The 230,686-nt window shown below is 58.5% G+C and carries 192 protein-coding genes and 1 pseudogene (2 of these 193 running past the window's edge); 106 read left to right on the plus strand and 87 right to left on the minus strand.

Features of this window, described 5'->3' with window-relative positions:
* Positions 1-757: the 3' portion of a tRNA uridine-5-carboxymethylaminomethyl(34) synthesis GTPase MnmE gene (gene mnmE, locus ACPOL_RS09500; protein WP_114206850.1), read on the plus strand. It extends 932 nt beyond the left edge of the window; 757 of the gene's 1,689 nt are visible here — the last part of the coding sequence; the start codon falls outside the window, past its left edge; the stop codon is at positions 755-757.
* Positions 758-801: 44 nt separating this feature from the next.
* Here mnmE and ACPOL_RS09505 read toward each other — a convergent pair whose 3' ends face one another.
* The 5 genes from ACPOL_RS09505 to ACPOL_RS09525 form a co-directional block, all read right to left on the minus strand.
* A complete protein-coding gene (locus tag ACPOL_RS09505; protein ID WP_114206851.1) occupies positions 802-1,968 on the minus strand; it encodes a sensor histidine kinase in 1,167 nt (388 codons plus the stop codon).
* 14 nt (positions 1,969-1,982) lie between these two features.
* A complete protein-coding gene (locus tag ACPOL_RS09510; RefSeq protein ID WP_201759151.1) occupies positions 1,983-2,417 on the minus strand; it encodes a response regulator in 435 nt (144 codons plus the stop codon).
* Positions 2,404-5,490, minus strand: coding sequence for a PAS domain-containing protein (locus ACPOL_RS09515; protein WP_161557275.1), 3,087 nt, complete (start codon positions 5,488-5,490; stop codon positions 2,404-2,406). Before ACPOL_RS09515 ends, ACPOL_RS09510 begins: the two co-directional genes overlap by 14 nt.
* Before the next feature lie 771 nt (positions 5,491-6,261).
* Entirely contained in the window at positions 6,262-8,808 is a 2,547-nt protein-coding gene (locus tag ACPOL_RS09520) for a beta-propeller fold lactonase family protein (RefSeq protein WP_114206854.1), read from the minus strand.
* A gap of 98 nt (positions 8,809-8,906) precedes the next feature.
* Positions 8,907-12,215 (minus strand): TonB-dependent receptor, encoded by a 3,309-nt coding sequence (locus ACPOL_RS09525; protein WP_114206855.1) that lies wholly within the window; start codon positions 12,213-12,215, stop codon positions 8,907-8,909.
* Between the two features lie 290 nt (positions 12,216-12,505).
* On the opposite strand from ACPOL_RS09525, the gene ACPOL_RS09530 reads away from it, so the two are divergent.
* From ACPOL_RS09530 to ACPOL_RS09540, 3 genes are all read left to right on the plus strand, one after another.
* Entirely contained in the window at positions 12,506-13,948 is a 1,443-nt protein-coding gene (locus ACPOL_RS09530; RefSeq protein WP_114206856.1) for a hypothetical protein, read from the plus strand.
* Between the two features lie 400 nt (positions 13,949-14,348).
* Positions 14,349-14,735 (plus strand): hypothetical protein, encoded by a 387-nt coding sequence (locus ACPOL_RS09535; RefSeq protein WP_114206857.1) that lies wholly within the window; start codon positions 14,349-14,351, stop codon positions 14,733-14,735.
* A 291-nt stretch (positions 14,736-15,026) separates the two neighbouring features.
* Positions 15,027-15,410: a hypothetical protein gene (locus ACPOL_RS09540; protein ID WP_150132945.1), complete on the plus strand. Its 384-nt coding sequence runs from the start codon at positions 15,027-15,029 to the stop codon at positions 15,408-15,410.
* 14 nt (positions 15,411-15,424) lie between these two features.
* Here the strand turns inward: ACPOL_RS09540 and ACPOL_RS34640 are convergent, their stop codons facing one another.
* The 3 genes from ACPOL_RS34640 to ACPOL_RS09555 all read right to left on the minus strand — a co-directional run bounded on the left by ACPOL_RS34640 (position 15,425) and on the right by ACPOL_RS09555 (position 17,591).
* Positions 15,425-15,940 (minus strand): rhodanese-like domain-containing protein, encoded by a 516-nt coding sequence (locus ACPOL_RS34640; protein WP_114206859.1) that lies wholly within the window; start codon positions 15,938-15,940, stop codon positions 15,425-15,427.
* A 64-nt stretch (positions 15,941-16,004) separates the two neighbouring features.
* The gene (locus ACPOL_RS34645) at positions 16,005-16,382 is read right to left on the minus strand and encodes a cupin domain-containing protein (RefSeq protein WP_114206860.1); all 378 of its coding nucleotides are present in this window, start codon (positions 16,380-16,382) and stop codon (positions 16,005-16,007) included.
* Between the two features lie 630 nt (positions 16,383-17,012).
* The gene (locus ACPOL_RS09555) at positions 17,013-17,591 is read right to left on the minus strand and encodes a carboxymuconolactone decarboxylase family protein (protein ID WP_114206861.1); all 579 of its coding nucleotides are present in this window, start codon (positions 17,589-17,591) and stop codon (positions 17,013-17,015) included.
* A gap of 532 nt (positions 17,592-18,123) precedes the next feature.
* On the opposite strand from ACPOL_RS09555, the gene ACPOL_RS09560 reads away from it, so the two are divergent.
* From ACPOL_RS09560 to ACPOL_RS09570, 3 genes are all read left to right on the plus strand, one after another.
* On the plus strand, positions 18,124-21,711 hold the full coding sequence (locus ACPOL_RS09560) for a carboxypeptidase-like regulatory domain-containing protein (RefSeq protein WP_114206862.1): 3,588 nt from the start codon (positions 18,124-18,126) through the stop codon (positions 21,709-21,711).
* Positions 21,712-21,851: 140 nt separating this feature from the next.
* Complete coding sequence (locus ACPOL_RS09565; RefSeq protein WP_114210730.1) at positions 21,852-23,132, plus strand: MFS transporter; 1,281 nt, start codon at positions 21,852-21,854, stop codon at positions 23,130-23,132.
* A gap of 255 nt (positions 23,133-23,387) precedes the next feature.
* Positions 23,388-25,598: a glycoside hydrolase family 44 protein gene (locus tag ACPOL_RS09570; protein WP_114206863.1), complete on the plus strand. Its 2,211-nt coding sequence runs from the start codon at positions 23,388-23,390 to the stop codon at positions 25,596-25,598.
* 48 nt (positions 25,599-25,646) lie between these two features.
* On the opposite strand, the gene ACPOL_RS09575 is transcribed toward ACPOL_RS09570, so the two are convergent.
* A complete protein-coding gene (locus ACPOL_RS09575; protein ID WP_114206864.1) occupies positions 25,647-26,216 on the minus strand; it encodes an FAD-dependent monooxygenase in 570 nt (189 codons plus the stop codon).
* Positions 26,217-26,495: 279 nt separating this feature from the next.
* Here ACPOL_RS09575 and ACPOL_RS09580 point away from each other — a divergent pair, with 279 nt between their 5' ends.
* Genes ACPOL_RS09580 through ACPOL_RS09590 form a run of 3 tightly spaced genes read left to right on the plus strand, consistent with a single transcriptional unit; the run spans position 26,496 to position 28,869 of the window.
* Positions 26,496-26,945: a hypothetical protein gene (locus ACPOL_RS09580; protein ID WP_150132946.1), complete on the plus strand. Its 450-nt coding sequence runs from the start codon at positions 26,496-26,498 to the stop codon at positions 26,943-26,945.
* Between the two features lie 4 nt (positions 26,946-26,949).
* Entirely contained in the window at positions 26,950-27,321 is a 372-nt protein-coding gene (locus ACPOL_RS09585; RefSeq protein ID WP_201759152.1) for a VOC family protein, read from the plus strand.
* Positions 27,322-27,363: 42 nt separating this feature from the next.
* A complete protein-coding gene (locus tag ACPOL_RS09590) occupies positions 27,364-28,869 on the plus strand; it encodes an amidohydrolase family protein (RefSeq protein WP_114206866.1) in 1,506 nt (501 codons plus the stop codon).
* Positions 28,870-29,021: 152 nt separating this feature from the next.
* Here the strand turns inward: ACPOL_RS09590 and ACPOL_RS09595 are convergent, their stop codons facing one another.
* Positions 29,022-29,840: a HEAT repeat domain-containing protein gene (locus ACPOL_RS09595; RefSeq protein ID WP_114206867.1), complete on the minus strand. Its 819-nt coding sequence runs from the start codon at positions 29,838-29,840 to the stop codon at positions 29,022-29,024.
* Between the two features lie 263 nt (positions 29,841-30,103).
* On the opposite strand from ACPOL_RS09595, the gene ACPOL_RS09600 reads away from it, so the two are divergent.
* From ACPOL_RS09600 to ACPOL_RS09615, 4 genes are all read left to right on the plus strand, one after another.
* A complete protein-coding gene (locus ACPOL_RS09600; RefSeq protein ID WP_161557276.1) occupies positions 30,104-32,416 on the plus strand; it encodes an FUSC family protein in 2,313 nt (770 codons plus the stop codon).
* Positions 32,417-32,588: 172 nt separating this feature from the next.
* Positions 32,589-34,190, plus strand: a complete 1,602-nt coding sequence (locus ACPOL_RS09605; protein ID WP_114206869.1) for a phospholipase C — start codon at positions 32,589-32,591, stop codon at positions 34,188-34,190.
* Between the two features lie 119 nt (positions 34,191-34,309).
* The gene (locus ACPOL_RS09610; protein ID WP_114206870.1) at positions 34,310-35,887 is read left to right on the plus strand and encodes a multicopper oxidase family protein; all 1,578 of its coding nucleotides are present in this window, start codon (positions 34,310-34,312) and stop codon (positions 35,885-35,887) included.
* A gap of 98 nt (positions 35,888-35,985) precedes the next feature.
* Positions 35,986-36,618, plus strand: coding sequence for a hypothetical protein (locus ACPOL_RS09615; protein WP_114206871.1), 633 nt, complete (start codon positions 35,986-35,988; stop codon positions 36,616-36,618).
* Positions 36,619-36,675: 57 nt separating this feature from the next.
* On the opposite strand, the gene ACPOL_RS34650 is transcribed toward ACPOL_RS09615, so the two are convergent.
* Genes ACPOL_RS34650 through ACPOL_RS09625 form a run of 3 tightly spaced genes read right to left on the minus strand, consistent with a single transcriptional unit; the run spans position 36,676 to position 41,204 of the window.
* Complete coding sequence (locus ACPOL_RS34650) at positions 36,676-37,338, minus strand: M1 aminopeptidase family protein (protein WP_236657356.1); 663 nt, start codon at positions 37,336-37,338, stop codon at positions 36,676-36,678.
* On the minus strand, positions 37,316-40,306 hold the full coding sequence (locus ACPOL_RS09620) for an ABC transporter permease/M1 family aminopeptidase (RefSeq protein ID WP_236657357.1): 2,991 nt from the start codon (positions 40,304-40,306) through the stop codon (positions 37,316-37,318). The genes ACPOL_RS34650 and ACPOL_RS09620 overlap by 23 nt, the downstream gene beginning before the upstream one ends.
* Before the next feature lie 16 nt (positions 40,307-40,322).
* On the minus strand, positions 40,323-41,204 hold the full coding sequence (locus ACPOL_RS09625; protein WP_114206872.1) for an ABC transporter ATP-binding protein: 882 nt from the start codon (positions 41,202-41,204) through the stop codon (positions 40,323-40,325).
* A 265-nt stretch (positions 41,205-41,469) separates the two neighbouring features.
* Here ACPOL_RS09625 and pyrR point away from each other — a divergent pair, with 265 nt between their 5' ends.
* The 3 genes from pyrR (at position 41,470) to ACPOL_RS09640 (ending at position 44,625) form a co-directional block, all read left to right on the plus strand.
* Positions 41,470-42,045 (plus strand): bifunctional pyr operon transcriptional regulator/uracil phosphoribosyltransferase PyrR, encoded by a 576-nt coding sequence (gene pyrR / locus ACPOL_RS09630; RefSeq protein WP_114206873.1) that lies wholly within the window; start codon positions 41,470-41,472, stop codon positions 42,043-42,045.
* A gap of 112 nt (positions 42,046-42,157) precedes the next feature.
* Positions 42,158-43,312, plus strand: a complete 1,155-nt coding sequence (locus ACPOL_RS09635) for an aspartate carbamoyltransferase catalytic subunit (protein WP_114206874.1) — start codon at positions 42,158-42,160, stop codon at positions 43,310-43,312.
* On the plus strand, positions 43,309-44,625 hold the full coding sequence (locus ACPOL_RS09640) for a dihydroorotase (RefSeq protein ID WP_114206875.1): 1,317 nt from the start codon (positions 43,309-43,311) through the stop codon (positions 44,623-44,625). Before ACPOL_RS09635 ends, ACPOL_RS09640 begins: the two co-directional genes overlap by 4 nt.
* Positions 44,626-44,726: 101 nt before the next feature.
* Here the strand turns inward: ACPOL_RS09640 and ACPOL_RS09645 are convergent, their stop codons facing one another.
* Positions 44,727-45,158 carry a DUF2085 domain-containing protein gene (locus ACPOL_RS09645; protein WP_161557277.1) on the minus strand — a complete coding sequence of 144 codons (432 nt, stop codon included), beginning with the start codon at positions 45,156-45,158 and terminating at the stop codon, positions 44,727-44,729.
* A 16-nt stretch (positions 45,159-45,174) separates the two neighbouring features.
* Positions 45,175-46,470, minus strand: a complete 1,296-nt coding sequence (gene glyA / locus ACPOL_RS09650; protein WP_114206877.1) for a serine hydroxymethyltransferase — start codon at positions 46,468-46,470, stop codon at positions 45,175-45,177.
* A 314-nt stretch (positions 46,471-46,784) separates the two neighbouring features.
* Here glyA and ACPOL_RS09655 point away from each other — a divergent pair, with 314 nt between their 5' ends.
* Complete coding sequence (locus ACPOL_RS09655; RefSeq protein WP_114206878.1) at positions 46,785-49,085, plus strand: beta strand repeat-containing protein; 2,301 nt, start codon at positions 46,785-46,787, stop codon at positions 49,083-49,085.
* Positions 49,086-49,371: 286 nt separating this feature from the next.
* Here ACPOL_RS09655 and ACPOL_RS09660 read toward each other — a convergent pair whose 3' ends face one another.
* The 4 genes from ACPOL_RS09660 to ACPOL_RS09675 all read right to left on the minus strand — a co-directional run bounded on the left by ACPOL_RS09660 (position 49,372) and on the right by ACPOL_RS09675 (position 53,464).
* Complete coding sequence (locus tag ACPOL_RS09660) at positions 49,372-50,631, minus strand: alpha/beta fold hydrolase (RefSeq protein ID WP_114206879.1); 1,260 nt, start codon at positions 50,629-50,631, stop codon at positions 49,372-49,374.
* Positions 50,632-50,640: 9 nt separating this feature from the next.
* Entirely contained in the window at positions 50,641-51,861 is a 1,221-nt protein-coding gene (alr, locus tag ACPOL_RS09665) for an alanine racemase (protein ID WP_114206880.1), read from the minus strand.
* 244 nt (positions 51,862-52,105) lie between these two features.
* A complete protein-coding gene (locus ACPOL_RS09670; RefSeq protein WP_114206881.1) occupies positions 52,106-52,402 on the minus strand; it encodes an HU family DNA-binding protein in 297 nt (98 codons plus the stop codon).
* Positions 52,403-52,684: 282 nt separating this feature from the next.
* Positions 52,685-53,464 carry a DUF2461 domain-containing protein gene (locus ACPOL_RS09675; RefSeq protein ID WP_236657358.1) on the minus strand — a complete coding sequence of 260 codons (780 nt, stop codon included), beginning with the start codon at positions 53,462-53,464 and terminating at the stop codon, positions 52,685-52,687.
* A gap of 132 nt (positions 53,465-53,596) precedes the next feature.
* Here ACPOL_RS09675 and ACPOL_RS33490 point away from each other — a divergent pair, with 132 nt between their 5' ends.
* The 4 genes and pseudogenes from ACPOL_RS33490 to ACPOL_RS09700 all read left to right on the plus strand — a co-directional run bounded on the left by ACPOL_RS33490 (position 53,597) and on the right by ACPOL_RS09700 (position 58,830).
* Positions 53,597-53,965, plus strand: coding sequence for a L,D-transpeptidase scaffold domain-containing protein (locus tag ACPOL_RS33490; protein WP_161557278.1), 369 nt, complete (start codon positions 53,597-53,599; stop codon positions 53,963-53,965).
* Entirely contained in the window at positions 53,913-55,349 is a 1,437-nt protein-coding gene (locus ACPOL_RS09680; protein ID WP_236657359.1) for a L,D-transpeptidase family protein, read from the plus strand. Before ACPOL_RS33490 ends, ACPOL_RS09680 begins: the two co-directional genes overlap by 53 nt.
* A 506-nt stretch (positions 55,350-55,855) precedes the next feature.
* Positions 55,856-57,616 (plus strand): annotated as a pseudogene (locus tag ACPOL_RS09695) (ice-binding family protein).
* Between the two features lie 149 nt (positions 57,617-57,765).
* Entirely contained in the window at positions 57,766-58,830 is a 1,065-nt protein-coding gene (locus tag ACPOL_RS09700) for a cobalamin-independent methionine synthase II family protein (RefSeq protein WP_114206885.1), read from the plus strand.
* Between the two features lie 35 nt (positions 58,831-58,865).
* On the opposite strand, the gene ACPOL_RS09705 is transcribed toward ACPOL_RS09700, so the two are convergent.
* Positions 58,866-59,858 carry a hypothetical protein gene (locus ACPOL_RS09705; protein WP_114206886.1) on the minus strand — a complete coding sequence of 331 codons (993 nt, stop codon included), beginning with the start codon at positions 59,856-59,858 and terminating at the stop codon, positions 58,866-58,868.
* Positions 59,859-59,979: 121 nt separating this feature from the next.
* The gene (locus tag ACPOL_RS09710; protein ID WP_114206887.1) at positions 59,980-60,339 is read right to left on the minus strand and encodes a PadR family transcriptional regulator; all 360 of its coding nucleotides are present in this window, start codon (positions 60,337-60,339) and stop codon (positions 59,980-59,982) included.
* A gap of 336 nt (positions 60,340-60,675) precedes the next feature.
* Between ACPOL_RS09710 and ACPOL_RS09715 the strand changes: the two genes are divergently transcribed.
* From ACPOL_RS09715 to ACPOL_RS09750, 7 genes are all read left to right on the plus strand, one after another.
* The gene (locus ACPOL_RS09715; RefSeq protein WP_114206888.1) at positions 60,676-61,617 is read left to right on the plus strand and encodes an ABC transporter ATP-binding protein; all 942 of its coding nucleotides are present in this window, start codon (positions 60,676-60,678) and stop codon (positions 61,615-61,617) included.
* Positions 61,618-61,762: 145 nt separating this feature from the next.
* Positions 61,763-62,560, plus strand: a complete 798-nt coding sequence (locus ACPOL_RS09720; protein ID WP_114206889.1) for a serine--tRNA ligase — start codon at positions 61,763-61,765, stop codon at positions 62,558-62,560.
* A 206-nt stretch (positions 62,561-62,766) separates the two neighbouring features.
* Positions 62,767-63,825 carry a hypothetical protein gene (locus ACPOL_RS09725; RefSeq protein WP_114206890.1) on the plus strand — a complete coding sequence of 353 codons (1,059 nt, stop codon included), beginning with the start codon at positions 62,767-62,769 and terminating at the stop codon, positions 63,823-63,825.
* A 256-nt stretch (positions 63,826-64,081) separates the two neighbouring features.
* Positions 64,082-64,894 (plus strand): ABC transporter permease, encoded by an 813-nt coding sequence (locus tag ACPOL_RS09735; RefSeq protein ID WP_114206892.1) that lies wholly within the window; start codon positions 64,082-64,084, stop codon positions 64,892-64,894.
* A gap of 164 nt (positions 64,895-65,058) precedes the next feature.
* Entirely contained in the window at positions 65,059-66,141 is a 1,083-nt protein-coding gene (locus ACPOL_RS09740) for a sensor histidine kinase (protein WP_114206893.1), read from the plus strand.
* Entirely contained in the window at positions 66,141-66,773 is a 633-nt protein-coding gene (locus ACPOL_RS09745) for a response regulator transcription factor (protein WP_114206894.1), read from the plus strand. The genes ACPOL_RS09740 and ACPOL_RS09745 overlap by 1 nt, the downstream gene beginning before the upstream one ends.
* 896 nt (positions 66,774-67,669) lie before the next feature.
* Complete coding sequence (locus tag ACPOL_RS09750; protein ID WP_114206895.1) at positions 67,670-68,974, plus strand: glycosyltransferase; 1,305 nt, start codon at positions 67,670-67,672, stop codon at positions 68,972-68,974.
* A gap of 146 nt (positions 68,975-69,120) precedes the next feature.
* Here the strand turns inward: ACPOL_RS09750 and ACPOL_RS09755 are convergent, their stop codons facing one another.
* Both ACPOL_RS09755 and ACPOL_RS36135 read right to left on the minus strand, forming a co-directional pair.
* Positions 69,121-69,555 carry a PilZ domain-containing protein gene (locus ACPOL_RS09755; protein WP_114206896.1) on the minus strand — a complete coding sequence of 145 codons (435 nt, stop codon included), beginning with the start codon at positions 69,553-69,555 and terminating at the stop codon, positions 69,121-69,123.
* A 55-nt stretch (positions 69,556-69,610) separates the two neighbouring features.
* A complete protein-coding gene (locus ACPOL_RS36135) occupies positions 69,611-70,273 on the minus strand; it encodes a PilZ domain-containing protein (protein ID WP_114206897.1) in 663 nt (220 codons plus the stop codon).
* Between the two features lie 176 nt (positions 70,274-70,449).
* On the opposite strand from ACPOL_RS36135, the gene ychF reads away from it, so the two are divergent.
* From ychF to ACPOL_RS09785, 5 genes are all read left to right on the plus strand, one after another.
* On the plus strand, positions 70,450-71,535 hold the full coding sequence (gene ychF / locus ACPOL_RS09765) for a redox-regulated ATPase YchF (RefSeq protein WP_114206898.1): 1,086 nt from the start codon (positions 70,450-70,452) through the stop codon (positions 71,533-71,535).
* A gap of 84 nt (positions 71,536-71,619) precedes the next feature.
* The gene (gene ald / locus ACPOL_RS09770; protein ID WP_114206899.1) at positions 71,620-72,735 is read left to right on the plus strand and encodes an alanine dehydrogenase; all 1,116 of its coding nucleotides are present in this window, start codon (positions 71,620-71,622) and stop codon (positions 72,733-72,735) included.
* A 730-nt stretch (positions 72,736-73,465) separates the two neighbouring features.
* Positions 73,466-74,086: a Crp/Fnr family transcriptional regulator gene (locus ACPOL_RS09775; protein ID WP_236657361.1), complete on the plus strand. Its 621-nt coding sequence runs from the start codon at positions 73,466-73,468 to the stop codon at positions 74,084-74,086.
* Positions 74,087-74,329: 243 nt separating this feature from the next.
* Positions 74,330-76,747: a sensor histidine kinase gene (locus ACPOL_RS09780; RefSeq protein WP_114206901.1), complete on the plus strand. Its 2,418-nt coding sequence runs from the start codon at positions 74,330-74,332 to the stop codon at positions 76,745-76,747.
* A complete protein-coding gene (locus tag ACPOL_RS09785) occupies positions 76,744-78,093 on the plus strand; it encodes a sigma-54-dependent transcriptional regulator (RefSeq protein ID WP_114206902.1) in 1,350 nt (449 codons plus the stop codon). The genes ACPOL_RS09780 and ACPOL_RS09785 overlap by 4 nt, the downstream gene beginning before the upstream one ends.
* Before the next feature lie 59 nt (positions 78,094-78,152).
* On the opposite strand, the gene miaA is transcribed toward ACPOL_RS09785, so the two are convergent.
* The 4 genes from miaA to ACPOL_RS09800 all read right to left on the minus strand — a co-directional run bounded on the left by miaA (position 78,153) and on the right by ACPOL_RS09800 (position 81,519).
* Complete coding sequence (gene miaA, locus ACPOL_RS09790; RefSeq protein ID WP_114206903.1) at positions 78,153-79,130, minus strand: tRNA (adenosine(37)-N6)-dimethylallyltransferase MiaA; 978 nt, start codon at positions 79,128-79,130, stop codon at positions 78,153-78,155.
* Between the two features lie 157 nt (positions 79,131-79,287).
* Positions 79,288-79,728, minus strand: a complete 441-nt coding sequence (locus tag ACPOL_RS09795; protein WP_114206904.1) for a hypothetical protein — start codon at positions 79,726-79,728, stop codon at positions 79,288-79,290.
* A gap of 414 nt (positions 79,729-80,142) precedes the next feature.
* A complete protein-coding gene (locus ACPOL_RS33495) occupies positions 80,143-80,286 on the minus strand; it encodes a hypothetical protein (RefSeq protein ID WP_161557280.1) in 144 nt (47 codons plus the stop codon).
* Between the two features lie 183 nt (positions 80,287-80,469).
* The gene (locus ACPOL_RS09800) at positions 80,470-81,519 is read right to left on the minus strand and encodes an energy transducer TonB family protein (RefSeq protein WP_114206905.1); all 1,050 of its coding nucleotides are present in this window, start codon (positions 81,517-81,519) and stop codon (positions 80,470-80,472) included.
* Between the two features lie 469 nt (positions 81,520-81,988).
* Between ACPOL_RS09800 and ACPOL_RS09810 the strand changes: the two genes are divergently transcribed.
* On the plus strand, positions 81,989-82,612 hold the full coding sequence (locus ACPOL_RS09810; RefSeq protein WP_236657362.1) for a YqaA family protein: 624 nt from the start codon (positions 81,989-81,991) through the stop codon (positions 82,610-82,612).
* Positions 82,613-82,748: 136 nt separating this feature from the next.
* Here the strand turns inward: ACPOL_RS09810 and ACPOL_RS09815 are convergent, their stop codons facing one another.
* The 4 genes from ACPOL_RS09815 to ACPOL_RS09830 form a co-directional block, all read right to left on the minus strand.
* Positions 82,749-83,282 (minus strand): YcbK family protein, encoded by a 534-nt coding sequence (locus ACPOL_RS09815; RefSeq protein ID WP_236657363.1) that lies wholly within the window; start codon positions 83,280-83,282, stop codon positions 82,749-82,751.
* Between the two features lie 62 nt (positions 83,283-83,344).
* Positions 83,345-83,785, minus strand: coding sequence for an SRPBCC domain-containing protein (locus ACPOL_RS09820; RefSeq protein ID WP_114206908.1), 441 nt, complete (start codon positions 83,783-83,785; stop codon positions 83,345-83,347).
* 137 nt (positions 83,786-83,922) lie between these two features.
* Positions 83,923-84,246 (minus strand): MoaD/ThiS family protein, encoded by a 324-nt coding sequence (locus ACPOL_RS09825; protein ID WP_114206909.1) that lies wholly within the window; start codon positions 84,244-84,246, stop codon positions 83,923-83,925.
* The gene (locus ACPOL_RS09830; RefSeq protein ID WP_114210734.1) at positions 84,243-85,358 is read right to left on the minus strand and encodes a WD40/YVTN/BNR-like repeat-containing protein; all 1,116 of its coding nucleotides are present in this window, start codon (positions 85,356-85,358) and stop codon (positions 84,243-84,245) included. The genes ACPOL_RS09825 and ACPOL_RS09830 overlap by 4 nt, the downstream gene beginning before the upstream one ends.
* A 120-nt stretch (positions 85,359-85,478) precedes the next feature.
* Between ACPOL_RS09830 and ACPOL_RS09835 the strand changes: the two genes are divergently transcribed.
* A complete protein-coding gene (locus ACPOL_RS09835) occupies positions 85,479-86,093 on the plus strand; it encodes an HD domain-containing protein (RefSeq protein WP_114210735.1) in 615 nt (204 codons plus the stop codon).
* Between the two features lie 70 nt (positions 86,094-86,163).
* On the opposite strand, the gene ACPOL_RS09840 is transcribed toward ACPOL_RS09835, so the two are convergent.
* The 5 genes from ACPOL_RS09840 to ACPOL_RS09860 form a co-directional block, all read right to left on the minus strand.
* On the minus strand, positions 86,164-86,601 hold the full coding sequence (locus ACPOL_RS09840; RefSeq protein WP_114206910.1) for a copper resistance protein NlpE: 438 nt from the start codon (positions 86,599-86,601) through the stop codon (positions 86,164-86,166).
* Positions 86,598-86,945: a protease inhibitor I42 family protein gene (locus ACPOL_RS09845; RefSeq protein WP_150132947.1), complete on the minus strand. Its 348-nt coding sequence runs from the start codon at positions 86,943-86,945 to the stop codon at positions 86,598-86,600. The genes ACPOL_RS09840 and ACPOL_RS09845 overlap by 4 nt, the downstream gene beginning before the upstream one ends.
* A 165-nt stretch (positions 86,946-87,110) precedes the next feature.
* Positions 87,111-89,375: a beta-glucosidase gene (locus ACPOL_RS09850; protein ID WP_236657364.1), complete on the minus strand. Its 2,265-nt coding sequence runs from the start codon at positions 89,373-89,375 to the stop codon at positions 87,111-87,113.
* A gap of 134 nt (positions 89,376-89,509) precedes the next feature.
* Positions 89,510-90,490 (minus strand): hypothetical protein, encoded by a 981-nt coding sequence (locus tag ACPOL_RS09855; RefSeq protein WP_114206912.1) that lies wholly within the window; start codon positions 90,488-90,490, stop codon positions 89,510-89,512.
* 13 nt (positions 90,491-90,503) lie between these two features.
* Complete coding sequence (locus ACPOL_RS09860; RefSeq protein WP_114206913.1) at positions 90,504-90,719, minus strand: NUDIX hydrolase; 216 nt, start codon at positions 90,717-90,719, stop codon at positions 90,504-90,506.
* A gap of 143 nt (positions 90,720-90,862) precedes the next feature.
* On the opposite strand from ACPOL_RS09860, the gene ACPOL_RS09865 reads away from it, so the two are divergent.
* The 5 genes from ACPOL_RS09865 (at position 90,863) to ACPOL_RS09890 (ending at position 99,366) form a co-directional block, all read left to right on the plus strand.
* Entirely contained in the window at positions 90,863-91,789 is a 927-nt protein-coding gene (locus ACPOL_RS09865) for a phosphatase PAP2 family protein (protein WP_150132948.1), read from the plus strand.
* Positions 91,790-92,010: 221 nt separating this feature from the next.
* Positions 92,011-94,302, plus strand: a complete 2,292-nt coding sequence (locus tag ACPOL_RS09870; protein ID WP_114206915.1) for a serine/threonine-protein kinase — start codon at positions 92,011-92,013, stop codon at positions 94,300-94,302.
* Positions 94,303-94,490: 188 nt separating this feature from the next.
* Positions 94,491-94,826, plus strand: coding sequence for a hypothetical protein (locus ACPOL_RS09875; protein WP_114206916.1), 336 nt, complete (start codon positions 94,491-94,493; stop codon positions 94,824-94,826).
* A 559-nt stretch (positions 94,827-95,385) separates the two neighbouring features.
* Positions 95,386-98,910 carry a vitamin B12-dependent ribonucleotide reductase gene (locus tag ACPOL_RS09885; protein ID WP_114206918.1) on the plus strand — a complete coding sequence of 1,175 codons (3,525 nt, stop codon included), beginning with the start codon at positions 95,386-95,388 and terminating at the stop codon, positions 98,908-98,910.
* A 222-nt stretch (positions 98,911-99,132) separates the two neighbouring features.
* The gene (locus ACPOL_RS09890; protein WP_114206919.1) at positions 99,133-99,366 is read left to right on the plus strand and encodes a hypothetical protein; all 234 of its coding nucleotides are present in this window, start codon (positions 99,133-99,135) and stop codon (positions 99,364-99,366) included.
* A gap of 25 nt (positions 99,367-99,391) precedes the next feature.
* Here ACPOL_RS09890 and ACPOL_RS09895 read toward each other — a convergent pair whose 3' ends face one another.
* The 5 genes from ACPOL_RS09895 to ACPOL_RS09915 form a co-directional block, all read right to left on the minus strand.
* Positions 99,392-99,913, minus strand: coding sequence for a Uma2 family endonuclease (locus ACPOL_RS09895; protein ID WP_114206920.1), 522 nt, complete (start codon positions 99,911-99,913; stop codon positions 99,392-99,394).
* A 32-nt stretch (positions 99,914-99,945) separates the two neighbouring features.
* Entirely contained in the window at positions 99,946-100,299 is a 354-nt protein-coding gene (locus ACPOL_RS09900; protein WP_114206921.1) for a type II toxin-antitoxin system PemK/MazF family toxin, read from the minus strand.
* Positions 100,296-100,610: a ribbon-helix-helix protein, CopG family gene (locus tag ACPOL_RS09905; RefSeq protein ID WP_161557281.1), complete on the minus strand. Its 315-nt coding sequence runs from the start codon at positions 100,608-100,610 to the stop codon at positions 100,296-100,298. Before ACPOL_RS09905 ends, ACPOL_RS09900 begins: the two co-directional genes overlap by 4 nt.
* 75 nt (positions 100,611-100,685) lie before the next feature.
* Positions 100,686-101,615 (minus strand): Kdo hydroxylase family protein, encoded by a 930-nt coding sequence (locus tag ACPOL_RS09910; RefSeq protein ID WP_114206923.1) that lies wholly within the window; start codon positions 101,613-101,615, stop codon positions 100,686-100,688.
* 6 nt (positions 101,616-101,621) lie between these two features.
* Positions 101,622-101,918, minus strand: a complete 297-nt coding sequence (locus ACPOL_RS09915) for a hypothetical protein (protein WP_114206924.1) — start codon at positions 101,916-101,918, stop codon at positions 101,622-101,624.
* A gap of 45 nt (positions 101,919-101,963) precedes the next feature.
* On the opposite strand from ACPOL_RS09915, the gene ACPOL_RS09920 reads away from it, so the two are divergent.
* Positions 101,964-102,815, plus strand: a complete 852-nt coding sequence (locus tag ACPOL_RS09920) for a hypothetical protein (protein ID WP_114206925.1) — start codon at positions 101,964-101,966, stop codon at positions 102,813-102,815.
* Positions 102,816-102,824: 9 nt separating this feature from the next.
* Positions 102,825-103,415 (plus strand): Holliday junction branch migration protein RuvA, encoded by a 591-nt coding sequence (gene ruvA, locus ACPOL_RS09925; RefSeq protein WP_114206926.1) that lies wholly within the window; start codon positions 102,825-102,827, stop codon positions 103,413-103,415.
* Here the strand turns inward: ruvA and ACPOL_RS09930 are convergent.
* The 3 genes from ACPOL_RS09930 to ACPOL_RS09940 form a co-directional block, all read right to left on the minus strand.
* The gene (locus tag ACPOL_RS09930; protein ID WP_114206927.1) at positions 103,405-104,706 is read right to left on the minus strand and encodes an NAD(P)/FAD-dependent oxidoreductase; all 1,302 of its coding nucleotides are present in this window, start codon (positions 104,704-104,706) and stop codon (positions 103,405-103,407) included. The genes ruvA and ACPOL_RS09930 overlap by 11 nt on opposite strands.
* Positions 104,703-106,382, minus strand: a complete 1,680-nt coding sequence (locus ACPOL_RS09935; RefSeq protein WP_114206928.1) for a cryptochrome/photolyase family protein — start codon at positions 106,380-106,382, stop codon at positions 104,703-104,705. Before ACPOL_RS09935 ends, ACPOL_RS09930 begins: the two co-directional genes overlap by 4 nt.
* Positions 106,383-106,448: 66 nt before the next feature.
* Entirely contained in the window at positions 106,449-107,228 is a 780-nt protein-coding gene (locus ACPOL_RS09940) for a CAP domain-containing protein (RefSeq protein ID WP_114206929.1), read from the minus strand.
* 170 nt (positions 107,229-107,398) lie between these two features.
* On the opposite strand from ACPOL_RS09940, the gene ACPOL_RS09945 reads away from it, so the two are divergent.
* From ACPOL_RS09945 to serB, 8 genes are all read left to right on the plus strand, one after another.
* Positions 107,399-108,223, plus strand: a complete 825-nt coding sequence (locus ACPOL_RS09945) for an ABC transporter permease (protein ID WP_114210737.1) — start codon at positions 107,399-107,401, stop codon at positions 108,221-108,223.
* Positions 108,224-108,317: 94 nt separating this feature from the next.
* Positions 108,318-108,773: a metallophosphoesterase family protein gene (locus ACPOL_RS09950; RefSeq protein ID WP_114206930.1), complete on the plus strand. Its 456-nt coding sequence runs from the start codon at positions 108,318-108,320 to the stop codon at positions 108,771-108,773.
* A 71-nt stretch (positions 108,774-108,844) separates the two neighbouring features.
* Complete coding sequence (locus tag ACPOL_RS09955; RefSeq protein WP_201759153.1) at positions 108,845-109,105, plus strand: GlsB/YeaQ/YmgE family stress response membrane protein; 261 nt, start codon at positions 108,845-108,847, stop codon at positions 109,103-109,105.
* A 39-nt stretch (positions 109,106-109,144) separates the two neighbouring features.
* Positions 109,145-109,762 (plus strand): DUF4126 domain-containing protein, encoded by a 618-nt coding sequence (locus ACPOL_RS09960; RefSeq protein WP_236657365.1) that lies wholly within the window; start codon positions 109,145-109,147, stop codon positions 109,760-109,762.
* A 103-nt stretch (positions 109,763-109,865) separates the two neighbouring features.
* Positions 109,866-110,186: a ComEA family DNA-binding protein gene (locus ACPOL_RS09965; RefSeq protein ID WP_236657366.1), complete on the plus strand. Its 321-nt coding sequence runs from the start codon at positions 109,866-109,868 to the stop codon at positions 110,184-110,186.
* 148 nt (positions 110,187-110,334) lie between these two features.
* The gene (locus tag ACPOL_RS09970; protein ID WP_114206931.1) at positions 110,335-110,862 is read left to right on the plus strand and encodes a hypothetical protein; all 528 of its coding nucleotides are present in this window, start codon (positions 110,335-110,337) and stop codon (positions 110,860-110,862) included.
* A gap of 75 nt (positions 110,863-110,937) precedes the next feature.
* A complete protein-coding gene (locus tag ACPOL_RS09975) occupies positions 110,938-111,330 on the plus strand; it encodes a LysM peptidoglycan-binding domain-containing protein (RefSeq protein ID WP_114206932.1) in 393 nt (130 codons plus the stop codon).
* Positions 111,331-111,709: 379 nt separating this feature from the next.
* Positions 111,710-112,939 carry a phosphoserine phosphatase SerB gene (gene serB, locus ACPOL_RS09980; RefSeq protein ID WP_114206933.1) on the plus strand — a complete coding sequence of 410 codons (1,230 nt, stop codon included), beginning with the start codon at positions 111,710-111,712 and terminating at the stop codon, positions 112,937-112,939.
* Positions 112,940-112,986: 47 nt separating this feature from the next.
* Here the strand turns inward: serB and ACPOL_RS09985 are convergent, their stop codons facing one another.
* Both ACPOL_RS09985 and ACPOL_RS09990 read right to left on the minus strand, forming a co-directional pair.
* Positions 112,987-114,612, minus strand: coding sequence for a S41 family peptidase (locus ACPOL_RS09985; protein WP_114206934.1), 1,626 nt, complete (start codon positions 114,610-114,612; stop codon positions 112,987-112,989).
* A 196-nt stretch (positions 114,613-114,808) separates the two neighbouring features.
* The gene (locus ACPOL_RS09990; RefSeq protein ID WP_236657367.1) at positions 114,809-115,324 is read right to left on the minus strand and encodes a heme-degrading domain-containing protein; all 516 of its coding nucleotides are present in this window, start codon (positions 115,322-115,324) and stop codon (positions 114,809-114,811) included.
* Positions 115,325-115,503: 179 nt separating this feature from the next.
* Between ACPOL_RS09990 and ACPOL_RS09995 the strand changes: the two genes are divergently transcribed.
* From ACPOL_RS09995 to ACPOL_RS10035, 7 genes are all read left to right on the plus strand, one after another.
* Complete coding sequence (locus tag ACPOL_RS09995; RefSeq protein WP_114206936.1) at positions 115,504-117,528, plus strand: peptidylprolyl isomerase; 2,025 nt, start codon at positions 115,504-115,506, stop codon at positions 117,526-117,528.
* 127 nt (positions 117,529-117,655) lie between these two features.
* Positions 117,656-118,645 carry a 3'-5' exoribonuclease YhaM family protein gene (locus tag ACPOL_RS10000; protein WP_114206937.1) on the plus strand — a complete coding sequence of 330 codons (990 nt, stop codon included), beginning with the start codon at positions 117,656-117,658 and terminating at the stop codon, positions 118,643-118,645.
* Between the two features lies 1 nt (position 118,646).
* Positions 118,647-119,027 carry an EVE domain-containing protein gene (locus ACPOL_RS10005; RefSeq protein ID WP_114206938.1) on the plus strand — a complete coding sequence of 127 codons (381 nt, stop codon included), beginning with the start codon at positions 118,647-118,649 and terminating at the stop codon, positions 119,025-119,027.
* 1,045 nt (positions 119,028-120,072) lie between these two features.
* Entirely contained in the window at positions 120,073-121,251 is a 1,179-nt protein-coding gene (gene aroC, locus ACPOL_RS10020; RefSeq protein WP_114206941.1) for a chorismate synthase, read from the plus strand.
* Positions 121,252-121,323: 72 nt separating this feature from the next.
* On the plus strand, positions 121,324-121,833 hold the full coding sequence (gene def, locus ACPOL_RS10025; RefSeq protein ID WP_114206942.1) for a peptide deformylase: 510 nt from the start codon (positions 121,324-121,326) through the stop codon (positions 121,831-121,833).
* Between the two features lie 2 nt (positions 121,834-121,835).
* Positions 121,836-122,753: a methionyl-tRNA formyltransferase gene (fmt, locus tag ACPOL_RS10030; protein ID WP_338026780.1), complete on the plus strand. Its 918-nt coding sequence runs from the start codon at positions 121,836-121,838 to the stop codon at positions 122,751-122,753.
* Between the two features lie 22 nt (positions 122,754-122,775).
* Entirely contained in the window at positions 122,776-124,110 is a 1,335-nt protein-coding gene (locus tag ACPOL_RS10035) for a transcription antitermination factor NusB (RefSeq protein ID WP_114206943.1), read from the plus strand.
* A 16-nt stretch (positions 124,111-124,126) separates the two neighbouring features.
* Here ACPOL_RS10035 and ACPOL_RS10040 read toward each other — a convergent pair whose 3' ends face one another.
* From ACPOL_RS10040 to ACPOL_RS10065, 6 genes are all read right to left on the minus strand, one after another.
* Positions 124,127-124,861 (minus strand): PASTA domain-containing protein, encoded by a 735-nt coding sequence (locus ACPOL_RS10040; protein WP_114206944.1) that lies wholly within the window; start codon positions 124,859-124,861, stop codon positions 124,127-124,129.
* Positions 124,862-124,869: 8 nt separating this feature from the next.
* Positions 124,870-125,286: an OsmC family protein gene (locus ACPOL_RS10045; RefSeq protein ID WP_114206945.1), complete on the minus strand. Its 417-nt coding sequence runs from the start codon at positions 125,284-125,286 to the stop codon at positions 124,870-124,872.
* Between the two features lie 9 nt (positions 125,287-125,295).
* Positions 125,296-126,729, minus strand: coding sequence for a cation-efflux pump (locus tag ACPOL_RS10050; RefSeq protein ID WP_114206946.1), 1,434 nt, complete (start codon positions 126,727-126,729; stop codon positions 125,296-125,298).
* Positions 126,730-126,921: 192 nt separating this feature from the next.
* The gene (locus ACPOL_RS10055; RefSeq protein WP_236657368.1) at positions 126,922-127,377 is read right to left on the minus strand and encodes a rhodanese-like domain-containing protein; all 456 of its coding nucleotides are present in this window, start codon (positions 127,375-127,377) and stop codon (positions 126,922-126,924) included.
* 111 nt (positions 127,378-127,488) lie between these two features.
* A complete protein-coding gene (locus ACPOL_RS10060) occupies positions 127,489-128,568 on the minus strand; it encodes an A/G-specific adenine glycosylase (RefSeq protein WP_236657369.1) in 1,080 nt (359 codons plus the stop codon).
* Positions 128,569-128,720: 152 nt separating this feature from the next.
* Positions 128,721-129,200, minus strand: coding sequence for a hypothetical protein (locus tag ACPOL_RS10065; protein ID WP_114206949.1), 480 nt, complete (start codon positions 129,198-129,200; stop codon positions 128,721-128,723).
* A 283-nt stretch (positions 129,201-129,483) separates the two neighbouring features.
* Here ACPOL_RS10065 and ACPOL_RS10070 point away from each other — a divergent pair, with 283 nt between their 5' ends.
* The 3 genes from ACPOL_RS10070 to ACPOL_RS10080 all read left to right on the plus strand — a co-directional run bounded on the left by ACPOL_RS10070 (position 129,484) and on the right by ACPOL_RS10080 (position 132,987).
* The gene (locus ACPOL_RS10070) at positions 129,484-129,837 is read left to right on the plus strand and encodes a PadR family transcriptional regulator (protein WP_114206950.1); all 354 of its coding nucleotides are present in this window, start codon (positions 129,484-129,486) and stop codon (positions 129,835-129,837) included.
* The gene (locus ACPOL_RS10075) at positions 129,830-132,577 is read left to right on the plus strand and encodes an ABC transporter permease (RefSeq protein ID WP_201759154.1); all 2,748 of its coding nucleotides are present in this window, start codon (positions 129,830-129,832) and stop codon (positions 132,575-132,577) included. Before ACPOL_RS10070 ends, ACPOL_RS10075 begins: the two co-directional genes overlap by 8 nt.
* A gap of 248 nt (positions 132,578-132,825) precedes the next feature.
* On the plus strand, positions 132,826-132,987 hold the full coding sequence (locus ACPOL_RS10080) for a DUF3309 family protein (RefSeq protein WP_114206951.1): 162 nt from the start codon (positions 132,826-132,828) through the stop codon (positions 132,985-132,987).
* Positions 132,988-133,167: 180 nt separating this feature from the next.
* Here the strand turns inward: ACPOL_RS10080 and ACPOL_RS10085 are convergent, their stop codons facing one another.
* Entirely contained in the window at positions 133,168-134,268 is a 1,101-nt protein-coding gene (locus tag ACPOL_RS10085; protein WP_114206952.1) for an alpha/beta hydrolase, read from the minus strand.
* Between the two features lie 480 nt (positions 134,269-134,748).
* Here ACPOL_RS10085 and ACPOL_RS10090 point away from each other — a divergent pair, with 480 nt between their 5' ends.
* The gene (locus tag ACPOL_RS10090; RefSeq protein WP_114206953.1) at positions 134,749-135,183 is read left to right on the plus strand and encodes a gamma-butyrobetaine hydroxylase family protein; all 435 of its coding nucleotides are present in this window, start codon (positions 134,749-134,751) and stop codon (positions 135,181-135,183) included.
* 124 nt (positions 135,184-135,307) lie between these two features.
* On the opposite strand, the gene ACPOL_RS10095 is transcribed toward ACPOL_RS10090, so the two are convergent.
* Positions 135,308-136,303, minus strand: coding sequence for a glycosyltransferase family 2 protein (locus tag ACPOL_RS10095; RefSeq protein WP_114206954.1), 996 nt, complete (start codon positions 136,301-136,303; stop codon positions 135,308-135,310).
* A gap of 181 nt (positions 136,304-136,484) precedes the next feature.
* On the opposite strand from ACPOL_RS10095, the gene ACPOL_RS10100 reads away from it, so the two are divergent.
* Positions 136,485-137,459 (plus strand): FkbM family methyltransferase, encoded by a 975-nt coding sequence (locus ACPOL_RS10100; protein ID WP_114206955.1) that lies wholly within the window; start codon positions 136,485-136,487, stop codon positions 137,457-137,459.
* Between the two features lie 434 nt (positions 137,460-137,893).
* On the plus strand, positions 137,894-139,369 hold the full coding sequence (locus ACPOL_RS10105; RefSeq protein ID WP_114206956.1) for a glycoside hydrolase family protein: 1,476 nt from the start codon (positions 137,894-137,896) through the stop codon (positions 139,367-139,369).
* A 152-nt stretch (positions 139,370-139,521) separates the two neighbouring features.
* On the opposite strand, the gene ACPOL_RS10110 is transcribed toward ACPOL_RS10105, so the two are convergent.
* Positions 139,522-140,307 (minus strand): class I SAM-dependent methyltransferase, encoded by a 786-nt coding sequence (locus ACPOL_RS10110; protein WP_161557282.1) that lies wholly within the window; start codon positions 140,305-140,307, stop codon positions 139,522-139,524.
* A gap of 188 nt (positions 140,308-140,495) precedes the next feature.
* On the opposite strand from ACPOL_RS10110, the gene ACPOL_RS10115 reads away from it, so the two are divergent.
* Positions 140,496-141,374: a glycosyltransferase family 2 protein gene (locus tag ACPOL_RS10115; RefSeq protein ID WP_114206958.1), complete on the plus strand. Its 879-nt coding sequence runs from the start codon at positions 140,496-140,498 to the stop codon at positions 141,372-141,374.
* Between the two features lie 43 nt (positions 141,375-141,417).
* On the opposite strand, the gene ACPOL_RS34660 is transcribed toward ACPOL_RS10115, so the two are convergent.
* Complete coding sequence (locus ACPOL_RS34660; protein WP_114206959.1) at positions 141,418-142,059, minus strand: LbetaH domain-containing protein; 642 nt, start codon at positions 142,057-142,059, stop codon at positions 141,418-141,420.
* 120 nt (positions 142,060-142,179) lie between these two features.
* On the opposite strand from ACPOL_RS34660, the gene ACPOL_RS10125 reads away from it, so the two are divergent.
* Entirely contained in the window at positions 142,180-143,436 is a 1,257-nt protein-coding gene (locus tag ACPOL_RS10125) for a GumC family protein (protein ID WP_161557283.1), read from the plus strand.
* Positions 143,437-143,479: 43 nt separating this feature from the next.
* Positions 143,480-144,742 (plus strand): hypothetical protein, encoded by a 1,263-nt coding sequence (locus ACPOL_RS10130; protein ID WP_150132949.1) that lies wholly within the window; start codon positions 143,480-143,482, stop codon positions 144,740-144,742.
* A gap of 141 nt (positions 144,743-144,883) precedes the next feature.
* Here the strand turns inward: ACPOL_RS10130 and ACPOL_RS10135 are convergent, their stop codons facing one another.
* The gene (locus ACPOL_RS10135) at positions 144,884-146,239 is read right to left on the minus strand and encodes a polysaccharide biosynthesis protein (RefSeq protein WP_114206962.1); all 1,356 of its coding nucleotides are present in this window, start codon (positions 146,237-146,239) and stop codon (positions 144,884-144,886) included.
* Positions 146,240-146,400: 161 nt separating this feature from the next.
* On the opposite strand from ACPOL_RS10135, the gene ACPOL_RS10140 reads away from it, so the two are divergent.
* The 6 genes from ACPOL_RS10140 to ACPOL_RS10165 are packed head-to-tail and all read left to right on the plus strand — an operon-like array spanning position 146,401 to position 152,384.
* A complete protein-coding gene (locus tag ACPOL_RS10140; RefSeq protein ID WP_114206963.1) occupies positions 146,401-146,598 on the plus strand; it encodes a hypothetical protein in 198 nt (65 codons plus the stop codon).
* The gene (locus ACPOL_RS10145) at positions 146,595-148,409 is read left to right on the plus strand and encodes a thiamine pyrophosphate-binding protein (RefSeq protein WP_114206964.1); all 1,815 of its coding nucleotides are present in this window, start codon (positions 146,595-146,597) and stop codon (positions 148,407-148,409) included. The genes ACPOL_RS10140 and ACPOL_RS10145 overlap by 4 nt, the downstream gene beginning before the upstream one ends.
* Positions 148,410-148,413: 4 nt before the next feature.
* Positions 148,414-149,265 carry a sugar phosphate isomerase/epimerase family protein gene (locus tag ACPOL_RS10150; RefSeq protein ID WP_161557284.1) on the plus strand — a complete coding sequence of 284 codons (852 nt, stop codon included), beginning with the start codon at positions 148,414-148,416 and terminating at the stop codon, positions 149,263-149,265.
* Complete coding sequence (locus ACPOL_RS10155) at positions 149,262-150,299, plus strand: Gfo/Idh/MocA family protein (protein ID WP_114206966.1); 1,038 nt, start codon at positions 149,262-149,264, stop codon at positions 150,297-150,299. Before ACPOL_RS10150 ends, ACPOL_RS10155 begins: the two co-directional genes overlap by 4 nt.
* A gap of 13 nt (positions 150,300-150,312) precedes the next feature.
* The gene (locus ACPOL_RS10160; protein WP_114206967.1) at positions 150,313-151,143 is read left to right on the plus strand and encodes an SDR family oxidoreductase; all 831 of its coding nucleotides are present in this window, start codon (positions 150,313-150,315) and stop codon (positions 151,141-151,143) included.
* 38 nt (positions 151,144-151,181) lie between these two features.
* The gene (locus tag ACPOL_RS10165) at positions 151,182-152,384 is read left to right on the plus strand and encodes an FkbM family methyltransferase (RefSeq protein ID WP_114206968.1); all 1,203 of its coding nucleotides are present in this window, start codon (positions 151,182-151,184) and stop codon (positions 152,382-152,384) included.
* 65 nt (positions 152,385-152,449) lie between these two features.
* Here the strand turns inward: ACPOL_RS10165 and ACPOL_RS10170 are convergent, their stop codons facing one another.
* From ACPOL_RS10170 to rfbF, 5 genes are all read right to left on the minus strand, one after another.
* Entirely contained in the window at positions 152,450-153,043 is a 594-nt protein-coding gene (locus ACPOL_RS10170; RefSeq protein ID WP_114206969.1) for a D-sedoheptulose 7-phosphate isomerase, read from the minus strand.
* A gap of 12 nt (positions 153,044-153,055) precedes the next feature.
* Positions 153,056-153,613, minus strand: a complete 558-nt coding sequence (locus ACPOL_RS10175) for a KdsC family phosphatase (RefSeq protein WP_236657370.1) — start codon at positions 153,611-153,613, stop codon at positions 153,056-153,058.
* A gap of 3 nt (positions 153,614-153,616) precedes the next feature.
* Positions 153,617-154,507 (minus strand): N-acetylneuraminate synthase family protein, encoded by an 891-nt coding sequence (locus tag ACPOL_RS10180; protein WP_114206970.1) that lies wholly within the window; start codon positions 154,505-154,507, stop codon positions 153,617-153,619.
* A 127-nt stretch (positions 154,508-154,634) separates the two neighbouring features.
* Entirely contained in the window at positions 154,635-155,699 is a 1,065-nt protein-coding gene (rfbG, locus tag ACPOL_RS10185) for a CDP-glucose 4,6-dehydratase (RefSeq protein WP_114206971.1), read from the minus strand.
* Entirely contained in the window at positions 155,693-156,463 is a 771-nt protein-coding gene (rfbF, locus tag ACPOL_RS10190) for a glucose-1-phosphate cytidylyltransferase (protein ID WP_114206972.1), read from the minus strand. Before rfbF ends, rfbG begins: the two co-directional genes overlap by 7 nt.
* Before the next feature lie 116 nt (positions 156,464-156,579).
* Here rfbF and rfbH point away from each other — a divergent pair, with 116 nt between their 5' ends.
* The 3 genes from rfbH (at position 156,580) to ACPOL_RS10205 (ending at position 160,494) form a co-directional block, all read left to right on the plus strand.
* Positions 156,580-157,929, plus strand: coding sequence for a lipopolysaccharide biosynthesis protein RfbH (rfbH, locus tag ACPOL_RS10195; RefSeq protein WP_114206973.1), 1,350 nt, complete (start codon positions 156,580-156,582; stop codon positions 157,927-157,929).
* A gap of 111 nt (positions 157,930-158,040) precedes the next feature.
* The gene (locus ACPOL_RS10200) at positions 158,041-159,099 is read left to right on the plus strand and encodes an NAD-dependent epimerase/dehydratase family protein (protein WP_114206974.1); all 1,059 of its coding nucleotides are present in this window, start codon (positions 158,041-158,043) and stop codon (positions 159,097-159,099) included.
* A gap of 186 nt (positions 159,100-159,285) precedes the next feature.
* Complete coding sequence (locus tag ACPOL_RS10205; RefSeq protein ID WP_114206975.1) at positions 159,286-160,494, plus strand: acyltransferase family protein; 1,209 nt, start codon at positions 159,286-159,288, stop codon at positions 160,492-160,494.
* Between the two features lie 100 nt (positions 160,495-160,594).
* Here ACPOL_RS10205 and ACPOL_RS10210 read toward each other — a convergent pair whose 3' ends face one another.
* Positions 160,595-161,635, minus strand: a complete 1,041-nt coding sequence (locus ACPOL_RS10210; protein WP_236657371.1) for an acyltransferase family protein — start codon at positions 161,633-161,635, stop codon at positions 160,595-160,597.
* A 278-nt stretch (positions 161,636-161,913) separates the two neighbouring features.
* Complete coding sequence (locus ACPOL_RS10215) at positions 161,914-163,026, minus strand: glycosyltransferase family 4 protein (protein WP_114206977.1); 1,113 nt, start codon at positions 163,024-163,026, stop codon at positions 161,914-161,916.
* 779 nt (positions 163,027-163,805) lie between these two features.
* Here ACPOL_RS10215 and ACPOL_RS10220 point away from each other — a divergent pair.
* From ACPOL_RS10220 to ACPOL_RS10235, 4 genes are all read left to right on the plus strand, one after another.
* On the plus strand, positions 163,806-165,353 hold the full coding sequence (locus tag ACPOL_RS10220) for a B12-binding domain-containing radical SAM protein (RefSeq protein ID WP_114206978.1): 1,548 nt from the start codon (positions 163,806-163,808) through the stop codon (positions 165,351-165,353).
* A gap of 66 nt (positions 165,354-165,419) precedes the next feature.
* Positions 165,420-166,481, plus strand: coding sequence for a glycosyltransferase family 2 protein (locus ACPOL_RS10225; RefSeq protein ID WP_161557285.1), 1,062 nt, complete (start codon positions 165,420-165,422; stop codon positions 166,479-166,481).
* 137 nt (positions 166,482-166,618) lie between these two features.
* A complete protein-coding gene (locus ACPOL_RS10230) occupies positions 166,619-167,635 on the plus strand; it encodes a winged helix-turn-helix domain-containing protein (protein ID WP_114206980.1) in 1,017 nt (338 codons plus the stop codon).
* A 10-nt stretch (positions 167,636-167,645) separates the two neighbouring features.
* A complete protein-coding gene (locus tag ACPOL_RS10235) occupies positions 167,646-168,617 on the plus strand; it encodes a D-2-hydroxyacid dehydrogenase (protein ID WP_114206981.1) in 972 nt (323 codons plus the stop codon).
* Positions 168,618-168,641: 24 nt separating this feature from the next.
* Here ACPOL_RS10235 and ACPOL_RS10240 read toward each other — a convergent pair whose 3' ends face one another.
* The gene (locus ACPOL_RS10240; RefSeq protein ID WP_114206982.1) at positions 168,642-169,703 is read right to left on the minus strand and encodes an SDR family oxidoreductase; all 1,062 of its coding nucleotides are present in this window, start codon (positions 169,701-169,703) and stop codon (positions 168,642-168,644) included.
* A 125-nt stretch (positions 169,704-169,828) separates the two neighbouring features.
* A complete protein-coding gene (locus tag ACPOL_RS10245; protein WP_236657372.1) occupies positions 169,829-170,887 on the minus strand; it encodes an RluA family pseudouridine synthase in 1,059 nt (352 codons plus the stop codon).
* Between the two features lie 134 nt (positions 170,888-171,021).
* Between ACPOL_RS10245 and ACPOL_RS10250 the strand changes: the two genes are divergently transcribed.
* A complete protein-coding gene (locus ACPOL_RS10250; protein WP_114206984.1) occupies positions 171,022-171,387 on the plus strand; it encodes a hypothetical protein in 366 nt (121 codons plus the stop codon).
* 224 nt (positions 171,388-171,611) lie between these two features.
* Here ACPOL_RS10250 and ACPOL_RS10255 read toward each other — a convergent pair whose 3' ends face one another.
* Entirely contained in the window at positions 171,612-174,893 is a 3,282-nt protein-coding gene (locus tag ACPOL_RS10255; protein ID WP_114206985.1) for a TonB-dependent receptor, read from the minus strand.
* Between the two features lie 254 nt (positions 174,894-175,147).
* Here ACPOL_RS10255 and obgE point away from each other — a divergent pair, with 254 nt between their 5' ends.
* Positions 175,148-176,209 carry a GTPase ObgE gene (obgE, locus tag ACPOL_RS10260; RefSeq protein ID WP_114206986.1) on the plus strand — a complete coding sequence of 354 codons (1,062 nt, stop codon included), beginning with the start codon at positions 175,148-175,150 and terminating at the stop codon, positions 176,207-176,209.
* Positions 176,210-176,281: 72 nt separating this feature from the next.
* Here the strand turns inward: obgE and ACPOL_RS10265 are convergent, their stop codons facing one another.
* Positions 176,282-176,785 (minus strand): MerR family transcriptional regulator, encoded by a 504-nt coding sequence (locus ACPOL_RS10265; protein ID WP_236657373.1) that lies wholly within the window; start codon positions 176,783-176,785, stop codon positions 176,282-176,284.
* A gap of 113 nt (positions 176,786-176,898) precedes the next feature.
* Entirely contained in the window at positions 176,899-178,017 is a 1,119-nt protein-coding gene (namA, locus tag ACPOL_RS10270; protein ID WP_114206988.1) for an NADPH dehydrogenase NamA, read from the minus strand.
* Positions 178,018-178,198: 181 nt separating this feature from the next.
* On the opposite strand from namA, the gene ACPOL_RS10275 reads away from it, so the two are divergent.
* The 4 genes from ACPOL_RS10275 to msrA all read left to right on the plus strand — a co-directional run bounded on the left by ACPOL_RS10275 (position 178,199) and on the right by msrA (position 181,875).
* A complete protein-coding gene (locus ACPOL_RS10275; RefSeq protein ID WP_114206989.1) occupies positions 178,199-178,804 on the plus strand; it encodes a hypothetical protein in 606 nt (201 codons plus the stop codon).
* Between the two features lie 92 nt (positions 178,805-178,896).
* Positions 178,897-179,574 (plus strand): PhlB family protein, encoded by a 678-nt coding sequence (locus ACPOL_RS10280; RefSeq protein WP_150132950.1) that lies wholly within the window; start codon positions 178,897-178,899, stop codon positions 179,572-179,574.
* Positions 179,575-179,641: 67 nt separating this feature from the next.
* On the plus strand, positions 179,642-180,985 hold the full coding sequence (locus ACPOL_RS10285; protein ID WP_114206991.1) for an Hsp70 family protein: 1,344 nt from the start codon (positions 179,642-179,644) through the stop codon (positions 180,983-180,985).
* Between the two features lie 203 nt (positions 180,986-181,188).
* Positions 181,189-181,875, plus strand: coding sequence for a peptide-methionine (S)-S-oxide reductase MsrA (gene msrA, locus ACPOL_RS10290; protein ID WP_114206992.1), 687 nt, complete (start codon positions 181,189-181,191; stop codon positions 181,873-181,875).
* 117 nt (positions 181,876-181,992) lie between these two features.
* Here the strand turns inward: msrA and ACPOL_RS10295 are convergent, their stop codons facing one another.
* Positions 181,993-183,147: a tetratricopeptide repeat protein gene (locus ACPOL_RS10295; protein WP_150132951.1), complete on the minus strand. Its 1,155-nt coding sequence runs from the start codon at positions 183,145-183,147 to the stop codon at positions 181,993-181,995.
* A 489-nt stretch (positions 183,148-183,636) separates the two neighbouring features.
* Here ACPOL_RS10295 and ACPOL_RS10300 point away from each other — a divergent pair, with 489 nt between their 5' ends.
* A complete protein-coding gene (locus ACPOL_RS10300) occupies positions 183,637-187,047 on the plus strand; it encodes an outer membrane beta-barrel protein (protein WP_114206994.1) in 3,411 nt (1,136 codons plus the stop codon).
* A 112-nt stretch (positions 187,048-187,159) separates the two neighbouring features.
* On the opposite strand, the gene ACPOL_RS10305 is transcribed toward ACPOL_RS10300, so the two are convergent.
* Complete coding sequence (locus tag ACPOL_RS10305) at positions 187,160-188,104, minus strand: alpha/beta hydrolase (protein WP_114206995.1); 945 nt, start codon at positions 188,102-188,104, stop codon at positions 187,160-187,162.
* 262 nt (positions 188,105-188,366) lie between these two features.
* Between ACPOL_RS10305 and ACPOL_RS10310 the strand changes: the two genes are divergently transcribed.
* The 4 genes from ACPOL_RS10310 to ACPOL_RS10325 all read left to right on the plus strand — a co-directional run bounded on the left by ACPOL_RS10310 (position 188,367) and on the right by ACPOL_RS10325 (position 193,432).
* Positions 188,367-189,896, plus strand: coding sequence for a glycoside hydrolase family 27 protein (locus tag ACPOL_RS10310; RefSeq protein WP_236657374.1), 1,530 nt, complete (start codon positions 188,367-188,369; stop codon positions 189,894-189,896).
* 144 nt (positions 189,897-190,040) lie between these two features.
* Positions 190,041-191,309 carry a nickel-dependent putative hexonate epimerase gene (locus tag ACPOL_RS10315; RefSeq protein WP_114206996.1) on the plus strand — a complete coding sequence of 423 codons (1,269 nt, stop codon included), beginning with the start codon at positions 190,041-190,043 and terminating at the stop codon, positions 191,307-191,309.
* 32 nt (positions 191,310-191,341) lie between these two features.
* Complete coding sequence (locus ACPOL_RS10320) at positions 191,342-192,592, plus strand: tagaturonate epimerase family protein (protein ID WP_236657375.1); 1,251 nt, start codon at positions 191,342-191,344, stop codon at positions 192,590-192,592.
* A gap of 66 nt (positions 192,593-192,658) precedes the next feature.
* Entirely contained in the window at positions 192,659-193,432 is a 774-nt protein-coding gene (locus ACPOL_RS10325; protein WP_114206998.1) for an SDR family NAD(P)-dependent oxidoreductase, read from the plus strand.
* 19 nt (positions 193,433-193,451) lie between these two features.
* Here ACPOL_RS10325 and ACPOL_RS10330 read toward each other — a convergent pair whose 3' ends face one another.
* Complete coding sequence (locus tag ACPOL_RS10330; protein ID WP_114206999.1) at positions 193,452-193,997, minus strand: thioesterase family protein; 546 nt, start codon at positions 193,995-193,997, stop codon at positions 193,452-193,454.
* Between the two features lie 140 nt (positions 193,998-194,137).
* Between ACPOL_RS10330 and ACPOL_RS10335 the strand changes: the two genes are divergently transcribed.
* On the plus strand, positions 194,138-195,268 hold the full coding sequence (locus ACPOL_RS10335; protein ID WP_236657376.1) for a lactonase family protein: 1,131 nt from the start codon (positions 194,138-194,140) through the stop codon (positions 195,266-195,268).
* A 19-nt stretch (positions 195,269-195,287) separates the two neighbouring features.
* Here ACPOL_RS10335 and ACPOL_RS10340 read toward each other — a convergent pair whose 3' ends face one another.
* Complete coding sequence (locus tag ACPOL_RS10340; RefSeq protein ID WP_236657377.1) at positions 195,288-196,178, minus strand: septal ring lytic transglycosylase RlpA family protein; 891 nt, start codon at positions 196,176-196,178, stop codon at positions 195,288-195,290.
* 12 nt (positions 196,179-196,190) lie between these two features.
* The gene (locus ACPOL_RS10345) at positions 196,191-196,421 is read right to left on the minus strand and encodes a hypothetical protein (RefSeq protein WP_114207002.1); all 231 of its coding nucleotides are present in this window, start codon (positions 196,419-196,421) and stop codon (positions 196,191-196,193) included.
* A 176-nt stretch (positions 196,422-196,597) separates the two neighbouring features.
* On the opposite strand from ACPOL_RS10345, the gene ACPOL_RS10350 reads away from it, so the two are divergent.
* Together ACPOL_RS10350 and ACPOL_RS10355 are read left to right on the plus strand one after the other, a co-directional pair.
* Positions 196,598-197,539, plus strand: a complete 942-nt coding sequence (locus ACPOL_RS10350) for a hypothetical protein (RefSeq protein WP_150132952.1) — start codon at positions 196,598-196,600, stop codon at positions 197,537-197,539.
* Positions 197,540-197,824: 285 nt separating this feature from the next.
* Positions 197,825-199,927: a radical SAM protein gene (locus tag ACPOL_RS10355; protein ID WP_114207004.1), complete on the plus strand. Its 2,103-nt coding sequence runs from the start codon at positions 197,825-197,827 to the stop codon at positions 199,925-199,927.
* Between the two features lie 95 nt (positions 199,928-200,022).
* Here ACPOL_RS10355 and ACPOL_RS10360 read toward each other — a convergent pair whose 3' ends face one another.
* From ACPOL_RS10360 to ACPOL_RS10375, 3 genes are all read right to left on the minus strand, one after another.
* On the minus strand, positions 200,023-200,514 hold the full coding sequence (locus ACPOL_RS10360; protein WP_161557286.1) for a protein-disulfide reductase DsbD domain-containing protein: 492 nt from the start codon (positions 200,512-200,514) through the stop codon (positions 200,023-200,025).
* 1 nt (position 200,515) lies between these two features.
* Positions 200,516-202,249, minus strand: coding sequence for a tetratricopeptide repeat protein (locus ACPOL_RS10365; RefSeq protein WP_150132953.1), 1,734 nt, complete (start codon positions 202,247-202,249; stop codon positions 200,516-200,518).
* Between the two features lie 387 nt (positions 202,250-202,636).
* Entirely contained in the window at positions 202,637-203,239 is a 603-nt protein-coding gene (locus ACPOL_RS10375) for a hypothetical protein (RefSeq protein WP_201759155.1), read from the minus strand.
* Positions 203,240-203,732: 493 nt separating this feature from the next.
* Between ACPOL_RS10375 and murC the strand changes: the two genes are divergently transcribed.
* Positions 203,733-205,112, plus strand: a complete 1,380-nt coding sequence (gene murC, locus ACPOL_RS10380) for a UDP-N-acetylmuramate--L-alanine ligase (RefSeq protein WP_114207007.1) — start codon at positions 203,733-203,735, stop codon at positions 205,110-205,112.
* A gap of 338 nt (positions 205,113-205,450) precedes the next feature.
* Positions 205,451-207,097: a hypothetical protein gene (locus ACPOL_RS10385; protein ID WP_236657378.1), complete on the plus strand. Its 1,647-nt coding sequence runs from the start codon at positions 205,451-205,453 to the stop codon at positions 207,095-207,097.
* A gap of 275 nt (positions 207,098-207,372) precedes the next feature.
* Here ACPOL_RS10385 and ACPOL_RS10390 read toward each other — a convergent pair whose 3' ends face one another.
* Positions 207,373-208,368 (minus strand): Ig-like domain-containing protein, encoded by a 996-nt coding sequence (locus ACPOL_RS10390; protein WP_236657379.1) that lies wholly within the window; start codon positions 208,366-208,368, stop codon positions 207,373-207,375.
* A 484-nt stretch (positions 208,369-208,852) separates the two neighbouring features.
* Here ACPOL_RS10390 and ACPOL_RS10395 point away from each other — a divergent pair, with 484 nt between their 5' ends.
* Positions 208,853-211,123 carry a multicopper oxidase domain-containing protein gene (locus ACPOL_RS10395; protein WP_114207009.1) on the plus strand — a complete coding sequence of 757 codons (2,271 nt, stop codon included), beginning with the start codon at positions 208,853-208,855 and terminating at the stop codon, positions 211,121-211,123.
* Between the two features lie 83 nt (positions 211,124-211,206).
* On the opposite strand, the gene dnaN is transcribed toward ACPOL_RS10395, so the two are convergent.
* A complete protein-coding gene (gene dnaN, locus ACPOL_RS10400) occupies positions 211,207-212,379 on the minus strand; it encodes a DNA polymerase III subunit beta (protein WP_236657380.1) in 1,173 nt (390 codons plus the stop codon).
* 629 nt (positions 212,380-213,008) lie between these two features.
* Here dnaN and ACPOL_RS10410 point away from each other — a divergent pair.
* Positions 213,009-213,740 (plus strand): DNA alkylation repair protein, encoded by a 732-nt coding sequence (locus ACPOL_RS10410; protein WP_114207011.1) that lies wholly within the window; start codon positions 213,009-213,011, stop codon positions 213,738-213,740.
* Between the two features lie 105 nt (positions 213,741-213,845).
* Here ACPOL_RS10410 and ACPOL_RS35455 read toward each other — a convergent pair whose 3' ends face one another.
* Positions 213,846-213,980, minus strand: a complete 135-nt coding sequence (locus ACPOL_RS35455) for a hypothetical protein (RefSeq protein WP_275066511.1) — start codon at positions 213,978-213,980, stop codon at positions 213,846-213,848.
* Positions 213,981-214,030: 50 nt separating this feature from the next.
* On the minus strand, positions 214,031-214,306 hold the full coding sequence (rpsT, locus tag ACPOL_RS10415; RefSeq protein WP_114207012.1) for a 30S ribosomal protein S20: 276 nt from the start codon (positions 214,304-214,306) through the stop codon (positions 214,031-214,033).
* Between the two features lie 300 nt (positions 214,307-214,606).
* On the opposite strand from rpsT, the gene ACPOL_RS10420 reads away from it, so the two are divergent.
* Genes ACPOL_RS10420 through ACPOL_RS10430 form a run of 3 tightly spaced genes read left to right on the plus strand, consistent with a single transcriptional unit; the run spans position 214,607 to position 217,711 of the window.
* Positions 214,607-215,962 (plus strand): amidohydrolase, encoded by a 1,356-nt coding sequence (locus tag ACPOL_RS10420; RefSeq protein WP_114210746.1) that lies wholly within the window; start codon positions 214,607-214,609, stop codon positions 215,960-215,962.
* 24 nt (positions 215,963-215,986) lie between these two features.
* Positions 215,987-216,274: a DUF1330 domain-containing protein gene (locus ACPOL_RS10425; RefSeq protein ID WP_114207013.1), complete on the plus strand. Its 288-nt coding sequence runs from the start codon at positions 215,987-215,989 to the stop codon at positions 216,272-216,274.
* 57 nt (positions 216,275-216,331) lie between these two features.
* On the plus strand, positions 216,332-217,711 hold the full coding sequence (locus ACPOL_RS10430; protein ID WP_236657381.1) for an amidohydrolase family protein: 1,380 nt from the start codon (positions 216,332-216,334) through the stop codon (positions 217,709-217,711).
* 25 nt (positions 217,712-217,736) lie between these two features.
* Here ACPOL_RS10430 and ACPOL_RS10435 read toward each other — a convergent pair whose 3' ends face one another.
* Positions 217,737-218,285 carry a hypothetical protein gene (locus ACPOL_RS10435; RefSeq protein ID WP_114207014.1) on the minus strand — a complete coding sequence of 183 codons (549 nt, stop codon included), beginning with the start codon at positions 218,283-218,285 and terminating at the stop codon, positions 217,737-217,739.
* A gap of 248 nt (positions 218,286-218,533) precedes the next feature.
* On the opposite strand from ACPOL_RS10435, the gene lepB reads away from it, so the two are divergent.
* Positions 218,534-219,310 carry a signal peptidase I gene (lepB, locus tag ACPOL_RS10445; protein WP_114207016.1) on the plus strand — a complete coding sequence of 259 codons (777 nt, stop codon included), beginning with the start codon at positions 218,534-218,536 and terminating at the stop codon, positions 219,308-219,310.
* 590 nt (positions 219,311-219,900) lie between these two features.
* Here lepB and ACPOL_RS10450 read toward each other — a convergent pair.
* Entirely contained in the window at positions 219,901-220,914 is a 1,014-nt protein-coding gene (locus tag ACPOL_RS10450; RefSeq protein WP_114207017.1) for a COX15/CtaA family protein, read from the minus strand.
* Between the two features lie 113 nt (positions 220,915-221,027).
* Between ACPOL_RS10450 and ACPOL_RS10455 the strand changes: the two genes are divergently transcribed.
* A complete protein-coding gene (locus ACPOL_RS10455; RefSeq protein WP_114207018.1) occupies positions 221,028-222,227 on the plus strand; it encodes a CaiB/BaiF CoA transferase family protein in 1,200 nt (399 codons plus the stop codon).
* A 161-nt stretch (positions 222,228-222,388) separates the two neighbouring features.
* Here the strand turns inward: ACPOL_RS10455 and ACPOL_RS10460 are convergent, their stop codons facing one another.
* Entirely contained in the window at positions 222,389-223,636 is a 1,248-nt protein-coding gene (locus ACPOL_RS10460) for a PAS domain S-box protein (protein ID WP_114207019.1), read from the minus strand.
* A 748-nt stretch (positions 223,637-224,384) separates the two neighbouring features.
* Between ACPOL_RS10460 and ACPOL_RS10465 the strand changes: the two genes are divergently transcribed.
* Positions 224,385-224,777 (plus strand): DUF302 domain-containing protein, encoded by a 393-nt coding sequence (locus ACPOL_RS10465; RefSeq protein WP_114207020.1) that lies wholly within the window; start codon positions 224,385-224,387, stop codon positions 224,775-224,777.
* 203 nt (positions 224,778-224,980) lie between these two features.
* Here the strand turns inward: ACPOL_RS10465 and ACPOL_RS10470 are convergent, their stop codons facing one another.
* On the minus strand, positions 224,981-225,790 hold the full coding sequence (locus ACPOL_RS10470; RefSeq protein WP_114207021.1) for a sulfite exporter TauE/SafE family protein: 810 nt from the start codon (positions 225,788-225,790) through the stop codon (positions 224,981-224,983).
* A 742-nt stretch (positions 225,791-226,532) separates the two neighbouring features.
* Between ACPOL_RS10470 and ACPOL_RS10480 the strand changes: the two genes are divergently transcribed.
* Positions 226,533-227,630: an alpha/beta hydrolase gene (locus tag ACPOL_RS10480; protein WP_114207023.1), complete on the plus strand. Its 1,098-nt coding sequence runs from the start codon at positions 226,533-226,535 to the stop codon at positions 227,628-227,630.
* 358 nt (positions 227,631-227,988) lie between these two features.
* On the opposite strand, the gene ACPOL_RS10485 is transcribed toward ACPOL_RS10480, so the two are convergent.
* Positions 227,989-228,849, minus strand: coding sequence for a COG4705 family protein (locus tag ACPOL_RS10485; RefSeq protein ID WP_236657382.1), 861 nt, complete (start codon positions 228,847-228,849; stop codon positions 227,989-227,991).
* Between the two features lie 121 nt (positions 228,850-228,970).
* Positions 228,971-229,303 carry a hypothetical protein gene (locus tag ACPOL_RS10490; RefSeq protein WP_114207024.1) on the minus strand — a complete coding sequence of 111 codons (333 nt, stop codon included), beginning with the start codon at positions 229,301-229,303 and terminating at the stop codon, positions 228,971-228,973.
* A gap of 240 nt (positions 229,304-229,543) precedes the next feature.
* Between ACPOL_RS10490 and ACPOL_RS10495 the strand changes: the two genes are divergently transcribed.
* Positions 229,544-230,686: the 5' portion of a DUF3500 domain-containing protein gene (locus ACPOL_RS10495; protein WP_161557288.1), read on the plus strand. The gene runs 120 nt beyond the window's last position; the window shows 1,143 of its 1,263 coding nt (coding positions 1-1,143); the start codon lies at positions 229,544-229,546; the stop codon falls past the right edge of the window.

Consider the following 230,686-nt stretch of genomic DNA (forward strand, 5'->3'; position numbering starts at 1 on the left):
CAACCGGCTGGTCGAGCGCGAGCGCGCCATCGTCACATCGACCCCCGGCACTACTCGCGACCTGGTTACCGAACGTGTTTCCCTCAATGGCATTCCGGTGAATCTCATCGATACCGCCGGTCTTCGCGAATCCACCGACGAGGCCGAAGCGCTCGGCATTCAGAAGTCTCGCGAGGCTTACGCCGAGGCCGATATCGTCCTCATCGTCCTAGACGCGACAGCGAGGATTGCCGATCAGGAGCGAGAGCTGCTGGCCGCCTTGAACGGCCGGCAGATTGTCGTTGTGCTCAACAAGATGGACCTGATCAGCGAAGCCCTCGCTCTCCACTCGGACGACGAGATACTATACCGCCGAGTGATTGCCTGGGGTGAGGAGTTATCGAACGTTTCGAAAGAAGAGTTGCCGGTGCTGGCAGAAGAGTTGCTGGTAAAGGAGATCCTCGCGCTGGCCGTCCCAGTATCCGCGAAGACCGGCCAAGGAATCACCCGGCTTCGTCAGTCGATCCTGAGCCTCGCCCAGGGCTCGAGCGCCGACGGGCAGTCCGGTATGTTGACGAACCTGCGACAACACCAATCGGTGGCCGCGACCGTCGCCTCCCTCCAGGCCGCCGCGCAATCGGCAACTCAGCAGATTCCGCACGAGATGATCATGCTTGATCTCTACAGTGCTTTGCGGAACCTGGACGCTCTCACCGGCCAGACCACCTCCGACGACATCCTCAATCAAATCTTCTCTACCTTCTGCATCGGCAAGTAGAGGATTCGAGCCAACCCAGTTGGCCCTCCGAAGCACTCGAGGAGCTAGGAATCACCCATCTTTAGACTCTGCTCATGTTGGTCTGCCGACTCTACGTTCGGCTTCCATTCGGGCAGCGTAAAGCAGAAGGTTGTGCCCTGGCCTATCTTCGACTCGCACCAGATCGTCCCATGGTGACGCTCGACGATCTTCTTGCAGGTAGCCAAGCCGAGACCGGAGCCTTCATATTTGCCGATGCCATGGAGACGCCGGAATGGCTCAAAGATCTGCTGGTAGGATTGCTCCGGAATGCCGATGCCGTTGTCTTGAACCGCGAACTGCCAGAGGCCGCTCTGCAGCGCGGTGGCGGACACATGAACCAGAGGAGTCTCGGCATCGCAATACTTAATGCCATTCGCTATCAGATTCTGCAAAAGCTGAACGAGCTGCGGCGATCCGAAGACGGTTGGCAGCTCGCCGTAAGTCACCTGCGCCCCCCGAGTCTGAATCAACTGTTTCAAGTTAACCAGCGCGTCGATCATAACCTCACCCATCGGGAGTGGTTTGAACTCGACCTCGGTCTGAGCATTGGTGTATTTGTACAAGGTATCGAGCAGTGCGTTCATGCGTTCTACCGACCTCGACAGAGCCGGGCAATAGGAGGCAATCTCCTCCAGGCGTCCCGGCGGGAAGCCCTTCGAAATTCCTTCGCGGAGATTATCCTCGATCAGAAAAGCCAACAAGAGCAGGTTTTCAAGCGGCCCTTTGAGATCGTGCACCAGGACCCGGCTGAAGACTTCCAGCTCTCCCCGCTGCTCGTCGAGCTTCTTCAGCAGGGTTGCTTTATGCACGGCGTTTTCGACACTGCGCCAGAGCGATTCCGCGTGGACCCGGTTCTTGGAGAGGTAATCCATCGCGCCAACTTTCATGGCCTCCGCCGCGACCAGCTCATCTCCCTGGCCTGTGATCATGATCAGCGCCAGATGGGGAAATCGCTTGTGCAGCAGCCGGATGCCGGACAGGCCATCCTGGCCGGCCAGCCGGTAATCGACGATGGCGCAGTCGAATGTTTTCTTCTCACAGGCTTCCAGCGCCTCGCCGACGCTCGCTGATTCAAAGCATACGGCCTCAGTCTGCTTCAGTGCCCGTCTGATTTGTTTCCGATCCCCTTCGTCATCATCCACGATGAGGATGTTCAGTGAATCGCGCACGCTCAGCTCTTCCGTTCGCACGCTAACCTCTTCCGCTAAGGAAACTCAACATTCCGTTCGTAAATACCTACGAGGGTGACAAGGCTCAGGAAATCCTGCGCCACCTTGTCCTTGGTGATATATCCGGCGACATTGAAATGATAGGCGGCTACTCGATCCTCGTCGCTCTTCGAAGTTGTCAGGACAAAGACAATTGACGGATGCAGCTCCTCGTCTTCGCGTAGCGCCTTGATAAACTGAATTCCATTCATCCTGGGCATGTTCAGGTCGACAAGCAGCAGATAAGGCAGCATGATCTTCGCCTTTCCGTTGGTCCCTCGCAACATGTCAAGCGCTTCGATGCCGTCCACGGCCCGGATGATGGTATTCTCGATACCGGCTTTCTGAAAAGCACGCTGAAGCGCCCGCGCATCTCCGTCATCATCCTCAAGCAGTAGTATGTTCAGCGGTGCTTGGCTATGTGTTATCAAGATCCTCACCCGACCACGCCTCTCTTCCTGACCGCTGGTCTTTCGGCCAGTTAAAGCGGAAGGTGCATCCCTGGCCTTCAGCGGATTCAACCCTCAGCTCCCCGCCATAAGATTCGACGGTCTTGCGGGCCAGGGCAAGGCCCATCCCGCTTCCCTCTACCTGGTCCCTAGGTCGCAGTGTCTGGAACATTTTGAAGATCTGCTCATGGAACTGCGCGGGGATGCCGGGACCATCGTCGTGGACTGCGAATTCGTAGAAGTCGCCGCACTCGCTCACGGTCACCTCGATTCGACCCTGAGGCTTGTCGTGATGCTTGATCGCATTGCCGATCAGGTTGCTCAGAATTTGCTGCAGCGGCATTCGGGTCAATTGGATATTCGAGAAGCAGGGGCTGACCGTGATCGTGAAGTTGCTGGTGGGGAGCAATGCAAGGACATCGTTAATCAGGACATCCCCAGCTATGACCTCGCTGGGGCGGTTGTCTAGCTCCCGCCCGATCCGGGCATAATCCAGTAAGTCGTCTAGCAGCTTCCCCATCCGCTGAACACGGCCGCGCAGCAGCCTCATGGTTTCGCGCGTCTCGGTAGTCAGATGTTCGGCGAGGTCTTCCTCCAGCCATTGAGAGGCGTTGTCAATCACACGAAGCGGCGCTTTTAGATCGTGTGAGGCAGCGTAGGCAAATTGCTCGAGCTCTTTGTTGACCGCTCGCAACCGGATGCTGCCTCTCTCGATCTCCCGGCGGTTCCTGGCCAGTTCCTCCTCGGCTGTCTTGCGCGCCGTAATATCGTGGTTGATTTCGAGAACGGAAACTTCCCCGGTAATTTCGTCATGACGGTTCGTCCAGCTGCTGACCACAGTGACCAAGGAGCCATCCCGGCGAGTATGCACCAATTCGCCGTTCCAATAGCCCTGGGAGAGAAGCTGCGCCTTGATGTCGGCAAGGGGTTGCGGGAACTTTGTCTTCAGCAAAACATAGGTAACATGACCGAGTGCTTCCTCCTTGCTCCAGCCATATAATCTTTGCGCTCCCTGGTTCCAATAGGTAACGCGGTCTTTGCCATCGCGGATGAAGACAGTATCTTCGGCCATATCGATGATTAAAGCCTGCTCACGCAAACTTCGCTCCGCCTGTCGCCCTTCCGCCTCAAGTTGCTTTTGCGCGGTCACATCCCAGTTTGTGCCGACCATCCGTACGGGTCGCCCAGCCTCATCACGAGTCACATGGCCCGTCCCGTGAATATGGTGGACGCTCTCGTCATCCCATACAACACGGAATTCGGTATTGAACGCCCTGACGCCGTCCATTGCCTCCTGAAGCTGCCGCTCTGCTCCGCTTAGGTCATCCGGATGTACATGCTGTCTCCATACCTCGTAAACCACATCCTCGTCACGCGGGTCCATGCCGTAAAGCCGGTACATCCAGGGGTCCCAGGTCAGCTTGTCATTGCTAATGTCCCAGTCCCAGATGCCGATGCCGCCACTGTCCGTTGCCAGGGCCAGCCGGTCCTTGACTGTCTGCAGCGCCAATCGCTCCGCGACTCGCTGGGTGATGTCTTTGAAGGCGCCGGTCAAGCGGATCGGCTTGCCATTATCAAATTCAGCTTCGCCTACCACCCGCACCGGAACCTGTTCTCCGTTGGTTGTCACAACCGTACATTCCATATCCCATCCATCGCCGCCAGCGATCGCCGTCTCAATCGCCGCTCTGACTCTGATACGATCCTCTGGAACATAGAACTGAATCCCCTCTTCCAAAACCGGCCGATGATCGGGAGCCACCCCTAGGATTCGGTACACTTCTGCCGACCAGAACAGCTCGCCGGTGACCAGGTCGAGCTCCCAGCCTCCGGTGTCGGTCAGCTGCTCGGTGCGTTCGAGCAATGCCTTGCTTTTGCGGGTCGCCTCTTCGTGTCGCTTGCGTTCGGTGATATCGGACGCGGTAATGGCAACTCCATCCGCCAGCTTGACCGCCTGGATCCGCAGCCAAGCGGTCTTGATGGTTTCTTCCTCGATCATGAACTCCCCAACAAACGTCTCCCCGGTGAGGACGATCCGCCGGTATTTCTCGAACAGACCGAGTTTGAGGTTCATCGGGAAGAGTTCGCACATCCTGGCGCCTATCAATTCCTCCCGGGAAAATGCGACCAAGTTTACGGCATTGCTATTCACGTAAGTGAAGACAAAATCCTCTATTTCCCCCGACGCACCGCGCACCGCCTCACAGAAATACAAGCAGTCCATACTGCTCTCGGCCGCTCCCAGGAGCCGAAGCTCGCTGCTCCGTGCTTCCGCTTCCGCCCGCCTGCTCTCCGCGTACTGCAGCTCTAAATCGGCGTTCAAGGTCCGGAGCTGCGCCTCCATGCTGGCGCCTCTGTCGATCTCGCGTCGAAGAAGGATTCCGAAGAGCGTCAAAAACCCCATGCCTATCAGCGCACTCGACCAGACGGCAAACTGTATCCACCGTCTTGCCTCCTGTGCCCTGGCTATACGCTGCGCGAGCAGTCTGGCCTCTTCGTCCTGCATCTCGCCGATCGTAGCCCGCACTGCGTCCATATAGCGTTTGCTTTCGATAACCTCGCCATCGGAGGGGACGTTTCCCGTTCGTTGCCTGGCGGCTTCGATCCTGAGGGTGGATTCAACGGCAGCATTCACTTCAGCCTGCAGCCGCACGAGCCTCTTTTGCTGGTCGGCATTGTCGACGGTCAACTGGCGCAACGTGTCCAAGTCGCGGTCCAGACGCCGCTCGGACCGGGCTTCAGCGTCGAGAAACGTCTCCTGCCCGGTCAACGCGAAGCCACGGCCTCCGGACAGCGTATCGACCGCATCTCCGAGTGCGGACTGCAGCGTCTTCTGCACTGCCTGAGTATGAACGACCCAGTCCGAGTCTTCCTCGGCCAGTCGCGTACTCCGCAGCGTGATATAGCTCACGAGGCCAATGAGCAGCACGGAGAGTAGAATGCCGGCACTCGCCCAGCGACTCAGCGCGGTCCTTGTCGGACTCCGTGATCGTCGTCCTGCCTGCTCGTCTCGCTTCTCTAAGCGAAGGCCCAGCCTCCGTTCTAGGTTAGACACAACGGTTCCAAGTCGATCGACATAAATTCCTTCCCAGCGGTCGATCCCTCGCCGCATCTGAGCCGCTCATCCACAGAAAGCAACCTTCCAGGCAAAGCGAGAGTGACACCGTGGAATTGCGGCAAATTGAGAGGGATGCTACAAGGGGAATGCCGCAAACGTACAGGGGGTTCTGAATACGACAATAAGATCGCCGACTGTCACAGAGCATACACCCTTCCGGCAGCGCAACGCGGCTCCAAGTTTTCACGGCCGGCCGAGCAAGAACTTGAAGTGAAGGAAAGACATGCACTTGGAAAAGGCGGCCCTTGGCGGAGGTACCGAAGTAACGTAAAGGACGTCATGTTACTTCGAAATAAAATCCTCATCGATAGCTCAGCTTGTCCAGGTTGATCCTCATTCATTTAGCCGATGAGACTGGTCCTCAAAACGGCGAAAGGACGGACCACAGATATTCCCGTACTTCGAGCTCCCTTGCGAAAGCATGGGCGCGAACTAGGTATTAACAACTATCTGCTCAGGATCAATCAAGGGCCTCTGAGTGACTCGACAGCTGTCTAGAGTTAATTCGGTGCTGTGATCGACTTACCCGTCAGTTTGTCTCGTCCGGTCGTTGTTCACGATCAAGACTTCGGGTCGGCGTTGAAGTGGATAGACTGAGGCAGCCCACCATGCTGCTGCCTCAGGTCGTTAGGCCGCAGCTCCTGAGGCCTTTCAGCATTACGAGGGAACGAATGGCTTTTCGTGACGAGCGGGACGGAAGATGTTGCGCTAGTCCTTATCGCTCGCAATCATGTCGCCTGCATCGATGAGCGGACGGAAGCGGTGTACCGGCGGCGGCAGGGGCGAATCGACGCCCTTGATGCTCTTCCAGATGATCTCGTTGAGCGCATGCATCGGGGCGCGGTCCACATCAGAGAAGTCCATTTTGCGACTCTCCTCCGATCCGTAGTCTCCCTTCTTGTTCTTCGCGTTCACATCGATCTTCGGCGAGATCGCGTCGAATGGCGTCGCCCGTGCCTCGGTTCCGAACGAGGCATACATCGGCATCGCCGCTGCGTCGTACTGGCTCATCGGCGGCAGGCCGAGCAGCAACTCGATGGATCGCACCATCGAACTGGTCGAATAGAGTGTGCTGTCGACGATGCCGCGCTTGACGTAGGGACTCAACACCAGTCCGACCGTGCGCCGCGCATCGACATGGTCGGGGCCGTCCTGCCCGTCGTCCTCAATGATGAAGATTGCCGTGCTCGGCCAGTAGCGGCTGTGACTCACCGCATCGACCAGCTGGCCAATCGCGTAATCGTTGTTCGCCACCATCGCCTGCGGGGTAAATGCGCCCGGAGCGGTACCACGGGTGTGGTCTTCGGGCATGCTCATGATGACGAAGTTCGGGAGGCGTTGGTTCGGCTCCGGGCTGTCATAGTTCTTTTCATATGCCTTAAAGTCTTTCAGGAAGACGGCTACATTCTCGGTATCTCGTTGGCGCGATCCGAGATAGTCCGGTGCGACATGTCCCACCAGCCCAGCCACTCCGGGCGCGGCATCCATGGCCGTACCGGTGCTGGCCCGCGCGGCATACTCGCCATAAGAGCGGTAAGTGAGTCCTTTCCGCGCGGCCAGGTCCCACAGATGCCCTGCCGAGGGAATATAGGCTCGTGCCGGCAGGGCATCGCTGCGGCCCGCATAAGTAGGCGGCCAGTAGCGCTCGTTGAAGTCTGTGGCATACGCAGAGTCTGACCAGGAATGCCCATCGACGCTGACCTCGCCATCGCAATAGAGGTTGTCCAGGGTTACAAACTGCCGGGCAAGCGCGTGCTGGTTAGGCGTGACCTCTTCGCCGAAGATGGTCAGCCGGGAATCGCCCTTCGCGCCCTTGATGTCGCCGAAGACCTGATCGTAGGTGCGGTTCTCCTTAATGATGTAGATCACGTGCTGGATCGGCGTCTCCACCCCCACCTCACGCGGAAGGATTGTCGGCTGGCTCGCAGGCCTGGCCTCAGACAAGAGGGAGTCATTGTAAGGAGTGTTCTCGATGACCTCATGAGTCCATTTCGGCAGGCTCTCCCGCAGGTTGGCCACCGGCAGCACCTCGATGCTGCTCTTCTGCAGCGTCTTGACCGTCTCGTCGCCGTACCACTTGGAAGCCAATGGACTGCCCACGCCTTTGAGGTCAGGGTGACCCTCTTCACCTTTGCTGTTGCCGATGAAGAGCGTGTTGTTGTTCTCAGCGAGCGTCAGCGCCGAAGGGTACCAACCAGTCGGAATGAATCCGATGACGGCGCTATGACCGCGGACCGCAATCCGGATCACAGCAATAGAGTTGTTGTCAGCATTGGCGACGTAGAGCAATTTGCGCTGATTGTCGATTTCGATCGCGTCCGGAGTCGAGCCCTCGGGAGCAAGCGGAGTCAGCGTGGTCGAGAGCCTCTCGACCACCTCCAGTTTGTTCGTATCGATGACGTGGATGGTGTTGTCGTTCGAGCAGACGACAAACAGCCGCCCGTCTGCGGATAGCTTCATGTCATTCGGATTCATGCCCACATGCAGTGTGCGAATCACCCGGTTGGACTCCGTATCGATGACGCTCACGCTCTCGCTCGACCAGTTCGAGACGAACAACCTGCGGCCGTCCTTGCTCAGCACCGCGGCATATGGATTGATCTCGACCGGGATCCTCGTGACGATCTTCCGCGTCTTGGTATCGAAGACAACCACGTTGCTGGGGCCCAGTCCGGTTCCACGATTGGCTGCATAGAGCCGACCCTTCCCTGGCAGGTAGGCCACGCCGGCCCACCATACGTCTTTCGGATCGATGGTTTCCACCAGGCCACCGGTGGGCGTCTCGCTCAAACGTCCATCTTGATAGGTGAACTCATAGATCGGAGCCATGGTGCGGGCGATGTTCTTTGCGCCGGTCGCATTGCCGCCGGAGACATACAACGTGTGACCGTCGGCGGACCAGGCGAGTCCCAGCCAGGTGGTCTTGAGCGGGATCTGCTGCACTAACTTTCGCGTCTTGACGTCGATCACATCGATGCCGTGCGGCAGGTAGCCGGAGTGCGTCGCCACGATGATCTTCCCATCGGGAGAGACAACGGCGTTCAGCACCATGTCTTCGATGGTGGCGATAGGCTTTCCCGCCGGGGTGATGCGCCATCCGTTCGGCAGGTTAAAGCCGCCCGGAATGTACTGGGGAGTCTGTCGCGTCGCTTCACCGATAGTGCGGCCGCCGGGAGCAGAGAGCGTCTGGCCCAAACCCGTCAGGGAAAGGCTTGCAGACAGCAGGAGGATGGTAAGGCGTGTGCTTTTGAGCATAGAGAATGGACCGTTTTCTGATTGGAAAGGCGTGGCTGTCCGTCTGCCAGGGCCCGTGAACACGCCCTGACGGACTGCGTAATTAGAGGGCCGTTCGATTAGAAGCGAAACTTCGCGGCGAACTCGATGGTGCGGTTTTCGTTGACCGTCGACGAGATGACGCCGAAGGAGGAAGGAGTTGTCAGAGAGGCGCCGGGGACACTGAAGTTCGGATGGTTGGCGATGTTGAAGACCTCGCCGCGCAATTGCAGGTTGTAGTGTTCGCCAATTGTAGTGTTCTTCTCAAGGTTCATATCCCAGTTCTGGTAGTGCGGCCCCCACAGCATGTCATAAGCGGAGTTGCCGAAGGCATAAGCGGGGGGAGCGGCGAACGCCGCCGTGTTGAACCATTGTGCGTTGTTCTTATGGGCCGGATACAACGGAACTCCGGATACACGGTTGGCGCGTCCGCTGGCTCCGTAGACCTGGCTTCCCGGAGCAGTGTAGGTCACTGAGAACGGCTGGCCGGTCTGGAACGAGGTAACGCCGCCCAGCTGCCATCCGCCGATAATCCGGTCGGTGAATCGGCCCGCGTTACCGAACAGCATCCCGCCCTTGCCGAACGGAAGCCTGTACTGGTAGCTCACCTCGAGCGTTTGCGGCGTGATGTTCGAGATGTTGCCGTAGGAGTCGCCGATTGTCGTCGGGTTCTGATGGTTTTCCACCCCCAGCACTCGAATCCACTGATACTCGGCGTTGATCAGGAAGCCGTTGCTGAAGGCCTTGTGCAAGCCCACTTGCAGGGAGTTGCCGGTCGTGTGATAGATCGGATCGAAGTCCTCGGTGATGGCCGAGAACGCAGCGAACGGCCGGCGCGACTGCTCGGTGGTGGGTCCTGGCGGAGCATAGTTGATGTCCGGCTCGGTATTGCCGGGTCCGCCATGGTTGTTCTGGTGAATGGTGCGCTGGCCCACGTAGCCGATGCGCAGGGCGATCGAGCCGGGCAGTTGCTGCTCCAAAGCAAGGTTGTATTGCTCAGCGTAAGGCGCGATCGTTTTGTGCTGCGCAACAACCGACGGATCAGCGGGTATCGTGGCGCTTCCGGCGAACGGCGCGTTCATGGTAATCGCGGGTGTTGTGGGGGTGTTGGTGTAATTAACGCTAGTGATGAAGGGCAGGCTGCTGAACCCAGTACCCAGGTAGGACGAGGGCAGCAGGTTGTAGTACTGGCCCACCGCGCCACGCAACACCGTCTTCGGTCGAATCTCATAGGCGAAGCCTAAGCGTGGAGCAATGTTGGTGTTGGCCTGGCCAAGGTAGGAGTACATTTTGGAGGGCAGGCCCACCGCTGGCGCCAGGACCGAGTACGGGGTATACAGCGGATTGGTGATCGCAGGGTAGGAGTTTGCGAAGACCACGACCTTGCCGACGCTGGGCACAAACAGCGACTCGGTTCCATACGGGTTATCGTAGAAGTGCTGCAGGTCGTAGCGGATACCCAAGTTGAGAGTCAGGTTGTGCAGGATCTTCCAGTCGTCCTGGACATACACGCCGTACTGGGCGGAGTTCCAGCGAACGACAAAATCCTGCGGGTTCGAGGTACCGGTCGAGTTCGGGTATCCCAGCAGGAAGTCGGCATAGGCGTTTCGCGTGTAATTGCCGTTGAAAGAGAACGATCCGTGCCCGGACGAGTCCTGCCACGAAGTGTTGTAGAGAAACGAAAATCCCGTCTTGATGGTGTGCTTCGGGAAGACCTTGGTGAGCGACGTGTTGCCCTGATACGTCTGCTCGAGGTTCTTCGAGCTGCCTTCGGTGATGCCGGTGATGTTGGTGATGCTGATCGTCGGTGCTGCCGGGAGCAGAATCGGGCCCAGCCCGGGAATGATCGACGAGAAGTCGGTCTTGTAGTTCTGCCCGATACGGAAAAGGGGCATATGCATGTAGGAGACATAGCTGTCGAGCAGCAGCGTCGGTGAGAAAGTGTGGGTCCAGCCTGCTACAAAGATGTCGTTATGTTCGCCATCCTGCGCCACCCCGCCGGCCAGGCTGGAAGTCCCTACATCGGAGAAGGGTCCATAGAAGGCGCGCAGCCATGTGCCGCGCAGCTGGTCCTTGTCACTGATCTTATGATCAAAGCGAAAGTTCCAACGCGTGACCTCGGTCGTATGCGGAATCAGCTCTTGGGTGTTGACTCCAGTCGTCTGCGTGGTCGACGGAGGTATGAGCAGCTGCTGTAACTGGAGATCGACCGGGTTCAGGGGCACGTTAATGACATTGCCAGGGAAGGGCTGGTGGGTGAGCGGGTTCATGATGACCACATTTGGCGTACAGCTGCCGCCAGGCAGGAAGCAGCTGAAGTCCCCCATCCGCTCGGCCGCGGTCGGCTGGATGCTGCTGACAGAGGCGGACTGGGTAAGGTGGAAGCCCTCGAAGCTGACAAAGAAGAAGCTTCGGTTCCGGCCGTCATAAAGATGCGGAATATAAATCGGCCCGTTGAGGTTTCCGCCGTATTCGTTGCGCTGATAGGGGGCGCGCGACGGGGCTAAGGCGTGTGGCCCGTTAAACCATGCCTTCGCTGCTGTACCGCGGCTGCGATTGAATTCAAAGCCTTCCCCATGCAGCTTGTTGCCCCCGCTCGCACTGACGACGATGATCTGATTGGGCTGATTGAACTCCGCCGGAGCGCCCTGGTCGAGCACCTTGAACTCGTCGATGGCGTCGAGCGACGGCACCTCGCCCTGCGCGCGCTGCAACTCGATCTCCATGTTCGTGACGCCATCGAAGGTATTGCCCACATCGCCGTAGGAGTTCCGCTGGTTGGTCCCGAAGGCGAGTGTTACCCCGCGCACCGGCACCTGGTCCTGCGCTGCCACATCCTGTACGCCGGGAGTCAGATTGATGAGACCCAGGATGCTGACGTGTCCGTTCAGCGGCGTGTTCTGGATCGTGGCGCTGTCGATCACGAGACCGACCGAGGAGGTCTCGGTCTGGATCACGGGTGACGCACTGGTGACGTTCACTGTCTGTTGCTCCGAACCGAGTTCGAGATGGGCGTCGATTTGCGCCACCTGGTCAATGACGAGCGTGATGCCGCTCTGTTCAAAGACCTTGAAGCCGCCCTTGTCCACGCGGACACTGTAGCTGCCCGGCGCCAGCTGGGTTACGGCATATGACCCGAATTGCGATGTGGTGACCGATCGGACCTCGTTGGTAGTGAGCTGTCGCACCGTCACCGTCGCGTCTGCGACTGCGGCGCCGCTTGCATCTGTTACGACTCCATTAATCGAACCCGTTATGCCCTGCGCCAAGAGGCCTCGCGTCGATGCCAGGAAGAAGAGCAAGAACACGCTGCCCACCAGCATCGCGATCCAAGGGGCCTTCCGAGAGCCAGCGGTGCGCTCTGGTCTGTCGAAGATTCTTTTCTTCATCTCTCTCCTCATTGCGCCTACTCGGGATGCGTATCCGCAGGCAAGCTGCGCCAGATGTCCCGACAGCCCGAGTATTTGCGAGCTTCTCCATTCGCGATAGGGGTTTTCCATGTGTTCATCGCCTCGGACCACTCCCCTTCGCTGTATCTGCTTGTGAATTAAAGCGATTCCGCATGTGTATGGTTGCGTCGAACCCGGGTGTACGATCGCCGGAATACACGGGCATTTATCCACCGTTCATCCAGCCGGCCTAGAATTCGATTTAACGAAGAAAGAACTCAAAAGGCATCATGCAGACCCTCGAGCCAACGTCTAAGGCCGCTGCGGGTTTCCGCCCTCGCTCAGCTGATGCGGCCGATCCTCGATCACCGAATGCTGCCGATCAAGGCCCGCATCTCTCCGCGGACGACCAGCGCTGGCAGCTCGCCCTGCGCATCGCCGCCAGCCGATCATTGGGCCGTTCGCAGCTGCTATCGGACTTCCTTCTCTATATCGTCGAACGCAGCATCCAGGGCCGCCGCGGCGAGATCACCGAGCAGCAGATCGGCGTCGCCGTCTTCGGCCGGGCCGAGGACTACAACTCGAACGACGACAATATCGTTCGAAGTTACGCGCGCAAGCTGCGCCAACGTATCGACAATTACTATGCCAGCGAAGGCAGTGAGGAGACGCTCCGGCTGGAGATTCCCCGCGGTGGATACGCCCCTACCTTTACCGATCACGTTTCGCCACCAGCGATCGCCGAAGAGCCCTCTCGCGACGGCGACCCTGAGGGCCTTGAGCCCCGGAAGGGTGAGGAAGGCGATGAGCCCCGCTCCGCGAGAGCAGCGGGGATCATGCCCTCAGTTCCAATCATTCCTCGTCGCGCGTTCACGCCGGGCACGCTTGTTGTGCTTCTCCTCGGCATTCTGCTCGGAGTCGGGGCGATGCAGCTGAAACAGTCCCGGATCTTTGTCTCCCGTGCAGAAGCTACATCGCACACCCTATGGGCGGAGCTCTTCAGCGGCAATCGTGACACGTTCATCGTTCCCTCCGATGCCGGGCTGGTCATCATGCAGCGGCTCATCGATCGGCCGGTTCCTCTGAGCAACTACGTCAGTGGAACCTATCGCACCAAGCTCAAGGCCGACGATCTACCCAACGCCGCCGAGATCCTCAAGCTGGGGAACCGGCGCTATACCAGCGTGGTCGATCTCGATCTGGCCGCTCATCTGGCGCAACTACACGAGGTCGTGCCGGGACGTATGCTGCTCCGGTACGCTCGCGATCTCCGCATGGACGATTTGCGCACCGGCAATGCCATACTGATCGGCTCGGACGAATCCAATCCCTGGATTCAGCTCTTCGGTCCGCAACTCCAGTTTTCTTTTCACTATGACCCGAACTCCGACCAGCCGTCGGGCTTCGTCAATCCATCTCCGCGTCCCGGCGAGAGCGAGCTCTATACCACCAGCGGACAGGAAGACCGCACCTTCGGCATCATTGCCTACCGCCCGAACTTGGCCGGCACCGGCCACGTGTTGATCGTCGCCGGTCTGAATACGGCGGGCACACAAGCCGCGGCGGACTTCCTGCTCGATCCATCGTCGATGATGCCGACACTTCGGCGGTCGAAACTGGCCGACGGAACGCTCCAGCCTTTTGAGCTACTGGTCAGCGCCGGCAACGTCGCGACCAACGCCTCTACGCCGCACCTTGTACTCGAGCGGCTCGGCCTGCCTGCCTCGCATTGAGCTGGCTCGCTAAAGATCGTCCTATCTTGGCTTAACAAATCTTCGCCTTGACAAACCAAGCTGGCGGCTGGCGGAGACATAGAGCGCCACAACACACCATAGAGCGCCCACCGCTCTTCCATCACGCCGGTAAGACATAGCTTCGGACTATAAGCAACCAGCCCATAATGCATTCGAAGCGTTGCTGCACTAATGCAGGGATGTCCCAGTCTTGGTTCAAGAGCAGGACATGTCGAACTTAAGTCCTGTGTGAGGCAAACGCAGAAGGAAGCAGCGAGGCAAGTGAGGAGAGTTGTGGCTTCTGCAGATGGTGTCTTTCGGCCTCTTGTGCACCAGATCAATTAACCCTATGTTGAGTGGGTTGGCTTAATCCGAACGGGACTGGGGAGGATAATCTTCCATGAGTAGAATCGACGACCTTAAGCAAGAGTTGAGAGTCTTGAAGGCGGAATACAGGTCTAAGATGGTCCAACTCCACGCCGAAGAGTCTGCTCGCTTTTACATCAAGACTGGAGACCTGCTTCTGCTGGAAGAGGGGACTCACGCCCATTCCAAATCAGCTGTCTACATGGTGAGTAGGATCGTCTTCCGGTTGGGTGGAGAATCGGTTCTATTCGGCCATAAGCGCCTGAAGGATGAAAAGTCCTTTCATCATCGGGAGGTGACGGTCTGTTTAGACTTCGAGGCGCCCCGAGTAATTGGGCGCGTGGATGACTGGCGGAGGATTGTGCAACGAGCGACACCCGACAACCACGATTCGCCATACCTGTTTTCACGGAGCGCTTGAATTCATCCAGGGACGGGAGTCATGGCGCCATCCTGAACGATCTTCTTTCCTTCTTGCATCGCTCTTGGACCTGTTCGTCCATACGATAAGCGCGAAGGCCCTCACCTTGATAGAAATGTAAGTCGCGACGGTCACGTCTGAGATTGTAGAGTCAACCCGCCACGTCTTTGCTGCGGCCGGACCATTGCCTACGCCATTGGCCCCTACGTCAAGCGAGGTGAAGTCGTCTCGACGCGCTACACCACCATCAACATGCTGCGCACCATCGAAGACATCCTGCATTTGGAGCCCATGGGACTTAACGATGGATTGCAGTCGCCGATGACCGATGTTTTCACTCACGATTCCAAGCCCTGGGCCTATCGGCCGATAGTACCGGCCGTGCTGCGCAGTACGCTGCTTCCGCTGCCGCCCGCAACCCCGGCCAACACTCTAGCCGAGACCGCGCGGATACGGGCGTTTGAGCGTCCGCCGCACGACGCCGCTTCCTGGGTACAACGGTTGCAAGGCCTGGATTTTTCGCGAAGCGACCGCGCTGATACGACGCGCTTCAACCGGATCCTGTGGGCAGGGCTCAAGGGAGAAGACGTTCCATATCCGCGAAGCAGGTCCGGACGCAACCTGCGCGCCCACCGTAAGCAGCTGCTGAAAAGAGTGAGCACTCCGCTTCCCTGATTTCGTTCGCCATTCTAGGAAGGCTTCCTTGGGGGAACACCCGGCAGGCCCGCGGCGCGCCATGCTTGAAAGCCACCAACCATGTCCGTCGCGCGGAAGAGTCCAAGATCCTGCAGAGATGCTGCCGCAAGGCTTGAGGTATAGCCCTCGGAACAGAACACAATCACCTGGAGCTCGTAATCTGTCGCGACCGGCAGGCGGGCGCTCGAGGCCGGATCGAAGCGCCACTCGAGCACGTTACGTTCGACCACCAACGCACCGGCAATCGTGCCCTCAATCGCGCGCTGGCTTTCAGGACGAATATCGACGAGGATCGCATCTGTATTGGCCACCGCCTCATAGGCCTCGTCCGGAGATAGCCGTTGCAGCCGGGCACGTGCTGCCGAAAGCACCTGCTCGATGCTCAAGGCGCGAGTGGGGTCTAAGGACGTCCGGCTCTGCGGGCGCTGCTGCTGATCGGGCGTTTCAGCCTTCTCCGATGAGCGTTCGCGCGGAACCAGTCGACTTTCCTCCAGCTCGTACTCATTCATCTCGGCAAGCGGAGGAGAATATGCATGAATGCTGATCGCCGGTGCGATGGAGACATTACGGACATCATGCGTGTAGTCGGGACCGAAGGCACGCGGAATTGCCCGGATGTATCGTGCGGGTCGGCTCGCCGGGCCGATGCTCCTCGAGGATTCCGGTCGCTACGACGAAGGCTCCCGAGGATGCGCCATGGTCGTGGAAGCCGGTGGATTGCCCCGGCAGCCAGCTGATCACCCAGATGTCATGATCCGGGCCATGATATAGCCGTTCATACCAGCGCCGGTCGGCGCGCAGCCGCGCCCGATCTATCCATGCATCGGAAGAAGCGAAATGCGAGACGATGTTGGCGAGTTCCTCGGGAGTTCTCGAGTCCAGACTGGATAGGTCGCTCCCAGCAGGCATTGGGATGACGGCCTCGTGCGTAAGTTGTTCATCGGTTGCCATGAAATATCTCCTGGGGAAGCCGCATCTACGGCTTCTTTAGTCCCTGTGATTCAGCCGGCCCGGACCGGTGTGGTTCATTTTCCTTCTCTCCCGTAGCCGTCGGTTGCGGCTGATATCGCCGTCGCCTCTGGTGGGCTGCTTGGCGGCGACAGGCTGGCAAAAAGCTCGCAAAACGAGACGGTCAAGATGGCGCGCTTCGTTAGAGCAGCGAGATGCATGTGTCGCTCCACGGCTGGACCCTCGCGAACAAGGCACACAGGGGAGGGCGGTTTGTCGACGGATCCTGCGGGCAGATAACGGGGAAGTTCAGATGAGCTTTAGAGAAGGCGCTTCAGAGAGTCTGAAGAGAATATCGCGGCTCACCCAATGGAGGGATGGTCGCAGCGACAACAACGAAGCGTGGGAAATGCCATGGCCTGACATTAACATGGCGCCAAGAATCGGGTCAATGTTTCAGCGCCAATAGTCGCCTTGGGACGTGACACTTTCTGAAGACGTTCCCTTTCGGGAAGTCAGGCAGTTGAATCGAACGTCGTAACTTCGATGCAATGACTTTTCTAGTGAAAAAGCTTCTGCGCAAATCAAGATCTCGAGGACGATCTACCAGAGTTAGCCGTCAATCAACCGCTTTCATTGCGGATCAGAATTCTGTACTCGTGTCGTGACATAGCCCTCATGCGCCATGCTCGCTCCCATAGGAATGTAGGCTTCCTCTTCCTGCGGTGCCCAGGTGGCAAGACCGTCAACGTAGCGGTTGTACATGCAGAAGGCCGCGGCGATCAGGACCGTGTCGTGAATTTCAGTGTCAGTTGCACCTTGCTCGCGCGCACGTGCAATGTCTTCAGCAGTGACCCGCTTGCCCCCTTGCTGGACGTGGCCGGCGATGTTCAAAAGCGCTTTCAGTTTCGGCGAAATAGGAGCGGCCTCAAAGTCCCGTTTGATTGCGGAGATCAGCGCGAAATTCGTCGCAAGTTCCACCGGGCCGCCTAAATGATGGGCGGCAGCGGCGCCGTGACTTGTCTGGCAGAAATGACAATCGTTCTGGCTTGACGTGTAGGTGGCGATGATTTCGCGGTCTGCTCTCGAGAGCGTGTTGGGTCCGCGGAGGAGGACTTCGGCCAGCCTGCGCAGGGGCTCTGCTGTGTCGGGCCGGAAGGCGAGCGGTCCGGTAATTCCTGGAAGTCCTTCTGGAAATGTGATGTGGGGCATTGGGCTCTCCTCCGCTTTGCTCAATCTCGATTGGCTTTCGGTAGCCCATGCTACGCGGATTCAAGGGCCGTGCGCCTCCATCCAAAGGTGGAGAGCGGTTCCCACAGAGCCGCATCGTGTACTGCTGCCGCACTCTTCAGCCGGCACCCCCCATTCAAGACTCTTTTCAGCCTGAGTGGGATAGCCAGTCATGCGGGCGGAAAGCGCGGAGTTACTACTGTTCTCATTCCACCGATAAGTCGCAGGTGGGAGATAGATCCCCAACCTATGGGTGATGTGTATGTATCTGACATTCCGCGAGAATGACCTCCGTCTGCTTCAGGAATCTATAACCACTTACATAAGATGATCGGGCGTCTCTTTCAGAACGACCATGTCAACAGCAACCGATGGTCACATCAGCGGATGATCGTGTCTTACTCCGTGGGGTACCAGCAAGGCTCAAGGACTTTCCGCGGCATCTGTTGCACTTCTGCCAGCTCGAGCGCCAACGACGCGCGAGAGCGCACTGAACGACATTTTTGGAGGCAACATGAAGTTGCGCATTCCGTTCTTTACCATATGCCTGTTGCTAGTAGCGGGACCCATCCCTGTGACAGTACAATTGCACGCGCAAGCTACCACCGCTTCTATTCACGGCATCGTTACCGATTCCACTGGCGCGGTGCTTCCAGATGCGACCGTCACAGTTGTGAACACCAGCACAAGTATTTCGGCCATCCAGGAAACCGACAGCAAAGGCTATTTCATTTTTCCTGATCTTCACATTGGTGGTCCATACACGGTTACCGTTGGCAAAGACGGCTTTCGGAAGTTCGTTTCGACGGGAATCATGCTGGATTTAAGTTCCGCGCGGGAAGTAGAAGCCAAGCTTGAGATCGGGGCATCATCACAGACGGTCCAGGTGAATTCAGCCACAATCCAGGTAGAGACAGCCGATGTGCAGCTCAAGCACGTGATCGGCGCCGCCGAACTCGAAGAGTTGCCGACCCTCGGCCGCGATGCCGTCCAGTTGCAAAAAACCGCGCCGGGCGTTGTAGAAGCAAACGATCGTGAGGGCACTTTCTCTACGAACGGAAGCCAGACGCAGGAGAATTCGTATCTGCTGGATGGCACCGACATCAACGACATTCTGCTGAACCAGCCCGGCATCACGGTGAATCCGGATGCGCTGGCCGAGGTAAATATCATCTCGAGCACGCTCGATCCTCAGTTCAGCCGCAACTCCGGAGCCATTGTCGACGAAGCTCTGAAGAGCGGCACCAACCAGTTTCACGGGAACGGATTCGAGTTCTATCGCGACACATTCCTCAATAATGGCAACTACTTCTCGGCAACTCGGCCAGTGTTTCACCAGAACGTCTTTGGAGGCACGCTGGGGGGACCTATCCTTCGCAATCGCGCATTCTTCTTCGTCGCTTACCAGGGTCTCAGGAATCGCACCGCGCAAACCCAGCTCACTCAGGTATTCAGCAGCGATCAGAGAAGCGGAAACTTCTCTACCGACGGGGGATTCTCGAACAACCCGATTCCGTTTCCCGGCGGACTACAGGGGCCGACAGGCTTTTGTCCCGCCGGAACAACATGGAAGCAGTGCTTCCCAAATGGCCAGATTCCCGCGTCGGAGTTTAATCCGATTGCCACAAGTCTGCTCAACAAGTATGTTCCCCCGGCCAACTTCACCAGCGGCGGCATCAACTACTACAACTTCAATGCCCCGAACACCGCCGGCGACGATCAAGGCATCATTCGCATCGACGATCAACTCACAGCAAAAGACACACTCTGGGCCTCAACGATCTTCGATTCAAACCCGAGCACGAATACATTGCCACTGCCCTCGACTGAATCGACAGGTACGGGAGCCAATCTGCCTGGCTTTGCGGCTGACAACTCATCCCACATCAAACTTTTCAACGCTTCGTGGACGCATATCTTCAATAGCAACACATTGAATGAACTGCGCGCTGGATATTTCCGGTACAACTTCGCTGAGCTGGAACCGGCAGCATCTACGCTCGCCGCTCCGTCCTCGTTCGGATTCAATATTGTTCCGCAGGACGCAGCTGCCGCCACACTGCCCTTCATGAATGTCAATGGATATTTCGCCCTGGGTTTCAGTACCAATGGGCCGCAACCCCGCAAGGATGAAAACTACACATACTTCGACAACTTCAGCAAGGTGGCCGGAAGTCATAACTTGAAATTCGGAGCTAGCGTCGAACGCTTCGTGTTTAGCAACCCGTACTATTCCGACAATAGCGGATATTTCAATTTTGTTGGCTCCGGCACCTATAGCACTGGCGACCCGGCCGCCGACTTTCTGCTTGGCGTTCCAGCGACCTATAACCAGGGATCGGGTTTCTTTGTGGATGTCAGGGCCTCGCAATATTATGCATATGCGCAGGACCACTGGAGGGTCTCCGATACTCTCACATTGGCTTACGGAATTGGATATGACGCAGAGACTCCGTTCGAGAACCTCCAATATGGGGGAGTGGGCGTAACCTGCTGGCTGCCCAACAATGCGCAATCCAAGGTCTTCCCCAACGCGCCTCCAGGGCTGCTGTACCCAGGCGACCCGGGATGCAATCGAAACGGCGGACCGACAACTCACTGGAATCATTTTTCGCCGCGCGCCGGGTTTGCCTGGTCTCCCAATGGAGAGATCGGTGCGCTCACCGGCGCCTCGGGCCAACACTCGCTTGTCGTCCGGGGCGGCTTTGGCGTGTATTGGAACCGTCCGCAAAGTGAAGGTACGCAGGAGAACTCGAACGATGCCCCATTTTCCCTGAACAGCTTGGGCGCAGCAGGCATGGGAGGCAGCCCAAGTTTTGCAAATCCATTCCAGGATATCGCTGGCACCCCAGGAGCGTCTTACCCAACAAATCCGTTTCCCTATACAGTGCCGAAGCCGGGTCCGAATGTGAGCTTCTCCTCTCTCTATCCACTGGAGATGGACAATCTCACTTCCGAGTTCGACGTTCCGTACACTTATAACTTCAACCTGAATGTACAGCGCGCTCTGCCCAGCAACATGGTGCTCACCGTGGGCTATGTTGGTTCCCTCGGCAGGAAGCTGATGCGCGCAGGGGATGGGAACCGGACGACGCAGGCAGGCCACGATGCATGTCTGAGCGGAACAGGAACGGGCGCGCCAATTGTGCTGGGCAACAACACATTCTCCTGCGTGCAACTGGCCAACGCGCAGTCTCTCTATTTCCCCGGCAATAAGACACAGCCGGCAGTGGTTCCCGGTTCCCAGATCCCGGGACTGTTTCCCAATGGCCTGCCTTACTACCTATCCATTGGCGGCATGTACACCAACGGCGCTTCCAGTTACAACTCGCTGCAGGTCTCCCTGGCGAAGACTCCCACTCGTGGACTGTACTTCGCTCTTGCGTATACCTATAGTCACGCACTGGATAATGCCTCCGGTTTGGAGGATTCAGTAGCAAACGGCTACGGCAGTAACTATGTTCCCGGCTTCGAGCATTTGAGTTATGGCGATTCTGCTTACGATGCGCGTCATCGATTCGTGGGGCTATACAACTACGAGATACCAGTGCCGCATGCCATGACTAGCAATCCCGGCGCACGATGGGCATTGGCAGGTTGGCATCTCTCTGGAGTTACTGCGCTGCAGGCGGGATTCCCGGTCACCATCTATGACGCGGGAGTTTACAACTCGCTTTATTGCGACCAGTTCAGCTTTGTGAATTGTCCAGATGTCCCTAACACGTCGACATTCCACATCAAGACGCTGAACCCCAGGCACGCCGGTAATTATTGGTTCAATCCCGCGACGTTCTCCCAGGAGCCTATTGGCACCTTTGGAAATGTGAAGCGGAACTTCTTCCACGGGCCCGGATTCAACTACTCCAACATAGAGATTTACAAGAACCTGCCGGTGGGAGGGGCTGACAGCCGGCAGTATATCCAACTGCGACTAGAAGCCTACAACGCCTTCAATCATGCGAATTTCGCAAATCCAAATGGCAACTTCGGCGCAGGCTCTCCCGCGTTCGGATCAATCAACTCCGTCGATCAGCCTGTGAGTACCAGCGGTGATCCTCAGCCGGGGCGCGCCATTCAGCTTGCAGGCAAATTCTATTTCTAGCGATTGCGCCAGGTTGAGGAGAGACAAACTCCTCGACCTGGAATCGCAATCCACTAGATATCGAAGCATCAAGAGGCGTTACTCTGGTTGCGCCTGTGCTTAAAACGATGGTCAACACTATTGAAAGGCACACCATGGCGATGAGCGAAAGAACCACTCAGCGAGCAGAGAGCGAGAACTCCCTTCACTATGCCGGGTGGGGAGTGGTTGCTGCCGCTTTTGCAGGCGTGATGGTGAGCTTTGCTCCCATCGTTCCTTATACCTTCAGCCTCTTCCTGAATCCGCTGCATGCGGCGTTTGGCTGGAGGCGCGAAGCCATCGGGGGCAGCTTCGCGCTCGCAGCAATTACCGTCGCTTTGGTTTCTCCACTTATAGGGCTTCTGCTCGATCGCCTTCCGCCGCGCCGCATCATCCTGCCTTCGATTCTCATCTTCGCGTTGGCGCTCGCATCCCTAAGCAGGCTTGGACCAAACCTAAGGCAGTTCTATCTCTCATTTTTTGTGCTGGGGCTTGTCGCCAACGGCACCGCACAGTTTGCGTATGCGCGTACCGTTCTCTCGTGGTTTTACAAGCACCGAGGTCTCGCTCTTGCGCTGGTGCTCACCGGCAGCGGGGTTGGTTCGATTCTTATCCCTCCACTTACTCAATGGACGATTGAACATCATGGATGGCGCGCCGCCTACCTGATGCTGGGCTGTATCGCTTTGCTGGGTCTTCCGCTAACGGCGCTGCTGGTTCGCAACCGGCCTGATGCGGTGGTGGCGGACGATCGCCCGGCAGTCTCCGGCGCCACGGTTGCCGCCGCCTTACGGAGTGGACCCTTTTGGATTTTGGCCTCTATCATCATGCTCTCTGCGTTCAGCGAGAACGGGCTGGTTACGAACCTGGCAGCAATCGTCACCGAACACGGCGTGAGCGCGCGGACCGCTGCGCTTGCCCTCTCGGTCCGAGGCGGCGCCGGCATTGGAGGCAGGCTTTGCGTCGGATTTCTTATTGACCGCTTCTCGCCGCAGCGCATTCAAACATTCGTTCTACTGCTGTCGGCAGTTGGCGCGCTGGTGCTTGCTTTCGCACATACATCCCCGGTGGTGCTGATTGGAGCGGCGGTGTTGGGGGTAGGTCTGGGCAGCGAAGCCGATGTCGCGCCATATTTGCTCGCGCATTATTTCGGCCGGAAGCACTTCTCCGTTCTATACGGATTGACGTGGACAGCGTATGCCATTGGCGGAGCGACCGGCCCCATGGCGATCGGACACTGGTATGATCGCGCGGGCTTCTATCAACCTCGCTTCATCGTGTACCTTGCATGCGTCGCCTTTGCAGCCGTCGCCATCAGCCTGCTACTGCGGCGCAACTCTACGCATATCTCGAATGATGCCGACAAGATGGTTCCAGCAGGCGCAGTGTTTCTCGAAGATTAAGGTCGCCCGGCGGTTCCACCCAGACCGGTTGCAACCCAACTCGAGGAAGATCGATTCTCCGAACCGCTGTTCTGAACTATTGCTAGGGCCGCCTGCGCGCTTTTGAAGCTTATTCCACCTCCGTGCGCACGGTCGCGATTTCAGGCTTATCCAGTCGCCGCGGCTGAAGCCAGTGTCCAGACCAAAGTAACTTGTCAGGTTCAGAACGGAGTCCTAGTCTCTTGAGGTAACGCTTAAGTTATCTCCGGAGATAAAATGGTTACCAAGCTGCAAAGCCTTTTCGCCGTATTTTCACTTGCTGCAGCCCTCTGGAACAGTGCCAATGGACACGCACAGACAACTCCCGTTCTCTCCGTCAATGCGGCCGCCAATCAGCATGCCATCAATCCGAACATCTATGGCATCGCCAGCTATGGGCTGGATGCCAGCTTCGCTCAGGAGATCCAGGTGCCGAATGTTCGCTGGGGCGGGGACGGCGCCTCTCGCTACAACTGGGAGGTAGACTCAAGCAACTCCGGTTTTGACTGGTACTTCATGGGCGGCAGCGGAGTGAGTAATCCCGTCCCAAGCGCTTCGGCGGATCTTATGATCAATACCTATAAATCGGCAAATGCTGGCGCGCTGATCACGATTCCCATCATTCCGTATGTAAACAACAGCTCTGCCTGGAGCTGCAGCTTTCCGACTTCGATCTACGGCGCGCAGCAGTCGACCAATCCGTATGTGCACCCCAATGGAGAAGACTGCGGCAACAGTATTTCGTCAACCGGCGCTCAGCTGACCGACATCGATATAGTGGCCAACAATCTTCCCAACTCCACAGCGCTGCAGCAGGGCTGGCTGCGACACCTGGTGTCTACGTTCGGCGCCGCGGCTCAGGGCGGCGTGCCCTTCTACCAGCTTGATAATGAACCTAGCGGCTGGGGCAATACCCATCGCGATATCGAGCCGAATGGCGCAAACTACAAGACCATTATCTCGCTTGGACAGCAGTACGCTGCGGCGATCAAGCAGGTGGATCCTACTGCGACGGTGCTTGGACCCTCCGATTTCACGCTCGGCGGCTGGGTTGGAACGCCCAGCCTGCAGAACAACCTCTATGCGGGCCAGTATTACCTGCAGAAAATGGCTACTTATAACCGGGCGAACGGCAAGCGCATTCTTGATTATTTCGATGAACACTACTATCCGCAATTTACCGATGCTACCTCACAGCTCGCCTCAACACGCACCTTCTGGGACCCGACCTACAACGGAGGCACGTGGGTGGAGCAATATGATTTCGATGGTCCCATGCAACTGATTCCACGTTTCCAGCAGTGGATCGCCCAATACTACCCGGGAACCGGATTATCGTTTTCAGAATATTCGATCGACAGCGGCAACAAGCTCATCACCGATGGGCTGGCCGAGGCCGACGTGCTCGGAATCTTCGGCTGGCAACAAGTGGATCTGGCTAACATGTGGAGTCCGCCCGCGCCGACTGATCCCATCGCGTACGCTTTTCGCCTCTACCGCAACTACGATGGACTCGGCAGCCAGTTTGGCGCCACCAGCATTTCGGCCGGCAGCAGCGACCCGGCCGCACTTCCGATCTACGGAGCGTTTCGCTCCTCCGACGGCTCCCTCACTTTGGTGGTGCTGAACAAGACCACAGCGGCGACCCCGACGACGCTTTCTTTAGGCAACTTCAGCGCTGCAGGCTCGGCTGCGATCTACAGCTACAGCAACGCCGACCTAACCCAGATCACATCGCAAGGCAACGTGTCGCTGGTTGCAAACTCGCTGACTTACACTTATCCCGCTTACTCCGCGACCATGATCGTCGTTGCTCCCCCGTTGGGCGAGGCGGTGGGCGCGTCAAGCAGGGCGCTGCAGTTTGGGACCGCTCCCTTCGGCACCAGCACAAGCCTTTCACTCAACCTTACGAACCACTCCTCAGCAGGCGCGGTGACCGCAACCGCGTCGATTAATGGACCGAGTTATCTGCTTTCCGCCAACGGCTGTAAGGCCGGGATTAAGCCAGGCAACAGCTGTGCGTTGCAGGTCGCATTTTCTCCGGTAAAGATAGGACCTCATAACGACATCCTGACCATAACCCCGAGTGCCGGACCGGCCATCTCGGTCGAGCTGAGCGGCATTGCTTCGGCTGCGGCAGTTTCTATTTTGCCCGCGTCTGGTCTGGCATTTGGAACGATCGCCTTTGGCACGACGGCCACCCTGCCGCTTACCATCAAGAATGTCGCCTCGGCTGGCGCAGTAACTGCAACCGAAACCATCAACGGACCCAGCTATAAGGTGCTCGCCAACAACTGCCTCACCGGAGTGACCGAGGGCCAGACATGCACGATGCAAGTCGAATTTGATCCGCGCTCTGCCGCCCCGCACAATGACGTCATGACCATCACGACGAATTCCGGGGATGTATACCGGGTAAACCTTACGGGAGTCGCCTCTCAGCCATAAGCCACCGCGCATCTCAACAGATGGGAACAGCCGGACGATCGCGGCCGGCTATGTCAGTTTCACTCCCGCCCCGACGCTATAGTGCTTGGGATGGATCGAATTCCCGATCTTCAAAGGAACCTCGATCATCATGTTTTTCCACGGAGTGTAGGGCAAAATCTTCCACATTTGTGTGTTTAACCAGAGACGGAAACGAGTTCGCGGCACAATCCAGTCGGTTCCCCCATCCGCGATCCCCTGGCACTTCGCTACGAAGTCGCGCATTTCGCTCTCATATCTCTCGAATGTCAAATGATAGTCCCCATCCGCCTCCGCCAACTCGCCGGCTAGGACATAGGCTCCCACTACCGCCATCCCGGTCCCCATACCAGAGAGCGGAGAGGCGCACCAGGCCGCATCTCCGAGCAAAACGCAGCGACCAGCGGACCAGCGGTCCATCTTTACCTGGCTCACTGAATCAAAATAGAAGTCAGTCGCGCTGTCCAGGTGCTTAAGCAGTCGAGGTACTTCCCAGCCTTCCTTGCGGAAGTGTTCGCGCAGGATGTCCTTTTGCTGCCGCGCTGTCGCGGCGCGCGTAGTCGAGCGGTTCGGAAGCGAAGAAGAATGACGCCTTGGCATCTCCCGGATCACCTCCGCTGAAGATGCCGACCTTCTTGCCCAGTGTTCCGTAATAGAGTCCGGAGTGATCAAGATTCAAGTAGTTTGGAATGCTGAAGATGGATACGTAGTAGCCAAGATGGCGGACGAAACGGGCTTCCTCGCCAAACACCACGGAGCGAACTTTCGAGTGCAATCCGTCGGAGGAGTTTCGTGATCACGCCAAAACGTCGTCGTGCGGGCAGTTGTCTTAACGGATGGCGCGTTACACTTTTCGCAGAACTCTCATCCAAAATATTCATGCAGACTCAAACGGTCACGCGCTCTATTGAATCGGATCTAGAGCCTGGCGGACTGTACGACATTCTCGCGGAAGTCAGCAACATTCCTAAATGGGCGCCTGTCTTCGCTGACGCCATTGAGCGGGTCAACGACACGTATTATCGGATTACAAAGAATGGTGAGACCTTCAATTTGGAGGTCTTCCTCCATCCGTCTGCCGGCGCCGTCGACTACATTCGCGAGATGCCAAACGGCAGGCGTGGTGGTGCATACCTCCGCGTAATGCCCCGTCCCCTTGGTGGCAGCACTTTAACTATGACTGTGCCGATCGGACGGATACAACTGAATTCGAAGTTGCGAAGCTCCTTGAACAGGAACTCACCGACCTTGTCCAGCTCGCGCAATTTTGATCACCCGCGTCCAATCATGCGGAATGCTCATGACAGCTGGCATAACTCGAATCGATAATAGCTTGTCAACGACACTGGAGGGCCGCCTGCAGATTGGTTCAATTGTGATCCATTGCTATGAGTTCAATCGCATGGTCGAATTCTGGCAAGAGGCTCTTCATTATGTTCCGCGAGGTCCCGCGGAGCACGGCTGGATGGTTCTGTGCGATCCCAAGAGGCACGGGCCGAACTTGTCGTTCCAGGCTCGCGACTCCCACGCGCCCCACCGCAGTTCGATTCACCTGGACCTCTATTCGCCGGATCAAGACGCTGAGGTCGAGCGATTGCTGGCACTGGGAGTGCGCCGTTATCCGTGGAGGTACCACCCCGGCGCTGATTTTGTGTTCTTGGAGGATCCGGATGGCAATCTTTTTTGCGTGGTTCAACGTACCTGATCGAGGACGTGTTTTGACGAAGGATAAAGGCAAGGGGTGAATATGCGGGTTCTGGTCGCAGGCGCCGGTGGTGCGATAGGTCAACAGTTGATTCCGCTGCTCACGGGCGCCGGGCATGCTGTTGGAGCACTGCTCAGGTCAGAGCGCAAACGAGATGCTCTTCTGGCAATGGGCGCTATCCCATTCTTCGCAGACGCACTCAACTCATCAGCGGTGCGCGCCATTGTCGAAAGGTTTGTATCACAGAGTTTTACTAGTTCGATAGCCCCATTCGCGATTTATCTGCCGGCGTTAGTAACTGTTCGCCTTATAAACCGGAACGCTAATGAGCTAACGATCAGGAGCTTGCGTATCGGGACTATTGTCCTCGCTTTGTTCCTGTTCGGCTTGGGTCCAGCTAGTCGAGCACAGGATCTGGCGATTATGCACGCCACTGTCTATTCCGCGCCAGACGCGCCGGCGCGACGGGACGTGACAGTAGTGATTCGTCACGGAGTCATCGCGGAGGTGGGGAAGCATCCACGCATGCCCAGGGACATCGAGACGATTTCCTGCCAAGGCTGCGTTGCGCTTGCCGGTTTCTGGAATGCGCATGTGCATTTCATGGAGCCGAAGTGGAATGAAGCCGCGAATCAACCCGTAGATAAATTGGACCGCCAGATGAGCGAGATGCTCAACCGCTCGGGCTTCACGACGGTGGTGGATACCGGCTCAGACGGAGAGAATACGGTAGCACTGCGGCGGCGCGTCCAGAGCGGCGAAGTCTTGGGGCCGCGCATCATTACCGCGGGCATCCCGCTCTTTCCCGCGCATGCGCTGCCGTATTACCTGGATGTGCTACCCGCGGACGTCAAGGCAAAGATGGCTCAACCTGAGACGGCCGCGGACGCGATCATAGATGTTGATAATAACCGAGCAGCTGGATACGACATCGTAAAGCTCTTCACCGGTTCGATTGTGAGTCCCGATCACATCACTCCGATGAAAGTGTCGATCGCGCGTGCAGCAGTCGAAGAGGCACATAAACACGAACAGCTGGTCTTCGCGCATAGCTCAAATCTTGAGGGCACGAAAGTGGCAATCGACGCCGGTGTAGACGTTCTGGCGCACACGCCGGAGGTTACAAGTGGAATCGATGAGACGATGCTGCGGCGCATGATCGCGCAGCACATGACGATCATCCCGACGCTCAAGCTTTTTTCGCGCGACGACAATATCGCGAATATTCGCGGACTCGCTTTCCGGTATCACCAGCTTGGCGGAAGGCTGGTTTATGGCACCGACACCGGGTTTCTCCAGGATTATGACCAGAGCGAAGAATTTCGTCAGCTGGTGCAGGCCGGGCTTGGCTTTCGGGATGTGCTGGCCATGCTCACGACAGCTCCTGCGGAGCTCTTTCATCTCTCCCAGCGCGAAGGCAAGGTAATGCCAGGTATGCGCGGTGATCTGACGATCCTGTCAGAAGACCCGGCATCGGGGCGCCCGGAGGCGTTCACCACGGTGAGATATACGATCCGCGGCGGCAAGGTGATCTGGCGGTCAAATTAGCAGCTGAGCGATTCATGGCATGATTCGTCTCGGAAACGCCCACAGGGTTCACTGACTTTCCACCTGGAAGAAGAGAGGGTGCAAGCGCCATTGTGCAAGGCCTAGTTGCGAGGTAGGTAGCAAGATCTCGTAACCGGCTGAGCAATGCGCGATCAAGGTTTCTTGCGGAGATGCCGCGCGGGAGCCTCGTTCAATCGCAGCACCGCCGCAGCGGCGACGTACTGGACCACCGGCTTCTCATCGTCCATGCGGGCTTCGATCTTGCTGGCAAAGGACCGATCGCCGCGGCGTGCGATCGCATCGAGGGCCGCAGCGCGGACCAGCCAGCTCTTGTCTTCAGTGGCCGTAAGCAGCGCCTCCCCGCTCTTCGGGTCGGGATCGTCAGCCAGGATCTTCGCGGCCGCGGCACGTACCGGCGACGTATCGTCTTTGGTGAGCGCCTTGACCGCCGTCATCCCGATTCCGCCGAAAGGGAGAAAGCCGACTCCCGTCTCGAAGCCGAACGTCGCCAGCTTTCTCGGATCGCTGAGCATTTTTCTCTGATCCGCCAATAGTCCCTGGCCGCTCTTGCGCTGACCGGTGAGCACGGCATAATAGACCTCGTAAGCGGCCGGCACTTTCATCATCAGCAATGCATGGGCAGCGCTCAGGACCACGCTGATCTCTGGATCTTTAAGGGCCTTCTTTAGATCCGGTATCGACTCTCGAGCGTCCATGGCGCCGAGTGCGTTCGCGGCAGCGTTCCGCACATCTACCTTGCCATCGCTGAGCGCTTTTACTGCCAGTTCCTCGGCATGCGAATCCTTGCGAATCAATCCCAGAGCGGTAATCGCCTGTTCCCGCTTCTCCATGCTGGAATTGCTGCTGGCGTCGTTCAGGATACTCCAGGCTTTCTCTGTCGCTGTCTCCGCGAGCGCTGTGGTCGTTAACAGGATCAGAAAGCCGATGCTTGCGATCCGCCGAACAGTCACTCTCTTCGATGTTGTGGGTCGAGTATTTCTTGAGATCACAGCTTTTTCATCCTTTGTCGATGATAGTGCAATCGCCGGCGCCCCTGCCCTCTGGCATTGTTTCGTCGGCCTGGCAGCGCACGCCGCGAGCCGCTCTCCAACAGATACACAGCAAAGCCAGATACACAGCAGAGCGCGACTGCCCGCAGGCACGCCTATTCGGAGAACTGCTCTAGACTCACGACATGGAGCGTTCGCACGTCCTGTCGAAGAGGATCCGGAATTTGCGAAATCTGCATTGGATGCGCGGCCTCCGTGCCGGCCTCGCCGTGGCAGCGGCCATGATCGTCTGCCACCTGCTAGGCAAACCCATGGGGTGGGCGGCGCTCGGTGGCTTCGAAGCCATCCTGGTGGACAACGGCGGTCCTTACCGATCGCGTTTCACGACCATCGCTACCCTGATGCTGGGAGGTACCGTGGCCTGCATCGCTGGAGCCTTGACCACCAGGAATGGTTCTGTCTCGTCAGCCCTGGTTCCGATTCTGATCACTAGCGTCTTCTGCTTCGTGGTGACATTCGGGCGGGTTCTCGCGCAGCCCATCGCCTCGACCAGCGTCATTATCCTCGTCATTTATTTCGCCGCCCTCGGAGCTTCTGCCCATTCCCTTGGCCCGGCGTTGTGGAATGCATTGGAGTTCGTTCTTGGCGCGGCTTGGGCGGCGCTGCTCAGCCTGCTGCTCTGGCCGGTCGATCCGTTCCGGCCCGCGCGCCTGGCAGTTGCCCGATGCTACTTCCAATTGGCTGAATTCACCGCCAGGATTGAACCGACTCTGCGCGGCAGCGAAGCCAGAGAGGCGGCGCGCCTCCGCGGTTTTGAATGGCAACGCACCATGCGGTTGTCCATGGAATCGGCCCGAGTGGCGTTAGGGACCACCGCCGCCCGTGTTCCTTCGCGAACCATCCGAGCCCGGAACCTGACTGTCTTGCTGGAGACGGCCGATATGCTCTTCGAAGCGACCATCCGGATCACAGAACTCGCGCTCGGCCTCGAGAGCGCTTCCGCTCCCACCCAAACCGGCCGCCCCGAAGACCCGCTGCGGGAGTTCGTGGAAGGCCTCGGCAAGGAAGAGGAGGCGATCGCTCGTGCACTCCAGCGCCGTCCTTCCTTGAGCGGCACCAGCGAGCGACGAAGCGATACGAGGGAGGAACGCTCGGACATGCCTCCTTCCGTTTATGCCGCGCCGGATCGCGTCCGCAAGGCAGCGCAGGAGTTCCCTGCGAGCGCAAAAGACCGATCCATCCTCGGCCATTTGGCCGCTGCTCAACTCGATGCTTGCCAGAATCTCGAGATCGCCCGCGAAGCCGTCGCGGCGGTGTGGACCGGCGTTGAAGTCAGGTCGCAAACCGCTAGGCTTCTTACCGAAGGCGCCTCCCGCACAGACGTCAGAAACGCGAGCCTGTCCGACGCTCTGCAAGCCAACTGGACGCTCGGTTCCATCATGATGCGGCATGCCCTGCGCATGGCGGTGGTCGGCGCCGTCGACATCCTTCTGCTGCGACTCTTTCACATCAGCCATGGATTCTGGCTCGGCATGACGTCAATCATCGTGCTTCAGCCGTATCAATCGCACACCTTGAAGCGCGGCATAGAGCGTGTCGGCGGCACCGTGGCCGGCGGGATCCTCGCCGCCGTGTTGGCCGTTCTCATCAGCAGTCAGGCGGGCATCATTGCCGTCATCACGATCACTTCCGTGCTGACACTCGCAACCTACGCCGTTGACTACGCCTGGTACTGCTTCTTCCTGACCCCAACTTTTGTGCTGATGAGCTTGCCTCATCTTCGTGACTGGCAATACTCGGGCGTGCGAATGCTCACCACGCTGCTGGGGGCTGCCGTAGCCGTCGGGGCCATGCGCCTGCTCTGGCCGGAAGGCGAACACCTCAACCTTGGCAAGCTCCTGGCACGGGCCGCTGCCGCTGACGCGGCCTACATCCGCGCCATGCTCAGCTACTGGAATCGCCTTAGCGCCAGGCCTGTCGCCGGCAGCCGAGACCTTTCCGTTCTTCACACCCAGCAACGACGATTGGCGGAACGCGAGCTGTTGGCGCCCGCGCGCCGCGCCTGCGGCCTTGCCAGCAATGATGCCGAAGAATCCCTCGATCGCTTGATGCTCGAGCCGGGATTCGGACGTCCAGCTTCGCCCCGGATGTCCTCATCGGCCTCGCCCGCAAGTTCGGCCTCTATGCGAGATCACGCTCTTACGTTCGTCACTTACACCCGCAGGCTCACCCAAAGCATTACCACGCTGGCCGTCCTCGGCAAAGCCGATGCGGAAACCCTCGCCAGGACGGAGCGGTTGATCGCGAGACTAGAAAAGATGAGCGCTGCCCTCCTCCGTAGCGACAATCTGCTTGCCCCAGGTCCCGGCCGCGAGGACGACTCCTGGTTGCTTGCCGAAGATCCGGATGTCGCCGCCCACCAGATGCAACGGATGGAACGACAGATCGCCATTCTGGAAAAAGCGGCGACGGGTGTACTCGGAAGTCTTACCGCCTCTTTCCAAAGGACCCCGCCCCAGGATGCTTTGATATCCTGATAACCCTCTTTCGGGCAAGCAGTTGGGTCGGCTTGTAGCTTTCTCTTTTTTGCAGAGAAATCGACGGTAAATTGCCGGATTTCACTGACTCTCATTCGCACATTCATTCTCTGTTCACACGCACAAACTAAGACGGAGAAGCGCGTCTAAAAACCGGCGCGAAGGAGTTGTAATGCAAAAATTTGTTGCATGTTCGCTGGCCACCGTGCTGGTTACTGGGCAGTTCCTGGCCCCAATCGCCGCACACGCGACGTCCACCGACTATCCGACCACCACCCCGATCAAGCACGTCGTTGTCATCTTCCAGGAGAATGTGTCGTTCGATCATTACTTCGGAACCTATCCCTATGCGACCAACCCTCCCGGAGAGCCGGTTTTCAACCCGCTTCCAAGCACGCCTACGGTGAATGGACTCAGCACCATTCTGAAGCTTCACAATCCGAACTTGAACCCGGTTAACGCCACAGGCGCCTCCAATCCCTTCCGTCTCGACCGGTCCCAGGCTGCGACTTCCGATCAGGACCACGACTACACCGCCGAACAGCAGGCCTTTGACCATGGCATGATGGACGCCTTCCCGGCCTTCACCGGAACTCCCGGACCGCCGCCCGCCGGTCTGACCACCAATGGGATCGTCATGGGCTATTACGACGGCAACACCGTCACTGCCCTATGGAACTATGCCAACCACTTCGCCATGAACGACAACTCCTATGGCACCAACTTCGGCCCCTCAACCGATGGCGCGCTGAACCTGATCTCCGGCCAGACCAACGGCGTAACTGAAGTCAACGGCGCAGAGTCTGCAGTCGTTGCCGACGGGTATGGCGGTCTTACCCTGGTGAGCGATGCCGATCCGACTGGCGACGTCTGCTCCAGCACCTCATCCAACCTGGCGATGGGCGGCAAGAACATCGGCGATCTGCTCAACGCCAAGGGCATCTCATGGGGATTCTTCGAGGGTGGCTTCGACCTCACCAAGACCAACAGCAACGGCACCACGGGATGCAACCGCAGCACAACCTCAGCGATCACCGGCGTCAAGAAGGCTGACTATATCCCCCATCACCAGCCCTTCCAGTACTACGCTTCGACTCAAAATCTCAAGCACACCCGCCCCAGCTCGGTGGCCACCATCGGCCAATCAGGTGACGCCGCAAACCACCAGTACGACACTCACGACTTCTTCGACGCGGTCAGCGCCGGCAACTTCCCCGCGGTCAGCTTCCTGAAGGCCCCTGGATACCAGGACGGCCACGCCGGTTACTCCGATCCGCTCGACGAACAAACTTTCATCGTCAACACCCTCAACTTCCTCCAACAGCAGCCCGACTGGGCGACCACCGCGGTGATCATCGCTTATGACGATTCCGATGGCTGGTATGACCACCAGATGAGCCCCATCATCAACCCGTCCGTTAGCCCACAGGATGCCCTCACCGGCCTGGGCACCTGCGGTACTGGTGAAACCGCCCTTCCCGGCGTCAATCCTGCTGCCGTTCACGCACAAGGACGCTGCGGTTATGGTCCCCGTCTCCCTTTCCTCGTCATCTCGCCCTACGCCAAGCAGAACTTTGTCGATCACAGTCTGATCGATCAAAGCTCCATCATGCGTTTCATTGAACGCAACTGGCTCGATGCTGAATCCGTCGGACCGGGCTCCTTTGACGGCTATGCGGGTACGCTGAACAAGATGTTCTTCTTCTTTGACCAGCCGCCAGCTCCGAAGCTCTTCCTTAATCCGACAACCGGGGAGCCCGTCGCTCACCCCTAGTCGCTGTTCCAGTTCCTCTTTGAAAAGGGGGCGTGGGCTATTGCTCACGCCCTTCGTTTTCCCCCAACAAAAGCTCCTCGCATGGACTTTCTTCTACGATTAGCTCTGAGGTTTCTGGTTTGATCACTCGCCGCAAATTCCTCGGCCAAACGGGCCTTCTAGCCGCCGGAGCGGCGCTCTCCAAACAAGCCACTGCTGCTACCGCGTCCTCGCTCAACGCTAGCACCCTCACTCCTTGGGTTGATCCGCTGCCGTTGCTGCCCCAGGCCAAAAGCACTGGTCTTCGTCCGCACCCGGAGAACCCGGCCATCAAGATTCCCTATTACCGCCTCGCTATGCGCGAGATGCTGGTCAAGCTGCATCGTGATCTCCCACCCACGCGCGTCTGGGGCTACGCGAACTCGTTTCCCGGGCCGACCTTCGACACTCGAAGTGGGGAGGCGCTGCTGGTTGAATGGGCGAATGAACTGCCCGGCAAGCATTTTCTACCGATCGACCACACTCTTCATGGCGCCGAGGAGAGCAAGCCCGAAGTTCGGGCCGTCGTCCACTTGCACGGCGGCCGCACGCCGGCCGAGAGCGACGGTTATCCCGAAAGTTGGTTCGTTCCCGGCAAGTCCGCTACCTGCTTCTACCCCAATCATCAGGAGGCGGCGATGCTTTTCTATCACGATCACACGATGGGAATTAACCGGCTGAATATCTATGCCGGGTTGCAAGGATTGTTTATCGTCCGCGATGCCGTCGAAGACGCCCTTAATCTTCCCTCCGGCAAATACGAGATCCCATTGCTGATCTTCGACCGTATGTTGCGCACCGACGGCTCCCTCGAATATCCCACCTCCGGCAATCCCAAGTCCCCATGGGTGCCGGAGGTCTTCGGGGACGCCATCCTGGTCAACGGTAAGCTGGCTCCCTACCTCGAAGTCGAAGCGCGGAAATACCGCTTCCGCCTAATGAATGGCGCTAACGGCAGGTTCTTCCGATTCTCGTTCGGCGATCTCTACGAGTTTCAACAAATCGGCTCGGATCAGGGGCTGCTCTCCGCTCCCATTCCGCTCAAGCACCTGGTGCTCGCACCCGGGGAGCGCGGAGACGTCCTCTTCGACTTCAGCCCCTATGCGGGTAAGACGCTGCTCCTCAAAAGCGATTCCTTCGAACTGCTGCAGTTCCGCGTCGCCGCCGCGCCCGTTAACAACAATGCCGGGCTACCTCAGGTGCTACGCCCGGTGACGCGGATCCCCGAGAGCCAGGCGGTCAAGACCCGCCGTCTTACCCTCGACGAAAACATGGATCTCGTCCAGCAATCGATGGGTATGCTCTTGAACAACACGCCATGGCACATGCCGGTGACTGAAAAGCCCGTCATCCACACGACTGAGATCTGGGAGCTCGTCAACCTCACCGAAGACTCTCATCCTATTCACATTCATCTGGTGCGCTTTCAGATTCTTGATCGGCGGCGCTTTAATGTCTTCGAATACCAGAAGTCGCAAACCTTGAAGTTCTTCGCGGCTGCCGTTCCTCCCTCACCCTCCGATGCCGGCTGGAAGGACATCGTGCGCGTCGACCCGGGGATGGTCGTTCGCATCATCATCCCCTTTGAGGGATACACTGGCCGCTACGTATGGCACTGCCACCTGCTCGAGCACGAAGACAACGAGATGATGCGCCCCTTCGAAGTCGTTGCTTCGTAGGTTTCTCTGAAGGTCCCAATCTGGTTCGAAGGCGCGAATTGGCTGTCTGGTAATCGCAGGTTGATCCGGTATTCTCATTTCTTCCGCACAATGGCGGCATGCACAGCAACCGCCGCGGAGTGGGAAGCGAACCGGAAGACGACGCAGATCGTTCCATTGCCCAGCGTTCCATTGCCCAGCGTTCCATTGCAGATCGTTCCATTGCACAGTCCATCCTCTTCCCGTTCCGTTATTGGAATTGGAAGACCGCTTCCATCACTGCTGTCATTCGCGGCTCGGTCTTTCTCGGGGCCCTCGGCCGTCATGCCGGCCAGAAGGGCGCTCTCATCGAGATCGCTTATGTCATCGGAACCTCCGGCTTCTTCTCAGCGATCCAGCAAGGGCTGCTGGGCGTCCGCAATCGCTGGCTCGGCAATCTCGCCATCGTCGCCGGAGTTCCGGTGGCGGCGCTTTTGCTTGATTGCCTCGCCCACCTCGCGGCAGCCACTCCGAATCCATCGAAAGTGACCATTGGAGTCCTGATCTTTTCGCTGATCTCCGCCGCGTTTCATCTGCACATGATGAACAGCGGCGCTATGCTCGCCGGCAAAAACGAGCAGTCCTTTCTGGAAGACCTGAAGGCAGTACCAGCCTTGACGATCTCCTTCGTTTGCGCACCATTGCGCTGGGCAACTCAGCTTCTCTCTGCAGTTCCCAGGGCGGTCGACTGGGAGCCAGAATCAGCAGATTGAAGTACATCCCGTAAATACGAGGTGGCCTCGTGCATCGGCTCGCTTCCGTTGAAGCAGTTACGGCTTGCCCACGTCGATCATGTTGTCATCCGAGATCCGATCGATCAGCTTGTTGTATGGATCGATCCCCGCCCGCGTCGGCATCTGGTCCACAACCACTTCAAAGGTCTGTCTCGGCTGCGTGATCTTTTCCTTTTTCAAGGACAGCGGCTGTTCGTGGTCTTTTTTCCCCGTAAAAACGCCGATATCGACGTAGTCGTTCAGCACCATAGGCGTCTCATTGCCGCTACCGTCGGCTTTGAACTTCTTCGACTCGACCGTCAATACGACCTTGTATCTCTTGTCCGCCGTTGGGGTTACGGTCGCCGTGACCGCCTTGTTGTCGTAAAGCACGATCGACTCGAAGGCATCAGTGATGTAGTACTGCAGCTCCGGCGGAGTCTGATCGCGGAGCGCCTGCACCAGCTGCCGCGTGTCGGGATAGGGCCCGCTCCGCGAATCGGTCGCATTTGCATAACGGTACTCCATCAAGAAATTACGCAGCGCCAGATTTAGCTTGTCCTCGCCGATGTAGTCGGAGAGCGCGTAAAGCACCAGTGATCCCTTCTGATACCAGACATATGCCTCTCGCTGCACCAGGTCGAGCGGGGTCTCCTTGATGCTCTCGCCCGCTCTGCCGCGCAAGTAGCCATCCAGCTCATGCTTGAGAAATTTGCGCATCTGATAGTCGCCATACCTCTTTTTGCATCACTCGTAGTGCCGAGTATTCCGCAAGCGATTCCGACATCATGTTCGAACCCGCCACCCGTCCCCCGATCAACTGGTGACCCCACCATTGATGGGCCAGCTCATGGGCGGTGACGAAGTAAGTCATGTCGATATCCTCCGGCCCCGGCGGCCGCGTGAAGAAGCCAAACTCGGCAAAGGGAACTGTATTTGGAAACGATTGCGCAAAGGTCCGATAGCGAGGAAATTCCAGGATGCGGAACTGCCGGAACTGGTAGGGGCTGAAGTTCTTTTCGTAATACGTTAAACCTGCCTTGCTTGAGGCAATCATGTCGTCTACATCGTAGAGATGGGCCGGGGCCGAATAGACTTCAATATTGATCTTCCCCTCCGCGCCAGGAAAGCTGTCGCGCTTCACGGCATAGCGGCCAGAGACGTAGGCGAAGAAGTCGAGCATCCTGACGTTTCCCATGTCGTACTCGTAGTAGTGCCGCCCATTCTCATGCCACTCCCGCTGCGGGTAACCCGGCGCCAGCGCCACCTGGTGGTCCGACGTACTCACCGTCGTCCGGTAGGAGATCCAGTCGGAATACGGCGTGAAAAGATTGGTGACGCTGCCTACCGCGTCGCCTCGCGCGGGAAGGTCCGAAACTGGTCCAAGATGTTCATCCCGGCGGCGGCGGGGGTCGGTCAATTCGTTGTCTGGGTTGTAGCCGATCGTCGGGAAGTAGCCAGAGTCGAAAAAGGTGCCGCTATAAGCAAGCTCCGGACGCTCGTTTCCATCCGTGAACCCGTGGGTCGCGTAGCCCACATTGAAATTCATGTTGATCTTTTCCCCGGGCGCCAAGGGCTGCTCGAGCGCGTAGATGCTATAAAGATTTCTGGCGCTCGACGAAACCAGATGAAAGGGTCGATCGAAGACTACCTTTGATATAGATTGTTGCCCGTTCACGATATGGACAGTCGTGATCGGAACAGTGGTTTTATTCTGTAACAGAAAGTGTCCGGTTCCTGAGAAAGCGCGTCGCTCCGGAAAGATGTCGATGGCTGCATCGACCGCGATGATCTTCGGCTGCGGAATGCCCTCGTATTTCTTGAACTTCCGCTCATAATCCGCCTGTATGTCACGTCTCGCCTTCGCGTTGAGATATTCATTCAACACATGGGCGTTGTAGTAATACCAGCAGCCGCTCCCGATTGCGATCAGCAGGAACAGTCCTCCTACGGGGACAAGCCGCCGCGCCCGCTCGCGCGCCAGCCGAAGCCGCGCCTTCCAGGAATCGTCTGGCCCCCGCAACGCGAACACAATCGAGATCACACCCAACACTGCCGAGATCGATAGCCAATACGTAATCGACCAGAAAAGCGCAGGCACAAAATGACCGTAGCCGTTCATGTCTGAATACGTGTAGGGCGGTATATTGCCGAACAGATACAACGTGTTCTCCCAGCCAAAATTGAAGAGCACAATGCTGAGAACAAAAATGCCAAGCACCAGCCCATGGGCCACGAATTTATTGCTCAGCATCGTCTGCAGAAAGAGCGCCAGCAGCACATACGTCAACACCCCGGGATAGGTGATGAGGTAGAGTTCTTTGAAGTACTCCAGCAGCTCATAGTGGTAGTAGCCCGCAATCGTCTGCATGAGCACCCCGCACAGCAGGACCACGGTCAGCAGTAAAAATTCAATTGCTGCCAAGGCCAGGAACTTCGACAGCCAGTCGGTGGACTCCCGCATCGGCAATGCGTCATGAATGCCGTCAAAGTGAGTGTCCCGCTCCCGCCAGACAAGTTCGCCCGCATACATGGTGGCCACAATCAGGAAGAAGAGGATTGCATTTCCTTCGACCGCCTGGACCATCAAGAAGGTCACGGGATAGACATCGGTATCGTTGACCTTCCCGGCAAAGTGGCCATTGATGATTGCAAAGACCACCATCACTGCAAGAATGGCCCAGAAGGGCAGTTCGCGCAGGATATTCGAAATGCGCAGCCGGGTCAGCGAGAGCAGCTGTGCCCAGGTCGTACGGGCGTCGAAAACCTGGTGTACCACCGGCAGTTTTCCGGCTAAGAGAGAGCGCCTCGGGCGAAATTCCTCCGCCTCGTTCTCCTTTGCCTTGGCAGCCCGGCGTCCCTGCGAGACTGCAGTCAGCGCTTCTACCGATAACGGGAAGAGCGCATAAACGACGACCAGCGCCGCCACTCCGACTCCCGACCAGATCAGCCGGTTATAGAGCACGACGCCGCTCCATGGAAGCAGCAGGCTGTTCTTCTCCACTACCGTCCAATAGCGCGTAACGCTATCGAAAAGCCGAAGTCCCACGGGATCGAAAATAGCCGACCAGAAATGCTCAAGCGAACGCGTAGCCCGGAAAATCACATCGGCGATCAGATACGCCATGAACACCACAACGCCCTGCAGGTAAACGATGAATATCTTGCGCGTCAGCGCCGCAATACAGAAGAACAGCGAGCCCAAGAAGAAAATCTGAATTGCCGTGATCGTCAAGAACGGCTGGACATACCACCAGAGATGTCCTCTCGCAATCCGCGTGTGGTCGGCCCACGATGCCAGCGTCCCCGCCGCCTCGCCGAAGATCAACCCGCTGAAGACCAGAAGGGTCGTCACCAGGGAACCAGTCCAGCGTCCGCCAAGATAAGCAAACTTGCTGATCGGCTTGGTGAAGATCAGTTGATAAGTGTCGCGCTGAAAATCGCGCAGGATCGACGTCCCAAAGATCGCCGCAATCACAATGATGCCAAACAGGCTGAAGAGGATCTGCAAGAGCGTCGTCGAGAACGGCCCATTCAGGAGGATCTTGTCATTCCCGACGTTGATGAAGTCTTCCGCCGCAATCGATAGAAAGCTCAGGAAAAACCACATCGCGAAATAGACATAGGTTGAAGGACTCTTCAACCGGAATTTCATCTCGAAGGAGAAAAATTCCCAGAACTGTCCCATCGGTCACTCCTCGAAATCAGTTCTTCACTTGCCGGGCAAGGTTGAGAAAATAGACATCTTCAAGGTCCGACTCGACGGCTCTGAAACCTTCTGCCGGAGAGCTGTCGGCATAAACCCGCACCTCATGAAGCCCACCCACCAGATGCGTCGAGATGACTTGAAGCGCCTGCTCCATCTCTAGCACTTCCTGGTCGGTCGCCACGACCTTGCTCCACATGCGCCCCTTGAGCGCGTCGAGCGACTCGGCCGGCGACCCCTCCAGCAGCACTTCGCCATTGCTGATGATCGCCATGCGCGGGCAAAGCTCACGGACGTCATCCACGATATGCGTCGACAAAATGACCGTGACATTGTTAGCGATTGAACTCAGCAGGTTCAGAAAGCGGTTTCGTTCGGCGGGATCGAGCCCGGCCGTAGGCTCGTCCACGATAATCAGCTTGGGGTTGGCTAACAGCGCCTGGGCGATGCCGAACCGCTGTTTCATACCGCCCGAGTAGGTGCTCAGCGCCTTCTTCCGCGCCTCCCACAAGTTGGTCTGCCTCAGCAGCGTATCCACCATGTCTCTGCGTTCCGTACTGCTGCTGATCCCCTTTAGTACTGCCAGGTGGGTGAGCATGTCCAACGCCGACAGCTTCGGATAAACTCCAAACTCCTGCGGCAGGTACCCCAGTAGCTTGCGGACCGCGTTTTTTTCTTTCAGCACATCGATGCCGTCGAGAGAGATGGTTCCGCTATCGGGATCCTGCAGCGTTGCCACCGTCCGCATCAAGGTCGATTTGCCCGCCCCGTTCGGCCCCAACAAACCAAACATGTTGTTGCCGATGGTCAGGGAAAGGTTTTTAAGCGCCTTTACCCCATTTGGATACGTCTTCGATAACCCCGTAATGGTTAGCGCCAAGTGAATTCCCCTTTATGGATCTCGTGCTGATACGCTGCAACAATGTCCTGGGCCGAAGGTGCAACCAGCTTACAACGAAGTGGGTCGACGAGCTTCTAAAACTGTCGAGTTGCAGCGCTCCTGATTCCGGGCAGTACGTGAAACCGTGGGCACCAGTTCCAGGCGGAACGAGCACGAACCGAAACTGCCTATTCTCGGAGAACGATTGCTTTGCCTCTCGACTTGCTCTGCGGGTAGAAGCCTCGTATCATCCGGCGAGAGAGCTATGACAGAGAAAACCCCAGACACCAAACCCATTCTGCGCGAAAAGTGCAGGTTGATGTCGGCATCCGAGATCGAGCGGACCCTGGTTCGGCTCGCCCACGAGATTATCGAGAAGAACAATGGCGGCCACAATGTCGGTCTGGTAGGCATTAAGCGGCGCGGCGTCCCGATTGCTGAGCGCTTGGCGAAAATCATCAGCGCCATTGAAAGAACACCCGCACAAAGCGGCATCCTGGATATCCGCTTCTACCGCGACGATCTCTCCACTCACGATCTCCGCCCGGTCGTGAGCCCTGGGGCTATCGGCTTTGATGTCAACGGTCGCGACATCGTCCTGGTCGACGATGTGCTTTACACTGGCCGGACCATCCGCGCTGCACTCGATGCGCTCTTCGATCATGGCCGTCCCCGGCGCGTCCAGCTGCTGGTCCTGATCGACCGCGGCCACCGCGAATTGCCCATCGAAGCTACCTTCGTCGGGCGCACCGTCCAGACCACGCAACGCGAAATCGTCGAAGTCAAACTGCAGGAAATCGACCAGGACGAACAGGTCTTGCTGGTCGAACGAACAGATTGAGCTTATAAGTTGAAGGGGCCTCCCCTAACGAGGAAGGCCCCGGAGTTTGCCCCGACACAAACCGACCCTTGCGCAGTTGAACCACTACTGCTTTGCCGAAGTGTGACTTCGTATGCCAACGAGACAAGCCGCTCAATCGACCTCCTCGCCAGCCCCGCGCCGGAATCTCGCGCTGGACGAAATAGCGCCCCCAAGAATCCCTCGTCCGAAGGGCTCTGTGATCTCCGTCCTCGATCTCTCCCTCGATGAAATCAGCTCCGTCCTGCAAATGGCCACGCTGCTCGAGAACGAAGATCCGCTGCTGCGCATGAAGCGCCTGCTGAAACGGCGGGTCGCGCTGCTTTTCTACGAGTCGAGCACTCGCACCCGGACCTCTTTCGAACTAGCGGCCAAGAGCCTGGGCGCGGATACCGCCCTCATCAGCTCGCAATCCTCGAGCATCGAAAAAGGCGAATCGCTCAAAGACACCGGCATCACCCTGAAGGCGCTCGGCGCGGAGTGCATCATCCTGCGCCACCTCTCCTCGGGCGCACCCTATCTGCTCGAGGCTGCCACCGGATTACCCATCCTCAACGGCGGCGATGGCACCCATGAGCACCCTTCGCAAGCGCTGCTCGACCTCCGCACTCTGCTCGCCCACTTTAAAAAAGGACCAAGCAACAGCGGCCAAAGCGCCCTTACGGAAACGACCCTCGACGGAGTGACGGTCGCCATCGTCGGCGACATCCTGCATAGCCGCGTGGCGCGCTCGAACGCCCTCCTGCTTCCCAGGCTAGGAGCTCAGGTCGTCCTCTGCGGTCCACCCGCCCTGCTTCCCGAAGTAGCCGCGAACCTTGGCCCCGGCATCACTATAGAGCGCGACTTCGATAAAGCTCTCGCAGCTTCGCAAGCCGTCATGATGCTTCGGATCCAGGCCGAACGCCTCTCCGGCCTCCATCTCGATCTCGAAGATTACAAGGGCCGCTACCAGGCCAACCAGCCGAGAATGGCCGCTTTTGCCCCGAACGCGCTTCTTCTACACCCCGGTCCAATCATCCGCGGCCTTGAAATCACCAGCGAAGTTGCCGACGGGCCGCAATCCTTGATCGCCGAGCAAGTACGTCACGGAGTCGCCATCCGCATGGCCCTCCTCGCCAGAGCACTCGGCGCCTCGGCGCCCGAATCGATTACGAACGCCGCATCCGCCAAGATCTCTAGCGAACCGGTAAAAAACGGCGCCAAGAAGCCTGTCCCCAGCAAGCCGGCAAAGAAGGCGAGGCCCGCATGAGCTCCACTCTGATCCGCGGCGGGCGTCTCGTCGATCCCGCATCCGGCATCGATGCCGAACGCGACCTGCTCCTGCGTGATGGCCGCGTCGCCGCCGTCGAAGCCCCAGGGAAACTCAAGACCGCCGCCAAGCAAGAGGCTGCCGAAGTCATTGATGCCACAGGCCTGGTCGTCGCTCCGGGACTGGTCGATATTCACGTCCATCTCCGCGAACCCGGTCAAGGCTATAAGGAGACCATCGCCACCGGGACCGCCGCGGCAGCAGCAGGTGGGTTCACCAGCGTCTGCGCCATGCCCAACACCATCCCCGTCAATGACTCGCCCGAGACCACCCGCTGGATGCAGAGTCCCGAGCGCGGGGCAAAGATTCGCGTCTTTCCCATTGCCGCCGCCACCCGCGGTAGCATGGGCGAGAAGCTGACCGAATACGGCTCTCTCAAAGCGGCAGGCGCGGTGGCCGTCACCGACGACGGCAAGCCCATCCTTGGCGAGGCCATCATGCATCAGGCGCTCACCGTGGCTTCCCGCGCTGGGCTGCCCGTCATTCAACATGCCGAGGATACCCGGCTTACTGGCGGCTGTTCGATGAATGCCGGTGCGCTCGCCTTTCGCATGGGACTGCGTGGTATGCCGGTCGAGGCCGAATCTTCGCTCGTCGAGCGTGACCTCCGCCTGCTTGCTAACTTAAATGGCGCCCGCGGGCACCTCCATGTCGCCCATCTTTCCACCGCCGCTGCTCTCGAAGCTGTCCGCAAAGCCCGCCGGAATGGCCTCCACGTCACCTGCGAGGTCGCGCCGCATCACTTTCTGCTCACCGAGCAGGAAGTGGGAAACTACAACACCAATGCCAAGATGAATCCCCCACTGCGCGCTCCGGCCGATCGCGACGCCATGCTGCAAGGCATTCTCGATGGTGTGGTCGACTGCATTGCCACCGACCACGCTCCCCACGCCGCCCATGAGAAGGAGCAGGAATTCGAGCGCGCTCCGAACGGCATCACTGGTCTCGAGACCGCACTAGGTTTGTCACTGCAGCTGTTACATAAGGCAAACCGGCTTCCCATCGGCCGGGTCATCAACCTGCTCAGCACCCAACCGGCGGCTGTATTGGCACTCAAAGGGCGCGGGACGCTCGCTGTCGGCGCCTTCGCCGACGTGGTGATCTTCGATGCCAGGAAAGAATGGGTCTTCCACGCCGCCCTCTCCAAATCGAAGTCGAAGAACACTCCCTTCGACGGCTGGACAATGCTGGGAGAGGTCCGCTGGACGATCAGCGAAGGACGAATCGCCTACCAAAGCGGACCGGCAACGTAGCCAGAAGACAGGGTGTCCGATTAAGTGTGGGGGATTCAGGCGATGTCCCATTCAAGCCATCGGCTTGAATGGAATAGCAAGGGAGTTAGACCCCCATTCCTTCACGCCAGCACAGTAGATCTCTCGGCGTCTCGCTCCGCCGACAACATCGCTCCCACGGCAACGCCAAACCCTGCGCCTATTAGTAACCGAGGCAGTGGCAAATTACCGTGGAGACCCAAAGACTCCGCCGCTACGTCAGCGCAGTTCGCCGCCAAGCCCCATGCCAGCGCTCGGATCGCTACCCCGTACTTCAACCGAAGCAGGCTCCCGACTGCTGTTCCCGAGTAAATGCCCAGGCAGCGGACGCACACTGCCATTCGCGCCCCGAAGAATGAGAAGCTACGGTCCGCATGTTGGTGACAGAGCTTGCTGAAAAAGGCAAAAATCGCCAGCCGCAGGACGCCCGTACCGCCCGCCCAAGGCCACGCCGCGGCAATAGCCAGAGCGACGAGCGCGGAGGCGGCAAAGAAGATCACCCAGCGAGCTGACATTGGATTGAGTTCAGTTTTATCGCGCCCCGACGGTCTGCGGTTCCCGCAGCCAGCCGTAAAGCGGGAACTGTTCTGCCAGTTCCAGCACCTGGCCGCGAATCCTGCGCAGTGCCTGGGCATCTTCGTGATGCGCCAGCGCCTCGGCAATCCACCTGCCAACGATCCGCATCTCCGCTTCCTTCATGCCGCGCGTCGTCAACGCCGGCGTCCCAATGCGGATGCCGCTCGGCTTCATCGGCGGGTTCGTATCGAACGGAATCGCGTTCTTGTTCACCGTGATCCCGGCTTCATGCAGCGCCGTCTCCGCCTGGCTGCCGAACATCTGTCCCCCACCCGGCCGGCCAAAGACGTCGATCAGCATGAGGTGAGTGTCGGTTCCGCCGCTCACCACCCGGAAGCCCTCACTCGCCAGCGTCTCTGCCAGCACTTTGGCATTGGCCACAACCTGCCGCGCGTATTCCCGGAACTCCGGCCGCAGCGCCTCGCGGAAGGCAACTGCCTTTGCCGCAATCACATGCACCAGCGGGCCGCCCTGCTGCCCGGGAAAGACACACTTGTCGATGGCCGCGGCGAACTGCTGCTGCGAAAGAATCATACCCGAACGTGGTCCGCGGAGGGTTTTGTGGGTCGTTGTCGTCACGATATGCGCATGCGGCACCGGCGAAGGATGCGCGCCGCCGGCGACCAACCCGGCAAAGTGCGCCATATCGATCAATAGGAGCGCCCCAACCTTGTCGGCGATCTGCCGCATCCGCGCAAAGTCAAAGATCCGCGGATAAGCGCTGCCGCCGCCAATGATCAGCTTCGGACGCTCGCGCTCGGCGAGCGCTTCCAGTTCGTCGTAATCGATCACTTCACTCTCGCGCTGGACACCATAGGAGACCACGCGATAAAGCTTCCCTGAAAAATTCAGCTTATGGCCATGCGTCAAGTGGCCGCCGTGCGCTAAATCCAGCCCCAGGATCGTGTCGCCAGGACTCAGAACTGCCATGAACGCCGCGGCATTGGCCTGCGATCCGGAATGCGGCTGCACATTCGCGTGGTCGGCGCCAAACAGCTCCTTAGCCCGGTCACGCGCCAGGTTCTCGACCACATCGGCGTATTCACAACCGCCATAGTAGCGTTTGCCCGGGTAGCCCTCGGCATACTTGTTGGTGAATACCGAACCAGCCGCCTCCAGCACTGCCTGGCTGACAAAATTCTCCGAAGCAATCATCTCCAGCCCTTCATGCTGGCGGCGGATCTCGTGATCGATGGCGGTCGCAATGGCGGGGTCGGATTCGGCGAGAGTGAGGCTCAGGCGGTCGGTCATAGGATTAGTTTAGCTGTTTTAAATGCTTTTTCTGAACCCCTTTTTCACCCTGCACATCTTTCGATCGGCCCCTCCTCGCCAGAATTTCCGGCATAAAAGCAATCGAAATGAAATTCCGTTGCCGGAATAGCAGAAAAGTGCGCCCTGGTTACCTCCTATGGCCTTGCCTCCACGATTCTTCTCAATCCGATAGACATGCCGAGCTTGATTGTGCAAGACTCGTGAACCTGAGACAGCAGTAATCGAGAACGTGCTGCTTCAGACAATCCCGTGGTACATGAGGTGGGTTACCCCTCATCGGAGGTCAGGCCCTTATGTTGTTACCTACGTTCCGTTTTGTGTGCGGTGTTTTCCTCTCAGCGCTAGTCGTCGGTTGCGGCGGCGGCGGCAGCAAAAGCAATCCCACCCCCCCACCTGTCGCCACCCTCGCCATTACCACCGCCGCAACCCTGACCGCCGGAACGGTCGGCACCGCGTATACCGCTACCCTGGCCGCAAGCGGCGGCACCGCTCCATATACCTGGACAATCAGTGCCGGCACGCCGCCTGCAGGCCTCACCTTGAGCAGCGCCGGCGCCCTGACCGGGACCCCGACCACTGCCGGCTCCAGTTCCTTCACCATCAAAGTGACTGATTCGGAAGCTACACCCCAGACCGCGACCCTGGCCGCGACCCTGGTGATCAATGCGGCCCCGCCACCGCCGATCACCATCACCCCGACCACGCTTACAGCTGGAATTCTCGGCACTCCCTACGTCGCGAACTTGACGGCGACCGGCGGCACCGCGCCCTATACGTGGTCAGTCGCCAGCGGATCTCTACCGGCAGGCTTGACCCTGGCCCCCACGACCGGCATCATCTCCGGTACACCTACGGCCGCTGGACAGAGTTCCTTTACGGTGCAGGTGACCGACTCGTCCGCAACACCGCTAACCGGCACCCAGGCGCTGACCCTGCAAATTAACACCGCGACATTGGCGATCTTGTCTACTTCGCTGCCTGCGGGCAATGTGGGTAGCCCCTACACCGATCAGCTGGCCGCCACTGGCGGAGTAGCCCCCTACACCTGGACCGCGGCCGGCGCACTGCCGACCGGTCTTTCTCTCAGTGCGGCAGGGCTGCTCAGCGGCACTCCGGGAACCGCCGGAACCACGACCGTCGCCCTGACCGTGACCGACGCAGCGAATAACACCGCCACGGCCAACCTCACCTTGACCATCAACGCAGCCACTGGCACCGTCCCCGACGGTCATTATGTCTTCGTCTTTGCGGGAACCGCTCCGCAAGGTACGCCGCCTACTTCCAACGGGGTCGCCATCAACGGAACGTTCACCATCCAATCGGGCGCTATCCAGAATGGCTACTTCGACGAGAATACGAACACCAACCCGGCAGTGACCGAGCAAGCTATCACCGGCGGCACGCTAACCAGCGGCGCCAATGGGCTAGGTCAGCTCGTGCTCACGACCTCTACCTTGACCATGACCTTTGAGCTGGCTATCCCCGCTTCGGTCTCCGCCGGCGGTTCCAGCCCGATACGCATGATCGAGTTCGACGATGCTACCGGTACCGGGATGCGTGGTTCTGGCACGTTGCTCCCGGCCCTGGCCAGCCCGACCGCCGCCGCCATCACCGGCAACTATGCATTCCTCTTCAGCGGGGCCGATATCGATCAGAACCAGCAAGCCCTGATCTGCTCCTTCCAGACGGATGGAGCCGGGAACATCACCAACGGGAAGGCGGACGCCAATCAGTACGGCGGTACGCTCGCCAGTTGGAGCACGCTGACCGGAACTTACGCCGTGGATGGCAATGGCCGCGGCACCCTGCAAATCGTCCTGGGAGGCACCGCCTTCCACTTCAGCTTCTATCAGGTATCGCCCACCGAATGGGTGGTCATCTCGCTCGATCCAGCCACCCTGAACTCGCCACTCGTTAGCGGTACCGTCCTGCAGCAAACCGGCGGTCCGTTCAGCACGGCCTCCATTCCAACGACCTCCGTCCTTGAGATCGAAGGCCTGGCGCCGGTCTCCTCCGGCACCACTCCCGACATCACTCTCGGCATCGCCACCTCCAACGGCAGCGGCGCCGTGACCTTTAACTTCGACGAATACGCAGGCAGCCTGTCGCCCGGCGGAACTTTCTCGGTGAACTACGCCGTCGACCCAACCACTGGGCGTGCGGCCTCCACCGGGACTACCGCTCAGCCCATCCTCTACATCATCAACAGCACATCGGCGTTCCTTCTCGGACCGGACAGATCGGCCAGCTCCGGCATCATCGAGGCGCAGACCGGAGCGCCGTTCACCACCGCCTCCTTCAACGGGAACTACCTCGGCGGCAGCCTGCCCTTGGTCAATACTTCGGTATTGAACGAAGCGGGTCTGGTGGCGACAGATGGCGCCGGCAACATCACGTTCACCACCAACCGCAGCAGCAGTACCGGGTTAACCTCCTACCAGAGCGTCGCCGGCACCTATGCCGTCGGCACCAATGGCCGCGTGGTTGTAACCACCCCGGATAACCTAACCCGTATCTTCTACATCGTGTCGCCAACCAAGGTCGCCTATGTCACCAGCGATGGAGGAGGCTATTTGGGCACCTTCCAGCAGTAGCGAATGACTTGTTAGTTGGGTTGGCCCCTGTTCCATACTGGACCAGGGGCCAACCTGACGTAGCTGCCGTGTGCAATTCTCCAAAAGTGTTTCAGGAAAAGCCGAGCAGAAAGGCCAGTTTTAGTGGCTGTGCCGCGCTTAAAACTGTTGGGTCGTCGGGAACAAAAGTGCAGGATCCGCGTGGCCAGCGACTTGCACGCGGGCCACACTGCTCAATTCTTCTTCCATGGAATCAAGGGTTCGCAAGCTACCGGACCTTGCTCCGAAGCCGTCTCTCTGGCTTGCTCTAATCGACAGCCATCTCGTGCAGGTGCTCGTTGTGTCGCGCTCCCGCAGTTGGCTGCGCTTCCCGAATCGACCTGAACGCCGAGTAAACAAAGGATCCCAGATACCACCCGTCGATGAACTTATACGGCGTCTCGCCAGTCGTATAGTGGCCGCACGGAAGCACCTTCGAGACGAAGTCCAGACCAGCAGCGCGAAACCTCTCCAGCACCTGCAGCGAGAACTCTGCGCGAAATGTCAGATCGTAGGTGGCATGCACCACCAGCACCTTCTTCGTGGCCGCGGCGAACTTTTCCAGGTAGGAAATCGGGCTGATGCACCGCCATAACTCCGCCAAACCGGCTTGCGTCATCACCGGCTCGAGCGCCTCGCGAATATGGCGCGTGCTCTGCCCGGTCCACACCACGTCGCCGAAATTCATCGCCGCATGGTTGAATGCATTCACCCGCAGCCGGGCGTCATGCGCGCTGGCGATGAAGGCATAGCACGAACCCAGGCTCGTGCCCAGCACGCCGAACTGCTCGTATCCTTCCGACTCGAGCCAATCGAGGCAGCAGCGGATATCGATCACCGCCTGGCGGCACGCCGAGATCGTGCGTCCGATGTTGGCGCTCACCGCATAGTCGGACCGCTCCAACTCCGCCGGCCGTCGGATGTCATGGTAAGGCTTGCTCAACCGGAGCGCCGAGATGCCGAACCGGTTGAACAACGCACAGAGGGCGTTATGGCTGAAGGCGTCCGCGTTCCACTGCGGCATCACGATGATCGCCTGCTTGGGCTTTCCTGCCTGTTTCTCAGCAGTTGCCGGGTACCACCGCGCGTTGACCTGATCGTTCTCCGGGTGCATCGTTCGCACCGGCGAGGTAAATCGCAGGAACTGCGCCTTGGCCAGCTTTCCCGCCGCTGCTCGCTGCCGCAGCGTGGCGTCTTTCTGCAGCGTCTCCGGCCGCACATTGGTCGGAAATAGCTGCGGATGCCGCTCCTCTAACCGGAAATCGTCAGGCGTCCGGTAGCCGAAGAAGGTGTCGCTGTTCTCGACAATATCCGCGCCCAGGCGCAGCATGGCTTGTTGTGCGGCGCTATCAGTCGGCGATGGCAATTGGCTCGGCCCAAACAGCTTTGACCGAAGATTACGCCGGTCGATATAGTCGTCGAGCCAGTCGAACCCCCATTCCAAGGGGCGAACGATCCGGTTTTCGTCCCGGGTCGTCAGCGCCGTCTCCCAGCGGTACATCCAGTCTGCGTAAACCTTGCGAAGCATACTCTCAGTTTAGTCGACCGGCACCCGCGGCACGCGTTCGGCGATGTCGCAGAGCACCTCGTAAGGAATGGTGCCCATGAGGTCGGCAAGCTCGTATGCGTCAATGGCCACGCCTCCTTGCTTGCCCAGGACGACCACTTCATCGCCGATCTCTACTCCGGGAATGTCCGTCACATCGACGATCGTCTGATCCATCGAAATCCGCCCTGCGATCGGCGCCCGGCGGCCGTGAACCAGCACGCTGCCGCGATTCGAAAGCAAACGGCTCAATCCATCCGCATAGCCCAACGGCAAGAGCGCCAGCCTCGTCGCACGCTCTGCACGGAAGGTCGCGTTATAGCCTGCTCCCTCACCCGGCCCAATCGTGCGCAGCGAAGTCACTCGCGTCTTCCAAGCAAGCACGGGAAAGAGTCCGCTCCCGGCCATCCGACCATCCGCTTCCAGTTCTCCCGCTCCACTGAAGCGCGGGGCATAGCCATACAGCGAGAGCCCAGGACGCAGCATCAGCTGCGCTCCAATCCGCGCCGCCAATTGCCGCAGCGGCTCGATCTGTTCCCCCTCGAGTAGCGTCGCCGAGTTGCCCGCATGAATCCACCGCGGCCGAAGCCCCGATGCGGCAATCAACTCGATCGCCATTTCGAGACAAGACCTCTGCCGCTTCGTATCCTCGCCGTCTATAACTTCGGGCGCGCTGAAATGAGTCGCAACGCCCTCCAACCGCAGCGCCGGACTGGCACGCAGTCTCTCCAGAATCGCGCCCACTTCCTTCCCCTGCGGATCCGGGATGGGAACGCCCTGCCGCGACATCCCGGTATCGATCTCCAGATGCACGGCGATCGAACCATCCGGTATAGAACGCTGTTGTGTGGCGTTCTCCAGTAGGTCCAGATGAAAACGCTCCCAGATCAGCGGGGTAAGGCGATGCTCGAGGATCGCGTCTGCCTCGCCATGCCAGAGGCCTGACATCACCAGGATGCTCGACTCCGGACACACTGCCCGCGCACGTACACCCTCCTCGACCGAGGTCACACCAAGCCAGTCCGCACCGGCGCCGGCGAGCAGCGGAGAGCACACCCGCAGCCCGTGCCCATAGGCGTCTGCTTTCACGACGGCCAGGACCTCAACACTCGCTCCAGCAGAAACATGCTCCCTCGCAAGCCGGCGAAGCTCCAGATAGTTCGCAATCAAGTTGTGACGGGAGATTTCAGCCCAGACAGGACGAGTGTGCATGAGAAGTTTGCAATGAAGACTGTTTCATCCTATCGCGGGCGCGCAACCGAAAGCTGGGTGCCGTTCCCGAACCGGGCACGGAATGCCCCACGCGGCGCGAAAATACCTCGAAAAAGAAAGGGGGAGATGGCTGCAAGTCCCTCTCCCCTTAGACGCTTCTAACCTGCCGCTTTCCGATCTTCCGTCGGTACGCGGTGCCTCCGTTGTTGCAACTCGATCCCCAAACTAATTCTTCGAGGAGGAACTACTTTTTCGGCGGAGCGATGACGTCTTTGGCGGCCTTGGCCACGCGGAACTTCACCACCGTCTTCGCCTTGATCTTGATCTGCTCGCCGGTCTGCGGGTTGCGGCCGATGCGCGCCTTGCGCTCCGCCTTCACCAACCGTCCCAATCCGGGGATGACAAAAACGCCGTTCTTCTTCGTTTCCTTAACTGCGGTCTCCGCGAGCAGGTCCAGAAAAGCTGCCGATTGCTTGTTCGTCAGTTCGAGCTTCTCTGCCAGTTGCCGCACGAGCGCTGTCTTGGTGAGTGTAGTTGCCATGGTCTTAAATTCCTCCTGTGTCGTACATTCTGCGATTCTGAATAAACTCTGCGTCACGATCCTACCTTGGTGACGGTGACTTGGTCCTGCGGAAGCCCTGTATTTACGCTGCTCCGAGAGAACCCTCGGGGTTAACGATGCGATTTTGCAAAACATTTGTCAATGGGAAAACCCCGCTTTCCACAGGTTTTCGTTGGTTTTTTTAGGTTTTTCTGGAATTTACACGTATTTAGGGTCATTTTCCCGATTTGGGCTCGATCGTGCATGTCGTCGAAGGCCGCGTCAATACAGGCCAAACAACAGCGGCCGATTCTCTTTCGGGGCCGCGATGAGCGGGCGATTCAGCCACTCGACCAGCGGCGCGGCCGTACGGAAATATGTCACGATCCTCTTCACCAGACCCGGTTTGAGTGCCTCTTCCACTGGAAGCTTCGCCATCAGCGCCCACTGCCGGCACTTCAACAGGTCCATCGCCGGATGGTCCTTCGGAAATCCCTTGGGAGGCCGCGACAGCAACTCGCCATAATCCGGCGTAAATAGCTGCCGCAGTTTCTTCCCTGCAAGCAGGCCGCGTAACTCTTCATGATGGTCGAGCAGAAATCCTCGTATCGCCATCAGCTGCTCGCGTTCCGGCATATAAACGCCCGCGGCAACCATCAACTCTTCCGCCGACAAATGCAAGTAGAATCCGCCGCCTGAGGTCTTCTCCAAGCCATGCCGCGACCACCACGCCGCTACATTCTTCTTGTAAGGAGTCTTGTCGTTCGAGAATCGCGTGTCGCGATAGATCCGCATCATGCACATCTGCGCCGGCCTGACATGGTCGGGAGCGAACTCCACCATCGCTCCGGTTACCTCCTCGATCACCTTCAGCATCGGCGCCTTCAATACCGTCTCGAACAACGGCTTGCGCGGATCGAACCAGTCGCGGCGGTTATTGCGCTTCAGACCACGGAGGAACTTCAGAGACTCTTCATTGAAGTAGGCGTTCGCCGCACTCGGCATTGGCTTCGCCGCACTCGGCCTGTCGGCCTTCTTCACGGTTGCTTTCCTGGCGTTCACGATTGCTGTCTTTGCGGCCGGCACTCCTGAATTGTAAAGGCCCCGCCAGCTCAAGCCTCAACCCTGCGAAACATGACCGCGAAAGTTCACGTGCGGCCTAGAGAGTCACATCCTGAAATGCTCTAATGAGTCATGATTTTAAGAAAGTCCAGCGTCGCGACCGGCTTGTTGCTGCTTCTTCCATGGCTCTTCGCGCTGGGTTGCCATTCGGAGGCGACCTCCCCGCAGGTCACCCATGCTTCTCAAGGCCCAGATGGAAATTCTCGCAGTGGCAGCGCCGACACCAGCGCCGCCTCGCAGCGGATTCAAGCGATCGCCTCCAGCGGAAGCCTGGCCACTCTGCACGCGCCTAACTTCTCGGACTACCAGAAGCTGGTGCAGACCTTCTATCAGTCAGCGAATTTCGCACCAGCATGGCTGCACAACGGCCAGCCTGCAGCGCCAGCGCTTGCGGTCATCGCCGCTCTCGAGAACAGCCGGCAGAAAGGGCCTGAATCCTGACGACTACGATGCTTCGCTCTGGCCGCAGCGGCTGGAGGCGTTGAAAACTTCGTCCGGCGACCCTGGCGCGCTCGCAGAATTCGATGTGGCGCTCACCGTCGGCGCGATGCGCTACATCTCCGATTTGCATATCGGGCGGATCAATCCTAAACATTTCAAGTTCGGCATCGATGTTCAGCAGAAGCTCTACGACCTGCCCTCCTTTCTCGCGCAAAACATCATCAATTCCACGGATGTGCCCGGCGCGCTGAGCAAGGTTGAACCGCAGTACGACGGCTATCGGCGCACCGCAGCGGCCCTGCAGACCTATCTTCAGCTTGCCTCCATCTATCCCGCTGGCGCGTTGCCGGAAGCGGCCAAAACGGTTGCGCCGGGGGACAACTATACGGGAGTCGAGCAGCTAATTCAGCGCCTGCAATTGTTGGGCGACATGCCGCGCGACGCGGGCGCCTCCAACCAGCCGGATTCGGAAAACTCTGCCATCTATACCGGACCGGTGGTCGACGGTGTGAAACATTTCCAGATCCGCCACGGCATCACTCCTGACGGCAAGCTGGGCAGCGAGACCATGCGCCAGCTGAACACGCCGATTTCGACCCGAATCACTCAACTTAGCGATTCGCTGGAGCGCTGGCGCTGGCTGCCCGAGAGCTTCTCGCCGCTGCCGGTCGCCGTCAATATCCCGGAGTTCGTGCTGCGCGTCTTCAACCCCGATCACAAGATCGCCTTGCGCATGAATGTGGTCGTCGGTCGCGCGCTCCGCACCGAGACCCCGGTCTTTGCCGAGGAGATGAAATACATCGTCTTCCGTCCCTACTGGAACGTGCCGCCTAGCATCGCGCGCGGTGAGACCATTCCCTCCATCCAGAAGAATCCTCACTACCTCGCTCAGAAGGGCTTTGAGATCACCGATCAAAGTGGCCGCGTCATTACCAGCGATGCAGTCAGCGCCGAAGTCCTCGCTCAGCTGCGCGCCGGCAAACTCATGGTGCGGCAGAGACCAGGGCCGGCGAACGCCCTCGGTCTCATCAAGTTCATCTTCCCCAACACCAACAATGTCTACCTGCACAGCACCCCGGCGCCCCAGCTCTTTTCGCAGTCTCGCCGGGACTTCAGTCATGGATGCATCCGCGTCCAAGAGCCCGCCGAGCTCGCCGCCTTCCTGCTCAAGGGCCAACCCAACTGGACCCTCGACGCGGTCAACGCCGCCATGCAGTCCGGTCCCGACAATCGGCAAGTCAACCTGCCTACTCCGGTTCCCGTCGTGATCGGCTACTTCACTGCCTTCGTCGAAGAGGATGGACAAGTCCACTTCTTCAGCGACATCTACGGGCATGACAAGTCGCTGAATGCCGTGCTAGCCAAGGGACCGCCCTATCCCTAGCGCTGGTGTCGGCTGTTCATGAGACGGTCTCTGAGCTTGTCGGATTTGGTTCTCTCACGCCATCCATAAACTCTGAGAATGTAAGCGGGCTTACCTTCCAAGCTCTCAACTCAGCAGCAGCTTCCTGAATGGTCTGCTCGGCTAGATGCTTACATAGCCCATTCGAGATGTAGGCACGGAGAAGAGCCTTGTAGCCGCTGAAGCCGAGAGACGGGGCGATCTCCTTTAAACGCCCGAGAACATGCTTGGGCAGGCGGAGGGAGTCAGTGACATAGGCTCATCGATTTGCCTGTTTCGCTGCATGCGTTCACAAACATTCCTAGCGTCTCAGAAACGCGACCCATATAGCTGTCATTGTCGATTTGCCATGGTAACTCTGCTCCGGACCATGTGCCGGCACAATTACCATGGTACTAACCAGTCCTCTTAGTGGCTTTACTCAGCCAAAACCATAGGCGAGTATCGTCCCTGGCTCTCGCCATGAGAGACCAGGAGATCCACTTATGATGAACCCCAATTTTCAGGTGCTTAGTTGTAGACGTTTGTCTCTCACGATCGCGGCGGCCGGAGTCTTCGGAGCGTTTCTTGTTTCTTCCTCCTTTCTCACAGCGTCCGCGCAGGTCGCCCCATCGCTAGGGTATGCAGGCAAGTTTGCGGTCCTGGGCGGTTCGGCAGTGACTAATACGGGTGCGACCGTCCTCACCGGAGACCTTGGTATCAGCCCGGGTACGACGATTACGGGATTTCCTCCGGGTAAGATCGTGAGGGGACTTACGCATACAGGGGATGCCATGGCGCTTCGCGCTCAGACTGACGCCGCGACCGCCTATAGCTAGCTGGCGACGGAGACGTGCAATACGTCCTATAGCGTGCCGACCGAGCTTGGCAGCATGACGCTGCTGCCCGGGGTTTACTGCTTCGCATCTTCAGCGCAGATCACGGGAGCGCTCACTCTCGATGGAGGCGGAAATCCGAACGCGGTGTGGGTCTTCGAAATAGGAAGCACACTCACGACTGCGGCAAATTCGTCAGTGCTGTTCATCAATAGCGGCCAGCACCGCAATGTGTTTTGGCAGATCGGCAGCTCCGCAACGGTGGGGACGGGCTCGGCATTCCAAGGTAACATGCTGGCTTCGGCAAGCATTACGCTGACGACGAATGCGACGGTGGCCGGGAGTGTCCTGGCGCTGAACGGCGCAGTGACCCTGGATACAAACATTGTTTCTACCTGCGTGTGCACTCTGCCTTATGCGCCGGTTAGCGCGACCGTGGTTAAGACGATCACCGTTGCTCCGGCGAGTGATTCAATTGCCGGTACGGCGATCGGCGCGACATTGTCGCCTGATGGGAAGTCAGTTTGGGTGGCCGGGTATAACGGCACGGCAACTCCCGGCTTTGTGTCACTGGTCGATGTAGCGAGCGAGTCCGTTGGACAGTCGATCGCGGTTGGCGCCGGTCCTTCGGATATCGCGTTTACCAATCCGGGTGGACGGGCCTTTGTGACGAACCGGTATGGCGCGAGCGTTTCGGTCGTCGATGTTGCGAACCTGACGGTGAAACAAACGATTGACCTTAGTTCCATTCCGCTACAGGCTCCTTTTGGAGTTGTTTATAAGGGCGGACATGTACTGATTACAACTCAAGGGAGTGACAATCTGGCCCCGGAGTATGACATTGAACAAAACCCGATCACACTTCACCAGGCGATCGCGCTGCCAGGCACCAGTGGCCGGCCAACTTCGATTCCGACTGGAATGGGGCGGTTTGGCAACAAGCTTCTCGTACCGGTATTTGTGGTCACGAATACGGCGACGGGAGCCGGCTATCCTGAGTTAGACGTCGTGAATCCCACAACTGCCAAGGTGGTAGGCAAGGCTTCAATGAAACGCAGCGGTTCGGTGCCGGAAGCAGTCGTGGTCAGCCCGGATGGAAAGTACGCCTATGTTTCGCTGTTCAATTCCACGGGCGGAACTGGCGGCGTCTGGGTGATTTCGCTCGATACACTGTCGACCAAGACAGTGATCCTTACTTGCGATACCGCCAACTACGGAGAGGCCATCTCAGCGGATGGAAAATATCTGCTGGTCACCGGCTTTCTTGAGGACCAGGTGGCCCTTATCGACACGGCGACCGATACCGTGGACGTGATCATCAAGGGCGGACACCAGCCCAATGCGATCGCATTGACCAACGATAATTCTCAGGCCTTTTTCACCAACCAGACGGATGGTACAGTGACGGTGGTTTCCTTTAGCCCTAGCTTGTAGACGCGCTGTTGGAGCGGGGTTGAAACAACCGAAGTGGCCCGCGAAGCAGCTTCGCGGGCCATTTCTTTTGGTCCTGGTTCGGTGGTGACGGGGAAATTCAACCCTTCGGATATTGCTGGGTTGGACGGTGGGTCGCTAGACTCGTCTCTATGACGATTCGAACTGAAGCCATTGGCAGTATTCCTCGTCCGCAGGAGTTGATTGACACGATCATCGGGCATCAGGCTGGCCGGCTGGGGCGTGAGGCGCTGGATGCGGCCTATGCCGAGGCATTGCGCGATACGATTGAGCGGTTGGAAGAGACGGGCTCTCCGGTGCTGACGGATGGAGAACAGACCAAGCCCAGTTTCGCCACGTATCCGCTTAGCGGACTCAAGAACCTTGCTCCCGACGGGGTGGCAATCCCTTTTGCAGATGGGCATGTGCGCCGGCTTCCGAGATTGACCGCGGGACCGTTTCGCTATGGCGTGCATGCGGCGGAATACCTGGCGGCGGCGCAGAAGTATACGAAGCGGCCAGTGAAACAGGCGGTGATTTCGGCGTCGGCGTTGAGCTTGCTTTATCCCGAAGATGGAGTGCCGGGGTATTCGCGGGAGTTGTTTCTGGCTGATTTGATCCATGAGGCGGAGACTGACATTCGCGGAGCTTTGGAACAGGGCGCAGCGGCGGTGCAGATCGACTTCACCGAGGGGCGGCTGTCGCTGAAGCTCGATCCGACGGGTGGGCTGCTGCGGAGTTTTGTCGAGCTTAATAACCAGGTGCTGGACCGGTTTTCGGCAGAGGAGCGGCTGAAGATCGGGGTGCATGTGTGCCCGGGCGGCGATCAGGACTCGACCCATAGCGCCGATGTGGACTACTCGGAGCTGCTGCCGCTGTTGTTCGAGATGCGGGTAGGGCGATTCTATCTGCAGATGGCGAGCGAACCGGACAAGAAGCGAATCTTGCGGCTGATCAGTCAATTGGCGAGGCCGGAACACTTGATATTCATTGGGGTGATCGATCCGATTGATCCGGTGGTGGAGACGGCGCAGCAGGTGCGCGACCGGGTGGTCGAGGCTGCATTCTTTATCCCGGGGAAGCAGTTGGGCACGACCGACGACTGCGGCTTCGCTCCCTTTGGGGACGATGTTTCCACCTCGCGCGAAAAGGCCTTCGCGAAGATCAAGGCGCGGGTGGCGGGTACGGAGCTGGCGGCGCGGGAGCTCGGATTCTGAAGGGGGAGCGCGGCCTGCGGAGGAACTTTCTTCGACTAAGACCGGTCGAGTGATTGTGAGTTGGCACGCTTCAACCGGGTAATGCGGTAGGCATCGAAGGCGACGACGATCGCACCAAGAGTGACGACAAGCGGCAGGCTTCGAGCCGCCCAGGTATTGATAGCGGCAGCTACTTGCGTCGTCGTTTGATAGCGGAGATTCGGGAGACGGATGTCCGCGAGGATGTTGGCCTTGCACAACCACGCAGCCAGCGCCCATCCGAGAGCGTCACTCACCAGCCGCACGCCGGCGCGGAATCGAGTCCAGTAGGGATGAAAGAGATTGACGGCAGAAAGAACCAAACTGCCGGCGAGCAACAATCCAAAGCCCCAGAAGAAATATCCCCACGCTGGAGCTAACGTGATCTGGGCTTGAGCGTTGTTCACGATCGCCGGAGACGACATGGCTGCCATCCACCAAAGACCGACGACGATCAAGGCCACGACTTCGGCGATCGAAGAGGACCGCTTGATCCGGTTGAAGTCGTAGAGCGGAGGTAGTTTGCGCGGATCCCATTCTTCGAGAAAGTGCGACCTGAGATGATATTGCTCGATAATTGCAAAAAACACCGTGACCGCCGCGAAGGTGTATACGGTTGTCAGCCAGATGGTGCGCAGCGTCTCGGCAATGAGCGTCCCGAGACTCATCGGGTGATGAGACGGAGCAAAGGTGAAGATACAAATGGCGGCAAGTAGCCAGCCGAGGAAATAAAAGATCCAAGCCATCTTCAGGACCCGTGAATACATCGGGAAGATAAGGGGTCCGATCAAGTGCCGTTGGGGAAGATAGCGGCTAGCCACTAAAATCGGGTTTCCGCGTTCGAGAAGGATGGCTTGAAGTTCGAGCTCTGTCAGTGGGTGGCCGAGCTGCGCGGTTTGCTCCTCGATCTGTGAATCGATGGCCTCCGATAGTTCCGCGATAATGTCCTGCTTTTGAGCCTTGGGCAGCCAAAATCGAACGGCCTGTAAATAACGATCGATGATTTCCATGACTTTTCCTTTTGAATTCGAGAAGATGCTGTTGCTCCAATTGCGCCAATGAAGTGTTCTGCGAGCTTGTCGAAGACTCTCACCTAGCTCGGTCGTGAAGTGGTGGCTGGTTTTCAGGTGCCTATTCCTCGCCGACAATCTTGCCTAACGACGCGTTGATTGCTCGCCACTCTTTGAGCAGCAGTTTTAAAACTTGCCTGCCGTCATCCGATAACTGATAGAAACGCTTATTGCGTTTGCCTTCTTCCCGCCACTGGCTGCTGAGCAGGCCTTGAGTCTCCAGCCTCCTGAGCAAGGGGTAGAGCGTGCTCTCGTCGATATCCAGGCCATCTTCGGCGAGAGCTTTGCGCAAGGTGTACCCATAGCGCTCTGTCCTTAGCTGGGCCAGCACGGCGAGAATCAAGGATCCCCGGCGCAGTTCGAACCGCAGGTTTTCGTAGATTTCCGTAATCTTGTCGCTGCCGCCTTCACTGTTTTCCATATGGTGTACTTTACACACTGTATATAGAACAGTGTACGATGTCAAGTCTTTCCTCCTGCTGGACAGACGCCAGGCTCTACTCTGAGGCTGAAGCCGACCTTGTCTTGCTGGCTTAGGAAAGGTTGAAGCGGTGCCCTTTCAAGCGCTGGACTGATTCGGGGCTTCTTTCAGTCAGTTGAAGGCATGACCCAGACTGAGTTAGCACTCCGCCACTCATCACCCACTCGCCTCGTATGCGCACATATGACATTTGTCATCTTTTCCCTGTGACCTTCTGCACTACCTTCTTGGTTTGTGTTGCTGCATTGTTGTAGCTGTCAATCGGAGGCGTGAGTGATGGCGACGGCGATAGAGATTGCTGGCGGATTCCAAAGCAGGGTTCCCAATCGAAGCTTTGCCGGCGGCGCGGCGGTTGCGCGCGTGGCTGGGGTGAGCAAGAGCTATGGGAGCGTTCAGGCGCTGCGCGAAGTGGAGCTCTCGATCCACGCAGGTGAAGTCGTGGCGCTGCTGGGGCCGAATGGCGCTGGCAAGTCGACGCTGGTGAAGCTGCTGCTGGGACTCGCTTCTCCAACGCTGGGACGGGTCTCGGTCTTTGGTGGAGATCCGAAAGATACGGTGACGCGAGAGCGCGTCGGCTCGATGATGCAAGTCGGTGGAGTGCCCGCGACGATGAAAGTCCGGGAGCATATCGACTTATTCTCAAGTTACTATCCGAAGCCTCTTTTGATGACGGATGTTATCGAGTTAGCCGGGTTGCAGGGGATCGAGCAACGGCAGTTCGGCGAGCTGTCGGGTGGACAAAAGCAGCGGGTCTTGTTCGCACTCGCGCTGTGTGGCGATCCCGATCTGCTTTTCCTCGACGAACCTACAGTGGGCCTGGATGTGGAGGCGCGGCGTGGTTTCTGGGACCAGATTCGCCGCCTGGCGGCGCGCGGCAAGACGGTGCTGCTGACGACCCATTACCTCGAAGAGGCCGATGCGCTGGCCGACCGGGTGGTGGTGATCAACAAGGGTTCTATCGTCGCTGAGGGTACGCCCGCGAGCATCAAGGCGAGCACGGCGGGGAAGAAGATCCGCGTGGTCACGCGGATGACGCTGAGCTCGATCGAGCGCATGGCTGGCGTGGTGAGCGTGAGCTACGATCGGGAGGCAGTCGAGATACAGACGTCGGCGGCGGAGGCGACCTTGCGGGAGTTACTGGCTGCCGATGGTGAGGTATCCGGTTTGGAGGTAAGCAATGCCGGGATTGAAGAGGCTTTTCTGGCGTTGACGAAGTAGGGCGTCTGCGAGCAGCGATCCCGACATCGCCAAAATGGGACAGCTCGCGAATAAATCCCGAAAGGGGACGCTACCCGAGAAAACCGTTGCCCTCTCTATAGAGTTGCAGCGCCATCTGAGAGCAGGATTTCTTAGAGGGAAATTCATGAGCGACTTCGAGGCGACTTATAGCAATCGCAGGGAAGTAGAAGTCGCTGGTCCGGAAGCCGGCGCCAGCGTGGAGAAGGTCCGGGACATACTCTTCGGATCGCAGATCAAGCAGTTCGAAACCCGCTTCAACCGGTTGGAAGAGAATCTACGGCGAGAGACGGTGGAACTGAAGGAGACGATGCGCCGCCGTTTCGAGTCCGTCGAAGGTTTTTTCAAGAGCGAGACCGAAGCACTGGCTACGCGTTTGCGAGCGGAGCGGGACGAACGGGCCAGCGCTTGCCAGACGATCGATCAGGATCTCAAAGCTACACACGATGCGATTGGTCGCCAGATCCATGCACTGGATGCGGCGACGGCCGAAGCGCAAAGCGGGCTGCGGCTGGAGTTGATGGCGGAGTCGCGAAAGCTGCTCGATGAAATCGCGGAAAGAAACGAAAGCGTTCGCACCTTGATCGAACACCGAATCGCCGAGCTGCGCTACCAGAAGGCGGACCGTGCGCTGCTCTCGACTTTATTGACGGACCTCGGAGCTCAGTTGAGCGACGATAGCCAGATCGCCAGAGCAGTGGCGGAGCTCGCAACTGGAGAGAATTTCTCGACGGCCTCGGCCAGGAGCGAAACAGAAGGCGCGTCGCTGGCGTCGACCCAGCGGGCACTTGCCGCTGCTTCGATTCCCCCGCATATCGCCGCCAAGGTGACCTCCAGAAAAGAGCCTAGAGAGATGGCGGAGGGCAAAGGACGTTCGGCCCCCCGGGTTGCGGCGAATCGGGCCACGAATGGACAGTTGCACTAACCGGATCGTTTCAGCAGAAGTACAGCTACTGTATACGGCACATGGAACCAACTGTACTTCTGCTTGAGAGGCCGGGATGAGATCGAAGAGGTTTCAGGTCGTCCGAACCTGAGGTAGATCTCATGCGCTGATTCGCTCCCGAACGTGAGAGCAAGCAGCAGTCTTTTCATACGCACGACTGGAAGTTGGCGAAGGGAGCCGGAGTGATGAGCAGCCCAACAGAAGAGCCGGGACTGGCGTATCCAGAGGGGGATCTTCGGGTGGATCTTGCTCGAGAAACGCCGGAAGTAAACGCCGGCTATGGAGCGGACGAGAATCTCGACCAGCTCCGATGGCTGTTACTCGCGCCGGAGCAGGAGCAGATCGAAGCCCTTCGTCACCGGCTCGACGATCCCAATCAAAAGACGGAGGAGCTAAGCAAATGTCTCGCTGAAGCCCTGACTCTCCGCCTCGCACGAGACCGCCAGTTGCACGTCATATTGCAGTCGCTGATCGAGGATGCGGTGGGCATAGCTGCGGTGCGCGACCCGCAGCGCGCGGTGGAGTGGCTCGCCCCAATCCTGGGGCGAGGGCTGCGGAAGGCGTTAACCGGTTCCCTTCGACGTAAACTCGGCTCCCTCAACCGATTACTGACGAGCACGCTTACGCTCGAAGGTTGGAGGTGGAGGTTGATTGCACGGCGCAGCGGCGATCCCTGCAGCGTGGTGGCGTTGACTCGAAGCCGCCATTATCGGGTCGATCAGGTCTTTCTGATTCACCGTAAGACAGGCCGGCTGCTAGGAGAGGCGGACGAGCCTGTCGCCCGTCAAGTGGAGCTGCTTTCGGCGATTCAGACGTCGAGCCGTGACTCAGCGCGTTCTTACGCGGGAGAGACCAGCGGCGACCCGGACTCGACGGAAGTACTGAAGATTGGCGAGCAAAAGCTGTGGCTACGTCATGGCCCTCTGGCGACGCTCGCAGTAATGGTTAGCGGAAATCCCCCGGCGGCGTTTGGAGAGTTGCTGGAGAGCGAGAGCAGGGTGATTCACCAAGCCTATGGCCCCGAGTTGGAAGAGTTCGATGGCGACCCGGAACCGGTATCCGGGGCAACGGCGCACTTGCGGGGATGGCTGACGCTCGGACGGCGAAGAGTCGATGCCCGAACCTCCTACACCGCGCTATGGGCCCTCACGCTGATGATCGCGGCGGCGGCCGGAGCGTTGACAATAGGGCGAATTCGCAGCGATCTGCGTTGGGAACATTATGTCGCCCAGTTGCGAAAATGAAACGGGGATCGTGGTGATTGAGGCAGACCGAAATTGGTTGAGCTACTCGATTCACGGCTTGCGCGATCCGATGGCGGCCGATCCGCGGTCATTGTTGTCGGCGTCCGGAATCTCTGAGCGCGATGTATCCGAGAAGTGGGAGCCCTACTTGTCCCTCGATCCACGCTTTGCATCAGCACGACGACTCGCAATCCAGGAAAGCCAGTCGCAACCAGGGATTCAAGATATACGCATTCAGAGGTGAAAAGGAGAAAGCATGTCGAGCTCGGTTGTGATTGCGCCGCGGGAAGGAAAGCGTTCGTTTGACAAGGTGGTTGGGATTTACTGGAAGGAAGCCAAATACGAGTTCCTCAAGTATTGGCGGATGCCGGTTTATTCGCTCTCGGTCATCTTGTTTCCTGCCATGTTCTATACACTCTTTGGACTGATCCTGAACCGCGACTTATCCGGCGGACATAAAGAGGCTGCGACCTATCTGCTGGCTACTATGGGCTGCTATGGGGTGATCGGCGTTGCGCTGTTTGGATTTGGAGTGGGAGTGGCGATGGAGCGAGGCCAGGGATGGCTCCAGGTCAAGCGGGCCAGCCCGATGCCGGTAGCCGCTTATTTCACCGGCCGCGTGGCGATGTGCCTGATCTTCAGCCTTATTGTGTTCTTGATGCTCTTCACACTGGGAAGCTTGTTCGGCGGGGTCCACCTCACCGGCTTGCAAGTCATGGCATTGATGGCGACGCTGGTGCTGGGATCGATTCCTTTTTGCTCCTTCGGTCTGGCCATCGGCTACTTTGCCAGGCCCAATTCGGCGCCATCTATTGTCAACATGCTATATCTTCCGCTTTCTTTCTTTTCGGGACTTTGGATGCCAATCGGCGTGTTCCCCACCGTACTGCAGAAGGTGGCAGTGGCGCTTCCGCCTTATCATCTCGGACAGCTGGCATTGCACATGGTTGGTTTTCCTGGCCGTGGGGATGTTCATACTCACATCAATGTATTGATTGGGTTCGCTTTGATTTGCCTTGGTGCGGCGATGCTTGGCTTCCGGAGGGATGAAGGGAAGCTATATGGCTGAGTAAGTGCTTTTTCCGCAGAACAATTGCAAGAACGGGATGGTTCAGAAATAAAAGACGCAATTGGGTTCAGTCAGTTCAGCTTGCTTAACGGAGTGAACTGCAGTTTTGTAGGAGAAAGGCAATGACCCTGGGGTTATCCTAAAGCGGACAGGAGTATGCAGAGATGAGGTTAGTGCCCAAAAACAACGGCATGGGGTGGGCGACCTACGCGTTACTCGGCTACCTGGGGTTCTTCCTCATCGATCCGATCTTAGACCATGCTGGAGCGGTCACCTGGGTGTGGACCGGATTAGGTTTGCTGCTCTTCCTGGTGCTCTATTTCACGCTCTTTTGGCTCTGCGGATGGAAATCTGTGGTTTGCGCCTTTGCAGTGGCGCTATTAGGCGTCGCCTATCTGCCCTCGAACGGCGGGGCTTCGTGCTTTTTCATCTATGCCGCTTCATTCCTTGCTTTTGAAGAGAAGGCAGCTACATCGTTCAAATATATCGGCGGGATCGCCGCCCTGCTTGCCGTCGAGCTCTACATCCTCCATCGTCCGCCCGTGGCATGGTTTGTCGATATCGGGTTAGTGATAATGATCGGGCTGCTGAACGTTTATTTTTCTCAGCACGGCCGGGCCCAGAAAAAGCTGATTCGCGCTCAGGAGGAGATTGAGCATCTCGCGAAGATCGCAGAGCGGGAGCGAATTGCCCGCGATTTGCATGATGTTCTGGGTCATACGCTGTCGGTCATCGTGCTGAAGTCGGAATTGGCCTCGAAGCTGCTGGAGGTGGATCCGGGCAGAGCAAAGGCTGAGATGGTGGACGTTGAGCAGACGGCCCGGCACGCGCTGGCAGAGGTCCGGCAAGCAATCGGCGGATACCGTTCAAATGGATTGACGGCAGAGTTGGCGCAGGCGCGAGCAACTCTGGAAACGGCGGGGATCAAGGTTGAGTGTGAACAGACTCCGGTAACTCTGCCTGCGACGCAGGAGAGTGTCCTATCGCTGGCGGTACGTGAAGCGGTCACCAACGTGGTGCGCCACGCAGACGCAGCGCGATGCCGCCTGGAGTTGCGAGCCGCGGACGGGGTCTGCCGATTATCCATTCAGGACGACGGCCGTGGAGGCTCGCAGCAGGAAGGCAATGGACTAACGGGCATGCGTGAGCGGGTCGAGGCGTTAGGGGGAACGCTGCGCCGCGAAACGAAAGGTGGCACCCGGCTCCACATTACCGTGCCTTTAGGAACCGAGGCCGGCCACGCGTGATGACGAGTGAGAGTGGCGGCAGGTCGGCTGGCATTCGGGTGGTGCTTGCCGAAGACCAGGCAATGGTGCTCGGTGCTCTCGCCGCGCTGCTCGAGATGGCCGGCGGGATCTCGGTGGTGGGAAGGGCACAAAATGGGAGCGATGCCCTGACTAAGGTCCTGTCGTTAAAGCCGGATGTTTTTATAACCGACATAGAGATGCCGGAGATGTCGGGACTTGACGTCGCGGCGGAGTTACAGCGTAGAAAAATTCGAACCAAAGTGATCATCGTGACTACGTTCGCCCGCAGCGGTTATCTGCGCCGGGCGCTCGATGCCGGGGCGGCCGGTTACCTACTGAAGGACAAACCCGCGGAGAAATTGGCAGAGGCTGTGCGCCAGGTGCATCGCGGTCTACGGGTCATCGATCCGGAGTTAGCCGCGGAGTCGTGGGGGATGGCCGATCCGCTGACCGATCGCGAACGCCAGACGCTGCGAATGGCAGCCGAGGGTGCGACCAGCGGGGATATTGCAGCGAAGCTGAATCTCTCTGAGGGTACGGTGCGCAATTACTTATCCGAGGCGATCAATAAACTAGGAGCTTCGAATCGGATCGAGGCAGCCAGGATCGCCAGAGCCCAAGGCTGGCTGTGAAGGAACCGATGGTCGGCCGATGGCTGGCAGGGTCATCATTAAGCAATTTGTTTAGACAACCAATCAATATAGATTTTCCTGCCTTAGTACATGAGGGCGCCACGCCGAGCGCCGGTTCACTGCCAAGTTGAGAACTATCTTTGAGGATTCCTTGCTTGCCTTGAAAAGGGATATCATGCCTTAGGACATCAGCGGTGCGGAGAATGGTGTTAGCTCCCGCGAACTTGCCCCACTCTTGACATCACGCGGCGGTCCGCATGTTCATGCTTCACCGCTTGCGCAAGGCGATGCAGAACGGCTCCATCATGAGCTGGCTGGCCACCTCAGCGATGGTGTTGAAGCTGACGAAATCATTGGCGGTAAGGCACCTAACATGTCCGAACTAATTTCGCCTGGCCGCGTTACGGAAGCCAGACGATCCTAGCTCGATCTGAAGCGCATATGTACGAGACTTTCTTTGGCCCATTTGTCGTCGCTGCAGGCACGTCGTCACAGAAAAACGATGTCGGCTCCAGTGTGCAAGGTTGTGAAATGCACTCGTCACAGCATAAGGTTATGGCAGTCGCTCAAGCCTGTTAATTTGTTTTTTTATGTGCGAGTTATGGAATGCGACCGTGTTGCGGGATCGGCAGCGCCCGCCGCGTACACCCCCATCGTATTGACCACCGGTAATGTAGCGCCTTGGATTGTAACTAAGTGAGTGGAAGTATTCCTGGATAACTGCGCCGACTATCGCCTTTTGCCATCCGGAGGAGTCTTTTAGAGAGATGCTTAGGAATAAAAGTGACGCCTCTGCATTGTTGAGTGTAGGTCACAGCGCTTCGTGGGGCCGGTCTAAATATCTTGCGTCGGACCGAACGTCAAGAAGCGACGGTGTGAACGAAAGGGGAGGAACTATGAAAATAGGCTTTGTGAGTATGCCTCTATCGGGACACTTAAATCCTATGACTGCGCTTGCACGCAAACTGCAGTCGCGTGGGAATGAAGTGGTGATGATTGGCGTTCCGGATGTCGAACCGTTCGCCCGCGCGGCCGGGATCGAGTTCGTTCCTTTCTGCGAAGCCGAGTATCCCTTGGGGTCCACTGCTGTGGCCTGGGGCGAGGTGGCAAAGCGGCATGGGTTCGACGTCGTTGAATACACTACTCGCCATTTAAATCCTGGCCTCATTAGTGCCGGGTTGAAGCACCTGCCTGGAAAACTCGTGGAGACGGGCGTCGAGGCGATGATATTCGACACCGTTTGCTTTTACATGGAGTTTGTCCCGATGAGCATGAACATCCCTTATGTGCACATTTGGAATATCCTTCACGTCGACTTCTCCGCGACTACCCCACCGTGCTTTTTCAGTTCACCGTATGAGACTGGCGGGAAAGCTATCGCCAAGAACGCGGAGGCCTTGCAATCGGTGGGCGGAATTTGGGAGCCGATGGTGCAGGCGGCCATGCCCTACGCGGAGAGGTGGGCACTGGAGGTCGACTGGCATGTTCCCGGTGCAACGATGTCGAAACTCGCTGTGGTGACACAAACTCCCGCGGAGTTCGACTTTCCCGGAATCCCGTGGCCTGCCCAGTTCCATTATGCAGGCCCCTTTCATGACGACCAGGGGCGGGAGCCGATCTCGTTTCCATGGGAAAGGCTCACTGGTGCGCCGCTCATTTATGCTTCGCTGGGAACGCTGGTGAATGGTCTCGACCAGGTGTACATTGCCATCCTGAAAGCGGCTGAGAAACTAACAGATTTCCAGGTTGTGCTTTCGATCGGAAAGAATGTCAGTATCGAGAATCTGGGAGAGATTCCTTCGAATGTGATTGTCGTTCGGGTGGCCCCGCAGATCGAGTTGCTGAAGCGGGCAGCACTTTGCATCACCCATGCAGGGCTGAATACGGCGCTTGAGTCGCTTGGACAGGGAGTGCCGATGGTGGCGATCCCGATCGGCTATGACCAGCCTGGTGTCGCGAGCCGAATTGCATACCACGGCGTAGGTGAATTTCTTGAGATAGAAGATCTGACGGTAGAAAATCTGCTGGAGTTAAGCCGAAGGGTGATGGGAAATCCCAGCTATCGTGAGAAGGCCGCGTATTTCCAATCGGTCATCGCAGAGACACATGGCTTGGATGTGGCAGCCAGCGTGATCGAACAAGCGCTGCGAAGCAACCAGACAGAATCATCAGAAGACAAGCAAGTATTGTCGATGGCCTGAGGTGCTGGTGCTGGGCAAAGGCAGCCACAAACCGAAGCGAGCAGGGGAGATCGGCAAGCTGACCGGGTGGTTGAGGATGCCCAGCATGTCGTTGGAACCGTATCATGGGAACCGTACCATCGCATCATCCATTCATGGGGTTCGCGTCACACGGCCGGAGTAGGAATCCGTGACTCGAGCTTTTGGATCAGCGCCATGAGATCGCTGGGGGCCCGGCTTTCGGCCGCCAAGAACAGGATTTCGAAGCCGACTCCAACCCCGGCCCGGATTACTTTCACCTCAGCGACTGCTTTGAAGCTGCGATCGTTGATGGTGAAGCAGAGTTCTGCGGCGCATCCAACATCGAGGCGAAGGCGGGCACGGGTTTCGATGTAGCAGCCGGTCTGGCTCAAGTCCTTGATGCGGCCGCGGAACATCAAGCTGGCATTGTCGATGACGACTTCGGCAAACCCATCGCATTCGGCGCGCTCATGTTTCCTCCGGTCCTTGCCCCGCGGTTCGGCAGGGGGCACGATGACTGGCGCTGCTTCCGGCTTTTTCTTGGAGGGCTTCTTCGTCTTTGCTTTCTTCGCCTCACTCATGGGCACATCCCCTTTCCTGGCATCGGCATTTCATTCGGCGCTCTCGACAAGTGGTCTATCGGCAAATGGGAGCCCAGCGCGAATTTGTGGTTAGGAACGGACCCTGCTTACGGAAGACGCCAGGAGGCGTGGTTGCCGACTCTTCCCGGCACGTACGGCTGCTCTGACTCCTTGAGCCCGGTTCTTTGTGCCAGGCCTTTGTGCCCCGCCTTCGTGATGTGGGTCGCCGTACCCTGGCTCTTTGCGTCTGGGCTCTACGGAAACCCGTCCTTTCGTGCGCGGCCTCTCGATTGCATCGGCTAAGAATAGAGGCGCGAGGTCCCATGGTGTGCCTTGCATCGCCGGGGCTTGGCGTGGCAGCAACCTTCTGGATCAACGCCAGGTGGGCACTTCGTATCTCCGGACCGCTGGCCAGGAATTCAAAAGCCACCCCAGATTCAGGGCGCACGAGCATCACTCGCGCAGCGGTGGTGAAAGAGTCGCCGTCTACGGAGAGGCAGAGCCGTACCGCCGCGTTACGCTCGAGGGCGGGCACCGCCGAGCCTATGGCGATGTAGCATCCGTTTAGGCTAAGATCCTCCATTTTCCCGAGATAGCGGTAGCCTGAAGGCGAGACGATCATTTCGGCGACGACGGCACAGGGGAAACGCCGGTATTTTCTTCGTTCGTAACTGCTCTTTGCAATGGCGATTGGTTCAATTCTGCTGGCCTGGCCCATGACCTGCCTCGTTGTCTCAGTGAAACTCCAGAATTGGCTTCGCCTGTATCAGGGTGGCCCATGCCCGGTTTATCGGCCTTTCACCCTGGAGCGCGAGGCGCCTTGGAAATTCGGCCTCGGCCCCGCTGGTAGAATCAGGAATTGGCGTCTACCCCGAATTTACACTCAGGAAAGTCATGAAAACCGGCATCATCGGCCTGCCCCAGGTCGGCAAAACATCTCTGTTCAAGATCCTCACCAAAGCCAAGCTCGACGAGCGCGCCTATTCGAATCCGCGCGAGGCCCATTTGGGCGTGGCCAAGGTGCCCGATGAGCGATTAGACCAATTGTCGGCGCTGTACGACCCGAAGCGGATCATGTACGCCTCGGTCGAGTACGCCGACGTGGCGGCGATTGGCCAGGAGGCCCTGAGAGAATCGGCCTTCTTGAGCAGCCTGCGCAATGTAGACGCATTGATCCATGTATTGCGGGCCTTTGATGAAGACTCGATTCCGCATGTGGGGCCCATCGATCCGCTGCGGGACATTAAGAACGTCGATTTCGACTTGATTATCTCCGACCTTTCGCAGGTGGAGAAGAGGGTCGAGCGGCTCGAAAAAGATTTGAAGAGCAAGCGCACTCCGGAGATCGAGAAGGAGCATGCTCTGCTGCTGCGAGCGAAGGAGTTTCTGGAATCGGAGAAGCCGCTGCGTGAGTTGGAGATGACCGCAGATGAGAAGAAGCTAATCCGCGGGTTTACATTCCTTTCCCAAAAACCGATTTTGTACGTGCTCAATATCTCCGAGAGCACCACGCTGGGCGTAGACCTCGATGCGGCGGTGGCGAAGTACAAGCTCGAAGAGGTCGCGTCGCGGCCAAATGCCGGGGCCACTGCGATCTGCGGCAAGGTCGAAGCAGAGCTCGCGGAGATGGACGATGACGAGGCTGCGGAGTTCCTCGGATCTTATGGTTTGACGGAGAGCGGGCTGCGAAGGCTGATTCGGAAATCCTACGAGCTGCTGGGGTTGATCAGCTTTTTCACGGTGGGCGAGGATGAGTGCCGTGCCTGGACGGTGCCCGTGAATAGCCGCGCGCAGGAAGCGGCGGGGGCGATCCATTCTGATCTCGAAAAGCATTTCATCCGGGCCGAGACAATCCATTGGGACACGCTGCTGGCTGCGGGCTCAGAAGCGGTGGCGCGAAGCCAGGGGACGCTTCGTCTCGAGGGCAAGGATTATCGCGTACAGGACGGAGATGTCATGCATATTCGTCATAGTGGTTAGGGACACATCGGATTTACTCCAACTCGCGATGACAGTTGCACCTGGACGTTGCAATCAAAGGTTTAGGTCAGGAGAGCGCGAAAGATGATTATCGGCGTACCCAAGGAAGTCAAAGACCATGAATCGCGGGTGGGAGTTACGCCCGCCGGCGTGAAGGCACTGGTCGAAACCGGCCACACTGTTCTGGTTGAGACCCAGGCGGGAGAGCTCTCGGCCTTCCCCGACGATGATTACCAGGGGGCTGGCGCCGAAATCGTCGGATCCGCCCACAATGTATGGGGACTTGCGGAGATGATCGTCAAGGTCAAGGAACCCATCCAAAAGGAATATGTCTTCTTCCGCGAAGGGCTGGTGCTTTTCACCTACCTTCACCTCGCTCCGTTGCAGGAGTTGACGCAGAATTTGCTGGACAAGAAGGTGATCGGGATCGCCTATGAGACGATCCGCGATAAGGCCGGCACCCTGCCTCTGCTGACGCCGATGTCGGAGGTGGCGGGCCGGATGTCGGTGCAGGTGGGTGCGACTTTTCTGCAGAAGGAGTATGGCGGACGCGGCGCATTGCTGGGAGGAGTCCCGGGTGTTCCGCCGGCGGATGTATGCATCATCGGCGGCGGCATCGTTGGCACAAACGCAGCAAAGATAGCTTTGGGCATGGGGGCGAAGGTCACCATCGTCGATGTGAATCTCAACCGGCTGCGAGATCTGGATGACATCTTCAATGGGCGGCTGTATACGCTGGCGTCGAATTCGTACAACGTGGCGAGAGCGGTGCAGCAGGCCGATCTCGTGATCGGCGGGGTGTTGATTCCAGGCGCAGCGGCGCCGAAGATCGTGACCGCAGAGATGGTCGCGAAGATGAAGAAGGGCGCAGTGATCGTCGACGTGGCGATCGACCAGGGTGGATGCATTGAGACGGCACGGCCGACGACGCATAGTGATCCCTCGTACCTGGTGAATGGCGTGGTGCACTACTGCGTGACCAACATGCCGGCAGCGGTGCCGAATACGTCGACGCTGGCATTGACTAACGCGACCTTCCCGTACGTCTTGAAATTGGCCCAGAATGGCGCGCGAGCCGCGATCGCACAGGACGGCGGCATCGCCGAAGGAGTCAATACGTGGCTGGGATCATTGACTTATGAGGGCGTCGCACGTTCGCAAGAGCGGGAGTTTACACCGGTGCGAGAGCTGATCTACTAACTCGGCCCTGTTAACAGATCTAGCCGGTTCGCTGCAACGTTTATCTGCGATCTCATGATGCCAAGCACTTACTTTGTTTGTTGCTTACTTTGTTTGTTGAGTGCTTAGTTGCCGGTCTTCTTTTGGAAACGAAATCAAAGACCGCGGCCGGTGGCTCTCAAGTCACGCGATAGATTCAGTTGAAGATTCCGAAGTTAATCGAACTGACGTTGGCTAGCCTGGAGGCTTAGGCCATTCCCGGGCGAGCGGAATAGCAGGGACGACATCCCTCGGTTACCCCCCTTAAGGTCTTTGAAAGTTGATCAACGGTAACATTCAGGTGAAGTACCATCTGTCGGATACCCGACATACAGTGAAAGATTGTCGAAAAACTTCCTGCACCACACTCCTGCTTTTAGCGTCATCGATTACTTAACCGCAAATCATCTCAGGCACCGCGTTTGCTCCCAGCGTACTGAAGACGGGGAATGTTAGCGACTAGTTTCAGGATTTACCGAAAGTAGTAACTGTTAGTCACCGGTTTATGATGTCCGCCTCCGAGTGGGGAAATCTGGTACTATGTGCTGCAACCAAAATAAGATTACCGAAGTGCGCACGAGTGGCAAGAACTGAATTCTTAAAGGACCGGGAACCGTGTCTGCTCATGGCAAGGCCTATTTGTAACCTGCTCATCAAGTGTTTGCCTCTACCATATCGAGATCATCTTTTCTCGCGGCTGGAATCTGTCTCCTTGCCCGCGGGAACTACGCTGTACGAACCGGAGGTGGCGCCGGAATACGTACACTTCATGACCTCTGGCCTCACTTCGATAGTTGCCTATATGTCGAATGGCAGCGGGACGGAGGTCGGGATCGTGGGCAGCGAAGGAGTTGTCGAGAGCTTCCATCTGCTCTCTTCCCCGAGTGTGCAGAACGTGCAGACGCGCGGCTGGGTCCAGATTGCAGGGACGGCGATGAGGATGAGGTTCTCCGATGCCTATAAGGAATTCCTAAGCAGCGAAGTCTTGCGGACCCCGGTGCTTGGCTTTGTGCAGTGTCAAGGTTCGATATTGGGTCAGTTGGCGGCGTGTAATCGCCTTCATGATGTCGAAGAGCGGCTGGCGCGGTGGCTGTTGATGGTCCAGGACCGGGTAGGCGGCGAGGTACTTCCACTGACTCAGGAGTTGTTGGCGATTATGCTGGGGGCGCGGCGGAGTTCGGTGACGCTCGCGGCGAGCGACCTTCAGCGACGCGGCCTCATTGAATACCATCGTGGCCAAGTGAAGATCATGCAGCGGGACTTGCTAGAGAATGCGGCCTGCGAGTGTTATTCAGTTACCCGAAGGCTGTTTGCCAATTTATATCTCCAGTAGGCCACGCCTTCTTGGTTCCAGCAAGCCGGAGCTAGCAGCGATGGAAGCTTCTTTCCAAGAGACAGCGAGTCAAAGCGGAGTTCGCGCACGACGGGCTCTCTCTTGAGCGGAGACCAACTTTCCTACATCAAAAACCTGAGCGAGGATGCTCTACGGCTTGCTGAATCGCTGCGCGGACCACTCCGCCTGTGAGCACGCTTAAGGGGCCGCCAATTATACTGGAGAGATTCAGCCGGGAGCAGGATGGCGCCAGAACCTAAACACCGCAAGATCGTAGTCGGCGGCCTTGCTGCAGGGCTGTTGCTCCTGCTGCTGCTCTTCAGCGCTCTGCAGGGATTGAATCTGTCGTTCCTTGAGCCGCGGAGCGCGGGCCTGGTCTTGCTGTTTACCGGCCTCTCGGTCGTCGCTTTTCTGATCTTTGTCGTTCTTCTAGTCTTACTCTCGCGCAATATTCTCAAGCTTTATGCGGACCAGCGCAGCCGCGTGCTGGGTTCGCGATTGCGTTCGCGCATGTTGATCGGGGCGCTCCTGCTCTCGCTGGCGCCGGCGATGTTCATGTTTTTCTATAGCTACTTTCTGCTGAACCGATCGATCGACCGGTGGTTCTCGCAGCCCGTGGGACAGCTGCGGGAAGATTCAACCCGGGTGGCGCTGGAGCTCTCCCATTATGCGACCAACAATGCCCGGGTAGAAGCCGAGGCGCTGGCCAGCTCTCCGACGCTCGCCAGGGCGCTGGACACCGATGACGATCCAGTGGTCATCGCGCCTACCGGGGTGAACCTGGCATTGATCGAGGTGCTGCGGTCCCGTCGAATCACCTTGCAGGGTGGGTTTGCCATTGTGTATCACGAAGGGCAACCGGTGGCGCAGTTTCAGATGCCTGCGCAAAACGGCAGAGTGGTGGTGCGCCCTTGGATGGACGAGAGCGAATCGACAATGAACACCTCCGAGCCTGCGACGACGACGATTCTGAAGGCGGCGCAGCGCAGCGACGAGCCGGTGGTGCAGTTTGCGGGAGGCGAATTCGCGCTCGGAGCCGCGACCGTCGGTCCGTCCGACTCGGAGAACAATGTGGTGGTCATTGGCTTGCCGATGCCGGCCGGTCTGAGTGTCACGGTTGCCCGCATCCGCCACGGAGCGGAAGGCACCTATCGAATTAGGAACGGCTTTCGACGCCTGGCGTTCTCGATTCTCTTGTTGTTGACGGCGCTGATTCTATTTACCAGCAGCTGGCTGGCGTTGTTTCTTTCAAAGCAGATCACGCGCCCGGTGGAAGCGCTGGCGGATGCTATGGATGAGATCGCCGCCGGCCACTACAAGCACCGGGTCGCGGTCGAGGCAACCGAGGAGCTGGGCGAGCTGGTTCGCTCGTTCAACCATATGGCCGGTGACCTTGAAGAGAGCCGCGCCATTGCGGAGACATCGACCCTGCAGCTGTCGGCCGCCAACCTTACTTCCGAAGAACGCCGCCGCGAACTGGAAACCGTTCTAGAGACGATTCCGAGCGGAGTGGTGACGCTGGACTCGTCCATGCGGGTGCTTCAAGCCAACCGGGCATTTCTCGACCTGCTGGAGCCGGCACAGCAGGCGATTGCGGTCGGTTCGTCAATTCAATCGCTCTTCCCTGCTGATCTCGCCGACGATCTGACCCGTCTCTTGCGGCGCAGCCAACGCATGGGGATCGCGGCGATGGAGTTCGAGTTTCGCAGCCCCAAAGGAATGCTGAACCTCTCGACGACGATGGCTGCTCTCGAACTGGAGGGCAGTCAACGAGGCTGCATTCTGGTGGTTGAAGATGTCACCGAGTTTCTTCGCGCGCAAAGGCAGGTCGCGTGGAAAGAAGTGGCGCAGCGAGTGGCGCATGAAATCAAGAATCCGTTGACGCCGATCAGCCTTTCGGCGGAGCGGATCCGCAAGCACGTCGATCGTCCGACGCCGGAATCAGCGGGCATCATTCGCAAGTGCAGCGAAGTCATCTTGGGATCGGTCGATACCATGCGTACGCTGGTCGACCAGTTCGCCGCGCTGGCCCAGTTTCCTACGGCCCAACCGAAGCCCAATGATCTTAACCTCATCGTGGAGAGCGCCTTGATGCTCTTTGCCGGCCGACTTGGCGGCATCACGATTCATCGGCGGCTTGCCCCCGATATTCCTCCCGTGATGGCGGATGCGGAGGCACTGAAGCGGGCCTTTGCCAACTTGATCGATAACGCGGCCGAGGCGATGCAAGGAAGCCTGTTGCGTCAACTGACGATCGAGACTTGTCTGAACGACAACAACATGGCCGAAATCGTAGTGGCCGATACCGGGCACGGGCTGACAGCAGAGACTCGGGAAAGGCTTTTTCTCCCGTATTTTTCAACCAAGCAACGGGGAACTGGATTAGGCCTGTCGATCGCCGCCAAGATTGTTCAGGAGCATGAAGGAGCGATCCGCGCAGAGCAAAACACGCCGAAAGGCGCCCGCTTTGTCATGGAGCTGCCACTGGCGGAGATCCCCACAATCGATGGCGGCCGAAATGAGTCATCTTTGGCGGTGCATGGAAACGGAGATGGAGAGATTAGCGGAAACCTTGGCCGCAATGGCGCGCCGCACAAAAATGGAAACGGCAATGGGGTGGGTCCGATGATGACCGGCATCGAAGCCAAGCCTTCAAGATGAATCACATCCTTATCGTCGATGATGAAACCGAGATCCGGGAAGCCTTAGAAGAAATTCTGCGTGAAGAGGGCTATGCGGTGACGACCGCTGCTACTGGCGAAGAGGCGGTGACCCTGATCGCGGATGCTGCCTACGACGTTGTGCTCCTGGATATCTGGCTGCCGGACCGCGATGGTCTGGAGGTGCTGAAAGACATTTACGCCTTGGAAGGCAAGCCGGAGGTCATCATCATCTCCGGTCATGGGACGATCGAGACGGCGGTGCGCGCGACCAAGCTCGGCGCCTTCGATTTTCTGGAGAAGCCGCTTTCAATGGACCGGACGCTCATCCTGGTGAAGAATGCCATCGACGCCCGGCGGCTGCGTCATGAAAATCAGGAATATCACCGGCAGTTGAACGCTACCACCCCCATTACCGGTGAAAGCGTCCCGGTGAAGGCGCTGCGCCAGCAGATCAAGCTGATGGCGCCGACCAATGGCCGGGTGCTGATCTTTGGCGAGTCGGGCTGCGGAAAAGAGCTCATCGCTCGGGCAATTCATGCGGGCAGTCCGCGCCGGGACCGTGTCTTCATTGAGCTGAATTGCGCGGCGATTCCGGAGGATTTCATTGAAAGCGAATTGTTCGGGTACCGGCATGGTGCGGTCTCCGGGGAGGCTCCAGAAAAACGGGGGACCTTTGAGCGTGCGGATGGAGGCACGCTCTTTCTGGATGAAGTCGGCGACATGAGCTTGAAGATGCAAGCCAAGGTGCTGCGGGCGCTCGACGAAGGCCGCTTCACACCGGTCGGCGCGACCAGCCCGGTGCAGGTCGATGTTCGGGTGGTTGCGGCGACCAACAAGGACCTGGAAGAGGAGATTGCGCGCGGGAATTTTCGCGAGGACTTTTTTTACCGGCTGAATGTCATTCCTTTTTTTGTGCCGCCGCTGCGCGAGCGGAAGGAAGATATACCTCTGCTGGCGCGCGAATTTCTTCGCGAATTTGGGCGCGAATACGGACGGCCGCGGATCGAGATTGCGGACGAGGCAGTTGCCGTGCTGAAGCAGTATCATTGGCCGGGAAATGTTCGCGAGCTCAAGAATGTGATCGAGCGGGTGCTGATTCTGAACCCCCAGGCGCTGCGCATTGAGCGCCGCCATCTGCCGATGCTGATTTATCGCGGCAGTGGGAAAAAAGGTGAGGAGTTCTCGACTTTGCATCAGGCGCGAGAGGCTTACGAACGCGACTACATTCTCAAGAAAATCGACGACTGCCATGGAAATGTAAGCCGCGCCGCCGAGGCGCTTGGGCTGGAGCGGAGCCATCTTTATCGCAAGATGAAGAGTCTGGGGATTAGCGTGCGGGAGTAGCGAGGCTGATCGCTGAGGTGAGCTGGGCGGAGGTCAGGTGCCTGATATGGTCTTGAGGTTCAATTGACTTCTAGATCGTTCTCGATCGCGGTGACGAGGCGGATCGCCTCCGCTTGAGTGCCGGCTTCGTCACCGAAGCTGTTGAGCCAGTGGACTTCGGGTTCGCGGCGGAACCAGGTGAGTTGGCGTTTGGCGTAGTTGCGGTGGCCTTGCTGGGCGGACTTGATGGCCTCTTCGTTTGACATATCTCCATGGATCACGGCGAGCGCTTGTTTGTAGCCGAGGGAGGTTAGTGGGCGAACATCTGGTCCGTACTTCTCGACTAAGTAGCGGGTCTCTTCGACTAGCCCATCTTGAAACATGGCGGCGGCCCTGGCGTTGATCCGCGAGTAGAGAGCTTGGCGGCCGGGGTTAAGTCCAATACGAATGATCTTGTAGCCTCGAAGCCCGTCCCGGCCGCTTTGCCAAGCCTGGGTCATAGGTTGACGTGAGGTGAGGCAGACCTCGATGGCGCGGACCAGCTTCGGCGTGTCGTTGGCATGGATCAGGCGGGAAGCCGCGGGATCGAGGCGGGCGAGGATGCGATGCAACCAGCCGGCTCCGCGAGCGGCTTCGGCGCGGCGAAGGCGCTGACGGATGTCTTCAGAGCGGGGTGGGGCTTCGAAGAGTCCGTCGATGAGGGCGCGAAGATAGAGCCCGGTTCCTCCGGTAACGATGGGGAGCTTGCCATGTGCGGTGATAGCGGCGAGGGCGGCGCGGGCGAGCCGGCTATAGTCGCCGGCGGTGAAAGCTTCGGAGGGATCGGCAACATCGATGAGGTGGTGGGGAATTTGGCTGCGTTCGGCACGGGAGGGTTTGGCGGTGCCGATCTCCAAGTCACGGTAGACGGCGACGGAATCGCAGCTGACGATCTCTCCTGAGAAGTGTTGCGCGAGGTGGAGGGAGAGCGCGGTTTTGCCGCTGGCGGTGGGACCGAGGAGGACGATGAGCGGGTGGTTTGACCCTGCTCTTTGTATGCTGATATCAAAATCACTCATCGAATGCTGTATAGCCCGGATAGAAGGCTGTGGTTCGCGACAACTACAGAGCTGCACAAGTAACAGCTTACCGACAGACGGCGGTAGCGCGGGCAATCTCTCGCTGAATGGAGGTGGGACGAGCCACGTCCGGCGGTTAGGACCAGATCATCTGGGACTAGCTAGGTTGAGGAGATAGGTTGTGTTCCTGGATCAGCTGATAGATGTCCTGGTGGGTGAGATAGGCGAGGATCTTTGGATCGGAACTGCCCATGTCGATGAGGAATGCGGAACCTACAGTGAGGGTGATCTCGGGTTTGTCCGTGGGGGCAAAGTCCATCTTCCATTGAGTGTCGACGAGGACATAACGTTCCCCGATTTGCATGTCGTGGCGGGCGATGAGTTGGCTGGCGCGCAAACCAGCCTTTTCGAAGTACTGTCTGCGACTGGGGAGCATTTGCGCGAAAGTCGCGGCTGGAACGAGGGTCGAGCCGGCAGGGCCGGCGGCAAGAAATGTTTCGGCGAACTGCGCGATAACAACTGCAGGATCACTGCTGGTCGTGTTGCGTTCAAAGGTCGACAAAAAAGAGTCAAGAGCTTCCTGGGTGAAAGATGACATAAACAAACCTCCTAAGTTATCCGTATCAAGATAAAGTCCTTTAGTATTATACCACATTTAGATACATTAAGCAATAATTACATCGATAGTCGGCTAGCCGGACTTATCCGACTCATCCAAGTTATCCATGCTGGGCATCGACACTTACCCCCTGCGGAATTTTTTCTCCTACTCAGCTAAAGGGCAGCTTGAAGGGGGCGCCTATGGCGTGGGGACGAGGAGGCCGTCACTGGATTAGCGGTGCCGAAGATTCAACTTTGAGCGGCTGGGTTCAGGATGACAGGCTTTGTTGCGCGCTTCGTTAGGCTTGCCTCCGCGGCTGAGCCGGCCTCATTGGTTAAGCCATGGCCCGGCAGAAGCAAGGCTCCTTGGATTCGCGCAATGCTTCCTTAGGGGCAATGGGGTATGCGGGTTCTACCAGACATGCCACCAGCCTTGGGGAAAGACCTGGGCAAGTCCTGCGTGGAAGATGCTCGCCGTCACAAGAATGGCGAGGAGGATGAGGAGTCCCGCGATCTGGCGTTTACGGAGTTCTTCAGCGATGGTTGGTTTTGCCATTTTGGCTTGAGAAGGAGTCTATTCCCCTGCTTCCCTTCCATGAAAGAGAGAAGTCCCACGGAGAACGCGCTGGTGTCGGTGTTGCTTCCATCCAGCCTCCCACTCTAGCCCCACTCGAGCTGAAGGACGGCTAGAATGGCTTACCCTGGCGGTTTAAAGGGGAACCCTCACGATCCCTAGTGGCTACTCTTTGCCGGGCTTGATGTTGTAGAGGAAGTAGAACCGCAGCTCGAGATAGGGTCCCTTGAAATCCTTGGGCAGCTGGGGGAAGGGGGCTGCTCCGAGGATGCCTCCCCAGGCGGCGCGGTCGAGGGAGACGTCGCCCGAAGGGCCTTCGAGCTGCATTTCCTTGACGCTGCCATCCTTCATGATTTTGAAGCGGACCAGCACCCGGCCTTGTTTGTTGAGCGGCGGCCGCGCGACCTCGGGGATGATGGGCCACCAGGCGCGTTCGGTGTCATAGATGATGCGCTTCATGTAGGGGCCGAAGTCGACGCCCATGGTGTCGGAGAGGATCTCCGCGCCACCGGCCGAGCCGGGTTGGGCATTGGGCGCGGAGGCGCCGGAATCGCCTCCAAAGACCGGCGGCCCGCTGGCGGCGGCGCGGGCCGCCTGGCGAATCGCCTCTCCGGGAGTCGACGGACCGGTATTGAAGCTTGGCGTCGTGGGCGCCGGGGCCGGGGTCGGCTTAGGTGATTCGAGCTGAGACTGCTGATCGGGCGGGAGCGGCTGCGGCTGCGGCGGCTGGATCTTGGGCTGCTCCTGGGCTACTTGCGGCGGAGGGGGCGGCTGGCGCTGCGGGGCTGGCGCTTGCTCGAGCTTCCGCTGGGCGCGCAGCTGGTCGAGGGTCTTGCGGTCGATGGTCGGCTTTTTCGGTTCGGGAGCAGACTTCAAATCTTTCGACTTGAGGTGTTTGAGCGCGTCGGAGAGTTCGACGGAGGTGATCTCCTTCTCGCGCTGCTTGAGTATGTCGGAGGGGTTCACGACCCGGACGTGCTGGAAGTAGCGGGGCCCGTAGGCGAGATACCAGAAGACCAGCATGTGGGCGATGATCGAAATCCAGATGAACTCGCGGATGCGACCGCGGTTTTTGCTGCCTTCGAGATCATCGATGACGTGGAAGAGTTCTTCGGGTTCAAGCTCTTCGTACCGGGCCCGGCGCCTGCGGAAAGGGAGATCGGGCGGCGGGGTAGAAGGACTAGGCGGGCTGGGCGGAACTTCTGTAGTCGGCATCGGCAAAGCGAGTCAGGAACACGAATCTGAGAATCTTTGTCCCGGGCTGGCGCAGGCCCTAGCCGAAGGGAATTGGTGCTCTGATTATTCTCTCATTTCCCAGGAAATACATCGAAGCTGGCGCAACTTACAATAGAGACGGACGGAAGACGACTTTAGGTTGCAGGGTGGCGCGGGTTTGCGACCGTAGAGAGTTGAAGGGTCGTTTCCTGCGGAACCAACGCGTTCCTGTCAGTTGATCACAGTTACTTTGGCGGCCCGCGCTTAATGTTCATCCCACGAGTGGAGAAGTGTGGCAAGAGGGAACACAGATCCTTCGCTTCACTCAGGATGACATGGTTTTTGGGGCGGCGGAGCTGTTTCAGGTGACGGCGTTTTCCTGTTTCAGATGGACGGGGGCGCTTCAGGGATTTGTTCAGGTGATGGACTTTGAACACACTTCAGATTCACGACCACTAGCGGGAGTACCTTGAAGCAGCTGGCTGCACTTTTCCTGAAATACAAATTGATTCTGCTCACCGCTTTAAAGCCTCTGGGCTACTGGGGCCTGGGGGCTATTGCCATCCTGGATTCCTCGAGCATTCCGGTCCCGATGGATCTGATTGTCGCGGGATACGCCTGGAACGACCGGCGGCGGGTTGTGCTCTATGTCCTGATGGCCTCGCTCGGCTCGGCGATCGGCGGCCTGGTGCCTTTCTTTCTCGGGCGGGCCGGCGGCGAACTGTTCCTGCTAAAGCGGATCGACCGGGCGCGCTACGAGCAGCTGCGGGACCGCTTCGAACAGCAGGAGTTCCTGGCACTGCTGATTCCGTCGATGCTGCCGCCACCGACGCCGTGGAAGCTGTTTGTCTTCGGTGCAGGCGTCTTCGAGATGAAGACGAGGGATTTTGTGGCCGCAGTCCTGCTCGGACGACTGGTGCGATTTTCGGTGCTGGCGTTTCTGACGATTCGGTATGGGCCGGAGATGGTGCATGTGATCTCGGATGTGGCGCGACGCCATTTAGCGGTGTTGATGGCAGCGTTGGGCGTCGGGTTGATGGTGCTGCTGGTGTTCGCGGTAAGGAAAGGGATGAAGAAGCGGGCGGTTGTTTAGGACATCGCCTGATCCTTGCCGAGAGGAACTCGAGGTAATTTTCGCGGAACCCGGTATCCGAATTGGCGAGCTTCAGGGGTTCTCTGGTTGAGCAGACCAGGGCCTAATCAGAGATTCCGTAGCTCTCCGGAGAACATTACCACTGCCGTACCCGCCCCACATCGACATGCACAAAGTCGGATTGCGCGTAGTACCCCACGCCTCCACGCTGTAGCGAGAGCGCCGCGTCGCGGACTACGGCCGACGACACGCCAGGAATGCGAATATCGATCGCCTTCGCCTCCATATGCTGGCTGTGCTCCGCAACCCCATGACCGTGTTGGCGGAGATAGTTGTTGCTCCACGGCGTCCGATACCCGCAGACGATATCGATCTCACCGTCTGGGCGACCCAGCTTCACCAGCAAATCGTGCAGCAGGTCGAACTCCTTCAGGTCATAGTCCTTGATATCGCCAGTCCGGTGGTCGCGAAGAAAGTGGTCCAGCTCAGCGACTGGCTCGGGAAGATAGCGGTCGCCGACCCGGTAAATTACGTCGATCCGCTCTCCGGTATGCAGGTGATAGAGCCGCAGCCGGTAGGCCGCGGAAGCACTCTCATCCGCTGCCCGAACCGGGCAAACCGCAGCCAACACGGAAAGCGAAACCAGACCGGCCCGTAAGACTCGCTTCACTCTCATCGCTCCACAACCTCAACTTCCATTCTAGTCTCAGGGTGGGGCCAGGGGTTGCGCTGTCAGTGCGGCTTGAACGTCTTTCCTGTTTCGATCAGGGTTTTGAGGCGGGAGAGGATACGTGGCCAGCCGTCCGCCGAGGAGGCATAGGCGTCATCATCCTCCGCCCACTGGTCATGCGTCACCGAGACCCGGGTGGCTTCAGTCTCTGGGACGAGTTCTACGGTGACGCGAGAGATTTTGCTCGAAGAGCCAAGAGCAAAAGTGTACTGCAACCGCTTTGGCGGCTCAGACTGAAGCACCTCACCGCGGACATAAGTGACTCGCTTGCCGTCCGCCCCCGGGCCCACCCAGTTCATCGAGCCGCCCGGCTTCAAATCGACTTCGAGCTCGGCCCCCATAAAGAGGATCCGGTTAGATTCAGCAGAGACGAAGCCCTCCCAGACCCTCTCCGGAGGTGCGGCGATGTAAAAGACGAAATGCAGCGGAGTTTTCTCGGCCATCTGCTCTCCTCCAGGTTGGTAGTCGGCTTGCAATCAGAGCCAACATACTCACCCCTTTATTATTTGGTCAAGCATCCTGCGGCCCGCATTTGCGACGCTGGGATCCCAGGTTTGTTCCCCATCAGGACTCCGAACCTCTAAGAATGTGTGCTCCCGCCTGCCACCGCTCCAATGATCAGAAACGGCTCCTTGCCCGATACGACCGCATCCGGCAGCCCAGCGTCGGGAGAAGCAAAGGACAGGTCTTCTTCACACGCAAAGAACCGCAAGAAAGGCCGCCGCTGCAAGGTCACATGGTCACGGATCGTCCCTCGCAGCATGGGGTAGCGCGATTCCAGGGCATCGAGAATGGATCGTTGCGTAACCTCCCCGTGGACCTCGACGGCCACTTCCGCATTCACTTTGGCCAGCGTTCGCAAGTGAGCGGGCAGCTCAACCCGTACCGTTGTTGAAGATTTCACGCCAGCGTCTGCACCTCGACGGAAAGCACCGCCGGAAGGTCCCGCACGATCGGAGCCCAGCTGTCCCCCGCATTCGACGAGGCATAGACCTGTCCGCCCGTCGTGCCGAAGTACACGCCACACGAATCGAGTGAATCCACCGCCATCGCATCACGCAGCACGTTGACATAGCAGTCGCTCTGCGGCAACCCATTCGTCAGCGGCTCCCATTCATGGCCGCCCGAGCGGCTACGATAGACGCGCAGCTTGCCGTCAGGCACGTAATGTTCCGAGTCGCTCTTGATCGGGACCACGTAAATCGTCTCCGGCTCATGCGCGTGCACATCGATGGCAAAGCCGAAATCCGTTGGCAGATTGCCGCTCACTTCCTGCCACGAATCCCCCGCATCATCGCTCCGCATCACATCCCAATGCTTCTGCATAAAGAGCACTCCAGGCCGTTGCGGGTGCATCGCAATGTGGTGAACGCAGTGGCCCACCTCCGCCACGGGGTCGGGGATATGCAGCGAACGCAATCCGCGATTGATCGGCTTCCACGTCTGGCCTCCGTCGTCGGAACGAAAGGCGCCCGCTGCCGAAATGGCAATAAAGATCCGCTGCGGATCGCTCGGATCGAGAAGGATGGTGTGCAGACACATCCCGCCGGCTCCCGGCATCCAGCCCGGGCCTGAACCATGGCCGCGAAGCCCCGACAATTCGATCCAGGTTGCTCCTCCATCGGTCGATTTAAAGAGTGCGGCGTCTTCGACCCCCGCAAAGACGGTGTCGGGGTCGTTCAACGATGGCTCCAGATGCCACACCCGCTTGAATTCCCACGGGTGCGGCGTCCCGTCATACCATTGATGCGTTCCCGGAACTCCGTCATAAGTGAACTGGTTCCCGACTGGATTCCACGTCGCCCCGCCGTCGTCAGAGCGCTGGATGACCTGCCCAAACCAGCCGCTCGACTGTGAGGCATAAAGCCGATTGGGATCCGCTGGCGATCCCTTCAGATGATAGATGTCCCATCCCGCAAAGTGCGGTCCACTCACTTCCCACTTATCCCGCTTGCCATCGGAATTAAGGACAAACGCACCCTTGTGGGTTCCTACCAGCACCCGTACCTTGCTCATCGCCTCTCCTTGGGTGAAATGCACGACGGCGGCCGCAGGATTCGAGCCAACCGAAATGGATGTCAAGCATTCTAGCGAGTAGGGCTTCCTCTAGTCTTTAGAAAAGAAGAAGGCATGCTTATGAATTCCGAAATTCATTCCTGGCGGACCGCCGTCATGCAATACATCCGTCGCGAAGCCCAGCCCGTCGACAAATACGGCCATCAGCCGCGGCTCTACGCGCTCGCTCGTCAGATCGGGGCGGGATTAAGCTACGACGATGACGTCGTCTTTGCCGCCGCCTGGATGCACGACCTCGGCGTCTTTATCGGTCATCGCCCCGATGATCCCGCTGAGCTGAAAACCTGGGACAATGTCATCTACGCCATCGAACGAACACCCGAACTGCTGCTGCAGTTCGGCTTCCCTCCGGGAAAGGTTCCCGAAGTGATCGAGGCCATCCGCACCCACCAGCCACATCGAGATCCGCAGTCGATCGAGGCCACCGTCCTCCGGAACGCCGATATTCTAGAGCAGCTAGGAGCAATGGGCATTCTGCGCGCCGTCTCGAAGGTTGGCCGCGACACCCGTTACCCAACGTTCTCGGCGGTCCTGCCGGTTCTCGAGACAGCTTTAAGCACACTACCGGCGCTCCTCCGGCTGCCATCCGCCAAGGAACTCGCCGAGTCACGCATCGAAGTGCTGGAGCGGTTCCTCGCGTCGGTCAAAGTAGAGGCGAACGGCCAACTCAATTGAGCGGAAGGTTTTGTCACCCGAAACATCCGTTGCGGTTCAGGAGCCCGCTACCGTCGCCAGCCCCCGTCGCTTAAGGCACTCGCTTCAACGTCAAGTCGACACTTGCAGGAGCATCGATCGGCATCATCTTCCGATCCAACTGGGTCAGCCCTGCTCCGTCTGGCTGTAACAACAGATACTGCACCTGGGCCGGCCGGTCTGGGTCGAGCGCATAGACAGTCGCGTTCGGATCGACGGCGTCACCCTTAAGCACCGCCCATTGTCCTCGGTCGGTGAAACTCTGGTCCTCGCCCAAACCGCGCAGGTAGGTCCGTGTGCTCACATAGATTGCGTCGGTAAAATCAAATCTTCCCTTTGCGTAAAGTCGCAGTTCGGTTCGCAATCCAGAGCAATCCGCGCACGGTAATGTTCCCTTGTAGATGCCGGTCAACACCATCGATTTGGGCTCCCCGGAATTGATCGAAACGTCGACGAAAAAGACCTCCACAGGCCCTTGCGGCGCGGTCATCGCAGCAATGGCTCCAATCGGAAGGCTAAGGTAGCTTTCCCGACGGCAGCCGCGTTCAGATGAAAGGTCTGCAGACCTTCATTCTTTGTCTGCTTGGGAACCTTAAATTCACGGACCGCCGTCAACGGCGATGGCGTCGTCAGATGCTCTCGCCAGCTATAGCTACCGGGTTCAGTCGAGGGCAATGTGACGATAAGGGTGTCTCCCTCGACCAGGCTGATCGGTGATCGGTTGTCTATCGACGTCAGCGTGACCGTCTTGGCGAAGAGGGGCCGCGTAAGCACCACAACAACGACCACAGCAAAACGCCAACGACGCCAGCCGGAGGAAGACGTATCCATCATGATCCACCCCACACGAAGTGCACTCCCCTACACGAAGTGCACTCCTCGTTGACGGCAGGCAAAACGTGCCCTGCCGTCTTTAGAGCAATTCGACGGAGACGGCAGGCTGTAGTCTCCACCTCTTGCGTCCGAGAAGATCGTCTCGTCGAAGACCCGATAGTAGCGCTACCGCAATGTCACCACCTGCTTCAGTGGCAGATCCGCCGATGATCCTCCAACCATAAACGTGTAGTCGCCAGGAACCAGAGACCAGTCATTCTTCTTAACGTCGAAGATGGAGAGATATTTCGGATCGACCTCGACCGTTACCGTCCGCTTTTCCCCGGTCTGGAGCTTCACCTTAGTAAAGCCGACCAGGCGCTTCGGCGGCTCATCCGCGCTCGCCGGCAAGGCCGCATACACCTCCGCTACCTCTGAGCCATTGCGGCCGCCGGTGTTGGCAACCGTGAAGGTCACCTCAACACTCTGCCCCGGCGTCACCGTCAGCCCGGTGTAGTCATAGGTCGTGTAAGAGAGTCCATAGCCGAAGGGGAAGAGCACCGGCTTGTTCTCGGCGTCATACCACTTATAGCCGACCTTCAATCCCTCGTCATAGGTTGCTTGAAACGCCGGCAGCCCAGCGGCCCGCACCGCAGGCGCGACTGGCCCAGTGAAATTCTCCGAAGCCGGCGGCGGCTTCACGATCGTCGGATGAGGCAAATCCGCTTCGCTCTTAGGGAAGGTATTCGGCAGCTTGCCGCTCGGATTCACTGATCCAAACAAAACGTTGCCCAGCGCATTTGCCCCGTCGCTTCCCGCATACCACGCCTCGAGGATCGCCGCCGGAGAATCCACCCACGGCATGGTCACCGGACTCCCCGTCTCCAGCACTACGATCGTCTTCGGATTGGCCGCCGCCACTGCCGCTACCACTGCGTCCTGGTTGCCGGTGAGCGAGAGGTTCGGCAGGTCCATTCCCTCGCTCTCCCACACATACGCGAAGACAACGGCGACATCCGCCCCCTTCGCGGCCTCAGCAGCCGCCGCCGGATCAGTGCCCGGGTCATACTTCACGCTGGCCTCTGGCGCTCTCGCCTGGATTGCCTTGAGCGGCGAGGTCGGAAACCAGATCTGCTCCTGCCAGTGGGTCGCGCCCTGCCCAGGAGGCATAATGGCGTTGCCCCCCGGAGGGTCTACCTGCGCCGACCCGCCGCCCGAAATCATGCCAACATCGGCATGGGCGCCGATCACCGCAATGCTTCGCACCTTTGCCGGGTCCAGCGGCAGCACCGACTTGGTGTTCTTCAGCAGAACGATCGAGCCTTCCTCGATCCGCCGCGCCACATCGAGATCGCCGAGCACGTCGATCACGCTCCGTTCCCGCGGGAAATCAACGACTCCGGCAGCAAACATCGAGCGCAGAATTCGTTGTACGTGGTCGTCCAGCTCGGCGGTTGAAATCTTCCCCGACTGCACTGCGGTCTTGTAAGCGTCGCCATAGAAGAACTCGCCGGGCTCCTCGTTATCGAGCCCCGCCGCCGAAGCCTTCTCGGTGCTATGGGTCCCGCCCCAGTCCGACAAGACAAACCCAGGAAATTTCCAGTCTTTTTTCAGCAGCGTGGTCAGCAGGTATTTGTTTTCGCAAGCGAAGTCGCCGTTGATGCGGTTATAAGAGCACATCGTCGCGGCCGGGTGTCCGGTCGCCACGCCAATCTCAAAGGCCAGCAGATCGCTCTCCCGGCCGGCTCGTTCGTCGATGTGGATGTTAACCGAGTTCCGTCCGCTCTCCTGGTCATTGAACGCGTAGTGTTTGATGTCGCCGATCACGTGCTGCGACTGGGTTCCCTGGATGAGCTTGCCCACCAGCGTCCCGGCCAGCACCGGGTCTTCGCCCAGATATTCGAAGGTGCGTCCGTTGCGCGACTCGCGCGTCAAGTTTGTTCCTCCGCCCAGCGACATGTTGAACCCCTGCGCCCGCAGCTCGCGCCCGATCACCGCGCCATACTCATACGCCGCGTCCACGTCCCAGCTCGCCGCGGCCCCGACATTGGCGGGCAGCGCCGTTGAATATCTCCCGTTCTCGCCACTCGACCTCACTCCATACGCCGCATCGCTCATGTCAATGCCGGGAATACCCAGCCGCGGAATTCCCATCACGAACCCCACGCCGCCGTTCGAGTTGATACGCGTGGGGCTTATCGGCGTCATACCTTCCAAGCCCGCGCCATGAATCAGCAGGATCTTCTCGTCCAGCGTCAGCTCTTTGAGCACCAGCGCTGCCCGGTCATCCGGCGAAAGGCTGGTGTTCATCCATGGTCCGGTCGGCTTGGCTGCCTGCTTGCCATGCGCATGACCGGCGCCTTGCCCGAAGCTTGGAGCTGTGAATGAAGCAAAAGACAAGAGCATCAGTGCACAAATTCTGAGCGCAGCAGTGCGGGCAGAGAAATTCATGAGGGTCCCTTCAAATGGAAGCTTCGCTAAACGGATTTAATACTATCAACCGGCAGCCGCCGCCGGAGCAGGGCGCGCATCTTTCGGCAAAGTTGTAGCAACGAGGTGAGATCCGTGGGGATAACAGACGAAACCTAATCGTCCTCTTCCTGGATGGTGATGTCAGCGTCGAGGGCCACCGCGTCCGGACTCGATCCCTCGAGCAGTTCTGGCAGTTCCCGCTGCACCGCCGCCTGAAGATCGCTCTCTTTGGCGAATGGGAAGCGGATGTTGAGGTTAAGGATTTGATCGGCAGGAACGTAGAAATTCGTCCCTGGAATCGTCGTCCAAAAGTCTTCCCGGCTGATGCTTTCAGTCTCGTCTATGACGCGGGCGCCTCTGTTTTTCTGCTCCGCCCGATCGCGCTCGAGCGATGCTTCGTAGTCTCCCTTGCGAAATCGTCGCACCTGCTCCATTTGAAGTCCGGAAAGCCTTCCGCTCAAATCAAGAAAGAAGTTCGCCACCCGCCCCTGGTAGAGACCGGCTTCTTTGGTGAGTACGTCGACATACACGGAACGCTTTGGCGTCTTGGGCCAGGTGAAGTCGGTCAGCAGAGTTTGCCATTCCGAGATATTCGGGACGATGACCTTGCGGGTGAAAAGGTCGTAGAGCCCGCTCTTCCCACGCCAATCGCCATACCTTACGGCCATCAGGCCGAAAGCCGTCCCCTCCGCTACCGCGAACAGGTAGAACCAGCATAAGAAGCGGCCCTGGTGACGGACGACCGCATTCACTGCCTGCAAGTAGCCAGGCGCCAGGCTTTTCTGATCTTTGCCGAAGAGCTTTGAGGCGTCAGGAGTCAGCACCACCGCCGCTGCCAGCTGATAGTCGCTGCTGCGCTCGGGCGCGGACCATTCGCTTCCATAGACGAATCGATCGATTGCCGGAACATACCAGACCAGCGCCAAAGCAACCAGGAATGGCACAATCCCGACAAACACCGCGAAGGTCGCCTCCTGGGTGCGAGTCAGCTGAAAGATTTTGAGCTTGAGGAACCACGAAGCAGGAAACCGGAACAGCACTCCCGGAATGAGTACATAAAAAATCAGCAGATACGTCGCGAGAAGTGCGATCACCGGAAGCTGCCGCCTAGGCCGGCTGTTTTTCCGGGAAAGTCTCCGGGACTAACGTCGCCTTTGGCGAGATACGAATGGTCCTGCCGCGGAAATCTTTCATCTCGTACGATTTTCCCTGTTTCAGCAGGTCGAGGATCTCTCCTCGGCGCTTCCGGATTTCATCTTTCAGCACCTGCTCAGGGGGATCGCGATGCAAGGCGCTGATGAGTTGATCGATATCGCTAACCAATGCTCACCTTCCACAATTTTCTAATCGTTCTGTTAGATCGCTTAGAGCTCAGCTAAGTCGCACTAACTGCCCTATTAGCAGCCTAGACTCAACCATACGCATTCACAAGCAATATCGGCCGCGAGGACCCTTTCTGATAACCGGTGTCCCAATTAACCGATGTCGGAATGGCCGCTGTGCGCCGGACTTTAATTGGCCGGCCCTACAATACCACCATGATTCTTCGCGCCGTCTCCCTGGCACTCATCTTCCTTTCCTGTCTTACTGGGCGCGCTCAGGCCGTTCCCGCAACCGCAACTTCTTCCGCGGGAGACTGTGGCCTTAGCGCCCTGCAAATCTGCGCTCTCCACGTGCTTCGGGATGAAGGCCTGATCGTCACCAGCCCGCTGCGGATTCAAACGTTGGATCTGCTCTGGCTCGCTCCTTTCGCCGCCGGCACCGGCTATACCCTCACCAAAGATAATTCGATCATGCAAGACCTCGGTTCGAATCCCTCCCGGGAAAAAAACTTCAATGACGTCTCGAATGTTCTCGGCATCTATGCTCCCGTCGCGTACTCCGGCATCGGCTACATCGCCAGTTCGATCCGCCATGACGAGCATCTGCGCGAAACCAGCATTCTTGCCGGGGAGGCACAAGTCGATGCCCTGATCCTCAACAAGGCCCTCGAGTATGCAGTCAACCGGCAGGACCCAAAGCAAGGCGATCGGACTGGCCGATTCTGGCCGCATGGCCTCAAGTCGTGGCCCGACGGCACATCCATGCCTTCCGAGCACGCCATGAACGTATGGGCTTTTGCCAGGGTCGTCGCCGGCGAGTATCCCGGCTGGCGCACCCAGGCAATCGTCTATTCCATGGCCACCACCGTCTCCTTCTCCCGCGTCCTCGCCCGCCAGCATTTTCCCTCCGATGTGATCGTTGGCAGCACCATGGGTTACCTCATCGGAGGACTCGTCGTCCATCATCGCGCCGCCGGCTTGAGCGGTCTTTCCCTTGCATCGATTCAAACCGCCAATGGCCGCGGCTTTGAGATCTCCTATAACTTCGGTGGTCAGCATTCCTCCAATTGACCCAAACCAAAATCGAAGAACCGCGAAAGCCTTAGCGCCGCTTCCTCGAAACAGCACTGTTCGACCGTTCGTCACCGGCAGCAACTCGCCTGTCATCGGATGAGATTGAATGACTTAGGCGCTGGTCTCGGGACGCCCAATCTTGCAACTGCTTCAATCAGCACGTACCATCGCGACAAGGCTGTAAGCACTGTCTGTGATGGAAGAACAGAGACACTTCGATGGCCGATGGGAAGAGCACGCCTTCTATAGGAGAGTTGGTTGCCGCCAACTATCAGATCCTCGGCACGGCCGGGGCTGGTGGGATGGGCGTCGTCTATCGTGCTCTGGATCTCAAGCTGCAACGGACCGTCGCGCTCAAGTTCCTTCCCCCCGATCTCAACGCCAGCGAACGCGATAAGGCGCGTTTTCTCCGCGAAGCCCGCACCGCCTCCTCGCTTGATCATCCCAACATCGGCGTGATCTACGGCATTGAGGATACTGCTGACGACCGCAGCTTCATCGCCATGGCCTTCTACGAAGGCAAGTCGCTTGCGCAGAGAATTCGCTCCGGTCCACTCTCCCCGCTCGAAGCCACCGACATCACCATACAGATGCTCAAAGGCCTCGAACATGCCCACTCTCAAGGCATCGAACATCGTGACGTCAAGCCCTCGAACATCATGATCACCCAGCAGGGGGCAACCTCTCGGCCGGTCGTCAAGATCGTTGACTTCGGCCTCGCGCATGTCAGCCAGCAGACCGCCAGCAAAACCCACGGCATCTCTGGAACCGTCGCTTATATGTCGCCCGAACAGACCCTTGGCCGTCCCATCGACAGCAAGACCGATATATGGGCGGTCGGCATCGTCTTCATGGAAATGCTCACCGGACAAAATCCCTTTTTCCGCGAGAGCATCCCGGGAACCGTCTTCGCGATTCTGAATGAGCCCCCTACGCTCCCTGAAGGCGTACCCGCCGAATTGCAGCAGGTAATCTACCGGTCTCTCTCCAAAGACCCCCAGCGCCGTTATCCGAACTGCACCGAGATGCTCCGCGACCTGGAGGCATTGCGCGATAAACTGCCCGACACGCCGGCCGCCGCCAACCCCGCGAATCCCAGTCTGGAGACGAAGTCCGCTCGCCGCAGCAAGGAGTCTGCCGACCTTCGCCGCTCTCGCGAATACGCCTCCGCCTCAACCTGGATGACGCCCCCGCCGAAGACCAGTTCGAAGCCGTGGTTGATCGCTCTTGCCGCGATCGTGGTTCTTAGCGGAGTGGCGCTCTTCGTTCCTCCCGTTCGGCAGAAGCTTGGCAGCTTCCTCGTCCCTCCCGACAGCGAAAATCGCAGACCGAGACAGGCCGCTTACGAAGGCTACCTCGCCGCCCTCGGCTATCTCGACCGCTATGACAAACCCGGCAATCTCGACCGCGCCGTTGACGCTCTGCAGGGTTCGCTTAAGGCGGACCCGCTCTTCGCCCTCGGCTACGCCGAACTCGGGGAAGCCTACCGGATGAAGTACCAAACCGACCGCAATCCAGAGTGGCTCGACCTCGCGCTCTCCAATTGCCAGCGTGCCGAGGAACTCGACAACCGGATTCCTACGGCCTATACCACGCTCGCAAACATTCACAACAGCCAGGGCAAACACGACCTCGCCGTGCAGGAAATCCAACAGGCTCTGGATATCAACCCCCGGGATGTCGCCGCCGTCACCGCTATGGCCCACTCCGAGGAAGCAGCCGGGCATCTGCCCGAAGCCGAAGAGGGCTTCAAAAAGGCCATTGCCCTACGCCCCGACGATTGGTCTGGACCGACCGACCTCGGCTCGTTCTACACGCGTAACGGCCGGTACAAAGAGGCTGCGGATGCCTACAAACAAGCCGTTGCGCTCTCTCCGGGCAATGCCTTTGCTCTCAATAATCTCGCCGCCAATTACCTGTCGCTCGGCGATCCCCAATCGCTGCGGCTGGCCGAAGAGGCGCTCAAGAGTTCGCTTGCCATCCAGCCCAGTTACTTGGCTTACAGCAACCTCGGTGTCATCTATCTCGAGCAAAAACGCTACGCGGAATCTGCCGCCATGTCCGCCAAGGCCACCGGGATGAATGCCGAAGACTATCTCGTCTGGGACAATCTCCGCACCGCCTACGAATGGCTTCATGACCAGAGTCGAGCGGACGCAGCCACCGCCAAAGAACTGCCTCTGGTTGAAAAAGTCGTTCAAGCGAAGTCGCAGGATGGCCTGTCTCACGCGGTCCTCGCAACCTTGTATGCCAAGCGGGGAGAGACCAGCAAAGCGGAGCTTCAAATCCAGTCAGCCCTGGCTTTCGCGCCAGACTCGCCCGAAACCCTGCAAACCGTCGCCGACGCATATGAGAGCCTGGGAGACCGGCAGCGCGCCAAGCAATACCTGAAACAGGCAATTGCAAAGGGCGCGGCCGCCGACTCGATCGGAGGAGATGCCGACATCCAGGAGATCGCCAACGACCCCGACCTTCAGACCCACGGCCGGGCCGCAGCGCCGAAGGACTGAGTTCCCCCATTATTTCTAGTGACACAGCACCCAACTCGACTTATGCTCGCGTTGCGTCCATTTACGGTCGCGTCCCTTCGCTATCGATTTGCCACGAGAGACGCCACGCCAGGGCAGAGTGCCCAGCGATAAGGCTTCCACAAGGCACCTCCGGCTGATTTCAATTCAACACTTCGAGGAAAATCTCCATGGCTGTATTTGCCACTGTCTCCTGCAATGGAACCCAATACGACATTCAATTCGACCCGCCGAGCCCTCCCCCCGCCATCCCTCTCCAGGGGGAAATCAGCATCACCCTCGATCAAAGCATCGTGAGTGACTGCTTTGTCCAGTTCGATCAGCCGGTGCTTCAGGGAACTCAGCCTCTCTCTGCGCACACGCCAGTCAAGCTCTCTCGCGGCCAAACCATCCCCAAGTTCTATGTGACCCAACCACCGTCTCCGCCATACACGGTCAACATGAAAGCCGGATCCGATTCCATCGGACCATGGTGTACCCCACACCCAATTACCGTCAGTCGCTAGGATTCGGCAATCCGCTTAATTAACGGCTCACGGCTCCCCTTTGGGGCCGGTGCGCCCTTCCGCCTCAGCCCCTCCCTGATCCAATGTCTCTTCTGCTCGACGAGAGGTATCTTTGAGCCACGCACGGCCCGTCCAGCACCTGTCCGCGTTATCCACCCCTTCCACACCCCTCCACAGCATCTGCACCATTCCTGCGCCTTGCCGTCACCCATCCGCAGGCCTAGTCTCGGGAGATGGCTTTGCCATACCTTCTTCCTTTGAGGCAACGTCCTTTCCGCGCCCCGAAAGGCGGCTTCGAATTCTCCACAGACGTTCCCCAAGAAATAAGAACTCTCTGGATGCCTTTTCCTAGTAAAATACAAGATGTAGTGGTTGACGCTTGACTTGCACTATAGAGAGCGCATACTAAGCATCTGTCAACAAGATTTGGACGCGCTCCCAAGTTGCGCCCGACACCCAGACGATCCCGAAATCCGAAGAACGACATAGGCCCGATCGACGCAACCACCGTCCGGTAATCCCGGCATCCCATTTTTGTAGCACCGATAAAGGAGCACGCATGGCCGAGGCCACCACCCGCACAAATCCAACGAACGGCGCAACCGCGATAGCCGAACAGCCGACCCGGCAGCCCGCCGCGAAAAAGGCCGAGGGCCTCCGCTTCCACCGCGTCTTCTCCAAACCCGGCGTTTCGCCCTACGGTGAAGTTCAATGGGAGCGTCGCACCGCTTCGATCACCGACGCCACCGGCAAATCCATCTTTGAGCAGAAGGACGTTGAGGTGCCGGTCGATTGGTCGATGACCGCGACCAACATCGTCGCCAGCAAGTATCTCCACGGCCAACTCGGCACCCCCGAGCGCGAGAGCGGCGTCCGCGCCCTGGTTTCGCGCGTCGCTGAAACCATTCGCGATTGGGGCATGAATGACGGTTATTTCGCCACCCCCGAAGACGCCGCGCTCTTCCATGACGAGCTCGTTCACCTGCTCGTAAATCAGAAAGTGGCCTTCAACTCCCCGGTCTGGTTCAACGTTGGCTGCGACCGCTTGGAACCCAATTCCGATGCCCAGAATTGGCACTACAATCCCCACACTTGCGCGGTCGAGTTCTCCGTCACCGGCTATCGCAATCCGCAATGCTCGGCCTGCTTCATCAACGCCGTCGATGATTCGCTCGATTCGATCCTGACCTTGGCCAAGACCGAAGGCATGCTCTTCAAGTGGGGCTCGGGCACCGGCTCGAACCTCTCGCCCATCCGCGGATCCATGGAATTGCTCTCCGGCGGCGGCACCGCCTCCGGCCCGCTCAGCTTCATGCGCGGCTTCGACGCCTTTGCCGGCGTCATCAAGTCCGGCGGCAAGACCCGCCGCGCCGCCAAGATGGTCATCCTCAACGTCGATCATCCCGACATCATTGAATTCATCGAGTGCAAGTCGAAAGAAGAAGCGAAGGCGTGGGCACTGATGCAGGCCGGCTACGATGGTTCCTCTGGTCCGGACTCCGAGGCCTACTCGTCGATCTTCTTCCAGAACGCCAACAACTCCGTGCGGGTCACCGACGAGTTCATGCAGGCCGTCGAACGCGATGGCGACTTCACCGTCTACACCGTCAAGGACCACCTGCCCGTCAAGACCTACAAAGCCCGCGACATCATGAAGAAGATCGCCGAGGCCACCTGGCAGTGCGGCGATCCCGGCATGCAGTACGACACCACCATCAACAAGTGGCACACCTCGAAGAACTCCGGCCGGATCAACGCCTCCAATCCCTGCTCCGAGTACATGTTCCTCGACAACTCGGCCTGCAACCTGGCGTCATTCAATCTGCTGAAGTTCGTCGACCACGCCGGCAACTTCGACATCGCTTCTTACCGCCACGCCATCGGCATCATGATCACTGCGATGGACATCCTGGTCGACAACTCCGGCTACCCGACTGAATGGATCGGCCGCAACTCCCACGATTACCGTCCGCTTGGCCTCGGCTACGCTAACCTGGGCGCACTGCTGATGAGCTTCGGTCTGCCGTATGACTCTGATGCCGGACGCGACTTCGCCGCCACCCTGACCTCCATCATGTGCGGCGAGGCCTATCTGCAATCTTCGAAGATCGCAGAATCCTGCCCGCCGCTCGCCTCGACGACTCCGCTGACTGCGAACGCCGAGCGCACTGGTGGCGCCTGCCCCGGCTTCTACGTCAACCGTGAACCCTTCCTCGATGTCATCCGCATGCATCGCGCCGAGGTCAACAACATCGGCAAGACCAACAAGGCGGTCATCATGAGCGGCAATCGCGGCAGCGCCGAGTCGCGCGACCTCAACGGCCGCGTCGCCACCGAGACCTTCGTCGTCCCCCAGCTCGACGCGCTCATCGATGCCTCCCGCGATTGCTGGGACAAGGCGCTCGCCCACGGCGAGAAGCACGGCTACCGCAACTCCCAGGTCACCGTGCTTGCCCCCACCGGCACCATCGGCTTCATGATGGATTGCGATACCACCGGCATCGAGCCCGATCTCGCCCTGGTCAAGTACAAGAAGCTGGTCGGCGGCGGCATGATCAAGATCGTCAACAATACCGTGCCCGCCGCGCTCTTCAAGCTCGGCTACACCAACGACCAGGTCGACGCCATCGTTAGCTACATCGACGCCACCGGAACCATCGAAGGCGCTCCCGGAGTCAAGCCCGAACACCTGGCCGTCTTCGATTGCTCCTTCAAGCCGTCCAAGGGGACCCGCTCGATCCACTACACCGGCCACGTCAAGATGATGGCTGCCACCCAGCCCTTCCTCTCTGGAGCCATCTCGAAGACCGTCAACCTGCCCCACGACTGCACCCTCGAAGACATTGCCGAGGCATATCTCGATTCCTGGCGACTCGGCCTCAAGGCCGTCGCCGTCTATCGCGACGGATCGAAGGGCGCTCAACCGCTCAACGTCTCCGATGGCAAGGGCGCGAAAGAGATCAAGACCTCAAAGGACAGTTCAGGCAAGGATTCGCCAATCGACGTGCTGAATCAGGCCGCCGACCGGGTACTCGCCTCGCTGGTGCAAGGCAAGCCCGGCTCCGAATCCGACTTGAAGACCCTCGAAGCCAAAGTCTCCGACAAACTCGAAGTCACCTCGCGCAGCATCCTCGCCGCCGCGAGCGCCTTCACTGAAGCCTTACAGAAGGTTGTCACTCTGAGCGAAGCGGAACGTAGTGGAGCGCAGTCGAAGGATCTGGATGGTCGAAACGCCACCAACTTATTCGGCGCGCAGGGCCAGGACCCCAACTCTCCGCCGCGCGCCGTGCGTCACCGCCTGCCTGCGGAACGCGCCTCGCTCACCCACAAATTCTCCCTCGGCGGCCACGAAGGCTACATCACCGTCGGCCTCTACCCCTCGGGCGAACCCGGTGAAATCTTCATCAAGATGGCCAAAGAAGGCTCGACCGTCTCCGGCCTGATGGACAGCTTCGCCACTGCCATCTCGCTCTCGCTCCAGCACGGAGTGCCGTTGAAGGTCCTGTGCGAAAAGTTCGCCCACACCCGCTTCGAGCCCTCCGGCTGGACCGGCAACGAACACATCGGCTACGCCAAGTCGATCATGGACTACATCTTCCGCTGGCTCCAGCTAAGGTTCCTCTCCGGCCAGCAGCTAAGCCTCTTCACCGGATTAGGCGCAGCTGCAACGGCCCCCCTCGCACCGCTGTCGCTCGCCGACGAAGGTGGCCCATCGCAAGACAAGGTCACCCTGAATGAAGGCGGTGAAAGCAGGAATGTCATCCTGAGCGAAGCGAAGGACCTGCAGTTCAGCGGTTCCGGCGCTGGCCTAACTCCCGACCAACACCAACCCACCCGCGGCATGGGAGCCACCAACGCACCTCAAGGCGGAATCGCCCCCAGCGCAGATGTCATCCTGAGCGAAGCAAAGGACCTGCGGTTTAGCGCGATTGAAGATCGCGGCATCCACCACGCGGCGGACGCCATGCGCAGCATGTACGACATGGGAGACGCCCCCAGCTGCCACACCTGCGGAGCCATTATGGTCCGCAACGGAAGCTGCTACCGCTGCATGAGCTGCGGCAGTACCAGCGGCTGCTCCTAGCCGGAGGGGCACACGCGGCTTTGCCGCAACAACAAGCAAGCCCCGCCTCGTGCGGGGCTTTTCTTTATCTGTTCAGCAATCAAGAAATCCCACCTTCTTTCCAAGCCCAACCTGAGCCGGTAATATTTATGACCGGGATTGAGTCGGAGACAAAGTGGAGACTGTAGAGAATTCTCTTCAACAGGATACGGTTTAACACCATACTATGAGCTTCCGCTGGATGTGCCGACCTATCCCAAAGAAAGGGAAGAAGAACAACACTTGAAACAGGGAGCGAGATCGAGCTTTGATTATTCCTCCCAAGCGCTTCCTAGCGGCCCACCCATGATCGACAAAATAGTGATCGGCCCTTCAGCAAACAAACAAGCTGCTGAAGACGCATTGCTGCGTGCGCTGGAAGCTTTTAAGTGTGAGAGCGTCGAGATTGAAAGTTCTGAAATTCCGTTCAGGGCTTAAGCCATTGAGATCGCAGGATATCTCGCTAATTTGCCTCATCCTCATCCAACTCCGCAAACAACTCCGTCAGCGACAAATAAATCGGGCTCCCCGCCAACTCAAACCGCTCCTTGCGCAACCAGTTGCCATCCGAGCAATCCCAGCCCGTCCGTGTCGCCGGATCGACCACCCACACATGTCGCACGCCGAAGTCGATGTAATTCCGAATCTTCTTGTCCATCCTGGAATGACGGTCTTCCGGCGACAGCACTTCGATGGCAATCAACTGCGGCTGGGTGAACACCCGCTCCACTGGTAGCTCGCGAGGGAAGACGCTGACATCGGGAATTCGTACGCGAGAGGGAGTCAGCCGCGTCCGCTGCTCTTGCACGGAACGCGTCCGCCATTCCTTATCGTGCTGGCGAAACCAGTTGAGAACCGCCCACTGAGCGATGTTGTGCTCATACTCGCCCACATTGCGCTCCTCCAACTGGCCGTCGACATAGTCCATGTCCGGCTCGTAGGCCGTAGAGAGATACTCTTCGATCGAGACTGCCGTTGTGGCCATCGGAATCCTCTCAAATACATGGTACGCCCGACCTATAAACCCAGACTCACTCGCAGCGCCTGATCGACGGCACTCATATTTGCCGGCGCAAGCGTGCCGTACACGCCGCGAAATCTTTGCTGATCCACGACGCGAACCTGGTCGCAGAGCGCGTAGCTGTCTTTCTTCAAACCTCCATCACCCTTGCGGATGAGGACGTAAACGGGAAATGGCTTCTTGATGTGGCTGGCGTCGGTGAGCGGCACGACGATCGTCGTCGAAGAAAACCGATTCCCGATATCGTTCTGAACCACAATACAGGGCCGCGACTTGCCTTGTTCATGGCCGACAACCGGATCGAAACCGACCTCGACGACCACTCCACGGAACGGTTTGCCTACCGTCAAAAGCCCTCGCGATCGACCTGGGCGAACTCGTCCAACAGGCTAAGGTTCATCGCGGAGTTGGCGATATAGCCCTCGGCCATCTCCTGCTCAAACTTTTCTTTTTCGATGCCTTCGAGCAGCTTCTCTACCGCCGTGCGGATCAGTTCGCTGCGACTCTTCTCCAGCCGCGCCGCCGCCTCGTCGGCCCTCTCAAGCAAGCTCGACGGAAACTCGACCAGCACGCGCTGCTTCACCGGCGAAGACGCACGACGAGTATCCGGCGTGGTTTCGATAGAGTCGGACTGGTTCCGTTTTCTATCGACTGTCTTCACAGTAAACCTCAGGATGCAGCGGTTTTATTATAGCAATATGTATATAGAGACGTATATACAGCGCCATATGGACGCTTAAACCAGCTCAACCCCAGCCATCGTCTCCAATACCCGTAACGGCGAAGCCTCTGGCCTTACCATCGCCTCCGGAGCGACCAGGAAGGTCTGTTCCAGCGCGTACTGCCCCGTCAACACCGCGTGGGGCACGGTGTCGGTATAGACCATCCAGCTCGACCCGGGCGGGAACTGGATCGCCTGCTTGTCGCAGTTCGCCTGATACGCCGCGTTTTCCTTGAGGAAGTTGTGAAAACGCATCATGAAATCATCGTACGGCGACCGTTTCAACGAAGGAATGGCCGCCGCTAACCCTACTCCCCGCGCCAGCGATTTCGCCGCCCGCGACGCTCCACTCTCAGCCGCAGGCAAGGCAATGTCTCTCGGCGCAAATTGCTTCACCAGCGATGGAAAAGGCTCGCCCACCACCCAGGCTCGCGTCCGCGTCGGGTTGATGTTGTTGAAGAAGCGCAAGATGCGAGCGCCATGCGTCGGCCGCGTGGGAAACGCGTCGGTATGCAGCAGATCGTTGCGTTTGCGCAGCGCCAGATCGCGTCCCTGTTCTTCCTGCGGGCGAAAGCTTGCGTAGTCGAGCTTCCATCGCCGGGCATACGGCGTCAGAAAGTCACCCAGGAACTCCGCGGCTGCGTGGGAATAGAACCGCATAACGCCCTGCAGCCTCGCCACCGCCGCGGCGTTCGCGGTCTTGGTATCGACTCCGCTCAGCGCGTCGATTGCTGGCTTGTAAGCAATGTTCTTGTGCAGGGAACTGTCCGTCTGCTGCTGGCCGAGCAGGAAATCAATATCTCCAGGAGCAAAGACGATCGGGCTTTGAGGAAAGAACAGAATTTCGCCGGCCTCTAGCCGCGAACACCAATCGAGCGCCTGCGCCTCCGAAGAAGGACGCCTGCCATCAACTAAACTCTCAACCGGAATGGTAACCAGCCCCATCGTCGGCTAGCGACCAGCAACCTTCCGCCGGACCCATAGGAAGCCGAAGAGGATCAGACTGAGCAGAAGGACGCCGATGCCTACCGGAAGCCCGATCAGCCTGTAGCTGTCAGCATAGTTCACGGTATGGTGGCCGCCCTGGTTATAGATCAGCAGCCCGAAAATTCCCAGAAAAGTAGCGCCAAAGAAGGACGCAAATCCCAGCGAGAACGAAAGCAGCAGACTCGCAAACCAGCCGAAATCGCCAATCGGTATCCCGAAGAGTCGACCGGTACTGGAAGCTGGATTGGCAGTAGTCGACATGCTGGTCAAACTCGAGGCCCCGTCCCTCAGCTAGAATACAACCTTATGACCGATGTAGCCCAGACCGGACTGTTGCCCGCCTCGCAGATCGCGCAGCAGACCGCCGTAATCGAATCTTCAAACGGTATCTTCTACGGGACTTTTGGCGATACCCATCTCACCGAATCCGATCTTCTGCGCACCGTGCAGGCCGTGCCCTCCGCCATCGCCAAAGCGCTCAAGAAGCATGCCTACTACTTCGTTCCGTTGACCATCGCTGATGAAGAGGAGGTGCTGATCGCGCCCACCTACACCGTCGATCTCGGCGACCGGGCTGTCTGCCACCGCAACGTCGAGTTCGAGGCCGCCGAGATCACCTTTGTCTCGACCCGTCTCATGCAGGATCGCTTCGCCCTTGCTTTTGAGTTCTTCATCAACGCCAGCCACCACTTCGTCGACGCTGCAGGAGTTCCAGAGAGCTTCGGCAACCTGGTCTGGTCACAAGCCGTTGCGCAGGTTCGCGGCGAAACCAGCCAGGATGCGTGGGAAAGCCGCCGCCGGGCACTCGATCGAAACAAGAGCGGCGACCGCATCAACGAGAAGAGTTCCGAATCGCGCACCGACCGCGTCTCCGGCCGCAAGCGTGATCATGCCTCGCTGCGTGAGATCAGCGCTGTGCCTGCCGAAGCTGCCGTCGATGAAAAGGCCAAGACCAGCTATTTCGAATCCGCATTCTCCGATGCCATCGCGATTTACCTGCTCTCGCTTACCATCGACTTCGACTATGCCGACCTCCGCGAGCGGGAATATCCGTTGATTGCCCCGCCAGCATTGGCCGAGCGGCTCCGCCACATCGCCGAGCTCTTCCCCGCGAATGCCGGCTACGAGTTCCAGATCCTCTATCGCCGGAGGGGCTGACGCCGCAGCATGATCGCTCATCTGCGCGGACGCATCCTGTCGAAACAGCCCGGCCAGGTCATCGTCGAGGCTGGCGGCGTCGGCTATGACGTCACCATCAGCGTCCCCACCTTCACCGCGCTCGCCGCCGAAGGTGCGGAGACTGCTCTCCACATCCACACTCAGGTGCGCGAAGACCTGCTGGCGCTCTTTGGCTTCATCTCCCTCGGAGAAAAACGGCTCTTTGAGCGGCTGATCACGGTGAGCGGAGTCGGTCCCAAGCTCGCTGTCACCATCCTCAGCGGGCTCAATCCGGAAATGACCGTGACCGCCATCCGCGGTCAGGACCATGCCATGCTGACTCGCATACCCGGCGTCGGCAAGAAACTCGCCGAACGCCTCGTTGTCGAGCTCAAAGACAAACTCGAAGACCTGGCCACGGCTCCGGCAGCTGCGGCTGCAGCGGGTCCAGCCGCCGACGATGTTCTTTCGGCACTGGTGAATCTCGGCTACCAGCGGCCGGCCGCGCTGAAAGCCATCGAAGCCGCGGTTGCCAAGAACAAAGCTCTCGGAGCAAACTTCGATGAACTCTTCAGGGCTGCGTTGCAGCTCATTCGCTGAGCGTCTGCTTTGCCAGGCCCATATCAGCAAGCACCGCCTCGGCGGCTCTCCGTCCCGAAGCAAGTGCCCCCTGAATGGATGCGGTTTCGAGAATATCTCCAGCGCGATATACACCCGGTACGCTCGTCCGCGGGTCTCCTGTCTCCCACTCCGCGGTCTTTTGAAGAGGCACTGCCTGCGGAATTGAGTAGCAACGCAGGACTTGCCAGTCTCGAACTTCCGTCCCGAACCATACTTGAAGGTGGGCGCGAACATCGTGCTCCAGCCGATCTGTTTCGGCTTGGTCCGTCGGCGACTGCCCCACCACGCTGGCAGAAATCAGGTGCCGCTTAGGTGGCGCATACGAGGCTGAAACGTTGCTCATCACGACTGCATTATTGACCGGTCCAGCCTGCTCTCCCTCACCGTTCAGTACGAGAATCGCTTCACTGACAGGCGCCTGTGAGGCAGAAAAATAGAACGTCGTCGTGCGGTTCCAACGGCCATCCAATCTCCCCGTTTTCTTAAGCGCTGGCAATAAGTCCCCGCCCTGAGATTTTGGAACCGCAATGACGATTCTTTCGGCTTGGTAGCGGCCGTCGCTGGCAAGAGCGGAAAAGCCTTGGGCTTCCTGACGGACCTCTTTCACCAGGCAGTTCGTTAGGAGCCCTCCCGGTTTGATTTGCCGGGCAAGCTGCGCAGGCAGCGCTTGCATCCCGGCGGAGGGCACTGCAACCGAACCTTGCGAGAACATCCTGAACAGGAAATCAAAGTAGCGGCTCGACGTCACTAACTCTCTCTCCGAGAAGACGCCGCCGAAGAAAGGCCGAAAGAATCGCTCGATGATCTTCGACGAGAAACCAAAGTTCTCCAGACGACCTTGTGTCGTTGTCTCCTCACCAGAAAAAAGATCGGCGGAATGGCCTTGCGTTACTCGCTGGCGAAGCCCGCCGACTCGAAGCTTGTCTCCCAAAGTCACCACCGGGTCGAATGCCAGCCGCAAGGCCGCGAACGGTTCGCGAAAGGGATCCGCAAAGCGATGGAAGCGGCCGCCGTGCCACACCAGCGCTCCCGGCCTCAACGCCTTCAGGTCTAAGGCGGAATAGTCGAAGACGCGTTCGGCCTCTGGATAAGCCGTCAGCAGCACCTGAAAACCGCGGTCGAGCAGGAAGCCATCGATAGCGTCGGTAAGAACACGGCCGCCGGGTATGTCCGATGCCTCGAGCAGGAGCACGTCGAGCCCGGCACGCTCCAGGGTCAACGCGCAATGAAGACCCGCAAGCCCCGCCCCAATGATGACAACATCCTTCATCCGCCGCTGCTCTCCGGCTCAGTGTTTGACTCAGCACTTTCAGGATACCTGGCGCTCCCCAGCTCCTGGATCGCCTGTTCGGCGCGTGCCCGCAGCTGCCTCCGTTCGAGAGCAGATTTCTTCCGCAGCGTGGCATATGGCATCGCCAACCGGATGTTGCCGCTCAATCGTTCGCTGTTGCGCTCCAGAAAGGTCCAATATAGCGCGGTGAAGGGGCAGGAGCCTTCACCCGATGCCTTTCTGGGATCAAAGGCGCACCCCTTGCAATAGTCGCTCATGCGGTCGATATAGGCGGCGCCGCTCACGTATGGCTTCGTTGCAGTGACGCCGCCATCGCCGTACGTCCCCATGCCGAGCACGTTCGTCTCGACAACCCAGTCATAGGCGTCGATATAGGCGATCCAAAACCAGTCGGCTAGCTCGCGCGGAGAATACCCGCATAACGTTGCCAGGTTGCTGAGCACCATCAGCCGCGTAATGTGGTGCGACCAGCCCTCGCGAATGACCTGTTCAATGACGGTGTCGAGGCAGTTCATGCCCGATTTCGCTCCCCAATACGCAGCCGGCAAGGGCAGGCGGGCATCGAGGGCGCTCGGCGTGGCTCCAGCGTAGGAATCGGTCGCCACACTCTGGCCCTTCTGTCGAGGAGCGGCAATGTTGCGGTAGCCATCCGTCCTACGATGCACATGGCGCATGAACTCCCTCCAGCCCAGCACTTGCCGGATAAACCCCTCCGCGCTCGCAAGAGGAATCAGTCCAGCGTGGTAGGCATTCTCGACATCATCGACAACGTCGCCAGGTAGGATGCGGCTGAGGTTCAGCAGCGCAGAGATCTTGCTGTGAAAGAGATCGGTCTCCGCAGTTGCCATCGCATCCTCATAGGGGCCGAAGAACGGCAACAGATGCTGGAGAGCGAAATGCCAACTGTGCCGGCATTGTTCCGCCGTCACCGGCAGGTCGAAGCCCTCCAGCGTGCCAAAATGATTCGGGAATTCACGCTCGACCGTCATCATCACTTCGCGGGTGATTTCGTCGGGCGGGAACTCGGGGCGAGTAGGCACTCGCGGCTGGCCCCGATACGGCTTCCGATTGTCAGCGTCATAGGAAAACCTGCCTCCGGATGGTTCACCGTTCTCCATCAGAACTTCCCTCTTCTTTCGCAAGAAGCGATAGAAACGATCCATGACATAGCTGGTCGTCTCCTTCGCATAAACGCCATCGAAATCCGCTTCTGTAGAGAGCCAGGTTGTATCCTCCACGATCTTGAGTCGCACACCTCGCCGGCGCGCCTCCTCAAGATCAAGCCGCAACTCTCGTTCTGCCGGCTTCATGGTGGTCATCTCAGCAAGTTCAAAGGTCTTCTGCGCATCGAGAAGCCCGTCCGCAAAGATGCCCTTGGTGAACATGTAGATGACCTTCACCCCGCGCGCAGCCTGCTCGAGGGCGAAGTGCCGCTGGTTCGAAATCAGCAACGCCAGCTTCTTCTTGTGGTAAGGACGACGGTGTGCCTTCTCCAAAGCCTCCATCATCACGATCCCGGTCGCTTGCGGCTGCTGCTCATGAAGCGGACCCGTTCGGTCTGTCAGCCGATCGTAGGGGACATAGATCCAGCTTCGCTTCGCAGCATCTTTTTTCGACGGAGAAGCGGCTTGGATCTGCTTCTGAAAAACGTCCATGGAGACAGACTAAGCGTCGCCAGGACAAGCGGCCTTTTGCATTTTCATCCGGCCGAAAGCATGCCCTCAATAAAGAAGCACGGCGACACGATAGGTGGTAAATCCGCTCTCGGCATTCGCGCTGGCGCACGCGCCCACAGCGGCGCTTCGGAACTCTCCGCTGCCCAGCCTCTCTTCGAGGGCCGGCGGCAAGCGCGACAAATCGGCGCTTTGCCAGCGCATGACGAAACCTGGGCTCGATCCTCCCGCCGATCCATGACTCATCTCACACGTTTGCCGGGCATCGAGTCGGTAATCGGAAGTCGTTTGAACTCCCTGCGTCTGTAATAGTTTTTCGACCGCATGTTCCACCGTCTCCGGCGTGAATACCGGCACGTTCCGCGCAAAATCGGCGACCGCGTAAAAGAATCCATTCCGTCGAATGACCGCGAAGCCAACTGCATTCAAGTTGGGATCGAGGATATTGGCGCGATGGTGAGCAGACGCCAGCCATCCCTTCTGGATGCCATCGATACTGGGCCCTTCAGCAATATTTTCTGCGACAGCGCCGAAGTGGGCGCCGGCCAGCGCGGCGCGTGAGGCAAGGTCGGCCTCGCCTGCATATCGATGCGAGAGCTGATTAGTCTGGACCATCAGCGCGGCATGACCGCGAGCCGCTTCCGAGAGAGACTCGTCCCAGCGCAAGGGAGCAAGCCCCTGGGACGCGCGGGCATCGTTGGTGAGCAGAAAAAGAGACCGCTCCTCCGGGGTCGCCGCCTTGGCATACACGGCGATTCCGGCGGCAATCGCCAGCAGCCAGAGAAATCGCCGAGGCCAACCTTTAAATTTCTTCAGCAAGAGCGTCATCCGAGTCTCTGAGAACCTGCGTCCCGGTAGCTTGAAACCCGTTCAGGCTTGGAAGTTTCTTTTCTTCAGTGCCGGCCCCGCTGCCGTGGTCTCTGCTATGCGATGATTCCTCTTTGAGCACTCGCCCTATCTCCGCACAAGCCTACCCTTCGGCCGGCGTCTTCGGCCGCTTGCGGCGTCAGCCTCTGGCCTTCTTCGCCATGGCGGTGCTCTTCTGTTTTATCTGTGGCGCAATCTTTGCCCCCCACGTGACACCCTACGATCCGGCGGCGATCAATCTGAATGGACGTCTCGCGCCGCCTCAGGCTTCGCATTGGTTCGGCACCGACGAATTGGGCCGAGACATTCTGTCTCGCGTGATCTTCGGTGCGCGGATCTCGCTCTTAGTCGCCGTCTCGGTCGTCGGCTGCTCCCTGAGCCTGGGCTTGATCTTCGGCGGCTTAGCCGGTTTCTACGGCGGCATACTCGATACCGTACTCAACGTTTTCGTGATGAACGCCTTCCTGGCCTTACCGGGAATCTTACTGGCGATCGCCTTTGTTGCCTTTCTTGGCCCTGGAATGCGAAACCTGGTGCTCGCCCTCTCGATCGGCGGTTGGGTCGGCTATGCCCGTCTGGTTCGCGCTCAAGTACTCGCCGTCAAGGAGCGCGAATTTGTCGAAGCCGCCCGGGCACTTGGGGCCTCCGACCTGCGCATCTTCACCCGGCACATCTTGCCGAATATCCTCCAGCCCTTGATTGTGCAATCGGCCATCGGTATGGCAGGAGCAGTGCTTGCCGAGGCGACCCTGAGCTTCTTGGGGCTAGGTGTTCCTCCTCCGGCGGCAAGCTGGGGAAACATGTTGAACGATGCCCGCTCGCATCTTTTCGACTCGCCGCATATGGTCATCTTCCCCGCTCTGGCGATCATGTTATGTGTGCTATCGTTCAATTTCCTGGGTGACGCGCTGCGCGATTATCTGGATCCGCGAACCCGTTTATCGATAGGCCTGTAGCGGCGTGGCGATGAGTAGCGTGGGCTATGCGTGCGCGGGCGATATTGCGGAAGCGGCGCTCTAGCGCGTTCAGCCGGTAAGGATCCATCGAGCAATGCGCATAGGCGTGATCTCCGATACCCACGGTCTGCTTCGTCCTGAGGCGCTCAGCGCGCTTGCCGGAGTGGAACATATCCTGCACGCCGGAGATGTTGGGGACCCGGCCATTTTGGATCGCCTCGCAGAAATCGCTCCATTGACTTCGATCCGCGGCAACATCGACCGGTCAGGCCGTTGTGCGGCGCTTCCCAAGACAGAAATCGTGGAACTCGGTGGATCGACCATTTATATGCTGCACGATCTCGCCCAGTTCGACCTTGATCCCGTTGCCGCAGGCATCCGCGTCGTGGTCAGCGGGCACTCCCATCGACCCTCCATCGAGTGGCGGCGCGAGGTTCTATTCTTCAACCCGGGCAGTGCCGGTCCGAAGCGCTTTTCCCTGCCGATAACACTCGGCTATCTTCTCCTGAATGATGAGCAGCCTACAGCAGAGATCTTTGCATTAACTTAGCGGCGGAACCAAACTTGACTTACAATGGTGCGCATTGTTGCGAGCTCCTGCAGAAAGATCGGGGGGAACCAATGTTGCATCTCATTTGGGAAGGAATCATCGGCTTGGTGATTGGTGCGGTCGCCAAGCTTCTCATGCCCGGCAAAGACCCGGGCGGTATCTGGATCACCATGCTGATTGGTGTGATTGGCTCGTTCGGCGCCACTTACTTGGGGCAGGCAGTAGGATGGTATCGCGCCGATCAATCCGCTGGATTTATCATGTCGGTCCTCGGCGCTATGCTTCTCTTGCTAATCTATCGATTGTTCAAGGGAAGAACGGCAGCTGCATAACAATTCACCGCGCATCGGCAAGCAAGCGCTGGAGCCAGAATGATGGACTTCTCCCCCTCGGCGATTGCCGGCCTGGTGATCGCGGCCAGCTTTGCCGCCGGTCTGAATATCTATGCAACAATCATGACGCTTGGCGCGTTGACGCGCCTGCACTGGGTAGTGCTGCCTCCAGGATTGGAAGTCCTTGGCAATTGGTGGGTGATCGGCGCCAGCGTGGCATTGTTCTCGATTGAGTTTGTCGCCGATAAGATCCCCGCCATCGACCTGATCTGGAACGCGCTGCACACCTTCATCCGCATCCCGCTGGCCGCCCTCCTGGCCTACCGCGCAACCAATCACCTGTCCCCTGAAATGCAGCTCTTGGCGACTACCGCTGGTGGACTGATCGCCTTGGCGGCGCATTCCTCTAAGACCGCAGCGAGAACCTTGGTCACTCCCAGCCCCGAGCCATTCACCAATATTGCGCTCAGCACCGGAGAAGACGCAGCCGCAGTTGGCTTGACCTGGACGGCGACCCATCATCCCTGGCTGGCAGGAGGAGTTGCCGCCGGACTGACCTTGCTCGCCGTGCTCACCGCGCGATGGATGATAAGCGCCATCCGATCGACCTGGGATCGGCTCTGGCGGCCCGAACAATCTGCCGCCATCTCGAGATAACCTCAATACTTTCTCGATATTAGTAGCGACAGATCGAGAAAAGGCATTTATGCTTTCAAGCGAATTGTAAGTCGGAGTAAGAACCGTTTGAGGAGAACCTAGGATGAACATCTTCAGAAAAACAGCACCGTTCATGGTCGCCGCCCTCTTAACCCTCGGCGGATTGACCCTGTCAACTTCCGCTCAAAGTACGGCGAAGCAGGGTGGATCCCAGGCTGCCAGCAACGCAATGGCAGCCCAGGTCGATATCAATAGCGCCACGAAAGACCAGCTCAGCGCTCTTCCCGGCATTGGCGACGTCTACTCGCAGAAGATTATCGATGGACGGCCATACCGCACCAAAACTGAACTCAAAACCAAGCACATCATACCGGCAGCCACTTATGCCAAGATCAGCAGCATGATTATTGCCAAACATAGTTAGAGCAGAACTTCATTCCTGCAATGTGAACTATCAATTTGCAAGGTTTTTGTATCTAATTTACTTGGCTTTTTCACTTAGAAAATAGCCCGTAGAGCCGCTTTCCGGCAAATAACACCAACTGTATTTCTGCTCGAGTAAGGAGAACGAGATGGGCTTTCTTTCTGGAATAGGTGATTTAGTGAAGCAGTTTGCCGGCAACTCTGGAACCCCGGCAACTGGTGAACAATTGACGCAGTTGGCCGGTGCTGTTCCACAATCATCGGTAGCCGGGGGACTTGCCGAAGTCTTCCGCTCCGGACAGACTCCTCCATTCGCCCAGTTGGCTTCGCAACTGTTCTCGAACAGCAATGGTCAGCAACAAGCCTCTGTGTTGAATAGCTTGATCACCGCCGCCGGACCCGGCGTCCTGGCCCATCTAGCTGGCAACTCGTCTTCTCCACTTGCTTCCTTGCTGCAGGGAAACCAGACGCAGATCACCCCGGAGCAGGCGGCCGCCGTCAAGCCGGAGGAGGTCCAAGCCCTTGCCGAGCACGCCGAAAAGGCCGATCCATCAATTATCGACAAGTTGAGCGAACTGTATGCGGCCCATCCTCAACTCATCCAAAGTTTGGGCGCGGCCGCCGTCACCATCGCCGTCCAGCATATTGCCAAAAGTCACGAAGCGTCGAAGGCCTAGCGTCCGTTCGAGGCAAAGCTTTCATCGTTCGATGAGTCGCAGCCCCGAGCGCGTCAAGAAAACAGGAGAATGTGAATGGCGGATTTAGAGCAGTTGAAGCAGAAGTATGCGGGTGTCATCTCAACCATCCAGGGTTTCGCCGACCTGGGCGCGAAGATTGACCAGATCGATCTTGACGGAGAGAAGCTCCTGCTGAAAGCTTCCGTCCCATCCACCGTGGTCGCTAACCGGGTTTGGGATGAAATCAAGAAGGCGGACTCCACTTATGCCGACCTCCATCATGAAATCGCAACCAGCGGCGGAGCCGAGCAGCCCTATACGATCAAATCGGGAGACAATCTCTCTCATATCGCTCAGCGCTTTTACGGAGCGGCGAGCAAGTACAGCGAGGTCGCAAAGGCCAATGGAATCGCCGATCCTGACAAGATCAAGGTTGGACAAACGATCAATCTACCGGTGATTTCCTAGTCCGCGTCCTAGTCCGCGTCCTAGTCCAAGTCCTGGTGTCCCAAGTCCTGGTGTCCCAAGCCCTGATGTCCCGAGCCTGGTGTCCTGAGCCCGGAATTCGTGAAAGCATTCTTCGGTCATACTGAGCGCAGCGAAGGATCTGCGTTGCCAACAATACAACCGTCTATGCGAAGGTCACCTTTCGCCATTTTTGAAGAAGCTCCAGACTCAGACGGCTGGCCGATCATTTTCCAGTGGTGATTGCCGCATTTCAGGCAAATCGGCCTGTCTGTCTCGTACCTCGGGGTAATCGCGTGTTACCCCGCTCTTCTCTCATTCTCCCTACGAGAACCGATTCAGCCGGGCTGATACCCTAGCAAGGGAGCAACCCTACTTATCAATGATTGAGACGGTTCTGATTCATTTCTCTGGCCAGGATCGGCCTGGCGTCACTGCCCTGCTGACCGAAATCCTGGCCGAATATGACGCCTGCGTCCTCGACATCGGTCAGGCGGTCGTTCACGAATCCCTCTCACTCGGACTTCTCATTGAGATTGCCGAGGCGAGTGTCCTCCCGCTCAGGGACGCGCTGATTGCCAGATCGGCCGAGCTGGAACTGCAAGCCAGATTCACCCCGATCACCAAGCCCGACCTGGAACACTGGATTCGCTCGCAAGGAAAAGACCGCTTCATCATCACTGTGCTGGGGCGGGCAATCTCAGCCCGGCATCTCTCGCAGGTCAGCGCCATCATTACCGAACATGGCCTGAATGTGGACCGCATTGAGCGGCTCTCTGGGCGAATGTCGCTCGCCGAGCATTCTCCCCATGCGAATGCCTGCGTGGAGTTGCGTGCCAGCGGACAAGCCAGGTCCGAGGCCGAGATGCGTGCGGCATTCCTGGCGGCCGCGCAGGAGATGCGGATCGATATCGCTTTCCAGCGCGAGAGCATCTTCCGGCGCAACCGGCGCCTATTTGCCTTCGACATGGATTCCACCCTGATCCAGGGCGAGGTCATCGACGAACTCGCCAAGTTGGCTGGCGTCGGCGATCAAGTTGTGAAAATTACCGAGGCGGCGATGCGCGGAGAACTCGACTTCAAGCAGAGTTTCACCCGGCGCGTCTCCCTGCTGCAAGGTCTGTCAGAAAAACAGGTGTTGGAGCTTTTAGGGACGATTCCCCTGGTCGAAGGGGCCGAGCATCTCATCGGAACGCTGAAGATGCTCGGCTACAAAACCGCAATCCTCTCCGGGGGCTTTACCTTTTTCGCCCGGCATCTGCAAACCCGTCTGGGAATCGACTATGTCTTCGCTAATGAGCTCGACATCGTCGACGGCGCGGTTACCGGACTGGTGAAGACCGAGATCGTCGATGGAGCAAAGAAGGCCGCACTGCTGAAAGACATTGCGAAACAGGAAAACATCTCGCTCGAACAGGTGGTTGCAGTCGGCGACGGCGCTAACGACCTGCCCATGCTGGGCATCGCCGGGATGGGGATCGCCTTCCGGGCTAAGCCGCTAGTGCGGCAAAGCGCCGGACACGCGGTTTCGTTCCTGGGGCTGGATAGCTTGCTGTATCTGATCGGAGTTCGGGATCGCGACCTGGGCAATGCCCGCCCCGCTCCGCAATGAAAAAGCCTTCCCGGCTGCCCGTCGCCGTCCGCGGCTTGCCTGAACGCCTATTCCGGGCTGGTGGCGGAGTTCCGGGCCATGGCTTTCTGGGCGACCACTTTCTCCGCATTCTGCTCGAGGGTCTGCGCTTGCGGCAGAAACCCGAGCGCCTTTTGAATCATCGGGTCCCACTCGGCGCGGACCTTCAAACCCTCCTGCTGGCCGAACTGCGAAGTAAAGATCTCTGACTGGATGTTCGCGTTGATCCAATCGCGCACCCCGGCAATATCCTGATCAGTGAAGGCGATGTCCTGTGACTTGAGGAACTGCTTGAACTCGCCGATGACCTCGTCGTTCACCTGGAAGTCTTTGGAGACGGTGCGATTGGCAAGATAGTGCTTGGTGAAGTTAAAGAAGGCGTAGTGCCCGAGCAGGCTCTCCTGGAAGTGGTTCGACTTCGGAGTATCGATCTGGTCGTCGGGAGTGATGCCGCCCCCGCCATACACGGTCCGCCCGGAGTCGGTGAGCTTGACCTCCCGGTCTTTCGTGTCCTGCGGCGTGTCGTGGTTGTAGTAGTAGTCGTAGAGCGAGACGCCGCTGTAGTTACGTTGAATGAGCCGGCCGCTGGGTGTGTAGTAGTGGTAGGTAGTCAGCGCCAGGCCAGTGTTTTCGGAGATTTGATAGACCGTCTGAACCAGGCCCTTGCCGAAAGTTGTCTCCCCCACGATCAGGGCGCGGTCATGATCCTGCAGTGCACCGGATACAATTTCGGCGGCTGAGGCGGTGCCGTGGTTGACCAGAATCACGACCGGATACTCCTGGCCGGATTCCCCATGAGTGGCACGATAAATCTGCTCAGGATAGGCACGCCCACGCTGTGAGACGATGACCTGCCCGCGGTGGAGGAACTTGTCGCAGACCGCGACTGCCTCAGACAGCAGGCCTCCGGGATTGCCGCGAAGGTCAAGCACCAGGCCCTTCGGCTCACCAAACCCCTCCAGCGCGTCAGAGATTTCGCGGCCGGTGGTCTCCTGGAAATTGGTCAGGTGGATATAGCCAACTCCAGGACGGATCTCAAATTTGAGATCGACGCTGTTGTGTGGAATTTCGTCGCGGATCAGGTCGAAAACGAGCGGCTTCGATGCTCCCTCTCGAACCAGCGTCACCTGAACATGAGTGCCCTTGGGGCCCTTCAGCATGTTGGCGACTTCTTCTGAATTCAGGTTATCGGTGGGCTTGCCGTCAACCGCGGCGATGACATCGCCGGGACGGATGCCGGCACGATAAGAAGGCGTTCCCTCAAACGGGAAGACGACCACAATCTTCTGCGCGGTGCCAACTCCCTGCGGCTGGATGGTCATTCCCACGCCATAGTACTTGCCGTGCTGGTCCTCACGCATTTTGGCGTAAGCTTTCGGATCGTAAAAGCTGGAGTGAGGATCGAGGGTCCGCAGCATCCCGGGAATTGCGCCGTCGTAGATGACCTTGCCCGGTTTGTCGCCGGTGATCGGATCGGCGTAATTCTGCGCGACGATATCATAAACGCTGGTGAACGAGCGCAGATTGTCGCGCAAAGTGGACTCGTCGGTGCTGGACTGCGCACCCACTTTTTGGTCGATCATCATACCGATGAGACCGCATGTGGCAAAGAAGACAACGAGCGAAAAGAGAGTGCGGCGGGCGCGGGAAGGCATCGGGGCGGAACCTCAACTCGATCGGAAGCTACGGCTGGAGGTTAGACGCGCCGAGGATTCCTTTGGTGAAGTATACCAGTTCAGCTTTTCAGGGATTTTAGCCATGTTCGGCGTCTGCGGGTTCGGCGTCTGCGGGATGATCCACCCATGGACTGCCGACCCATGGCCTGCCAACGCCGGCCGCCCGATCAGTTTGCTATTGAAGTCGCAGTGCTCCGAAATCGACCCCCAGCTCCGTGCAGAGGCCCTCCACGGCAAGGTCATGATCGTCCCGTTGCGGCAGGCCCGAGACGGTGACCGATCCGATCATGCCGGCGCTCACCGAGCGGAGCGGAAAACAGCCCCCGTGACTGGCATAATCAGCTACCGCCAAGCCATAACGGTCGAAAAGATTCGAGCCCTTCTGTTCCAGCTCGAGGCCGATCGCATACGAGCTTCGATGAAAACGTGCAGTGACATTGCTTTTGCGCCGGACCCATTCCACGTTGTCCGGCGTTGTCCCAGCCATGGCGGTATAGAACAGTGGTTGTCCGATGCGCCGTACGTCGATCACCAAACTGAGGTTGCGCTCGACTGCCATGGCCCGAAGCCCTGCGCCAACCCGCCATGCAGTCTCTTCATCAAAGTGGGCGAATCGAAGTTGTTGCTCTTGCAGCGCTATCCTGGCGAGATCGTCGGCGATCGGCATGGGGTCGGGGCGATACTCAGACAACTCTACCACTGCGGAAAATGACCCGTCGGACGCTCCTACACTCTTACATTAAAGGAACTATGGAAAGCGACGGCCCTAGTCGCACGCCCCTAACTGAAATGCTCTAGAATTGCGAAAGCGGTGGGTTCTTGATGCTCTTTAGGAAAGAAGAGAGTCCATTTGCTTGAGACTGAGCCTTCATGAACCTTAAAATTCCGCAGTCAGCAGCATTGCTGGGCATCGCAATCGCCGTCAGTTCCGCCACTCTCCCTGGGTTCGGCCAAACCGCCCATTCGATTCCTCCCCCTCCAGTAGCTGGCCCTCAGTCTCCATTTGCCGGGTCGGTGGTCGAGGATATCGTTGTCCGCGTCAACGACCAGATCATCAGCAAGTCCGACTACGACCGGCAGATGGAAGAGCTTGAAACCACAGGCCGCCAGCAGAACTGGACGCAGCAGCAGCTCGACGACCAGAAGAAGAACCTGCTCCGCGATATGGTTGACCAGCAACTGCTGCTCTCCAAAGGCAAGGAGCTCGGGATCACTGGTGAAACCGAGATGGTCAAGCAGTTGGACGCGATCCGCAAGCAGAACAACCTGGATTCGATGGAAGCGCTCGAAGCGGCCGCGAAACAGCAGGGGGTCTCGTTCGAGGACTTCAAGCAGCACATTCGTGACCGCATCGTGACCCAGCAAGTCATCGGCCAGGAGGTCTATCGCAAAGTCAACATCTCCCAGTCCGACCTGCAGAAATATTACGACGCCCATAAGGCGGAGTTCGACAAGCCGGAGTCAGTGCGGCTCAGTGAAATTCTGGTTCCTACTACGAGCGACGACCCGGCTCACGTAGCGGCCGCCCAGGCCACGGCGCAAGACGTCTATGCCAAGCTGCAAGGCGGCGCGAAGTTTGAAGATCTGGCCAAGAGCTCTTCGGCCGGAACGACGGCGGCGCAAGGTGGCGACCTCGGCGAATTCAAGCGCGGGCAGCTGGCAAAAGTCCTTGAAGATCAGACCTTTTCGTTGAAGCCGGGTGAGTACACTCAGCCCATCCACACCAAGCAGGGATTCGTCATCCTTGAGGTCGTCACCCATACTCCCGGCGGACTCCAGCCGCTCAAGGATGTCCTCCCCCAGGTGGAGGAAGCAGTCGGAGCGGAGCGAACCGAACCCGCGCTGCGCGCTTACCTGAAGCAGCTGCGCCAAGAAGCCTATATCGATTACAAGCCCGGTTACGTCGATACCTCGGCGATCGTGAACCCCAGCAAGCCCAATTACAGTGCTTACACGGCGCCCACCCCGAAGAAAAAGAAGAAAATTGAGCGCACCCGCTACCGGCAGAGAGTGCACGGGTCCGCCCCTGCCACCCAGCAAGCCACGACCGCAGCACCAGCGGCGCCAGTAGCGCCCAATGTGCCGTCTTTAGCTCAAGTTCCAGGTGCGGCGACGGCCGCCGGCAATCCTTCTGCCCCGGCTGCTGCGGAGCCAACTACCGGCCAGGTCGGTGCTACTGGCGCAAGCACCGAAGATCAGGTTGGCGTTGCCAATCCGCCAGTTGCATCAGGACCTGCGCCCAACGATGCCTCGACGAGCGCCTCATCGCCAAGCCAAAGTCCAAGTAGTTCCGCTAAGGCAAGCAACACCCAGGTTGCCAGCGCTGCTACCCAAAAGCCAGGCAAGAAGGAAAAGATCCGCTTCGGTCAGGCGCCTACCAAGACCTTGCCCGCAGCCACTCCGACCCAGACCGTCGATGCCGGCGCCGATGGTTCTTCTGCGAACACTGACACTGCAGCAAGGAACGGGATGACGCCGGAAATGCAGGTGGCGGCCAACAATGCTGGGGACGCCCCTGCAGCCGGGACCCCGACCGAGGCGGAGAAGAAGTCGCGTTTCAGCGATCGTGCCAAACTTCCTAAAGAAAAGAAGTCGAAGGAACCCAAAGTCGATCCTTTCGCTCCTCCGTCGGTCAGCGCCGAAGAGGTCGCCGACCGGCAGACTCAATCCGCGCCACTCGGCCTAAGTGGCGATACGACAAAGACCAAGAAGGTCAAGCCGACTGAGAAGACCAGGCTGCAGGACCAAGTGAAGAACAAGAATGCGGCTGCAACCGATGACACGAATGCGCCTGGTGGAGCGCCGGCTGAACCGGCCGCGCAGCCACCTACTCCGCCGTCAACTCCGGAGCCGTCTAGCCAACCCGGCCCCCCGGCGACCCAACCGCAGCAGTAAAACTGCAAGCTCCTTTGCAGACGGTTCGAGTGCCTCGTATCTGGGAAGCACCTTTCTCAACGATACGAGGCATTCTTGTTGGTCCACCCGGCCAATGCTGTAAAGTATCCGCACAGCCGCCCTCCTTATGAAAGACATCTTTATCGCCGATTTGTCGAAGTTTGAAAATCAGTCTGTCATCGCCTTCTTCACTGCATCCATGAAGTCTTTGCGGGATAAAAAGGATGGAGGGAAGTATCTGGCCCTCATTCTCAAGGACCGGACTGGAGAGATGGAAGCGCGAATGTGGGATAACGCCGCCGAAGCCTCTCCCGAGTTTGAGCAGGGCGACGTCGTCAAGCTCAAGGCCCTGGTCTGCCGCTACCAAGAGAGGCTGCAGTTAAAGGTCGAACGCATCCGGGCAGCCGTCGATGGCGAATATGACCCCGTCGATTTTCTTCCCGCCACCACCAAGGATGTCGATGAATTGTGGGCGGAGTTGAATGGCTATATCGCCAGCTTCCGCGATCCCCACCTGCAAGCTCTGCTGCGGGCTTTCCTCGACGATCCTGAGATTGCGGCCGCCTTCCGCCAGGCTCCCGCCGCCAAGGCCATGCATCACGCCTGGTTAGGCGGCCTGCTCGAGCATGTCGTCTCGTTGATGGGCGTCTGCGAACTGGCTGCCCGGCATTATCCTGAGATTCATCGCGACCTCTTGCTGACAGGAGCGATGTTGCACGACATCGGCAAGCTGCAGGAGCTGGTCTGGAAGAAGAGCTTCGACTACACCGTTCAGGGTCAATTGCTCGGTCACATCACCATCGGGTACGGCATGATCGAAAAGAAGCTGGCGACGCTACCGGACTTCCCGCCTCGTTTGCGGACACTGGTCGAGCACATGGTGCTGAGCCATCACGGTCGCTATGAATACGGCTCACCGAAGCTGCCCATGATCCCCGAGGCGATCCTGCTGCATTACCTCGACGACATGGACGCCAAGATGCAAACCGTGCGCAGCGAATTTGACCGCTCGGCCAACTCGGGACGAGATGGCGCGCAGATGACTGAGTGGGTGCGCGCCATGGAGCGTCCGCTGCTCGATACTTCAGGATATCTTGCTGGTGAAGGAGACGAATGAAATGCCCTACTTACTAAAAACCGAACCTGACGTTTATTCTTTCGCCGACCTGGAGCGCGATAAAGAGACCATCTGGGACGGCGTCAACAACCCGACCGCGGTGAGAAACCTCCGCGAGATGCCCAAAGGGGCCGACCTCATCATCTATCACACCGGCGACGAACGAACGGCGGTCGGCACAGCGAAAGCCCTCTCCATCGACGCGACTGATCCCAAGGCGCCGCTGGTCAAGATCAAGGCAGGAAAGAAGATCAAACATCCGAAGACGCTGGCTGATATCAAGGCGAATCCGTTGTTCAAGGATTCCCCCCTGGTCATCATCGGCCGGCTTGGCGTAGTTCCGTTGACGGAAGACCAGTTCGCTTGGCTGGTTGGAGAGTGAGAGCGAATTCCGGCTCGCGGGGAGTATCCTCTTGCTATGCATGTCACGATTGATGTTTCCGACAAAGTTGCCGCACGGGCGCAAGCGGAGGGGTTGAGCGTGGAAAGATTCGCGCAGCAGGCGGTTGAAGAAGCCGCCGAGCCTAAGCCGAAGTTTGCTCTGGAAACACCTGGAGTCCGGCCCATATACGCCCGAAGAGGCTGGCCGAAACATCCGGCAGCTTCGCAAAGTTAATACCTTGGGTGGATTGATGGTCAAGGATTTGATCAACGATGGCCGTAAAGACTGATGCCCAGCTTCGTCGCCGATGCCTCAGTGTCATTATCCTGGTGTTTCGAAGACGAGTCGGCGACGATTACCGAAGAACTGCTGACTAGGGTCATGATGGGAGAGGGGTTTGCCGTTCCAGCCCATTGGGCCATCGAAGTTCTTAACGGAGTGGTGCAGGATACAAGGCGAGGCAGGATCGACCCAGCTACCGTGAGCCAGTTTTTGAGAGCCTCAGGTCCTTCGATATAGTGACGGACGAGGAAAGCCAGCTCTCGCTCTTCGAGGCTACTAAGAAATTAGCTGAAAAGCATCGATTGACTGCTTACGATGCAGGCTACCTCGAATTAGCTCTACGTTCTGCTCTGCCTTTGGCTACTCTGGACGATGCTCTTCGCAGAGCGGCTAGGCTGGAGGGCGTGAGTGTTCTATAGTCAGCACAATTAGCGGCTTCGCGGCAGATAAAGCGACAGCGGAGACGCTTTCGTCATAGCGCCATCCGGCAAATCGTGGCGGGTTGGTCCGGGAGCTTGGCGACGGGGTCTCGGTATGTGAGGTATGCGCTCTTAGACCCATCAGCTGGGGTGTTCGGGCGTAATATTCATAAACCGATGAGGAACCGAAAGGATGCTCTCCCAAGTACGTTTGGGCCTCCCTCATCTACGAACTCAATCGGTGGTGTCGCGTAAAAAGTATCTAGGCACCCTCTGTTGATGCGAGGGTGCCCCGATGAAAGTCTTTTCCCCTGCGCTACAATCGAATTTGGTAAATCAGACAGATGCTACGTTTTTCCACTGCCGGAGAGTCGCACGGCGAGAGCTTGATTGCCTTGGTTTCCGGGCTTCCGGCGGGCGTTGAAGTCGACCAGGAATTCATCGATCACGAACTTTGGCGGCGTCAGCGCGGCTATGGACGCGGCGGCCGCATGCGCATCGAGTCCGATACGGCGCACATCCTCTCCGGAGTGAGACATGGCAAGACGATCGGCGCGCCGATTGCCATTGAGATCGAAAACCGCGATTGGAAGAACTGGACTGAAGTCCTCCCGGTCGGGCCCGGCGACCCCGCCAAACACAAAGCCGTTGCTTCACCCCGTCCTGGACACGCTGACCTCGCCGGCGCATTGAAGTACGACTTCCCCGACGCCCGCTACGTCTTGGAGCGGGCCTCGGCGCGCGAGTCGACCGCGCGCGTCGCCGCCGGCGCTTTCGCCAAGCTCCTGCTCAAGGTTTTAGATATCGAAGTCGCCAGCCACGTGGTCCGCGTTGGCCGGGCCGAGTTGGAGCGTGATGCCACCTGGGAAGAGATCGCCGCGCTCCGTGACAAAGAAGAGATCCTGCTGAGTTGCGTCGATAGTGAGGCTGAGGCGCGCATGAAGGCGGAGGTTGACCTCGCCTTGCGCACCGGCGATTCCATCGGCGGCATCTTCGAGGTCGTCGTTCACGGCGCGCCCGCAGGCATCGGCACCTATGCCAACTGGGATGAGCGATTGGACGGCATTCTCGCCCAGGCAGTCATGTCGCTGCAGGCAGTGAAAGCAGTTGAGGTGGGCCGAGGCGTAACCGCGGCTGCGTCGCTTGGTTCAGAAGTCCACGACGCCATCGCCTACAGCGAAAACGAATCGAACGGACACACTCGCTTCACCCGCGAACGCAACAATGCAGGTGGCATTGAAGGCGGTGTCTCGAACGGCGAAGACATCGTCGTACGTGGCTACCTCAAACCGATCTCCACCCTTCGGCGTCCGCTATCGTCGGTGGCATTCGATACCCGAGAAGTAACCAAAGCTGCCTACGAACGCAGCGACGTATGTGTTGTGCCTGCGGCTGGCGTCGCCGCCGAATCGATGGTTGCGCTCGCCATCGCCAAGCTGGCGCTGGAAAAATTTGGCGGTGATTCGGCAGGGGAGTTGCGACGAAATTATGACGGCTACCTGGAACAGATCCGGCGATTCTAAGTTTTAGACCTCCGACTCGCTCCGATTCCTCCCGGCGATAGCACAAATCTAAATTAGGGAAAACGCAGTTTCATGGTACGACCCATTGTGAAATATCCGGAGCCGATCTTGCAGCGTCCTGCCGCTCCGGTCACCGAATTTGATGACGAATTACGCGCCCTGGTCGACGACATGTTCGAATCGATGTACGCGGCGCAAGGGATCGGCTTGGCCGCTCCGCAAATTGGCGTGCCCAAGCGAGTGACAGTCCTTGACCTCAGCTTTCAAAAGAATCCGGAAGACAAAATCGTGCTAATCAATCCGGAGATCACCTTCAAAGAAGGAAAACAGTACGGCGAAGAAGGCTGTCTTAGCTTGCCGGATATCCACGAGAAGGTGTCGCGGGCGGCAGTCGTCAAATTACGAGCACAGACACTGACCGGCGAGTGGCGGGAGTACGACGGCAAAGAACTGCTGGCGCGGGCGTTTCAGCATGAGATCGATCATCTGGATGGGATCCTCTTCATCTTCCGGGTCAGCGCGCTCAAGCGCGACTTGATCCAGCGCCGCATCCGCAAACTGCAGAAGACTGGTGAGTGGTAGTCATGGCCTTGCGACTGGTCTTCTGTGGCACCCCACAGTTTGCCGTGCCCACGCTGCTGGCGCTCATTGATGCCGGTCACGAGATTGCCTTGGTGCTAACCCAGCCCGATCGTCCAGGCGGACGGGGCATGCAGCTCCTGACGCCGCCGATTAAGCAAATCGCCGAGGCAGCGGGCCTTGAGATCCTCCAGCCCGAAAAGATCAAGAACAACCAGGAGCTGCGCGAGCGGCTCACCGCTATCTCTCCCGATGCCATCATCGTCGTCGCCTACGGCCGCATCATTCCTAAATGGATGCTCGACCTTCCCCGCTTCGGCAACATCAACCTGCACGGCTCCTTGCTCCCCAGCTATCGCGGTGCCGCTCCCATCCAGTGGGCGATTGCCAATGGGGAAACCGCCACCGGCAACACCACCATGCGCATCGATGAGGGCCTGGACACCGGCGCCATGTTCCTTCAGCGCGAACTTCCGATCGGGCCTGAAGACACAGCAGAGGATTTGTATCCACAACTGGCACAGATGGGTGCTGGGCTGATGGTCGAGACGCTTGCCGGCCTGGAAGCTGGGACGTTGCCCCTCATTCCACAGGATGATTCCCGCTCGAGCCTTGCACCGATCCTCACTCGCGAAGATGGTATGGTCGATTTCTCCCGGACCGCAAGCGAGATCTATAACCGTTGGCGTGGCTTCCAACCGTGGCCGGGCGCGTGGACCAACCTCGACGGCAAAAAATTGGCAGTAGCGAAGCTGTCACACTCGCCAGCAAAACACGAAAATGCGCCACCTGGCGAGGTCCTCGCTCATCAAGGGCGGCTATGGGCTGCCTGCGGTCAAGGCACATGGATCGAGATCTGGAGCTCCAGCCTGAGGGCAAAAAGCGTATGCCGACCGCCGACTTCCTCCGCGGCCATCCGTTAAAGAGCGGTGACAGGCTCGGGGTATGATTGCGCCTGCCCGTTCGGCGGCGTTCGAGATTCTTCTCCAGATTCAGCGCGATGCGGGCCACTGCGATGAACTGCTCCGCTCGGCAAAGGTGGACCGGCTATCGCAGCCGGACCGCAATCTCTGCACCAGCCTGGTGATGGGTACATTGCGGTGGCAGATCGCGTTGGATCAACGCGTTGACGCTATGCTCGCCCGACCAGACGCCCGCCTTGAAGATGAAGTTAGAATCGCGCTGCGGCTGGGCGCATTTCAAATGCTTTACCTCGACCGCATCCCTTCGCACGCCGCCGTAATGGACAGCGTGGAACTGGTGAAGAGCAGCGGGCACGGCTTCGCCTCGGGTATGGTAAATGCCATCCTGCGCAAGATCGCCGTCGAGCCGCCCGTCGAATTACCAGCCACCTTCACCACCGCTTCGGAGTTGGCCGCGGCCTACGCGCACCCAGCCTGGATGGTCGAACGGTGGGTGCTTCGCTATGGCATCGATCGCGCAGCAGCCATCTGCAAATTTGACCAGGCGCAGCCGCCAATCACGATCCGTCTCATCAATGGCGAGGCCGAGGCTGCACTCACCGCTGAAAACATCGAGTTGGCTCCCGGAGCTTTTCTGAAGCATGCCAGGACCGTTGTACGCGGGGATGTAACGGCCACGGCTGCTTATCGAGATGGCTCGGTTCGGATTCAAGATGAAGGTTCGCAGCTGGTCGCGGAACTCGCAGGCCATGGTCAGACGATTCTCGATACCTGCGCTGCTCCGGGAGGTAAAACCGCTATCCTCGCGGAACGCAATCCCAAAGCAACTCTGCTGGCTTGTGACGTCAGCCGCCGAAGGCTCGACGAAATGCGCGGGCTCCTGAGGAACGCGCGCGGCGCGCGGATCTCGTACGAAACCGTGGATGCGGCCAAACTAGCCTATGAGCGCCATTTCGACCTGGTATTGTGCGACGTACCCTGCAGCGGCACCGGTACCATCGCCCGCAATCCTGAGATAAGACACCGACTTGAACCCGCCGAGTTTGCACGGCAGCATTCACGGCAAGTCGCGATCCTGCTTGCGGCCATGCGCGCGCTCCAACCGGGTGGCCGCCTCTTGTATGCATCGTGTTCGCTTGAACCGGAAGAAAATGAAGCCGTCATTCAAGATTGCCTCTCAGGGCGATCCGAATACCGCGAGACAGATCTTCGCGAACAGCTGGATACCCTCGCAGCCACTGGAAATCTCCTCACGGAAAGTGCTGCCGGGCTCCTCGAGAAGGGCCGCCTGCGAACCATACCGGGAGTTCATCCTTGTGACGGGTTTTTCGCCGCTATGCTTGAACGCACAGCATAATCGAGCCTGTCAGGCCTTATCGAGCGACAGTAAGTTCGATCTGCGTCTCGGCATCCACTCGATAACCAGCAGCCGGCGATTGATTTGTAACCGTGCCTGGCGGCTTTGCAGGATCTGCTAGGGAGGTGACTGTCATTGCCGGCTCGATCGAAGCCAGTTTTAGCCCGGCTCGGCTAATTGTCGCAGCAGCGGTAGCATATGGTTGTCCGACAAAGTCAGGCATTGCAAAGCTGATAGTAGAGGGCGGGGCCGCCACGGCAACGACGACATTCACGGTGGGTTCGGCAACCCCTGCCGCCCCGCCCGAGGGGTCCTGCGCAATGACCGTTTCAGGTGAAACCCCATTGAGCGGAAGCCGGGCGATGCTTCCTGGTTCCAGGCCTAAGCGGCGGAGCTCCATCGTCGCCGCCCGCTGTGGCAGCCCCACAAGATTCGGAACAGGACGTAGCTGTGGGCCGAGGCTCTCTGCCGCCCGGATATGCCACTCCCGCCGCACCACCGAGCCGGGAGCAGGCGACTGGGTAAGAATTCGTCCGGCCGGAACCTCGGCGCTGTAGAAGCGTTGGTCGATCGTCATGGCGACACCGAGGCTCGCCGCCTTTTCCAGGGCTTCCTCGCTCGTCAGCCCCTTGAAGGAGGGAATCATGATCTCGGCGCCGTGGATCGCAAAGCGCATCGTAACGATCGCCGAGGCAAGCGCCACCAGCGACAAACCCGTTACCAGAATCACGAATTGAAAAAGGCGGACCATCCGTACTGCTATACCTCGACAGCCTCACCGGCATACTCGATCACAAAATCGATCTTCGCCGCCTGTTCGAGCATCTTCGAGACTGAACAATATTTGTCTTTGGAAAGCGCCACGGCGTCTTCAGCCGCCTTCTTCGATACCGGGCCGCCGATGCGGTAGGTCAGCTTTATATGGGTGAAAACCCGCGGCGCCTCGACCGCCTGTTCGGCCGTTGCCTCAACTTCCAGGCTGGTAAAAGGCTCGCGCCTTTTCTGAAGGATCGAAACCACATCCACCGAGGTGCAGCCACAAAGCGCCATGAGGACCGCCTCCATCGGCGACGGACCCTCGGCGTGGCTGGCGCCCGCATCGAAGGTGATGGAGTGGCCACTTGCAGAATGCCCCTCAAAGAGCATCCCTTCTTTCCAAACGGAACTGGCTATCATTTTTTTCCTTTAGTGATGATGGTTGTCACTGACTGGTTCAGGGTGAATGAGGACCCGGTAAACGTCGGGCGCCTCTTGCTTGAACTGATCTTCCAAGCCGGTGATTACGTCATGAACATGTTGCATCTCCAAAGCATCGGGCAGCGTGCAATGACAGGATACGTGGATCCGGTCGCCGACGCGCCCGATCACAATCTCGTGGATATCGAGCACCTCGGGGAAGCGGCGAGCCGCGCTCCGAAGACGGGATTCGATCTGCCGATCGCGTTCGATGCTGACTGGCAGCTCGATGGTCGATGGCTCGCTTTCAATATGCGTGAGCACCGACGCAATCTGCGGTACTTCGGTGCGGATTTCATCCTCGACGTGGCGGACGAAATCGTGCGCTTTGCGGAGCGGCATCGTCTCGTTCACTTCGATATGCTGCTCGACATGCAGCTGCCCGTCGATCGATTGAACACTGACGTCGTGCAATACAACATTATTGCGGGATGCGACGGCGCGAACTTTGTCAAAAACGCTTTCGGCCACGGTTTCTCGCGGCACTGTGTGGATCACCACATCGGCGCCGGGAATCACGCGCCGCACCGCTTCCGTGGCCTCATGAACAAGATCTTCAGTGTGTTGAAAGGTGAGATGACGGGACAAGGACAGCGTCAGGTCGGCGAAATATGAGGTGCCGGAACGGCGCACTCGAGCCTGGTCGACGGAGAGTACCCCGTCGGTGCGGCCGACCTCTTCCATCATGCGCTGACGAGTTTCGGCCGGCGCTGAGTCGAGCAGAACAGCGATCGTCTTGGTTGCAAGATTCCAGGTGAAGCGGAAAATCAGGATAGAGACGGCAATCGCGGCCAGCGGGTCGGCGTAGTGCAGCCACCGCAGATGAAACTGCGCGCCGATCCACGTTGCTGCGAGGCCAAGCAGCACGGCGAGTGTCGCCCAGATGTCGGAGGCAAAGTGCAGCGCGTCGGCTTCCAGGGCAGCGCTTCCATGACGCCTGGCAACTTGCAGCAGCTGGCGCGAGCGCCAGTAGTCCACCGCAATCGAAGTGAGAAGCACCGCAAAAGGCCAGAGCGAAAGCTTGACTTCAGTGGGATGAAAGAAGATGCGGTCGATCGCTTCATAGGTGATCCAGAAGCAGGAGATCACCATGAGGCCGGTCTCCGCGAAGGCGGAGAGATTCTCGATCTTGCCGTGCCCGTAGGTATGATCTTCGTCGGCCGGTTTCCCCGAAACGCGCACTGAGAAGAAGGTCAGTCCCGCTCCAAGAAGGTCAATGCCCGAATGTGCAGCGTCGGACAGCATGCCGAGCGAGCCGGTCAGAACTCCGGTGACCACCTTGAGGCCAGTCATCGCGCAGGCGGCGAAGACGGAAAGAAGGGCCGCTGAGCTCTTCTCCGAAGCGACCCGCTGAGCATCCTCATCTTCGATAGCTGTGGTCAACGAACCTGCCTCCGCAGCTTTCAGAGTACAACTCCGGTGGGTCGGCGGAAAGTAACCTTCAGTCCCGATCAGGCGAGAAACCAGCAACTGGCAAAGCGAGGGAGGGAGTTATCACGGGAATCAGCCCTTTTTCAGGTCAACAGCAAGCCGGCAGAACAAGTCTCGGGATCCTAAGCACGGTTTGCCTCGGCTCTAAGTCGCTGTATCCAGGTGGAAAGATTCCTTATACCGCTCCACCGGGTATCCTTCCCGCTTCCAGGCCGCGAGCCCTCCCTTGAGAAACCTGACCCGAAGGAAATGCAGTGCTTTGGCGCGTTGGGAGATAGCTTTACTGGTCTTATCGCTGGGACAGGTGCAATACACCACCGCGTCTTTGTCCTTTGGAATCAGCGAAGGATTTTCAACAATGTCTCTCGGAGAAATCCGCTGCGCACCCGGAATGATGTCCGAATCTGTTAACAGATCAAGAGGCTGGCGAACGTCATACAGCAACACTGGCTGGTTCGCTGCCAGCATGGCATGCAACGACTCTGCCGTTATGCTATGGCGCTCCAGCTCCCGGCGTTCGCGAAACGCCTTAATGCAAAGGGCCAGGAAGAGGGCAATTAGCGCGACAACACCGATGATGCTTAAGGCGAGAACCATCATTGTTCCTCCCGTCTAGGAATGACGCTCTTCTCAAGAGATTCTCGACCGGCGACTCTCGATTCTTCTACATACTCGACAGACTATCTATGAATCAGATTAAGGATTGGAATGCTACGAGTCAGAATCCCGGGCCGGGAGCAGGACGCCGAGTCGAAGAAGGATCTTTCTCGCTAATCCGGTCAGTGGCAGGCCACGCAGATCGTTCCGGTCGAACCACCGACCTTCCACGCCGGCAGTCGCAAGGTGCTTCGACCTGGTTGCGGTTTGCGACCGATCGACGACCTTTACCCGGTAGTTGGTCTGCATGATTGCGTGACGCAGCGTCAGCAGAGGCTTCTCATCCGTCGGCCACGACTCCAAAAGGGGGAGTTCCCACATGCCCGGCATCACCGTGGCCCCGGCATCGCGCTGGGTTAACAGGAATTCGTCGGCGTCCCCCTTTTGCCTTTTGAAAAGTGCGTAACCGATGTCGACGCTGATAGGAGGCTTCCGCGCCGTCGTCGGGTGTTCACCACGGGTGCGGCACGGGCCCTGCACCGGACATTGCAGGCACATCGGATTTCGCGGCAAGCACACGGTCGCGCCGAGCTCCATCATGGCCTGGTTATAATCGCCGGCCCGGGCGGGCTCCAGGAGTTCCGTGGCAAGGTTCTGAATATCGTCGGAACGCAGGACAACCTCCCCTTTCCGCGCCCCTTTAGCGGCATTGAAGTCGCTACCCGGCTCGCCGCCGCCTATCTGCCGCAGCAATACCCGTTCCACGTTCCCGTCAACCACTGCCGCAGGCTCGCCAAAGGCGATGCTCGCGATCGCAGCCGAGGTATAGGCCCCGATGCCGGGCAGCTTGCGGAGCTCGGCAGCCGTCCGCGGTACGTTGCCATGATGCTCCGCGGCAACCACCTTGACAGCCTGATGAAGAAAGCGGGCGCGCCGGTAATAGCCGAGTCCACTCCAGGCGGCGAGCACCTCATCTTCAGCCGCGGCGGCCAATGCTTCGAGGGTCGGAAAACGCGCCATCCAACGCGTGTAGTGATCGAGCACCGCAGCCACCCGGGTCTGTTGCAGCATGATCTCAGAAACCCAGATGGCGTAAGGATCGCGAGTACGCCGCCAGGGGAGGTCCCGCTTGTGAATGTCAAACCAGGCGAGCAGTCTAGCCCGAAATTCGCGGATCTGCTCGGGAACAAGCACTTGAGGTCTACGAGAATGGCGAAGAGGAAGGGTTCGAGACATTCGGGGGTTCGGAGCCAAATGAGCGCTAGGGTAAGGTGTGCCATTAGGCTGTCCGTTGAGAAAAGCCCACTCTCCGCGATGGTATGTACAACATCAATTCTGCCATCCCCTTAGCGAACCAATGCAGTTGTCGAGCTCGCCGCCTGGGGCTGCTGGCTATGGGCGATCAGAATGTAGTTTCCGCCCTTCAATTGCTGCCAAACGCTGAACACGGAGAAATCCTGAGGTGTCCCGTCTGCAGCGGAGATCTGCAGCGTGTAAGTTACCGTCATATCGGGTCCGTTCGGCTGGATGGCAGCGTCGCGCACCACCGCTTCCTTTAAGGACAAAGACCTTAAGTAGGGCACAACTTGGTCGTTATTCAGAGTTCTGCCGTTGACGTTCCAAACCAAAGTCTTTGAAAGGAGGGGCGAGACTTTGTCCCACTGTTGTTTCTGTACCATCTCCCAGAAAATTCGGTCGTGCTGCTCCGCGCTGGTGGTGCTTGCGAGCGTAGGCGGCTTCTTCTCAGGATAGAGGGTGCAGCCAATGCTTCCTGTTGTCAGGAGCAGTCCCAGAGTGACCGCAAAAAGACGAGTGGGCGTTTGCATGCGTTTCGGTCTACTTCCTCGATTCTATTCCTGTCGAATGACCGCGTGAACAGCATATCGCAGGCGGGTTGGATTTCTGCGGGAGTTGTGGCTTCCCGGGTTCTTCGCCTCCCTTTGGTCGCCTCAGGATGACACGGCTTTGCTTGGGTTCCTTTATCTGGCTAGGTCGCTGGGCTGTGTTTGAGGTCTGTTATCCCACTCAAGCCGAGGTCGGCTTGAATGGGGCACCCTGTAAATTTTCTTGTGCTTGACTTGTTCTTGTATTGGATTACGATATATTGCTATGACACCTATAGGGACCCAAGAGCTTGACCGGGAGCTGAAGAAGGGGAGCGCGGAACTGCTGATTCTGTCGCTGATCGAGCACCGGGCGCGGCATGGCTATGAGATCAGCAAGCTGATTGAAGAGCGTTCCGGTGGAGTGTTGAAGTTCAACGTGGCCTCGTTCTATCCGTTGCTCTACCGGCTGGAGGAGCGCGGGATGATTGCCGGGCGGTGGGTCGAGAAGGCGGGGCAGCGGCGGCGGCGCTACTACAAGCTGACGGCGGCCGGCAAAGAGATGCTGAAGACGCAGCGTTCGACGTGGCGGGATTTTGTCCATGCCATCCAGGTGATCACGGAGGCGGAGAATGCGTGATTGGGCGGCGGAAGTACGGGCGCGGATTGCTTCGCTGAATCTGGAGCCGCTGCGGGAGGCGTCGGTGGTCGAGGAGTGTGGCCAGCACCTGCGGGACCGCTTTGAAGAGATGGTGGCCGGGGGCATGAGTGCGGCACAGGCGGAGCAAACGCTGCTGTCGGAGTTGGGCGACGGGGGGCTGCTGGAGGGGCTGAAGGCGACGGTCCGCCCGGCTGGGCCGCCGCTGGCACCGGGAGCCGACGGGGAGGAGGGTTTTTTCGCGGGAGCGGTAACCGATTTGCGCTATGGGGCCCGGCTGCTGCTGCGAAATCCGGGCTTCGCGATCATCGCGATTCTGTCGCTGGCGCTGGGGATCGGAGCGAACACGGCGATCTTTCAGTTGCTGGATGCGGTGCGCCTGCGGTCGCTGCCGGTGAAGGCGCCGGAGCAGCTGGGAGCGGTGCAAATAGTGGATTCGCCGAAGTGCTGCGATGGGGATTTCTATTCAACCGAGGCGGTGCTGACGGGGGCTCTCTGGAAGGCGATCAAGGAGCAGCAGCAGGGGTTTGCGGAGATTGCCGCCTGGTCCCCGACACGGGATGACCTGGGGCGAGGCGGCGAGGCGCGGTATGCGAACACACTGATGGTGACCGGCAATTTCTTTCATGTGCTGGGAGTGGAGCCGCTGCTGGGCAGGCTGATTTCTCCGGCGGACGATACTTCTGGCTGCGGGGCACGGGCAGCGGTGCTGAGCTATGCGTTTTGGCAGCGTGAATTTGGCGGACGCGCGGAGGCGTTGCATGAAACGGTAGCGCTGAGCGGCCATGCTTTTCCGGTGATTGGGGTGACGCCGAAGAACTTCTTTGGGTTGGAAGTTGGGCAGAACTTCGATGTAGCGATCGCGCTCTGCAGCCAGCCGGTGTTTTCGACGAAGACGCCGCTGATGGACAATCCGACCGCGTGGTGGCTGGCAACGATCGGGCGGTTGAAACCGGGTTGGACGCTGAAGCGGGCTTCGACGCAGTTGGCAGCCATGGCTCCTGGGATCTTCGCGGCGACGGTACCGCCCACCTATGACGCGACCGGGCGGAAAGACTATTTATCGTTTCACCTGGGTGCGGCGCCGGCGGGGAATGGGGTATCGGCGATACGACGCGATTATGAGGACCCGCTGTGGCTGTTGCTGGGGCTGTCGGGTTTGGTTTTGCTGATTGCGTGCGCGAACCTGGCGAACTTGATGTTGGCGCAGGCGAGTTCCCGGCAGCGGGAGATGGCGTTACGGCTGACATTGGGCGCGTCGCGGGCGCGGCTGATTCGCCAGGTATTGGCGGAAAGCTTGTTGCTGGGGGGGCTGGGTACGGTTGCGGGGGCCGCTCTGGCGCAGGTGCTGAGTCGGGTGCTGATCAATTTTCTAAGCACTCAGGGAAACCACATTGAGGTGAAACTGACGCCGGACTGGCGGGTGCTGGGATTTGCAATCGGATTGTCGCTGCTGACTTGCCTGCTGTTTGGATTGGCGCCGGCGATTCAATCGGCGCGCACGGATCCGGGCACCGCCATGAAGGCGAGCGGGCGTGGAGCGACGGCGGGACGGGAGCGCTTTTTCCTGCGGCGGGCGCTGGTGGTCTCTCAGGTGGCGCTGTCTTTAGTGTTGCTGACCGGCGCTCTGCTGTTTGTGCGGACCTTTCAGACGTTGATTTCGATGAACGCCGGGTTCCGTCAAGAGCATCTGCTCGTAGCGAGCATCGACTATTCGCCATTGAAGCTGGCGGCGGGGAGCCAAATGGCTTTCAAGCGTGAGCTGGTTGAGCGAGTCCGGGCCATCCCTGGAGTGAGCTCGGCGGCCGAAACGCTGGTGGTCCCGATGAGCCATGCAGGGTGGAACAATTTCGTCGATGTGGCGAAGGGTCCGCAGCGAACTTTGACAAACTTCAACCGGGTGAGCCCCGGATATTTTCAGACGATGGAGACGCCGAGGCTGGCGGGGCGGGACTTCGGCGAGATGGATACGGTCAAATCGCCGCGCGTGGCGATTGTGAATGAGACCTTCGCGAAACTGTTGTTTGGCGGGGGGAATCCGGTGGGCAAGGTGTTCTCGGACTCAGGAAAGCCGGACCAGACCTACGAGGTCATCGGGCTGGTGAAGGACACGAAGTACTATGAGCTCCGCGAAGCGTCGATGCCGATTGTCTATGTCTCGTTCACGCAGGCGAACGGGCCGGAGATGCACTCGACCTTGATGATTCGTTCAGAGGAGGCGCTTCCGGCGCTGATTGGCGCGGTCAAGCGCACGGCTGGCGAGATGAACCCGGCGATGGTGTTGGAGTTCACAGTGTTGAAGACGCAGATACGCGAAGGCCTGCTGCGGGAGCGGCTGATGGCGACGCTCTCGGGCTTTTTTGGCGGCCTGGCAACGGTGTTGGCGACGATCGGCTTGTATGGGGTGATCTCGTACATGGTGCTGCGGCGGCGGAACGAGATTGGGATTCGAATGGCACTGGGCGCAAGCCGGCGCCGGATCCTCAACATGATTTTGAAAGAGGCGGGGATGTTGCTGCTGTTGGGAGTAGCAGTGGGCCTGGCGCTGACCTTCGTTGCCGGCAGGGCGGCGCAATCGCTGCTTTATGGGTTGACGTTTACAGACCCAGTGACACTGCTTGGTTCGGTGGTTGGATTGACCTTGGTGGCGATTCTGGCGAGTGTGCTGCCGGCGCAACGGGCTGCTTCGGTGCATCCAATGGTGGCGTTGCGGGAGGAATGATGGGGTGGTTGGTTGCTACTCTTGTGATTCGACTTTGCATCTCACTAAAACCAAGGCCCGCTTAAATGGGGCACCCTGGGATGTGGTGCGCGAACTTAGTTCCCAGGGATCGGGGTTGGTGGGGATTCTTTACATACATGCTTCTCCGGAAACGTTGTTTAGCTTCGAGGTGCGCGGTCCTGCTTCACTGAGGATGACACTGTTTTGTGGGTGGGCATTGAGCGTGAAAATGCTATACACTTCCGCGCATGCCTTTAATTCTTATTCTCGTGATCTTGTTGTTACTGTTCGGCGGCGGTGGCTACTATATGGGCCCTGGCGTTGGATACTATGGCGGCGGCGGAATCAGTCTCATTCTGCTGATCGTGATTATCTACCTGCTTTTTGGCAGAGGACGCGCACGACTCTAAAGTATTTCTGCAACCGGTATTGAGCGCCAGGACAGGCGTGGCTGGCCCTTTGCTAGAGAAAGGGCCAGCATGACTTTCATTTAACACCGGGTTTGCGGACGCTTCTAGGCTGGCGTCCGTGTGGTTTCTGCAGCCCGCTTCGCTCCCTCAGCGAGACATGTTTAGGATGGCAGCTCTAGCCTAGCGATTGACGATAGCTACGCGGAACGGCGGCTTGGCCGCTTCGGCGGGATCCTGCGTGTAGCTTTCGGTCGTTTTGGCCGGATCGTAACCGCGCCATAGCCAGATCATCTCTTCGGCAAACTCCGCGCCGCCGACACCGGCGGTGTGGGGGCCCGTGCCGAAGGAAAATCGGAAATCGTAGCCTTTCAACTTGAGCGCGTTGGCCATGCGGATGTTGGCCGTGGGCCATGAACCGTATTTAGGATTCTCCTGATCGTTGCTGCCGTCCTGCAGCCAGACCCGCAGGTTGCGATGGTCTTCGCGCAAGATCTTTTCCGGATAGTCCTGACCACCGTCGGGAACGGTAGGGTCCTCGTGCCACTGGATGGCGGTGAAAGAGCCGATCCACGAAATGACCCGGCTGAAGTCGCCAGCCCGCTGCCAGGCGGCGTTGAAGGAGCAGATGCCGCCGGAGCTGAGGCCGGTGATGGCGCGGGAGTAGGCGTCGGTGCGGAGGTTGTAGCGTTCGGCGACCTTGGGCAGCAGTTCGTCATGGAGAAAGCGGGCGTAGCGGTCGGAGACGGTGTCGTATTCGGTCGAGCGTATGGAGTCTTTGAGGGTGCGGGACCACTTCTTGCCATAGGCGTCGACGAAGCGATAGGTGGGTGTGTCCGGCGAGGCGGAGATGTCGCCGGGGTTGGTGAAGACGGCAATGATGACCGGGATTTTCCCGGCGGCGATGAGGTTGTCGAGGACGTTCAAGGCGGGATGGTCCCCGTCGCGATGGGCGTAGCCTTCTCCATCCTGGAAGACCATGACGGCGGCGGCCTTCTTCGGGTCATATTGGGCAGGAACATAGATCCAGTAATCGCTGACCATGCCGTCATAGATCTGGCTGCGGAGGCTCAGCCGCGGGGAGAGGGTACCGGCGGGGATGCCGGGATGCTGGAGGGCGTCGCCGGTCAGCGGCGGCGGCGCGGGAGCGGGGCCGGAGTTGGGGCCGCCGGGCTGCTGGGCGGCGGAGGGAGTGACGGGCGGCTGTTGGGCGATCGACTGAATGGATAGAGTCAAAACTGTTATTGCCAGAGATGCTAGAGACAGACTGCGATGAGTGCCCAAAAATCTTCTCCGTTGGTGAAAATACTGCTTCCCGAAAGCGGCTTGCCGGGGACGTCTTCAGCGTCAGAGGAAGGATACATCTTCGGTGCAGGGTTCGGGGCTGGAAGGGAGTGCGGTGTGGTTATGGGACCGAATCCGCTGGCAGTTTTGTCAGCACGGGGCGGCCTGCTGCAGTCCTGGTCTGGTTTGGATGGGGTTGGTTCGGATGGGACGGGGGTTGGTTCGGATGAGTAGCACTGTTGCATTCCATTTAGATTAGCTATCCCACTCAGGCCCCAAGAACGGGCTTGGATGAGGCACCTGTGATGTTTCAAGAGGTTGTCCATTCGATTCGAACCGGAGAAGCTGGATGTGACGAGCAACTAGGATCTTCAGAGGGGCCCTCCGTAGTGGGTCAACGGGTTTCATGGCGAAGTTCGGGTTCATGTGAGGTTTGGGTTCGCTCTGGCCGGGGTCGGCTGGGTGGGGGAGAATAGAGCTATGAGTCATGAGGGAATCCGGTTTGTCAGTGAGGATGAGGCGAAGCGTGGCGATCTGGCTGCTCGCGAGCTGCCGAAAGAGGCGATCGAGCCGGAGCGTGTGAAGGTCCATAAGACCGAAGGCACGGGGATGGAGATCGACTGGAAGGACGGCCACCATAGCTCGTGGAGCTTCAAGTGGCTGCGCGATGGGTGTCCGTGCGCGACGTGCAATGAAGAGAGGGAGCGTGAGGGGCGCAAGCCGGGAGAGCCGAAGGCTGCTCCAAAGGAGCTACTGCCTTTTTACAAGGCGCCACCGCTGCCGGAGAAGGTGACTCCAGTAGGAAGATATGCGGTGAGCTTCGGTTGGAATGATGGGCATACGAGTGGGATCTATTCTTGGGATTATCTGCGGCGGCATTGTCTTTGTGAGGCTTGCCGGGGAAGCCTGGTTTGAGGGCTGTGGATGTGGTTTTTCGTGATCGGTTCGCTCCTGCGGATCCTCGTCGAGGGACCAACGCTGCTCTCTTCGGCAGATGACGATCAATACTCCTTTCATCTCAACATGTCACCGCAACATGTCATCGCAACATGGGGTTGCCCAAAATTTTGTCCAGCCGATTGGCGACACGGCAGAGCAACACCCATAGGCGGGCTAAACCTAGCGGGAGGGTCAGCACCGGGTAGATAAAAAGATGGTAGCGCCAGTTATCGAAGAAGAGCGGCCTCAAGACTTGGTCCGGATCTTCGTCGGTAAACCCACTCGCCTTGCTCCTTGCCAGCGAAAGATATGTGGGGAAGAACACTTGCTGCGCACCGTTTAAAATTATGCGTACAAGCGGCGCGTCTACCAACCAAGCTTCCGTGATGCGCTTGAGATTCGTGCCAAAGATCGTAACAAGGGCGTATCCACCTCGGTTTTCATCCCCACCTCCGGCAACGAGACAGTCGTGGACCACGGCTCCTTTCCGAAAATGGCGCAGAACCGTGTACGTCCAACTCAGCTGCACAAGGCCGGTTCCAATAATGTCGGTAAACGGCAGGTGAGGCAGCTCGGAGACCCGCCGTTTGTCAATGATATTGCTGGTGATAAAAGTCAGAAAAACATGCGTCCTGAGCGCGAAAGTGACGGGATCGTGAACGATTTCGATTCGAGGTTGTCTGGTCGGCGCTCTAGGTTCCGCACCTGCAACAATCGGCGCCGCCCGCAAATGCACTAGGTCGAATTCGCTCGATGCCAAAAGGCCCAGGACAACCTCGACTCCTCGCGGCAGAATGACGTCATCATCACCCACGATCCACACGTATCTTCCAGATGCCTGGGTGAAACATTGGACGAAGTTGGCTTCGGCTCCAATATTTTCATGGTTGCGAATGCCTCGGAAGACCAGGCCGCGAAGCCGGAATTCCTCCATCGTCGCTGGCGTTTCGTCGGGCGAAGCGTTGTCCGAGATGATCAATTCCACTCGCGACTCGCCATTGAGTTGAGGAACTAGAGACTCCAGCAACCGCGCCAGATAAAGGCTTCGGTTATAGGTAGGAATCGCAATCGTCAGCAGGAATGGTTCGGTGGCCATGCTCAATTGGTGATGCTAGCAGATTCCCGCTGCTTCGAAGCCGCGTTGGTTTCAGGATGAGGGCGCGCTGCGGGTGCGTACTTCAAAGGGGGAAGGAGTCTCAACCGAAGGCCGTCAGCGTGGCTATTCACCGCGCCAGCCAGCTTCACCCTCTACTCCCGCTGCAATATAATCTTGGAACATGCCCCATTCATCAGAAGCAACCACAATTCTTCCTGCGAATCTTGAGCTAGCCGCGCTCCGCTCCCAATATGAGGCAGGAGCGTTGAACAAGGCAGCCTATAGCCGGGAAGTCTGGCCGATGCACGAACGACTCTTTGAGTATTCTCGATTTCTCGCCGATACCAATGTCGGGGCGATCGAGATTAATGCCGATGGCGTGATTTTTCAGCTACGTGATCCTGATCTTAAATTATGGTGCAGCCGGCGGGACCGGGGTCATGTCGCTATGACAAATCTCAATTTTCGCAATTATGAGCCGGAGGAGATGCGGGCAGTTCTTCAATTGGCGAGGGTCTGCAACACCATCTTCGACATCGGGGCAAACGTTGGTCTTTACAGCATCGCGCTCGGTCAGCGCTTTCCGTCTTCGAAGGTCATGGCCTTTGAGCCTGTCCCCGATACTTATCGGGAGTTGTGCCGCAACCTCACGCTGAATTCGATAAGCAATGTAACCACATTCAATGTGGGTCTATCGGACCGCTGCTGGGATGCTCCGTTCTTCTTCGATCCTACTGTTTCCGGGGCTGCTTCCGGCGCGCCTCTCGGTTCCGAATATCCAGTCACGGAATCATTGACCTGCCCTGTGGAGACGTTAGACTCGTTTGTGGAGCGGACGGGAGTGGCGCCGGACTTTATCAAGTGCGATGTTGAGGGCGGCGAACTGGCGGTGTTTCGCGGAGCTACACAACTACTCGAGCGATCCAAGCCAATTGTCTTTACGGAGATGCTCAGAAAGTGGTCGGCGCGTTTCGGGTATCATCCGAATGACATTATCGCGCTCTTCCGGGATGCCGGCTATGAGTGTTTTTTTCTTTCCGCAGGAACGCTTCACCGCTTTCTCGAGATGGATGAGAGCACCGTCGAAACGAACTTCTTCTTCCTGCACAGCCAGCGGCATCTCGAAGTGGCGCGTGTTCTGGGATTAATGAAATAGGCGCGGTCAGTTCAGCGGGTTCGCCCACTCGCCTCGATTCGGCTAGCGGTCTGGTTGCGAATGGCTTAGTAACGTGCGTGCAGGCCTGGCTGAGGACGTAGCTTTTCCCAAGAACCGGCGAAGAACTCATATTCAATTTAGAGAAGTGTTCGAAGGCGCAGCTTGTGGTTGCGATGGGCCAGCCGCAACTTGTAGTTCGGTTTGGCGATTGTTTATGCTAACTATCGAATACTGAAGACATATCGCGAGGGCGGCTGGCTGAGCACGAATGCTATGGCAACTCCCGCTAGATCTTGATCAATAGGCGCACGTTTCTTTGGGGCGCGGGTCTGTTGACCGCGGGCTCGGCGCTCGGTCCGTCAATATCGGGCTGTGGCGTTGACTTGTTCATACCGTGCCTGGGTCCAGCCGCGGCGCCAACGCCGGTTCCGGGAATGACGTATATCCGAGCGTCGGAGATCGGCTGCGCGCTCGATTGCAATCTGCAGAACGGACGCAACAAGTACAAAGGGGGGCCCGCGACCGATGATGGGCCGCGAATTAATGCAGCGATGGCCGGCGCCACGGCGGAACATCCGATCACGCTGATTATTGACGGAAGTGCGCTGATCTCCGGGCTTTTCCTGCCGGCAGGAGGGAACTGGAGCATCGCGGGGCTAGGTTGCGGAACGGGATTTTTCGTCAAGTCGGGCACCAACAATGACGGCATCCACAATGGCCCCGACGCGGGTATTCCGTCGGATCCGGGTCCCCCTGCTCCGGTGCGGAGCGGGATGAATGTCTCGCTGAGCAACTTCACGGTGAACGGCAATCGAGGAGACGGCCATCACGGAGATGCGACGGGCGGCGTCGCGCAAGGAGCGAACGGCGTCGGCTTCTTCGGCATCAACCTGATGAACCTAAACAACATTGTCATTGACAAGGTTGTTGTCGTGAACTCGCCCGAATACAATATCCGATTCGCGAATGTCGGCAATGTCGTGGTCTCTGGATGCGTGGTGAGAACCTTTGGCCCGAACAGCGATGGCCTCCATTTTGACGGGCCAGCCAATGACATCACCATAACGAACTGCGACTTCACGACCGACGACGACTCGATCGCGCTGAACTGCCCAGAGGGCTACTCGGGCGACATATCGCGGGTTGCAGTCAGCAACTGCACTTTCAACAGCTGGTCGTTGATGCGCCTCTACACGGCGAACGCGAACTATAGGTACAACATCGATACGGTGACGGTAAGCAACTGCACAGGCACCTTGTCGGAGTATGCTTTCGTGATCGGGCTAGGCTATACAAGCAATCTTCAGGCAGTAAACGGCTTGACCATCTCGGATTGCAAGCTGACCGCCCCCATGTTGCTCGGCATTGAGGAGAATTTCGGATCGATCGCGCTCCGCAACGTCACCCTGACTCCCAATCAATCGAATGTGATCTGGAATAAGTATCAAACGAACAAAACCAACGCCTTCTTGCGGCCGTCCCCAGTCGACGGGCCGCTCACTTGCACTGGATCGAGCCTCTCCTTCGAAAACTGCGTGATTTACAGGAATTCGGATGAGGACGTTCCCGCCGTGGTGCTGGAAAATGGATCGATCATCGGTTCAGTCGAGTTCAATGGATTCGCCGTGCAGGATGCTGGATCGCACTCCAAAGCGAAAGAGCTGCTGAACCTGGAATCCGCGTCCATCGGACAGTTGACAATCACTTCGATCGACAGCACCAACATCGAGGCTCCCATCTCCGCGGACAATTTCGCGGGCCTCGGTTCTGTTTCCGGGGGCGGGGTGCTGGCGACCGGCTGGGAGTTTCCCGATGCGCTGATGGCGAACGGAGTGCCGTATATTTCGGCGGACTCGGGCTTGCCTTCGATCAAGGTCAACGGCGTGGTTCAGCCGTATAGTCCTGGCTAACTCATGGGCGGTAAGGAGGTCGTGACGCTCTGCTGGTGGCAGCAGGGCTGGCTATTCCCGCAGGCGGTGGCCCACAAATAACACTGTGGTGCTGGACGGTTGATAGTGCACCTGGTTAATGACGTGATCGTTGGGGCTGCCGTCCCGTCGAACTAGTATTGAGCGCTCGTCGAGATGTCGCCCGTCCAAAAATTTGTCTCCAGCTGAGCCCGCCCAGGATAGACGACGAATTCGTTGTCGTACTCCCTCGTCTTGCGGATCATGAAAAAAATAGTGAACGCGAGGGTGGGAAGTGCGCTCGCAAAGAGGCGCGCGATCGGGAGTGGGAAGGGGTAGAACTGAGCGCCGCGGAACTGCTCGAGCTCGTAACCGCCTGGAAAACATGCGTTCAAAAAAGCGAGTGTGTCGGCTTTGGAAAACGGCCGCACGTGTGCCGAGGCTAGTTTGTGCTGCGTGGGCTGTCTCCCAGCTGCAAGCAGAAAACGATTGTGCAACGAGCAAATGTTAGGGACGCCGAACAGGAAATGGCCGCCAATTTTGAGGGAACGGGAGACCTCATGGAAAATCCAGAATACCTCCTTGGTATGCTCCAAGATCTGGTTGGCGATGATGAGGTCAGCTTCTCCGTCGGCAAGGGGGAATCGATCCCTTTCAATATTGGCCACGACGACCCGATCGGCCTTTCCCTCCAGGTTCTTCGCATATTCCTTTCCGCCCTCCACCGCGATCAGAGTGGCGTCAGGATAAAATCGTCGAACCACGCCCAGATCTCGGCCGCCGCCAGCGCCGAGGTCTACCACAATTCGCAGGTCTTTCAACGAACGAACCAAGTCCTCCACAACCTGGGGGCCGTAGTTCTCTGTGGTATCGACAAATCTGGCCAGTGGGTTTGTGGTGGTGGATCCAAACAATGGTTTCGCGGTCTTATAGGTATTCAACTGATCTCCAGCAATTTTCCGCTTTACGGCAGCTTTGGACGGGCGGGGCACGGCCTCATAACATCAATCATCAGATTCGGATCTTAGAGGCAGGTAAGTGTCTGTCCTCCTCCTATGCCGCTTGAAGACATCGTCTTCAAGACTTAACGATATACGATGTTAAAAGTTTTGGCTGCATACGATATCCGATGATCCTCGAACCGCCAAGCGTGACCTGTATTGTCCTCAACTGGAATGGATGGGCGGACACCATCGAGTGTCTGAAGGCGCTGGAGCGGTGCGTCTATCCGCGCCTGAACGTCGTGGTTGTGGACAATGGATCGACGAACGATTCAGTCCTCAGGATTAAAGCGGCCCATCCGGGCGTTGCACTGCTCGAGGCAGGACGAAATCTTGGCTTTGCCGGGGGCAACAACATCGGGATTCGCTATGCGCTCGAGCGGGGCGCGGACTTTGTCTGGCTTCTGAACAACGACACCGAGGCGGCCGCGGATGCGCTTTCCGCGCTGGTCGGCAAGGCAACGGGTGACCGGGAAATCGGGGCGGTCGCCTCGGTGTGCTACTACGCCGATTCTCCCTCAACGGTGCAAGCCTGGGCTGGGGCCCGGGTGAATCTCTGGATCGGGTATGCGCGCAACAGTGTGGTGCCCCGTCCCGACGCCTGGTTCCAGTCGCTCTACGGCGCCAGCATACTGCTTCGCTCCGAGGCGCTCCGGGAGGCTGGATTGCTGGACGAGGGGTTCTTTCACTATTTGGAAGAGACGGAGCTTTGCCTGCGCCTGGTCGAGAAGGGATGGCGGCTGGCGGCGGCCCCGGAGTCCAAGATCCTGCATAAGGTGGCCGGAAGCACAGGGAGGGAGAGCCCGGTGCTGGATCGCTACTTCACGGCCTCGGGATTGCGCATCCTGCGGCTTCATTCTCCCGCGCCGGGGCTCGCGATGTTTCTCTTTCTGGCGGCGCGGTTCGCGCGACGGCTGGCGCGGCTGCAGTTCTCGCGATGCGGACAGGTTTGGGCAGGAATCGCGGACTACCGCATGACGCTCCCGGTGGTGCAGAGAATCCGTTGAGGAGCAGCATTGACGATCTCCCGCGGCGTCGCGGGCAGCGAGCCTATATTGAGATCCAGGTTTCCGCAGCCGCGTCATAGCGACGGATGGCCACGGCGGGCACTCCTGCAACCAGAGTCAACGGGAGAACGTCTTTGGTGACGACGGCGTTGGCGGCAGCTATGCTGCCTTCCCCCATCGTGACATCAGGGCAGACCACAACACCGTCTCCGAGCCAAACGTTGTCACCAATGGAAACAGAGCGGTTGCGCTCGAGCGGGCGTTCCCCTGGCGGGACGAGGGGCGAGGTGGCGCCCGGACCGAAGAGGCCATGGTTGTGATCGGTGATCAGGACTTTACTGCCGATTAACACGTGATTTCCGATGGTAACGGAGTGGGTGCAGGCAATGTGGCTCCAGTGGCTGATGCGGACGTGGTTGCCGATGGTCAGGTGCGGTTCGAAGCGTTGATTTCCATAGCGGGTAATCGCCTCCAGCCACAAACCTTCGCCGGCGATGAGGTCTTCTCCCATGGCAATGGAGCTAAGTCCGCGCAAGTAGGGCCTGGATCCGATGCTGAGCTTGTGAACTCCGAATTTGGCGGCCAGCATCCGGTTGCGCAAAAAGAATACGGGACGGGCGACGACCGTCGAGAACAATATGTAGCTGCCATTCTCCGTCAGGAACGACAGCATCTTCTCGAACATGTGCCCTCCAGGAGATCATTGTAAAGAAGTATCCGGCGGGACCTCCGGATCTGGGGATCATCGCTGAACTGGAGTGCGGAAACCCTTCGCATCATTCCCATGCGGTACGATACAGGTGGTATGGAAAGAGCGGGAACTGCCGAACGAGAGCGCGAAAATCTGGAGCACGCAAATCAGGCGCCAGAAAGTCTGCCGCGGGAGAGCCTGGCTGGCGGCGAGGACCAAATCGACTTGTTCGACTTGCTCCTGGTTCTTTCGGCCGCTCGCAGGAAGATAGCTATCTTTACGCTCACCGCCATGGCGCTTGGGGCGGCTCTTGCTTTGCTTATGAAGCCTACTTTCTCAGCGAGTGCGCTCATCCTGCCGCCGAATCAGGGTCAGTCTTCCGCGTCGATGCTGATGAACCAGCTGGGCATCGGAGGGTTGGCCGGAGGAGCGGTCAAGTCGCCATCCGACTTGTATCTCGGGATTCTCGGCAGCCGGACGATTGCCGACGACATTATCGCGAAGTTTCATCTTGACCGCGAGTATAAGACGAAGAAGCTTTCCGACACCCGCGCCCGGCTGATGAAAGCGACTGCCATGGTGGTCAGCAAGGATTCGCTGATTCATATCACCGTAGAGGACCACGACCCACGGCGCGCGAGCGATCTGGCGAACGCTTACATCGACGAGTTGTATGCGATGAACTCCCACCTGGCGATCACCGAGGCGGCGCAGCGGCGGGTGTTCTTCGATCAGGAACTGGCGGACGAGAAGAACGCACTCGCGGCGGCCGAGGTAGATCTGCGTAAGACCGCGGAAAAGACCGGGGTCATCCAATTGAGCGCACAATCTGAGGAGATCATTCGGAGCATAGCGGATGTACGGGCGGAGATCGCCAGCCGCGAAGTACAACTACAATCGCTCCGCACCTTCGCCACCGACCAGAATCCGGACACGGTTCGGATCCAGGAGGAGATCAACACGCTGCGAAGCCAGCTGGCGGTGCTTGAGAAAGACCCGCGGAACGTGCAGTCGACCACCACCGATTTCCAGGCAGGGCGGGTTCCCGAGGTAAGTCTCGAATACGCCCGGAAGCTACGCGAGGTGAGATATCACGAATCTCTCTTCGATTTGCTCTCCAAGCAATACGAGGCCGCGCGCATTGACGAGGCGAAGGCGGCCCCGATCATCCAGGTGATAGACAGAGCCGTGCCCCCAGATAAGAAGTCGTCGCCCCATCGCCTTTTTCTGACGCTGGGCTTCGCAGTCTTCGGACTGTTCCTGGGTTTTGCCTCGACTCTAGTCTCCGCCACTTGGAGGCGGATGGAGCAGGTTCCAGAGTACGCATTGAAGTTGGCGCGGTTGAGGAGCGGCTTTCCTCTTGGCCGTTGATGCTTCTGCGAAAGGCTTTTCTCTCTACAGGACTTGATAGCGAATGAAGAAGACTCTCGCTATGTTCGGGATTCCCACACCAGAACAGTGCCTATGGGCCGCGCTGATTTTCGGCGCAGTATACCAATCGTATCGATACCCGTTGCAAATCAATACCGCGGGCATGAGCCCGAGTTACAGCGATACCCCGGTCGCATTTCAAGCGGCGAAAGCGATCGTGATCTCGATTTTTTGCCTTATATCTCTTTTCTATCTCCCTAAGCGTTCGTTGTCTTTCCCGAAATGGCTCATGGTAATTTTGGTGGCCTTCATGTCAGGCTACCCGCTTCTTAAGATAATGAATGCTGGAGCCGGGAACTCCAATGTTTACCTTGACACGGTCTTCTGGCCCCTTGCGGCTCTCGTCCTCGTTCTCTCCACTAACGGCATCTCCTATCGTGGCCTTGACCGTTTCTTCCGATTTATTTTCCTTTACGCTTTGTTGAGTAATGCAGTCGAAGTGACTCTCTTCCTGACGATTGGCCGCTTGCCTGCGCTCGCGTGGGCCGATTCCTGGGTTGTCCGCTTTGGTGGTTTCCTTGACGACCCTAATGGGTTTGCCGCGCTGCTCTTCATGCTCCTAGGATGGGTCCACGTGCGCTTCACAGGAGGGCGCCGATTCGCCGCAGAGGCTGGGCTCGTCTTGTGCCTGTTCTTAACCCAGTCTCTGTCCGCGATCGGCTTTTTGCTGTTATTGACTGTGTTTATGGCTTTCCGATGGCTCATTCGCAAACCGATTCTAATCGGAGGAATTGGCGTCCTCATCGCGACTCTCTTGAGTTTTGTGTGGTCGTCCCTATCAAGTGCTGTAGCCGCGGTCATTGCATTGAGGCAAGGCAGCATCGATGATCATCTTTCCGGAAATACCTTGGCCAATTTGAGCTCAGGCTTGGACTGGTTATTCGGGATAGAAACCTATACCCACTACGAATCTTGGTGGGTAGGGGCCTTAGTTAATTTCGGGCTTCCCTGGTATTCGCTTTTCCTAACAGTAATGGCGGCGTTGATGTGGTCGGTCATCGTGGCGTTTCGCGGTGAGCACGATTGCCAACATAAAGCAGTATTGTCCGGGATACTTTTGCTTTCCGCCTATTTTGTCGTCGGCAACGCCAACCTTCCTTTTTTTCATATTTTCCCGATCAGCTTCTTCTTCTTCTGTTTCTCATTTCTGGTTTTCTTTGGAAAAATCAATGGAGATGGAGCTGACGCGAAGAAACTTCCAATGGGTCGCCCCGCTCCGCTTGTATCCGCTCCCGCTAAACTGTGACAGGTCTTCGAGAGACTTCGCTGGCCGCGCTTCTATCAAGCTTCACTGCCAAAACTCAAATCTAATATGCGAAACATAGACTACGTCATTCTTTCAAGGCCCGCCTCCGCCGAGCAGGAGCCATGTACTGCCAACAGCGACCTATCGATGCGCTTCCCGGCGGTACTCGGTGAAGATCGAGAGATTGTAGCCGAGTCCCACGAAAGCCTGCACGGCTAGATAGCCAATCACCATGCCTCTGGCGCCGAAGTGTCTCCCGAGAAAGTAAGTGGAACAGCCTACCAGCGTCGCCCCGAGTATCGAACTGCCTAACATCTTCTCTTCCTTGTGGGCGCGCAAATAGATCGACAGCGCAAATATGAGGACGTTGATGACCGTGCCCAGAAGCAACATGCCCAGCGTGAGCGGATCGAGGATGCGCTCTGCGAAGCGAAGGTGTCGAGCATTCAGGTACACCGCACCCAGCCACACGCACACGCTGCCGAAGGTGCAGATGAACATACACTGGCGTAAGGCCGAAAAGAAGACACGATCGAGCTCAGCGTACTCTTTGCGGGCGATCAAGGTGCCGAAGGGCGCCGCTTTGGTATTCACCCAAGCGATCGAAACTGACGTCAAGGCGCCCATGATGCTCAGCGACATTCCCATGCGGCCTGCTTCCACTGCTCCCCGGTAGGCGAAGAGTACGGGGTTGAAGAGCTGATAGACGAAGTAGGCACATATCCAGGTGACTGCGACTCTCCATTGAAATGGCCATACCTCGCTTTTCCACTTCACAGCGTGGCTGCCGGATTTATGGCGCAGAAGCCCCAAGAGCAGCGGGCGCCGGCGATTGAGCCATACGGCTCCAGCAATAGCCTGGCCGAAGATCATCATGGCGGGCGCAAACAGTCCGTGGCCGGCAGCGAGGACAACCCAGGCCATCAGGCCGCTTAGCATCGCTTGCGCCAGCCGCAGTCGCGCGACATTCGCAACGAAGCCGCAGCCTTCGAGAAAAGACAAGATCGGGTCGATCTGGAAGGTCAGCGACGCCGCCAGCACGACCAGGATCCAGGGAATCTGCCACGAAAGTGAGTGCTGAGCGTGCTGATGCGTAGTGAAAAAGTAGAAGCCCCACGGGATCAGAACAGCTGCCATGAGCAGGGCGCCGGTGAAGTACCAGCGGACCGCCTTTTGCAGAACCGAGGCAAGCCGCTGGTGAGCGATCGCATCGCCAGTAATGGCGCCATCGGCCGAAATTACGAGATGAGCGCGTTCATGGCTTGCCAGCTGCAGGATGACAATCGAAAACCCAAGCTCAAAGACGATCTGAAGCGCGACCAGGCTGCCGAACGTGTAGTAATATCCCTGCTCGGCAGGAGACAGGAATCTTGCGATCAGAAGGACCGTAACGATGCCGGAGGCACTCGACCAAACACGCGCGAGAACAGTGAAAACGATGGCCCGATCCAAGCCAAGGGTGTGTTTCACCCAATTGCGAAGTCCGTTGGATGTCATGGTTTAGCTGGATCGCCTCGCGGCCCGTGGCGAGACGCATGGCCCGAGCATCTGTGTAGATTTTTCGGCGCATCTAACCGAGTCCCAGGTCCAGGTGATTGGCCAACGATGTGAGGACTCTGAGCTTATTGACGGCATGCGAGCCACTCGTCGAAGTATATATGCGAATCCGCACCACGCCGTTCGGAACGGAACTACTGGGCGTGGTTTTCGCCGGAGGAGTCCGTCATTTCGCCCTTACAACCGGCGAGTGCCGTGAAGCGATGCGCTATGATCGAACAGGTATTGTTGCAGCTTCTGGCTATGGCAAGTTGCTGGACATTTCAGTGTTGAAGCCCATGGAGCCTAAGAAGCAATGAAGCTTTCGGACTACGTTTTCCGCGCGATCGCGGACAGCGGTGTGAAACATGTGTTTCTGGTGCCCGGCGGTGGCGCCATGCATCTGAATGACTCGCTCAGCCGGTGTGCTGACCTTGAGTTTGTCTGCAACCTTCACGAGCAAGCCAGCGCGATCGCGGCCGAAAACTATTCGAAAGCCACCAATCATCTCGGCGTGGCGCTGGTGACAACGGGTCCGGGCGCCACGAATGCGATCACGGGCTTGGCCGGTGCATGGTTGGACTCAACACCCTGCCTGTTTCTTTCGGGACAAGTCAAACGTGCGGACCGGATGTTCACCCCAGACGGAATGCCGCTCGGTGTGCGGCAGGTTGGCATGCAGGAAGTCGACATCGTCTCGATTGTGCGTCCCTTGTCCAAATACGCGGTCACGATCGACGACCCAAACTCCATCCGCTACCACATGGAGAAGGCTTTGTACCTGGCGAGGACTGGCCGGCCAGGGCCTGTTTGGATCGACATTCCCCTCGACGTGCAAGCCATGCCTATCGATCCCGAAGAACTCCCGGGGTTCGATCCCGAGGAGTGCAGGAGCGACCTCGGCGTCGATCTTGAATCGCTCGTCGGGGAAACAATACGCGCCTTCAATGCCTCCGAACGGCCCATGATTCTGGCTGGCAACGGCATTCGCCTGGCACGGGCGGAGAGAGAATTCCTGGAGCTTATCGCTCTCCTCGATGTTCCGGTCGAGTCGACCTGGCTGGCGATCGATCTCATTCCCGATGATCATCCCCTCTTTGTGGGGCGGCCAGGCTCTTTGGCCCCTCGCGGAGCCAACTTCGCGATTCAGAACTCCGATTTTCTCCTGACGCTCGGCGCTCGATTAGATCGTGTCATCACCGGCTACTCTCCAGAGCGGCTGGCGCGCAGCGCCCACAAAGTGATGGTAGACATCGATCCGACCGAGCTGGGGAAGATGGGCGACTCGATTCAAACCAAGGTTCAGGCCGACGCCGGCGAGTTCATGCGAGCGCTGCTTCGCCGCAGGTCCGAGGTTGAACCAAAGGACCGCTCCGCCTGGAAGCGGCGCTGCGCCGAATGGAAAGAGCGTTACCCGGTCATCCAGGCCGAACACCGCAAACCGGAAGGCGCGGTGAGCATGTATCACCTCGCTGAGGCGCTTCAGGACGTTCTCCCCGACAGCACGCCCATCGTCTCGGGCAGTTCCGGTAGCGCGATCGAGCTCTTCCTGCTGGCTCTGCGGGTCAAGCCCGGACAGCGGGTCTTTCATACAACGGCGCTAGGTGCGATGGGATTTGGCATCGCCGCTTCGATCGGAGTATGCATGGCCAACGGTCGACGGCCGGTAGTTTGCGTTGACGGCGATGGAGGATTTCAGTTCAACATCCAGGAGCTGGAAACGGTGTCGAGGCTTCAACTGCCCATTACATTCTTCGTGTTGAACAACGACGGCTATGCCTCCATTCGCATCTCGCAGACGGCCTTCTTTGGCACGCCCCGCATCGGCTGCAATCGAGAGACGGGGCAGAGTCTGCCGGACATCGGCAAGGTCGCTCAGGCTTATGGGCTCAAAACTGACATAATCCGCGATCAGTCCGATCTGCGCGCCGATTTACGTCGAGTGCTTGCCCGCGGCGGGCCGCTGGTCTGCGATACGATGGTTCTTCCGGACGAGCTACGCGCCCCGCGACTCTCGTCGGTGCAGCGCCCCGATGGGTCCTTCGTCTCCAAGCCGCTCGAAGACCTTTATCCATTTCTCCCACGAGAGGAATTTCTTTCGAACATGCTTATCCCCGTCGAGGAGGACTAGCGAGTTGCGACTTGCGGTGATGCAAGGCAGGCTTTTGCCCCCCTCTGACGGCCATTTTCAAAGCTTTCCGCTCAACCGATGGCGCGAGGAATTTCCTCTCGCCCGGCAGGCATCGCTCGACGCGATCGAGTGGATCTACGACTCACTCGGCGAGAGCGGCAATCCGATTGGCACAGATGTTGGCTTAGCCGAGATGATGCGACTGTGCGAAGAGGATGGGATCGCGGTGGTTTCAGTGTGCGCAGACTACTTCATGGAGCGCCCATTGCTTCGCGTGAGCCCACCGGAGCTCGAAGCAGGAATGAGGAAGCTGGTGTGGCTCACGGAGCAGTGCAGACTGGCTGGCATCGAACGCATCGTGCTTCCGTTCGTCGACAACTCACGGATTGAGAACCAGGGCGACGAAGCTCAGGTCATTGAGATATTGATCCGCGCTTTAAAGGCCGCTGAAACGGCAGGTATCGAGTTGCATCTGGAGACGTCACTCGGTCCAAAAGAGTTCGCATCGTTGCTGGCGAAGCTGCCCAACCCTCTTTTGAAAGTGAATTACGATTCGGGGAACAGCGCTTCCCTGGGGTTCGATCCCGAAGAGGAGATTGCCGCTTACGGGGAGCGCATCGGCAGCGTCCACATCAAGGACAGGATTCGCGGTGGGGGAACGGTCCCGCTCGGGTCGGGAAACGCCAATATTCCAGTCTTGCTTTCTCATCTGTTCCGCATCGGATACAAAGGCGATTTCGTGATGCAGGTTGCGCGAGCTGAGCCGGGCGGCGAACTGGACTGGATTCGAATGAATCGAGAACTGGTAATGACTCAATTGCAGGCGGCGGGTTTTGTCTCTGGAGACGGCCAATGAAGATATTGATGGCCGGATTGGGTGGCATCGGACAACGGCACCTTCGCAATCTGCGCGCCTTGCTCGGCAACGATGTCGAGATTATCGCTTACCGAGTTCGAAGGCTCTCATCGGTCATCACTCCCACTCTTCAAGTAGACGACAGTCTCGATGTCGAAAAGGTTTATGGACTGCGTGTCTTCGGAGACTTGGACTCCGCGTTGGCGGAGAGACCAGATGTTTCCTTCATCTGTAATCCGAGCAGTCTCCATGTTCCAACCGCCCTGGCATGTGTCGAAGCCGGTTCCGATATCTTTGTTGAAAAGCCTCTCTCGAACGACCTCACCGTTCTGCCTGAGCTGCAGTCTGCGATCGAAAAGCGTGGGACGATTGCGATGGTCGGCTATCAACTCCGCTTCCATCCTTGCTTTCTTCGTATGCAGGAAATTATTAAGCTCGGGCTTTTGGGGAACTTGCTCGGGGTTCGGGCCACCGTGGGCGAATACCTGCCGAACTGGCATCGCTACGAGGATTACCGCACCGGCTATGCCGCACGGGCCAGTCTCGGCGGGGGCGTAGTTCTTTCGCAGATTCATGAATTCGATTACTTGTATGCATTATTCGGCGAGGCGAAGCGCCTGTTTTCCGTTGCCGGCCACTGGAGCAATCTTGAGGTCGACGTAGAGGACGTAGCCAGCACGCTGATGCAATGCGAATATGCGGGAAGGCCGCTTCCAGTCCACTTGCAGCAGGATTACCTTCAACGGCCTGCACACCGGCAGTGCGAAGTCGTGGGCGATGCGGGGAAAGCTATCCTGGACTTTCCTGGGCTCTCGGTGACGCTGCACCAGTTCGATGGTGCAACGGAAGAACGCTTCACCTGCGAGGGCCTGGACCGCAATCTGCTCTTCGTGAACGAAATCAAGCACTTTCTGGATTGCGTGAAGACGAGGAAGAAGCCGCTGGTGGACCTGGCTGAAGGAACGAAGAGTCTGCGTCTCGCCTTGGCTGCGAAGGAGTCGGCTGCGAGCGGCCGGGTCGTCGAACTGTCGTGAGAATAGAGCAGGTATGACCAAGTTTACGAACCCATTCGATTTGTCTGACCGGGTCGCGGTGATAACCGGCGGGGCAGGGCTGCTTGGCGAGCAGCATGCCGCCGCGATAGCCGCTGCCGGAGGTGTCCCTGTGCTGGTCGACATCCATGAGCAGCGCGCGCGGGACAAGGCAGCGGCGTTGTCCAAGACTTATGGAGTTCCGGCGTTTGGCTGCGCGGTCGACATCTCGAGGCAGGAGGAGATCGAGGCGGCGCGGAATGAGATTGTTTCCCGATTCGGGCGTGTCGATATCCTGATCAACAACGCGGCCAACAACCCTAAAATGGAGGCCAGCAGTGAGATCGACTTCTCGCGCCTCGAGAACTTCCCTCTTTCTCAGTGGGATGCGGACCTGGCCGTGGGACTGACTGGCGCTTTTCTGTGCAGCAAGGTCTTTGGAACTTACATGGCCGCGAACGGCGGTGGAGTCATTGTCAACGTGGCATCTGACCTGGCCCTGATCGGCCCTGATCAACGCATCTACCGACAGCCCGATCTGCCCGACCATCTGCAACCGGTCAAGCCTGTCACCTACTCGGTTGTGAAGTCGGCGCTGGTGGGGCTTACGCGTTATCTAGCTACCTATTGGGCTACGCAAAAAGTCCGCGTCAACGCCATCTCGCCCGGCGGCGTCGAAAATGGTCAACCCCCGGACTTCGTCGAGCGCCTCACCAACCTGATTCCGATGGGAAGAATGGCCGTGAGCAATGAATATCAGGGCGCCATTGTATTTCTATGTTCCGATGCTTCGTCGTACATGACCGGAGCAAACCTTGTCATCGACGGCGGACGGAGTTGCTGGTAAGCACACATTTTCAAGAGATGACGGTGGGAGGTTAGCAGATGGCTGTAGCAGCAATGGGACTTTCCGCTAAGGAACTAACGGCCGCGCTGGAGGGGTTGTTCGCCGAAGGCGAGGCCGCAGCATGTGCGAGGGAGCGATCGGCGTTCGATCTGTCCGCAGGATCATCCGCCAAACCGCTGGTTCTTTTCGGCGCCGGGCAACTCGGCCGTATGACTCTGGCTGGTCTGCGAAAAGTTGGGATTGAGCCGGTTGCATTCGCAGATAACAACCCCCGCCTGTGGAACACCCGGGTGGAAGGTGTTGAGACACTTTCTCCAGCAGAGGCCGCAGCGCGATACGGCGCTCAAGGCAACTTTGTGATCACGATCTGGGGAGGCGCCGGCACCGATCGAATGGCCCAGCGAGAAGCAACCTTGCGCAGCTTGGGATGCCAGAATGTCATCCCATTCCAATCGCTCTTCTGGAAGCATGCGGAGTTGTTGCTCCCGCATTATGGCGTCGACCTTCCTCACAAGGTGCACCAGCAACGGGATGAGGTTGAAGAAGTCAGCCACCTGTGGTCAGACGACGCCTCGCGGGCCGAATACCTTGCGCAATTACAGTGGCGCTTGTTCGGTGACTTTAGCGCTTTGCCCGATCCTGTCGCGCACGCAACCTATTTTCCACTTGATCTTTGCCCACTGGGCGATCAAGAAGTCTTCGTCGACTGCGGCGCCTATGACGGGGATACCATCCGCAGCTTCGTCGATCAGAGCCGGAACTCGTTCAAGCACATCTACGGCTTCGAGCCAGACCCGGGTAATTTTGCCAAACTGCGGGAAAGCATATCGTTGCTGCCGCGGCGCGATGCTATCAGCCTGCGATGCGCGGCCGTAGGAGCATCGGCCGGGACTGTGACGTTTTCCGCCAACGGAGATCAGGCGTCGCATATCGGCGGAGGCGAGCTGGTTGTCGATTGCGTCAGCCTGGATGAAGCGCTTTCAGACTCGGAACCGACGTACATCAAAATGGATATAGAGGGCGCTGAACTAGACGCTCTGAACGGCGCCAGAGGTATCATCGAGCGACACTCTCCGGTGCTCGCCATCTGTTCGTATCATTTACAAAACCATCTCTGGAAAGTGCCGCTGCTCATTCGATCAATGAGCGATCAGTACAGCTTTTATCTTCGTCCCCACTTTCTTGAGGGCTGGGACCTTGTCACTTATGCGATTCCTAAACGCAGATTGAGACAACCGTAGGAGCTAGCTGTAGCTCGCAAGAGCCACGCGTTGCAGCGCAGTATCTTTTCAACGCGAAAGCGGCTTCACACCAGTGTTGATTCAGCGCCGAAGTAGCAACGTTCGACGAGCATGCAATAGATGTGCTCGAGGGCCAGGTGAGATTCCTGGATGTTCATTGTAGTGTCGCAAGGAACAATGACGTTATAGTCGCAGAGCGGCGCCATTTTGCCGCCGCCGTTGCCGCTGAAGCCGATGGTGACCACCCCAAGCGTGCGGCAGAGCGCGAGGGCGCGCAGCACGTTCGGGGAATTACCCGAGGTGGAGATTCCCAGGAAGACATCTCCCTGTTGTCCTAGAGCCTCGATCTGACGTTCGAAGCACTTTTCGTATCCGTAGTCGTTCCCGACCGCAGTTAAGATCGAGCTGTCAACGGTGAGTGCGATGGCGCGAAGAGCCGGCCTGTCTTTTACTAGGCGGCTGACGAACTCGGCGACCAGATGCTGCGAATCGGCTGCACTACCGCCGTTGCCGGCGACCATCAATTTGCGGCCCTTCAACATAGCCTCTGCCGTCACTTCCGCGGCTTCTGCCACGACTCCGAGAAGGGTCTCGTCGGCCCTGACCTTTTCCAGTACCGCGATGGTCTTGCCGAGTTGTTCATGAACGATGTGTTTCAAAAGGTTTCGTCTCTAAATAGAATTTGCGAAGACAGTCGCCGAATCGGTTTGGCGGACGGCGAAGAGTGCCTCAATGAGTTCTCGCACCGCACCTTGCCCTCCGGGGCTGGTTGCGACAAAGTCCACTTTTGCGAGAACCACGGGACGAGCGTCGGCGGGCGCTGCTGAAAGGCCGCAGATGCTCATGGCAGGAAGATCGTTGACGTCGTCCCCCATGAAACAGACCTCGGGCAATTCCAGAGAGTGCTTGATGGCGAACTCGCGAAGCGCCGCTGCCTTGTCGCGGCAGCCTTTCGTCACGTCCGCGATCTTGAGCTTGGCTGCATACCGGTCGACGAGAGGACTATCCTCGCCCGAGATCAGGGTGAGCGTAAACCCGTGACGTCGAGCGAGGGAGATTCCCATGATATCGCTGAACGAGAAGCGCTTAAACTCCTCGCCGTTGGCCCCCCACCACATCCCACCATCGGTCAGCACGCCGTCCACGTCGAAGGCGATTGCTTTAATTCTCCGCAGTTTGTCATCAAGCTCGCTTGAGGATTGGCCGGGTGCTGTCTTCTCACCGGCCATCCGCTAGACCGCCGCTCCGACTCTGCGCAGTTTCTTGATAATCGGCACCTCGCGTTCATAGACGCGCTTCACTCCATCGCCCATCGACATTTCGCACAGCCGGATGTCGCGCACCAGCCGGGTTATGCCATTCGGCTCGAGCGAGGCAGCTTGATCACTGCCCCACATGGCGCGGTCCATAGTGATATGGCGCTCAACCATGCAGGCACCGAGCACCGAAGCTGCAACACTAGTGGGAATGCCTGTCTCGTGCCCTGAATACCCGACCAGCGATTCATAACGCTCGCGCATGGTAGGGATCGCGCGCAGATTCAATTCGTCATAGTTCGCCGGGTAAGTACTGGTGGCGTGCATCAGGATCAAGTCTTCTTTGCCAAGCACACTCACTGCGTGATCGATCTCGGCATAAGTGCTCATGCCAGTCGACAGAATAATCGGTTTGCCCTTCGCTCGTGTATGCCGCAGCAGGTTGTCATCGGTCAGAGAGGCGGAAGCGATCTTGAAGCAGGGCACCTTAAAATTTTCAGCGATCAGGTCGACGGAAGCTTCATCCCAGGCGGAAACAAACCAGGGAATCTTTGCCGACCTGCAGAAGGCGTCTATCTCCGCATAATCTTCTTCGTCGAACTCCAAGCCCCATTTCAAATCGCCGTTCGTGGCGCCGAATGGATTTTCGCGAGGCTTGGCAAGCTCCTCGGCGGTGTAGACGACATCGACCGTGCGTTTCTGAAATTTCACCGCGTCGCAGCCTGCCGCAATGGCGACGCTGATGAGACGCTTCGCCAGGTCGAGGTCGCCGTTATGATTGATGCCGATCTCGGCGACGACATAACAGGGATGCCCATCTCCGACCATCTTGTTCCCAATCCTGACAACCCTATCGGTACTAGCCATCTGTGAATCCTTTCTCTGTAAAACGCTCGAAAAACCGTAGATCTCTTGATTAGTTTTCCAACTATACGCTTGCCGCTCCGCTATCGTCTATTGGGTCAGGCGACGCTTTAGCGGCGCGTGATCGTCTTCATGCGAGGCTTTCGTAGGCCTCGATTTGCGCCAGAGTGATGGGATACATGTCCCGTCCCTGATGCCAAGCCCGGTACCAATCCATCGTCCACTCCAAGGCGGCCTCGATGCCCAGCGGAGTCTGCCAGTTCAGTTCAGCCCTGGCCTTGCTTGAGTCCAGGCGCAAGCTGCCCGCTTCGTGGACGCCCGGGTCTTCGTCGCGTGTCCACCGCGCGTCTTTTCCCCAGGCATCCGCCATTTTAGTTGCGATGCGCTCGACGGGCCAGGCGTCGCCGCTCGGCCCAAAATTGAATGCGCAAGCAAACTGGCTTTTCTGTTCGAACAGCTTTTCAGCCAACTGAATATAACCACGCAGCGGCTCGAGCACGTGCTGCCAGGGTCGAACGGCCTTAGGCCTGCGAATGGATACAGGTTGGTTCTTCACGAAGCCGCGAATCAGGTCGGGCACCAGCCGGTCCGCAGACCAATCTCCGCCTCCGATCACGTTGCCTGCTCTGGCCGTCGCCACGGCCACATGATGCTCATCGAGCCTGTCGACTGGAAAGAATGAGCTGCGATAGCTCGCACACACCAATTCTGCACAAGCCTTGCTTGAAGAATAAGGGTCGTGGCCGCCAAGCGGATCGGTCTCGCGATATGGCCATATCCATTCCTTGTTCTCATAGCATTTATCGGTGGTCACTGAAACCACCGCTCGCACCGAGGGGCTCTTGCGAACTGCCTCCAGAACATGCGCGGTGCCCATGACGTTCGTAGCATAGGTGTTCAGTGGGTCGGAATAAGAGCGGCGAACCAAAGGTTGCGCCGCCAGATGGAAGACTACTTCCGGAGCGAACTCCACCAGGGCCGCCTCCAACCTCTCTCGATCGGAAAGATCGCCCCGAATGTCTTCGATTGCCGCATTGACTTTGGCGACTTGAAAGAAGTTTGGCTCTGTGGAGGGATCAAGCGCATAGCCGCGAACCTGCGCGCCCATTTTCGCAAGCCAAAGAGTCAGCCAACCGCCCTTGAAGCCGGTATGTCCGGTTAGAAAAACCCGCCGTCCGCGCCAGAGGCTCACCATGTTTTCCAAGGGGCCTCCCCGCTCGCCCAGAGCTCTTCGAGCCGCTGCTTGTCGCGGAGCGTATCCATCGGCTGCCAGAATCCATGGTGGAAAAAGGCGCGCACCTCTCGCTTTGCGGTCAGGCTCTCGATTGGCTCGCGTTCAAACATCCAGGAGTCATTATGAATCTCATCAAACACCGCCGACGACAGAACGAAAAAACCGCCATTGATCCAGCCCCCCTCGCCCTTGGGCTTTTCCTGGAAGGCGTAGACTTCGGTTTCCTCCAGACCCAACGCGCCGAAGCGCGCGGTAGGCTGTACGGCGGTGAGCGTCACCTGTTTCCCGTGGGAACGATGAAATTCGATGCTCGCCGTGATATCGACATTGCCGACCCCATCCCCATATGTCATGCAGAAGGCATCTTCATTCACCAGGTACTTGGCTACTCTGTGCAATCGTCCCGCGGTACCGGTATTTTCTCCGGTGTCGACCAGCGTGACGTTCCACGGCTCGGCAACGCTCTGATGCACTTCCATCTGGTTGTCGCGCAGGTTGAAAGTCACATCGGACATGTGCAGGAAGTAGTTGGCAAAGTACTCCTTGATCATGTAGCCCTTGTATCCACAGCAGATGATGAAATCGTTGATGCCGTGCTGCGAATAAATCTTCAGAATGTGCCAAAGAATGGGGAGTCCGCCGACGTCGACCATCGGCTTCGGACGCACCGACGTCTCTTCGCTCAGACGAGTGCCAAGTCCCCCTGCCAAAATAACTGCTTTCATTCCTGCTCCTGGGAGATCGTATGGCGCGAGCGATCCAGAGTCAATCGCTGCGTGGGAGGCTTCGGGCGTGTATCACTTGCCCTGTATATTCTTAGGAGAGGGTATCAAAGCCACATATGGGTGACAAAGCGCAGCTGTTGCGCGAACAGATTCGCGACCTAACGGCGCAATATTTTTCTGAGGCGTTTCCGCATAAGGACTTTGTCCCCGGCGTCTCATCGGTGCCGGTGTCCGGGAAGGTCATCGACAGCGACGACGTCAGTCTGGTGATCGACTCGGCGCTCGATTGCTGGTTCACCACCGGACGCTTCGCCAAAGAGTTCGAGAGCAAGCTGGCCCGGTTTGTCGGTGTCCGTTCGGCCTCGCTGGTGAACTCCGGATCCTCCGCAAATCTGGTCGCGGTCAGCGCACTTACCTCGCCCAAGCTGGGCAACCGTCAACTCAAGCCGGGCGACGAAGTGATTACTGTGGCCGCGGGATTTCCGACGACTGTGAATCCGATCATCCAGAATCAGCTTGTGCCTGTCTTTGTGGATGTCACTGTGCCGGGCTACGAAATTGACGTCAGCCAGCTGGAGGCGGCGCGTAGCGAGAAGACGAAGGCCATCGTGATCGCCCACACGCTAGGCAACGTGTTTGATCTGGACGCTGTGACTGAGTTCGCGCGCAAGTACAATCTATGGCTGGTTGAGGACTGTTGCGATGCGCTTGGGTCAACTTACCGTGGACGCAAGGTGGGAACCTTCGGCGATATTGCGACCGTGAGTTTCTATCCGGCGCACCATATCACCATGGGAGAAGGCGGGGCTGTCCTCACCGACAAACCGGCCCTGCAAGTGCTCATCGAATCCTTTCGCGACTGGGGACGCGATTGCTGGTGCGAACCCGGCAAAGACAACACCTGCGGCAAACGGTTTGTTTGGCAACTGGGGACGCTGCCTTGCGGCTATGACCACAAGTACACCTATTCGCATATTGGCTACAATCTGAAAGCCACTGACATGCAGGCGGCCCTTGGGGTCTCGCAAATCGCCAAGCTGCCGCACTTCATCGAGCGGCGCAAGGAGAACTTCAGCTACTTGCGGAGAGCGCTCGAACCTTTGGAAGAGTTCTTGATTTTGCCGGAGGCGACGCCCAACTCCGATCCATCATGGTTCGGCTTCCCCATCGGCATTCGTGAGGGTTCGCCCATCAAGCGTGATGATTTGACGCGGGCACTCGAAAGCAGGAAGATTGGCACTCGGCTGCTCTTCGGCGGCAACCTCGCTCGCCAACCAGCCTATGAAGGTCGTGATTACCGGGTCATCGGCGAACTTCCAAACACTAATTTTGTGATGAACAATGTATTTTGGGTGGGGGTCTATCCTGGCTTGACCAAGCCCATGCTGGACTTTGTAGCTAGCACGATTATCGACTTTGCCAACGCGGCGATACCGGAACCAGCCCAAACTGGAAAATATAACTAAACTGGCTGCTCCAGGCGAGTTGCGCAATGGAATGTTCCGGCTGGTTTGGCTGAGCGATGCGCAGATCTCGTTTCGGGGGAGCGGAATAGTTCCCTGCGGAGACGCCTCCCTATGAATTCCATCGTACAAGACGATATAAAGCGCATTCTTCAGGAGCCTCTGCCGTGGCAGTCCTTTGCTGGGGCGGAGGTTCTGGTGACCGGCGCAGCAGGCTTTTTGCCGGCCTATATGGTCGAGACGCTGATGTTCCTGAATCGGTTTGTACTCTCAAAACCGGCCAAGGTGAGCGCCCTCGTTCGCAATGAGGAACGGGCGATGGCGCGATTCGCCGAATACCAAGGCCGCGACGACCTCCGGATTCTCGTGCAGAATGTCTCCGATCCACTCCGAGTATCGACACCCTTCGACTACATCATTCATGCCGCCAGCAACGCGAGTCCAGTAGCTTACCTGGCAGACCCCGCAGGGACAATCTCTGCGAACATGCTAGGCACCTATCACCTCCTGAACGCTGCCGCTCAGAATAAGGCGTGTCAGGGTTTCTTGTTTTTCAGCAGTGGCGAGGTCTATGGAGCTGTGAAGGGAGGACCGACCCCTCTCGCTGAGAACGAAGGAGGATTTCTTGATCCCCTTGGTCCTAGAGCATGCTACGGGGAGGGCAAGAGGGCTGGCGAGACGATGTGCGCTTCCTGGGCGCGCCAATACGGAGTTCCCGCGCGCATTGTAAGACCAGGTCACACCTATGGCCCCCGAATGCGGTTAGACGATGGTCGGGTTTACGCAGACTTTGTTCGCGACATCTTGAATGGTGGACCGATCAACATGCTAAGCGACGGAAGCGCGCGAAGACCGTTCTGTTATCTTGCGGATGCGACGACGGCCTTCTTTACCGTGTTGTTGAAAGGGGAGGCAGGACAGGCTTACAACGTCGTGAACCCGGATGCCGAATGCAGCATCGCCGAACTCGCCGATCGGTTGGCTGTGCTCTATAAGGACGAGGGAATCTATGTTAAGCGGTTTAAAAATCCCGACATGAATTCTGTCCAGAGTGCGCATTCAGGCACGCCGGTGAGTGCCGAGAAGCTTAGATCCCTAGGGTGGCGATCAAGGACGACGATCGAAGAGGGGTTTAAACGCACAGTGGATAGTTATCGATCAACCGAGCAATGAGCCGGTACCGGCTACCCGGATACAATACCCAGGCCGGGCGCCGAACTATCACGATTGACGCGGGCGAACACCTGAGCGGGAGATGCAGGAGTTTCGTTTTCTGGTGTCGCTCTCTAAGTTAGTGAAGATTCCGTTAGTGAAGATTTTCGGTAGTGAAGATTTCCATCTGGCATTGGGAGACGATACTTGCCGAAAAGCATACCAGTTACAGCCAACACTGAGCGCACGAAGCCAGAAAATCGAGCGTTCTTCCCTGCGCTGGATGGTTTGCGCGCCATTGCATTCCTTATGGTTTTCTTTCATCACTACCTACTCGTCCCGTGGGGCTGGATGGGAGTCGATGTCTTCTTTGTACTGTCCGGATTTCTGATTACGGGCATCCTCTACGACACCTGCCATGATGCTTATCGCGCCCGTAACTTCTACGTTCGACGAACGCTCCGCATCTTCCCGCTCTACTATAGTGTTATGTTAGCGCTGCTGTTATCGGCGCCCATCTTTCATTGGCAGTGGTCTTGGTCCTGGCTGATTTGGCCGGCCTACCTAGGCAACTACGCTCCTTTTTTGAGGCCGTACCTCCCGCTTTCGCCCATGGAAAGGCTGGCTGATTTTCATATGGTCGGCGCGGTGAGTGGCTTCCATATCACCCTGTTTTTAGGCCATTTCTGGTCGCTCTGCGTTGAGGAACAGTTCTACCTGATTTGGCCATGGGTGGTCTTTTGGATTCGCGACCGCGTCCGACTCTGTTGGATTTGCGCCGCTACTTTGCCACTGTGTCTTGCAATGAGATTAGCGGGCCAGCATCTGTTTCCGAAGTGGATGCTCGATAACCAGATCCTTTCGCGGGCCACTCCGTTCCGCCTCGACGCATTGCTCATTGGCGGCTTAATCGCTCTCTTACTCAGAGGGTCCTATTCGGCCATGCTGCTTAGAATCGCCAGGGTTGCGCTCCCGATCGCCATGGCGATATTGCTGGCCTGGGCATATTTCACGCCCGCCGGAAATCTTGTTCAGCAGGCTCAACCTGACGCGGACTGGTTGTTCACCTGGTGGCTAAGCGCTCTCGACTTATTGGCAGCTCTGGTCATTCTGGTGGCTGTTCAACCGCGTTCACTGCTTTATCGAGGTCTGAGTTTACGACCGTTGCGTTGGCTGGGTCGCATCAGCTACGGCGCATATGTATTGCACGATATCCCGCATGTGTTTTACAGCCACATTGGCATAAGACTGGCGCCGACCCACCCTAGGATTGCGGTTGCGACTGTTGCTCTCATTTCTTCGATTGGTCTGGCTTGGTTGAGCTTCCGGTACCTTGAGAGCCCCTTTCTTAATCTCAAAGAGAGATTCACAGTATCCTCCACGCCGGTCCTGGCTCAGAGGAGTGAGCGCACATAGCACTTGCCTCACAAAACAGACCATAGACGAGTTACACAAAGGCAAGCTGAACGGAAATTCTCACGCAACGCGGAGGCGATCGCGAATGAGGTCTTCGCCTTTACGCAATAAGCTCCGGAGTTGGAGCGTTACGCGCTACGTTTATGTCGTGCTGTTCGAATCTGTTTGAAGCTTGTTTGGCCAGACGTGAGCCTAGGCGGATCATCGGGTATTCCAAAAGATGGTACGCTGCTACCGAGAAGACGACCAAGGAGATAAGAATAACTGCAATTTGTAAGGCAAGGGGTTGATGGGGCATGAAATAAAGCCCCAGTGTGATCGAGAACGGATGCACGAGATAGGCGCCATATGAGTATTTAGCGATGAGGTGGCTTATGCGGAGCAGGGGTTTTAATGTGATCTGATGGAAAAAGGGGAGGCCTAGACCAACTGCCAAACAAAGTAAGTCCGCCGGTCTCCATCCTGGTCTAACCAGGAAGACGCTCCATAGCACCGCTAGAGCTAAAGGGAATGTCCATGCTGGCAGAAATGGTCGAGTACGTCGAAAACCGACGTACGCCATAATGCCAGGAAGAAAATATGGAATGCACAGAAAGAAGTTGTGAGGAGTGTCTCTGAATAACGGTCGGCAGATTGCCACTACGAACACCCACAACAGAAGAAGCGTCCACCGGTTGAAATTGCTCCGGACAAAGAAGAAAATCACGGGCAAACACAGGTACATCTCGACCTCGTAGGGTAACGTCCACATGACTCCTACGGGAACATAGCCGCCGACAATATTCGGTATGAGTAATGCAGCCCCCACAACGTCGAGCACCCCCTTGGGCGGTTGGAACCGGAAGAAGTCCGTCAGAGTACTAGATACCGGAGCGTGAAAGAGCAATGTAATGGCGAGAACGGCTAAGGCCAGCGGATAGAGGCGGAATATGCGACGAATGTAGAAATCTAAAGTATGGGGCTTACGCTCCAAGGACCACATTAAGACAAGCGAAGTGTGCACGAAAAAGAGAAAGACGCCCACCACCCCCACCCACCTGATTTCCCAATATCCGATCCAATAAATCTTGTATGCAATTAAAACGTGCTCCAGTACAACAGAAAGAACCGCACAAGCTCGGAGCAAATCAAGGTTCGGCATATCTCGCATTGAGCGATTTTATCCTCGATGAGCTGACGCTGACCTAACCCATCGAGAAGCTCTTCGCGAAACGCAAAGCAGTGCACCGCAAAGCCGCAACGCTAGCACACCGAAGCGCTCCAGGGCAGTGCTGCAATATCTTCCGCCTACGAATGCGCCAACTACTTCGCCCCATCGGCATATGTATTCACTTAAGATTGTCTGGCGGCCGGAGATTTACTCCCATTCAAGCCCAAGAGCGAGCTTGAATGGGGCTCCCTGAGATTGATTTCGGCAAGTTAAGCTTTCCCGGACTTGCGACCCTCGAGGTGGTCGCGGAGGGCTGCGGCGGTTTGTTGGGCGCAGGTATCCCAGCGGAAGATCTGGCTGCGCTCGATCCCCTTCTGTTGGAGCTGACTGCGGAGCTGGGGGTTCGAGGCGATTTCGATCAGCTTTTCGGCGATGTCATCGCTGTTGAGCGGATTGAAGTAGAGGGCGGCGTCCGCACAGACCTCGGGCAGCGAAGCCGAGCGGGCGACGGTGACGGGGACACCGGCGGCCATGGCTTCGAGCGGAGGCAGGCCAAAGCCCTCGTAGAGCGACGGCATGACCAAAGCATCCGCGTGGCCGACCAGGGAAAGCAGATCCTGGTAGGAGACGAAGCCGGTGAGATGGATGCGGTCGCCGGCGGAGCGGACGCGCTCAAAAAACTCCGGCGACTCCCCAGTAATCAAGCCCTCGCTCTGGCCGACGATGACGAGGTCCTGCGGAATCCTGTCCTTTATTTCGAGAAAAGCTTCAACCAGGCGGCTGAGGTTCTTGTAAGGCTTGATATTTCCGACGTGAATGAAATAGGGGCGGGTACGAACCGCCGGCAAAGAGGCAGCCGTATACCATTCCTCGGAGATGCCGAGATGGGTGGTGATGATGTTGTCCTGACGAGGACCTTCAGTGAGGCGAAGCAGCTCCGCTTTACTGAAGTTCGAGACGGTCAAGATAAGGGAGGCTCGCTTTCTTAAGGCGCGGAACATTAGCTTGGCGTACGTCCGCTTCTTTGGGTTGCCGACGATTTCCGCAACCATTCGATGGCTCAAGTCGTGAACGGTGACGGCGAAACGACCTCGGTACAGCAAGGGGATGGTGTAGTAGGGAGAAAAGAACAGGTCGGTATTCGACGGAATGGCAAGCGGCAGCTGGATCTGTTCCGCCATCGAATACCGACCGGCGCGGCAGTCGACCAGTCGCATGTTGGGGGCGTGTGCCCAGGGGAAATCTTCCAAGCGGGAACGGTCGCCGATGCCAACAATCGCGACATCGGGGAGCCGCTCCACGATCCCGGGGAGAATACCCTTGATGTACATGCCGACACCGGATGAGTCGATCCAGCGAAGGTCGATGGCGAGTTGGGTCATAGGGTTAGACTCGAGCAGGCGTTACCGGTTGTTCTACTCTCAGGAAAGCACGGCGGCTGAATTCTGAATGTCGTTGACATTGCTTTGTCCCGTCAACGCCGCAGCCTTGACTGTTTTCGCGACTTCCTATTATTGCAATTGGTACCGGCGAGCCGCAGGGCCGAGTTCTTGCGCGCAAAGAAGTAGATTAGCGAGTCCATCCATCAATAGCAGGGCAGATCATCCGGTCGTTGTGCCGATCACCAAGTTGGTAAACTTGCCAACTCGCGGCTGCCTACGCGCGATCTGAGCAACCATTGCTCCGCTTCAAGCACTCTCCTTTATATGCCTGCACTCTCGTGTTCCTTGCCGGCATACGTTATTGTCTGATTCGTCAGGCGGCTAAATCTATGGGTCGATGGGCACGGTCTCCGGCTACCTGGCGGTCCTCGAGGTTGAGCCTACTACCGGGTACCCTCGCTTTTCGCGAATACGCAGGCCTTGCCACGGGTAGAAGAAGGACTGCCGAGAGGCCGGCATGGTTGGGGAGCGAGTCGATGGTGAGATATATCTCAGAAGCGTAGTGACCTTTGGGTGCCGGTGGTAACCGTGGATTTCACCGCAACTGAGCGCGAGATACCGGGTTCCCATCAATTATGGCATCGCTCGAAGTGGGAACGCACTCCCGGGCAAATCGATCTTTCGTTCCTTAGGACGCTCGGCGTGATAACTTAAACTGGGAATGTATCCCGCAAACTACGAGAAGGTGAGGGTAAGACCACCTTCGGAGGCCCATACGAATGCGCGTGCTGTTTCTGAATCCACCTTTCCACCCGCGATTTTCTCGAGAGCAGCGCAGCCCCGCGGTTACTAAAAGCGGAACGTTATATTACCCCAAGTGGTTAGCGACGGCTGCAGGGGTTGCGATCAAGAACGGGCATGAGGTGGATCTGGTCGACGCCCCCGCCGGCGGCTACTCGGTGCAGGCGGTAATCGACCGGATCGAAGCCAAGAACATCGATGCGGTAGTTTGCGATACCTCGACACCCAGCATTCTGAACGACATCAGCGTCATTGAGTCGCTGGTGGCCGCGAGGCCATCGCTGCACACGCTGATGGTTGGCCGCCACGTGTCCTCGCTGCCGAAGGAGACGCTGGCGATGTCGACGTCGCTGCAGGCAGTGGCGATCCGAGAATACGAGTACACGGTGCGGGATTGGCTGGCGGCGAAGGCCTGCGGGGCCGACCTCTCAAGCGTCGATGGACTGGTCTGGCGCCGGGGGGCGGGCGCGGGTGAGATTGTGACCAATACGCAACGCGCGGCCATCCATAATCTGGATGAGTTGCCGTTTGTCTCCGAGGTCTACAAGCGATTTCTACATACTCCGGATTACTTTTATGGCCACTCGCTGTGGCCACTGGTGGTCTTTGATACCAGCCGCGGATGCCCTTATCATTGCTCCTTTTGCGTCTACCCGCAGACGTTCAGCGGTCACACGATGCGGTACCGTTCGGTAGCGAATGTCGCCGACGAGTTCGAATATGTTGCGCGCGAGATGCCCGAGATCAAGACGGTGATGCTCGAAGACGATACCTTTATCGTGAGCAAGCCGCGCACCCTCGAGCTTGCGAAGGAACTGATCAAGCGCGGCAACAAGCTGCCCTTCGATGCGAACTGCCGGGCTGATATTGGCGCTGATGTGGAGTTTCTCTCCGTCGTCCATCAGGCGGGCGCGCGTCTTTTCTGCGTCGGCTTCGAGAGCGGCGATGTAGAAGTCATCAACGGCATGAAGAAGAACAACGACGACCGGCGCGACTCGAAATATCACGAGGAGGCGCATAAGTTTGTTCGCCGCTGCCAGGACGCCGGCATTATGGTCCATGGCTGCTTCATGGTCGGCAATCTGAATGAGACGCCGGCGAGCATGGAGAAGACGCTGGACTTTGCCAAGGCGCTGAGGCCGGATACGGCGCAGTTCTTCCCTATCATGGTGTACCCGGGCACGACCGCCTACCAGGAAGCCAAGAAGCGCGATTACATCCAGATCGAAGACTGGGGCGCGTGGCTGACCAAGGACGGCCTGCATAACAGCGTCGTGACCCTGCCGAACATCACCCACGAACAGCTGGTGAGCTTCTGCGATCGAGCGCGGCGAAGCTTCTATCTAGCCCCCTCCTACCTGCTTTACAAGGCAAAACAATCGCTGAAGGACCGGCGCGAGCTGCAGCGCAACCTCAAGGGTTTCCTGACCTTGTCCAAGTACCTGCTGAAGGGCAGTGAACACGAGAAGACCTCAGCTGCCACAACGCCCCAGGCTCCTAATAAAACCCAAGGCGCCACAGCCTAACGAGCTAGCGCGCGACTCCTCCATGGGTGAGTCGCGCGCGCTCCTCTTTCGGTTTTGAAAGCGCACGTGAAGACTCCGATCGAAGCCACGCCACTTACGAATCGAGCAGGTTTGGTTCAGTCCGCCTTACCACCTTCTATTTCGGTAATCATCCCGACGTTCAATGGGGCGCGCCGGATCGGGCAGTGTCTGACGGCATTGCTCTCCCAGGCAGGGAGCCGCGACCTCGAAATCCTGGTGGTCAATGACGGCTCGACCGATGATACGGCAGCGGTGGTGGGCGGCTATTCCGGTGTCCGCCTGATTAACCAGGCCAATTCAGGGCCCGCGGCGGCACGGAATCGCGGCGCTTTGGAATCGCGCGGAAGTATCCTGCTCTTCACCGACGACGATTGCGTTCCTATGCCGGATTGGCTGGACGCGATGCTGGAACCGTTTGCGGACCCGGAAGTAGTTGGCGCCAAGGGGATTTACCGGACCCGGCAGACTGCCTTGGCGGCGCGATTCGTTCAGATCGAGTATGAAGATAAATACCACCTCATGGCCGGGCTGCCGAGTATCGACTTCATCGATACTTATTCGGCGGGCTTCGTTCGGGAGCGCTTCCTCGAAATGACCGGCTACGACACCTCGTTTCCGGTGGCGTGCGCGGAAGATGTCGAGCTTTCTTATCGAATGTCAGCGCGTGGCTGGAAGATGGTCTTTGTTCCCAAGGCGATCGTTTACCATACGCATCCGGCGACGTTCTGGAGCTACCTGAAGAAGAAATACAAATTCGCCTTCTGGCGCGTGCTCGCGGTGGGAAAGAACCCCAGCAAAGGTGTGAAGGATAGCCATACGCCGCAGCTCATGAAGTTGCAGCTTCTATTTGCCCCTGCACTGATGGCCGGCTTGCTCATCGATCGAGTGGTGCGGCCTCGAGTTTCAGTGAGTGCTGTAGTGATTGGCTCTTTCCTTGTGAGCACGCTGCCCTTCGTTGGGCGGGCCCTGCGGAAGGATCCGGTGATCGCGGCATTATCCCCTTTGTTGTTGGCCGCTCGGGCGTGCGCCCAGGTCTTGGGAGTTGCTGGAGGCTTAATCTACGCACGTCGCCATCCGGCGGCGATTCGTACCGATCTACCCGCCTAAGCGTACTCCTTGACGTTTAAAGCTCAGTTGTCTCGGGATGCGTACAAGATCGGCGACTCCGTCGCTCCCGCTGCGGATGACAGTGAGTGCGAAGGGCACAACTCCTATAATTCCGCAGACCCGGGTGGCCCTTCACCATGCGCGTCTTCCGATTCAGGGAATTTGAGTTTTACGAGCAAACGCTGGAGCTCCAGAGGAGCGGCGCGCCGGTCCATCTTCAGCAGCAGCCGGCGCGGGTGCTTGCCTTTCTCCTGAACCATCGCGGTTCGCTGGTCACTCGCGAGCAGATTCGCCTGGCGATTTGGGGTGAGGACACTTTTGTTGATTTCGAGCAGGGGCTCAACTTTTGCATCCGTCAGATACGCCTTGCCATGAATGATCAGGCTGAGCACCCGCGGCACATCGAAACCCTTCCCCGGCTCGGTAATCGCTGCATTTCGCCGATCGACGAGATCGGTGAGCCTGCCTTGGCGAAGAAGCGCATTCGCATCGCGGTGGTTCCTTTCGAAGACCTTTCCGGTGAAATTGCAAGCTACTTCGCCGCTGGACTCACTGAAGATATGGTCTCCGCGCTTTCGCGCATTCAACCGGCGAGCCTACGAATCAGTGCGATCCCCAGGCTGAATGCAGACGATGCCTCCTCTGACTACTTCGAACGGCTGCAAAGGCAGCTCAATCTGGACTATCTTCTGCGTGGGTCGGTGAGGCGATCGGGCGATCGGCTTCGCATTTGCGCCCAGCTTTATGATCTCCGCGACAAAAGCATCCTTTGGTCGGAGACCTACGACCGGAAAACGGGCGATCTGCTGGCGATGCAGGAGGAGGTCACGCAGCGCGTGAGTCAATCGCTGACGCTGGAACTCTTTCCCGGCGCCACTTTTGGTTCCCGACGATATTCGCGATCGTCCGCCCCGTACGATGCTTATCTCAAAGGCCGCTTCTTCTGGCACAAGATGACCACAGAGGCGATCCGGACCAGCATGGCCTACTTTCAAGAGGCATTGTCTATCACTAGAAGCTTTGCGCCGGCACATGCGGGTCTGGCCGACTGTTATGCCCAGATGGGATCGGTGCGCGTGGGGCAAATGAGGAGAGGTGGAAAGCCAGCACGGCTGAGAATGCCGCCCGTTCGCCTGCCGAGGCAGCTATGGTAGGTTTTTTCTTATGGACCAGAATGTCGTTCTAATCGCCGCAAAGTCTTCAGGCCCGCGCCCGGAGCTCCTGACCCCGATCGAAAATGACGCGCGGATTGTGGTGGGTAACAGTCTGGAGGCGTTCGGCGATTCCCTCGCCGAAGCCACCGTGCTGTTCAACTGGTCAGCATCAAAAGAGCTGCTTCGCCAAATCGTCCTCGCCGCCCCAAAGCTGCGCTGGGTGCACTCCCGCAATGCCGGGCTCGACAACATGCTTTTTCCCGAGCTCGTGGAGAGCCCGATTCCCCTCACCAACGGCAGCGGAGTCTTCAGCCCCTCGCTCGGCGAGTTCGCGTTGCTCGCCATGCTCTACTTTGCCAAGGACGTGCCGCGGCTCCGGCGCCAGCAGATTGCCGGACTCTGGAAGCCCTTCGACATGCATCCCATCGAGCGCAAGACGGTTGGGATCGTAGGCTACGGGGACATCGGGCGCGAAGTCGGTTTGCGCGCCAAGGCGATGGGGATGCGGGTCCTGGCTCTGAAACGCCATCTTCCGCAAGCCGGAAGCGACCCTGGACCGGTGGACGCCTTCTATGCGACCAGCCAGCTTGTCGAAATGGCCGGTCTCTGCGATTACCTGGTCGTAGCCGCGCCGCTCACCGCTGAAACCCATCATTTGGTGGGAGAGCAAGTCTTCGCGGCGATGAAATCCGAAGCAGTCGTCGTCAATGTAGGCCGCGGTCCGGTCATCGACGAAGCCGCGCTGGTCCGCGCCCTGAGCGAGGGGCGCATCAAGGGCGCGGGCCTCGATGTCTTCGAGCACGAACCGCTCCCCGGAGACAGCCCGCTCTACAAGCTCGAAAATGTTTTGCTCTCTCCCCACTGCGCCGACAATCACGCCGAGTGGCTCGAGGACGCGGCGCGGTTCTTTATCTCGCAGTATGAGCGTTTTCGCAAAGGCGAATCCCTGCGCAACGTCGTCGACAAAAAGCTCGGCTACTGACAGAGCTTCCTGCCCGCTCTGCTCCTACGCGGGGATGATTCTCCCCTCCCGCAGCCGCGTGAAGACGTCGACGAAAGATAGATAGGTCTCCTGATATTCCTCAAAGCCTGCTTTGCGGCTCTTGGTCATGTCGTTGACGCACTCGACCTCCCGGCCAAGATCGGCATCGGTGTGCCACCAGGAGGCAAGCTTCTCTACCTCTTCCTCGACGAGCCCGTGCTGGCCGGCGATCTCTTTCCAGATCCGGCCCGCATCGCGCATGACTCCTTGAAGAGGTGCGGGAACCTGGCCAGGGCCAACCGCGCGCACACCGAACCACTCTGCCAGTTGCGGCCACAGCCACCGCCACCGGAAGATCTCTCCATTGACGATGTTGAATGCCTGGTTGGCCACCGCTGGCGTGGTGGAAGCCCACTCAAGATGATGGGCCAAAATTCTCGCGTCGGTTACGTCCGTCAGGGCGTTCCATTGAAACTGCGAGCCAGGAAAGACGAACGGCTCACCGGTATGCCGGCAGATGGTCGCATAGACGGCCAGTGTCACCCCCATATTCATGGCATTGCCAAGGGCGTAGCCGATTACTGTGTGCGGACGATGAACGCTCCAGGTGAATCCGTGCCGCTGGGCAGCAGCGTAAAGGATGTCTTCCTGGGTGTAGTAGAAGTTCAGGCCGGGGAGACGCGGTGCATCCTCCCGGAAAGGAGTCTCGGCGGTTGATTGTCCGTAGGACTCGAACGGCCCCAGATAATGCTTGGTACCCGTAACCAGGGCGGCGTGGGCGAGCGATTTGGCGGGCGCGAGCGCGGCGAGCAGATTCTCGACCATCGCCCCGTTCACCCGAACGTTTTCTATTTCAGTTTCCTGTCTGGCCCACGTACAGATAAAAAGATGGCTCACATCTAACGCGGAAAGCGCATCGCGTACCGAGTCGGCATCCTGCAAGTCTGCAATGACGGGCCGAAGACCGGGTAGCGGACGCGGACGCCGCGCCAATCCGTAGACCCCCCAACCCTTGGCAAGCAGATGAGCGGCAAGGTTCTCGCCGGTAATGCCAGTCGCGCCGGCTATCAGGGCAGTTCGATTCATGAGGACTCGCTTTCCGCAGGCGCGACAACATCCACGCCGCGCTCTTCCTTTTAACTAGATTGAGACTTCCTAATTAGAGAGATGCTGCCAGAATGAAGAAGGAGCCATGGCCAGGCTGCTCCGACTCACATCGTGGATTCAATCCTGGCCAGGAAGGCAGTCAGGTCGGCGGGAAGCGGCGATTGCAGCGCAACCGTCTTTCCGGTACGGGGGTGGGCGAATTCCAGTTCCGCCGCGTGAAGGAAATTCCGGTCGAGGGAGACCGATCCAGCCGAGATATCCGGGAGACGCTTGCGGCGCAGGGTCGATGCGGTCGCCAGTGGAATCACCGCGGGAGCGCCATAAAGCTTATCGCCGACTACCGGATGGCCGATCGAGGCCATGTGCACCCGGATCTGGTGGGTGCGACCGGTTTCGATGCGCACCGAGACCAGAGTAAAGCGGCCGAAGCGGGTGTTCAACCGGCGTAGGACCTTGTAGTGAGAGATGGCGGTGCGTCCGGCATCGGAGCGGCGAGTCGTCATGCGGGTGCGGCGCACCACGTCACGGCTCACCGGCGCATTGATGGTCCCGAAATCCTGCTTTAAATCACCATGAACCAGCGCCAGGTAAGTCTTGCTCAGGCTGCGGCTGGAGAACATCTCTGAGAGCGCCTGATGGGTCCGGTCATTCTTGGCGACGATGATGAGGCCGCTGGTCTCCTTGTCGAGGCGATGAACGATGCCCGGCCGCAGTTCGCCGGCAGTGGTCGATAGCGATTGAAAGTGATGCAGAAGCGCGTTTACTAGGGTGCCGCGGTTGCGCGCGTCATCGGTATCGCCGGCGCCCGCGTGCACCATCATTCCGGCCGGCTTGTTGATCACGGCAAGATCCTCGTCCTCAAAGACGATGTCGAGCGGGATCTCTTCAGCTAGAGCGCGGAGCGGCGGAGGCTGCGCTTCGCCGGTGACCACAATCGACTCGGTTCCATGCAGTTTATGGGAGGCTTTCGCCTGCTTCCCGTCGACCACAATGCCGCCCTGATCGAGGAGCAGTTGAATCCGTGACCGGCTGATGCCGTCGAGATGCGTCACCAGGAACTGGTCGAGACGGCGGCCCGCGAACTCGGGAGTGACCTCAAAGCAGCGAACTTCGGGTTCCTCGGCGGGGAGTTCGATTCCCGAAGATGGTACTGTGTCGGCCATAGACATTCCTTCTCAAGACTATCTCCTGTTCCGGCTGCGCAGGTTTTTAATCCAACTTCAGAAGAACCAATCGCCCCGGTAAAACATCATAACGAGGCGGCGTTCTTGATCGCGCAAGGGAGATTGCTGGCGAAATGGCTGAAAAATCAGAAGAACAACCGAAAGACGATCTGCTCCTGGTGGCCCATGTGAGGGCCCGCTTGTTGGGTGGCGAGGTGATTGACCTATTACCCTTCAAACACGAAACCGATGTGCGTGGAGAGGTCAACAGGTTTATCGAAGATTGGGTGAAAACTGGTTTCCTTTTGAAGCAGAACCTGTTGTATCCATGGCATCAAGTGCAGCGGGTGGAGGTGGTGTCGGTACAGATCCTGAACCCGGAGCAGGCCCAGCCATATCTCGAAGTCTGGAAGCTCGACACCGACGGCCAAAAGGACTTCTGGAAGACCCGTCAGCCGCAGGGCAAAAAGGACGGCGAAAAAGAGGGCGGCGCTCACTAGCGCGCCCGGAGAGATCCATATCAGCGAACGATCTGAGGCAGCGCGGATTCAGCGTTTGAAGGGGCGCGGCTTTTCAGCCGTGCGGTAAGTGCAAGCAGTTAAGGGCGGCTTCAACCGCTGGAGGCGAGCGCAATTCAATCAAAGCTTCCCCAGTGAACTGCCTAATGCTTTCCTGTCAACACGAGAACCGCTGGACGCAGCTTCGGAAAATACCTAAACCACCCTCAGAACGTGAGCCGAACGGCGAGTTGAATCTGCCGCTCCCGGTAGAGATTGCTGCTATTGCTATTGGTAACGGTGCCGAAGCCAGGCTGGTATGTGAGCCGAGGCAAGCTGGCCGGGGAGACCGCTCCGTCGATCAGGTAGCCGGAAGTGTTGACGCTGGTGACATTTTGATGGTTGAGCAAGTTGAATGACTCTCCCATCAATTCGAGATCGCTGCGCTCCGTGATTTTGAACGATTTCGCCGCACGCACATCGAGATTGCAGACGGACGGATAGCGGTAAGTATTGCGACCTATCTCTGCGATTCGATTGTCGCCGCCGGAGCCGTTGATGCTCGCTCCTAAACCGCTAAGTGTCTCGACCCTATCGACCGTGTCCACGTATTTGGTCGATGGTACTGAGCCGGTCGTTCGCAGCGAGTAAGGAAGGCCGGTGCGCAGCTCGACTATCGGGGCCAGCGAGTAGCCATTCAGGATCTCGCCTTTCCATCCATGCACCCTCCAGGGCGTTTTGAGAATGGCATGACCGGTGAGGCGCTGCCGGATGTCGAAGTTGGATATGCCGTATTCCAGTCCGAAATTCGATGGATCGAGAATGTCGTTGTTGTCCGCGAAGGTCGTTGAGTTCTGATTAAAATCGACCGCCTGCGAGTAGGTGTAAGTCGCATGGAGCTCGCCGGCTCGTCCCAGACTGTGAGTCAACTTGACCATGCCTGCTTCGTAGCGGGAGTTAGTCTCAGTAAAAATGTCCGTAAGTTGGCTGTAATCGGGATTGATCCGGCTGGTGTAAAGAGCGGTCGTATAAGTCTTACCCTTTAGAGGTCCTTTTCCAGTTGAATCATCGACAGTGTAGGTAATGGTCTGCGCTTGACTTAGATCGATATTGTGATCGATGAAGTTGGGTAGCTTGCGGCCTAGCGAAACCAGCAGGCTGATCGTCAGCTCGGTTCTAAAACCTAACTGCTGACCTAAGGATAGTTCCATCTCCTGTACCACCGGATCACGCGTTCGCGGATCGAAGTAGACCACATTTGGTTGGTTCGAGAATGGCGGCTCGGCGGTAAAGACGTGAGGAAAAGGCGGCGCGCCCTGATCTACCGGCTTGAAGTAGTAGTTGCGCTGCGACGCCGCTGAGCCAGTTTCTGTAAGAGCGGCGAAGGCGGTGGAGTTCACGATCCGCCCATAATAGAGGCCATACCCTGCGCGTAGAACAGTGTTTCCATGACCAAAGACGTCCCAGGCGATACCCACCCGCGGCGCGATGTTTCTGCGAATTTGCGGCAGCACGCGGGTCTCCGGAATGGCTGGGTTGAGCAGCGCCTGGGGAGGATTGGGTAGCTGTTGATACTCCTCGCGCAGGCCCAGGGAGAAAGTCAAGTTATGAAATAGCTTCCATTCATCCTGAAGATAAGCGGCGTAGTCGTTGGTGGTGAAACGGAAGATAGATGGTCCTAAGGCCTGGGTAGCATATTCATAACAAGGAAGACGGCCGACGCCAGCATCTCCTGCGTCGCAATGGCTTGGCGCATATAAGTCGGATGTGAAATTGAGCACATTCGTATAGAGATAGCTTCCGGTGCCGTTGTAGAGGTTATTGGTGTTATCGATAACATGACTGAAGTCGTAGCCTACCTTCCAGGAGTGCTTTCCATGAACCCAGCTTACCGTGTCGACGAACTGCGAGCGAAGCTCGTCCGGATACGCGGCCCGGTTCAGAAAAGAAGGTTTGCCAAAGGTAAAGCCATAACTGCTGCTGGCGATCGAGATCTGCGGGGAGAAACCCTGCACATTGTTGGCGAAGGGCGCTTCAAAGGGCGTCGGCGTTTGTGCGAACTCCGATTCGAAGTCGCGGCCTAGCTGATAGCGCGCCTCATTGAGCAGATTGGCGGTAAGGAAGTAGTTCCAACGCACGATTCCCCAGTCTTCCGAGACGAAGTCATTGCCGAAGCTCGCAATTCCATAGTTATTGGAAGCTTGTGTTTGCACCCCGGCGGGTGAGTTCCAGCGCATGTGGTTGTACTGGAAGATCAAGTGATTGCGGTCATTCAGGTCCCAATCGATCTTGGGGAAGAGGATGTATTGATCGGCGGTTCGCGGTACCGGTCCAAGCATCGAGTCGAGGCCGGCAAGGACCGTGTTGTAATCGGCGAGCGCCGCGGCGGAGTTGGTTTGAAGCCGCGCGGCCAACACGTCCAGCTGCTGCGCTGAAGGTAGATTGAAGAGTTTGAGGGCGGTTCCGGAGCGTGCGTCGGCGGTGCGCGCGACTCCGGGGAAGTTCCGCTTGTATTGGTCATAGGCGAAAAACCAGAAGACTTTGTCCCGCTTCACCGGGCCGCCAATCCCCGCGCCCCATTGTTTGCGCCAATCCACCGGCTGGAATGGAGTGGTGGCATAGCTTCCATCGGCGAGACGCTGGGTTAGCGTGGTGAATGGATTAGTCGCGCCCCAGGCGTTGTCGCGATCGTAGAAGAATGCCTGGCCGTGGAACTGATTGCCGCCAGAGCGGGTCACAGTGTTGACGACGCCCCCCGCCGCCCGGCCATACTCCGCGGCGTAGTTCGAGGTGTTTACCTGAAACTCCTGGACCGCCGCCTGGGTGGTCGAATAGCCGATGCGTGTGCGGCCCCGCTCTTCGGAGAAGAAGGCCTGGTTGTTATCCACGCCATCGATGGTGTTGTTGTTGAGCAGCACGCTGATGCCGCGAAAGCTGAGCAGGCCATAACCATTCTGATCCGGAGTGACGCCTTCAGTTTGAAGGGCGAAGTTGGACCAGCGGCGGCCATTGCTTGGCAGGTTCTCGAGAGCGGTGTTGCTGAGGTTGGTGGTGATGGCGGCCGAGGTTGTATCCAGACCCGGCACCTCGGAGCGGACCAGCACCGTATCCTGCCGGCCGGCCACGGCGAGGCGGGGAAAAATGGTGGTGATGCGGCCGACCTCGATCTCGACCGAGTCGGCCCGCCAGGCGGCGAAGTTGGCCGCCGACGCCTCAACCGCATAGCTGGCAGGACTCAGACCTGGGATCTCGAAGCTGCCCGAAGCATCCGTCGTGGCCGTGCGTTGCTGGCCCGTCTCCGGATCAGTCGCAACCAAGCGAACTCCGGGTATGGCGCGCTGCTGGCTATCGGTGACCGTCCCGGACAACGCTCCACTGGTGGTCGACTGGGGTTGTGCCACTCGGGGCGCGAGCAGCATAAATATGACCGCAACGCAGCCGAGATACAATCGGGGCGCCCCCAGCCAGATGGCGGAGATGCAAGGCAAAGCGAACCATCGTGACGCCATTGGAGTCTCTCCGCAGCAACACAGTCAACGCGCGATCGAGCCCCCTTCAGGCGCAAGGATGCCGCCTTTGGGGGTAGATCGCGCACGCTCAGCAGCATTTCAGCCGAGAAGCGAGGTATCGAGAACATTTGGGAAATTGGGTGAAGCATACTCCATTGGCTACACTAAAGAAAGGCAGAAAAATGGAAACGCCGGAGTGTGCAAGCGAAAGACGCCCGAGTTGCACTGGTTGAGAAGGGCGCAATGAGGAAGAAATGTTTGTCGATGAAGCAAAGATCAAGGTAAAAGCCGGCGACGGGGGCAATGGATGCGTGGCCTTTCGCCGGGAGAAATTCGTGCCCCGCGGCGGACCTTCGGGCGGCGACGGCGGGCGCGGTGGCGACGTGATTATGGAGTCGAGCGAACGCCACAACACGCTCATTCACTTCCGCTACAACCCCGAGCACAAGGCAGAGCGCGGCAAGCATGGGGAAGGCTCCAACTGCACGGGCCGCGAGGGCGCCGACATCATTTTGAAGGTCCCGGTGGGCACCGCCGTCTATGACGACGAGACTGGAGAACTGGTCCACGATTTTCGCCAGCCGGACGAGCGCATCATCGCCGCCAAGGGTGGTCGCGGCGGACGCGGCAATCAGCATTTTGCCACTTCGACCCACCAGGCGCCGCGCGAACACGAACCCGGCCGCACTGGCGAAGAACGGGTCTACCGCCTCGAATTGAAGCTGCTCGCGGATGTCGGCCTGGTGGGTTATCCCAATGTGGGAAAGTCGACCCTGATCTCCAGAATTTCAGCAGCCAAGCCGAAAATCGCCGACTATCCCTTTACCACCCTCGAACCGAACCTGGGTGTGGTGTCGGTGGGCGAAGCTCCCCATGAGGAGAGCTATGTGGTCGCTGACATTCCCGGACTGATCGAGGGCGCGCATCTCGGCGCCGGTCTAGGGGTGCAGTTTCTCCGTCACATCGAGCGCACGCGGGTTCTGGTGCATCTCGTCGATGTCTCCGACGCCAGCGGGCGCCCTGACCCGGTCGCCGATTTTAAAGTCATCCAGGGAGAGCTGAAGAGCTTCGGTCACGGACTCGATGAAAAGCCGATGCTGGTAGTCGCCTCCAAGGCCGATGTCGCTAATCCGGAGAAGCTGAAGAAGCTGCAAAGTATGGCGAAGCGGCGCAAGCTGCCGTTTTATGCCATCTCGGCGGTCAGCGGACTAGGGGTGGACGCACTGAAGTATGCGGTTGGCGAACAGGTCCACAATCTCCGCGAGCGGGAGATTCTCTTACGAGAGAAGCCTGAAGAGGCGGCCCTGCTGGGATAAGTGCATTTTCCGAGGCATCCCAGACCCCGGGCAGAGATCCCCACGTTGCTTCCTTCCGAGTTTGGGTGGCGGCTATAGCTCGAAGAGCCCGGTGGGCTTTTCCGCGGGCCTTGTGGATCGGCCGGGGCGAGTGCGAGGGGAGCCGATTGGGGAAGCAAGGATTCCGGCCAGCTCGCGCAGCTCTTTCTTCACTTTGGAGAGCGCCGCGTCGGCGTGATTGGAGCTCGCTACAGCGAGGGGTAACTCGGGCGCGGAATTCTTCTTGCGGAACTCCCGGGCCTCGGTTTGAAAGACCTGACGCGCCCCGGGAATGGTATAGCCCTGGTCGTAAAGCAGGCGCTTGATGCGCAGGCACATCTCCACGTCGCGCCTGCGATAGAGGCGCTGGCCAGTGCCGCCCTTATTCGGCTTGAGCTGTTGGAATTCGGTTTCCCAGAAGCGCAGAACGTAGGCCGGTACCTCGCAGATGCGGGCGACCTCACCAATCCGGAAATAGAGCTTGTCCGGAATTTCAGACGGAGCGGTGCGCCGTTGCTGGGAAGTGGGAATCGGCATCATGGGCCACAAAGGGGGCACGGGCGGCTGATTCCGTTGCCCTTCCACCAAAGTATAGGCCCCCTCGATGTAAATTCGTCCCTGTTCTTATGGTGCAAAACAGGGACAAATCTCCGGCATCGGCGCTGCCTGGTCTACTTCTCCGCAGCCGGCTTCCGTTCTGCAGAGCCGGCCGGCGCGGCGCGAAGATACTGTGGCGGCCAGGAGGTCACGTCGTGAAGATCCTGCGCAGCGTGCAACGCCCAGTAGGGGTCGCGCAGAAATTCTCTGGCTACGAAGATCAGGTCGGCCTGGCTGGTCTGGAGAATGTGCTCCGCCTGCGCTCCGCTGGTGATCATTCCTACGGTGCCGGTGGGGATCTGCACCTGCTTCCTTATCTGATTCGCGAATTCCGTCTGGTACCCAGGGCCGGCGGGGATTCTGACTCCGGGAACCAGACCGCCCGAGGAGACATCGATCAGGTCGACGCCGCGCGTCTTCAATAGCTTCGCCAGAGCAATCGATTGGTGCAGGTCCCAGCCACCGCTCTCGGCCCAGTCGGTAGCCGAGATCCGCACGAAGAGCGGCCGGTCGAGCGGCCAGACCTCCCGAACAGCGTCTACCACCTGGATCAGGAAGCGGGCGCGGTTCTCGAAACTCCCACCATATTCATCGGTGCGGTGGTTGCTCAGTGGCGACAGGAACTCATGCAGAAGGTAGCCGTGCGCTGCATGAATCTCGACCACATCGAAGTTCGCCTGAAGCGCGCGCCGGGTGGCATCCTGGAAGGCCTGGACCAGCTGCTTGATGCGGTTGACTTCGAGAGCCGCCGGTTTCGCATAGGCGTCGGAGAAGGGTATTGCGCTCGGAGCCAGCACATCATCCCAACCGCCCTCGCTCACGGGTTTTACGCGCTCTTGTCCTTCCCAGGGACGGCTCATGCTTGCCTTCCGGCCAGCGTGCGCGAGTTGAATCCCGGTCTTCGCCCCCTGGTTATGAAGGAACTCGACGATTCGCTTCCACTCGGAGACATGCTCGTCTTTCCAGAAACCGAGGTCCTGCGGAGTGATGCGGCCTTCGGGAGAGACGGCCGCGGCCTCGGTAAAGACCAGACCGGCGCCGCCAACCGCGCGGCTCCCGAGGTGGACGAAATGCCAATCATTGGCGAAGCCATCGACAGAGGAGTATTCGCACATCGGCGAGACGACGATGCGGTTTGGGAAGGTAATGCCAGCCAGGGTGAACGGGGAGAAGAGTGCCGAACTATAAGTCATCTATGGTCGAACCTGTCCCTTCGGCGCGAAAAGTCTTTCCGCGCGCGGATTCCTCACGTAAGCTTGTCGCCTACTGATTCACCTCATGAGATGCCCAAGCAACCGAATAGTCGCGGCGGCTGCGATTCGGAACGGAAGCATCTCTGGTTGCGTAATTCAACAAAGCAGGAGCCGTCAGCCCATGAAAGCGACAAGCAGACTCGGACCTAATATTCTTCTACTCCTGGTTTTCTCTACTCTTTGCGCCGGCTGTACGGTTTCCGTCGATAAGTCCAAGGACGGCCAGGAAAATAACGTCAAGGTCGATACCCCGCTGGGGGGCGTCCACGTCAATTCAAACGGCACCAGCGCCGCTGATGTTGGATTGCCGGTCTACCCGGGAGCGAAGCTGTGGTCGAAGAAGGACGGCGACAAGCCTGCCGACATCCGCGTTGGCTTTGGCGAGTGGCAGTTCCGCCTCAAGGTGGTGAAGTATCAGAGCTCCGACCCGGCGGAGAGCATTCTGACGTTTTACAAGAAAGCTTTAGGCCGGTATGGCGATGTCATCGCATGTAACGGCCAAGCAGTTGTCGGCACGCCGACCATGACTCATGAGGGGCTCACCTGCGACGAATCCACGAATCATCCGCAGGTCAACATGGATGCCACTGAGTCGCTCAAGGCGGGTTCAAAACATCATCAGCACATTGTGGGCATTGAGAAGCATGACGGCCCGGGAACGGTATTCAGCCTGGTGGAGATCGACCTTCCTGGCTCGGTCGATAGCAGTAAGCAGGTGAGCAACTAGACTCCGGGTTCCAAGTTCCACGAAGTTTAGACGCGAAGCATTTGCGGGGTGCGAATTGCTTCGCCTGTTGCAGTGGGGTACCTTCAAAGGAGATGGAAAAAGCCTGTCACCGGTGCGGTTCGGCCCTCGCTCCACCAGAGTATTTCTGCCCCAACTGTGGCGCGCCGCAGTTGCTCTATGAAGCGGATGGCGAGAGTCCAAGCAGTGCACCCAATGCGGGAGAGCTGATCCCAAGGAATATTCAGTGGAAGACGGCCATCGGCGCGGCTGTGACCTTTGCGGTGCCAGTCGGCTTGCTGTGTTCCTCGGTCGTACCCCTGCTTTCGAGCGGGTGTTGTCTGTGGGTGGTCGGTGGTGCGGTGGCCGCGGTCGGCCTTTACCAGCGGCGGGCCGCGAGCCGGTTGCTGACCCGGCCGATCGGCATCCAGATTGGAACGATCATTGGAGTCCTGGCTGCTTTCGTGGCCAGCGCCTTCAACGCCGGCTCCATGGTCTTCGAGCGTTACATTCTCCATGGCGGGGAGGCGATGGAGAAGGCTTTCCAATCCAGCATGGAACAAGGCTCGGCGATGGCCGCGCAGTTTATCTCCGCTCCTCCCGCCCAGGCGAAAGAGGCCCTGCATTTCTGGACCTCGCCGGATGGGCGGGCTGCTGCCACGTTGCTGACCGCGTTGATGACTTCAATCGGCATCACCGTCTTCTCGATGATCGGCGGAGCGCTCGGCACTCGCATCTTTTCCGGACGCAATCCCTCTTTGCGGAATTCCTGATTCCGCACGATCGTTTTCCGCTCGACCTGGTTCGCTCCAGACGCCAAGATACGAAACAATAGGTGGGATGGAGCCTGCTCAGGATCGGCAAACCTTCGTCGGTATCGACTTCGGAACGACCAACAGTTCGATTGCGATTTCAACCGGCGATTCTCAAACCCAACTTATTTCTTTTCCCAACCGCATCCAGTTTGGCGGCGAAACGACCTTTTCTTATCGTTCGGTCCTCTACATGGACCAGGGGAAGGAGTCCGGAAAGGTGCGGACGCACTCATGGACCGGTCCCGCCGCGATTGAACACTATCTGGCGGCCGAAGAGAAGGGCCGTTTCATTCAATCCTTGAAGTCGCATCTTTCGAGTCGCACGCTTACCGGCACGGCGATCTTTGGGAGGCACTACAATCTCGAAGTTTTGATTTCGCGCATCCTCGCCGACCTGCGCCAACACGCGGAGCGGCAACTCGGCTCCCCGATCCGCAGGGCTATGGTGGGCCGGCCGGTCCGGTTTGTGGGAGCGGAGAATGAGCAGGACGATGGCTTTGCGCTGGAGCGGCTTCGACTGGCCTTTGAGACTGCCGGTTACGAGACTGTCGACTTTGAGATGGAGCCGATAGCCGCCGCCTATGCTTATGGCTCGACGCTCGACCACGACGAACTCATCCTCATCGGCGACTTCGGTGGCGGCACCAGCGATTTTTCACTGCTGACGGTCGGCCCCGAGATCCGGCGCCGCGGCCGAAAACCGGGCGACCTGCTCGGCAGCCTGGGCCTGGGATTGGCGGGCGACGCATTCGATGCGCGGATCATCCGCAAGCTGGTCTCGCCCGCCCTGGGCGCGGACTCCCTGGCGCGCTCCCTCAAGAAAGTGCTGCCTGCGGTGCCTGCCTGGATCTATGCCAACCTCGAGCGCTGGCATTACCTCTCATTCCTGCGCACCAGGAACGTCACCGAGATTCTAAAGAGCGCCCACGCCCGGGCCCTGGAACCGGAGAAGATCGAAGCTCTCATTAACCTGATTGAAGAGGACCTTGGCTATCAGCTTCATCAAGCGGTGCAACGCGTGAAGGTCGAGCTGTCACAACACCAGGCAGCCAAGTTCAGCTTTCGCGATGGCAGCATGGACCTGGAAATCGCCGTGACCCGGGCGGAGTTCGAAAGCTGGATCGCCGATGAACTACTCGCCATTGAGAACTGCGTCGCGGCGCTCTTCAAGACCTCGGGCGTCGACATGCGCGAGGTCGACCGCGTCTTCCTTACTGGCGGAACCTCCTTCGTGCCTGCGGTGCGAAGTATCTTTGAACGGGGATTAGGCGAGCGGGGATTCGGCAAGGATCGAGTCCGAACCGGAGAGGCGTTTACCTCCGTCGCCCGTGGACTTGCGCTGCGCGCCGAAGAACTGGGGACTTCGTAGGGAGTCTCTAATTCTGTTGGCGAGTTGCCTTTGTCCAGGATGGCGAGAGTTGTTCGACCCTGACACGCAGGACTAGAGCGGAAGGTCTCGCTCTCCGGACGATTTGACCCTGTCGACGGCTTCATGTAACTTTCGCTACGATTGGGCCTCTAATGGTTGCAGACGCTTTCGCTTCCGGATGATTCTGCGGTAGGAGAAATCAAATGTTGAGCTCGTTCAATCGTGCCATCTCACTGCTTTTGGTCTTGACCGGATTCGTTGGTTGCGGTCTGGTCAACGCCGCGCCTAGCGCGCCAGTCCCGCCACCCTCCACTGATGTTCCCCTCGCGAGCGTACCCACCGCGGAAGGTGCAGTTTTTGCCGGGGGTTGCTTCTGGGGCACCCAGGCGGTCTTCGAGCGAGTGAAGGGGGTTACGACGACCACGGTTGGTTACTCGGGTGGCTCCGCTGCGACCGCGACCTATGATCAGGTCACGACCGAAACTACTGGCCACGCTGAGTCAGTCCACGTGGTCTACGATGCTTCGAAGATTACTTACGGGCAATTACTGAGGATTTTCTTCTCCGTGGCCCATGACCCGACCCAGAAAGACCGGCAGGGGCCGGATGTCGGGACCTCGTATCGCTCGGTCATCTTCTACGCAAACGACGAACAGAAACGGCTGGCCGAGGCTTATATCGCGCAGCTCAATGCTGCCGGGACTTTCGGAAAGAAGAAGATCGCGACCCAGGTGGTTCCATTGAAGGCCTTCTACAAGGCCGAGGACTATCACCAGGACTATGCGCTGAAGAACCCGGGCAATCCCTATATCGAAGTCTGCGACCGGCCCAAGATTGCGGCCCTGAAGCAGGAGTTTCCGGAACTCTTCATGGACTATAAAGGCCACTGAGGATCCGAGACGAGGGAGAGTTGACGGTCGGTTGCTGTAGTACAGATCAGTGGAAACTCGGACCCTCCACTTCGTTCAGGGTGACGGGAGTTTGTTGCCAGTTCTAAACTTACGGCACTAGCCGGGAGGCGTGGTCTGCTTCCCGGCCTGGGTCCGCTGCTTCTCTCGTAACTGCGCACTTAGAGCGCGCTGCTTTGCGCCTTCAGCGGGACGTCCTGCCTGATTGAGCGCCGTCCCTAGAATGTAGTGGGCTTCGGCATCGTTGGGATCGAGCTTCGTCGCCTGCTCCAAGGGAGCAATCGCGGCGGCCGGTTGCTCGAGCGCAATCTTTGCTTGTCCTAACGCGAGCAACGCGTCCCGGTAGGCGGGGTTCACTGTCAGGGCGGCTTCGAGATATACGACCGCCTCGGCGGGATGGTTGCGCTTGCTCAGAATGCGTCCCAGGGTGCAGTTGGCGATGGGGTCTTTGGGATACCGTTCCAGCTCCAGCCGAAATTCGCGTTCGGCCGCATCCAGGTTATCGTTCCGCCAGAAGATGACACCGAGACCGGTGTGAATTCCCGGATAGTGAGGATCGACCGCCGCCGCCGCCTGAAATTCCTTAATGGCTTCGTCTTCACGAAAGAGCTTATCGTCGGCCATCGCCAGCATCACATGGGCCTCGGCCGAGTTAGGGTCGATCGCCATAATCTGGCTGAAGACCTCGGTTGCGCCCGAATAGTTTTTCGTCCGCATGTAGGCTTTGCCAAGGATATCCAGGGTGTGGAGATCGTTCGGCTGCAACTGATGCGCGGCGGCGAGATACTTGGCGGCCTCTTCGTAGCGATCGAGGGCGAAGAGGTCGAGACCGGTAAGATCGAGCGCCTGATAGCTCGAAGTCTCTTGCGCGAAAGCGGTCAGCAGGGGCAGCGCCAGTTGATACTTCTGCGCGCGAAAGTATGCGACGCCGAGATTGCGTTTGGTTACGGGGTCGCCCGGCTTAAGTTGCAAGGCGCGTTCGTAGAGGCCAATCGCTTCGGCCTCGCGCTGCTGGCGGGCGAGCGCGATAGCGAGGTTATTGAGCAAAGGCACGGAGTCGGGATCCAGCTTGAGCGCTTCGCGGAAGGCGAGTTCGGCGGCTGCATAGTCCCCCCTTTGTAAGGCCGCCGATCCGGCTGACACCGCGGCCTGCAGAGTGTCCTGGCCCATACCCCCGGCTGGTGCGGCGGCGATCGGCGCGATGCCGACCAGCCAGATCAGCGCCACTGCCATCCTGCGTTGACGCGGCGTCATCAACTTGGGCTCCTCAAGGGGATGGTTGAAGGGGATGGTTGCGATCCTCGTTGCGGCCGGGTTCGGCAACTGCTTTGGTTGTCGAATGCCACGCTCCAGAATAGCTGTCTGCCCGGCGCAGAATCGAGTAGTTATCTGTTTATCCCTGTTTATCTATACATACAGAACGACATTAAGATCGGAACAAAAGATCGGCGAGCTTTGCTCTTATGAGGGTTGCAATGTCTATCTCCGGGAGGTTAATTTTGTTGACAAACAGTTAGGATGTAAATAATTTTATTGAAACGTTCTAATATGTCAGCTCATCGAGCATCTGGAACCAGCTATCTCCTGCTAATTGTTCTACGACAAGGCGGCGATCGCTAACCGTTCCTGGCATACGTTTTGACACTTTCTCAAGGTGTCTTTAGCCCTCCCGGGCCCGATAGTTCGCCTGTCAGTAAGCACTATAACGAACCGTTTCACACCTTCTTCGATTGAGGCCATTCGATGAAAACGCGTTTTTGTTGGTTACTTCTCTTGGCAATCCTTCTTTCCTCCTCCACCATTCTGCTCGCCCAGGAACTCGCCGCCAGCTTGACCGGTAACGTCACCGACCCCTCGGGCGCTGTTATATCCGGCGCGACCGTCACCATCTCCAACACCGGAATCAAAGGCGATACGAGGACCGCGACGTCCGACAGGAGTGGCAGCTATACCGTCACGAACCTCTCGCCGGGAACGTACACCATCACCGTCACGGCGCCCGGCTTCGAAACGTTCACCGCCCCGAACGTTACCGTTTTCGTTGCCCAGAAGCGCACGGTCAACGCGCAGCTCTCCCCCGGCTCGATCGACCAGACCGTCACCGTACAGACAAATACGGTCGCTATCGAGACCTCAAGCAGTGAGCAGGCCGGCACGGTGAGCGGCACCCAGGTGCGGGAGCTCGAGCTTAGCAACCGCAACTTCGAGCAACTCGTCACCCTGCAGCCCGGCGTGGTCAGCGGCCTGGGCGATGAAACCGGCTTCGGATTGAATAACACCACCGCGCTATCGGTGAACGGCGCCCGGAGCAGTTCCAACAACTGGAGCGTGGATGGTGCCGACATCAACGACAGCGGCTCGAATACCACCCTGCTCAACGTCCCCAGCGTTGACGCCATTCAGGAGTTCACTCTGGAACGCGGCTCCTATGACGCCGGTTACGGACGCAGCGGCGGCGGACAGGTCCTGGTCGCGACCAAGCAGGGAACCAGCCAATTCCATGGCGATGTTTACGAGTTCGTCCGCAATAACATCTTCAATGCGAATACTTACTTCGGCAATCAGACGGGCACACCGCGCGGGATCGAGCGGTACAACAACTATGGCTTTACCCTGGGCGGTCCGCTTTACATTCCGAAGGTCTATAACGAAAGCCGAACGAAGACATTTTTCTTCTGGTCGGAAGAGTGGCGCAAGGTCAGCTCGCCGACGACCAATAGCGTGACCGCGCCCACTACGGCGCAATTGAATGGCATCGTCTCCGGCCAGGTAACGGGAGCGCCGGCCGGTTGCGTCACCTACGACGCAGCGACTAACGAAAGCACGATCAGCCCGGCCTGCTACAGCAAGAATGCTTCGGTCTATCTCACCAACGTCTTCGACCAGTTTCCGGCCAACAGCGGCGGCAACAATGTTTCGACCTTCTCGTCGCTGAACAATGTCCGGCAGGACATCGTGCGCATCGACCATAACTTTACCGACAAGATCCATTTCTTCGGGCGGGCCATTCAGGATGAGACCCCAGAGAACTTTCCGACTGGTCTTTTTGCGGGTTCGAACTATCCCGGCCTGGTGAACACTTCGGTGAATGCGCCTGGCGAGAACGTGGTTGGCAATCTCACTTATGCGATCACGCCTAACATTGTGAACGAAGCCGAATTTGCCTATTCGCAAGGCGCGATCAATGCTTCGTTGACCGGCGTCGCCAACTCGCCTTCGGTATATAGCTCGCTCACCAACAACTTCGCGTATATAGACCCGTACGGACGCGTCCCCAGTATTACCTTTACCGGTGGCACCATCACCGGTCTGAACCAGGGGAGCGCTCCGTATAACGAACGTAATCTCGACCGCACCTTCTTCGACAATCTCTCTCTTACTAGAGGCAAGCACACGGTGCGCGTCGGATACAGCGTTTCGCAAATGCTGAAGACGGAAAATGCTTCAGAAGGCGCACCCAGCTTCAACTTCAATACCTGGCAGGATTTTCTGCTCGGCAATGTCAGCACCTATTCGCAGGCCAGCCGCGATATCATTCCCGACCTTCACTACATCAACATGGAAGCCTACGGCCAGGACGACTGGAAGGTAAATCGGCGGCTGACCCTGAACCTCGGTCTGCGCTGGAGTTACTTTCCCTCTCCGACCGACGTGAAGAATACACTGAACAACTTTGTTCCGAGCCTCTATAACCCAGCTGCCGCTCCCGCCATCGACGCCGGCGGCAACTTTGTCGCCGGACAAGCGATCACTCCCGCGACCTACACGAATGGGCTCATCTTCCCCGCCGGCTCGGCCTGCACTCAAGCCCAGGCCATCTCGCCGCAGGTCACGTGCTCTCCCTACGGCGGTCGGGTCAATCCGAATTCGAACCTCAACTTTGGACCGCGCGTAGGGTTCGCGCTCGATGTCTTCGGCAACAGCAAGACGTCGCTCCGCGGCGGCTTCGGTACTTTCTATGACCGCACCTTGAACGGGATCTGGGAACAGAATGCTTTCACCGATCCTCCGCTGGTTCAAACGGCGACGGTCAACAACACCAGCTTTGACAACCCCTTGGCAGGGACCTCGGCGGTCTCGCTCGGGCCAAACCGCCTGACTACTACCGGTACGCCTAGTTTCAAGGTGCCGTCTTACGCCGACTACAACCTCTCAGTACAGCAAGAGGTCGAGCCAGGCACGGTGCTCGAAATCGCCTATGTCGGTTCGACGGGACGTCACCTGCTCGGGGAACTCGACCTGAATCAACCCACCCTCGCCGCCCGGGCCGCCAATCCAACCGTTAACGTCAATGCGGTCAGGCCTTACTTGGGATACTCCTACTTCGAAGCGCGTATTCCCGGCTTCACGAGCAACTACAGCTCGCTGCAGGTGACCGTGAACCATCGCGTCACTCGCGGCCTTACCGCCGGTATCGCCTATACCTGGTCAAAGATTCTAACCACCCAGGCGAACGATCGAGGCGGCGCCAATACCGACACCTACAATCCAAAGCTGGATTACGGTCCCTCTTCGTCCAGCTCCAACAACACCACCGGCAATACACCTCAAGTCTTCATTGCCAACTATGTCTACCAACTGCCGTTCTTCGCGGAACAGCATGGATGGACCGGACACATTCTGGGTGGATGGGAAGTCTCCGGAATCACCACCTTCGAATCCGGAAAGTCGACGACCGTAACTCAAGCCGCCGATCCCTTCGCCTGTACGGTCAATGGGGCCAATACCACCGGACTAGACCCCAACGCCTGCGAGGCTGGAAGCGCCGCAGGCACCTACCCCGGCGGCCTCGGCATCAGCACGCCGAATGCGGATATTGCTCCTCGCGCCGACTTGATCTCGAATATCAAGCTCACCAAGACGCAGGCACAGTGGTTCACCACTTCGTCTTTTGCTCCCGCAGTCGGCCATTTCGGCTCCGCCCGCAACGGCATCTTCCTCGGACCCGGCTATGAGAACTGGGACCTTGGAGCGATCAAGAATATCCAACTCAGCGAGCGCTTCAAGTTCCAATTCCGCGGCGAGTTCTTCAACGCCTTCAACCACACCAACTTCTCGGCAGTCGATACCGGGCTGAACGACACCAGCTTCGGTCAAATCACCGCAACCCATCTGCCCCGCCGCATTCAACTCGGGGCCAAGCTGTACTTCTAGCAACTTTCGATTGAGAAAAGACGCAAACTTCTTGCTGCGGCGCTATCGGCGCCGCAGCATTTTTCTTTTATTTTCACGCGGTCAGGAATTCGATCGCGGTTGCGCTTTCGCTCTAAGCCGCCGGCTCCCGCTTCTCAATGCCCTCGCCGACCGGTCCCTGGTGATGCAGTTCTCGATTAAGCCAGACAATCATTTGCCGCTCCCAATCCGGGTCGCCGGGAAGCTTGTACCAGCCGCCGGTGCCATGATGTCCGCCAGGAATTCGAATGATTTCTGAGCTCACCCCGACGTTCTTCAGAGCGGCATCGAGATTGGTCGCCTCGGTAAATGGAATGTACTCATCCTTATCTCCCAGGATCTGCAGAAATGGGGGCGCGTGCTTCGATACATACGTGATCGGAGACGCCGCGCGCAGCGCGGCTGCCTCACCCTCCTTCTGAATCAGCGGGTCGAGCAGCGCATGAACGTTGGCGTTGAGCGGAACGGTGGCGAAGCTGCTCTGCGCAAAGAGTGTCACCACGGCCTGCACCTCAGAGCTTTCGCGGTCTACGGGGTCGGCCGCGTGCGGGTCGCCCTTCTCGCCTCGCAGCCCCGCCATGTTGCTCAGAAAGCCGCCAGCCGATCCGCCGACCAGAGCAATCTCGTTCGGCTCGGCATTCCAGCGTTTTGCGTTGTAGCGCAAGTAGCGAATGGCTCGTTGAACATCCTCGACCATCGCCGGATAGGGGTACTTCGGGGCCAGACGATAGTTGATGGCGAAGACGGCGTAGCCCGCTGGCGCCAGGAAGTCGGCGCAATACGCCTCGCTCCCATTACGGCTGGTCCCACCGATGTAGCCGCCGCCATGAATGATGATCGCGATGGGATGGGGGCCGTCGCCCTTGGGCGCGTAGTAATCCATCGTCAAGGGCTCGCCACTCGCCTCTCCATACACCAGGTTGCTGTCCGTCGGCGTACGCGTGTTCTGCGCCAGCAGAGCAGGAGATGGCGGGGCAGGAGACAGCAGAACCAGACACAGGCCGGCGAACAGGATCAGCTTAGATTTAGGGGTCATCATGAAGGCATCGTGCTCCTCTTGGGGAGAGTGTGGCAAGCCCGGACGCGACGGGCGGTTCGATCATTCGGCGCCCATCAGGAACGCCGATGCAATCGTATACAATCCCTCTTGCTTCCACATTGGACGGTTTTGCGGTGGCTAATCATTAGTGCACGGTAGTCGAAGAGCAGCCGCAAGATCACGGCGGCTCGCGACGATCATGCCTTTTCCGTGCTCCACATCAACACACATCATGTGGAGGGGGCGAGAGAAGAGAGGGATCATGCAGAGAAACCGATTTGTTAGAGAGTGGGCGGCTGCCAACGCTCTGATCATCGCTGTACTCGCCGCGGGGTCGATGCTGTCGCAAGCCGCATTCGCGCAGACGCTCGCAGGCAAATGGGCCGCTACTGACCGCGTCATGGATAACGGCGAGCCGCACAAGATGGTCCTCGATCTGCAGCAATCCGGCGACAAGATCAGCGGAACTCTGGCCACGAACAGCAACTCGATTGCCCTGAACGGCACGGCGACGGGAAAGCATTTCGAGTTATTCAGCGCGCGGGACCCTAAGAAGCCATTCCTGGTGGGCGACCTGAATGGCGGTGAGCTACACCTTGTCATTCGCGACCGGGATACGGTGGTGGCCAAGCCGGCGACCGCAGCCGATGAAATCCCCAAGGTTGAGTACATCGAGCCGCCAACATCGCTGCACACCGTTGCTTCGAATGGATTGGCTAAAACGCCGCCCATGGGTTGGAACAGCTGGAACAAGTTCGCGGGCAAGATCGATGACGCAACTGTACGGGCCATCGCGGATGCCATGGTGTCGAGCGGCATGCGGGACGCCGGCTACATCTATGTGAATATCGACGACACCTGGCAAGGAGTGCGTGACGCTCAGGGAGTCTTGCAGCCGAACCACAAATTTCCCGACATGAAGGCGCTGTCGGACTATGTGCATTCGAAGGGGCTGAAGCTGGGCATCTACTCCTCGCCCGGGCCGCGGACCTGCGCCGGCTACCCTGGCAGCTATGGACACGAAGAGCTCGATGCGAAGACCTGGGCCGGCTGGGGCATCGATTACGTGAAGTACGACTGGTGCAGCGCGAGGACCATCTACAAAGAGTCGGATCTGCATGCCGTCTATCAGAAGATGGGAGACGCGCTGGCGGCGAGCGGCCGTCCGATGGTCTTTAGCCTTTGCGAGTACGGATGGGGCCAGGTAGAGAAATGGGGTCCCGAAGTCGGCGGCAACCTGTGGCGGACAACCGGCGACATCCGTGACGAGTGGTCGAGCATGATCGAGAACGTCGAGAAGCAAGTGCCCACCGCACCATACGCGGGCCCCGGCCGCTGGAACGACCCCGATATGCTCGAAGTCGGGAACGGGCACATGACCGATGACGAATACCGCACCCACATGAGTCTGTGGGCGCTGGTCGCGTCTCCTTTACTCGCGGGCAACGACATTCGCGATATGTCGAGCGAGACCAAAGCAATCTTGTTGAACAAGGAAGTGATCGCAATCGATCAGGACGCATTAGGCAAACAAGCCTCGCCGGTCAAGAGCGGCGATCTCGAAACCTGGATCAAGCCGCTGGCCGATGGCAGTGTCGCCGTCGGTGTTGTCAACCTCGGATCCTCCTCGGCCGCCGCAACCGTCAAGGCAAGGGATCTAGGACTCACCGGCGAGGTCAAAACAGCCCGGGATGTCTGGTCTCACACTGATGTCAGCTTCAAAGGAAACACCTACACCGCTACCCTACCCAGTCACGGTGCACTCTTATTGCGAGTCTCCGCAGGGAAGTAGGGCCTCAAGCCGCCAGGGGTTGCCAAAAGCTATGCTGGAATTCAACCTCCCCAAGTTCAGGTTTATCCTGATCCAGACCGGTATGTTTCGCAAGCGCCCACAATGCGCCTGCCGCTCCCGGATTCTTCAAGGGGAGTTGGCAAAATGAGTCTTTATTGCGCCATTGGCAGCCCCACGACCGAGTTATCGTCACAGCAACTGCAAGCTTTGCTCTCTGAAGGCCTAGCCAAGCTCGGAGAGCGCCGCCGCGTGCTGGCTGTGCCTCCCGACGAGACCCGCTCCCATTCACGGGCCGGCGAACTGACCCGCTACGTCTGGGACTATTTCGGCGACCGGCTGCAGGCGATTCTTCCCGCGCTCGGCACCCACTCGGCCATGCGGCCCGAACAGCTCGACCGCATGTTCACTGGCGTTCCTCATGAGTTGTTCCGCGTCCATCATTGGCGAACCGATATCGAGACGCTTGGGGAGGTTCCGGCGGAATTTATCCGCGAGCAGTCCGAAGGCAAGCTCGAGTATTCCTGGCCGGCGCAGGTCAACACGCTGATCACGCGCGGCGGATTCGATCTGGTGCTGTCGATCGGGCAGGTCGTCCCACATGAAGTAATTGGGATGGCCAACTACAACAAAAATATTTTGATCGGGACCGGCGGCGGAGAAGGTATCAACCGCAGTCACTATCTTGGCGCCGTCTACGGCATGGAGCGCATCATGGGACGCGCCGACAACCCGGTGCGCGCCGTGCTCAACTATGCGTCCGACCACTTTCTAGGGGGATTGCCCATCGTCTATGTTCTCACCGTCGTCGGCCGCGCGGAGGATGGACGACTCGCGGTGCGCGGGCTCTTCATCGGCGACGATGCGGAGTGTTTCTACCGCGCCGCCGAGTTGAGCCTCAAGGTCAACTTCGAGGTGCTCGAGGAGCCGATCCGGAAGGCGGTCGTCTTTCTCGATCCACATGAATTTCACAGTACCTGGCTGGGCAACAAAGCCGTCTATCGAACCCGCATGGCACTGGCCGATGGCGCGGAGCTGATCATTCTGGCTCCCGGCGTCAAGGAGTTTGGCGAGGACAAGACGATCGACGCGCTGATCCGGAAGTACGGATATCACGGAACTCCAGCGACGGTTGCGGCGGTGAAGGCAAATCCCGATCTCGCCAACGAACTAAGTGCCGCGGCGCATCTCATTCACGGCTCCTCCGAAGGCCGTTTCACGATCACCTGGTGCCCCGGCCATCTCACCCGGGAGGAAGTTGAAGGCGTTGGCTTTGAGTATCGTGATCTCAAAACCATGCTCTCTCGCTACAATCCAGAGAGACTCCAGCACGGCTACAACCGAGTCGACGGAGAAGACGTTTTCTTTATCGCCAACCCCGGGCTGGGTTTGTGGGCGTACCGCGATAAGTTGTGAAATGAGGGACATCTAGAATGGCAAGTGGAGCAATGAAGCTTAGCAAATATTCCATCGGAACCGGCGACCGGTTCGGGCATCAGGCAAAGGCGCAGTTGCAAGCGTGCGTCCAGGCGCTCGACCGCGGGACCGAGATAGCGCCTGTCTGGAACAAGTCGAATCGCGAACACACCATCATCGGGTCGGAGCCGGATTCAACTCGACGCGCGGCCGATGAGGCGGTCCAAGCACTGCATTGGGAAAAGGCTTACTTCTGCGACGCCGACCATATCACTCTCCAGACCGTGGAACGGTATCTCGCGCCATGCGATTTCTACACCATCGACGTTGCCGATGCGATCGGCAAGCCCGCGCCTGCCGCGGCGATCGAGGCCTTTGTCAAACGTCACCCCGAGCTGCTGGGTCAGATTCAGTTGGAGGGCATTGAGGAAAGCTTCGCAATTACACCCGAAGACCTGCAGCAGACTGGTGAAAAATTTCTAGCGGCAGTGAAACAGGCGGGCGAGGTCTATCGCAAGATCGAGGGTGCGAAGGGCAAAGGCAACTTCGTTCCCGAAGTCTCGATGGACGAGACCGACCGCGCGCAAAGTCCGGTTGAGCTGCTGATCATTCTCGCGGCCATTGCCGACGAGGGCATCCCGATTCAAACGATTGCTCCCAAGTTCAGCGGCCGGTTCAACAAGGGAGTGGATTATGTCGGCAACGTAGGCCAGTTCGAACGCGAGATGGCGCTCGATATAGCGGCCATCGCCTACGCGGTACGCCAGTACGGATTGCCCGAAAATCTCAAACTGAGCGTGCATTCCGGCAGCGACAAGTTCTCGATTTATCCGGCGATACGCGCGAACATGCAGCGGTTCGATGCAGGCGTCCACCTGAAAACCGCCGGGACCACATGGCTAGAAGAGCTCATTGGCCTGGCCGAGTCGGGCGGCGATGGCCTGGCCCTGGCCAAGGAGATTTATGCGGAGGCTTTCGCACACCGCGAAGAGCTGTGCGCGCCGTACGCGACGGTGATCGACATCGATCCAGCGAAGCTGCCGTCGCCGCAGGAGGTTGCGGGATGGTCTTCGGAGCAGTACACGTCGGCGCTGCGCCATGTCCCGAACTCTGCGGCTTATAACAGCAGCTTCCGGCAACTGCTTCATGTCGGCTTCAAGGTAGCTGCCAAGCTAGGCCGCCGATATCTTGATCTGCTCGAAGCCAACGAGGCGATCATCGCTCGGAATGTGACGGAGAATCTCTACGACCGGCACATCGTTCCCGTCTTCCTGGGCAAGTAGCCCGGGACAATGTTTCTAGAGAATGCCGGCCGCCGGTAGTATCGCCTTAAACGTAATGGAGAAAGAATGACCGACATTTTTAGCCTTCACGGAAAAACCGCGGTAGTCCTCGGCGGCACCTCCGGTATTGGCCGCACGTTGAGTCTGGGCCTGGCCGATGCCGGGGCCGATGTCATCGCCTCGGCCAGGCGGCAGCAGCAGGTGGAGGAGACGGCCGACGAGATCGAGCAGCGCGGACGCAAGAGCCTGCGCCTGACTGCCGACATGAGCGATCGCGGCTCGCTCGAAAGGCTGCTCGCTGCTACTCTCGATGCTTTTGGAGACGTGCACATCCTCATCAACTGTGCCGGAAGGATCAAGCGCACGCCGACCCTTACGATGCCTGAAGACGAGTGGGCAAGCATTATCGACACCAACCTGACCGGGACGCTGCGTTCCTGCCAGATCTTTGGCGCACATATGCTGGAGCGCGGCTACGGGCGCATCGTCAACATCGCTTCGCTGAACAGCTTTGTCGCGCTCAACGAAGTCGCCGCTTATGCTGCCAGCAAGTCAGGGGTCGTCTCGCTGACGCGTTCGCTTGCGGTTGAGTGGTCCCGACAGGGGGTTACGGTGAACGCGATCGCTCCCGGCGTCTTCCGCACTGCGCTGAATGCCGACCTGCTGGATAACACTCCGCGCGGCAAGGAGCTGCTCATGCGGACCCCGATGGGCCGCTTCGGCAAGACGGAAGAGCTGGTCGGCGCAGCGGTGTATCTCGCCTCCGACGCCTCGTCCTTTGTAACCGGGCAGACCTTGGTCGTCGACGGAGGCTTCCTGGCCAGCGGAGTCAACCAGTAGAGCCGAGTCGCTTCGATGCTCAGGCTTGCTTCCCGTTGAGTTTCTCCCTGGTCAAGTCATTCCAAGCAACCATCGATGCGGAGACCGGCGGCGACTCGGCTCCTTTCTGGACGAGGTCGACGATCGACTGCGGGGCGATATTGCTGCCGCGTTCCTGAAAGAGTGCTTTGACCCAGGCGGTCGAGGCGAGTCCTTCGCGGGAGCGGATGATCTGCTCCGTGTAGAACCAGCGTTCGTCCCAACACAGCGTGCGGGTGCTAAGCGTGAAGCCGGCCCACAGCGGCAGCGAACGCCGGTAAACGATATCGATCGACCCGACGAGCGGCGTCCAGCGGCGGCGTATGGCGAGGTCGAGGATGCCGGCGGCGGCGAGCATGTGGATGCGGCCGTAATCCATGCAGGTGAGGAAGCGGGAGTTGTTGAGATGAAAATTGAAGTCGATGTCGTTCGGCCATACCCGCATGCGGACCTGGTCCTCGTCGAGTACGCCGATTCGCGGCAGGGGACGAAGACGCTGCCGCAGGGCGAGCAGGGGGATGCGGACAAAACTGTTGATGTGGGCCACGTTGCAGTGTAGTTCAGGGGTGTTCAGAGCGGTGGTCAGTCATGGGCGGATTCAGACCAGCTATGATGATCGGGTTGTGGAGACGAATTCGCGATTGACAGGACGGACAATTGAGGACAAGGAGACATTTTCTGGCAGGGGTGGCGGTCGCGCCCTGGCTGGCACATGACCTGGCATGGGCCAAGGCTAGCGGCGACGACACGCTTTTCGTAGGCACCGGCACCAACACCGGAAGCAAGGGAATTTACGCGTACCGCTTCGATGCCGCGAAGGGCTCACTGGAATCGCTGGGTGTCGCCGCGGAGGCGCCCTCGCCATCATTTCTCGCGCTCTCGCCGGATGGTAAGGTACTGTTCGCGGTGAACGAAGTGGATTCCTACCAGGGAGCGAAGACCGGGGCGGTGAGCAGCTACGCGCTCGACCGAGGTGCGGGCAAGCTCACCCTGATCAACACCGTTGCCTCGGGAGGCTCTGGACCTTGTCATCTGACGACCGACCACACCGGCCGCGTCCTGCTGGTGGCGAATTATAGCGGGGGCAGCGCGGCATCTTTCCAGATCGGCGCGGACGGCAAGCTTAGCGAAGCCGTCTCGGAGTTCCATTACCCGTCGAATGGCCCGGGCGCGGGTCAGGACAAGGAACGCCAGAACGCTTCGCACGCGCACCGCGCAACCGTTCCTCCCGGCAATCGCTTTGTGCTGATCAATGACCTGGGACTGGACTGCATCCACATCTACCACCTGGATGCCGCTACGGCGAAGTTGACTGCGAACGATCCGGCAGAGTGGCGGGCGGCGGCAGGATCAGGTCCGCGCGCGCTGCGGTTTCATCCCAGCGGGCGCTGGGCGTACTGCGTGAACGAGCTGACCTCGACGGTCGATCAACTCAGCTGGGACGGCGCGGCCGGCAGTCTAAAGCTGATCGAAGAGACTGCTTTGCTCCCCGAAGGCTTTCATGGCATCAGCCGGGCATCAGAGATTGTCTTTGACAGGAAAGGCGCCTGGGCCTACGTCGCCAACCGGGACAACGACTTTCTGGACAGCTTCGCGGTCGATCCGGGTACGGGAAAGCTTTCTTCGCTGCAGCGCACACCATGCGGCGGGAAGATTCCGCGGCACATTGCGCTTGGTCCGAGCCAGCACTGGCTGCTGGTTGCGAACCAAGACTCCAATTTGATCGCGGTCTACCGGCGTGACGTGAAAACGGGCCGATTGGCGGCGACCGGACAGAGCTTCCCGATCCAGTCGCCGCAGTGCCTGCTGTTCGCGTAGTTAGACAGGAAGAACTACTTCAGTCCAGTCGCACCAGGTAGGCATTTCCTGCTGAAGGCCGGTCTTTGCTGGCGATCTCGAGGGCGCGCTGTTTGTCGTCGTTGGCGGGGCGAATCCGTACCCAGTGCCCGGTGGGGCCGGTGAACTCGATGACGTTGGCGGTGGTGTATTTCTTCTGCAGATGAGCTTCGATCTTCTTCGCCTCGCGCTCGCTTTGGATTGCGCCGATCTGGACACACCAGCGTCCACCCTGGGCGATCGGGGCGGGGGTTTCGAAGACTTCGATGCGTACCTGGGCGGTTCCCGGAAGATAGACGCCGACGGCCCTGGCTGAGGCCAGGGAAAGATCGAGCACCCGGTCCGGAACGAACGGACCGCGATCCGTGACGCGCATGATTGCCGATTGTCCGGTCTGGATGTTGGTCACTCGAAGCAGCGAATTCATCGGCAAGGTGCGGTGTGCGGCAGTCATCGCATCCTGGTTGTAGATCTGGCCGTTGGCGCCTTTGCGGCGGTTGTAGGGCGGTCCGTACCAGCTTGCCTTGCCGGTTTCTGAATAGATTGGCGTTCCGGCGGCGACCAATGCCGCGTCGCCCGGGCTGTCCGCCGGCGGACTCTTCTCTGGAGAGGTCGCTTTTGCCGTGGGAGGGAGTGCACCGGGTGCGGGCGCATTCGCGACGGGAGCTTCGGGGGGCGTAGGCGCGGGAAGGACTGGAGCAGCCGCGGAGGCGATGACGACGGGCGGTTGGTGACGAGCGCAGCCACTCGCGAGCAGCAGGAATATCAAAGATCCGAATACTGATCCGAACGCGGGGCCGGGCACAGAGTTGGGCACAGATCCGAGCGTTGATCCCAGCAGCGCGCCGCGCCGAGGGAGATCAGCGATCGCCGAGGGACCCAGCCTTGTCAACACGGTCTTCATTCAGGGACGGCGCTTGTCGAGGTGCTCGGCTAATCGCTGCAGGTGTTCGGCTGCGACCCGCAATGCCTGGGAGGAGTTCTGCCGTACCTGGGGCACGACTTCGTCATTCAGGTAGGCGATCACCTTCTTCACTTCTTCTTCAACGCGCGGAAGGGCGTCGCCGACGCGTTCGTCGATCTTGCGTCCGAATTCCTCGAAGCGAGTTTTGGCCGATTCCGAATCCTGTGCCATGCTAGACCTATCCTGGTGCTGCCGCGTACTCTCAGTATTCAGCCCGCGGATCGCCGGGTCAATCGCGCAACCGGAGAAATCCCAGGCAGGGTGCCTGAACGATCACTCTGCGGCTCGCCTTGGGCTTGGGGTTAATACATCCCCGATTGCGCTTTGCTTCTCCCATTGCTGTGCCTATGAAATCTTTGGTTGCCGATTCCAAGACGATGTTCCCTTCGAAGTATCGAAAGACGATTCCGCGGAAGAGCAGCCCGAAAGGGTGCTGGCTCCGTGTTCTGCCCGCCCGGACATCGCCGGCGGCGGCAGCCTTTCTTGTGACGTTGTCGATGCTTCAGCCGCCATGCCGCTCACTCGCGCAGACGGCGGCCCAAACGGAAGATGTCGCCCGCCTTCCCGAAGCGCCTACGCCCATGGCAAACCCCGGCCCTGCGCCGGCGCAGGACACGACCCAAACCGGGACGGTGAAAACAGCCTCTCCGCTGCCTATTTTTAAAATTGGCCCCTGGCGCGACCCGAAATCTCTGGACCTCTCGATGCCCGTGGCCCCGCTCTCTTCTGGTGAGAAGCTGAGGCTCTCGTTCCAGGAGCAGTTAACGCCCTTTGCTCTGGCGTCGATGCTCTTTGCTTCAGGCTGGGAGCAGTTGGTGAACAGCAATCCGAAATACGGAACCAACAGCACGGCCTACGCCGAACGCCTGGGGGCGGCTGCGGCGCGGCAGACCAGCCAGGCCGTCTTCTCCGACGGCATCTACGCCTCCGTCTTTCATCAGGACCCTCGCTATTACCGGCTCGCCAGCGGCTCGACGTTCAAACGCATCTTTTATGCGGCGGGACGGACCTTTCGGACGCGGAGTGACTCCGGGGATGCGGAGATCAACTACTCGCTGCTCTTCGGCCACGCCACTGCGCAGGGGTTGACCCTCGCCTACTATCCGGACCGCAGCCAGAACGGGCGGGTCGCGGCAACCGGCTTCGCCTGGTCGCTGTTTGGAAGCATGCTGGGCAATCAGTATCACGAGTTTTGGCCTGACGTGGTGCAGACAATTTTTCAGCGTCCGCCGAATGCCCCCAGGCGGGCAGCAGCTCCGGTCGAGCAGAAATCGATCGCGCCTCAGTGACAGACCGGCTTGCTACGGCAAACCAGCCAAGAATGCAGACTCCATTCAGAACGCCAGATAACCTCCCGGTATGCAAAATTCGCCATTCAGCAACGAGGCTTTCCGCTTTTGCGGAAGCATGATTACTCTTAGGAGTGGTAAAAGGCTGATGGGACGGCGCTTAGGAATCTTGACCGCGACCGTTTATCAAAGGAACACACAACGAATTTTGTCTGCTGGGCAATCTTACTTGCTGTCAAGATAGCCAATAACGGATAACCAGTTGGACTCAGGAGAACACGATACATGTCGAAGGCCGTCAAGTATGCGGAAAGAGCTGTAACTATAGCCGCCAAGGGCGCATGGGCGGTTTTTGAAAAGCTCAATAGCATCAACCCGAATCCTTCTTTTACCCCGAAGTGGTCCGACAAGCCCCTGCTCAAGTCTTACCAGAAGGAAAAGCCCCCACTGGGCTGGCCACGCACCACCGACTCGCTGTGTCCGAAGTGTGTGCCGGAGATTCGCCAGCAGATCATCGACGGCAAGCTGCCGCATGAAATTCTGCTTAACGAGAAGGTCGGCGAGATCAAGGCGCAGATCATCGAGCGTGACGGCCAGATCCTGATGGTCAAGGACTGCCCGAAGCACGGCCACTTTGAAGACGTAATGGCGATCGACACCGCCTTCTTCAAGCATTTGGAAGAGGTCTTCCCGGGCCGCGACATCCGCGCCCACAATGATGAAGGGCTGCACAACCACGGGACCTCGACGGTCACCCACGGCCGCGGCTCGGTGCTGACCATCGATCTGACCAACCGCTGCAACATGATGTGCGATCCCTGCTTCATGGACGCCAACCAGGTTGGCTTCGTCCACGAACTGACCTGGGACGAGATCAAGACCATGCTCGACAACGCGGTCTCGATTAAGCCGCGCCGCCAGATGTCGGTGCAGTTCTCGGGCGGCGAGCCGACGCTTTCGCCTTACTTCCTCGATGCCATCGCCTACTCCCGCAAGGTCGGTTACACCTCTGTGCAGGCGGCGACCAACGGTATTGAATTCGCCAAGAGCAAGGAACTCTGCCGGGCGGCTGCGGAAGCCGGTCTTCGCTACGCTTATCTTCAATTTGACGGAATTGGCAATGCCGCGAACTCCCACCGCAAGGTCGGCAACCTGTTCGACGTGAAGCTGCAGGCGATCCACAACCTCCATGAGGCTGGTGTCGACATCGTTCCGGTCACCACGATCATCAACGGCATCAACAACGAGCAGGTTGGCCGGATCATCGAGTTTGCGCTCGACAACCCGAAGAAGATCAACTTCCTTAGCTTCCAGCCGGTTTCGTTCACCGGCCGCGACGAAGCGGTTACGGACGAACGCCGTCAAGCGCAGCGCTACACGCTGAGCCACATGGCGCACGATGTCAAGAACCAGACCGGCCTGGGCGAACCCACCCGCGACTGGTTCCCGATCAGCTTCATGAGCACCTTCTCCGACTGGGCCGATCTGGTTCACGGACCGAATCGCGACTGGGGCCAGCTCTCCTGCGGATGCCACCCGAACTGCGGCATCGGCATGGCGCTGATGATCGATAAAGAAACTAAGGAAGCGGTTCCCGTCACTGCCTTTCTCAACGCCGATCGTCTCGCCAAGGACGTAGCCAAGATCAACGATGCTGCCCGCGGCAAGTTCCTGTCGATTGCCGGTGTGACTTTGGCGCTGCTGCGGAACTACGATCCGACCAAGTCGCCGACCCACTTCAAGATTCTCGATTTGCTGCAGAAGTTCGATAAGTGCTTCGGCGCGACCGGCCGCAACTACGGCAAGGTCACCGCCGACCGCACCATGGAAGACATCGAGAAGCGCCGTAAGGACCGCTGGAACTTCCTCTTCATCGCCGGCATGTGGTTCCAGGACCTCTTCAACTACGATTTCCGCCGCACCGAGCAGTGCATCATTCCCTATGCCACGCAAGAGGGAGAGATCAGCTTCTGCGCCTACAACACTGGCGTCGGCTGGCGGAACATCATCGAGAAGATGCACATGACCTCGACCTTGACCAAATGGTATGAGGAGCATGGCCGGCATGAGATCTTTGCCGGCGGCAAAAAGGTTGGCATGGGCGATGCGCAGAACGATTTGCTGCTGAACCAGGAGCATGTCGATTCGGCCGCCAACGACACCTTCGACAAGCTGGGCATCGCCAAGAACTCTCGCGAAGAGAAGCTCAAGGCGCGTGACGCCAAGCTCAAGCAGGATGCCGAAAATGCCCGCATGGCTAAGCTCTACCGCGAAGAGATCCTCGGCGAGAAGCCACCACAAGACGGATTCATTCCACTAGGCAACCTCATCCAGTCAGCCCCTAAGGCTGCTCAAGAAGAGTCCGCCGAACCCGTCATGGGGGACTAGGGACTCGCCCGCCAGGCAGGACTAGCCGTCCAGACGTACGCGGCTTTGCCGCACGAGCAACAGCGAAAGCCATCCGTGAGGATGGCTTTTGTTGTCTATTGCGCCAGCGTTAGCTCTACCGGAATGGTGTCAGTATGCGGAGGCAGGCAAACGCGGTCGTTGCAGGACTGATAGCGAACCAGGACACGCAATGTTCCTGGCCCCGGAGCGGTCTCTCGCGCCGCCTGCAGATATAAGGTGAAACCGGCCGAGCCTTCAAAGAATTTGGTGGGTTTTTGAAAGACCGGGTCGGGAAGCACGTGGGGCTTGGCTTCTTCCACGCGCAAGAGGTCCGCCGGGTCGCCATCGGTGAGAGCGACCTCCGTGGCCACTGGTCCACCCGGCGGCTCTTCGAGCGCATAGAGATGCCAGCCGGGGTCGATGTGGCCCGTGATCGAAACGGTGAACTTCGCGCCTGCCTTGACCGGCTTTGCAGGCGCTGCCTTGATCTGCCATTGCACCACCGGTTTGGGTGCGCCGTCAGCAGTAGAGACTCCGAGAGCGAGCAATGCCAGCAGGAGTAGGCCTCCTTCAGTCAGCGACCTCATGCTATTCGGCCTCTTTCTGCGGCTCGCCGACCGGAACATAGGCGCTTTGCAGGACGCGGTGAGTCACGGAATCCTGCACCCATGCGGCAATGGCGAGATGCTGCGGTTCCATCGTCATGTCTTTGGTCAGGAAGGTGATCTTCCCGAACCGATCGTTCTTCTGCTCGAAGCCGTCGAGATAGGAGGTGAGGGATTGACTGATTGCCGCCGGATCGAAAGAGGCGTCGAGCGAGGAGCTCTCGTTCAGGGCGACGGAGAAGCCTGAGTCCGCAGGCTTTGCCAGCGCGCGCATGACCATGCGGTGAAAGCGAATGCCGTTCTCCCCGCTATAGCGAATATTGTCTTCCACCAGGGCGAAGTTGATGAGCAGGCGTGGCTCAGGCTCTGAGCCTGCAGGCGCGGCTGCTTCTCCTGGGGCCGAAGCAACCGGAGTTTTCTTCCCTGCCTCAGAGGCGCCTGCGCCCGAATCCGTCTTGCGGACGAGTTCCTTTTGGATCTCACTTAGCGACGGGAGCTCCACGTCCGCATGAGCCTTCACCACACCACCGGCGTCGGTGGCGGAAAGCTTGAGCTTGATTTGGCTGGGAGCAGTCGTTCTGGCGTTCACTGCGGTGGACAGCTTGTCGTAGATCTTGCGGCTGCCGACGCGTGAGGACCCATTGAAATCCTGCGCCTCGCCGTCGACCACAAAGGTCGGTGTCCCGCCGACCTGGTATAGCTCCGCGCGCGCCACAGAGTTTGGATTCGCGAGCGGGTCTGGACCCGGAATATGCTGGTCGAGCGCCAAAACCACGACCGCGCTCCGAGGATAAGCGCCGAGCACCGCGTCGACGGCCAGATCTCCGCCCACGCATGGTACGCATGCCGAGCCGGTGAAAAGCTCCAGCAGCACGGCATGACCAGACGCCGTCGGCGCCTTCTCGGCTGTGAAAGGCGGCGGAAAGAGCTGCGCATAACGAGCATCCATCTCCGCGGCGAAACCGGCGTCGCTGCCCGCGTGTGCAGCGCGGTAAAGCTCCATCATCTTCTTGCGGTCGGCGTCGCTGAGAGCTCCCACCAGCTGGGCGCGCTCAAAGGAGTCAAGCGCCAGGGCATTGTCCTGGTCGAGAAGCGCCAGCCGGCCTCGCTGTGAGTTGACGTCGTCGACCAGCGGATCAAGTTGAAACGCCTCGGCAATCAGAGTTGCCGCCCGAGCCTGCTTTCCTTGCCGTAGATAAACATCAGCCAGAATCGCCAGGGCATCCGCGCGGGTGTTGGCGAACTCGCGGTGAAGAGCTTCAGGTTTAGGGAGCGGCATCTTGTTTTTGACGTCGTCCAACGTCATCTCGTGATCGTAGGCGCTCTCGGTGAGATGCTTAGCGGCATCGGCGGCGAGCTTTTCGGCCAGCGGAAGGTCAACCCCGGATGAGCCGGCTTCCGCCAAGAGAAGGGCTGCATAGGTCTCCCGGTCCCAGCGAGAAGTCCCCTTGCCGGAGCGTTTCACCCAAAGCTTCGCCTGGGCATCGATCTCGGCAGCGCGCTGCGGGAAGCTGTCGAGCAACGTCTTGAGGATCGACTCCTGGGCGCTGTGCACGCGTTTGCTCTTGGGATAGTCGCGGATGAAGGCGCGCATGGCCGCCAGCCGCGCTTCGGGTTCCACCATCGCTCGGGCCGCTTTGTAGGCGCGCTCATCGGCCGGAAGCTGCTTTTTTACGGCGGGGGCGACGCTTTGTGCGTGGAGAGAACTTATAGACAAGAAGAACAGACAGCTAAATACGAGCGCGAAGTATGACTTGGGTTGAAGATCTCGACGAAACATATTGGCAGTATAAGAGCGCGAGATTGCGATCTGATATGGAGTCTCCGCACTCAAGTGCAGAGGCCCTGGAGCGAGCTATTGATCCGGAACATAGCGACTGTGCGAGACACTCTCGATCTCGCAACACGGCGATGAATGCCGGAAAGAGCAGTGAGGTGTTACGCATGACACTCCCAAAGTAAAATCTCTGGCCGCTTAATCTGATCTTCACACAAAGGAAAACCCCACCGAAATGATGGGATTTTGTCGACCAAACGAAAGCCCGCTTGAGAGCGGGCTTTCGTAGGACGAGATGATCCAAGGAGAGAGTCCAGGGAGAGACTCTTACCGGTGACCGCCACCGCCGCCACCGTGGAATCCACCACCGCCGCCACCGTGGAAACCGCCACCTCCACCGCCGTGGAAGCCGCCGCCACCACCGCCATGGAATCCGCCGCCACCGGCGAAGCCACCGCCCGGCGAACCGTGGAAACCTCCGCCTGGGGAACCATGGAAACCTCCGCCACCGCCATAGGTAGGCCGTGCACCTCCCGGATAGCCGCCATGGAAGCCGTTCCCGTAGCCGGTGCGTCCGTAGAAGCCGCCGCCACGATAGCCACCATAGCCGTAGCCAGCGCGTCCATAGAAGCCGTGGCCGTAGCCGCCCCAGGGTCCGCGTCCCCAATAACCCCTGTACCAGGGACCGGCTCCGATGAAGATGCCGCCGGCAAACCAGGTCGGGCCATAATAGCCATAAGGAGCACAGGAGTAAGGATAATAAGGATAGTAGCCATAGCTGCAGACCGGCGGTCCGTAGCCGTAGTCGCCGTAGTAGCCGATCGGGGCAACTGCCGGCCCTATCCCAATGCCGACAGCGACTTGCGAGTGCGCAAACGCAGCCGGAATGGCGAGAAGACTGAGCAGTAAAAGTGAACGAAGAACGCGCATTTGAGTAGACCTCCCTCGCCAGGAATCTGGTTGCCCATGTAGGCCATCCTTCAGAACCTGACGCGACTCCGGAGTGGCTGAACGCTCGCACGAAGTCTAACTGTATAAACAAGAGATGCGTGGAAAAGTTGTGGGCTTCATTGTTCCCCCGACGGTGAGAACCGCCGGCATTGGAGTTCCGAGTCTGGATCCCCTCAAAATGGGCGCGGTGGCTTTAAGCGAATAGCGCCGGAGACACAAACCCTTCACTTTGTTCAAGGTGAGGAGGGTTGTTTCCGAATGCTCAGGCTCGATTGGCCTTGATTCAGAAGTGCTGTTGGTCGGCGTGAGTACAACGGGCGGTCTGTGCCGGACGTTGGTTTGTCGGCCCTCCTTAGCGGGAAACCCTTACGCCGTGAGTTCGGATTCGAGTGGCCGGACTCCTGCTCTCAACCTGCGTGCTGGCGGCTGATAGAGTATCCGAAGCGCTTCGCAGCGGGAAGATACAGTAGCTATGTTCGTTAAGTCACAACGGGTCCATTTCATAGGCATCGGCGGAATTGGGATGAGCGGGATCGCCGAGATCCTGCTGAATCTCGGGTATGCGGTATCGGGTTCCGATCTGCGGCGGACAGCCACCACCGAACGTCTTGCCGGGTTGGGCGCCACGATCTTTGAGGGGCATGCGGCCGCCAACGTCGTCGGCTCCGGGGTGGTGGTTGCGAGCTCCGCCGTCAACGAGCGCAATCCAGAGATCATGGAAGCCCGGGTGGCAAGGATACCGGTGATTCAGCGGGCTGAAATGCTGGCCGAGTTGATGCGCCTGAAATACGGCATCGCGGTCGCGGGAATGCATGGCAAGACAACCACAACTTCGATGATCGCAACGGTGCTCGCGGCGGGCGGGCTCGATCCCACGGTGGTGGTTGGCGGACGGGTCGACGCCCTGGGATCGAATGCGAGACTCGGCAGATCGCAGTATCTGGTCGCCGAGGCCGATGAAAGCGACAGGTCGTTCTTGAAACTGTCACCGATTCTTGCGGTGGTCACCAACCTCGATCGCGAACACATGGATTGTTATCGCGACCTGGCGGATATTGAACGCGCGTTCCTTGAATTCATGGACAAGGTCCCGTTCTATGGGGCGACGATCGCTTGCCTCGACGACGAGATGCTTGCCGCGGTTTTGCCCAAGGTACGGCGTCGTGTCTTTACCTATGGCGCCAGCGCCAAAGCGGATTTTGTCGTTCGGGCGCTCCCGGCTATGGTCTCGGACGGAGATGCGCAGATTCGCTCCCGCTTTGAAGTAGCGTTTGGCGCGCAGTCGCTCGGACCTTTTGAGCTTCACGTGCCGGGTCGCCACAATGTTTTGAACGCCACGGCGGCGGTGGCGATCGCGAGCCAGTTAGAGATAGCTCCAGAGGCGATCGCGCAAGGGCTGCGGGACTTCCGTGGGGTCGACCGGCGCTTCCAGCTGAAAGGATGCGTCAATGGCGTTGCGGTCATCGATGATTATGGGCATCATCCGACGGAGATCCGCGCGACCCTGAAAGCGGCCCGGGAGTGTGCCTATAGGAAACTGCATGTCATCTTTCAGCCTCACCGTTATTCGCGGACGCGAGACCTGCTGAAGGAGTTTGCCGCTGCGTTCCATGAAGCCGACTCAGTGCAGATCCTCGATATCTATGCGGCCAGCGAAGATCCCATCGAAGGGGTGAGTGCCGAGACGCTGGTAGCTGCAGTCGGCCGCCCAGAGGTCGAATATGCGGCTTCCTTTGAAGAAGCCGCGGACCGGGCAGCCGCAGCCGCGCGGGAGGGGGACGCCGTTCTCACCCTGGGAGCAGGCAGCGTCTCGCAGATTGCGGGAATGGTGATAAGCCGTCTGCAAAAGTAGGAGACAGGCGGCAACTTGCGATTTCGAGTGGGGTTTCCACACAAGTCCGAGAATAGTAGGTTCGCGTTGGCTCCCGGACCCGTTATCCCAGCCGGTGCGTCGTATCCGGCTCCGAATGATGTAGAAGCACACCGGAAGGGTGACGGATGCACGTTGTGTGGATGGCAGGAGACATCCGAGAGCTAGGGATAAGCATCCATCTCTGGGCACCTTCCGACATCCAATGTAAGGCACAATCTCGAGCAATTAGACGAAACATCATCCGGCGCCTTCGCGGATTGAAGCGGAATTTTTTGTTATCCGCAGTGAAATATACCCGGAACGTGGAGAAGGAATCTATGAAATGGACTGAACGATATACGGCGTTGCCGGCTTACGGGGCATTGCCGGTTTTCGCGCTCGCGTTGACTCTCGGAGTAGCGGGCTGCAACAAAACTCCTGATCAAAGTGCGCAAGATCAAAGCGCGCAGAACTCGAATCCGCAAGACCAAAGCGCACAGGATCAGGGTGATCCGGCGGCCGCAAACATGGCGCCGGTCGACAATTCGGCGGCCAGCAGTTCGGCGCCCGCAGCCCCGAGTAGCTCGAGCAGTGCCGCTCCGCAGCAGGAGGCGCCTGCCCAGCAATCCGCACCTGCCCAACAATCTGCGCCGCAGGATCAATCCTCGGCGCCGGCGCCGCAAGATCAGTCTTCCGCACCCGCTCCGCAATCGGACAATCAAGGCTCGACCGATTACAGCGAGGCTTCGTACAACCCGGCCCCGGCGCAGTACGCTCCGCAGCCTCCGCCTCCGCTGCCTGATTACCAGCAGCCACCGATCCCCGCACCAGGATATCTATGGACCCCGGGCTACTGGGCCTATGCGCCAACCGGCTACTATTGGGTTCCGGGAGCCTGGACTGAGCCTCCTTACCAGGGCGCCTTATGGACACCACCTTACTGGGGATTCTCGGGCGGTAGATACGGGTTTTTCCACGGATATTGGGGCCGCTACATCGGCTTCTATGGCGGCGTCGATTATGGCCACGGCTACACTGGCCGGGGCTATCAGGGTGGCTACTGGCACGGGAACGACTTTAATTACAACCGCTCGGTGAACAACATCAGCAACGTTCATATCACCAACGTCTATAACCGCACGATCATCAACAACACGACCATCAACAACAACCGAGTCAGCTACAACGGTGGCCCGCAGGGCGTTCAAGCGCGGCCGCTACCCGCCGAGGTAGCAGCTTACCGCGCGCCTCACGCCCCGGCGATGACTTCTCAGGTGCAGTTGGAGAGACAAGCCGCCGCCAATCGCCAACAGTTCGCCAAGGTGAACAACGGACGGCCGGCGGTCTTCGCCGCTCCCAAACCGCTCCCAGCCCAGAAAGGTATCCCTCCGGCCCCAGTGATGCGTCCGGTCAACCGTGCGGAGGCGCGCCCGGGCAATACCATGGAAGCTCGCCCGAACAATACGATGGAAGCGCATCCGAACAACACCATGCAAGCGCGCCCGGGAGCTACCCCGGCTCGTCCTGAGGCGAACAGCCCGCGTCCGGGAGCTACCCCGGCTCGTCCTGAGGCGAACAGCCCGCGTCCGGGAGCTACCCCGGCTCGTCCCGAGGCGAACAACCCGCGTCCCGGCACGCCTCAGAAACCTGAGACTGCGAATCGGCCGGAGAACAATCGGCCGGACAACAACCGACCGGCGCCAAATCGGCCGACACCTGAGAATCGGCCCGAGGCCAAGCCCGCTCCGCAAACCAGGCCAGCTCCGCAGACCAGGCCGGAGCCGCAAACCAGGCCGGAGTCGACGAACACTCCACAGTCCCGTCCCGAGAACCGCCCGGCTCCGAGCCGTCCGGCTCCCGAGGCGCACCCGAACCCCCAACCTCATCCCGAGCAGCAGGCGCGGCCCGCCCAGCAACCGCGGCCTGCTCCTCAACATGACCAGAGCAAGCCAGAGTCCCACCCGGAAGAGGAACATCCTAGATAGGCTTATGTAGCCCTGATTGTTCGGGCGCACGGGCTGATAAATAAAGAAACCCCATCGAAGCTGATGGGGTTTCTTTATGGACGAAGGTCTTCTCTTTGGAGACAACTCGGGGCGGCGGAGAGAACTCAGGCGGCGGAGATTTCTGCAATGCCGCCACTACCGGGCCACAAATGCACCCCGGAATCTCACTCCAGAGTCGCACTCCAGCAGGCGCGACCCCAGAATACGCCCATGACCGGCGGCGCGGGTCATGGGTTGAGACCGTCCCTACACTTCTAGTTTGCCGTAATGTCCAACGTGAGCTTCACTGAGCCCGTCGACAGGGTGCTTCCTGTTCCTGTGATGCCAGAGACGGTCACGGTATAAACACCTACTGGAGTGCCTGGATTCGCGGAGGGCGGCCGATGGAAGTAAGAATAGCGCTGAGAGCATGCGCCCAGGCCCAGGCCGCCTGACAGCAGCAAGGCCAGCAACCCCAGCATTTTCAGCGAAGAGTTGATTCTGCCGGGAAGTCCGCGCTTGCGGGCGAGGCCCAGTCCAACCAGCGCCAGGATGCCTGGAACTACCACCGCGTAGGTTGTGCGATCGTTGCGCCAAGAGGCGGGATCCTTCAGCAATGCGCCAGAGGGAGCGATCGACTGGAGGCTCAGCGTACTGAGCGCCGGCACTCCGTTGGGGGCGGCGGCTGAGGGAATTCCCGGGGTAACTTGCGCCGGAGTAAAGACACAGGTCACCGAGGCATAAGGAACTCCAGAACAGGATAGGGAAACCGCCTGGGCGAAGCCGTTCTCTGGCGTTGCCGTGATGACTGTACTTACCGGAACTCCGGCTGGCGTTTTTAAAGAAGACGCGCTCGCGCTGAGGGTAAATCCCGGAACTCCGGAAGCCAGGGAATTGACTGTTGAAGGCGCGGAGCTTGACGCCGAATGACTGTCATCGCCTTCATACACGGCGGTGATCTTCTGTTCGCCCAAGGGCAGAGCGTCGACTGAATAAGTAGCTTTGCCCTCGCTGTCGAGAACCGCCGAGCCGAGTGACCGGTCGCCATCCATGAAACTGACGCTTCCGCTCGGTAGCGGGGCGCCGTCGGCGCCGGCCGCGGCTTGCACGCTAAAGGTCGCCTGGGTGCGGCTTGCTCCCTCGAGAGTCGAGACACTCAACTCGATACGGGATGGTGTTTTCTCCGTCTTCGCTGTCTGGCCCACGGCGACCAGTGGCAGGATGACAGATAACCAACAGAATCCGGTCATCAACTTGATAACGGCGGACATCCGGGGAAATGCCCGGCCTGATGGAAGTCCAACTTCCGATTGCAAACGACTGACGATTCCTGCCTGGTACTTGCAAAGTTCTAAGCTGCTCGACTTCAAATCCATCCCTCAACCTGGAGCACACGCCACTCTCGTCCAAGGACCTTTCGATCCTCAAAGCTGGTGACTCAAACTGTATTGTATCTGCGTCAGGCGCAAACGCACCGCACCTCTGACCGGGAAAGCTGTTGGGGCAGACGATCGGAGCAGTGGTCAGCCGCCTATCGAGCGGTTACCGCAGTAACTCTGTCGCTAATGCCCTCGACATATACACTTCTTGTAGCCGCTCGGTTCACATCCCTTAGAGAGAATCCAGAGTGACGGCGGTGCTCCGCAAGCAGCCTTGACTTCAACCGCTTTCCAACCAACCGCTTTCCAATGGAGAGCGTGTCCCGGGATTTTGATCCTGGTGTTTCCGACAACACAGCAGTTTTGAGGAGATCCTTTGCGCTTTCTATCCGCGTCCGCACAAAGAAGTGTCTTTTGCCAGCTAGCTTTGCCGTTGCTTGTCTTAACGCCGGCCTCGATCGCTCTTGCCCAGCTGCCTGGCGGGATGCATGCCATGGCCGCTCCCGCTCTCGCTCAGGAATCTTACTCCAGCTTCGCTTCCGCGACACCGGCGGCGGACCCGGCCGACTCGGTCTGCGCGCGCCAGCCGGTTGGATCTGTCATTTCGTCGCCGAGCCAGTTGACCAGCACCAATGGTGTTCTGGAGACGACCTTCTCCTTTAAAAGGGTGGTCGATCAGGCTGGACTGACGCGCTATTGCTACATCTCGAACACCGGCGTCCAGGCCCCTACGTTGCGAGTGAACCCGGGCGATCAGCTCATCATTCACTTCGTGAATGACATCCCCGCCAGCGCAGCGGTCAAGGCCCAGGCCATGCCCGGCATGGTGATGAAGGGTGATGCGGCAGCCGCGGCCAGTAGTGATTGCAGCGCCACGTCGGTCGGCGCCACCTCGACCAACATGCATTTTCACGGCTTGAACGTATCACCGGCATGTCACCAGGATGAGGTCATCCACACCATCATTCAGCCAGGAGCCAGCTTCGACTACACCGTCCAGATTCCCGCGAATGAGCCTTCCGGGATGTACTGGTACCACCCTCATCCGCACGGATTCAGCCAGAGCCAGGTGCTGGGGGGCGCGACCGGGATAATCATCGTTGAGGGAATCCAGAACTTCAATTCCGCGGTGGCCGGCCTGCCGGAACGCATCCTGGTGATTCGCGATCAGGCGCTTACCTCCGCCGAACAGAAGATCTCCGGCGCCCAGCCGGGTGATGACCTCTCGCTCAACTACGTGCCCGTCAACTATCCCAAGTACACGCCCGGTGTCATTCAGACTCCGCCAGCTACCAAGGAATTCTGGAGAGTTGCGAATACTTCGGCTAATTCGCTCATTAATCTTGAAGTCAACATCGGCGCCACGCATCCCACCCTGCAGATTGTCGCCACCGACGGCGTGCCGGTGACTGACGGCAGCGGGAACCCAACCACTCTTTCGGCCCAGAATGTCGTGCTGCCGCCCGGCGCCCGGGTCGAGTTCATCTTAGTCACTCCCAACGCCGGACAGGGCGCCCAGTTGATTGCGCAAACGTGGAACAACGGTCCTCAAGGCGATGCCGACCCGGGCCGGCCGCTGGCCAATATCGTGGCCAGCGCTTCGACCAGCGATGGCGGCCTTCCTCGAACCTCCGGCACACCGGTCACCATCCCGGCCGTTAACCATTCGCTGCCGCCTTTGCGCTTCAAGGCGTTAGATTCGGCCGCGGCGACAGTGCAGCGCAACCTCTACTTCTCGATCAAATCCGATTTCAGCCAGTTCTATATCACCGTCGCCGGTCAGACACCTGCGCCCTTCAGCATGGATGGACCGCCCAACATCACCGTCCACGCGGGCACCGTCGAGCAGTGGACGATCAGCAATCATTCACTGATGGATCACGCCTTCCACATCCATCAGATCCACTTCCGCACCCTCGCCATCAATGGGAGCCCGGTCACCGACTATACCGAGCGCGACACCATCAACGTGCCCCACTGGAGCGGTTCGGGCGCCTACCCAAGCGTGACCCTGCTGATGGACTTTTCTGATCCTGATATCGTCGGCACCTTCGTCTATCACTGCCACATCCTCTCGCACGAAGATCTCGGCATGATGGGCTCGATTCAGGTGCTGCCCTCCACCTCGCCTGCGCCGACGCTTACCAGCATCAGCCGTAAATACGGGGCCTACGGCGCAGTCGTCACCGTCAACGGGACGAATCTCGGCGCCACTCAGGGCAACAGCACGCTCACCTTCAACGGCGTTCCGGCTTCGTCAACGTCCTTCTACACCATGACCTGGTCGAACACCAGCATCACCACCACGGTCCCCGCGCGGGCCACCACCGGCGATGTCGTCGTGACCGTCGCCGGCAATACCAGCAACGGCTTCGGCTTCGTCGTCTACCCCGACCCGGTGATCACCAGGATCTCGCCCACCAGCGGCCCCGCGGGAACTGTCGTCACCGTAACCGGCACCGCCCTCATGGATCCTCAGGGACAAGGTTTGGTGACCCTCAACAACGTCACCGTGCCGTTTACGGGGACGCAGTCGAACACCGCGCTGAGGGTCATCATTCCCAAGGGGGCGACCAGTGGGGAACTGCGCGTTCACGCCTCGGGAGCGGGCGACAGCAACGCCGCTTCTACCTTTACGGTGAACTAAACTACCTATCAACTAAACCGCTAGACAACAGAAATGCCGCGGAGAATCTCCGCGGCATTTGTTGTCTAGCTTCCAAAACTCTCTCAGATCCGCATCGGCATGATGATGTAACGGTAGCGGTATTCATCATCGGCATCCTCGGGACGAACCTGCCCCGCAGACTGCGCGTCTTTGAATTCGAGCCGCACTTCGCCGGCATTCCCGACCGCTCTCAAGAAGTCGATCAGGTAGGAAGAATTGAAGCCGACTACAATCGCATCGAAGTTGTAGGGCGTCTCGATGGTGTCTTCAGATTCGCCCGAGTCGGTCGAGGAGGAGGATATTTTTAGCTCATTCTGCTCCAACCGCATCTTCACCGCGCCCGAACGTTCGTCCGCAAACTGCGCAACCCGCTGGATCGAAGCCATTAAATCTTCGCTGCGCACCACCACGAATTTGTTATTGTCCCGTGGCAACACCGCTTCGTAGTTAGGGAACTGGCCAGTCAGCTTGCGCGAAGTCAGTGTCCGATGCCCAACTTTGAAGAACAAGGTATGGTCGTCATCCGAGAAATCGACGAACTCGGCATCGCTGTTCGAGAGCAGCGATTGCAGCTCCGATAAAGCTTTGCGCGGAATCAGCGTCCGCTTCTCGCCGCTGATATTCGCCAGCGACTCGCCCGTCTTCTCCACATGCGCCAGCCGGTGGCCATCCGTCGCCACCATCGCCAGGCTCTCCGCCTTCAGGATCAGCAGCGCTCCGTTGAGCGTGTAGCGCGACTCTTCGTTCGAAATCGCAAAGATCGTCTTGCCGATCATGTTCTTAAGCGATGCCGAGGGAATCTTGGTGACGCCTGCCTCAGGAAAGGCTGGAACCTGGGGAAAATTCGCGCGCGCCATACCGACCATCTTGGTGTTCGATCGTCCCGAGCGGATCTGTACCCAGTGGTTGTCCATCAGCTTGATCGAGATGTCGCCATCGCCGAGCAGCTTGATGTAGTCGTAGAGTTTGCGCGCAGGAATCGTGCACGCGCCTGGCTTCTTGACCTTTGCCGCACAGGAAGTCTTGATGCTCTGGTCGAGGTCGGTGGCGGTAATCGTCAGCCGGTCGTCAGCGGCTTCGATAAGGAAATTCGACAGGATGGGTATGGTCGTTTTCCGCTCCACCACACTTTGGGTCGCGGTCAGTTCGCGCAGCAACTCAGCGCGACTGACGCTGATCTCCATGGCTCCGCTAGCCACCAGCGGCTTCTCCTGCTCCAACTCTAAGCCCGGCATAGTGCATCGCCCCCTCTTGTCGGTTTGCCACACTCTACACCACTACAGCCGAAAAGGCACACTGGTGTTTATGGCAGACTGCTACTGCCCTCATTCTAGTGAGAATTTTGATGGCCGGCCCTGCGGAAAACTGGTCATTCCGGTGGAAGTCAAGGTCAGAACAGGAAATGAGTTTTCCTGGATCGGGATGGATGGAAGCGCCGTTCTCTATGCCGGCGGCAGTCACCGTCTCCGTCCCAAGAACGACTGCTTTTAAGACTGTTCTTAAAGTCTTATTGAAACCAGTAGCAGTAATAGTTAGCCGTGGATAAGTGGAAACCGAGCCCAAAACCCATGCCACGGCGCTGCTAGTCTATGGCCCGGATTTAGAAATCCTGTCCTCTCAAAAAGCACAATCAGGAAAGTCGGGGCCGGTCTCTCACGGAACCGCCGAGTTTCCCAAGTTCTGCACAGTCTCTCCAAAGAGCCTGGTGTGGAAACCATGCGGTGGAAGTGGAAAGCATGGTCCCGCACACTGGGGATGCGCCAGTGCGCGCGCCCCGCCTTGCACAGAAGACGCATTTTCCTAAGTTTCCTCAACGCTCGGGATGACTCGTGAGACAACAGTTAGGAGAGAGGTTTGAGTCGAGATGCCGGCCACCGCCAAAAGTGAAGCGAAGCCGCAAACTCGGCTGGCCCTGCTGCGGGAGCTTGAAGCGGTCGCCGATGAGCGCAAAGCACAGAGTCATGCCTGGTTTTTCAAAACCGGCAAGGGGGAGTACGGGGAAGGCGACATCTTTCTCGGTATCACCGTTCCCATCGCGCGAAAAATAGCCCTCCGCTATACTCACCTGCCGCTCGCGGAGATAGAGAAGCTGCTCGCCTCGCCTATTCACGAACATCGCTTCGCCGCGCTCGAGATCCTGGTTGTGCAATACGAACGAGGCGACGAGATGCTACGCCAGCAGATTTATGATTTTTACCTGCAGAATACGCGCCGGGCGAACAACTGGGACCTGGTCGACACCTCCGCCCCATACATCGTCGGCGAGCACCTCAGGACGCGGCCGCGGGCCGTTCTCGATCGGCTGGCAGCCTCGTCCATGCTGTGGGAGAGGCGGATCGCCATGGTCGCGACCCTTGGTCTGGTGCGCCACGGAGAAATCAAAGACAGCTTCCGCATCGCCAAGCGGCTCTTCAACGACAAAGAGCCGCTCATTCACAAGGCTACGGGATGGATCCTTCGCGAAGCCGGAAAGGTCTCGCGAGAAGAGCTGATCCAATTTCTCGAAAAGTATGCGGCGAAGATGCCGCGGACGACCTTGCGGTATGCGATTGAGCGGTTTTCGCCGGAGGAGCGGAAGCAGTGGCTGAAGCGCTAGCGTCCCCAGCTCGCACTGCGAAGCAACACTTGCAGGCAGCGCCGTTGTTGACCGGGCCGCGCGTTTGCTTGTTGAGATCTTTGGCTCGAGGGACGCCATCTGCTTTCAAAGACGACGACGGGCCCCGTCCCAGGCGGCCAGCTGCCACTGCACCGAATCCAGTGCGGACGCAATGGCCGTCAGATCGGGAGCGATGAATTCCGGAATCAGTTGTCGAACGCCGGTGACGCTGCCGGACATGAGCCCTTTACCAAGCTCACAGCTGACACGGTGGTTCGCAGGCAGCCTTATTAAGCAGCTTTGACGAGCAACGCCTTGACCCGCGCATTCAGCCGGCTCTTGTACCGCGACGCGGTGTTGTCATGCAGAATGCCCTTCTGCACGCTCTTGTCGAGCGCCGAGGTGGTCAGCCGCAGCTGCTCCTGCGCGGCGGTGTGGTCGCCCTTCGCGATCGCCTCGCGCAAGCTGCGCAGGCTGCCACGGACGCGGCTCCGGTTGGCACGGTTCACGGCTGTTTTCTTTTCGGTCTGACGGGCGCGCTTGAGCGAAGATACATGGTTCGCCATCTTGATAAATCCTTATCTAACCCGGTAAAGGGTGCTGGAAATGGAATGCGCGCAGATAGACATCTTCTTTCATGCCGCGCAAACCTTAAGTTTATTGGAATTTGGGGTCGTGGTCAATCCAGGATGGCGCTCTCTCAAGGTGCTAGTTCATAAGAGTAGGCGAACTCGCTGTTCTCCCTTAGGTGTGCAGAAGGAACTAACTTCATGCGGCGGGTTGATGAAGCCTGAAATCTATCTTTCCGATACACTTGACTTTCCGCTTCCTATTCACACACTGATATCGGATCGAGGCCAATGTTCATGCTGTTGACGAGGCGCGTTGTATCTGCTGTAACTGTGTCGTTTCTTGCGGCGGCTGCTTTTGCCCAGACTGCCTCGCCTTCGTCGCCTAAAGATATGGTGATTTCGAACGCGACAGTGATGACTGTGACCCACGGTACCCTCGAACATGCCAGCGTGTGGATCCATGACGGCAAGATCGCCGGAGTCGGCGCCAGCGTTGCCGCTCCAGCCGACGCCGTCAAAGTCGATGCGAGCGGCAAATTTCTGACCCCGGGAATTATCGATCCGCACTCCCACTCCGCGCTCGATAGCGATGTCAACGAGGCCACCAGCCCGGTCACGCCCAGCATGATGATGATCGATGCATTCGATAACCGGGACAAGGCCCTCTACCAGGCCCTGGCTGGCGGCGTCACTACAGAGCTGCTCCTGCATGGATCGGCAAACATGATCGGCGGGCAGGCGGTGGTTATCAAGAACAAGTTTGGGCTCTCCCGCGATGCCATGATTTTTCCCAACGCACCGCGCTCTATCAAATTTGCCAGCGGCGAAAATCCCAAGCGGGTTTACGGCAGCCGTAACCAGCTACCATCGACGCGCATGGGGAACTTTGAGGTGATGCGCCAGTCCTTTGAAGACGCCAAGGCCTACATGGCCAAATGGGACGCTTACAACGCGAAGGTTGCCAAGGGGGACAAGGAAGCCGAGAAGCCTGGTGTTGATCTCAAGCTCGAGGCCCTGGCCGATGTCTTGCGCGGTAAGCTCTATGTCCAGATTCATTGCTACCGCGCCGACGAATTCCTCACTGAAGAGGCGATCGCCAAGCAGTATGGTTACAAGATTCGCGCCTTTCACCATGCTTTAGAAATGTACAAGGTCGCCCCGACGATCGCGGCGGACGGCACCGCTATCGCCACCTTCGCGGATTGGTGGGGATACAAGGACGAAGCCTGGGACGCGATTCCGTGGAATGCCGTGATGTCGATGCGGCAAGGTGTGCGGGTGGCTCTGAAGAGCGACTCGAACGACTACATTCGCCGGCTCAACCAGGAGGCCGGCAAGATGGTCCGGTACGGCGGGGCGACGGAGGAAGAAGCGCTCAAGATGGTCACACTCAATGCGGCGTGGATCATCGGTGTCGACGACCGCGTGGGCTCGATTGATGTCGGAAAAGACGCCGACCTTGTGGTCTGGAACATGGATCCGCTCTCCATTTATGCACGCACCGAGAAGGTCTACATCGATGGCGATCTGTTTTTCGACAGCAGCCTGCCCGGCTTCGGCACCACTCATTTCAATGGGGTGATGCACGACTCCGGCGGCTTCGGCGGCGACGATGAGGATGAGGTCTCGAGCAGCAAACAAGGCAATTGATGCAGTTGATGGAGAGGAGAGGTCATGAAGGGATACATCGTCTTCAACAAGGAAAAGACGCTGGACGCCGCCGAGATGGCAGCCTATACGGACAAGGTCGCCTCGACCTTCGTAGGCCATGACATTAAGGTGCTTGCCGCCTACGGCAAACACGAGGTGCTTGAGGGCGAGCCGACTGAAGGCGTGGTGATTGCGGAATTTCCAACCGTCGAGGCGGCGAAGGCCTGGTACGAGAGTCAGGAGTACCGCGAGGTCCGCAAGCATCGGCACAATGGCGCAATCTATCGTGCCATCCTGGTCGAAGGGGTTTGATTTCGAGTTGTCTTCCTAGAATGAAGGGGCTGGTAACTTCGCCGAAAGGGTTTTGAAATGGCGTTTCACGACAACTTCGTTCCTGGCTATTTTGGCGCAAAGCTAGCGGGAATGGGTATTGCGTTCTCTGCACTCGTCGCTTTCGGGCAAGCGGTCGCGCCCACCGACCTCGGCACTCCCGCTCCTATCGTTGCCATCACTGGCGGCAAACTTCTTACGATCAGCCATGGCGTCATCGAAAACGGGACTGTCGTTCTCTCCGGCGGAAAGATCGCTGCTGTCGGCGCCGCTTCAACGGTGAGCATTCCTTCCGGCGCACAGATTGTCGATGCTAAGGGGATGACGGTCTATCCCGGATTGATCGACTCCGAAACGAATCTTGGCCTGTCTGAAATCGAAGCCGACGAGGCCAGCAACGATCTGGTCGAGACCAGCGAAGAGATCTTCCCAAACATGCATGTCTCCGACGCCTTTCATGCCGAGACCGAGCGCATCCCTGTCGACCGGATCAACGGCATCACGAACGCCATCGTCGCTCCCGCTTCAGACGATACGCTTCCTGGCCAGGACATCTTCATTCAGCTAGCGGGTCGTGATCGCGATCAGATGATACTCGCCAAGGATGTCGCGCTTGCCATGAATTTTTCCGGCGAGCAGCGCCGCCGCGGCAAGGATCGCAAATTCCCCAGCACCCGCATGGGTCTGGCCACACAGCTCCGGCAGACGTTCATCGACGCCCAGGCCTACGCCGCCAGTAAGAGTGAATATCAGGCCAAGCTCGAGAAATGGCAAAAAGGCGAGAAGAAGGACTACGCGCCCACACCGCCCAAGATGGACCTCAAGTCGGAAGCGCTGCTTCCTTATCTACGCGGCGAACGACCGGTCGTCCTCGGCGCGTATGAAAGCTACGAAATTGAAGTTGCGATGCAGATCGCACAAGAGTTCCACCTGAAGGTCGTTCTCAATCACGTTACGCATGGGCAGGAGATTCTCGACAAAATAGCAGCCTATAAGGTGCCGGTGATCGTCGGACCGATCTACGACTTCCCCTCCGCCAACGAACGCTACGACTCCGTCTACACGCTGCCTGCCGAATTGTACAAACGGGGCGTGAAGATCGCCTTCTCCTCCGCGGGCAGCGCGAACAGCGGGAGCCCGGGCGGCTTCGAACGCAACCTTCCCTACGCGGCCGGCTATGCTGTCGCCTACGGCTTGCCCTACGACGAAGCGCTGAAGGCCATTACGTTAAATCCAGCCGAAATCTGGGGCGTCGCCGACAAGCTCGGCTCGCTCGATGTGGGCAAGACGGCCAACATTGTGATCGCCAACGGAGACCCGCTCGACGTCCGCACCGATGTCAAGCAAATCTATATCGAGGGCCATGCGATTCCGATGCAGTCGCGACAGACCAAGCTAAGGGACGAATACAGTAAGTAGCAGCCCTGCCCAAGCGACGAGAACTCTACGAGTGACCGGCCAGCGCCTTTCGCTCGATGCTGGCCGCGAAAAGAGGCGTCTCGCGGCGGTTGTGATCTCCACCATCGCGCTGCCTGCCTGCGGCTGCTTCCTCAAAGCTTATCTTGTGGCTGGCGATGAACTCCATGAATTCCGCTGTCGGGTGTGCCTGCACGCTGTTCGTATATTCGCAGGTGAGGTCATCGATACGCTTAGCGCTGAGGGTCCAGATCACCTGCACACGTGTACGGCCGTTGGGAGTGAAGGCATCGGAGACAGAGACCATGCGGCACAGCGCCGGTGTCGCCACCTCCGCCACATAGTGCTGGATCATCAGAGTCTTCCCAATCATCTCGACGTTGATCGACATGGGGGTGCCGTCGTCAGTTGATGTGGTGCCGCAGGAGATGTGATCGGGCGGGCAGCAGCGTTGGTACTCCGCCTCGGGCAATTTGAATAGCCATGCGGCGATGTCGATCTTCTCGATTGGCGCTTGGATGATATGGCTGTATGCGGAGTTGGATAACTCCCTATCACTCAGAATGGTGTCACTCATGGCGGTTCCCTCTTATCGCGGCTGTTTAGCAGGCCGACCAGGTTTTTTGCAATGGCAATGAACGATTCGTCGTTTGCCATGGTAAGACGCTTGAATGCTCGGTTTTGTTGGCCTTCGGACGCCGCCTTTACTTGCCTGACTTGTGCAATGCACAGGTTCGGCAGGACAAGGCGGGGCTTGCCCGGCAATCGTCAACGTCTTCCGCCGGAGATTACAATTGCAGGCGATACTCGAAAAGGACCGAATCCATGGGTGCCAAGCTGTTGAATGAGAAACACTCCTCTCGCGAGACGTTTCTCGATGGAATCGCTTCAGTTTTTAGCGTCCTCGCAGTAGGACTATTCGCCCTTACCTTTATCTTTCAGAATTTCATGATCCCATCATCGTCCATGGCAAGTACGCTGCTCGCCGGCGACCATGTAGTTGTCGAACGCGAGGCCTTGGCTCCGCCTTCCACCTGGGCCAGCTTCTTGCCCTATCGCGAGGTCCGCCGTGGAGATGTCGTGGTCTTTTACAAACCTACGGAAGAGACGAATGGCGAACATATCTTCTTAGTGAAACGTGTCATTGGAGTTCCTGGCGACCGCCTTCATCTCCGAAATGGCACCGTTTACCTGAACGGAGTTGCCCAGACAGAGCCTCAAGCTGCCAAGCCGACTTTTGCCAACTACGATCCCTACATCAACGACTTCCCCGCGGTCGCTCCTTCAACCGAGCCAGGAGTCACAGCCGTCTGGTCGCTGATGCTGCCCACATACATTGAAGATGGTGATGTGGTTGTCCCTCCGGGAAAGTATTTTGTCATGGGGGACAATCGGACGAAGAGCATGGACAGCCGCTACTGGGGGTTTGTCCCGCGAGAGAACATCATCGGGCATCCACTTTTCGTCTACTGGTCGATTGTTATTCCGGAATCTGGAACGGAAGAAGTGCCGCTCTCGCAGCGAGCAGGAGCGAGTCTTCATGAGTTAATTCACTTCTTCGATGAGACTCGGTGGACCCGAACGTTCCACGTAATCAAGTGAGGTGCGGATTCCTTATCAGGGGGGCGGCAAGAGTAAGATTGCCCTGGTGCGCTCTGTCAGGGCGGCTAACTCATTGGCCTCCAATGACTTGCTGGTGGCGCTAGCTTCTTAGCTGTGCTGAATCGGGCGTAATTGTATAGCGCTTCTGGATCTATCCCTTCGATCTTCCGGACAATCCTTGTTTTCTTGTGTTAAAAATTGTTGGTGGTAATTTCCCGGGTGTGTTGAGAATTTCGAGAGGCTGTCGATCTTCTCGCTCCTGCGGTATCATTCGCGGGCAGAATTTTTCTCACTAGGGGTTGTTCCCTGTAAGACTCTTATCTGAATTCTTTGTAGAGTGAATGCACTCGAAGGATGTGACTTTGACCTTAGTGAATCGGGCTTGTCCGAAATGCAGCTTCGCCGAGCCTAGCAGATTACCCCGGGAAAGCTGGATTGCGCGCCGGATCATGCCCCATTTTGGATGCTACCCCTGGGAGTGTCCACTTTGCAGGGTGAAGTTCTATCGCAGAAACCGTTTGGAATCGGGACAAAGGCTTACACCAAGCGGCGTGAGCTATCGTTCCAGCGGATTGAGCTAATCACCCGAATCACCGGCCTGCGCGGAGTCGGCAAGTAGATCCCGGACAACCCAACGGTACGACGCTGAGTCTCGCAGTCAGTACGACGAGTGTAGCCCAGAAAACGTCTGCGCCCAGCAGATGCAGGATTTGCATCCACGTCGGTGCCCGAAGCAGCACATCGAGCCCGCCCAAGGCGAATTGAAAGAGCAGCAAGCCGATGACCGTGTTGGCAAGTTGCCGATTTGTAGCCGAGCCTCGGGCGCTGCTTGCCCAGATAAGTCCCAGGACAAAGATGCCGGCCAGCAGGCTGGCGGCAGGATGCATCCAGCGTAGGCGCAGGATCCAGGGGCTGGACTGCGCAAAGTCCTGAGCGAATGTGGCATTCGGGAAGAGCGTATCGCCGAGCGCAGCCAGCGAGCCGGTCACACCCACGGCAATCGTGGATCCCAGACCGATGAGGGTCAAGCCAAAGTAGCGATATTCCACGCTACCGTCCATGAATCCGGAGTCGCGGCTGAGGAAATGGGCGGTCAGCGTCAGCGCGCCGAGCAGCAGGAGGGTGTTCGCCAGGTGAATCGGGAGCACGATGAACCGGCCGAGCGACTGGTTGTTGACCACGTACCCGAGCTTGACGAGCAAGGCTCCCAGAAAGGCCTCGTTGAGCAAGAGCAAGGTTGAGGCAACGGCAGTAATACGGGCCAGATGCCGACCCTTGGTCGCACGAAAAGTCCAGATCAAAAGAGCGAGGATCGTAAATGTCGCCCCTCCGGTCATCGCCCGATGGGTAAATTCAATCATCGTCGCGATGCGCGGCGAGGTGGGGAAGACTTCTCCATTGCAGAGCGGCCAGTGGTTGCCGCAACCCGCTCCGGAGCCGGTGGCGCGGACAATGGCGCCCCACAGGACTACAGTGATGTTCCACCCGAGTACGAACCAGGCATATTTCCGTAGCGAAGGAGCAATCCCGTCAGAAATTGGAGCCGCCAGCGGTTCCAGGAACCGGGGCGCGGGGACGGATTGACTTGCGATTGAACTTTGCATCGCAGATTTTGCTACACAGTTATTGTACGGCCTTGGAGTCTAATCCAAGAAGGCGTGGGGAATGCAGAGTGTCCTAAGAAGGCACAGCAACTGCTTTGCTCTAGAATTTTGAGATGCCTCCGGTACTCGAATCGATGCGTGTCGTTGAGATTACCGAAGCGCTGGCGGGTCCATACTGCGCCATGCTGTTAGGCGACTTTGGCGCGGATGTGATCAAAGTGGAGCGCCGAATCACAGGAGATCATGCCCGCGGCTGGGGTCCACCGTTTGCCGCTGGCGAATCCGCCTACTTCCTCGCCGCCAACCGCAACAAACGCTCATTGACCCTCGACTACGATCATCCCGCTGGCCGGGAGGTTCTAGAGAGATTGATCGCGACCGCCGACGTCCTGCTGATCAATCAGCCATCCCTGGCGTCGCTGCGGCGACGGGCCCTCGATCCGGAGACGCTGTTGAAGCAGTATTCCCGGCTAATCTACTGCGCCATCTCCGGATATGGCCTGGGACCCTCAGTGAAGACCGGACAGCCAGGCTACGACATCGTCGCCCAGGCAGAGGCCGGGGTCATGAGCTTTACGGGTGAGCCTCAAGGAGAACCGGTGCGCTACCCGGTAGCCATTGCCGATATGACCTGCGGCGCCTATGCCGCCATGGGCATTCTGGCGGCGCTGCTCGCCCGGGAAAGATCAGGGCAGGGACAGTTCCTCGACATGGCCTTATTCGACTCGCAACTTACCTGGCTGATCAACATCGGCAGCAATTGGCTGAACTGTGGAAAGGAGCCAGTACGGTGGGGCAACGCTCATCCGAGCATCGTGCCCTACGAGGTGTTTGCTGGTTCCGACGGGCGCAACTTCGTACTCGGCGTCGGCACCGAGCCCCTCTGGCTTAAGTTGACGAATCTTCTCGGAGAAGAAACCGGCTGGGCCGACGAACCTCGTTTTGCAACGAATGCCCAACGGATCGAGCATCGAGCTGAATTGATACCCATGCTGCGCGAAAGATTTCGACGGCGACCCGCCGCCATCTGGCTGGAGAAGCTGGCTCTGGCCAAGATCCCCGCGGCAGCGATCCAGAGCGTTCCGGAGGCGCTCGGCCAGGCTCAATCCGTCGAAAGAAGCATGATCGTTGAAATTGAGCATCCATTATTAGGCATCGCCCGGAGCGTCGGCAATCCGGTGCGGCTCTCGCAATCGCCTCCAACCTATCGCTTGCCACCGCCGCTTTTGGGGGAACATACCGCGGCGATTCTCGGCGAATTGCGCTACGACGAAAACGAAGTAGCCGAATTAAGGCGAAGCGCCGCCGTCTAGCCGGATTCGCAAGCGAGGAAGTTTGATCCTTCATGGCGCTGATGGAAGCCAAAGCCAGGCCGCGATAGATCGGCATTGCTGAAGGTCAAGTGAGAAAGAGGCGTGGAGGAGAACTGCCCGCAGGCTTCGCGGGGAAGCCGACCGCGGCCCCCTTGTTCGTCCTAAAGCTTCATCCGGATAGGCGTCGATTCGATTTCTCTTCCGGGCTGATCGTTGAAGAGTGGAATGGTCGTTTCGGGAAGTCGATGCTCCGAGATTTCGTACGTGGTAATTGCGATCCCATCTTGCACCCGGACGGCGTGCACCCGAACCCATGAGTTCGTAACTCCCTCACCGTAGGAGGGGACATCTGCCCGGTAGGGATTGCCGGTGAGAACGACCTGCTTGTAGGCCTCGAAGAGGCCCATCGTACAAGTGCCAGGAAGAAGTTCGCACATTTTGCCGCCGAGTAGGGCCTGGCGGGGAAGACCGGCGATCTTCTCCGCTTTCATGTTGAGGAAAGTAATTACAAAGTCCTCGATATCGCCGTTGCAGTCGCGAATGGCTTCGCAGATAAAAAGAGCGTCCGGACTACTCTCCGCAACGGCGCGCCAACAGTCCCGCTCCCGGCGGAGGACGGCTTCCATTCTCAGCAGAACATCTTCCTGCCGTTTTCGCTCGCTTAGGTCGCGAACCACCTTGGCGAATCCGACCAGCTTTCCGCTTGGACTGCGAACTGCTGTAATGACAAAGCTCGCCCAGTAGCGCTCGCCGTTCTTCCTGATTCGCCAACCCTCTCCCTTACAGGACCCGCGAAGCGCAGCAGCCGAGAGTTCTCGGTCGGGCACTCGCGATTCGATGTCCTCCGGCACGAAAAACAGAGAATAGTGCTGCCCTAGAACTTCACTGCTCTTATAGCCTTTGTTGTGCTCGGCGCCTATGTTCCAGGTGAGAACCCGGCCGCTACAGTCCAGCATGTAGATCGCATAGCTCTCGATTGATTCAACCAGCAGGCGAAACTGTTCTGCTTCTTGAAGCCTTTTTGCCAGGAGAGCGTGGTTTGCGGGCGAGCTATCGCTGGTTACCGGAGGAGCATAAGTGAGCCTGGCGTTGGGATGGAGGGTGGTGCGGAGTGCGCCGGCGGTTAAACGATAGCCCCGCCCGGGCAGGGTTTCAATGAATTCAGACCCATCGGGGAGCTTTCCTAGGGCCCTGCGGATCAAGAAGATTGTCTGGGTGAGATTGCTGTCTTCGACAAAGCTTCCCTTCCAGACCTTTGTAAAGAAGAGCGGCTTGGATACGACTTTCCCGCGAGCTTCCACCAGGAGTTCAAGAACCTTGAACTGTTTCGGTGACAGACGTATGAGTCTTTCGCCCTCTCGTAGCTGGGGCGGCTCCCACGAGATCGTGTACTGGCCCAGCGCCTTCATGTCGGTATTTTATGCGCTCTGTGGACAACTGGCCCTCAATTATTTATCACATTGATGATTTTGGGCGCAGCTTTGGAGTAGTTTCATGTCCAACATAGAGGCGTCACAAGTAACAACTCAGAGTACTAGCTCTTCCCGCCCCCCTTTATCTTCTTTGAATATCCTTTGCGTGCGACCCCCTTCCCAACCAGCCTCGAAATGCCCACCGGAAGGTGGGTGCGTGTTGGTGCATAAGCGCCGTCTTCTCCCTGGAAGGCTCCTTTGTTGATCGAGGGATCGGCAATAGTAGAAGTAGCCAATAGTAGAAGTAACCAAACTTCGATTACCGTTTCCTGCGATGTATGTGACTATAACGGTTTAAGAGGGCATGTGTAGGGAGAATCGTCGCGCCAAATGCTTTACTTCCCAGATTGGGTCTAACGGGGTCGCCGCGCAAGTTTGCCACTGCCGCTCAGATTTTGGCGGAGGGCTTTTAGAAGTCACTTAATTCTTAATAGAGTGGTCTATGACGAAAGTGAGACCTTTTGGAGATCAGCCGGGTGCCCCATTCGAGCCGACCTCGGCTTGAGCGGGATAACAGACCCCAACACACCCCAGCTACCAGGCCCAGCTACAAGACCCAAAGAAAGCTGTGTCATCCTGAGGCGACCCAGGGGAGCGAGGGACCCGGGAGGCCACAACTCCCTGCAGAAATCCAACCCGCCTGCGATATGCTGTTCACGAAAGCGAGACCCACAGGAGATCGGCCATGCAGCCGGGAATCGTCAGCAAGCCAAGTCGCTACTCCGTCGACGAAGCAGTCGCCAAACTCGAAGCCATCCTCCACGAGAAGAGCATCAAGCTCTTCGCCCTCATCGACCATTCCGGAGAAGCCGCCGCCGCCGGCCTCCACATGCCGCCCACCAAGCTGCTCATCTTCGGCAATCCCAAAGGCGGAACCCCCATTATGCTCGCCGCCCCCACCGCCGCCCTCGACCTGCCCCTCAAGATCCTCATCGCCGAAGACCCCCAGGGCAAAACCTGGCTATCCTGGAACGACCCCACCTATCTTCAACGACGCCACAACATTTCACCGGAACTAACCCAGAACATCGCCGTCCTCGAAACCCTAACCAAAACCCTCATCCCACCCGAAGTCTGACAACCAGGTCCCGCGAAGCAAAGCTGTCATCCTGAGCGACCCAAGGGAGCGAAGGACCCGGGAGGCCACAAACCCGCAAGAATCTAGCCAGCCAGGACGCCCCATGCAAGCCACCTTCGGCATGAGTGGGATAACAAAATCCAAAGGAACCAAAGCGCCACGAACTCAGCAAGCCACCAAGCCCAGGCCCCTTCCAAATTCCTCTAAACTCCCCGCCAAAAGAAGTACCCCGCCATCCCCAACCCAATCGCCACCACCACTCCCCGCATCACCCGCGCATCCACCCGCCGCGCCCATCTCCCCCCGAAATACCCGCCAATCGCCGCCGTCACCATCATCAGCAGGCACGTCTGCCAAAGCACCTGCTTCTCGATCACAAACGTCACCACCGCGATTCCATTCGCCAGGCAAGTCGTCACCACCTTCAGCGCGTTGATCTGGTTAATCTCTTCCACCCCAAAGATCGCCAGCAGCGACATCACCAGAAACCCCGCCCCGGCGCCGAAGTACCCGATATAGAAGCAGACCAGCACCATCCCCAGGAACAACGGCGTCATCGAAACCCGCCCCGCGGGCAGCGTCGACCCACTCACCAGCCGCGCCGTCTCTCGCGCCGCCGCCCGGCGTTGCAGCCATCTCGAGACCGGGGTGCTCACCGCAAACAGCAGCGCCGCCACCAGCAGCAGCCACGGCACCAGCCGCAGAAACGTCGCCTGCCCGGTCCGTAAAAGTACCAGCCCGCCGGCCAACCCGCCCAGCAGCGCCGCCGCTCCCAAAGGCGCCAGCAGCCGCAAGTTATGTTTCAGATCGTCCCAATAAGCGGCGATCGAGGCGAACTGCCCCGGCCACAAAGCCACCGTATTCGTAGCATTCGCCTGAATCGGCAGCATGCCCGTCCCTAACACCGCCGGGAACGACAGAAAGGAGCCGCCGCCAGCCATCGCATTTAGCGCCCCGGCCAGCAACGATGCGATCAACAGCCAAACGTGGGGCCAGGTCAGAGTCGGCAACATGCTTCAACGATTCTAAGTCCCGCACGGCACCCCAGCCCGAAGCTCACCGCCCCATTCCAGCCAAGTCAGACTTAAGTTGAGACCAGCAAGTCTCCGGGTGCCCCATCAAGCCGATTTCGGCTAAAGCGGAATAACAGACTTCCAACCATTCCAGCGAACCCAGCGACCCAAAGGGGCCCAAGCAAAACTGTGTCATCCTGAGCGACCAAAGGAAGGGAAGGACCTCTCAACCCAGCGACCCAAAAGGAACCCAAGCAAAGCTGTGTCATCCTGAGCGACCAAAGGGAGCGAAGGACCTGGGAAGCCACAATCTCAAGCGAATCGAACTCGCCCCAATACTCCATTCAAGCGGGACAAGACTTACCAGGAAAGCTCCTAATCAATGTAGCTGCAACAGTTACAAATCAAAGGAATATCTCGGCCAATCCATCAAGGCCGGGTGCCCCATCAAGCCGATTTTGGCTTGAGGGGGATAACAGACCTCCAACCATTCCAGCGAATCCAGCGACCCAAAAGGAACCCAAGCAAAACTATGTCATCCTGAGCGACCAAAGGAAGCGAAGGACCTGGGAAGCCACAACCTCAAGCGAATCCACCCGCCCCAAACCTCCATCCAAGTGGGATAACGAACTGCTAGGACAACCACACAGGCACCGCTGCTGCGCGTCCAAGAAGAACACACCCCAACAGCCCCAGCATTTAGAATCACCCCGCCGAACAAATCTTCCTTCCGGAGCCCGGTTTGAAACTCCACCGCCATTTCTGCCTCGTCGCCTCGGTCCTCCTGCTCGCCGCCATCCCCGCCAGCCCCCAGGCCACCCACGGAGCCGTCCAGCACATCACCGTCCACGGCAAGCTGCTCGAAGGCAATCTTCTCGGCGACACCGCCGATCGTCCCGTCAGCGTCTATCTGCCACCCAGCTATGCGACCCAGCCGGATCGCCGGTACCCGGTCGTCTATTTCCTCCACGGGTTCACCGACTCCGACACCGAATGGTTCGGTCAGGAGCTCAAGAACGGGAAACCTTGGATCAACCTCCCCGAGATCGCCGACCGCGTCTTCGCAGCCGATCCCGCCCACGAAATGATCCTGATCGTCCCCAACGCCAACAACAAGTTCAAAGGAAGCTTCTACTCGAGCTCTGTCACCACTGGCGATTGGGAAGACTACATCGTCACCGAGCTTGTCGCCTACATCGACCAGCACTATCGCACCATCGCCCGCCCCGAAAGCCGTGGCCTCGGCGGCCATTCCATGGGTGGCTATGGGACCCTGCGCCTCGGCATGAAGCATGCCGATGTCTTTTCCAGCATCTACGCCCTCAGCCCCTGCTGCCTGATCGTCTCCGCGCCGGCTCCATCGGCCGCCCCGGCGCCAGCTTCGCAAGATGGCAAAATCCACGCCGCCGCTCAAGTCAAGAGCGACGCCGATCTCCAAAGAGCGGACTTCTTCACCCTGATCACGCTGGCTTTCGCCTCGGCCTGGTCTCCCAATCCCGGCAATCCACCCTTCTATCTCGACCTGCCCACCGCGGACGGCAAGCCCCGCCTTGACGTCGTCGCCAAATGGCTAGCCAACGCGCCGCTCGTGATCTTGGACCAATATGCAATCGGTCTGAAGCATCTCCACGCCATCGCCTTCGATGCCGGGACCAATGACGAATTCAAGCAGATTCCCCGCGATCTCATCACCCTCGACCGCGATCTCACCCTGAATAAAATTCCTCACACCTACGAAACCTACGCCGGCTCCCACATCGATCACATCCCCCAGCGCCTCGAAGAGAAAGTGCTACCTTTCTTCGCCCGGAATCTCTCCTTCACCCAACCAACTCCATAGCCAATCCGATCCAGCTATGCAACTTTTCTTAGGGATTTAAGGAGCGCTTGTCACTTCCTACAACGAGTGGGACAGAAATGATCTATTCAGGGAGTAACGGTGTGTCGAATGCCGCTGCGGGAGGTATCTGTTGCATCGGATCCGACCGAACGGCAAAGCCTGGTTCATCTCAGCTTCGAAGGCTTCGATGCTGAAGGCAGTAAGACAAGAGTTATATGCATCACCTGTGTCAATCTAGCGGTGAACATAAGCGCCAGTCCGATCCTGGTAAACTTCGAGCCGTTAATCCTGCGAAGGCACACAGCAACAAGCTCTAAAACAAACGAGAAGCGCGGGCGACCAGCAGGGGTGCTCTCGGTCAGTTGCGAAATGCTCCTCGCTTCCGCGCTCTCCATGCAAACAGGCATCCCAGGAACATGGCGCCGGAGACAGCGGTACTCAGCGGAAGACCGAGGTTCAGCCCGTTGTGCAGCCCTGGATCTTCCCGAAAGGCAAGCCAATCACCAGCCGTAGTTCCCGCCGCCCGCAATGCGATGACGGCCGTCCAGTACGCCGCTTTGGTGGTCCATCCATCGCGCCTTCCCAGGGCAAGAACAAGCCCGAAGATCGCGGTCAGCAGCAGCGTCCCATAGCCCGTGCTGAGATGAAGTTCATCGGCTACCCAGTCGCCGATCGCCGTGCCCAAAGTTCCCGCCGTCAACAAGGAAAGCCAGTACCAGCCACCGGTCGCTGGCCGCCCCTTGCTGTCTGAAGCCGCTGCAAGCAGCCGGGGTGCAACCGGCCAGACGACCAGAGCCTGAAGAACTGCCAGTCCCCGGATCACCTGAAGATATGGCAAAGCAAAGGTGTGCGTGGCGAGGTCTGCAAGGTTGGTGGCCGCAGTGCGCAACACGATCACGGCGCCCCAGTACCATACCTGGCTTCGAACCGAGGAACGGCGCTCGCCAAATAGCACCGCAAAAAAGATCAACGCCAGTGGACCCAGACCTATCCAGTGATTCCACCCGAAATAGTATGAGCAGTCGTCGCCGGTATTGCAGCCCAGGACGCTGGCCATTGCCATCACCGCCCAATACCGCGCGTCGACATCTGGCACGCTTCCATAATGCATGGGCCGGATAAAGTCAGGCCATTTCACCGCGACCCCTTGATGGTTAAGACCTTGATGCTCAATACCTTGGTGCTTAATACCTTGATGCTTGATACTCTGTTCGCTCACGCTTGCCTCCACTCTCATGGTTCGCATCCTCTACCTGCGTGCTTCTGCGTACTCCTTGCGCCCGGACTTTCTGTCGGTGGAGTTCAGCAGTCGCTGAGATTTCATCGCGGCAGTGTCGCCGCTAGCGAAACACGACCGTGCTGTGGTTCAGCTCCCATCCAGAGACCACGACTACCGTGCCCGCGGGATGGCCCGGAGAATCTTCAACCATAACTACTTTTTCGCCGATCGCAAGCTTCACCGGAACTGCTTTGCCCGGTTCTAGCGTGATCTCGCTCTCACCAGCCTTGACCTTCATCTCCACCTTGGAATCGTTCCGCAGGTTGAAGCTCACGGTCTTTATCTTCGTGACCATTTCATAAGTCGCATTCGCCGAGGGCGCCGCGTACGCTGCCCTGCTCGAATGGAGTGCAGCCGATATCATCATGCCTCCCAAGATAAGACGGTTTCTCATGGAGTCTCCTTTTCACTTCCGAATGAACTGCGTCCCTGTTCAGGCGCTTACTTGCCGAGCCCGGTATGCGATAGGTCTGCTGATCGAAATCGTTTGAGACTTCGAAATCGTTTGAGCAAACCCTAGCGCAGCATCCTGAAGATCTCCTGTATTGGAGCGCCTCGCGGCTCTACAGGGAATCTTCAGTAAATGCGGCTAGCCTTCTCGTCGAAGCAATCGATTTCTCACGGAGATACGCACATGGAACTCGTTCATCCCGCCGGCCATCACGCTCACGCGCACGATCATGCCGAAACATCGACCACACGACGGCAATTTATTACCTCTCTCTTGGCCGCCAGCATCGTCGCACCTTACGCCTTTGGTGAGGTCGATAAGGGCGACCTGGCGGCAGGCTATCGTCGCGACTCCGAAGTCATGGAGCGAGTCGGGCTCGCTGATCCATTCAAAGGAATCACCACAAATGGAACGATTATTCCCGGCCTGTATAAGATCGCGCCGACCCAATGCCCGACGGACGCCGTGCGCAACGCCGCAGCCCACTACATGGCCACGCTGAGTGATCAGCAACTGGTGCGCACCGTGTTTCCGGTCGATGACCCGCAATGGCGAAAGTGGGCAAATCAGGGGTACTACGTACGGAGCGGCGTCAGCATGCGCGACATGACAACCCCCCAGCGCGAGGCTGCAATGGCTCTTATGCGCGCTTCGCTCAGCGCTAAGGGCTTCGACCTGGCGCGCAACATCATGCGCCTCAACGAAACACTGGCCGAGATGATCGACGATCACCTCGTCACCGGCGAGTGGGCATACTACTTCACGATCATGGGTAAGCCGTCGGCGATGGAACCTTGGGGATGGCAGTTCCAGGGCCCGCACGCCATCCTCAATTACTTCGTGCTTGGCGATCAGGTTGTCGCCACCCCGCTGTTCTTTGGTTCAGAGCCGACTCATGCCACATCCGGAAAATACAAGGGACTATCTGTCCTCCAGAAGGAACAAAATGATGGCTTGGCCCTGGTGCGATCGTTGCCGCAACTACAGCAGCAGCGAGCGGTCTTGAAGTTCTCGAAGACCGGCAACGATAACCTTACCGAAGCATTCAAAGATAACATCGTTTTGGATTACGCGGGTCTCCGGGCGAACGAACTGCCGCCGCCCGCTCGTCAGAGCCTGCGTGATTTGGTTCAGCTTTATGTCAGTAACATGGATGAAGACCATGCCCGCATGAAGATGAACGAGGTGGACCAACACCTGGACAACACCTGGTTCTCCTGGATTGGCGGAATCGAACCCGGCAGCGTTTACTACTATCGCATCCAGAGCCCTGTCGTCGTCATTGAATTCGACCACCAGACGCCGGCCAACCTTGCGCGATTCGCA

The sequence above is a fragment of the Acidisarcina polymorpha genome (assembly GCF_003330725.1).
Classification (GTDB): domain Bacteria; phylum Acidobacteriota; class Terriglobia; order Terriglobales; family Acidobacteriaceae; genus Acidisarcina; species Acidisarcina polymorpha.

What these genes read in the sequence shown, in the direction of transcription:
- ACPOL_RS10230 (WP_114206980.1), top strand. Translation starts at nt 166,619, where the DNA reads ATGCGCGTCTTCCGATTCAGGGAATTTGAGTTTTACGAGCAAACGCTG.
- ACPOL_RS09850 (WP_236657364.1), bottom strand. Translation starts at nt 89,375, where the DNA reads ATGAATTTCTCTGCCCGCACTGCTGCGCTCAGAATTTGTGCACTGATG.
- alr (WP_114206880.1), bottom strand. Translation starts at nt 51,861, where the DNA reads ATGCACACTCGTCCTGTCTGGGCTGAAATCTCCCGTCACAACTTGATT.
- ACPOL_RS10000 (WP_114206937.1), top strand. Translation starts at nt 117,656, where the DNA reads ATGAAAGACATCTTTATCGCCGATTTGTCGAAGTTTGAAAATCAGTCT.
- ACPOL_RS10180 (WP_114206970.1), bottom strand. Translation starts at nt 154,507, where the DNA reads ATGGCTAGTACCGATAGGGTTGTCAGGATTGGGAACAAGATGGTCGGA.
- ACPOL_RS09870 (WP_114206915.1), top strand. Translation starts at nt 92,011, where the DNA reads ATGGCCGATGGGAAGAGCACGCCTTCTATAGGAGAGTTGGTTGCCGCC.
- ACPOL_RS09725 (WP_114206890.1), top strand. Translation starts at nt 62,767, where the DNA reads ATGAGCAGCCCAACAGAAGAGCCGGGACTGGCGTATCCAGAGGGGGAT.
- ACPOL_RS10420 (WP_114210746.1), top strand. Translation starts at nt 214,607, where the DNA reads ATGCTGTTGACGAGGCGCGTTGTATCTGCTGTAACTGTGTCGTTTCTT.
- ACPOL_RS10065 (WP_114206949.1), bottom strand. Translation starts at nt 129,200, where the DNA reads ATGCAAACGCCCACTCGTCTTTTTGCGGTCACTCTGGGACTGCTCCTG.
- ACPOL_RS10005 (WP_114206938.1), top strand. Translation starts at nt 118,647, where the DNA reads ATGCCCTACTTACTAAAAACCGAACCTGACGTTTATTCTTTCGCCGAC.
- ACPOL_RS10310 (WP_236657374.1), top strand. Translation starts at nt 188,367, where the DNA reads ATGCAGAGAAACCGATTTGTTAGAGAGTGGGCGGCTGCCAACGCTCTG.
- ACPOL_RS09580 (WP_150132946.1), top strand. Translation starts at nt 26,496, where the DNA reads ATGCAGACTCAAACGGTCACGCGCTCTATTGAATCGGATCTAGAGCCT.
- ACPOL_RS09995 (WP_114206936.1), top strand. Translation starts at nt 115,504, where the DNA reads ATGAACCTTAAAATTCCGCAGTCAGCAGCATTGCTGGGCATCGCAATC.
- ACPOL_RS36135 (WP_114206897.1), bottom strand. Translation starts at nt 70,273, where the DNA reads ATGGGCCAGGCCAGCAGAATTGAACCAATCGCCATTGCAAAGAGCAGT.
- glyA (WP_114206877.1), bottom strand. Translation starts at nt 46,470, where the DNA reads ATGACCGACCGCCTGAGCCTCACTCTCGCCGAATCCGACCCCGCCATT.
- ACPOL_RS10165 (WP_114206968.1), top strand. Translation starts at nt 151,182, where the DNA reads ATGGCTGTAGCAGCAATGGGACTTTCCGCTAAGGAACTAACGGCCGCG.
- ACPOL_RS10275 (WP_114206989.1), top strand. Translation starts at nt 178,199, where the DNA reads ATGAAAGCGACAAGCAGACTCGGACCTAATATTCTTCTACTCCTGGTT.
- ACPOL_RS10430 (WP_236657381.1), top strand. Translation starts at nt 216,332, where the DNA reads ATGGCGTTTCACGACAACTTCGTTCCTGGCTATTTTGGCGCAAAGCTA.
- ACPOL_RS10455 (WP_114207018.1), top strand. Translation starts at nt 221,028, where the DNA reads ATGCCTCCGGTACTCGAATCGATGCGTGTCGTTGAGATTACCGAAGCG.
- rfbG (WP_114206971.1), bottom strand. Translation starts at nt 155,699, where the DNA reads ATGGTGAGCCTCTGGCGCGGACGGCGGGTTTTTCTAACCGGACATACC.
- ACPOL_RS10245 (WP_236657372.1), bottom strand. Translation starts at nt 170,887, where the DNA reads ATGGCCGACACAGTACCATCTTCGGGAATCGAACTCCCCGCCGAGGAA.
- ACPOL_RS10360 (WP_161557286.1), bottom strand. Translation starts at nt 200,514, where the DNA reads ATGAGGTCGCTGACTGAAGGAGGCCTACTCCTGCTGGCATTGCTCGCT.
- ACPOL_RS10490 (WP_114207024.1), bottom strand. Translation starts at nt 229,303, where the DNA reads ATGAGAAACCGTCTTATCTTGGGAGGCATGATGATATCGGCTGCACTC.
- ACPOL_RS09700 (WP_114206885.1), top strand. Translation starts at nt 57,766, where the DNA reads ATGACGATTCGAACTGAAGCCATTGGCAGTATTCCTCGTCCGCAGGAG.
- ACPOL_RS09935 (WP_114206928.1), bottom strand. Translation starts at nt 106,382, where the DNA reads ATGGACGTTTTTCAGAAGCAGATCCAAGCCGCTTCTCCGTCGAAAAAA.
- ACPOL_RS10345 (WP_114207002.1), bottom strand. Translation starts at nt 196,421, where the DNA reads ATGGCACAGGATTCGGAATCGGCCAAAACTCGCTTCGAGGAATTCGGA.
- ACPOL_RS10210 (WP_236657371.1), bottom strand. Translation starts at nt 161,635, where the DNA reads ATGCCGAACCTTGATTTGCTCCGAGCTTGTGCGGTTCTTTCTGTTGTA.
- ACPOL_RS09965 (WP_236657366.1), top strand. Translation starts at nt 109,866, where the DNA reads ATGAACATCTTCAGAAAAACAGCACCGTTCATGGTCGCCGCCCTCTTA.
- ACPOL_RS10105 (WP_114206956.1), top strand. Translation starts at nt 137,894, where the DNA reads ATGACGTATATCCGAGCGTCGGAGATCGGCTGCGCGCTCGATTGCAAT.
- ACPOL_RS09715 (WP_114206888.1), top strand. Translation starts at nt 60,676, where the DNA reads ATGGCGACGGCGATAGAGATTGCTGGCGGATTCCAAAGCAGGGTTCCC.
- ACPOL_RS09575 (WP_114206864.1), bottom strand. Translation starts at nt 26,216, where the DNA reads ATGCCAAGGCGTCATTCTTCTTCGCTTCCGAACCGCTCGACTACGCGC.
- ACPOL_RS10200 (WP_114206974.1), top strand. Translation starts at nt 158,041, where the DNA reads ATGAATTCCATCGTACAAGACGATATAAAGCGCATTCTTCAGGAGCCT.
- ald (WP_114206899.1), top strand. Translation starts at nt 71,620, where the DNA reads ATGATTATCGGCGTACCCAAGGAAGTCAAAGACCATGAATCGCGGGTG.
- ACPOL_RS09735 (WP_114206892.1), top strand. Translation starts at nt 64,082, where the DNA reads ATGTCGAGCTCGGTTGTGATTGCGCCGCGGGAAGGAAAGCGTTCGTTT.
- ACPOL_RS10350 (WP_150132952.1), top strand. Translation starts at nt 196,598, where the DNA reads ATGAAATCTTTGGTTGCCGATTCCAAGACGATGTTCCCTTCGAAGTAT.
- ACPOL_RS10100 (WP_114206955.1), top strand. Translation starts at nt 136,485, where the DNA reads ATGCCCCATTCATCAGAAGCAACCACAATTCTTCCTGCGAATCTTGAG.
- ACPOL_RS10235 (WP_114206981.1), top strand. Translation starts at nt 167,646, where the DNA reads ATGGACCAGAATGTCGTTCTAATCGCCGCAAAGTCTTCAGGCCCGCGC.
- ACPOL_RS35455 (WP_275066511.1), bottom strand. Translation starts at nt 213,980, where the DNA reads ATGTCCGGCAGCGTCACCGGCGTTCGACAACTGATTCCGGAATTCATC.
- lepB (WP_114207016.1), top strand. Translation starts at nt 218,534, where the DNA reads ATGGGTGCCAAGCTGTTGAATGAGAAACACTCCTCTCGCGAGACGTTT.
- ACPOL_RS34640 (WP_114206859.1), bottom strand. Translation starts at nt 15,940, where the DNA reads ATGAATGAGTACGAGCTGGAGGAAAGTCGACTGGTTCCGCGCGAACGC.
- ACPOL_RS10300 (WP_114206994.1), top strand. Translation starts at nt 183,637, where the DNA reads ATGAAAACGCGTTTTTGTTGGTTACTTCTCTTGGCAATCCTTCTTTCC.
- msrA (WP_114206992.1), top strand. Translation starts at nt 181,189, where the DNA reads ATGTTGAGCTCGTTCAATCGTGCCATCTCACTGCTTTTGGTCTTGACC.
- ACPOL_RS09795 (WP_114206904.1), bottom strand. Translation starts at nt 79,728, where the DNA reads ATGTCATCTTTCACCCAGGAAGCTCTTGACTCTTTTTTGTCGACCTTT.
- ACPOL_RS10425 (WP_114207013.1), top strand. Translation starts at nt 215,987, where the DNA reads ATGAAGGGATACATCGTCTTCAACAAGGAAAAGACGCTGGACGCCGCC.
- ACPOL_RS10250 (WP_114206984.1), top strand. Translation starts at nt 171,022, where the DNA reads ATGGCTGAAAAATCAGAAGAACAACCGAAAGACGATCTGCTCCTGGTG.
- ACPOL_RS09660 (WP_114206879.1), bottom strand. Translation starts at nt 50,631, where the DNA reads ATGCTTCGCAAGGTTTACGCAGACTGGATGTACCGCTGGGAGACGGCG.
- ACPOL_RS10435 (WP_114207014.1), bottom strand. Translation starts at nt 218,285, where the DNA reads ATGAGTGACACCATTCTGAGTGATAGGGAGTTATCCAACTCCGCATAC.
- def (WP_114206942.1), top strand. Translation starts at nt 121,324, where the DNA reads ATGGTACGACCCATTGTGAAATATCCGGAGCCGATCTTGCAGCGTCCT.
- ACPOL_RS09520 (WP_114206854.1), bottom strand. Translation starts at nt 8,808, where the DNA reads ATGCTCAAAAGCACACGCCTTACCATCCTCCTGCTGTCTGCAAGCCTT.
- ACPOL_RS10385 (WP_236657378.1), top strand. Translation starts at nt 205,451, where the DNA reads ATGAAATGGACTGAACGATATACGGCGTTGCCGGCTTACGGGGCATTG.
- ACPOL_RS09745 (WP_114206894.1), top strand. Translation starts at nt 66,141, where the DNA reads ATGACGAGTGAGAGTGGCGGCAGGTCGGCTGGCATTCGGGTGGTGCTT.
- ruvA (WP_114206926.1), top strand. Translation starts at nt 102,825, where the DNA reads ATGATCGCTCATCTGCGCGGACGCATCCTGTCGAAACAGCCCGGCCAG.
- pyrR (WP_114206873.1), top strand. Translation starts at nt 41,470, where the DNA reads ATGACAGAGAAAACCCCAGACACCAAACCCATTCTGCGCGAAAAGTGC.
- ACPOL_RS34645 (WP_114206860.1), bottom strand. Translation starts at nt 16,382, where the DNA reads ATGGCAACCGATGAACAACTTACGCACGAGGCCGTCATCCCAATGCCT.
- ACPOL_RS09720 (WP_114206889.1), top strand. Translation starts at nt 61,763, where the DNA reads ATGAGCGACTTCGAGGCGACTTATAGCAATCGCAGGGAAGTAGAAGTC.
- ACPOL_RS10305 (WP_114206995.1), bottom strand. Translation starts at nt 188,104, where the DNA reads ATGATGACCCCTAAATCTAAGCTGATCCTGTTCGCCGGCCTGTGTCTG.
- ACPOL_RS10070 (WP_114206950.1), top strand. Translation starts at nt 129,484, where the DNA reads ATGACACCTATAGGGACCCAAGAGCTTGACCGGGAGCTGAAGAAGGGG.
- ACPOL_RS09755 (WP_114206896.1), bottom strand. Translation starts at nt 69,555, where the DNA reads ATGAGTGAGGCGAAGAAAGCAAAGACGAAGAAGCCCTCCAAGAAAAAG.
- ACPOL_RS10470 (WP_114207021.1), bottom strand. Translation starts at nt 225,790, where the DNA reads ATGTTGCCGACTCTGACCTGGCCCCACGTTTGGCTGTTGATCGCATCG.
- ACPOL_RS09955 (WP_201759153.1), top strand. Translation starts at nt 108,845, where the DNA reads ATGTTGCATCTCATTTGGGAAGGAATCATCGGCTTGGTGATTGGTGCG.
- ACPOL_RS09985 (WP_114206934.1), bottom strand. Translation starts at nt 114,612, where the DNA reads ATGCCTTCCCGCGCCCGCCGCACTCTCTTTTCGCTCGTTGTCTTCTTT.
- ACPOL_RS10215 (WP_114206977.1), bottom strand. Translation starts at nt 163,026, where the DNA reads ATGACCCAACTCGCCATCGACCTTCGCTGGATCGACTCATCCGGTGTC.
- ACPOL_RS09605 (WP_114206869.1), top strand. Translation starts at nt 32,589, where the DNA reads ATGCAAAAATTTGTTGCATGTTCGCTGGCCACCGTGCTGGTTACTGGG.
- ACPOL_RS10220 (WP_114206978.1), top strand. Translation starts at nt 163,806, where the DNA reads ATGCGCGTGCTGTTTCTGAATCCACCTTTCCACCCGCGATTTTCTCGA.
- ACPOL_RS10390 (WP_236657379.1), bottom strand. Translation starts at nt 208,368, where the DNA reads ATGTCCGCCGTTATCAAGTTGATGACCGGATTCTGTTGGTTATCTGTC.
- ACPOL_RS10325 (WP_114206998.1), top strand. Translation starts at nt 192,659, where the DNA reads ATGACCGACATTTTTAGCCTTCACGGAAAAACCGCGGTAGTCCTCGGC.
- ACPOL_RS10160 (WP_114206967.1), top strand. Translation starts at nt 150,313, where the DNA reads ATGACCAAGTTTACGAACCCATTCGATTTGTCTGACCGGGTCGCGGTG.
- ACPOL_RS34650 (WP_236657356.1), bottom strand. Translation starts at nt 37,338, where the DNA reads ATGCGCAAATTTCTCAAGCATGAGCTGGATGGCTACTTGCGCGGCAGA.
- ACPOL_RS09565 (WP_114210730.1), top strand. Translation starts at nt 21,852, where the DNA reads ATGAGCGAAAGAACCACTCAGCGAGCAGAGAGCGAGAACTCCCTTCAC.
- ACPOL_RS10375 (WP_201759155.1), bottom strand. Translation starts at nt 203,239, where the DNA reads ATGCGCGTTCTTCGTTCACTTTTACTGCTCAGTCTTCTCGCCATTCCG.
- ACPOL_RS10355 (WP_114207004.1), top strand. Translation starts at nt 197,825, where the DNA reads ATGTCGAAGGCCGTCAAGTATGCGGAAAGAGCTGTAACTATAGCCGCC.
- ACPOL_RS09950 (WP_114206930.1), top strand. Translation starts at nt 108,318, where the DNA reads ATGCGCATAGGCGTGATCTCCGATACCCACGGTCTGCTTCGTCCTGAG.
- murC (WP_114207007.1), top strand. Translation starts at nt 203,733, where the DNA reads ATGTTCGTTAAGTCACAACGGGTCCATTTCATAGGCATCGGCGGAATT.
- ACPOL_RS10045 (WP_114206945.1), bottom strand. Translation starts at nt 125,286, where the DNA reads ATGATAGCCAGTTCCGTTTGGAAAGAAGGGATGCTCTTTGAGGGGCAT.
- ACPOL_RS10055 (WP_236657368.1), bottom strand. Translation starts at nt 127,377, where the DNA reads ATGATGGTTCTCGCCTTAAGCATCATCGGTGTTGTCGCGCTAATTGCC.
- ACPOL_RS09970 (WP_114206931.1), top strand. Translation starts at nt 110,335, where the DNA reads ATGGGCTTTCTTTCTGGAATAGGTGATTTAGTGAAGCAGTTTGCCGGC.
- ACPOL_RS09640 (WP_114206875.1), top strand. Translation starts at nt 43,309, where the DNA reads ATGAGCTCCACTCTGATCCGCGGCGGGCGTCTCGTCGATCCCGCATCC.
- ACPOL_RS09895 (WP_114206920.1), bottom strand. Translation starts at nt 99,913, where the DNA reads ATGGCCACAACGGCAGTCTCGATCGAAGAGTATCTCTCTACGGCCTAC.
- ACPOL_RS09920 (WP_114206925.1), top strand. Translation starts at nt 101,964, where the DNA reads ATGACCGATGTAGCCCAGACCGGACTGTTGCCCGCCTCGCAGATCGCG.
- ACPOL_RS09750 (WP_114206895.1), top strand. Translation starts at nt 67,670, where the DNA reads ATGAAAATAGGCTTTGTGAGTATGCCTCTATCGGGACACTTAAATCCT.
- ACPOL_RS09960 (WP_236657365.1), top strand. Translation starts at nt 109,145, where the DNA reads ATGATGGACTTCTCCCCCTCGGCGATTGCCGGCCTGGTGATCGCGGCC.
- ACPOL_RS10095 (WP_114206954.1), bottom strand. Translation starts at nt 136,303, where the DNA reads ATGGCCACCGAACCATTCCTGCTGACGATTGCGATTCCTACCTATAAC.
- rfbF (WP_114206972.1), bottom strand. Translation starts at nt 156,463, where the DNA reads ATGAAAGCAGTTATTTTGGCAGGGGGACTTGGCACTCGTCTGAGCGAA.
- ACPOL_RS09915 (WP_114206924.1), bottom strand. Translation starts at nt 101,918, where the DNA reads ATGTCGACTACTGCCAATCCAGCTTCCAGTACCGGTCGACTCTTCGGG.
- ACPOL_RS10240 (WP_114206982.1), bottom strand. Translation starts at nt 169,703, where the DNA reads ATGAATCGAACTGCCCTGATAGCCGGCGCGACTGGCATTACCGGCGAG.
- ACPOL_RS10130 (WP_150132949.1), top strand. Translation starts at nt 143,480, where the DNA reads ATGAAGAAGACTCTCGCTATGTTCGGGATTCCCACACCAGAACAGTGC.
- ACPOL_RS34660 (WP_114206959.1), bottom strand. Translation starts at nt 142,059, where the DNA reads ATGTTCGAGAAGATGCTGTCGTTCCTGACGGAGAATGGCAGCTACATA.
- ACPOL_RS09535 (WP_114206857.1), top strand. Translation starts at nt 14,349, where the DNA reads ATGAGTAGAATCGACGACCTTAAGCAAGAGTTGAGAGTCTTGAAGGCG.
- ACPOL_RS10155 (WP_114206966.1), top strand. Translation starts at nt 149,262, where the DNA reads ATGAAGATATTGATGGCCGGATTGGGTGGCATCGGACAACGGCACCTT.
- ACPOL_RS09845 (WP_150132947.1), bottom strand. Translation starts at nt 86,945, where the DNA reads ATGATGGATACGTCTTCCTCCGGCTGGCGTCGTTGGCGTTTTGCTGTG.
- ACPOL_RS09570 (WP_114206863.1), top strand. Translation starts at nt 23,388, where the DNA reads ATGGTTACCAAGCTGCAAAGCCTTTTCGCCGTATTTTCACTTGCTGCA.
- ACPOL_RS09655 (WP_114206878.1), top strand. Translation starts at nt 46,785, where the DNA reads ATGTTGTTACCTACGTTCCGTTTTGTGTGCGGTGTTTTCCTCTCAGCG.
- ACPOL_RS10410 (WP_114207011.1), top strand. Translation starts at nt 213,009, where the DNA reads ATGCCGGCCACCGCCAAAAGTGAAGCGAAGCCGCAAACTCGGCTGGCC.
- ACPOL_RS09875 (WP_114206916.1), top strand. Translation starts at nt 94,491, where the DNA reads ATGGCTGTATTTGCCACTGTCTCCTGCAATGGAACCCAATACGACATT.
- ACPOL_RS09885 (WP_114206918.1), top strand. Translation starts at nt 95,386, where the DNA reads ATGGCCGAGGCCACCACCCGCACAAATCCAACGAACGGCGCAACCGCG.
- ACPOL_RS09835 (WP_114210735.1), top strand. Translation starts at nt 85,479, where the DNA reads ATGAATTCCGAAATTCATTCCTGGCGGACCGCCGTCATGCAATACATC.
- ACPOL_RS10145 (WP_114206964.1), top strand. Translation starts at nt 146,595, where the DNA reads ATGAAGCTTTCGGACTACGTTTTCCGCGCGATCGCGGACAGCGGTGTG.
- ACPOL_RS09820 (WP_114206908.1), bottom strand. Translation starts at nt 83,785, where the DNA reads ATGGCCGAGAAAACTCCGCTGCATTTCGTCTTTTACATCGCCGCACCT.
- ACPOL_RS10465 (WP_114207020.1), top strand. Translation starts at nt 224,385, where the DNA reads ATGCAGCCGGGAATCGTCAGCAAGCCAAGTCGCTACTCCGTCGACGAA.
- ACPOL_RS10080 (WP_114206951.1), top strand. Translation starts at nt 132,826, where the DNA reads ATGCCTTTAATTCTTATTCTCGTGATCTTGTTGTTACTGTTCGGCGGC.
- ACPOL_RS10125 (WP_161557283.1), top strand. Translation starts at nt 142,180, where the DNA reads ATGGAAAGAGCGGGAACTGCCGAACGAGAGCGCGAAAATCTGGAGCAC.
- ACPOL_RS09840 (WP_114206910.1), bottom strand. Translation starts at nt 86,601, where the DNA reads ATGACCGCGCCGCAAGGGCCTGTGGAGGTCTTTTTCGTCGACGTTTCG.
- ACPOL_RS09800 (WP_114206905.1), bottom strand. Translation starts at nt 81,519, where the DNA reads ATGCCGACTACAGAAGTTCCGCCCAGCCCGCCTAGTCCTTCTACCCCG.
- ACPOL_RS09940 (WP_114206929.1), bottom strand. Translation starts at nt 107,228, where the DNA reads ATGACGCTCTTGCTGAAGAAATTTAAAGGTTGGCCTCGGCGATTTCTC.
- ACPOL_RS10460 (WP_114207019.1), bottom strand. Translation starts at nt 223,636, where the DNA reads ATGAAGGCGCTGGGCCAGTACACGATCTCGTGGGAGCCGCCCCAGCTA.
- ACPOL_RS10280 (WP_150132950.1), top strand. Translation starts at nt 178,897, where the DNA reads ATGGAAAAAGCCTGTCACCGGTGCGGTTCGGCCCTCGCTCCACCAGAG.
- ACPOL_RS10040 (WP_114206944.1), bottom strand. Translation starts at nt 124,861, where the DNA reads ATGGTCCGCCTTTTTCAATTCGTGATTCTGGTAACGGGTTTGTCGCTG.
- ACPOL_RS10075 (WP_201759154.1), top strand. Translation starts at nt 129,830, where the DNA reads ATGCGTGATTGGGCGGCGGAAGTACGGGCGCGGATTGCTTCGCTGAAT.
- ACPOL_RS10450 (WP_114207017.1), bottom strand. Translation starts at nt 220,914, where the DNA reads ATGCAAAGTTCAATCGCAAGTCAATCCGTCCCCGCGCCCCGGTTCCTG.
- ACPOL_RS09560 (WP_114206862.1), top strand. Translation starts at nt 18,124, where the DNA reads ATGAAGTTGCGCATTCCGTTCTTTACCATATGCCTGTTGCTAGTAGCG.
- ACPOL_RS10115 (WP_114206958.1), top strand. Translation starts at nt 140,496, where the DNA reads ATGATCCTCGAACCGCCAAGCGTGACCTGTATTGTCCTCAACTGGAAT.
- ACPOL_RS10035 (WP_114206943.1), top strand. Translation starts at nt 122,776, where the DNA reads ATGATTGCGCCTGCCCGTTCGGCGGCGTTCGAGATTCTTCTCCAGATT.
- ACPOL_RS09930 (WP_114206927.1), bottom strand. Translation starts at nt 104,706, where the DNA reads ATGAAGGATGTTGTCATCATTGGGGCGGGGCTTGCGGGTCTTCATTGC.
- ACPOL_RS10285 (WP_114206991.1), top strand. Translation starts at nt 179,642, where the DNA reads ATGGAGCCTGCTCAGGATCGGCAAACCTTCGTCGGTATCGACTTCGGA.
- ACPOL_RS09710 (WP_114206887.1), bottom strand. Translation starts at nt 60,339, where the DNA reads ATGGAAAACAGTGAAGGCGGCAGCGACAAGATTACGGAAATCTACGAA.
- ACPOL_RS09525 (WP_114206855.1), bottom strand. Translation starts at nt 12,215, where the DNA reads ATGAAGAAAAGAATCTTCGACAGACCAGAGCGCACCGCTGGCTCTCGG.
- ychF (WP_114206898.1), top strand. Translation starts at nt 70,450, where the DNA reads ATGAAAACCGGCATCATCGGCCTGCCCCAGGTCGGCAAAACATCTCTG.
- ACPOL_RS09540 (WP_150132945.1), top strand. Translation starts at nt 15,027, where the DNA reads ATGGGACTTAACGATGGATTGCAGTCGCCGATGACCGATGTTTTCACT.
- ACPOL_RS09780 (WP_114206901.1), top strand. Translation starts at nt 74,330, where the DNA reads ATGGCGCCAGAACCTAAACACCGCAAGATCGTAGTCGGCGGCCTTGCT.
- ACPOL_RS09615 (WP_114206871.1), top strand. Translation starts at nt 35,986, where the DNA reads ATGCACAGCAACCGCCGCGGAGTGGGAAGCGAACCGGAAGACGACGCA.
- ACPOL_RS10135 (WP_114206962.1), bottom strand. Translation starts at nt 146,239, where the DNA reads ATGACATCCAACGGACTTCGCAATTGGGTGAAACACACCCTTGGCTTG.
- ACPOL_RS33490 (WP_161557278.1), top strand. Translation starts at nt 53,597, where the DNA reads ATGATTTTAAGAAAGTCCAGCGTCGCGACCGGCTTGTTGCTGCTTCTT.
- ACPOL_RS09975 (WP_114206932.1), top strand. Translation starts at nt 110,938, where the DNA reads ATGGCGGATTTAGAGCAGTTGAAGCAGAAGTATGCGGGTGTCATCTCA.
- ACPOL_RS09705 (WP_114206886.1), bottom strand. Translation starts at nt 59,858, where the DNA reads ATGGAAATCATCGATCGTTATTTACAGGCCGTTCGATTTTGGCTGCCC.
- miaA (WP_114206903.1), bottom strand. Translation starts at nt 79,130, where the DNA reads ATGAGTGATTTTGATATCAGCATACAAAGAGCAGGGTCAAACCACCCG.
- rfbH (WP_114206973.1), top strand. Translation starts at nt 156,580, where the DNA reads ATGGGTGACAAAGCGCAGCTGTTGCGCGAACAGATTCGCGACCTAACG.
- obgE (WP_114206986.1), top strand. Translation starts at nt 175,148, where the DNA reads ATGTTTGTCGATGAAGCAAAGATCAAGGTAAAAGCCGGCGACGGGGGC.
- ACPOL_RS09530 (WP_114206856.1), top strand. Translation starts at nt 12,506, where the DNA reads ATGCAGACCCTCGAGCCAACGTCTAAGGCCGCTGCGGGTTTCCGCCCT.
- ACPOL_RS09910 (WP_114206923.1), bottom strand. Translation starts at nt 101,615, where the DNA reads ATGGGGCTGGTTACCATTCCGGTTGAGAGTTTAGTTGATGGCAGGCGT.
- rpsT (WP_114207012.1), bottom strand. Translation starts at nt 214,306, where the DNA reads ATGGCGAACCATGTATCTTCGCTCAAGCGCGCCCGTCAGACCGAAAAG.
- ACPOL_RS09830 (WP_114210734.1), bottom strand. Translation starts at nt 85,358, where the DNA reads ATGAGCAAGGTACGGGTGCTGGTAGGAACCCACAAGGGTGCGTTTGTC.
- ACPOL_RS09590 (WP_114206866.1), top strand. Translation starts at nt 27,364, where the DNA reads ATGCGGGTTCTGGTCGCAGGCGCCGGTGGTGCGATAGGTCAACAGTTG.
- ACPOL_RS33495 (WP_161557280.1), bottom strand. Translation starts at nt 80,286, where the DNA reads ATGGCAAAACCAACCATCGCTGAAGAACTCCGTAAACGCCAGATCGCG.
- ACPOL_RS09635 (WP_114206874.1), top strand. Translation starts at nt 42,158, where the DNA reads ATGCCAACGAGACAAGCCGCTCAATCGACCTCCTCGCCAGCCCCGCGC.
- dnaN (WP_236657380.1), bottom strand. Translation starts at nt 212,379, where the DNA reads ATGCCGGGCTTAGAGTTGGAGCAGGAGAAGCCGCTGGTGGCTAGCGGA.
- ACPOL_RS10295 (WP_150132951.1), bottom strand. Translation starts at nt 183,147, where the DNA reads ATGACGCCGCGTCAACGCAGGATGGCAGTGGCGCTGATCTGGCTGGTC.
- namA (WP_114206988.1), bottom strand. Translation starts at nt 178,017, where the DNA reads ATGACTTATAGTTCGGCACTCTTCTCCCCGTTCACCCTGGCTGGCATT.
- ACPOL_RS09740 (WP_114206893.1), top strand. Translation starts at nt 65,059, where the DNA reads ATGAGGTTAGTGCCCAAAAACAACGGCATGGGGTGGGCGACCTACGCG.
- ACPOL_RS09785 (WP_114206902.1), top strand. Translation starts at nt 76,744, where the DNA reads ATGAATCACATCCTTATCGTCGATGATGAAACCGAGATCCGGGAAGCC.
- ACPOL_RS09620 (WP_236657357.1), bottom strand. Translation starts at nt 40,306, where the DNA reads ATGGGACAGTTCTGGGAATTTTTCTCCTTCGAGATGAAATTCCGGTTG.
- ACPOL_RS10315 (WP_114206996.1), top strand. Translation starts at nt 190,041, where the DNA reads ATGAGTCTTTATTGCGCCATTGGCAGCCCCACGACCGAGTTATCGTCA.
- fmt (WP_338026780.1), top strand. Translation starts at nt 121,836, where the DNA reads ATGGCCTTGCGACTGGTCTTCTGTGGCACCCCACAGTTTGCCGTGCCC.
- ACPOL_RS09645 (WP_161557277.1), bottom strand. Translation starts at nt 45,158, where the DNA reads ATGTCAGCTCGCTGGGTGATCTTCTTTGCCGCCTCCGCGCTCGTCGCT.
- ACPOL_RS10140 (WP_114206963.1), top strand. Translation starts at nt 146,401, where the DNA reads ATGCGAATCCGCACCACGCCGTTCGGAACGGAACTACTGGGCGTGGTT.
- aroC (WP_114206941.1), top strand. Translation starts at nt 120,073, where the DNA reads ATGCTACGTTTTTCCACTGCCGGAGAGTCGCACGGCGAGAGCTTGATT.
- ACPOL_RS10255 (WP_114206985.1), bottom strand. Translation starts at nt 174,893, where the DNA reads ATGGCGTCACGATGGTTCGCTTTGCCTTGCATCTCCGCCATCTGGCTG.
- ACPOL_RS09555 (WP_114206861.1), bottom strand. Translation starts at nt 17,591, where the DNA reads ATGCCCCACATCACATTTCCAGAAGGACTTCCAGGAATTACCGGACCG.
- ACPOL_RS10175 (WP_236657370.1), bottom strand. Translation starts at nt 153,613, where the DNA reads ATGGCCGGTGAGAAGACAGCACCCGGCCAATCCTCAAGCGAGCTTGAT.
- ACPOL_RS09670 (WP_114206881.1), bottom strand. Translation starts at nt 52,402, where the DNA reads ATGGCAACTACACTCACCAAGACAGCGCTCGTGCGGCAACTGGCAGAG.
- ACPOL_RS10090 (WP_114206953.1), top strand. Translation starts at nt 134,749, where the DNA reads ATGAGTCATGAGGGAATCCGGTTTGTCAGTGAGGATGAGGCGAAGCGT.
- ACPOL_RS10320 (WP_236657375.1), top strand. Translation starts at nt 191,342, where the DNA reads ATGAAGCTTAGCAAATATTCCATCGGAACCGGCGACCGGTTCGGGCAT.
- serB (WP_114206933.1), top strand. Translation starts at nt 111,710, where the DNA reads ATGATTGAGACGGTTCTGATTCATTTCTCTGGCCAGGATCGGCCTGGC.